The organism is Grimontia sp. SpTr1 (assembly GCF_947387585.1).
GTDB classification, from domain to species: domain Bacteria; phylum Pseudomonadota; class Gammaproteobacteria; order Enterobacterales; family Vibrionaceae; genus Enterovibrio; species Enterovibrio indicus.
In genome coordinates this window covers 1-223,647 of the sequence record NZ_CANDOD010000008.1, presented here as the reverse complement: position 1 = coordinate 223,647, position 223,647 = coordinate 1, and the positions used below count along the sequence as shown (strand labels likewise).

Below are 223,647 nucleotides of genomic sequence, written 5' to 3'. Positions count from 1 at the left end.
AATTGGTAGACGCGCTAGCTTCAGGTGTTAGTGTCCTTACGGACGTGAGAGTTCAAGTCTCTCCCTTCGCACCAAACCTTTGCTGAAAAGCATAAAACAATTGGGGTATCGCCAAGCGGTAAGGCAGCGGCTTTTGATGCCGCCATTCCCTGGTTCGAATCCAGGTACCCCAGCCATATTTAAAAGCTCGCTTCTAGCGGGCTTTTCTCGTTTTAGACCAAAGATCAACAGCCCCTCGGAAATTCCCCCCAAACCTTACGTGGTTGAAAGCCGCTGCAATCCCTGTACGCTTGAAGTATTCGGAACAAGGAATTAGCAGTCATGGCGTCGTTCGAAAATCCTATCAAGCATCAAGTCTATCTTTCATTACCGGAAGTCATGTATTCCCCCCTCGCGCCACGCCGCGTGGAGTCGCCTTCTCTTTTAGCCCTTAACAAAGCATTACTTGATGAATATGGCTTGTCGAGCAACTGGTTTGAGGATGCCAAAGGCATTCACTTTCTTGCCGGCAATGGCGACTATGACGGTGAAAGCCCTGTTGCGATGGCTTATGCGGGTCACCAATTTGGGCACTACTCGCCACTGCTTGGGGACGGCCGCGCACATATGCTGGGTCAACTTCAAAACGCGGATGGTGCATTCATTGATGTGCAACTGAAAGGCTCCGGCAGAACCCCTTATTCGCGAGGAGGCGATGGAAGAGCAACGGTTGGGGCGGTAGTACGCGAATACCTCATCAGCGAAGCCATGGCGGGGCTTGGTATACCAACCACCCGAACTCTTGCCATTCTGGGTACTGGCGAGTCCGTGATGCGCGATTACCAAATGGTGCCGGGCGGTATTCAGGTTCGCACAGGTGCCAGTCACATTCGCGTGGGCTCTTTTCAATATGCTTATGCCAAGATGGGTAAAGATGGCGTCCAAGCGCTTGCTGATCACCTTATAGAACATCACTTCGCGGAAGTGGCCAGTCATGAAGATAAATACCCAGCCTTACTTGAAGCCGTTGCCGTTCGGCAAGCACAGCTGATTTCAAAATGGATGCTGGTTGGTTTTATCCATGGCGTCATGAACACTGACAATATGTCACTGGTTGGCGAAACCATCGACTTTGGCCCTTGTGCCTTTATGGATGAATTCAAGGCCAAGAAAGTATTCAGCTCGATAGACCGCGATGGCCGATACGCTTGGGATCAGCAAGCCAATATTGGCTACTGGAACCTGTCACGCTTTGCAGAAACTTTGCTGCCGCTGTTTGCTGACGACTCGGATGAGGCGGTGAAGATTGCGGAAGACAAACTTCAGACCTACATCATCACCTTCCAGGAGCTGTTCCAAAAGGGGTTGATGACCAAGCTCGCGATCACCGCAGATTCAAAAGAGGCTGATGCCTTTGTTAATCAAGCACTGCCAACGCTGGAATCTGAACGCATAGACTTCACGCTGTTTTTTGATGCATTGACACGTGTTGCCAATGGAGAGGAAGAAACTGAACTGCTTTCCCTGTTCGATAATCAGGAAAAAGGTCAGGTTTGGATAAGTGAATGGAATTCACTTAAAGATGATAGTGAATCAGCACTAAAGGCAATGCGAGAAGCCAACCCTGCATTAATTGCCCGAAACCATCAGGTGGAAAAAGCGATTGAAGATGCAATGGAAAGGAACGACTTTGCGCTATTCCACCGACTGGCAGAAGCACTGAAAACGCCTTATACCATCAGCGAAGAAAACCGTGATTTACAAACGCCACCAGCACCGGAAGAACGAGTACTAAGAACATTCTGCGGTACATAACCTTAAGATTCAGCGACATTACTGACGCTGGATAAATGGCGATAGACAAGACAGTTTATCGCCATTCAAGTAATTCAAAGGCCCATAGCGTACTTGAGAACCTGTTGCTTAACCGGCCCACTGTTTTCCGCCAACTTTAAGCCGACATTGCGCAATAGTTTGAGCGGCGCTATTTCGTTGCTGAACCCACCATAGAACACATCCATACCGGTTTGCATGATGAGGTTATCCGGTTTACGTTTGCGCTCGTAAGATGCCAATACGTCTTCATTCAGCCACTCTACACCTGCATCGGCGACCACATCCAGCAAAGCATCCACGTCTTTAAAGCCGAGGTTTACACCCTGCCCTGCCAGCGGATTGATAGTGTGGGCAGCATCTCCCAATATCACTACATTCTTGTTGAAGTAACGCTGGGCATGCCGACGGGTTAATGGAAACGCGCCTTGTTGGATGACTTCAATATCACCCAGCTCTTGCGGGAAGTGCGCAAGGATCTCTTCTCTTAACACCTCTGGCGACATTGCACACAAAGCTTTTATGCGTGATGGACTGTCATACCACACCAATGAGCCTTGATGCCCGGGCAGTGGCAGGAAAGACCTTGGGCCATCGGGTGTAAACCACTGCCAGGTAATATCTTGCTGTGGCAGGTCAGTTTTAACATTCACCAACATACAATGCTGACGGTAATCCCACGCAGTCACACCAATTTTGGCGTAATCACGTACACGGGAATTCGCCCCATCCGCACCGACCAGCCAACGGCCATGAAGCAAAGTACCATCTTCCAATTCAACGACGTGCCCTTCGGAGTCGGCAAGCATTGCGACAATATTGCCCGGGCAAAGTACTTCCAGATTCTCTTGCGCCAAACAAGCATTCCAAAGTGCGAGTTGCAGGATGCGGTTTTCGACGATAAAACCGAGCTCTGCTAAATCCATACTCTCTGCACTGAAGCGGATACGACACTCAGGGTGCTCCCAGGTTTCCAGACGTCGATAGGGGCAAAGACGCATGTCCAGCACGTCATCCCAAACTTTCAGGGATTTGAGCAAAGAGACAGAGGCAGGAGAAATCGCAGACACACGGAGATCCATCGGCTGTTCAGGAGAAAAGGCTTTTGGCTCGCTTCGCTCAACCATGGCGACGCGTTTACCCTGCTTAGCAAGGCCCAATGCTGTGGCAGCACCGACCATACCACCGCCAACGACGATAATATCGAATTGTTTCATAACACAATCTCTAAAATTCCTGCGCCCATTCTAGCGCCACCTCACTTAAATGCGACTCCTGCAGGCGCTGCTCATCCCTAAATCCACTAAAAAATTTGGGGAGAACGTGATCTGGTCACAGATTGACTAAAGCAGTACAATACGCGGCTTATCAACGGTTGGGGCTATTTTTCGTTGCCTCAAGCCGAACAAAGAACCATGATTTTCGGTTGGGATTTCCGCGGCGAACAGCCAGCGATGATTAAGTGCCTCCCGGCCGGAACACGTAAAACATCAACATGAGCAATGAGTTACATGGCTAAGAAACTGCTGATCAAAACCTGGGGCTGCCAGATGAACGAATACGATTCATCAAAAATGGCGGATCTGCTCAATGCGGCCGGTGGCTACGAGCTGACCGAGGAGCCGGAAGAGGCAGATGTGCTGCTTCTGAATACCTGTTCTATCCGTGAAAAGGCTCAGGAAAAAGTGTTCCACCAGCTGGGTCGCTGGAAAAACCTGAAAGATCAGAAGCCAGGTCTGGTGATCGGCGTAGGTGGCTGTGTAGCTACTCAGGAAGGTGATCACATTCGTGAACGCGCACCTTATGTTGACGTTATTTTTGGCCCGCAAACCCTGCACCGTCTACCTGAGATGATCAAAAAATCTCAGCAGGACGAAGCACCGGTCATGGATATCTCTTTCCCTGAGATTGAGAAATTCGACCGTTTGCCAGAGCCACGTGCAGAAGGCCCAACGGCATTCGTTTCAATCATGGAAGGCTGTTCTAAGTACTGTACCTTCTGCGTAGTGCCTTACACCCGTGGTGAAGAAGTCAGCCGTCCACTGGACGATGTGCTTTACGAAATCGCACAGCTTGCTGAGCAAGGTGTTCGTGAAGTGAACCTGCTGGGTCAGAACGTTAACGCCTATCGTGGTGAAATGCACGACGGCGAAATCTGTTCATTTGCAGAACTGCTGCGTTATGTGGCGGCGATCGACGGTATCGACCGTATTCGCTACACCACCAGCCACCCAATTGAATTTACTGGCGATATCATCGAAGTGTACGAAGACACCCCAGAAGTGGTGAGCTTCCTGCACCTGCCAGTTCAGAGCGGTTCAGACCGTATTCTGACCATGATGAAGCGTCCGCATACAGCGATCGAGTACAAATCGAAGATCCGTAAACTGCGTGAAGCGCGTCCAGGCATCGCTATCAGCTCTGACTTCATCGTCGGTTTCCCAGGTGAAACTGATGTTGATTTCGAAGCGACCATGAAGCTTATCCGCGATGTTAACTTCGACATGAGCTTCAGCTTTGTTTACTCACCACGTCCAGGTACGCCTGCTGCAGACATGCCTGACGACACGCCAGAGCAAACCAAGAAAGAGCGTCTGTACGAACTGCAACAGCAGATCAACGCACAGGCGATGATCTACTCTCGCCAAATGCTGGATTCTGAGCAGCGTATTCTGGTCGAAGGCCCATCGAAGAAGAATCTGATGGAGCTGCGTGGCCGTACTGAAAACAACCGCGTGGTTAACTTCGAAGGTTCTGTCGATTTGATCGGTCAGTTCGTTGATGTAAAAATCACCGAAGTACTGCCAAACTCACTGCGCGGTGAGCTGGTTCGTACTGAAAAGGACATGAATCTGCGTGTGGCGGTTTCGCCTGCAGAGATGATGGCAAAAACACGCAAAGAAGATGATCTTGGCGTAGGCGTGTATACTCCGTAAATATACGGAGGCCAATAAAGCCATCCCAAGCCTCGCAGAAGCGAGGGTAATCACCTGTTATCGGCGTCCTATACAGACGCCGATAACCATTGCGAGGAAGCATTGAACAAAGTCATTACTTTAGAAGTATCACTGGAACCAGCTGATAATTCGCGCCTGGCCAGCCTCTGCGGCCCTTACGATGACAACATCAAACAGCTCGAACGCCGTTTAGGTGTGGAAATCAATCACCGAAGTCATCAATTCTCCGTGGTCGGCCAACCTCACACCGCCACTGCCGCTATCGATATTCTCAAACGACTTTACGTTGAAACTGCACCAGTCAAAGGCAATTTCGTTGACCTTGAGCCTGAGCAGGTGCATCTGGCGATCAAAGAAAGTGGTGTGCTGGAACAAAACATCGAGTCGTCGATCCCTTACGGCAAAGAGATCAACATCAAAACCAAGAAAGGCGTGATCAAGCCGCGTACACCTAATCAGGCGCAATATATTGCCAACATGGTGACGCATGACATCACCTTTGGTATTGGTCCTGCCGGTACAGGTAAAACCTACTTAGCGGTTGCCGCCGCAGTCGATGCACTGGAACGTCAGGAAATCCGCCGTATTTTGCTAACCCGTCCTGCGGTTGAAGCCGGTGAGAAACTGGGCTTCCTGCCAGGCGATCTGAGCCAGAAAGTCGATCCTTACCTGCGCCCGCTATACGACGCCTTGTTTGAAATGCTGGGTTTTGAGCGCGTAGAGAAGTTAATTGAACGCAACGTCATTGAAGTCGCGCCGTTGGCATACATGCGTGGCCGTACGCTCAATGACGCCTTCATCATTCTTGATGAGAGCCAGAACACCACCGTGGAGCAGATGAAGATGTTCCTGACACGTATCGGCTTTAACAGCCGCGCAGTGATCACCGGTGACGTGACGCAGATTGACCTGCCACGTAATGCAAAATCTGGCCTTCGTCATGCGATAGAAGTGTTAGCAGATGTGAACGAAATCAGCTTTAACTTCTTCCAAGCGGATGATGTGGTTCGTCACCCTGTCGTTGCACGTATCGTGCAGGCCTATGATGCATGGGAAGCGGAAGACGCCCGTGCCCGTAAACAAGCGGAAGAGCGACGTCGCCAGGAACGCGAAGCGGCATTAAATGCTGCGCCGCCTTCAGAAGAGAAGCAACCGTAAATGCAATATTTTGTCGACCTTCAAATTGCGACACAAAGCACTGACAACCTGCCCACGGAACAACAGTTTCAGCAGTGGTTTGAGCAAGCCGTCAAATCTTTCCAAGAGCAGGCGGAAGTCACTATCCGTCTTGTAGACGAGTTTGAGAGCCAGTCTCTTAACCGCGACTATCGCGGAAAAGACAAGCCGACCAATGTGCTGTCTTTCCCGTTTGAAGCGCCTCCGGGTGTGGAGTTGGATCTGCTGGGCGATCTGATTATCTGTCGTCAAGTCGTCGAAAAAGAAGCGGAAGAACAGAATAAAGACCTACTTGCCCACTGGGCGCACATGGTTGTACACGGCAGTCTCCATCTGCTAGGTTATGACCATATAGACGATGAAGAAGCCGAAGAGATGGAGTCTCTCGAGATTTCTATCATGAACGCACTGGGTTTCGAGAACCCTTATGCGGCGGACTTCATCTAATATCAACGTTGTAAAAATAGAGACAATGAACGAAGACAACTCACAAAGCTCTGAAGGTCCGAGTAGAAAGACCTTCTTCGAACGTTTAGGACAGATCTTTCAGGGTGAGCCTAAAGATCGTCAGGAACTGGTAGATGTATTCCGTGATTCGGAACAGAACGATCTGATCGATCACGATACACGGGATATGCTCGAAGGCGTTATGCAGATTTCTGAAATGCGCATCCGAGACATCATGATTCCGCGTTCGCAGATGGTGACCATCGAGCGCTCACAACCTCTCGAAGAAATCATCACCATCATCAACGACGCCCAGCATTCACGCTACCCGGTGATCAGCGATGATAAAGACCACGTTGAAGGCATCCTGCTGGCAAAAGACTTGCTGCGTTACCTGATGCCGGACAGCGAACCGTTCGACATCGACAAAGTGATCCGCCCAGCCGTGGTTGTGCCGGAAAGCAAACGTGTTGACCGACTGCTGAAAGAATTCCAGGAAGAACGCTACCACATGTCGATTGTTGTCGACGAATTTGGCGGCGTATCTGGCGTGGTAACTATCGAAGATATTCTTGAGGAAATCGTCGGCGACATCGAAGACGAATACGACGACGAAGAAGAGCAGGAAATCCGCCAGCTCAGCAAGCACACCTTCGCGGTGAAGGCGCTGACCACACTGGAAGATTTCAATGAGAAGTTCGGTTCTCAGTTTAGCGATGACGACATCGACACCATCGGTGGCCTTGTGATGACCAGCTTTGGTCACCTACCAGGACGTGGTGAAGAAGTGGACATTGAGAGCTTCCACTTCAAGGTGACGGCAGCTGACAGTCGACGCATCATCCAATTGCAGGTTACTATTCCAGATACTACTGCAGAGGAAACGGCATAAACGTCAAATGCTAAACATCGAAACATTTAAGCGGCCCCAAGTATTCATGCGGATCTTCGGGGCCGCTTTTTCAGGTGCACTCGCCACCCTCGCCTTCGCGCCATACTCCTTCTGGCCAGCCATGCTGGTCTCCTTGGTGGCACTTCTCCTTCTTATTCATGGGCAATCTCCGAAGCGTGCTGGCTACATCGGATTTTTCTGGGGGCTGGGGCAATTCGGAACCGGCGTCGGCTGGGTTTACGTCGTTATCGAGAAATTCGGGGGGCTGCCTACAGCAATTGGACTGGCCTTGATTGGTCTGTTAGTTGCTTATCTCGCACTGTTCCCTGCGCTTTTTTCCTATATCCTGCGCCGTGTTCAACTGCCGCTGGCACTTTCCTATCTGCTGTTGGCACCATCGCTCTGGCTGGTTGTTGATTGGTTCCGTGGCTGGTTCCTGACGGGTTTCCCATGGCTCTGGCCGGGTTACAGTCAGATTGAGGGGCCATTAGCCTCCTTTGCGCCCATGTTTGGTGTACAAGGTATTACGCTCGCACTGCTTATCATTTCAGGCTCAATCGCCATCACGCTGATAAACCGAAAAGCGTCTGCGCTTCTTCCGGCATTGGTTGTTGGCGCGGTTGCAACCGGTACCTCTTTTGTACCCTGGGTTCAGGAAACGGGAGACAGCGTTGATGTCGCCATGGTCCAGGGTAATGTGCCGCAGGAGCTAAAGTGGCTGCCAAGCCAGCGTTGGCCTACTCTGCTTGCATATCAGGACATGACACGCCAGAACTGGGATGCAGATATCGTCATTTGGCCGGAAGCGGCCATCCCAGCTTTGGAGCGTGATTTACCGGATTTTCTGGCAAGACTCGACGCTGCAGCCATCAATAACGACACGGCTGTCATCACTGGAGTACTCGACCAAAACCCGGATGGGCAGTTCTATAACAACGTCATCACCTTAGGTAACAATGGCGAAGGCGGTTATACCTATCCAGCAACGCAAAGTTACAGCAAACACCATTTGTTGGTCTTTGGTGAGTTTGTGCCTTTCAGCGACTTTCTTCGCCCGCTTGCACCTCTGTTTAATCTACCCATGTCTTCGTTCAGTCGAGGTGATTACACCCAGTCGAACATAGACGCCAAAGGCTATCAGCTAGCCCCAGCGATTTGCTATGAAATTGCCTTTAGTGATCAGGTTAGGCATAGCCTCACGGAAGAGTCGGATTTCATTCTCACCCTTTCCAATGACACCTGGTTTGGTACATCGATTGGCCCTCACCAGCATTTGGAAATTGCCCGCATGCGCGCGCTGGAAAACGGCAAGCCGGTTCTGCGTGCCACCAATACTGGTCTGACCGCTGCTATTGGTTACAAAGGGGACATCATCGACCAGATCCCGCAGTTCGAAACAGTAGTGCTGAGAACTGATGTGCCGACGACGGCAGGCCAAACACCTTACACCCGCTTCGGAGACTGGCCCCTCTATGCATGGATTGTTTTGTCAGGGTTAGCGCTGGTTCTGTTAACCCGCGGTCAAAAATCAACCGTTAGCACTCAGTCGCAACAATAAGAGCGAACAAGCAACGTAAAATCATGTCTTAATCAGCCAGAGGGATTTATTCCTCTGGCTTTTTTAATGATTGATTTAGTTTGATATGGAGAGTCTTATGCGCGCCTTGGCCAGAATTGCATCTTCCGTTGTTATCTTTTTAGCATCAGTCTTTGCTCCTCTTTCCCATGCAGAGCCAGATGCCGAGCTCTTTGCTGATACCCGTGCTGCATTGGCGAACTTCCATCGCTTCGAGCAGGTAAAACCTTTCTTTGAAAAAGCTTATGGATACGCAGTATTTCCATCGGTGGGTAAAGGTGGCTTCTGGATTGGCGGCGCATATGGCAATGGGTTGGTTTACCAAGGTAATCAAACTGTCGCCGAAGCCGAGTTGATTCAAGTGTCGGTTGGGTTGACCTTCGGTGGTCAGGCATTCAGCGAGATACTTTTCTTTGAAGACAAAGAAACCTTCGACAGTTTTATGTCGGGCAGCTTTGAGCTCGGAGCGCAGGCTTCTGCCACCGCTCTCACCGAAGGCGCTGCGGCACATGTTGGCACGACAGGCACCTCTGCCAGTGCAGGTAGTGCGCAATCCAAAGCCTATTACATCAATGGCACCGCCATTTTCACCCAAGCCAAAGGCGGCTTGATGATCGAAGCTGCCTTGGCCGGACAAAAATTCAATATCGAGCCGCTGGGGAATTAAGACAAACCGATCCTAGGTCCTAGGTCCTAGGTCCTAAAAATTTGAAGGGTAAACAAGCCAGTGTTCAAGCCTCTTTGCCCATCAGCTCTCAGCGTCAGAGCCGACTATGCAGGAAACGGCTTTCGGCTAAACTGTTTGCTGCCACATTTGATGCAAGGCGTCAGCACATCCACATGGGTGTGCTCGGTCTGGTTACCGCATTTCTCACAAATCAAGATACCAAGCCCCACCACTTCACCGGCGTTGTAGACGCCATGATGCTGGATATCCTGTAATACCTCACGCCACTCAAGCTGAGTTTTGTCGGTGATCTCCGCAAGTTGTTCCCAAAGTGTATTGGCAATCAGATCGCGAAACAGCGCACCATCGTCTTTGTTTTCTTCCGGCTCGTTGTAACGTGCACCAAACTCCTGCACATCGCGTTTAAAATAAGCTTCTATAAGTGCAAGCTCATCTTTGGTCATATCCGACGCCGCTTTCACGTACTTTTCAGACAAATCCAGCCAACGTTGTAACTCTTCCGGGCTGTGCTTTAGTGCTTCACTGATCCGTTCGACCAGCACCTTGTACTCCGCTTTTTGCTCTGACATAGGCCACCTCTGCATTCAACTGTTGTTGCGCCTTCTACCTTTAGTTATTCTATGTCGATTATTTTGGTTCATTTTATACCTATCTCACAAATTCCCGGATGTCATCGATGCAAGAACAATACCGTCCACAGGACATCGAGCCTAAAGTTCAGGCCGATTGGGACAAGAACAAAACCTTCGTAGTTCAAGAAGACCCAAGCAAAGAAAAGTTTTATTGCCTTTCCATGTTCCCGTACCCAAGCGGTCGACTACACATGGGTCACGTACGTAACTACACCATCGGTGACGTCATCTCGCGCTACCAGCGTCTGCAAGGCAAGAACGTAATGCAACCAATCGGTTGGGACGCGTTCGGTCTGCCGGCAGAAAACGCAGCGGTGAAGAACAAGACTGCGCCAGCACCTTGGACTTACGAGAACATTGAATACATGAAGAACCAGCTGAAACTGCTGGGCTTCGGCTACGACTGGGATCGCGAATTCGCAACCTGTACGCCTGAATACTACCGTTGGGAACAAGAGTTCTTCACCAAACTTTACGAGAAAGGTTTGGTTTACAAAAAGACCTCTTCGGTTAACTGGTGTCCGAACGACCAAACCGTTCTGGCGAACGAGCAGGTTGAAGACGGTTGCTGCTGGCGTTGTGACACGCCTGTAGAACAAAAAGAAATCCCACAGTGGTTCATCAAAATCACTGCGTACGCACAAGAGCTTCTCGATGATCTGGAAACTCTGGATGGTTGGCCTGAGCAGGTTAAAACCATGCAGCGTAATTGGATTGGCCGTTCGGAAGGTGTTGAACTGAAATTCCAAGTGGCTGGCGAAAGCGATCTGGAAGTTTACACCACCCGTCCTGATACCCTGATGGGCGTGACTTACGTGGGTATTGCAGCGGGTCACCCTCTGGCGACCAAAGCAGCAGAGAACAACCCTGAACTGGCTGCATTCATCGAAGAATGTAAAAACACCAAGGTAGCTGAAGCTGAGCTGGCGACCATGGAGAAAAAGGGTATGGATACTGGCCTTAAGGCTATCCACCCTCTGAACGGCCGTGAAGTGCCAATCTTCATCGCGAACTTCGTGCTGATGGATTACGGTACGGGCGCGGTGATGGCAGTACCAGGCCACGACCAACGTGACTTCGAATTCGCAACCAAATACGGCTTGAACATTGAGCCTGTGATTCTGGCAGAAGATGGCAACGCACCAGACATCTCTGAAGCTGCGCACACTGAGAAAGGTGTTCTGTTCAACTCAGGTGAGTTCGACGGCCTGAGCTTCGAGCAAGCGTTCGATGCGATTGCAGCGAAACTGGAATCAGAAGGTAAAGGTCACAAGACTGTGAACTTCCGTCTGCGCGACTGGGGTGTTTCACGTCAACGTTACTGGGGTGCGCCAATCCCAATGGTCACCACTGAAGACGGTGAAGTGCATCCAGTACCAGCTGACCAATTGCCAGTTATCCTGCCTGAAGATGTTGTGATGGACGGCGTAACCAGCCCAATCAAAGCAGACAAGACGTGGGCGGAAACCACCTACAACGGTCAACCTGCGCTGCGTGAAACAGATACCTTCGACACCTTCATGGAATCGAGCTGGTACTACGCGCGCTACTGTTCACCAAAAGCAGATGAGATGCTGGATTCAGAAGCAGCAAACTACTGGCTGCCAGTTGATCAGTACATCGGTGGTATTGAGCACGCAGTAATGCACCTACTGTACTCGCGCTTCTTCCACAAACTGCTACGCGATGCAGGCTACGTTAAGTCTGATGAGCCGTTCAAGCGTCTGCTTTGTCAAGGCATGGTGCTGGCTGATGCGTACTACTACAACAACGACAAAGGCGCGAAAGTTTGGGTTTCTCCAACTGAAGCGACTGTTGAGCGTGACGAGAAAGGCCGCATCACCACCGCAGTAGATACTGAAGGTAACAACCTTGTTCACTCAGGCATGACCAAAATGTCTAAGTCAAAGAACAACGGTATCGACCCACAAGAGATGGTTGATAAGTACGGTGCTGACACCGTGCGTCTGTTCATGATGTTCGCATCACCAGCAGACATGACCCTTGAGTGGCAAGAGTCTGGCGTTGAAGGTGCTAACCGCTTCCTGAAACGTGTTTGGAAACTGGTATTCGAGCACACTTCAAAAGGTGAAGTGGCTGCGCTGGATACATCAGCACTGAACGCTGATCAGAAAACACTGCGTCGTGAAGTTCACAAGACTATCGCAAAAGTGGGCGATGACATCGGCCGCCGTCAGACCTTCAACACCGCGATCGCTGCGATCATGGAACTGATGAACCGTCTGACCAAAGCACCTCAAGACACTGATGCTGACCGCGCTATTCTGGATGAAGCAGTGAAAGCGATTGTTGCGATGCTGTACCCAATCACTCCGCACATCAGCACTGAGCTGTGGGCTGCACTGGGTCAAACTGACATCGACAACACGGTATGGCCGGTTGCTGACCAAGACGCCATGGTGGAAGACGAGAAGCTGATCATCGTTCAGGTGAATGGCAAGCTTCGTGCGAAAATCACCGTTGCAGCAGATGCAGCTAAAGAATCAGTAGAATCGATGGCGCTAAACGACGAGCACGTTGTCAAGCACACCGAGGGTAAAACCGTACGCAAAGTGATTTACGTACCGGGCAAACTGGTTAACATCGTTGCTAACTAATACAGGGAGTATTCGGTGAAATCGATCTTTCGCTCTCTCCGAACCCTGCTGGTTGTGGTGGCCGCTCTGGCCACCGCTTCTTGCGGATTTCACCTTCGTGGCAGCTACAATCTGCCAGAAGAAATTCAGAAACTGTCAGTCACCAGTTTCGATAAATACGGCAAACTCACCCGTGAAATGAAGACCCAACTACGTCTTCATGACATTGATGTCATCCCGCCGGCCCAAACCATTTCCAACCTGCACCTGAAAGGCGAAAGCTATGGTGAAAGCACCTTATCGCTTTACCAGAACAGCCGCGTAGCGGAAAAGCAATTTGCTTATACCGTCAGCTACTCAGTGACAGTGCCGGAAAAAGGCAGCTACAACTTCTCCACATCTCTTAGCCGCACCTACCTTGATAACCCATTGACCGCCCTCGCGAAGTCGGTGGAAGAGGAAATGCTGGCGCAGGAAATGCGCGTTGAAGCAACCAAACAGATCATGCGACAGCTTGCCCGTCTGAATGCGCACATCGAAGCCTTTGAGCGCAAAGAGGCAGAAGAAAAAGCACTGCGTGAACTGTATCAGGGTGTGGATGAAGAGAAGTCCTCGATGACTATCGAAACCCGTTTCGATGGCAAAGATGACGAAACCCGCGGTAAGCCTCTGTCGAGCTTCACCACCAGCGGTGAAGAAAACACACAATGAGGATTTACCCAGAACAACTGACACAGCGTCTTAATCAGGGGCTGTGTCAGACCTATCTCATCTTCGGCAACGAGCCGCTGCTGAAAGAAGAATCCAAGCAAAGCATTATTGATGTCGCCCAAAAACAGGGCTTCGATGAGAAGCACCGCTTCGTCATCGATAATCAGCTTAACTGGCAGGACGTTTACGACGTTTGTCAGGCCCTGAGTCTGTTCGCCAGCCGACAAATCATCATTCTGGCATTACCTGAAAACCCGCTGACCACGGCCCAAGCTAATGCTCTGAAAGAGCTGCAGCCTATGCTGCATCAGGATTTGGTTTTGATCCTCGATGGTCCTCGCCTGAACAAAAAGCAGGAATCAGCCAAGTGGTTCACCAGTTTCCAGGCAAACGGTTTGTATGTGCCATGCAACACACCTGATGGCCGACAGCTGCCACGATTCATAGAGAACCGCTGTCACAGTCTGGGATTGCATCCTGATCACGAGTCTGTGATGCTGCTGGCGCAATGGCATGAAGGTAACCTTCTGGCGCTGTCGCAAAGCCTGATGAAGCTTCAACTGCTCTATCCAGACGGTGAACTGACGCTGCCAAGGCTTCAGGATGCCTTATCACGTCACAACCACTACACGCCATTCCAGCTCACCGACGCGCTGATTGAAGGCAAAGCCAAGCGCGCTGTTCGTATCGTTCGTCAGCTTGAAGCAGAAGGCGTGGAAATCACCATCTTGCTGCGGGTCATCCAGAAAGAACTGATCCAGCTTTGTAAAATGCAGGAGTACGGCGCGTCTGGTATGGGTCTCAGCAAAATTTTTGACCATTTCCGAGTCTGGCAAACACGCCGTCCTGCGATGACAGCAGCGCTTCACCGTTTGACGTTGCCAACGCTGATGCACCTTCTGCAAAGCCTTGCAGCCATTGAGGTGATGGTTAAAACCGATTTCGACAGCCAACCTTGGCCGGCACTTTCGGCGTTTTGTCTCGAGATGTGTGGTCATCCACTTCCGCTGTCACCTGTCAACTGACTGTCAAACCGCGACACCGCTGTATTTTATTCATCTCAGCCAGTGGTATAATTTTTATATTCTTAGGGGCTGTCCTGCACTTTTTGCAGAACAATGCACCAAACACCGATAAGGGGAAAACATTGCTTCCGGAACAACTTCAACACTTTGTTGTCGATAAAGCAGATGATATGAAAGCCGCAGACATCGTGACGCTCGATGTCCGTGAAAAGAGCAGCATTACCGATTTCATGGTGCTTTGCACCGGTAACTCAAAACGCCACGTCTCTTCCATCGCAGAACACGTTGCCGATGAAGCACGTGCAGCTAACGTTGATACCCTGGGTATGGAAGGTGAAAACGAAGGCGAGTGGGTCGTCCTGGATCTCGGTGATGTGATGCTTCATATCATGCAAGATGAACAACGTCAGTTGTACCAGCTAGAAAAGCTGTGGAATTGATGCAATGAAGTTACAACTGATTGCGGTCGGCACAAAGATGCCGAAATGGGTTGAGGAAGGCTACAAAGAATACAGTCGCCGCTTCCCAAAAGACATGCCACTGGAACTGGTAGAAATCCCAGCAGGTAAGCGCGGCAAAAATGCCGATATTGCGCGTATTCTGCAAAAAGAAGGGGAAGCCATGTTGGCCGCCGTTCCAAAAGGTAACCGCATCGTGACGTTGGATATTCCGGGCAAGCGCTGGGACACAGAGCAACTGGCACAACAGCTGGAGAGCTGGAAGCTGGATGCACGCGATGTGTCTATTCTGATTGGAGGCCCTGAAGGCCTGTCGCCGGCATGTAAAGCGGCCGCAGACCAAAGCTGGTCATTGTCTCCGTTGACACTTCCTCACCCGCTGGTACGTGTGGTGATGGCTGAAAGTCTCTACCGCGCCTGGAGCATCACAGCAAATCACCCTTATCACCGGGAATAATTCATGAAGCACAAGCGTAGTCCTATACGCGATCATCAGGCCGAGTCTTCCCTCTTTTTCCGCCGGGCCGTTGTGGCTTTCGGCGGTATTCTCGTTCTCGTCGGCGTCCTGCTTCTTAACCTGTATAACATTCAGGTGGAAGATCATGATGATTACATCACCCGCTCCAATGATAACCGCATCAAAGTCGTTCCTGTTGCGCCAAACCGTGGATTGGTTTACGACCGCAATGGCAAATTGCTCGCGGAAAACCGACCTGTTTATGCATTGGAAATCACCCCAGAGCAGGTGAAAGATATTCCCGGCACCATCGCCAGTTTGCAGGAATTGCTGCCGATTTCTGAAAACGAAATCCGGGCTTTCGAACGTGATAAGAAACGCACCCGCCGTTTCAATGCCGTCACCCTGAAAAACCAGATGACGGAAGAGGAAGTGGCTATTTTCTCAGCCAATCAGCACAAGTTCCCTGGCGTAGAGATTAAAGGTTACCTCAAACGTTACTACCCCTATGGTGACGCGTTAACCCACGTCCTGGGCTACGTGGCGAAAATCAACGATAAAGACATAAACCGTCTTGATCGTGAAGGTGTCCTCAACAACTACAAGGCAACCCGTGATATCGGCAAGCTCGGCATTGAAAGGTTCTACGAATCTGAATTGCACGGCACTGCTGGTTATCAGGAAGTCGAAGTCAACAGCCGTGGTCGTATTATCCGCACGCTGAAATACGTACCACCAGAGCCGGGTAAAGATCTGGTATTGAACCTCGATGTCGATCTGCAACTGTACATACGCTCTATCCTCGGCGATCGCCGTGGCGCGGTTGTGGTGCTCGATCCGAAAGACTCTTCAGTACTGGCGATGGTATCAACGCCAAGCTATGACCCGAACCTTTTCGTTCACGGCATTTCAGGCAAAGACTATCGCGCGTTGTTGAACGACAAAAACCGTCCGCTGGTGAACCGGGCAACCTTGGGGATCTATCCACCTGCATCAACGGTTAAGCCGTTCATTGCCGTTGCGGCATTGGAAGAAAAAGCCATCACGCTCAACACCACACGAAATGACCCGGGTTACTGGCGTTTGCCAAACTCAACCTCACGTCCTTTCCGCGACTGGCTCGCATGGGGTCATGGTCGGGTGAATATCGTTCAATCGATTGAAGAATCCGTGGATACTTTCTTCTATCAAATTGCCTATGATCTGGGCATCGATAAGCTCTCTACTTGGATGAGCCGTTTTGGATTCGGGGATTACACCGGTATCGACATCCATGAAGAAAGCAAAGCCAACATGCCAACCCGCGAATGGAAAATGGCACGTCACCGCCAGCCTTGGTACAAGGGTGACACCATTCCAGTCGGTATTGGTCAAGGCTATTGGACGGCCACCCCGATGCAAATCGCGAAAGCAACGTCTGTGTTGGTGAACCGTGGTGAAGTCAACCCGCCCCACCTTCTCCAACGCATAGAGAACGAAGGCGTCATGGAAATCGCACCATTTTCTCCTTATCCACCGATTGAAAATGTGGATGGGAAATACTGGGATGCAGCTCTTGAAGGGATGCGTCTGGTCAACCACGGTAAAAAAGGTACCGCGCGCCGCGCCTTCGCCAACAGTGAATATGTGACTGGCGGTAAATCAGGAACAGCGCAGGTCTTTGGCCTGGGTGAAGACGAAGAATACAACGCCGATGAAATTGCGGAGCACCTGCGTGACCATGCGCTTTATACCGGTTTTGCACCCTTTGATGAACCTGAAGTGATTGTCTCTATGGTATTGGAAAACGCCGGTGGCGGTTCTAGTAACGGTGCACCAATCGCCCGTCGTATCTTCGACCATATGTTGGTTGATGGCTACAAAGACAAAAAGAACGCAGATAAGAAGGAGGAGCAAGTCCAATGAGCTTGTTTGCATCAACTGGTCAGAAGAAGACTGTGTTTGAGCGGTTGCACATAGACTTGCCTCTTTTGCTCGGTATTCTGGCTCTGATGGGCTTTGGCCTGATGGTGATGTGGAGTGCCAGTGGCCAAAGCGTTGCCATGATGGAACGTCAGGTCTTCCGGATTTTTCTTTCGCTGGGCGTGATGTTTGTGCTCGCCCAAATTTCTCCCCGGCATTACGAGTTCTGGGCTCCCTATCTATATGTGACGGGAATTCTGATGCTGATCGCCGTGCTTTTGTTTGGTGAAACTGCCAAGGGCGCACAGCGCTGGCTGGATTTAGGCGTTGTCACTTTCCAGCCATCAGAATTGATTAAGCTTGCCGTACCATTGATGGTGGCCCGCTTTATCGGTAAAGAACCTCTACCCCCGCGTTTTCAAACCCTGATTATTGGTTTGGTGATGGTGTTTGTACCCACCATTCTCATCGCCAAACAGCCTGATTTAGGAACCTCAATCTTGATTGCGGCATCAGGTATTTTTGTTTTGTTTCTATCCGGTATCAGTTGGCGAATCATCTTAGGCGCCGGTACTTTGGTGGCTGCGTTCATCCCAGTACTTTGGTTCTTCCTGATGCGCGAATACCAACGTGTCCGCGTTCGCACCCTGTTTGATCCAGAATCCGACCCATTAGGCGCGGGTTACCACATCATCCAATCAAAAATTGCCATTGGTTCCGGGGGAATTGGCGGTAAAGGGTGGCTTCAAGGCACACAATCTCAATTGGAGTTCCTGCCAGAGCGCCATACCGACTTTATCTTCGCCGTTATTGCTGAAGAGTGGGGAATGATTGGTGTCGCATGCTTGCTGGCGCTTTACCTTTTCATCATCGGCCGTGGCCTGTTAATTGCGAGCCGCGCACAAACGGCGTTTGGTCGTATGATGGCGGGCAGTATCGTGCTCAGCTTCTTTGTATATGTTTTCGTTAACATCGGCATGGTTAGCGGGATCTTACCCGTTGTTGGTGTTCCCCTGCCCCTTGTCAGCTATGGCGGTACCTCCATGGTGACTTTGATGGCAGGTTTCGGCATCTTAATGTCTATCCACACACACAGAAAAATGCTTTCTAAGGCTCTGTAATGAAAAAAATATTAGTGATGACTGCTCTCATTCTTTCCGGCTGTGCCACACAAAGTGATGACCGCTACAGCCTGGAACATGACAAAGCACCGGAAGCCATTCCTACGCTGGATCATGTCGAAGATGCACAGCCACGATACGAGCCTTACAGCCGGGCAGGAAACAAAAACTATACCGTTCTTGGTGAGAGTTATGAGGTCATGCAGGACCCGGAAAGTTATGTCGGTGAAGGCATTGCATCCTGGTATGGCAAGAAATTTCACGGCCACAAAACCTCCAATGGCGAGATTTATGACATGTTCTCCATGTCAGCAGCCCACAAAACATTACCTCTGCCTAGCTACGTAGAAGTAGAAAATACCGCTAACGGCAAAAAAGCCATTGTCCGCGTCAATGACCGTGGTCCTTTCCATGAAGGCCGCATTATCGACCTGAGCTATGCCGCAGCGTCAAAGTTGGACATTCTGAAAACCGGAACTGCCCCGGTAAAAGTGACGCTACTCAAGGTTGATAAACCTGAGGATAATAATGAGTGGCAAGGTGCCCGCTTAAACCGCTATTTTGTACAACTGGTCGCGATATCCAGTCAGGACAAAGCGAAGCAGGCTGCTGACACTTTCCAAAAGCAGTTTGAACTGCCAACAGATATCAACCAGTCCGGCAGTGTTTATCGCGTGCGTTTAGGGCCGTTCTATGACTACGACCAAACTCAAAAAGCCGCATTGCTTGCCAGAGAACAGCAAATAAATGAGGCATTCGTCGTTGTTGAGCCAATTGCTGATGAACCGGGCAAGAATTCGGGTGTCAGTAATTAAGGCTGTTGGCCTGAAAGTTTCAATTTAGTAAGTTGTTGTAACCCTGTCTGACACTGCACAGGCTATCTGTTATAGTGTCGACAGTTTTTTGACTGAAGAAATACCAAGTAAGTACCTAAATCTATGAAAAAATCACCCTCATTGTTGCGCTCTTTAGTCTTATCGACTGCTGTCTTTTCTTCTGCTGCAGCCGTTGCAGCCCCAACCGTCGTCCCGGATGCGCCTCAAATCGCGGCAAAAGGGTACGTACTGATGGATTACAACTCGGGTAAGATCCTGGCGGAAAACAACGCCTACGAACGTCTTAACCCGGCCAGCCTGACCAAGATGATGACCAGCTATGTGATCGGTCAGGAAGTTGAACGTGGCAACATCAGCCTTGATGATGATGTCGTTATCAGCAAAAACGCCTGGGCGAAAAACTTCCCTGGCAGCTCGAAGATGTTCATCGAAGTCGGCACCACGGTAAAAGTGGAAGACCTGAATCGCGGCATCATCATCCAGTCTGGTAATGATGCTTGTGTGGCAATGGCTGAGCACATTGCAGGTTCTGAAGACTCGTTTGTCGACCTGATGAATGGCTGGGCGAAAACCCTGGGTATGAATGACACCAAGTTTTCGAACTCCCATGGCCTAGATGATGATGACCTCTACACCACGCCTTATGACATGGCGCTGTTGGGTCAGGCATTGATCCGAGACGTGCCGGACGAGTACCGCATTTACAACGAGAAGTCTTACACCTATAACGGCATTACCCAGTACAACCGTAACGGCCTGCTATGGGACAAGAGCATGAACGTGGACGGCATCAAAACCGGCCACACTGACAAAGCAGGCTACAGCCTGGTCAGTTCAGCAACCGAAGGTGACATGCGTCTGGTTGCGGTTGTCATGGGCACCAACAGTGCAAACGCACGTAAGGCTGAAAGTAAGAAACTGCTGAACTACGGCTTCCGTTTCTTCGAAACCGTCGCACCACACAAAGCGAACGAAACCTTCGTGACCGAGAAAGTGTGGATGGGCGACACCGACCAAGTTGCTCTGGGCGTTTCTGAAGACACCTACGTCACCCTGCCACGCGGTAAGGCAAAAGACTTGGAAGCAAGCTTTGTGCTTGAGAAAACACTGGAAGCACCAATCGCGAAAGGTGATGTGGTTGGTAAGCTTTACTACCAGGTTGACGGTGAAGACATCGCGGAATACCCATTGGTAGCATTGAACGATGTACAGGAAGGTGGCTTGTTCAGCCGTCTGATGGACTACATCATCATGTTCTTCAAGAACTTGTTCTAAGACTCAAGTCATGACTTTCAAGGGCAGCCAATGGCTGCCCTTTTTATTTCCCTTTCCAACCCCCATATAAGGCAGGAATCAAAGAAAAAGTCACCAACTTGTTTTCTCAACACAGGACGATTACTATTCGTTCCCAACAAATTGCGTGATCATCTGCACATATATTTTGGGTCAACAGAGAAAGATCTGTGACCAATTCTGGAGTTATAAATGCAAGAGCAACCAAAACTAAAAGACCTGCTGGAATTCCCGTGTAAGTTTACTTACAAGGTCATGGGATACGCGAAGCCAGAGCTTACAGATCTGGTTTTGGAAGTGATCCAGCGCCACGCACCGGGCGATTACAGCCCAAGCGTTAAGCCAAGCGGCAAAGGCACTTACAACGCAGTTTCAGTCACCATTACGGCCACTTCTATCGAACAAGTTGAAACGCTGTACAAAGAACTGGGTGATATCGAAATCGTGCGCATGGTTCTGTAATCCTTTATCAGACCAAAGAACCACAATACCCATACGATTAGGCGGCTGTTATTTCAGCCGTCTGTCATTATAATGTCGTGACTGAGACAGCTATCCCTATCATATTCAATTCCGGCAGGTGTACATTGCAGCAGAACCGCCTCATTATCAGACAACTCGGATTGCGTCCTTACGAACCAACGTGGAAAGACATGCATGCTTTCACTGACGAACGTAACGCCGACACAACTGACGAAATCTGGCTGGTTGAACACGAACCTGTGTTTACCCAAGGACAGGCGGGAAAAGCTGAACACTTGTTAGCAACGGGGGATATCCCGGTAGTTCAGAGTGATCGTGGCGGCCAGGTGACTTATCACGGTCCGGGCCAACAGGTGGCTTACTTCCTGATCGATCTGAAACGCAAAAAGCTGGGTGTGCGAGAGCTGGTCACTTCGATTGAGAACATTGTGATCGATACGCTCGCCCATTACGGTATTGAATCCCGTGCGCGTCCAGATGCGCCGGGCGTATATGTGGGTAACGACAAAATTTGCTCGCTGGGTCTTCGTATCCGCCGAGGCTGCTCTTTCCATGGGCTGGCGCTTAACGTCAATATGGACTTGTCACCTTTCCTTCGTATCAACCCTTGCGGTTATGAAGGCATGGCAATGACACAAACCGTCGATTTAGGGGGCCCGGCATCACTGCCCGAGCTATACCCTGTGTTAGTAGAAAAACTGACTTCGCATCTGGGCTATGATCAGGTCGAGTCCCTAACAGAAAGCAATCAACTATGAGCAAACCGATCCAGATGGAACGCGGTGTTAAGTACCGCGACGCAGACAAAATGGCGCTCATCCCGGTCAAGAACATGCCGACCGAACAAAAAGAGATGCTGCGCAAACCTGAGTGGATGAAGATCAAGCTGCCTGCGGACAGCAAGCGTATCCAAGACATTAAGTCTGCGCTTCGCAAGAACAATCTGCATTCGGTATGCGAAGAAGCATCCTGCCCTAACCTGGCGGAATGTTTCAACCACGGCACCGCGACCTTCATGATTCTGGGTGCGATTTGTACCCGTCGCTGTCCGTTCTGCGATGTGGCACACGGCCGGCCAAACCAGCCTGATGAAAATGAGCCAGCGAAACTGGCAAAAACCATCAGCGACATGAAGCTGAAATACGTGGTTGTCACTTCAGTAGACCGTGATGACCTGCGTGATGGTGGCGCAAAACACTTTGCTGACTGTACCCGCGAAATCCGTGCGCTTAACCCAGAAATCCGCATCGAAACACTGGTGCCTGACTTCCGTGGCCGCATGGATACCGCGCTGGAATTGCTGAAAGACAATCCACCAGATGTGTTTAACCACAATCTGGAAACCGCACCGCGCCTTTACCGTAAAGCGCGTCCGGGTGCGAACTACAAGTGGTCTCTGGAGTTGCTGAAGAAATTCGGTGAAATGCACCCTAACGTCCCGACCAAGTCTGGCGTGATGATGGGTCTGGGCGAAACCAAAGAAGAGATCATCGAAGTGCTGAAAGATCTGCGTGCACACGGCGTGACTATGCTGACACTGGGCCAATACTTGGCACCAAGCCGTCACCACCTGCCGGTTGAGCGCTACGTGCCGCCAGAAGAGTTTGATGAACTGAAAGAGATTGCGCTGGAGTTAGGCTTTACTCACGCTGCGTGTGGTCCGTTCGTTCGCTCTTCTTACCATGCTGACCTGCAAGCGCAAGGCGTGGAAATTAAGTAAGCGCTAACGCAACTCTAAATACGAAAACGCCGAGCATTGCTCGGCGTTTTTTGTTTTTAGCTTATATCTGTGGTGAATAAATAGGTTAAGTGTCATGCAACACAAAATGGGTTTTGGGCAATTCTGAGTTAGGAATTTCGTTTTTTATTGACCAGTTTGGATAACTTCAGGTATAGAAAATGAAGTAGAGTGTTTAGTTATTCGAGAGCATTGGCTGTGAATGCAACCAAATAAAACATGTTGCTTACTGATTCAAAAGGCCCATGTGTTTTGTGAGTCGCATCACATTTCACGCAAAGTATATTCAATTCTGGGACCACTAAGTGCTCTCTGCTCAATGAGAAAGTCGCCCCAAATTGGTAACGAAATTGTTCCTGTACCGCCATAACTCAAACGTAAACTACGTGGATCTTTTACAACTAACCTTATTTGGTCCAGACAATTTATAGAACGATAGATCTCATTCGTATATTCACCGGTATCGTAATAGATTTGCCATTGTTCACTTGAAATAGGATTTAAAAATCTAGGCATACCAAATGGTATATCTGAAACTTTATCTGGATTACTTACAACCGACGCTATAAAATCTTCGAAATCACATACCTCATGCGCCAAATGGTTTTCAGCAAGCACAGTATCAAATGAAAAGCTTGAATGTATGGAAACAATTTTACCAACGTTTCTGTCGAGAAAAGATCTGAATTCGTTTAGATCACCGTAAGATATTGCAATCCAGTCCTCCTCATATATTGGTTTAATTAGCCGAGTGGAGTCATATGGCTTCGACCCTCCAGAGTACTGCGTTACAGGATATTGTGTTGACCTGGTATCGTCACCACCCAAGATATCTACTACGGCTACATATCCACCTAACAGCGTTGATATAGCCAAAAGACCTCCAAACGCTTTTTTTATAGAACTATTCTTAATAATCGACATTAAATCTAATTTCATTACTACCTAATTTCTCGATTAGCTTATAACGTTTGAATAACGGGCCTTTACTCGCCCAAATTGTTTGAAGCGCCTAAATCACAGCATTTCGATGAAAAATTAGCTACGAGTGCGTCTGATGTTCCTCCCACTGATTCATTTGTTATGTGGCTAGTGTGTCACTAAGTTTTCGTGCTTTTGTATGATCGCTCGCCTAATATCACGTGATAGTTCATCTTTTACAACACCTAGTAGATTAATATGCTCTCTTGCTATATCTAAATTTTTTCGACGATTTTCAGATTCACAGTTACTTTTCATACATTGGAGTGTTTCTAGCACGGAGTAATGAGCAAGTCTGAACCTATGATGCAAACTTTTTGGATTATCAGATTGATTTTCAGTGTCATCTAATAGGGCTTTAGACATTGCCTCACCAAAAAGCAAAGCAGTGCGGTTACGGTTGGCATTTATGGCGTGGTTCCAAAGGTTCACTATTACATAGTACTCTTTCCAAGTAGCTCTAGCTGAATCCAGACGATATGCAGCCAATTCAAAATAAACTCTTTCAAGGAGAGTAAAACGCTGGCTTGCTAGAGTAAGTAACTCTTCTTCAAATACTTTTGACTCAGTTAGCTGTTCTTTAAAGATCTCAAACTGAGCTTTACTTCTCCATGATTTCTCGTGGTACTGGTTATTGATATAGGAACCAACACAAGTAGTAAAAATAAATCCCCAAACCAATAGACAAAGTGGTGAGTTCAAGAACTTTGCTATTTTTTGAGACATGCTTGAACAACCTCCTCGTTAGACAACAATTTTATTAGCTATCAAAATGGGCCATTTAATTGCCCTATTTTTCATGTTCTTGGGAGGGTATCACGAGATGTATCAAAAACGAGAATAAGAGGTTATGGCAAAATGAGGTATTTCTACGCACCTCACGATTGGTATTAGAAATTCTATAGAGAGCTCTCGGGGTGAGATGGATTCTGCTAGCTTTCGCCAACAAAGAACGGGTCATTTTTGAGTTACGGTAGGTACAAGCTCAGCGTATGGATTTCCATTTTGGAAAAATATACTTCTTGATTGTTCAATAGTGGAAAACCGGATTCACGCTTAGAATAAACCCAAATTAAAGTAGGGTCTTTTCCATGAGCAAGCATCTGACAGAACTTCAAGAACGTTTCTACCAAATCATCAACAACCCAACCCTGTCGCCAAAGCAGAAAAACCAATGGCTGGCGTTGGAAGCAGAAGCAAGCCTGCCTTACATGGATATCTCGGACGATATCGAGCAGGCGATGAAAGACGGCGTTATCTGTGACATGTTTGAAGGTCACGCACCGTTCAAGCCTCGCTACGTACTGCCAGACTACGCAAAGTTCCTGTCTCAGGGTTCTGAGTACCTAGAGCTGTCTCCAGCAGAGAACCTTGATGATGCGCTGAACATGCTGAACATCATCTACCACCACGTACCGTCTGTGACCAACATTCCTGTTTACGTGGGTCAGTTGGATGACGTGCTGATGCCTTACGTGGGCGATCTGTCAGACGAAGAGATCTACCAAAAAATTAAGCGTTTCTGGATCATGCTGGACCGCACCCTGCCAGACGCATTCATGCACGCCAACATCGGCCCAGCAGACAACATCATCTGTCGCACCATTCTGCGCGTGGATGCTGAGCTGAAGCAAATCGCACCGAACCTGACGTTCATGTACGACCCTGCAGTCACCTCTGACGACCTGCTGCGTCACGCAACCTCAAACATCGTTGAGTGCAGCAAGCCACACATCGCGAATTACCCAATGCACGCGGCCGCTTACGGTGACAAGCGTTTCGGAATCGTAAGCTGCTACAACTCGCTGCCATTGGCTGGCGGCTCTAACACCTTGGTGCGTATGAACCTGAAGCACGCGGCTGAGAAAGCGGAAAGTGCTGAAGACTTCCTCAGTGCTGTGCTGCCGACTTACAGCAAGCTGATGGTTGAACTGATGGACGTTCGCAGCAGCTTCCTGCACGAGTCTTCAAACTACTTCAAACACTTCCTGGCAACAGAAGGTCTGATTGAAGAAGGTCGTTTCGCGCCTATGTTCGGTATTTACGGCATGGCGGAAGCGGTAAACATTCTGATGGAGAAAGACGGTCAATCGGCGAAGTACGGTCACAACATTGCGGCAAACGAACTAGGCCACGCTATCTCTGCAAAACTGGCGGAGTTGGTTGAAGCAAGCCCTGTGAAGTACGGCCTGAACGGTAAAGCGGTGCTGCACTCACAAGGTGGTATCAGCATCGACAAAGACGTGACGCCGGGCGTTCGTATTCCTTACGGTACTGAACCAGACCCAGTGACTTACGTGCACGCAACCGCTGGTCACCACAAATACTACACCTCGGGTATCAGTGACATTCTGACCATCGACGAGACCGTAAAATCTAACCCAGAAGCCATGTTTAACCTGTGTAAGGGTGCAATCAACATGGGCTACCGCGAATTCACCGCGAACGTTGCATCAAACGATCTGGTACGCGTAACGGGTTACATGATCAAACTGTCTGACATCGCAAAATACGACGATGAAGGTTCTCGCAAGAACACCACGTGGCTGGGCGCAGAAGCGGCCTGCAACACGGGGATTCTTGACCGCGCACCACGAGTGGTGAGCTTTGAGACAACGCCTGTTTACAAGTAAGCGATAAACTGTAATACCACCGGAGAATGTCAGTGAAACCGAGTAAGACAAACGCATTGGTCAGCCGGATCCTGACATTCTCTTGCGTCGATGGACCGGGCAACCGCCTTGTCATCTTTTTGCAGGGCTGCAATTTCGACTGCATTACCTGCCACAACCCGCATACCATCAATCACTGCACCGATTGCGGCGATTGCGTGGCTCCCTGCCCGGCTGATGCGCTGTCATTCAGTGCTGAAGGCAAAGTGGTTTGGGATGCCGCGAAGTGTACCCACTGCGATCTTTGCATCGACGTGTGCCCTCACAAATCCAACCCCAAAATTGTCAGCTACAGCTTGGACGACATGCTGGCCTTAGTTCGCCAACACCACTTTTTCCTGAACGGCATTACCGTATCAGGGGGTGAAGCCACGCTGCAACTACCGTTCATCATCGAGCTGTTCAAAGCCGTAAAAGCCGATCCGGCGTTGTCACACCTGACATGCTTTATCGACAGCAATGGTTCTTTGTCACGCGCAGGTTGGGAGCGCGTTGCCCCTTACCTTGATGGCGCAATGATTGATTTAAAATCTTGGCAATCGGAGACGCACCGCTGGCTCATTGGCCGCGACAAACACCGCGTGATTGAGACTATCGACCTGTTGGCTGAGAAGGGAAAACTGCATGAAGTGCGTTTGCTTCATATTCCGGGGAAAAGTGACTTGGATACGGAAGTGGATGCCGTCGGCGCGTATCTCAATAAACTGCCAGAATCGGTTCAAATTCGCCTCAATGCGTTTCAACACCATGGCGTAATCGGTCAGGCACTGGAGTGGGAAAAATGCAGCGAAGCGGAAATGGATCGCTTCCACGATTTGCTGTTCGCCCGCATTCAACGCCCCATGCTGAAACCGACCATTTATACCTAACTCACCATCCAATTTGGGCTGGCGTTTAGCTTTTGGCAATAAGCTGGCTGTGCAGCCAACGACACGCTGGGTTATTCAAGCTCACCGTATTCCACACCAAGCTATACGCGACTTGCCCATAATCAAACGGCAGAGGTTTCGCCACCAACCCTTTTGCCTGCAAGGCGGTTTCCGCCCAACGTTTAGAGCAGGTAAACAAATAGTTTGAGTGGTGACAGGTGGATGCTGCCGAACCAAAGTCCGCCACGCGCATGACTATTTGGCGCGCACCATGGTGCTGGGTCAGGGTTTGTTCGAAATACGGTTCTGACAAGTCTTTATCTATCACGTTGATATGGCGACAACTCAGGTAGCCATCAATGTCTAATTCCACATTAGCTAACGGATGGTTTGGGTTCATCAAACATACCATCTCATCCTCCAAAATCGTCTGCCATACAAGGCTCTTGCTGAGCGTCGGTGGCTGACTGACATCGTGAGGAAGTACGAGAAAATCCAGCTTCCCACTGAGCAGCGCTTCGAAACTGAATTGCTCCTTGGTGGAAATACTGAGCTGCGCATTGGTGCCTAGCTTTTGGGAAATATCACATAACGTGGGCGCGAAAAGTTCAAAAGTACTTTCCCGCATGGCGAGTGACAGGCTGCCGCCAAACCTCTCCGGTGCGAATTCACCCTGCTCAAAGATACCGCTGATGTTGGAAAGCACGTTATGGATAGCAGGACCAATGCTGAGCGCGTATTGCGTCGGCATCAGTTGGTTGCCGCGACGGAAAAAGAGTTCGTCATTCAGATCGGATTTAAGCTGCCCCAATGCCTTACTGACACTTGATGGCGTCACGCAAAGGATCTCTGCCGTTTGTGTCACGCTGTGCGTCATTAAAAGCACATGCATTACAGTGAGATTTTTCAGGCTGATGCGGGAAAGCGTGGTGTAATCCATGGCGGTCTTTTTCAATCGTGAAGGTTGGCGAGAGATTACCTTCAAAGAGATTGGCAGAAAAGAAAAAGGCACGCCTGAGCGTGCCTTTCAATATTCATTCGGTGCGCAGGTTAAGCGCGTGGCAGGTAGTCTGCTTTACCGACCCACTTGTAGGTGGTGAGCTCTTCCAAGCCCATTGGGCCACGTGCGTGCAGTTTCTGAGTAGATACCGCAACCTCTGCACCCAAACCGAACTGTGCGCCGTCTGTGAAGCGAGTAGACGCATTCACGTATACCGCCGCAGAACCTGCGCCATTGATGAAAGCTTCTGCTGAAGCCAGATCGTTAGTCAGGATCGCATCTGAGTGGCTCGCATTGTGGTCACGCATATGTTTGAGCGCTGCATGCACATCGGCGACCACGGCCACGCCCAACGTGTAGCTCAGCCATTCGGTGTCAAAATCACCTTCTGCCACTTCCTGCAGATCTGCAACGCCGCCCAGTAATGGCAGCGATGCTTTATCGGCAACGATTTTCAGCTTGTTGTCATTGAACAGTGGCGTCAGTTTTTGCAGCACCTCAGCGGCAACCGCTTCGTGTACCAGCAAGGTATCCAGCGCATTACACGCAGAAGGACGTTGAACCTTGGAATTAATGATCACATCCAGCGAGCGCTCGAGATCCGCAGTTTTATCCACGAACAGGTGACTGATGCCAAAGCCGCCAATGATCACAGGAATCGTGCTGTTTTCCTTACACATTTTGTGAAGACCAGCGCCGCCACGAGGGATGATCATGTCAACATACTCGTCCAGGCGAAGCAGCTCACCCACAAGCTCGCGATCTGGCTTTTCAATGTACTGCACAGATGCGGCTGGCAAATCGGCTTTTTCCAGCGCGGTCTGAATCACTTTCACCAGCTCAACGTTTGAGTGGAAGGTTTCACGACCACCACGCAGAATGCTGGCATTGCCGGTTTTCAGACACAAAGAAGCGATATCAATGGTCACGTTCGGGCGCGCTTCATAAATCACGCCAATCACGCCAATGGGTTCACGGCGACGGCTCAATGTCATGCCGTTTTCCAGCACTTTGCAGTCAATCTCGCTGCCGACGGGATCAGACAGCGAAATCACGTTGCGAACGTCAGCAGCAATACCCGCCAGACGCGCTTCGTTCAGCAAAAGACGATCCAGCATCGCGTCGGGCAAACCCGCTTCGCGTCCCGCATCGATGTCTTTTGCATTGGCAGCAAGGATAGTTGCTGCGTTCGCTTCCAATTCGTCAGCAATGACTGCCAGCGCTTTGTTCTTTTGCGCTGTTGGTGCCGTTGCCAGTGCGTAAGCAGCGTCTTTCGCTGCACGTCCCATTTGTTGAAGACTCATTTCAGCCTCTATTGCTCTTCCTGAATAACCGCAGCTTCTGCCACAGTCTGATTAATCGATAACGACCAAGTCGTCGCAGTGCACTGCGACCGCGCCGTGAGCGTATCCCAGAATATCTTGAATGTCCTGGCTATGTCGACCCGCGATCGCGCTGAGATCTTTGCTTGAGTAGCGACAAATACCGCGCGCCAACTGTTTACCATTCTGGTTACAGATGCGTGCTACCGAGCCGCGGTCAAAATGACCTTCTACGCCAGTAATACCTTTTGATAACAGGCTGCTGTGACGCTCAACTACTGCTTTCGCAGCGCCGTCGTCAATAATGATGTTCCCCGCTGGAGGAGGCCCAGCCAGAATCCAGCGTTTGCGGCTTTCCAAAGGTGATTCCAATGGAAGGAAGCGCGTACCCGCTTCTTTGCCATCCACCAAATGTTGAATCACTTCCGGACGGCTGCCTGCTGCGATCGTCACTTCAATACCTGCACGGCGGGCAACATCTGCTGCCTGCAGTTTGGTTGCCATACCACCTGTACCTAACCCACTGACACTACCACCAGCCAGCTTGTGCAGGGTCTCGTCGATGGTATGCACTTCGCGAATAAGCTCTGCATCAGGATTGCTGCGTGGATCAGCAGTGAATAGACCCGGTTGGTCAGTCAGCAATAAAAGCTTGTCTGCTTCCGCCAAAATCGCGACCAGTGCTGACAGGTTATCATTGTCACCGACTTTGATTTCTGCCGTCGCAACCGCATCGTTTTCATTCACCACAGGCACAATGTTGTTTGCCAGCAGTGCTTGCAGCATGTCGCGTGCATTGAGGTAGCGCTCGCGGTCATCCAAATCAGCACGGGTCAGCAGCATTTGACCAATGTTAATGCCATAAATGGCAAACATGCTTTCCCATTCTTGGATAAGGCGGCTTTGACCTACCGCAGCCAGCATTTGCTTGTTAGCAATGGTCGGCGCAAGTTCGGGATAGTTGAGGTGTTCACGACCCGCAGCAATCGCACCTGAGGTGACAACAATGACTTTGTGTCCCTGACGGATAAGCATGGCGCATTGACGCACCAATTCAACAAGGTGTGCGCGGTCGATTTTCTTGGAGCCGCCGGTCAGTACGCTGGTACCGAGTTTGACGACAATGGTCTGGCGATCAGAAGTATCGCCAGCACCAGAATAGACAGATGAAACGTTTTCTTGGCCTGACATGACATTGACAACATAAAAGCGATTAAGCCCTTCTTTTATCAATCCCAGACCAAGATAACAAGTGATTAAAGCAACTCAATCACATAATTCATCAAAAGAAGAGGTTTAAGCGGCAGAGCCCAGCTTAGGCTGCTTCAGCGAAGGCTTGGCAGTGATTTCCAATCCCAGTTCACCTTCGACAAAATCAGTTATTTTTGAATAAAAAGCATCTAGCGAGGCTTTCACTTCGGTAGAGGATTTATTTGGCACATTCTCCTCTTTCCATTCGCCTACAGTGTCAAACTTGCCAAAAGTATAGGCATACTCAAAACCACCCTCTTTGGGTGAAATTTCCATCCACCAGCCCCAAAACTCCCGGCTTTCAGGAGATTTTTTGGCATTGACACAGGCGGAAAGACAATCGAAGAAGTAACCTTCTTCTGAGCATTTATTCTGGCGCAGATAGGGACCCAGTTGTGCGAAACGCGTCAGCAGGCGTCCATGTGAAAGTGTTTTGGTTTCATCGGTCATAGCAAGCTCCCATAAGACGAGAAAAAGTCCGTTTCAACACGACTGCATATAGGCAAAAAGAGAGGCTAATTAGCGCAAAGCCCCTGTTTTAATTATGTGTATTTTTACCAGCAGTTCATGTCTGTATAACACGCTACGATCAATATATCGTCCCATCGAGCAATGCTTTGAGCATTTAATGAACGCCCCACGCCGTTAAGAAGATCTAGATCACAAGGTATCCTGAAACCATTTCACAGCCTCAGTCATTATTCTGTGATATCCGTCATGCAGTGGCTTATTGGGGAGCGTCTTGGCTTTACCACCGTAGCTGTAAAGCGCGGCCAGTTGATTGTCTGTATCTGGGCAGACAGGATCTCCTTCAAGACTCATTGCCAGTACCGGCACCTTAGTTTTCCGCCCGGTCAGTAACCCCTGATTTTTCAGAGACAACGCCTGAAGTTGGGTGAGAAAAGAGGCTGAAGCCTGTGATTTCCCCATACGCGATGCAATGGTATCCAAATACATAGGAGGGATAGCGTTGAGACGCTGCATGTCACTCAACATTGAATGCAGAACACCACCAATGGAGACACACGACTTAATGCGGTTTTGCTCGACAAATGCCATACGAACCGCAGCGTTACCGCCAAAACGCACACCCATACAGCCAACACGATGATGATCAACCCAAGGTACTGAGGCGAGCTCACTCAGCATCGCCTGATGCAGTTTGCTGGTGTCTTCGCTTAAAGACCAATGGCTGCTACGACCCACTGACGGCATGTCCAATGTCAGCATGGCGATATTAGCGGGTGCAAAGTAGGTTTCAAACAGACGCCATAAGTCAGTCTGCAATGCATCCAAACCACCGCTGATGATCACGGTAGGCAAAGGTTCATTGGTATGGGGAAGGTATAAGAAACCTTCGAGGGGTTTACCATCAACCTTAGTGACAACGTTTTTGATTTTGTATGGGGACTTTTCGATGGCTGAATGAAATGCTTTGTTCGCTAGCACTTCTGCCTGCAAAGACAGATGATCGCCTTTTAGGTGCGGATAGGCAGCAATACTGAAATGGGTACAAGCACGTAACCAATGCTCAGCTGCTTCCACTTGTTTTCCCTGCTCTTCACAGTCCTGCGCCAGCTTTTGGTGCTTCATGCCCCCCTGTGTCCATTCATAAGACCAGTTGCCAGGACGATAGCCAACAACGGTATCCAGAAGGGTCTCATTGCTTCGATTGTTATCAGAACCCGCAATACGCGCCAGAGTGGCTTCCATATCAATCGGATCAACACCTTGCCAAATCCACTGCGGACGACGGAGTGTGCGGTACCAGCTGTTATCGCTGTCACCATCCAATGCATTGTGTACACCATTTGGCGACTGATTGACCGACCCAACAATGGTCGATGTTTCTCTGGCGTGCTTATGCTGTTTGAAGAGTTTTACTGAAAGGTTTTCGGATTCGGTTTCGCTCACGGAACCTCTCCTTGATTAAATAACTGAACTGACACCATTGTATACCTAAAAATGCTCAAAACCATGACCTCACCTGAATGATAGACGCCTAAATTTGGTCATAAAAAAAGCCCCATAGAGGGGCTTTTCAAGTTCTTTAGTAATTAGCGCTTTGAGATTGGCTCAACGAAAGTTACGCCCATGTCCCAAGGTTGCTCAATCCAGCAATCCTGAGGGATGTCTACGACATAGTCATCTACCAGGTGTTTACCCGCTGGCTTCGCACAAACAGTCACGAATTTCGCTTTCGGGTACATTTCACGAATGACTTCTGCAGTACCGCCAGTATCAACCAGATCGTCCACTACCAGGAAGCCTTCGCCGTCGCCGTCTGCTTTCTTAAGAACACGCATATCACGCTGGTGATCGTGGTCGTAGCTAGAAATGCAAACTGTATCCACATGGCGAATACCCAGCTCACGCGCCAAAATCGCTGAAGGAACCAGACCACCACGGCTTACCGCGATAATGCCTTTCCATTGATCTGCAGGTAGCAGTTTTTCAGCCAGTTGACGGGTGTACATTTGCATGTTGTCCCAGGTGATAACAAACTTGTTGCTCATTTAGAAAACCTCAGGCGTTAGACGCCAATTTAACTCAGTCAAACGATTGCGGCGTATTGTGTCTTACATAACGAATTTCAGCAAGAACAGGGCAGCAAGAACCCAAATACTGATAGGCACATCACGTCCTTTACCGCTGAATGCTTTGATAGCGCAGTAAGAGATAAAACCCAGACCGATACCGTGAGCAATTGAATAGGTCAACGGCATCAGCAAACACACAACCACAACAGGTGCCGCTTCAGTTAGGTCGCGCCAGTTAATGCTTACCAGACCCGACATCATAAGAATAGCAACGTAGAACAGCGCACCTGCTGTCGCATACGCAGGAACCATTCCAGCCAGTGGCGAGAAGAACAGTGCCAGCAGGAACATGATACCTACTGTCACGGCTGTTAGACCGGTACGGCCACCCGCAGCAACACCTGACACACTTTCAATGTAAGACGTGGTATTCGATGTACCCAGCACCGCACCCACAGTGGTTGCCGTACTGTCAGCCAACAGCGCACGGTTCAGACGCGGCAGTTTGCCGTCTTTATCCAGAAGCTCTGCTTTTTGTGCCACACCTACCAAGGTGCCCGCTGTGTCAAACAGGTCAACAAACAGGAACGCGAACACGATAGAAATCAGACCCACTTCCATCGCACCGGCAAAATCTAGCTGCATGAAGGTTGGCGCAATGCTTGGTGGCGCAGACATGATGCCGCCATATTGGATTTCACCAAACAATACACCCAGCGCAGTCACGATAAGAATCGCAATCATTACTGCACCTTTGATACCGCGGTTAACCAGGCCAATGGTTAGGAAGAAACCCAGAGCCGCCATCGCAGGACCAAAAGAAGAAAGGTCACCCATTGAAACCAAAGTGGCTGGATGATCGACAACAATGCCAGAGTTTTGCAGTGCAATCAGCGCGAGGAACATACCGATACCGGCAGAGATACCGGTACGCAGCGATAACGGAATAGAATGGATAATCCACTCACGCACCTTAAACAGACTCAGCGCGATAAAACACACGCCAGACAGGAATACCGCAGCCAGTGCGACCTGCCATGAGTAGCCCATTTGAAAAACAACGGTATAAGTGAAGAAGGCGTTCAGACCCATACCTGGTGCCTGAGCAACAGGATAGTTTGCTACCAAACCCATAATGAAACAGCCAATCGCCGCCGCCAAACAGGTTGCAACGAAGACTGCACCACGATCCATGCCTGTTTCAGACAGAATCGCAGGGTTTACAAAAATGATGTAAGCCATTGTCAGGAATGTTGTCAGTCCCGCAATAACCTCGGTTTTAATATCTGTACCTTGCTCTTTCAGTTTAAAAAGACGCTCAAGCATGGCTTTCGGTTCCTTGGAAAGTATGAATTTAGCAAAAGTTGACGCAAACGTTTTCCACAAACGTTTGCGTGAAAATTTGACGCGAATATTACCCGCCACATCACAAAATTTCCAGCGTGAATAACTGTTTAAAAATCTTGATTGCTGACGAATTAAACGACATTTCGCGACCCTAAGGTCTCAAGGGTCTATGCACATTATGTTAGAGGGAAATGCTGCTTAAGAAATGTACTGAGTTGAAATCTGAGAGATATATAAAGAAGTGACTCAACAGAATGAGAGGTGCTCAATATTTCACCAGCCCAAAGGTAAAAAAAACGCCACTTTAAAAGTGGCGCCAGATAAAAATGGCGTTTCCAAACTGCGGAAACAAAGTATCTGTTAGAGCGGGGTATTACAGTTGAGGACCTCAGCCCTCAGGGGGAACAAGTAAGCTTACTTGCGGTTGTATCCGAATGTCGCCGGATACCGAAAATTCGTGGTGTATACAGAACCGCGGTTCCAGTAGTGACACGCTGAACTACCTTTCATCAGCTTATTACCTCAAAAAAATTCGAAAAGAATGCAGCTTCGTTAAAAGCTCGGTTCCGTGGAGACGAATAAATTTCGGGCTTATCCATAAACAAATGAAAGCGCATGGCCATGTCCCGGGCAAACAGCCCAATCCAAGGGACGGTGAGATACTAGCCTATCTGTTATTTTATTACAACCATAAAAGCGATCAGGATCACATTTTATATCAATCACCTGCCATTTATGTAATTTAATTACACACAATTTCAGGTGTTATTGAGAAAAATGTTAAGACAACCAGCTATTTAGTCTTAATCGCTTGAATCGCCTCCAACTTGCTGAAAAAGTAGACATCATAACTATAAATGAGACACCAACAATAAGGACTCGCTCCCACAGGGCCGCAAACAGCGGTACAGGGAGGCGACAGGCTGAAACGGGCTCGCCCACTTCAGCCGCAACATAGGAATGTACTTTGATGCTTGTTGACGCTATTCGTAATATCAAAATCCGCCACCGCGTTTTCATTCTGGTCGCAATCACCCTCAGCGCCATGGTTGTTCCCATCTACCTGTTTGCCAGTCATAACTATCAAACGCTGATGGAATATAAAAAAGACGAAACCAAGGTTCTGGTTGATAGCGGACACTCGCTGATTGAACACCACTACAACCGATTTAAAAATGGGGATATTTCTGAGCAAGAAGCGAAACAATCCGCGTTAGATGCGATTGCTGCTTTACGCTATGACCAAAGTAACTACTTCTGGATCAACGACAGTAAACCTGCCATGGTCCTCCATCCCATCAAGCCCCAGCTGAACGGTCAGGATCTCTCCCAATTTGAAGATAAAGCTGGTAACCGCCTGTTTGTGGAAATGGCAGCAACAGCAAAACGCTCTGGTGCGGGTTTCGTCGATTATTTTTGGAGTAAACCAGGCTCAGAGATACCAGTACAAAAAACATCTTACGTGAAACTTTTCGAACCCTGGGGCTGGATTCTGGGAACGGGCATTTATGTCGACGATGTAAAGACCACTTTTATTGGAGAGCTTAAGTTCCTAGTCACCTGTGTGGCCGTTATTCTCGGAATCGTTCTGCTTATCAGCGCTGCTATCGGACAATCTATCGTCGCGCCAAGTGCCCAAACAGCCAAAGCGCTTAAGGACATATCCAGCGGTGAAGGCGATCTTTCACACAGATTATCTTCTTCTGGTCGCGATGAGCTCAGTCAGATAGCCCGATTCTTTAACCGCTTTATCGACCAAATTCGCGGCATAGTTGGAGAGATCAACCCAGTCTCTGACACACTGGCAAAATCCGCCGACGAAATGGCGCGCCTTTCAGAGAACTCTGAAAGATTGGCGAATCAGCAAAGTGCAGAGATCGACAGTATTTCGGCTGCTGTTAATGAGCTGCTAGCCAGCAATCAAGAGATTGCATCCTCTGCTTCACACGCAGCTGAGGAAGCACAGCTGGCGGCGGAAGAATGTCAACAAGGCCAGAAGGTTGTGAACAATATGCATCATCAGATGCAGGGAATGGTTGATAGCCTCCAAAGTGCTGCCAACGAAGCAAATATGTTGGCCGATGATTCCAAAAATGTCGGCCAGGTATTGGACGTGATTCGTGCCATCGCTGAACAAACCAATCTACTCGCATTGAATGCGGCGATTGAAGCAGCACGAGCTGGCGATCAGGGACGGGGATTTGCAGTGGTTGCCGATGAGGTAAGAACGCTGGCTATTCGCACTCAACAAAGTACGGATGAAATTGAAACCATCATTACATCACTCCAATCCCGAGCCTCTTCGCTCAATACAGAATTAGGTAAAACGCAGACGCTGTCCGAAGCCACGACCGAGCATAACCAGTTAACCTTGCATGCATTAACTGCGATAGACACTAAAGTTGGGGACATCACAGGGGTAACACAGTCGATAGCTTCTGCATGCAGCCAAACAGCTGCTGCTACAGAGGAGATCAACGTTAATTTACACAACCTCGTTAGCAAAGGACGGGAAACCGTTGAACAAAGTCGTGACCTGACCGAACAGAGTCTTGCTCTGTCAGCCGTCGGCGTTCAGCTGAAAAGTGCCATCGGTCAGTTCAAGATGTAAGCTATCACTCGCCATTCAGAGATATGCTTTTAACAAAGCATACTTTTACGTTACAAATTCTGTTAGTTTGACGGCATGCCCCAGTGGCGTGCCGTTTTTGTATATGGAAATGGTATGTTGTATGGGTATAGAAGCCATCTTGGCTTTGTGAAGCGCCTTTTTATTTCGAGTTTTCTGGAGAAAGCCTGTGTCAGAAATCAGCCAACTATCGCCACAACCTGTGTGGCAGTTTTTCGATAAGATCTGTTCTATCCCTCACCCATCCAAGCATGAAGAGCAACTGGCACAGTACATTGTTGACTGGGCGACCAGTGAAGGCCTTTCTGTAACCCGTGATGACATCGGCAACGTGATCATCAGAAAGCCAGCCACAGCGGGCATGGAAAACCGCAAAGGTGTGGTGCTGCAAGCACATATCGATATGGTGCCGCAGAAAAACGAAAACACGGACCATGATTTCACGACAGATCCTATCCGTCCTTACATTGACGGGGAATGGGTTACCGCCGATGGCACCACTCTGGGTGCAGACAACGGTATGGGTATGGCGACATGTCTTGCCGTCCTTGCGTCTAAAGACATTGAGCACGGCCCACTGGAAGTTCTGCTGACCATTGATGAAGAAGCGGGCATGACTGGCGCGTTTGGTCTGAAAGCAGGTTGGTTGGAAGGTGAGATCCTCCTGAATACCGACTCTGAGCAAGAAGGCGAAATCTACATGGGTTGTGCGGGTGGCGTGGATGCCTCTGTCGCTTTCTCTTTGGAGCGCGAGACCCTGGGCGGCGGTTATGTCGGTAAAACGCTTCAGATTAAAGGCCTAAAAGGTGGTCACTCCGGTGTTGATATTCACACCGGCCGTGCAAATGCCAACAAGCTGTTGGGCCGCTTTCTAGCTGGTCACGCGAATGAATTGGGTCTTCGCCTGCTTTCGGTCCGCGGCGGTACACTTCGCAATGCCATCCCACGCGAAGCTTTTGCAGATGTTGCTGTCCCTGCAGCCAACGAAGAAAAACTGGCGAACCTCTTCAGTCATTTTGAATCTCTGCTGAAGGAAGAACTGGGCGCTGTAGAGACCTCCATCGCACTATCGGTTCTGGATGCCGAGCTCTCCGAGCAAGCTCTGAAGCCTTCGGTACAAAGCCGTATTATCGCCACCATCAATGCCTGTCCAAACGGCGTGATTCGCATGAGCGACGACATTCCCGGTGTGGTTGAAACCTCGCTTAACCTTGGCGTGATTACGACTGAAGACGACAAGATGACCCTACTCTGCCTGATCCGTTCACTGGCAGACAGTGGTCGCAGCTATGTAGAAAGCATGTTGAAATCCACCGGTGAGCTGGCTGGAGCTAAAGTGACTTTCTCTGGCGCGTACCCGGGTTGGAAGCCGGACCCAGAATCAGAAATCATGCATGTTTTCAGAAAAACCTATGAAAACATCTATGGTCATGCTCCTGACATCATGGTGATCCACGCCGGTCTTGAATGTGGCTTATTCAAGGAGCCATATCCAAACATGGATATGATCTCCTTCGGCCCGACTATCAAGTTCCCTCATTCACCGGATGAAAAAGTGGAAATTGCTACCGTGGGGCTATTCTGGGAGCAAATGCTGGCAATGCTAAAGGCCATTCCCGAAAAAGCATAACTCAAAGAGAAAGAGCGCCAATTGGCGCTCTTTTGCTATCTTTTCCCTGCCATTACCACTCAAAGCTGAGTTGCGAAGGCTGGTTCTTATCGTCAGATTTCAAACCAACAGATAAGCCAATCAGCCGCACCCCCCTTCCTTGCTGACGCGCTAATGCTTCGCGTAATAACTCAGGGAACATCGCATTGTCATAACGCCACTGGCGATGCTCCACTGTGGTTTGCTGGAAGTCTGAAAATTTGAGTTTCACACCCTGACGAACAATTTCCATATTGGGCGAGACACGCTTAAGCCTTGTTTCCATCTCTTCGAACAGTGAGGCCATAACATCGAGGCATTCTGCTTCGGTTTGAATGTCCTCTGGCAAGGTTCGCTCAACGCCTACTGACTTTCTGACACGCTCTGTTTCCACACTACGTTCATCAATGCCATGGCAACGCTTCCATAAAGACAGACCAAACTTTCCAAACCGTTTAAGCAAAGCATTCTTATCAAATTGCTGCACGTCTTCGCCTTTGTATAGCCCCATCTCATGAAGCTTTGCCAAGGTAACCTTTCCGACACCGGGAATTTTCTCTAGTGCTAGCGTTTTTACGAAGTCATCGACCTCACCGGGTGTGACGACATACATACCATCGGGTTTATTAAGATCAGACGCCACCTTAGCCACGAATTTTACTGGTGCAATCCCCGCCGATGCAGTCAAGCCAAGTTCTTCTCGAATAGCACGACGGACATCCTCAGCAATCATGGTCGCAGAACCTCGAAAAAGTGAGCATTCACTAACATCCAGGTATGCTTCATCTAACGAGAGCGGTTCTATTTTGTCGGTATAGCGCTCGAAGATAGAACGGATTTGACGGGAAACGCTTTTGTATTTGTTCATGTCCCCACGAATCACAGTAAGATTCGGACAAAGTTTCAAGGCATGGCCCGTCGCCATGGCAGAACGAACACCATATTTACGGGCAATATAATTACAGGTCGAGATCACCCCTCGGCGCTTTTCAGAACCACCAATAGCAAGAGGGATGTCGCGCAGTGCCGGGTTATCCCGCATCTCTACTGCCGCGTAAAAACAATCCATGTCGACGTGGATTATCTTTCTCATAAACTCATTCGCTCAAATCAGACACTGTTTATATACACAGTATACAACCATTCTGTCAATCTACATTTCCTTGAGATAGTTAGGGGCTGTTGACCTTTGGTGGTTAAATTTTGTTCTCGCTATAAGCGTTTTAGGCGCGACGAGGTGTGTGCCGCCTAGTCATTCTAAGCAAATACACCTCAACAAAGCATAAAATCCCCACAAACGGCTGCAAAAATCATCACCAAAGGTCAGCAGCCCCTGGGCTATAGTTAAACGTATAATTAGAAACGACACTTTTGATACCAATTTGGGACAACATGAGATCCCAGAAAAAGGTGCGCAACATGATGATGAGTCGCAAGGTACTGGTTGTCGATGACAGTCCGACATTTCAAAGCTACGTTTCCTCTCTGTTAGAAGATGCGGGATTCGAGCCCGTCGTCTTTGGCAGCCTCGCGGAAACGAAAGCTTATCTGGAAACCAAGCCTAGTTTTGTTAGTGCGGTTCTCGATTTCTGCTTGCCTGATGCCCCTAAAGGCGAAGTGATTGACCTTGTGCTTGAAGCTGGGCATCGGGTCATAGTGTTAACAGGAAATGGGGACAAAGAGCTCAGAGAGGAGCTTCTTGGTAAAGGGATTGTCGATTACATATTGAAAGACAGCGCGGTCTCTCTCGCCTTTTTGGTTCCTTTGCTAAACCGTTTAGTCCAGAACATCGACAAGACAGCTCTGGTTGTTGATGATTCTCCTGCCATCACCCAGTTTCTGAAAGACCTTCTTGAGCGTCAATACATCACGGTTCACACCGCCTCAAATGGTATCGAGGCTCTCGAGGTGATGGATAACGTATGGAACGTAAACCTTGTTATCACCGATAATGACATGCCGTTGATGAATGGCGTTGAACTTACCCAGCACCTAAGAATGAATAACGATCGCGATGAACTGGCGATCATAGGCCTTTCAGCGTCGGATAATCCCGACCTCATTCCGCAGTTTCTCAAAGCAGGCGCCAATGACTTTCTCAATAAGCCATTTAACCAAGAAGAGCTTTATTGCCGCATTCATTCGCAACTGAATATGCAGGATGCCAGTGAACAACTCTACTTTTTAGCTAACCGTGACCATCTTACCGGTCTTTGGAACCGTCGATATTTCTTTAACTTTACCGACGAAAATCCCGCACCTCATAAAAGCATCGCAATGATTGATATCGATAACTTCAAGAACATCAATGATACCTACGGACATGATGGCGGCGACCATGTACTGAAATATCTGGGGCGGACACTGAACATGGCGTTTTCCTCAGCGCTTCCGGCAAGATTCGGTGGTGAAGAGTTCGTGGTTCTCTGCACGGAAAACAGCGATGTTTTTCAAGCTGAACTGGAAGCATTTCGGCAGGAAATTGAACGCACAGTTATCGAATATAATGACCAAATCATCAAGTACACTGTGAGCATCGGGCTTGCGAGTGGAAACCAGTCTCTCGGACTCTTACTGAAAGAAGCGGATGACAAGCTTTACGAAGCGAAAGCTCAGGGGAGAAACCTGTTGAGATCATAAAAAAACCGCCTTTCGGCGGTTTTTCCAATTTAGATGATTTGGTTCTTTTTCCACTCTTCAGTCTTCGCTGCTCGAGCTTCACGCTTCTTGCGCGCATCACACGGCTCAGGGCAATCACATTCTTTCTCGATACCCACTGCGCCCAAACCACCACAGCTTCCGCTGATCGTTTTGCGCTGAATAATGAAGCCAATAGACATACCAGTAATCACCAGAATGAATACCGCGAAGGTTATCAGATACACAGACATCTTATTACCTTTAACGTGTTAGATATGGTTTGAACGCATCCGATGCGACTTCGTTAAATCCATTATCCGTCTTTACGATGAAAAATGCAGGAATATTTTCCTGGTTCGCTAATGCAAGCGCCGCATCTGGGCCCATCACCATAAAGGCCGTAGAGAGGCCATCAGCCGTCATACAAGACTTATCCAGTACAGTTACCGACACAAGACGATGGTTGATTGGCTTGGCTGTTGCTGGGTTAATAGTGTGCGAGTAACGAACACCATTTTCTTCAAAATAGTTGCGGTAGTCACCTGACGTGGCGATTGCCATATCACCCGGTGCAATGATTTCCTGCACGGTTTGCTGTTCAGACGTTGGCTTTTCGATGGCAATACGCCATGGCTGCCCTTCTGCATTTTTACCTTTTAGCTGAAGCTCACCACCTATCTCAACCAAGTAATTATCGATACCCAGTGACGCCAGATAGTTTGCCACTACATCAACACCAAAGCCCTTAGCAATCGATGACAAATCGACGTATAGGCCCGGGTTGGTTTTGATCAGGTTGTTACCCTCTACAGACAAGAACTCAATCCCTGTCATTGCACGGCGCTCTTCAATCTGCTCGTCGGTTGGAACACGGTCAGGACGTCCTTCAGGACCAAAACCCCAAAGGTTAACCAATGGGCCAACGGTGACATCCAATGCGCCATCAGATAGCAGGTTCAGACGAATCGCTTCTGCGACCACTTTTGCCGTGTCTTTCGAAACAGTAAATGGTTCACTGCCTTTTTGCTGGTTAAACAGACTCAGTTCAGAATCCTTGCGGTACGTAGACATCTGATCGTTGACCAACTCCAGACGTGCATCAATTTCCGCCTGAATATCGCTGGAAGCAGGAAGCTCTATATCAGTAACATATTTCACCGAGTAATAAGTTCCCATGGTGGAACCTGTCAGGTGTGTTTGCTGAGGCGCTTGCTCGCAGCCGGACAAAACCAGTAACGCACTGATCATGAGACCGGCAGACAACAGGAATTTTTTCATTACATCATCCAGTTGATTATAAAAGGGATCAGAAAGAATCACTTTCGACTTTGGTGAGCTTGAAAAGCCATTCAGAAAACAATGATTCTGTCTGATTAGATGCAAAATGGCTGACCCTAAGGCCAGCCATTATCTCCTTCAGACAGCGGGGCGATTAGCCACCGAAGTCATCCAGTAGGATGTTCTCGTCTTCAACACCCAAGTCTTTCAGCATGCCGATCACAGCGGCGTTCATCATTGGAGGACCACACATGTAGTACTCACAATCTTCTGGCGCTTCGTGATCTTTGAGATAGTTCTCGAACAGCACGTTGTGGATGAAGCCAGTGTAGCCATCCCAGTTATCTTCAGGCATAGGATCAGACAGAGCACAGTGCCAAACGAAGTTTTCGTTTTCTGCTGCCAATCCATCGAAATCTTCTACATAGAACATTTCACGCTTAGAACGCGCACCGTACCAGAAAGACATCTTTCGGCTAGACTTCAGACGCTTCAGCTGGTCGAAGATGTGTGAACGCATTGGTGCCATACCTGCACCACCGCCCACAAATACCATTTCTGCATCTGTGTCTTTCGCGAAGAACTCACCAAACGGACCAGAGATCGTACACTTATCACCTTCCTTCAGTGACCAGATGTACGAAGACATGATGCCTGGTGGTACGTCTGGGTTGTTAGGTGGTGGCGTCGCAATACGCACGTTCAGCATGATGATGCCAAACTCTTCTGGGTAGTTCGCCATTGAGTATGCACGGATGGTTTCTTCGTTAACCTTGGACTCGTAACGGAACAGGTTAAACTTCTCCCAGTCTTCACGGTATTCTTCTGGAATATCGTAATCTGCGTACTTAACGTGGTGAGCAGGCGCTTCGATCTGGATGTAACCACCCGCACGGAACGGTACTGACTCGCCGTCTGGAATTTGAAGCTTCAGCTCTTTGATGAAGGTTGCTTTGTTATCGTTAGAGATAACAGAACATTCCCACTTCTTCACGCCGAAGATTTCTTCAGGGAGCTCGATGTCCATGTCAGTTTTCATTGCTACCTGACAGGCCAGACGCTCACCTTCACGTGCTTCACCCTTGCTGATGTGGTCAAGTTCAGTAGGTAGAATATCACCACCACCTGATTTCACTTTCACACGGCACTGGCCACATGAGCCACCACCACCACAAGCTGAAGATACGAATACACCTGCACCCGCCAGCGCGCTCAGAAGCTTACCGCCTGGTTGCGTGGTGATTGCAAGGCTTGGATCGCCGTTTACAGCGATCGTGATGTCACCTGATGGTACCAGCTTGGACTTGGCGAACAGAATCACCAGTACCAGCGCCAGTACGATTAGAGTAAACATCACTACACCAAGAATAATGTCCATTGACTATTCCTTAATTCGCGGTTTACCCGACTTACAGTTGAACACCGGAGAAAGACATAAAGCCTAACGCCATCAGACCTACAGTGATGAAGGTAATACCCAGACCACGAAGTGCAGGTGGTACGTCAGAGTACTTCATCTTTTCACGGATACCTGCCAGCGCAACAATCGCCAGCATCCAGCCCACACCAGAGCCGAAACCGTAAACCACAGACTCCATGAAGTTGTAGTCACGTTGAACCATGAAAGATACACCACCGAAGATTGCACAGTTCACTGTGATCAGCGGCAGGAAGATACCCAGTGCGTTGTATAGCGGCGGGAAGAAGCGGTCCAGAACCATTTCCAGGATCTGTACCAGTGCCGCGATAACGCCGATGAAAGTGATGAAGTTCAGGAAGCTAAGATCCACGCCTTCAACAATCGCACCGTTTTTCAGTACCAGGTTGTAAATCAGGTTGTTAACCGGAACGGCCACAGACAGTACTACGATTACCGCAACACCTAGACCGAAAGAGGTTTTTACTTTCTTGGATACTGCCAGGAAAGTACACATACCCAGGAAGAAAGACAGTGCCAGGTTTTCGATGAAAATCGAACGAACCAGCAGACTAATGTAATGTTCCATTACGTCCTTACTCCTTCGCTTCTACTTGTTCAGGTTTGAAGTAACGCACAACCCAGATCAGGAAGCCGATCAGGAAGAACGCTGATGGGGCCAGAAGCATCAGACCGTTTGGCTGGTACCAACCACCTTCTGAAGTCAGAGGCAGAATTGATACGCCGAACAGCTTGCCTGAGCCCAGCAGTTCGCGGAAGAAGCCAACAGAAATCAGTACGAAACCATAACCCAGACCGTTACCGATACCGTCGATGAATGATGGCAGTGGCGGCGATTTCATCGCGTACGCTTCTGCACGACCCATAACGATACAGTTGGTGATGATCAGGCCAACGAATACTGACAGCTGTTTAGAGATGTCGTAAACGTAAGCTTTAAGGATCTGGTCTACCACGATTACCAGCGATGCAATGATCGCCATCTGAACGATGATACGCACAGAGTTTGGAATGTGGTTACGAATAAGCGATACGAACAGGTTCGAGAATGCCGTTACGAAAACTACCGCAAGGGTCATTACGAACGCTGTTTCCAGCTTGGTGGTTACTGCCAGTGCAGAACAAACACCCAGTACCTGAAGGGCAATTGGGTTGTTATCCAGTACTGGAGACCAAAGATTCTTTTTCAGTTCTTTAGAATCAGCCATTGATCAGCTCTCCCTGTTGAACTTTCTTCAGGAATGGGCCAAAGCCGTTGTCACCAAACCAGAAGTCAAAGGTGTGCTGTACACCGTTTGAAGTCAGAGTCGCACCTGACAGACCGTCTACACCGTAAACATCTCCAGGTTGAGCACCGCCTTTAACAACTTTCAGCGCAGGCATGCCTTTGTCATCAAACAGCAGTTTGCCTTCGAACTGTGCACGCCAGCGAGGGTTTTCAACTTCGCCACCCAGACCCGGAGTTTCACCGTGCTGGTAGTAAGCGATGTCAGAAACGGTCTTGCCGTCTGTGTCCAGTGCAACGAAAGCATACATCATGCCCCACAGACCACTGCCATGTACTGGCAGGATCAGACGCTCAGTTTGACCCGCGTCGTCTTTCACCAAGTAAACCTTGGCGATGTCAGACAGGCGGCCAATCTTGGCGATATCTTTGTCTGCAGTCAGTTTTACTGACTGAGATGGGTCAGACGCTGCAATGCGTTGGTCAAAAGCCTTCGCTTCTTCAACAGTACCTACGAGGTCACCTGTTTTCAGGTCAACCAGACGTGGTTCGATGAACTTGTCAAAGGTTCCAGTGATGTTGCCGTTCGCATCGATACCAGCAACAGAAAGGATGTTGCGCTGTACGTCCAGCACGGCATTTTTCTCTTGCAGAGGACGCAGAGAAACGGCCGCGAACGATACCACGACTGAACACACGAGGCTCAGCGCGATAACTACGGTCAGCGTTTTTTTAATGCTATCGTTATTGCTTGACACGAGCCAGTCTCCGTTTGATGTTGCCCTGGATTACCAGGTTGTCGAACAGCGGCGCAAACAGGTTCGCGAACAGGATAGCCAGCATCATACCCTCTGGGTACGCTGGGTTAACCACACGAATCATCACTGCCATCGCACCGATCAGGATGCCGTACCACCATTTCGCTTTGTTGGTAAACGACGCGGAAACTGGGTCAGTTGCCATGAACATCATACCGAACGCGAAACCACCCAGAACCAGGTGCCAATGCCATGGCATGCTGAACATTGGGTTGGTGTCAGAGCCGATGATGTTGAACAGGGTCGCTGTAGCTACAAGACCAATCATGGTACCCAGAATGATGCGCCAAGATGCGATTCGCATCGCGACGATCATTGCACCACCAATGAAGATTGCCAGCGTTGACACTTCACCGATTGAGCCAGGGATGTTACCAATGAATGCATCCATCCAAGAGGTTGCTTGGCCTGTGATGTTGTTAACCAGCGCACCTTGACCACCTTGAGCCCATTGGCTCAGTGCTGTCGCACCTGAGTAACCATCAGCCGCAGTCCAAACCAGGTCACCTGAAATCTGTGCAGGGTATGCAAAGAACAGGAACGCACGGCCAGCAAGTGCAGGGTTCAGGAAGTTACGACCGGTACCACCGAAAATTTCTTTTGCTACAACAACACCAAAGGTAATACCCAGTGCTGCTTGCCACAGAGGAAGTGTTGGCGGAACAATCAATGCAAACAGGATAGAAGTAACGAAGAAACCTTCGTTGACTTCGTGCTTGCGCACCATACAGAACAGGACTTCCCAGAAGCCGCCCACGATAAATACCGTTGCGTAGATAGGCAGGAAGTAAGTGGCACCCAGTACCATTTTACTGCCCCAGCCAGCATCTGGTGTCAGCGTACCGCCCAACATTTCTGTCAGCCAGTAGTGCCAGTTACCGCCAACAACTGCTGCCAGTTGCTCTGCACCGTACATAGAGTTCAGTGCCATGATGGCTTGGTTACCAGCGTTGTACATGCCAAAGAACATGGCAGGGAATACAGCCAGCCACACCATGATCATGATGCGCTTCAAATCGATGCTGTCACGAACGTGCGCACCGCGTTTGGTCACTAGGCCTGGGGTGTAAAGAACAGTCGCTACTGCTTCGTACAGCGCAAACCACTTCTCGTGTTTACCACCCGGCTCGAAGTGATGCTCGATATCTTCAAGAAAATTCTTCAGGCTCATCGCTTACCCTTCCTTCTCAATTTGATCCAGGCACTCGCGGAGCATAGGGCCAAAATCGTACTTGCCAGGGCAAACAAAAGTACACAGAGCAAGATCTTCAGGATCCAGTTCCAGTGCGCCCAGCTGAGACATGCTGTCCAGGTCACCTGCACAGATATCACGCAGCAGCAGAGTCGGCTCGATGTCCAGAGGCATCACACGCTCGTAGTTACCGATTGGCACCATAGAGCGCTCACTACCGTTTGTGGTAGTGGTCATGTTGAACAGCTGGCCTTTAAAGAACTGGCTTAAATATGCGCGGGTAACGGAGAACTTGTTCTTACCTGGAGTAATCCAGCCAAACAGTTCTTTTTCACGACCTTCACGAAGCGCGCTCACCTGAAGGTGATAGCGACCGAGGTAACCGTGAACACCACCAGCGTTCGTACCACTTAGTACGGAGCCAGAAATGAGACGGATTTCACCAGGCATCAACTCATTGTCAGTGATGTCTGAGATAGAAGCACCGATTTGCGTGCGGATGAGACGAGGGTTGTTAACAACCGGACCTGCCAGAGAAACGACGCGATCTGTATAAACTTCACCAGTGAGGAAAAGCTTACCGAAAGCGATAACGTCTTGATAGTTCAGGTGCCAAACCTGCACGTCCATACCAACAGGGCGAAGGAAGTGAATGTGGGTACCAACCAGACCTGCTGGGTGAGGACCATTAAACACTTGCTCTTCCACATTGGCTTGGTTGCTACGCGGCAGGCTGGATTCGCCTTTACACACAAACACCTTACCGTCGGTCAGGCGTGAAAGCACGTCCAGACCTGCTACAAAAGCTTCTTGCTGTTCATTAATGATCAGCTCTGCGTTTGCAGCCAGAGGGTTTGAGTCCATCGCTGTAACAAAAACAGCTGCAGGACTTGCGTCAACCGCTGGTGTTTTGCTGAATGGGCGGGTACGGAGCGCCGTCCACACACCTGACTCAACAAGTTGGTCTACGACCACTTGACGATCCAGGCCTGCGATGTCGGAGGCTTCGTATTTGTTGAAAGTGACTTGCTCGTTGCCTTCTACTTCGATGACAACAGACTGAAGAACACGTTTTGCACCGCGGTTAACTTCAACCACAGTACCCGCTGCAGGAGCAGTAAATTTAACGCCTTGGTTCTTCTTGTCTTCAAAAAGAACCTGACCTTTTTTCACTACATCCCCAACACGAACATGCATCGTTGGACGCATGCCAACGTACTCTTCGCCAAGCAAGGCGACTTTTTTGATGGCAGGGCCATCATTTATCACCTGAGCTGGAGTCCCGGCAATTGGGATGTCCAGACCCTTTTTTATTGTAATCATACGCACTTGCACTACATTAACGGGAAAAAATTCTGTTATTGCGCAGTTTAATACACGACTTTCCACTGTCTAGCTGAGCGACTCATTCGCTCACCTTCGCAACTTCCTCATCACCAACCCGCAACAATTCAAGGCATGGGGTCAGTTTTCAAGCGGTGGATTCTATCATTAACCAAAGTCGTGATTCCACGGCAATCACCGTGATACACCCTGAATTTTCAGCAACTGAGCAAACTATGCTCAATTGTAAGCGATAAGTATGAGGCGGTGCACAGTTTAGGGTGCAAATGTGATGTGGATTAATTGTTACAAAATCAACATCTGACACTTGGACCTGTTGTTATCTTGTACAGCTAGATACACCCAATTTATTTAACATTTGCTCATACTTTGGGACAGTCACTGTCCCGTTGCTTGGCATCTGATATTCAAAAGCGATTTTCCTTTCTGCGCTAAAAGGGCTGTTTGAAACAGCCCTTACTTATTGGTCTATTCGGCGTCTAAAACCGAACCACCGTGACATGGCGGGGAGACGGGTGCTTGACCATTTAATTCGCGCCACTCTTCTTCAGTATAAGTATGAATTGCAAGTGCATGGATATCATTTTGCAATTCTTCACTCAGGGTCTGGTTTACCGCACGGTGCCTAGCGATAAGGCGTTGCCCTTCAAACTGTTCACTGACCACAGTCACTTTAAAGTGACTTTCTGAGCCTTCAGGGACGTTATGCATGTAACTTTCGTTTTTTACATCCAAATGCACCGGTGAAAATGCGGTGTTGAGCTTACGCTCAATTTTTTGCTGAACTTTCATTCTTCCCTCTGACTTTAGACGCAAATTTTAAAATAGGTCGTGTCTACGAACTTTTTGTCTTCAACAATTAAAAGTTGACGGGTATGTATACAAACAACCCGAAGTTGCTTGGATATATCCCTATTCTCTCTCCATCCCAAGCCGTTTCGTTATATTATCTGCGACAATATACTCGATTATCTCTAGCTGATACACGCCATGAAAACCACGTTAGACATTGCTGGACAGACGTTTGCACTCCACCGCTATCCTATTCAGAAGAACGAAACCCTGCAGGCATGGGATGCAGCAGATGAATACCTGATCGAGGAACTTGAGAACAGTGTGTTACCAGACAACGCACACATCTTGATTTTCAATGATGGTTTTGGGGCATTGAGCTGCTGGGCGATTCAGAAAGGATATCGTGTCACCATGGTGAGCGACTCCCATTTAGCCCAGTTAAGCACCGAGCAGAACCTCAAAGATAATAACCTTGAAGGCGTCGATATCATTTCATCTTTAACGCCCCTGCCAGTCGATGCCGATATCATCGTGATGAAGCTGCCAAAATATACCCGTTTTCTGATTTGGCAACTCCAGCAGATTTCACATTCTGCGCGGATGAATGTTCAAGTATTAGCGGGTGCAAAAGCCAAAGACATCCACACTTCAACACTTAAGCTGTTTGAAAAACACCTTGGTGCTACCCATACCTCGCTCGCTAAGAAAAAAGCACGATTGATTTTCTGTCAGAAAGAAAAGCAGCTTGAATCAGCGCCGGTTGAAACGACGTCTTTTGACGTTGCCGATTACAAAATGACATTGCAAAACCATGCCAACGTGTTTTCGTCGGAAAGTTTGGATATCGCCGCTTACCTCATGCTTGAACATATCCCTGAAGACCAAGGGATTAAGCACATCATCGATCTGGGTTGTGGGAACGGGGTACTTTCTGTGGAAGCTGCCCGTCGCAATCCACAGGCAATCATCACAGCTGTGGACGAAAGTCACATGGCAGTGGCGTCAGCATCTGCAAACTTGCTCAGTCATGGTATTAAACCAGAACGCATAAATTGCAGAGTGAACAACTGTCTGGAAGGTTTCGAACCAAACAGCGCTGACTTAGTGCTGTGTAACCCTCCATTCCATCAACTCAACACAGTGACAGACCACATTGCGTGGCAAATGTTTTGTGACGCCAGACGGGTTCTTGAACCCAAGGGACGCATTGTAGTGATTGGTAACCGTCACCTCGGCTATCATACTAAATTGAAACGTCTTTTTGGCAATGCACAAGTCATTGCTTCTAATCGTAAGTTTGTTATTGTCGAAGCATATAAACAGCCAGACTCTAAAGGGATGCGTTAACTCATGAAAAAACTTCTGCTTGTTTCCGGACTGGTATTGGGCCTGAGTGCTTGTTCGTCACCCCGCGAACCTCAGATGACGATTGCCCCACAACCTTCTATTTCTTCGGTACCCGTTGCGCAAAGTAAACCTGTTACCGTTGAAAGCCGAGATCTGCGCACAGCTCAGTTTGTGGCAGTGGTAGACAATGGCCGTAAAAATGTGCAGCCAATTCAGGCAACTTCAAACGTTCGCGTGGTATTGGAAGATGCCCTGATCCGTCAACTGAATTCTCAAGGCTACAAAGTGGTTGCCGACAGCAAAGGTAAACTACGCATGGATCTGCTGGATGCACTGGTGAAAGTGGAGCACAGCGTGTTCTCACACACCATGAACACCAATGTTCAAATCCAATTGGTTGCCGATAATGGTCAGAACAAGTTCGTGAAACGCTACACTGGCAAATCAACCACTGAAGGTTCCACCAGTGCGTCTGTCGAAGACATGGAAATGGCCTTGAATAGCCTGCTCGAAGCTGTACTGCAAGACATTGCTCGCGACCAACAGCTGATGACCTTCATGAATGAGAACTTCTAATGAAAACCGTTTTTAAAACAGCATTCGTCGCTGCCACACTATTTGCAGCTAACGCGATGGCAGCGAACCCTGTTGTCAACGTTGAAACTAGCGTGGGTAACTTCAAACTCGAGCTTTATCCAGAAAAAGCACCGAAAAGCGTCGAAAACTTCCTGAAATATGTGGAAGACGGTAGCTATGTGGGTACGCAATTCCACCGAGTGATTCCAGGGTTTGTCGCACAAGGCGGTGGCTACGACGCCAAATTCCAGCCTCGTCCAAGCACCTATGGCGAAGTGATTAACGAGTCCAAAAATGGATTGGGTAACGAACGTGGCACCATCGCTATGGCAAGGCGCCAGGCGCCAGATTCTGCCACTCGACAGTTTTACATTAACCTGCAAAACAACAGTAACTTAGATGGCAACAGCTACAACTATGGTTACACCGTGTTTGGCAAAGTCATCGAGGGGTTTAATACCGTTGAGAAAATGGCAAAGGTTAAAACCGTCACAATCCCTGAAACTCGTATGCGCGATGTTCCCCAGCAACCTATACTTATCGAGAAGATTCTCATTACCAATTAAGTAGCAGGTTGAGAGGGAATGCTAAAACTCGTTGCAGACAATCCCGAACAAAACAATGATGAGCTCGCCGGTGAACATGTTCGACAACATGCACCGGCTTTTGCTGCAGACGTCATTCGCTATGTCTTGCAGCAAGCTTCCTATGAAGATCTCAAACTTTCCTGCCGCAACCAGTTTCTTGAATGGTGGCAACTCTCTATTTCTGGAGGCTCTCCGGAAGATGATTACGAATCTGTATATTGGTATCTGTTGTACATGATCGAATCGCGCCGCGAAGATGAATTGCGCGGTAACAGATTTGTGAACCAACGTCTCAAAGAATGTGCTTGTTATCTGATCAATAAGGGAAAATTGCCACGTTTTGCGCGTGGCATTCGTCCTTGAAGCACGGTAGCATGGGGTTACCTATGCACATAACAAGGACGTACACTCATGTCCCCTTCTTCTCACCCTACCTGGCGGGAAACGCTAAACAGCTATCTTGACCGCAGGCTCCTTTGGGTTTTCATGTTGGGCTGCGCAAGTGGCTTTCCATGGCTTTTGATCGGTTCAAATATGTCTGGCTGGCTCAAGGATGCGGGCTTAACCAGAACGGCGATCGGCTTATTCGGTTCTATTTTTGCGGTTTACGCGATTAACTGGATGTGGGCACCACTCATCGACCGCGTGAAACTTCCCGTGCTTCACCGAACATTAGGGCAACGCCGCAGCTGGATTTTCCTGATGCAGGTGATCATGCTGGTCTGTACCCTTTTCATCGCTAATACTGATCCTTCATTCAATCTTTGGCTGACTTCAGTTCTGGCTTTCACCATAGCATTGGCTTCTGCCACCCAAGACATTGCCGTGGATGCTTTCCGTATCGACAGTTTTGGTGAGCAGGAAAAATCCAAAATGCCGCAAGCTGCCGCCATGGCGGTGATTGGTTGGTGGACAGGTTACAGCCTTCCAGGGTATTTCGCTTTTATCAATGCCGATTCAATCGGCTGGAATGGCGTTTACTACGGCATGGCAGGCTTTATCGGACTACTTATCCTATTCACTCTGTTTGTTGGTGAACCGGATTCACAACGCGACGAACTCCAGGCAGAAGCAGAGTCCCGTTATGCCAAGCGTTTAAATCAGGGCGAGAACAGCGTTCTGGTGTGGTTCTCCGTCACCATCGTTGAGCCTTTTGCTGAGTTCTTCCGACGCAACGGCGTGAAAGTCGCGCTCACTCTTCTTCTCTTTGTGTTCCTGTTTAAGATCGGTGAGGCCTTCTTGGGTCGTATGTCGATCGTGTTTTACAAAGAAATTGGCTTTAGCAATGAACAGATTGGCCATTACTCCAAACTTATTGGATGGGGCGCAACTGTCATCTTCACCTTGATTGGCAGCGCGATTAACGTTCGCTTCGGCGTCGTTAAAGGGCTTCTGATTGGTGGTATTGCCATGGCTGCCAGTAACCTGATGTTTGCGCTGATGGCGCAGGTTGGGCCAAATGAGAACCTGTTCCTGGCAACCATTATCGTGGATAACTTCACCAGTGCATTTGCAACCATTGCTTTTGTATCCTTCCTGACTTTCCTTACAGGCAGGGCGTTCTCCGCAACCCAATATGCTTTGCTGGCGTCTCTGGGCAACCTTGGCAGGACAACCCTCTCGTCCTTCAGTGGCTCATTGGTCGACTGGATTGAACAGTTTGAATGGATTCACAACATCAGCTGGCTTGATCCGTGGTCCTTCTTCTTCATCCTCACCACTATCATGGTCATTCCAAGCCTTGCCATGATTGTTGGGCTCAGAAAGCACTTTAAAAAGCTGCAAGACATGCAGAAAACGGCTTAATCTGTGTTTAATCCGCGACAACCGTCGCGGATTGCCCTCGTACTTTCTGTTTAAACCGTCACTCTGATCATCTTTTGAAACACATATCTCGAATGTAATCCATTTCAACGAGATCCAAATCACATTTAGCAAACGATTGCGATTTCATTGCATTTTCTTTTTTGAACTTTCCCATAAAATGGCGCTCGTTACGGCGGAGGTCCAACCAATTAAGGTCCAGTGCCGCTCCTTTCTCACGATGTTAAGAGAACAGAAAATGCGTAAATCACTTCTAGCTCTAGGCCTAATGGCTGCTACTTCTGCACCAGCAATTGCTGCTGATTACTCAGACGACGTTCGCAAGAATGATCACACATGGATGCAATTCAATGTGATGCACACCATCGACGAGAAGCCTGGTGATGCAAACCACACCTACCTAGAAATGGAGTTCGGTGGCCGCTCTGGTATTTTCGATCTGTATGGTTATGTTGACCTGTTTAACCCTAGCAATAGCTCAAGCAGTGAGAAAGACGGCGCTGATCGCCTGTTCATGAAATTTAACCCACGTATGTCTATCGATGCTGCTACTGGTGTTGATCTGTCTTTTGGCCCAGTTCAAGAGCTGTACATTGCAAGCGAAAACATCATTGATGGTGGCGATGCGGGTTACAAAACTAAGTGGGGTATCGGTTCTGACGTAATGGTACCTTGGTTTGGCAAAATGCAGTTCAACCTGTATGCGCGTCACGACCTACAAAACCACGAATGGAACGGTTACCAAATCTCAACTAACTGGTTTAAACCTTTCATTAACTTCGAAAATGGTTCATTCATTTCTTACCAAGGTTACCTAGACTACGAGTTCGGTATGGATGACAACAATGGTGCAAACTCAAGCCACGGTGGCGCGATGTTCAATGGCATCTACTGGCATGTTGACAACTTCGCTCTTGGTTATGGCCTGAAGCTGTACAAAGACGTGTACGGTATTGAAGATAGCGCTGGATTCCCATCTTCTGGTGCGGGTCACTACTTTGCAGCTACCTATAAGTTCTAACCAAAGAGCTTAAAGCGCCGGTATTTAAGAACACTCTTAAATCAGATTTATATGAGGCAGCCACTTTGGCTGCCTTTTTACTTTTCAGCGTTCGGCTCTTGTATCAACAGTGGTATGCTTTCAGCCAGTTAAACAATAAGGATGATGCATGCGTTTTACGCTTGTCGGTGCCGGTGCGGTCGGTGCGTTATGGGGTTTAAAACTACTTGAAGCTGGGCATCAGGTTCATTTTGTCACCCGCAAAGAAGAGTCTGACATCACGCTGGGATTCGAACATCAGAGTCCACTGATTTTTCCCTGCAACCAATCCGCTCGAATTGAAGAAAGCGACTGTGTTCTGGTTTGCGTCAAAGCCTTCCAGGTGCTGGATGCCATCCATCTTATACAGCCTTATCTTCATCCAGATACCCCAGTAGTCTTGATGCACAACGGCATGGGTACAGCTGATGCTGTTCTTCAAACACTGGACACAAACCCTCTCGTACTTGCCACGACCTCCCACGGCGCTTTAAAGCTCTCTCCATCGGTATTACGACATACTGGCCTTGGGGAAACACGCCTGGGTGGTGCGAATGTCAGTGGAAAACAGTGTGACTTTCTTGCTGACGTTTTCAGCCATGCTCTACCCAGTGCTCAATGGGAAAAAGAAATTCAGACAGCGCTTTGGCGGAAACTGGCCGTCAATTGTATGATCAATCCTATGACTGCACTGCGTCAGTGTCAGAATGGCGAGTTGCTTTCTGATAGCTTTCGAGCGCAGCTAAACACATTAAGTGAAGAGATCGCTTTGGTTATGCAAGCCGAAGGATTAAATGCCGCATCGGATGACGTCTTACAACACGCATTACAGGTCGCGAAAGCCACCGCAGAAAACCACTCTTCGATGAACCGGGACGTGCACTTCAAACGTCACTCGGAAATAGACTTTATTACCGGCTACCTGATCAGCCGAGCAGAATCACACGATATAGCGGTACCGGAAAACCGGGCGCTGTATCAAGCCATCAAGAATTTGGAGCAATCCTATGACCACGCCTAGCGTATTGGTGTGCCTAGCCCAAGGCACAGAAGAAATGGAAGCCGTAACGGTTATTGACGTTATGGTACGTGCTGGATTTAACGTCACCACTGCAAGTGCTGCAGAAAATGGTGAGCTCACTTTGACATGCTCACGTGGTGTAAAACTGACAGCAGACATTCCACTGGTCAAAGTTGCCGATGAAGAGTTTGACTGCATTGTTGTGCCGGGCGGTGTCGAAGGCGCGAAAGCCTTGGGAGAAAGTGCGTTGGTTGTTGAAATGATTAAACAGCAGCAATGCGATCAGAAATGGGTAGCGGCAATCTGCGCAGCGCCTGCTTTGGTGATTGAGAAGAATCAGCTGTACCCAGACGCTTATAAAACCTGCCACCCTGCTTTTATCGACCATATTCCGGAAGATAAGCAGAACAGCCGTCGGGTTTTCACTGACCACGACCACAAACTGATCACCAGCCAAGGTCCGGGCACCGCGTTGGAGTTTGCTATTGAGATTGTTTACTTGCTGGCAGGCAAAGACAAAGCCCGCGAGGTCGTAGAGCCAATGGTGATTATTCCCAACCTCCATTACGAAAAGAAATTCGCTTAATCCTGTACCTTCAGGTTGTTTGGATAAACCACAAAAAAACCGACCTCGAAAGGTCGGTTTTTTTGTTTCTAAGCCTTGTCGCTACGCTTTCTCAGATCAGCCTTACGGGCGGTATACCTTCACGTTCGCGTAGCCATTTTCTTGCAGGTAGAGGGCCTGCAGTCGGCTCATCACGCCACGATCACAGTAGAGCAGATAAGTTTTGCTCTGATCCAGATCGCCGAACTTGGTCGCCAGTCTGAAGAATGGAATGTGAACCACTTCCGCGCCATCAATCTCCAGTGGCTTCTCATCTTCTTCTTCAGGGCTGCGGATATCCAACACCACGGCACCATTAGCAATTTCGTCCACCAGTTCAACGTCTGGCGCTTTTTCTTTACTCTGCTTGCCGATATCACGAATATCAATGATGCGCGCGTCGTAAACCACTTTATCCAGAATACTGAAATCAAAGTTCGCTTCTTCCGCTTCTAACTTCGCTTTTTCGGCCTTGATGGTCGGTTTACGTGAAATCACGCCACAGTATTCCGGCATGGTTTTCGCAAAATCTTCGGTACCGATATCGCGCGCGAGATTGATGATGTCTTCTTTATCCCAGTTGATCAAAGGACGCAGGATCAAGGTGTCAGATACGTTATCGATCATGCGCAGGTTGGTCAGCGTCTGGCTTGATACCTGACCCAGTGCTTCACCGGTGACCAATGCCTGAATACCGTACTTCTCTGCGACCATTGATGCAGCGCGCATAAACATACGCTTCAATACCACGCCCATTTGGCCGTCATCCACTTTCTCCAGGATTTCAGCAACAACAGGTTCGAAGTCGATAGAGACAAACTTCACCTTGGCAGAAGAACCAAATTTCTCCCAAAGATAGTGCGCAGTCTGCTGAACACCAATCTCATGCGCCGCACCACCAAGATTGAAGAAACAGTAATGCACCTTACTACCGCGTTTGATGTGCAGGTAACTGGAAACACCAGAATCGAAACCGCCTGAAATCAGACTCAGTACATCTTCCTGTGTGCCCAGAGGGAAACCACCCAGACCTTTGAAACGCTCACGAACCACATTAACGTTTTCTTTGTCTACTTCCAGGTGTACGACGATGTCAGGCTTTTTCAGCTGAACACGGGCGGATTCAACATCTTGGTTCAAACCACCACCGACGTAACGTTCAACATCAATGGAAGTGAAGTCATGATTGCCACGACGTTTGGCACGCACACAGAAAGACTTGCCTTCTAACTGATGTGCTACCGTCGCTGAAACGATTTCATAGATGTTGTGCAGGTCAGTAAACGGCGTTTGCTCAACTTCCAGCACATGGTGAATACCTGGCGTGTTGGTCAATACACTCAGTGCAATATCACGCTTAGCCGCGTCTTTTAGCGAAACCTCAATATGATCACGACGGTTGAACACCGACATAGCGTCTGACTTTCGCTTAAGAATATTTCGGATGTTAGTTTCCAGAATTTTCGTGAAGCGTTTCCGTACAGATTCACTTTTGACCATCACCTCAGGGTGAATTTTGACGATAAATTTCATAACAGGTTTCGCTACGGCTTTAACAAAGGCGCGGATTATACCTCAAGCATAACGTATTCGAAATAACCACACAGAAGTGAGAACAAAAAAGGCAGCGCCATTGCACTGCCTTTGATTCTAGGGGCTGTTGACCTTTGGGTTTACAGCTTAGTTTTCCTGAATAGGTTGAACTGGAGCACTGGTAGAAATCTCATCAGATTCCTTAGGTTTACCCTGCATAATCGCAATTTCAACGCGGCGGTTCTGAGCACGTCCTTCCGGCGTATCATTCGGTACGCGCGGTGAGGAGCCTGCCAAGCCTTCAACCCGCATTCTCATTGGGTCGAAGCCATCGACTTTTTCCATCTCCTGAGCGACGGATACCGCTCGCTGTGCAGACAAATCCCAGTTTGAACGATACAGTTCGGAATCGAGAGGGGAATTGTCGGTGTGGCCGGAAACACGAACCACCCCTGGTACGTCCTTCACCAAATCAGCAATCTGACGTACCAGAGGCCGGAATTTAGGCTGAAGAAAAGCAGAGCCTGCTGGGAATGCACCGTTTTCGCGAATACGTATAATCAGTTGCTGACCAAGGTTTTCCACCTCTACAGCGCCCTCTTCCACTTCACGTTCGAGTGCCTGCACGACCATTTGGGCTGTGCTCGACATTTGTTCGGTGTCCTGTTCTTGCTCCTGCATTGAAGCTTCGCTTGCCGTCGAGCCCCCATCCAATTTTGCTGAATCTCGCTGGGAGCCACCTGCACGATCGGATTCGCCCTCTTGGAAATCGAGGGTACGCTGCGTCATATCGATAGTTTGCTGCATGATGACTTCAATCGGCGTCGGCTCAGGACGACCCGGACGGAACTCCTGCGCAATCACACTGGTCCCTTTCGGAATGTCTTTGACTTCCAGAAGGTTCTGTACACCAAAAGCGAATTTCATCGAGCCTGCGATCTGCTTGAACTTCAGTACATCCATTTCCGAGAAGGAAAGCAGAAGTACGAAGAAACACATCAGCAGCGACATCAAGTCAGCGAAGGTCCCCATCCAAGCGGGTAGCCCGGGGGGGGGACATTTGCATTCATCATCCATACCCGACTCCTTATCCGTCTACGTCAACAGTACGTTTCTTCTCGTTGAGGTAGTTTTTCAGGTAGCCGTCAATAACACGCGGGTTCTGACCATCCTGTATTGCCAACAAACCGTCCATGATAAGACGACGGTTCATTTTCTCCTGGTCTTTACGCAGGCGAAGCTTTGCCGCAATAGGAATCGCGATCATGTTTGCGAGCATGGCGCCGTAGAGTGTTGTCAAAAGTGCTACCGCCATCGCAGGACCGATCGCCTTTGGGTCATCCATGTTTGAAAGCATGGCTACCAGACCGATCAGCGTACCGATCATCCCCATCGCCGGGGCAACGTCCGCAAGTGCGCTGTAGAACTGCGCACCACTGTCGTGTCGTTCATCGGTCATGACAATGTCTTTTTGGAGCGTCATTTTCACGACTTCAGCATCATGGCCGTCCACCAGCATATCGACGCCTTTTTTCATGAAGGAGTTGGTCACTTCCATCTCTTCAAGTGCCAGGAAGCCACCTTTACGCGCCGCATCCGCCATCTCTACGATTTTGGCAATGAGGTCTTCCGGATCATCGGCTTTGAACATGAAAGCCTTGCCTGCGATTTTAAATGCGCCGAAGAACTGACCCATGGTGTAGTTCATCAATACAACAAACAAGCTGCCGCCGAAAACGATCAGAGTAGATGGAACGTCTACGAACATACTGATGGTGCCACCAAGCAACATCGCCATGACGATGAAGGCAAAGGCGCCCAAAATACCTAGAAGTGTCGCCAGATCCACGGAACGATCCCCTTAATTTTTTTACTAGCCAGAAAGAGTAGTGACCTATCCCCAAGCAACCTGAATCAGCAGGTTATTAAACCGCTTGAGTATGACTGAATTCGCTGTCTGCCCTTCCGTTAACGGCAGATGTAGCGATAGATTTAGCGCGTACTTTAAATTTTATACCCTTCTCATCTCAAGATGCAGATTTTCCTCTCAAGATTAAGCTCAATGTCCGATTTCGTGAATCAGAATTGAGCCCACTATTGGCTGACAGAATATTGCCGCCGCCCAATAGATAGGCAAAAATCAGGCCTAAATCGTCGCAAACCCCAGAAAATCTCCGCGGCAGCGCAGATTTTTACTCAAGCGTTTGACCCCTAACAGGCACTGGGTTAACTTCTCCGCCATTCTGATAGTTCTGGATTTATCATGGCTGCTAAGAAACCTGAGAACATGACCTTTGAAGAAACCCTCAAAGAGTTAGACACGATTGTTAATGGCCTTGAAAGTGGTGACTTGCCGCTGGATGCGGCGCTAAAACAATTTGAACGCGGGATCTCTCTGGCTCGTCAGGGACAAAAAACGCTCTCTGATGCCGAGCAACGCGTCGAGATCCTGCTCGCGCAAGATGACAACGCCCCTTTGGAAAATTTTGAAGACACGCGCGATGAGTGATACCGCTTTAACATCCACCCTCATTCATTACCAAAACCGCAGCAATGCGGAGCTCTCCCACTGGCTCGACAGTTTGGGGAATGACGACCAGCCTCTGATTCAAGCAATGAAACATGGCGCTTTGCTGGGTGGTAAACGCGTTCGTCCTTACCTGACTTATGTCACTGGTATGCTATTCGGTGCGCCTGAGGAAGCATTGGACACTCCTGCGGCTGCCGTTGAATGTATTCACGCATATTCCCTCATTCATGACGATTTGCCTGCCATGGATGATGACGCACTGCGCCGCGGTAAGCCGACCTGTCATGTTGCTTTCGATGAAGCCAGCGCGATACTGGCTGGCGATGCCTTGCAGACGCTGGCGTTTACTATTCTGGCAGAAGGTGATCTCTCCAAGGAAGGTGACGCGTACAGGATTCAGATGGTCAAAGAATTAGCATCGGCATCCGGTGCAGCAGGCATGTGCCTAGGACAAGCGCTGGACCTGGCGGCGGAAGGGAAAAAAGTGGATCTCTCTGCGCTGGAAACTATCCACCGTAACAAGACCGGCGCTCTAATCCGTTGTGCGGTTCGCTTGGGCGCTTTGGCTGCTGGCGAGAAAGGCGTAACATATCTTTCACAACTGGATACATTTTCCAACGCTATCGGCCTTGCGTTTCAGGTGCAGGATGACATTCTAGACATCATCAGCGACACCGAAACCCTTGGAAAACCACAAGGTTCCGATCTCGAAGCGGAAAAAAGCACCTACCCGGCTTTGCTGGGATTGGAGGGCGCACAGCAGAAAGCTGAGCTTCTTTACCAAGAAGCACTACAAGCCCTGCAAGCGATCCCCTACAATACAGAGCAATTGGAACTGTTCGCCCGGTATATCATCGAGCGCAAGAATTAAAACAAATAGCGCCATAAAACGAATATATGACTCTCGATATTTCTAAATACCCAACGCTCGCATTGGCAGACACGCCTGACGAACTCAGAACGCTACCACGCGACGTTCTGCCAAAACTGTGCGACGAGCTAAGAACATATCTGCTCAACTCCGTGAGCCATTCAAGCGGCCACTTTGCATCTGGCCTTGGTGCCATTGAGCTGACCGTGGCGCTTCACTATGTTTACAACACCCCATTCGATCATCTGATCTGGGATGTTGGCCATCAGGCTTACCCTCACAAAATCCTGACCGGTCGCCGTGAACGCCTGACGACTATCCGCCAAAAAGACGGGCTTCACCCTTTCCCCTGGCGTGAAGAAAGCGAATATGACGTGCTTTCTGTCGGCCATAGCTCTACCTCAATCAGCGCAGCGTTAGGACTTGCGATTGCCGCCGCCAAAGAAGGTCGCGACCGCAAAGTCGTCAGCGTGATTGGAGATGGCGCAATCACCGCAGGCATGGCTTTTGAAGCCATGAACCATGCAGGTGATGTTCATGCCGATATGCTGGTGATTCTGAATGACAACGAAATGTCGATTTCAGAAAACGTTGGTGCGCTCAATAACCATCTGGCTCAACTGCTTTCAGGCAATTTCTACACTTCTATCCGTGAAGGCGGCAAGAAAGTGCTGTCCGGCGCACCACCGATTAAAGAGCTGGTTCGTCGCGCGGAAGAGCACCTGAAAGGCATGGTTGTCCCAGGCACTCTGTTTGAAGAGCTGGGTTTTAACTATATTGGTCCTGTTGATGGCCATGATGTTGAAGAGCTGGTTAAAACCATCAAGAACATGCGAAACCTCAAAGGGCCGCAGTTCTTGCATGTCATGACCAAAAAAGGCAAAGGTTACGAGCCTGCGGAGAAAGATCCGATTGGCTATCACGCCGTGCCTAAGTTCAACCCGGCTGAAAATACTCTGCCAAAAGCCAAATCATCCGGCCCAACTTTCTCCAAAATCTTTGGTGACTGGTTGTGTGACATGGCGGCAGAGGACGAAAAGCTACTGGCGATCACCCCTGCCATGCGCGAAGGCTCAGGCATGGTGCGATTCTCTAAAGAATTCCCAGACCGCTACTTCGACGTAGCGATTGCTGAGCAGCATGCGGTTACCCTTGGTACCGGTATGGCGATTGGTGGCTACAACCCAGTGGTTGCCATTTACTCCACCTTCCTGCAACGCGGTTATGACCAACTGATCCACGATGTCGCTATCATGGACTTGCCTGTGATGTTCGCGATTGACCGTGGTGGCCTGGTTGGTGCAGACGGTCAGACTCACCAAGGTGCATTCGATCTCAGCTTCATGCGCTGTATCCCTAACATGGTGATCATGGCGCCGAGTGACGAAAACGAGTGTCGCCAAATGCTGTATACCGGTCATCTTCATCAGGGCCCAAGTGCTGTTCGTTATCCTCGTGGCACAGGTTGCGGCGCGACAGTTGAAAAAGCCATGACCGCATTGCCGATCGGTAAAGGTGTAGTTCGCCGTCAAGGCGAGAAAATTGCCATTCTGAACTTTGGCACCATGATGCCTTATGCACTGCAAGCAGCAGAAAACATGAATGCTACCGTTGCAGATATGCGTTTCGTGAAGCCATTGGATGAAGCCCTTATCGATGAACTGGTCGCATCTCATGATGTACTGGTCACGGTCGAAGAGAATGCGATTTCCGGCGGTGCAGGTTCTGGTGTGATTGAATACTTGATGAAGTCCCGCCAAATCAAGCCAGTACTGCAAATCGGCCTACCGGATAAGTTTATTCATCAAGGTACTCAACAAGAACTTCATGAAGAGTTGGAGATCGACGGTAAAGGCATTGAGGCCCAAATCCGACGTTATCTTGGCGAATAACTGCAAGACCAACAGACCCTCGTTATTCTCATCAAAACGGCGCTTTCAGCGCCGTTTTCTTTTCTAAGTTTCACACCGCTCACATTCACCAACGAAAACACGCAATCTCTCACATTTGAGACTACGCTTATTGGGTTGCTTAAAACTGTTATATCAATTGGTTACTGTCATGGCGGTAAGGAAATGAAAAGAACCTATTTACTCATTCTCGGCTTTTGTCTGGGCTTTTTTATCTTTCCTGGTTCAGCGAGTGAAAACACACCCCGCGTTGCCTATCTGGTGTCAGATGCGCGGATCCCTTTTTGGGACATTTTAAAACGTGGCATCGAGCATCGTGGGGAAGAGTTGGGGTTTGAGGTTGATGTTTACTCGGCGAAAAACAGCAAACAACAAGAACTGCAAAACACGATGAAGGCGTTGAAATCAGGGATTAGTGGGCTCATCATCTCCCCGACCAATTCCTCAAGTGCGGTGACCATTCTAAAACTCGCCAAAAAAGCGGGTATTCCCGTGGTGATTGCTGATATTGGGGCCGATGATGGCGATTACATCAGTTACATCGCCTCGGATAACTTCACTGGCGCTTATGATTTGGGATTGATCCTGTCTGAAGCATTCACCTCGCGAGGATGGAAAGACGCCACCGTTGGCATCATATCGATTCCACAGAAACGTGAGAATGGCCGGGCAAGAACCCAAGGATTCCTTCGCGCCATCGACGAAAAAGGTTACCAGTCGGCAGGTCTCAAACAGCAAGTCGATTTCTCATATCAAGAAACCTACGATCATGCGATTGCCCTTATCGAAGCCAATCCCGACCTTAAAGGGCTGTGGCTACAAGGTTCAGATCGCTATCAGGCAGCACTTGATGCCATCAGGGATGCAGGTAAGAAAGGCGAAATCCTATTGCTCTGCTTTGATGCTGAGCCAGAATTCCCCGCCATGCTCGAAAACGGAAAGCTGGTCGGTGCTGGTATGCAACAGCCTTTTCTAATGGGCGAGATGGCCATCTCTACCCTTCAAAAACACCTTCAGGGAAAACCGGTTAAGAAGACCATTTCTCTGCCCGTGTTAGCTGTATCAGAAACCAATGTTGATTCTCTGATGCCGCAAATTAGGCGAAACGTTCTGGGAATGGAAGACAGTCGATGACGGATAAACCTTCTCGTAAAGGTTCACTGTTTACTCACCTGGCGATCGCTATCTGTGTCGCCGTGATCGCCGTTTTCTCTTTATCCTCGGTGCTGGTTTATCTCGATCAGCGACGTGAAACCGTCGCCTACATGGAAGAAAAGGTACAAGAAAGTACAGAGCGTCTCACCGAAACCATAGCCCCTTTTGTGGAATCCTACGCCCCGAATGAATACAGCAACCTCATTCGTGCTGAAGCCCGTCTTCATGACCTCTTTGCGGTATTGGTTCATGACAGAGCAATGGCGAACGTTCTCGGCCAAACCGAATACGTTTATGGCTATATTCGCAATGAGAAAGGAGAACTCGTTACCTACAACGACGATATTCCTCTGCACAGTAAGCTTTTAGAAAACACCATGTTTTCACGCTCTGCCCCCATTCTCACTAAAGAAGGAGAAATGCTTGGCAATATCGTGATCCACATGTCTGATGAGCAACTGAGAAAGAACCTGACGCAACAACTGCGGCAAACAGTTGCCTCCTCCATCGTTGCAGGTACGGTTCTCATCAGTCTTCTGCTGTACTTCTCTAACCGCTTTTTCGTCAAACCACTCGAAGACATCGCGGAAGCCATCAGCACCCGTGATATGAGTGGTATTCCCGTCGCGCATATTCCTGACTTCGCGAACAAAGAGCTCTCCTCCCTTAGCACCACCATGAACAATATGATAAGCCTCATCCGCCACTCCCATAACTCGCTGAGTCTGGAACATTCACGACTCCAAAACGTGATTGAAGGTACCCGAACGGGCACTTGGGAATGGGATGTAGTCAGCGGATATATTACCTATAACGGCGCATGGTCAGATATTTTGGGCTGGGATTTAGAGGCACTCAATGGCCCTCCGAATCAGGACTGGAAACACTTCATCCACCCTGAAGACAAAATACTTTCTGAGCAACAACTCGCCAAGCTTTTTGCTCGGGAGCAAGACTATTACGACTGCGATATCCGCCTCAGGCATTTTTCAGGGCAATGGGTCCACGTATTGGCCAGAGGGAAAATTGTGGAATGGGATGACCAAGGCCGCCCCCTCAAAGTGCTCGGAACCCATCAGGATATTACTGCCCATAAGAAAGCCGAAGAAAACCTGAAACTGGCCGCCAAAGTCTTCACCCATGCCCGAGAGGGGATCATCATAGCCGACAGCCAAACCCGGATTATTGAAGTGAACGAAGCGTTTTGCCGCATCACAGGATATTCACTGGGCGAAGTGAAAGGTAAAAACCCGAGCGTTTTGCAATCGGGCAAGCAGGATGGAAAGTTCTACAAGGAGATGTGGCGCTCACTCGAGAAAAAGGGGCACTGGAGTGGTGAAATTTGGAACCGACGCAAAGATGGCGAAATGTATCCAGAACTTCTTACCATCAGCGCGGTGACAGATGAACTGGGGAACCCAATCAACTATGTCGCTGTCTTTTCTGACATCACAGCCTACAAGGAGCACGAACACAAACTGGAGAAGATTGCGCATTTCGACCAGCTAACCGAACTGCCTAACCGTCTGCTTTTAGGTGACCGACTGAAACATGCCATGAAGCAGGCCAAGCGCCACAAGCAATTCATCGCTGTGATTTTCCTCGACCTTGATGGCTTCAAACCCGTCAATGATACCTATGGTCATGAAGTGGGAGACCTTTTACTTCAGCAACTCGCCATTCGGATGAAAAATGTCCTCAGGGACAGCGACACCATCGCCCGGATTGGTGGCGATGAGTTTGTCGCCGTCTTAGCCGATCTACAGTCGCCAGAGTGCTGTCAGCCCCTGCTCCCCCGCCTCTTGGCCGCCACTTCAGAGCCGATGGAGGTCAATGGCAACTTGGTTCAGGTATCGGCGAGCTTTGGTATCACCACCTATCCGCAGTCCGAAGATGTGAACTCAGACAAACTGTTGAGACAAGCTGACTACGCGATGTATCAGGCCAAGCTCAAAGGCAAACGGCGTTACCACTTCTTTGATGCTGATTTAGAGAAAAGCCTGAAAAGTCAGAACGAAAAACTCAGCCAGATCACCAATGCCATTGATAACGGCGAACTCTTTCTCCGATATCAACCCAAGGTAAACCTCCGAACCGGTGAGTTGATTGGCTTTGAAGCATTGATCCGTTGGCAGCACCCAAGCAAAGGCGAACTCACCCCAACTGAATTCATTCCTCAAATCGAGAACCTTGCCTTGATTATCGATGTCGGCAACTGGGTGATTGATACCGCTCTGGCTGAGTTGGTTTACTGGCAGGAAAACGGACTGAGTACAACGGTGAGCGTCAACCTCGCCCCCCACCATCTGCTCCAAAAAAACTTCATTCATCACCTCCGTTTACGACTTGCCCGCTATCCTCAAATCAAGGCCGAACAGTTAGAGTTGGAGATCTTAGAGACCAGCGCATTTGAAGATTTTGAAGCCGTTTCCGAAGTCATTTGCCAGTGCCGGAAGCTCGGCGTCGCATTTGCAATAGATGACTTTGGTACAGGCTACGCCTCCCTTACCTATCTGAAACAGCTGCCCGCACAGACACTCAAAATAGACAGAAGTTTTATCCGGGATATGCTGATAGACCCTGATGATTTAGCCATTTTGGAAGGTGTGATATCACTGGCGAACACCTTCAACCGCGAAGTGCTGGCAGAAGGGGTGGAAACGAAAGAGCAGGCTCAGATGCTAGTCTGGCTGGGCTGCGATCTTGGGCAAGGGTTCGGCATTGCCAAACCTATGATCAGGGAAGAGGTTATTGGCTGGGTAGATAACTGGCACCCCGACCCAAGTTGGTGTGAAGTGCCAACATTGAACGACGCGCTCCGCCCTGCAGTTGAGACAATGGCTCAAAACCGCTCGCGAATCGAGCGGCTTCGTCAGTACCTCAACCATAGTGAAGCAATTGACACCACTAGAGAAAAGCTATAAATCCTGTCAGTTAAACAAGAAGGTATAACCTACCCAGAGCGTTACCATCGACATCAGGCCTGCCACCACATCATCCAGCATAATGCCAAAGCCGCCATGAACTTGCTTATCCAGCCAGCTGATAGGCCAGGGTTTGACCATGTCAAAGAAACGGAAAATGATAAATCCAGCCAGCACAACCTGCCAATCAGTCACAGGGACAAGGAACATGGTGATCCAAAAGCCGACAAACTCATCCCAGACAATACTGCCATGGTCGTGTACGCCCATATCGCTGGAGGTACGTTCGCAAAGGTAAATCCCGACCAACGAACCCAACACAATAGCGATTGCCAATGCGATGGGAGACAAGCTCACAAGTAAATAATAAAACGGCACTGCAGCCAAGGTGCCCATGGTGCCGGGGATAATAGGAGAAAGGCCGGAGCCAAAGCCTGTTGCCAAAAGATGAACAGGATTGGAAAGACGAATTTTACTAATTGGATTATCCATACATCACTCGGAGAAATGATCCCAACCATTCAGGGACCAATCGACAGGTTTTCCCTGCCATTGCACGGTTATACCTTCACCATGGCGAACCTGACCGATACAGGTCACTGCGGTGTTGGTGTGTGCAAAAGCCGCATCCACCGCGCCACGATGGCTTTCAGGTACAGTAAAACAAAGCTCGTATTCTTCGCCACTGGTCAATGCGATTTTCCTTGCCGCTTCTTCACCGCCTGCAAATGCCACTAACTCTTCAGATACAGGAAGGGTTTCTGCATTAATAACAGCAGACACGCCGCTGGCTTTCAGGATGTGCTTAAGGTCCGCCACCAGACCATCAGAGATATCAAGCGCGGACGAAGCAATTTCACGAAGAGCCTGTCCAGCCAGTACTCTTGGCTCAGAATAATAGTGGCGATTCAGCAGAGTGTTTTCGGTGTCATTCTTAGGCGCGTTGCCATTCAAGATAACATCCAAACCTGCTGCGCTGTCGCCAAGGTTCCCCGTCACATACAACCAGTCCCCCGCTTTCGCACTATCACGACGAATGGCTTTACCCGCAGGAACAAAACCTTGAAGCGTCATCGTAATACTCAGGGGACCTTTGGTCGTGTCACCACCCACCAATTGGACTTGATAATACTCAGCAAGCTTGTAAAAACCGTCACAGAAGGCTGCAAGCCAAGTTTCATTCGGTTCTGGAAGTGTTAAAGCAAGAGAACACCATGCTGGCATAGCGCCCATGGCAGCGAGATCGCTTAAGTTGGAAGCCAACGCTTTGTGCGCGACTTTTACGGGATCAGCATCCGGGAGAAAATGGGTTCCTGCCACCAGTGTATCGGTCGTGACGACCAGTTGGCAGTTTTCCGGCACCGTGATGATAGCTGCATCATCCCCTATGCCTAAGTCCACATCGCGGCGCGTGACAGGCTGCGATTTAAAGTAACGGTTTATCAGGTCGAATTCGTTACCGGCCATCAGTCCTTTCCTAAGAAAAAGGCCAGCGTGGCTGGCCTTTGAAGTCTTAACTCGATATTACTTTTTACGCAGCGTCGGTACCGCTTTATCCAGCACACCGTTCACGAATTTGTGGCTGTCTTCCGCGCCAAAACGCTTCGCCAGCTCAATCGCTTCGTTAATAACTACTTTGTAAGGAACGTCTTCGCGTTTGCACAGTTCATACATAGCCAGACGAAGAAGTGCGTGTTCCATTTCGTCCAGATCCTGAATTGGACGAGACAGGTAAGGACGCATTTTGCTGTCCATTTCCTGATAATTCAGAACAACACCTGCCAGTAGATCACGGAAGTAATCTACGTCAGTTTCTGGTTGGCGAAGACGTGGTTCTTCCGCCTGATGCTCTTCTTCTTCATAGTTGTCTGCCGCAAGGAATTGAGCTTCGATATCAGCTACGTTGCCTTGCGTTAGTTGCCATGAGTAGATTGCTTGTAGTGCAAAATGGCGCGCGTTGCGCCGTGCGGCTGGTTTCACAGTAACCCCCGATTAGGATTCGATTTGGGACAGTACGTTTACCATTTCAAGCGCGCTTAGTGCAGCCTCTGCCCCTTTATTACCAGCCTTGGTACCCGCGCGTTCGATGGCTTGTTCAATGGTGTCTACAGTCAGCACGCCGAATGCAACAGGAGTATCAAACTCAAGCGCAACCTGTGCCAGACCTTTGTTACATTCTCCGGCCACATAGTCAAAGTGTGGCGTACCGCCTCGGATCACTGATCCCAGCGCGATAATAGCGTCGTAACGGCCGCTTTTTGCAACACGTTGCGCCACCAACGGCAACTCGTAAGCGCCTGGGCAACGTACTACAGTAATATTGTCTTCACTTACTTGGCCCTGACGCTTCAGCGCATCAATAGCACCATCCAGCAGGCTTTCGTTAATAAAGCTGTTGAAACGGGAGATAACGATAGCAACTTGAGCATTTGGTGCTGCGAATGCACCTTCGATTACCTTCATGGGCCTTCCTATGACTTATTTATCCGGATTGAGAAACCGCGGGATTCTATCACACTTTTCAGCAAAGCCGCCAGCGCTTATGCCGCTTGGGAATTTGCGTCCAATCCAGCCTGTTTCGGAATAAAAAAACGCAGCTTAAGCTGCGTTTTCTTTGTCAGCGTCGTTTCAGTTTAGTCAACGACATACTCGACCACTTTCAGACCAAAGCCTGAAAGTGCATGGTAACGTTTATTGGTTGAAGACAACAAACGCATGTCCGTCACACCCAAGTCCGCCAGAATTTGCGAGCCTACACCAACACGACGACTGGTACCCTGCCATTTGGCTGCTGCCGGTTTCTCGCCTTTGTCCTGAGCTTCAAAAGTCCGCACTTTGTTAATGATGGACTGAGAAGACTCTTCTTTGCCGAGAATCACAAGCACACCGCCATCAGCATTGATACGTTTCATTGCATCGCTGAGTGACCAGCTACGCTCTGCAGAACGGTCAGAATGCAGTAAATCGGTAAAGGTATCTTGGAGGTGCACGCGTACCAGCGTTGGCTGGTTGCTCACTTCTCCTTTACGCAGGGCATAATGCACCTGGCTGTCGATGGTGTCACGGTAAGTGATCAGGTCAAACTCACCATATTCCGTTGGCAGCTTACACTCAGCTACGCGCTCTATGGTGGTTTCGTTGTTGTTACGGTATTCAATCAGATCAGCGATGGTACCCAGTTTGATACCGTGCTTCTCACCGAATTTTTCCAGATCCGGACGGCGTGCCATGGTGCCGTCTTCATTGAGGATCTCAACAATCACACCTGCAGGAGAAAAACCCGCAAGACGCGCCAAATCACAACCTGCTTCAGTGTGACCCGCTCGGGTCAGTACACCTCCGTCTTGAGCCATCAACGGAAAGATATGTCCCGGCTGAACCAAATCTGCAGCAACTGCATTCGGTGCAACCGCCGCTTCGACCGTACGTGCACGATCAGCGGCAGAAATACCCGTTGTCACGCCCTCTGCTGCCTCAATAGAAACGGTAAAGGCAGTCGAAAACTGAGCGTTGTTGTCGCTGACCATCAGAGGCAAACCAAGGCGTTGGCAACGATCTTTAGTCATGGTAAGACAAATCAGACCGCGGCCATATGTCGCCATAAAGTTGATGGCTTCCGGCGTAATTTTTTCTGCTGCAATGATGAGGTCGCCTTCATTCTCGCGATCTTCATCGTCCATCAGGATAACCATTCTGCCCTGACGGATGTCTTCAATAATCTCTGCTGCGCTGCTGATTGGCATGGTTCTGTCCCTGTTCTTACCGGCAATCCGGTTCTGTTATCTCAAAAAGCCCGACTCAGCGAGCTTTGCCATGGTCAAACCGCCTGCACCACTTTGCTGTGCAGCACGGTCGCCCATCATTAATCGTTCAAGGTAGCGGGCAATCACGTCTACTTCGATGTTGACTTGGTATCCGACAGTGAAATCTTCGATCGTCGTTTCCAGAGCGGTATGCGGAACGATGGTAAGTTTGAATCGATTGCCATCCACTGTATTGATCGTCAAGCTGATACCATCAATCGTCACCGAGCCTTTCTCGGCCAGGTATTTGGCAAGCTCTGCTGGTGCTTCGAGCCAAAACTCAATCGCACGCCCTGTTTGAGTGCGTGAAACAACCGTCGCCACGCTGTCGACATGGCCGGAAACCATATGACCACCAAAACGCGTTGTAGGCAGCATGGCTTTTTCCAGGTTCACTTTCTGGCCCGCTTTATAGGTTGCAAAAGCAGTACGGTTAAGTGTCTCACCCGATAGGTCCGCCACATAACCCTTTCCGGTCAATTCGACCACGGTCAGACACACACCATTGGTGGCGATGCTGTCGCCCAGCTTCACGTCAGCCAGATCCAGCTTGCCACATTCCACGGTCAGCGAAATGTCACCACCTTTAGGGGTGATTTTCTGGATATGACCAACCGCTTCGATAATTCCTGTAAACATATAGATTCGCTTTGATTGTTACTTTGGCTGTGTTTTTTGCATGCGAAGACGCACATCATCGCCGATACAGGTCACGTCTGTCAGTTCGAAGGCTGGCACCTGACTCATACAGGTCATGCCCTGCAAGTTCACCAAAGCACGACTGTCGCTTCCCATTAGTTTAGGGGCCTGATAGATAATCAGCTCATCCACCAAGCCAGCCTTCAGAAGACTACCCGCCAGAGTCGCGCCCGCTTCCACCCAGATATGATTGATGCCATGAGATGCCAAGGCACGCAGAGCGCTATTAAGATCAAGCTGTCCCGCTTCTTTGGCGACGGTAAGCAGTTTTACCGTGTCATTACCTGAATCAGCTTGAGATGCAGTCACAATAATAACGTCACCTTCCAACGAGAAAAGATGGGCGTTATCACTCACCTTCCTTTGAGTATCCAGTATCACGCGTACCGGTTGTCGCAAGTCGTCTTGGGCATACTCCGCTTTAACGGCATCAGGCAGTTGTTCCCAACGCACGTTAAGAGACGGATTGTCGTCCAGTACCGTCTGACTGGTTGAGAGAATGGCACCTGCTTGAGCACGAAACACCTGCACATCGGCGCGGGCTTCATCCCCGGTGATCCATTTACTCTGACCATTTGCCAGCGCCGTGCGACCGTCAAGACTGGAGGCAAGCTTTAACTGTACAAACGGCAAACCAGTTTTCATTACTTTGATAAAACCGGGATTCAGTGCTTCAGCTTGTGCCTGCATTAAACCTACATCAACCTGAATACCCTCATCACGCATACGCTGTATACCGCGCCCTGCCACTTTTGGGTTTGGATCGACCATGGCACAAACGACACGGCTGACACCCGCAGCAATCAATGCATCAGCACAAGGAGGAGTGCGCCCGTAATGGGAGCATGGCTCAAGGGTGACATAGGCTGTGGCGCCTTTGGCGTTTTCACCTGCAGCACGAAGGGCGTGCACTTCTGCGTGCGGTTCACCGGCACGGAAGTGAAAACCTTCGCCGACAATGTCATCACCCTGAGTGACGACACAACCAACGCTAGGGTTAGGCGCGGTGGTATAGATGCCGCGTTTTGCCAGCTCGATGGCTCGCAGCATCATTTGAGAATCAAAAATTGAAAACATGTATCCGCTTATTTTTCCAGGCGGGCGATTTCTTCACCGAAGTCTCGGATATCTTCAAAGCTGTGGTACACAGACGCAAAGCGAATGTAAGCGACTTTATCGAGTTCTTTCAGCGCATCCATCACCAAATTGCCTACCAGCGTCGAAGACACTTCACGTTCGCCCGTTGCGCGAATCGTTGATTTGATGGTGTTAATAGACTTTTCGATATCGTCCGTGCTCACCGGGCGCTTTTCAAGAGCTCGCTGAATACCGCCACGCAATTTATCTTCGTTAAATGGCTCTCGGTTGCCATTGGTCTTGATGATACGCGGCATCACCAGCTCTGCAGTTTCAAACGTAGTATAACGTTCGTTACACGCCAAACACTGGCGACGACGACGCACCTGATGGCCGTCTGCGACCAGTCGTGAATCAATGACCTTGGTGTCATTCGCACCACAAAATGGACAGTGCATCTCGCCTCCTTAAACAATTGGTGAACAGTGTAACCGATTTGCAGACCTGAGAAAGCGCGAAAGTGGTGAAAACAGGCACAAAAAAAGCACCCGAAGGTGCTTTTTTCAATCAGATAACGTCTTATGCGTAAACTGGCAGACGTTTACAGATTTCCAGTACTTTCGCTTTCGTCGCTTCAATCACTTCCTGGCTTTCGATGTTGTCCAGAACATCACACATCCAGTTAGCCAATTCTTTCGCGTCATCTTGCGTGAAACCACGACGGGTGATCGCTGGAGAACCAACGCGGATACCAGAAGTCACGAATGGGCTACGTGGGTCGTTAGGAACACTGTTCTTGTTCACAGTGATGTTCGCGGCACCCAGTGCTGCGTCCGCTTCTTTACCCGTGATGTTCTTGTCGATCAGGTCAACCAGGAACAGGTGGTTTTCAGTACCGTTAGATACCACTTTGTAGCCACGCTCTTGGAACTGTGCAACCATCGCTTTAGCGTTGTCTACTACGCGCTGCTGGTACGCTTTGAACTCTGGTTCCATCGCTTCTTTGAACGCAACCGCTTTTGCAGCGATAACGTGCATCAGAGGACCACCCTGACCGCCAGGGAATACCGCTGAGTTCAGCTTCTTGTACATGTCTTCGCCTGCGTTAGACAGGATCAGACCGCCACGAGGACCCGCCAGCGTTTTGTGCGTAGTTGTGGTCACAATGTGTGCGTGTGGGATTGGCGTTGGGTATACACCCGCTGCAATCAGACCCGCTACGTGCGCCATGTCAACGAACAGGTAAGCACCTGCTTTGTCAGCGATTTCGCGCATGCGCGCCCAGTCAACGATTTGCGAGTACGCAGAGAAACCACCGATGATCATCTTAGGCTTGTGCTCAAGCGCCAGCGCTTCCATTTCGTCGTAGTTGATTTGGCCAGCTTCGTCGATACCGTAAGGAATCACGTTGTAGTGCTTACCAGAGAAGTTAACTGGTGAACCGTGAGTCAGGTGACCACCATGAGCCAGGCTCATGCCCAGAACGGTGTCGCCTGGGTTCAGCAGCGCCATGTAAACCGCGCTGTTTGCTTGAGAACCTGAGTGTGGCTGAACGTTCGCATACTCTGCACCGAACAACTCACACGCGCGGTCGATTGCCAGCGCTTCTGCTTTGTCTACGTACTCACAACCGCCGTAGTAGCGCTTGCCTGGGTAGCCTTCCGCATATTTGTTAGTCAGTTGGGAACCTTGCGCTTCCATAACGCGAGGGCTGGTGTAGTTCTCTGACGCGATGAGCTCGATGTGCTCTTCCTGACGTGCAGTTTCTTCCTGGATCGCGGCAAACAGCTCCGCATCGTAATCAGCGATGTTCATGTCACGCTTTAGCATCTGTATCTCCTGACTCAGATAGTTCCCTGGGTACCAAGTTGACCGGATAACTCGCCTAGGCAAATCATCGGGTCAACCTGGTTTGGGTTGATTTACACCAAATTAAAAACGCCAGTATCCATGCGGACGCAAACGTTTTCGTCATTGCATTCCTATTGGCTGCGATTCTACAAAATTTGTTGCGCAACAGGTAGTAGGAATCACATTTTTTTTGCCTGACTGAACATGGTCTTTTCTCATTCCAATCATGAATTGAATTCACATTGACCAATGTCACAGACTGTAAACCACAAATCTTTACACCTCGTAAGCTGCTGCTGACACAAGCGCTTACGCGAGTTTACCCCGACTCTTTCCTCCCTTATGCAATCTCATTAAGATGCCCTGCTTTTCATCTATTTACTGTGAAAGCGACACCGCGGAATGATTCCAGAGAGAATCAAACATCCCGGATTTTTGTGAGTACATTCTTGCGTCGTGAATCCCTTTAAAAACGACACATTTTTAGGAGTTATTGCGTTGAGTTATCAGCCCAAACATTCACAGTTTGAAGACATGATTGCCGTCCTGTCCGGTGCGTTCATTGTGGCGCAGGGTGTTTATTTCCTGCAGCAGGCAGGTTTGCTTACTGGCGGTACGACAGGTCTGGCACTTTTGATCACCCAGTTTACCGACCTCTCATTCGGTACCATTTACTTTCTGATGAACGTGCCTTTCTACATTATGGGATGGCAGCGTTTTGGTACCCAGTTTGCCCTTCGTAGTGTCTTTGCAGGTGGCATGGTGTCGTTAATCGTCGACCACATTTCACATGTATTTACTATTGGCTGGCTACAACCCCTGTATTGCGGTTTGATTGGCGGATTGCTAATGGGTGTGGGCATGTTGATGATCTTCCGCCATAACGCAAGTCTCGGGGGCTTCAATGTGCTGGCGCTTTACTGTCAGGACAAGTTCGGCGTTCGTGCGGGCAATGTACAGATGGCAATTGATATTGCCATCCTGCTTGCTTCATTTTTCTTTGTTTCGCCATGGCTGCTAGCGTGCTCTGTTGTTGGCGCTTTTGTTCTGAACCTGGTGCTGACTATGAACCACAGACCCGACCGTTACGTGGTCTGCTATTAAGTCAGGTAATCCAAACGAAAAAGCCTCCCGATTGGGAGGCTTTTAAACTTGGATGAGAGACGATTAAATCGCTTCTTCGTCTTCTTCACCAGTACGGATACGCACGACGCGCTCTACGTCAGTGACGAAGATCTTACCATCACCGATCTTGCCAGTTTGTGCTGTTTGCACAATGGTCTCAACGCACTGGTCTGCGGCATCAGCAGCCACGACGATTTCCAATTTTACTTTTGGCAGGAAGTCCACCATGTACTCCGCACCACGGTACAACTCGGTGTGACCTTTTTGGCGCCCGAAACCTTTAACTTCCGAAACTGTCATACCCGTAATACCGACTTCCGCCAGTGCTTCGCGCACGTCGTCAAGCTTGAACGGCTTGATAATCGCTTCAATTTTTTTCATGTCTCATTCCCTTAAATTCTGCATTGCGCAACATCACTAATTGTAACCCTACACTGTTCCGTTGGCGCGGTTTTCCTTAACAATTTCCCGTATTAAACCAGAGACTTCTTCCATGTCGTGGTTTTGGTCTCGCCACACGCAAAGGGTGGCTCATAGCCGGAGTTGGTCAACAGTGCCTGCATAGGTTTACGTCCGATCACCGCACCGCAGTCCACTTTTAACTCACATGCCACCGTTGCTGCATAAGCTTCCAATGCATTTAGCAAGTTTTTACCAATGCCTTGAAGGCGGCTCGCCTGATCGACTTCAAGCAGGGTCAAGGTCGCATCTTCCACCATGATGCCGTTATGGCGCTTTTCATGTTGAAGCACAGCCACAGCAACAGGTTCACCCTCTTTTTCGGCAACCAACATAGGGAGCTCTTTCGTCGATTCAGGATCGTTCAGTTTTGCCAGCGAGGGAAAACGGCACTGCAGGGATTCCGGCACCTGTCCGGATGGAATAAGCGTAAAGCTGATTGCACTGTCCATTGCATTTCTCTCCATAAAATTGCCGGAACACTTTACCCTTTCGCCGATACCGGATGCAATCGGATAAAAAAACCGCCACCAGAAGGTAGCGGCTTGTGTCACAAGTTTGGCGTTTAAAACGTCCTGAGTTAACCCAGCTTGACGCGCGCGTTGCGGAACATACGCATCCAAGGGCTATCTTCCCCCCAGTTATCTGGGTGCCATGAGTTCGCCACAGTCCGGAATACACGCTCAGGGTGCGGCATCATGATAGTCACACGACCGTCACGGGTGGTGAGGCCAGTGATACCGTTTGGAGAACCGTTCGGGTTGGCAGGGTAATCCTGCGTGACCTTGCCGAAGTTATCCAGATAACGCAGTGCGACCGTGCCTGATTGCTCAATCGCAGCCAGATGCTCTGCATCACGCACTTCCACACGGCCTTCGCCATGAGAAACCGCGATAGGCATGTGAGAGCCCGCCATACCGCTCAGGAACAGCGATGGGTTTTCCTGAACCTGAACCAAGCTGAAACGTGCTTCAAAACGCTCAGATTCGTTGCGGACGAAACGCGGCCACAAATCAGCACCTGGGATCAAATCGTGCAGGTTAGACAGCATCTGACAGCCGTTACACACGCCCAGAGCGAACGAGTCGCCACGGTGGAAGAAACGTTCGAATTGGTCGCGTGCCTGGTCGTTGAACAGGATAGATTTCGCCCAGCCTTCACCTGCACCCAGTACGTCACCGTAAGAGAAGCCACCACATGCCACCAGACCGTTGAACTCGTCCAGCGAGATATTGCCTGCCAACACGTCACTCATGTGAACGTCTTTAGCATCAAAGCCAGCACGGTCAAACGCCGCTGCCATTTCAACATGGGAGTTCACGCCCTGCTCACGCAAAATTGCCATTTGAGGACGTGCACCCGTTGCGATAAATGGTGCCGCGACATCTTCCTGAACATCGAAGGTCAGGTTAGCTGACAAGCCTGGGTCAGTAACGTCTTTCTTCGCATCAAATTCTTGCTGAGCACCGCGTGGGTTATCACGCATTGCCTGCATTTGGTAAGTGGTTTCCGCCCAAATGGTACGAAGCTCAGTGCGGTTCTGATCCAGCACCAATGCATCACTATTCCAGATACGAACAGCATCGTCTTCTGTCAGGGTACCAATCACATGGCTACAGGTTTCCAGACCGTATGCAGAAAGCGTCGACAGCACAGAATCCAGATCTTCGGTGCGAACCTGAACCACAGCGCCCAGTTCTTCGTTGAACAGCGCTGCCAGCTCATCGCTGCACTCGCCTTCAGCAGACAGGGTGTTGATATCCACTTCCACGCCAACGTGACCAGCAAACGCCATTTCCGCCAGCGTCACATAAAGGCCACCGTCACCACGGTCATGGTAAGCCAGCAATTTTTCGTCGCGAACCAGCGTTTGCATTGCATTGAAGAAGCCTTTCAGCAGCTCTGGGCTGTCAACATCAGCAGGCTTATCACCCAACTGTTTGTAAACCTGCGCAAGCGCGGTGGCACCCATGCGGTTCTGGCCTTGGCCAAGGTCGACAAGAACCAGTGCGCTGTCGCCTTTGTCAGTGCGAAGCTGAGGCGTGACTGTCTTGCGTACATCTTCGACACGACCGAACGCGGTAATGATAAGAGACAGTGGCGAAGTGTTTTCTTTCTGCTCACCGTTTTCGTCCCAGCGGGTCTTCATCGACATCGAGTCTTTACCCACAGGAATAGTCAGATCCAGAGCTGGACACAGCTCTTCACCCACCGCTTTCACTGCTTCATACAGACCAGCATCTTCTCCCGGGTGGCCCGCTGCTGCCATCCAGTTTGCAGACAGCTTGATGCGCTTCAGATCGCCGATGTCAGAACAGGCAATGTTAGTCAGGGACTCAGCGACTGCCAGACGCGCAGACGCAGCAAAGTCCAGCAGTGCAACCGGCGTGCGCTCACCCATCGACATGGCTTCACCGTGGTAAGTGTCGTAGCTTGCTGCCGTTACCGCACAGTTCGCCACAGGCACCTGCCAAGGACCGACCATTTGGTCACGCGCAACCAAACCGGTTACGGTGCGGTCACCGATGGTGATAAGGAAGGTTTTCTCTGCAACCGAAGGCAAACGCAACACACGCTGAGTAGCTTCTTCAATATTGATGCCGTCACGGGCAATTGTCTGACCTTCCACTTTCAGAGAGGCCACATCACGATGCATTTTCGGTGGCTTGCCAAGCAGAATGTCCATTGGCATGTCGATTGGTGTGTTGTCGAAGTGGCTGTCTTCCAGCGTCAGATGACGCTCTTCTGTCGCTTCACCTACCACTGCATATGGCGCGCGTTCGCGCTTACAGATGGCATCGAACACATCCATGTTTTCTGGCGCAACCGCCATCACATAACGTTCTTGAGATTCGTTACACCAGATTGCCAGTGGGCTCATACCCGGCTCGTCATTCGGTACGTCACGCAGTTGGAATTTACCGCCGCGCTCGCCGTCATCCACCAGCTCAGGCAAGGCATTCGAAATACCACCCGCGCCCACATCGTGGATAAAGGCAATTGGGTTTTGCTCGCCAAGCTGCCAACAGCGGTCAATCACTTCCTGACAGCGGCGTTCCATCTCAGGGTTTTCACGCTGAACAGAAGCAAAATCCAGATCTTCGGTCGACTGACCAGACGCCATTGAAGACGCGGCACCACCGCCCAAACCGATATTCATCGCAGGGCCGCCAAGAACAATAAGCTTCGCGCCAACTGGGATTTCTTTTTTCTGTACGTGCTGGTCACGGATGTTACCCATGCCGCCCGCAATCATGATTGGCTTGTGGTAACCACGTACTTCTTCACCGTTGTGCGAGGTCACCTTTTCCTCGTAAGTACGGAAGTAACCCAGCAGGTTCGGACGACCAAATTCGTTGTTAAATGCGGCGCCACCCAGAGGGCCTTCCAACATAATATCCAGCGCATTAACGATGCGGTTTGGCTTGCCGAAATCAGTTTCCCAAGGCTGCTCAAAGCCAGGGATACGCAGGTTTGATACCGTGAAGCCCACCAGACCCGCTTTTGGCTTACCACCGATACCGGTTGCGCCTTCATCACGGATTTCACCGCCAGAGCCGGTTGAAGCGCCAGGCCATGGAGAAATCGCCGTTGGGTGGTTGTGGGTTTCCACTTTCATCAGGATATGTGCGTCTTCCTGATGGTAATCATATTGGCGTGACTCTGGATTCGGGAAGAATCGACCCACATTAGAACCTGTCATCACAGCTGCGTTGTCTTTGTAAGCTGACAACACGTATTCACTGTTATGTTCAAACGTATTCTTGATCATCTTGAACAGGCTCTTTGGCTGTTCAACACCATCGATGGTCCAGTCCGCATTGAAAATCTTGTGACGACAATGCTCAGAGTTTGCCTGTGCAAACATCATGAGTTCGATGTCGTTCGGGTTACGACCCAGCTTGGTGAAGCTTGCCACCAAGTAATCAATTTCGTCTTCCGCCAACGCCAGACCCAACTCAACGTTGGCTTTTTCCAGTGCTTCGCGTCCGCCACCCAAGACATCTATTGCCGTCATTGGTGCAGGCGTTGCCGCTTGGAACAATGCAGAAGCTTCGTCGAACTGACCAAATACCACTTCCATCATACGATCGTGAAGCAGGCCAACCAGCGTTTTTTGCTGAGCTTCTGACAGTTCACCAGACAACTCAACATAGTAAGCTGTGCCACGCTCAAGACGTTTGATTTGGGCTAAGCCACAGTTGCGGGCAATGTCGGTAGCTTTAGAAGACCATGGGGAAATGGTGCCGGGGCGCGGTGTAACAAGGAAGAGGGTTCCTGTAGGCGCATGCTCTGCGATCGTTGGACCATAAGTAAGCAAGCGATCCAGTTTTTGCTTCTCGTCCTCACTCAAAGGCGCGCTGAGATCAGCAAAGTGGGTATACTCAGCATAGAGGCTGGTCACAGGCAAATCATTGGCTTTGCAGCTTTCCAGCAGTTTTTGGACTCGAAATTCGGACAGAGCGGGGGAACCACGCAAAATTTCCATGTGCGTACGTCTCTCGGTTAGCGGTGAATTAAAGTAATATTGACCTAACCCCATGATTTACATTGCGCAAATGAGATGGGAAAGCCATGTCGATACCACTTCTAAAGGCTTCGGGGCGGTATTATAGGGGAAAAAAGTGAGCGACGTAACACTTGACGCAACCGTTTGCGTAACTTTTTTTGACTGGCGTTTATTGTCACTATTCTGAGGATTCCCCAAGTAACGGTTGCAGCTTAACTTTCCGCATACGGCGAGCTTTGATATAACAGTCTTCAAACTTTAGAGGTAGGCATAACTTTTTGAACTCGAACGCTGTAAAACGAACCTATCAACTACTTACCGGTTTTTTCCTGATGCTTTTCCTCGCAGGCTGCGAGTGGAAGTATGATGACAGAACCGCGCTGGAAAAAATCCGCGACCGCGGCGTATTGCGCGTGGGCACGCTAAATAACCAGCTTTCTTACTACATTGGTCCCGATGGCCCAACCGGCCTCGACTATGAACTGGCCTCACAGTTTGCACAAAGCCTGGGCGTCAAACTTGAGATGCAACCAGCCTATACCCTGTCAGGTCTGTTCCCTGCCGTAGAGCGTGGTGATGTTGATATCATCGCAGCTGGCTTAACCATCACCAAAGACCGTCTGGAACATTTCCGCCCTGGGCCTGCTTATTACTATGTTAGTCAGCAGTTGGTATACAAAAACGGTCACTGGCGTCCGCGTAATCTGACCGAACTCAATAAAGACGGCGCGCGCGTTGCTGTGGTGGAAGGTTCAAGCCATGCTCTGACTCTTCAAGCCATTCAGCGTGAATACCCAGAACTTGTTTGGGAAAGCGTCAAAGACACTGACGACGATGAGCTGCTCAAACAAGTCGCTGACGGTAAGCTGGATTTTACCATTGCCGATTCCGTGGACATTGCACTCGTGCAACGTACCCACCCTTCCATCACTATCGCCTTGAGCCTGACAGAAGATGAACCTGTCGCCTGGTTTATGAAGAAGTCTCAGGATGACAGTGTTTACGCTTTGATGATTGAGTTTTTCGGTAAGAAGACCCAAAGCGGTGAATTGGCGGCACTCGAAGAAAAGTACTTCGGCCACGTCGACAGCTTTGACTTTGTTGATACCCGCGCCTTCTTGCGAGCCATTGACTCCAAACTGCCTGAATGGGAGCCGCTGTTTAAGAAATACGCTGATGAGTTTGACTGGCGTCTGCTGGCTGCACTTTCCTATCAGGAATCTCACTGGAATCCCCGCGCTGTATCACCAACAGGGGTGCGTGGCATGATGATGCTGACACTGCCGACAGCAAAATCAGTGGGTGTGAAGAACCGACTCGACCCAGAGCAAAGCATTCGCGGTGGTGCCGAGTACCTGCGTAAAATGCTACATCGCGTACCTGACAGCGTTAACGAGCACGAAAAAATTTGGTTTGCGCTCGCTTCCTACAACATTGGTTTCGGCCACATGATGGATGCGCGACGCCTGACCAAGGCGCAAGGTGGGAACCCAGATTCGTGGGCCGATGTTAAACAACGTCTACCTCTGTTGGCGAAGCGCCAGTATTACAAACAAACCCGCTATGGCTTTGCGCGTGGTTATGAGGCGCTAAGCTATGTGGAAAATATTCGTCGTTACTACCAGAGTATGGTTGGCTATGAGCAAGATAAAGCAGAAGCCATCACTAGTGATGCAGCCGACGATCTGGAAGGCTTGCAAACCATCAAAGTGGAAGACGTACCTGGCGAAGGTGTCAGTGAAGTGATTGATACGCTTGAATCGACACCCGTGGCAGATGAAGCAGAGAGTGCGGGAAAAACACCAGAAACTCAGGAAAAAGCCGACACGAAGAACTAGGTTTATCAGAGAATCATGCTGTCATCGTGCTTTAATAAAGGACGACTATAAATATCAATAAGCGCAGCGGGGCTGCGCTTATTTTTTCAAAAGGAACGTACGATGTTTGCCAAGAAAAGAAAGGCACAAGCTAACTTTTCCCGTAACTCCAGCGCGGCGTCGAACCGTCGTAAACGCCAACGCAATGTAGCACTGAAGAAGGTGCTATGGCGTCAACGCACGTTCGCGATACGCGAATTCGCCATGATGGACGAGAGTTTTTAATGTTCGTCAGAAGGGCTTTGCGCAGCTTTACGCGCTTCTTTTTCCGCTTTCTTTTCTGAGCGACGACGGCGGAAAAATGCCTGCAGTTGCTCGCGACATTCCTCTTCCAACACCCCACCCTGATACTGAACATGATGGTTAACGCCGTCATAACTCAGCAAGTTCATGACACTTCCCGCCGCACCAGTCTTGTAATCGGGCGCGCCAAACACCACTTTGCCAATCCGGCTATGCACCATGGCGGACGCACACATTGGGCAAGGCTCCAAGGTGACATAAAGCACCGCATCCAACAGGCGGTAGTTTTGCAATACTTTACCTGCCTGACGTAGCGCCATCATCTCCGCATGAGCGGTGGCATCATGTTGGCCAATCAAGCGATTCCAGCCTTCTCCAATGACCACACCTTCATGCACGACAACTGCACCGACGGGAACCTCACCTTCGGACTCTGCTTTGCCCGCCAGCTCCATCGCCCGGCGCATAAATTGCTGATCTATTTCGCTCTGTGTCACTGTGTACTTTAACCTTACTCTTGCTATGCGGCGGAGTATATCACCCTATAGGCGCTATTCCTTAGGCTGATTTGCCAGTTTGGCCGCCAGAAAGTCCACCAATAGCTTGACACGAAGGGGCTGCAGACGGCGGTGTGGGAAAAGTGCCCAAATCCCCTCCTCCAAATCCTCATAGGCATTCAGTATTTTGACGACCTCACCGGAGCCCAAAGCCTCCTGCAAGTAGTAATCCGGAAGCTGGATTAGCCCATTACCGCGAGTTGCAGCATCGAGCAACGCAATACCACTGTTACAACGAAGGTTTCCGCGCACCCTTACTGTACGTTCTTTTCCTTCCTCTCTAAAACGCCAATAGTCGTGTTGCCCACGCAGGCAATTGTGTTGTGCCAGTTCAGAAAGGGTGTGGGGGGTACCAAATTTGGAAAGGTAATCCGGAGAACCACAGACAATAAGACGACGAGTGGCAAGACGCTTGCACACCATGGAAGAATCGACCAATCGCCCCAGTCTCAATGCGACATCACAAGATGAATCGACAAGGTCTAGCGTCGCATTGGTCAAATCTACCTCTATCTGAATTTCAGGATAGGCATCCATAAAATCCAGTATCAATGGCATGACTACTTTTTCCCCATAAGTTACCGGAGCAGTCAATTTGATATGGCCGTTTGGTGTTTCGTGTAACTGGGTGACTGCACTCTCTGCTTCTTTTAACCCGTCAGCCAGCAACCGACAATGCTGATAATAGATATCGCCTTCTTCTGTGGTCGATACCTTTCGCGTTGTACGAAACAAAAGCCGGGTATTAAGGCGCTCCTCGAGCAAAGCCACCTGCCTGCTCACATGTGCCGTTGAAGCTCCGAGACGGCTGGCCGCTTTGGTAAAGCTTGCCGTTTCGACCACGGCCAAAAACTCTGAAACCCCTTGCCAATCTGACATTATTTCTCACCAGTAAAAGTTAATTGCAACTTAAGTGGATTATCACACGAATAGAAATAAATAGACTATCACTCAAATTCAGCGTGTCACAAAAGTGAACTCGCTCCACCAAGATATATCGCCTAGGGTTAGACGTTAAGGGACTAGCCCTTTACTAATGAGGATGCTTTCAATGGCAGAACAATTTATCAAATCACGCGCAGCAATTGCCTGGGAAGCCGGCAAACCACTTAGCATTGAAGAAGTGGATGTCATGCTGCCAAAAGCGGGCGAAGTACTGGTGCGTATTATCGCAACTGGCGTTTGCCACACCGATGCATTTACCCTGTCAGGTGATGACCCAGAAGGTATTTTCCCTGCAATTCTGGGCCATGAAGGTGGCGGTATTGTTGAACAAGTGGGTGAAGGTGTCACCAGCGTTCAAGTGGGTGATCATGTTATTCCCCTTTACACCCCAGAATGTGGCGAATGTAAGTTCTGTAAATCAGGTAAAACCAACCTGTGTCAGAAAATCCGTGAGACTCAAGGCAAAGGCCTGATGCCAGACGGCACCACCCGCTTTTACAAAGATGGTCAGCCAATCTACCACTACATGGGCTGCTCAACTTTCTCCGAGTACACAGTGTTGCCTGAGATTTCTCTGGCCAAAGTGAACAAAGATGCGCCGCTAGAGGAAGTATGTCTTCTCGGCTGTGGTGTGACCACCGGTATGGGCGCAGTGCTCAACACCGCTAAGGTCCAAAAAGGCGACACTGTGGCTGTGTTTGGTCTGGGTGGCATCGGTCTTTCAGCCATCATTGGCGCAGCAATGGCAGGTGCAAGCCGCATCATTGGTGTCGACATCAATGAGAGCAAGTTCGAGCTGGCTCAAAAGCTGGGAGCGACTGAGTGCATCAACCCAAGCAAGTACGACAAACCCATTCAGGACGTCATTGTTGAACTGACCGATGGCGGTGTGGATTATTCATTCGAATGTATCGGTAACGTTAATGTCATGCGTTCAGCACTCGAGTGCTGCCATAAAGGCTGGGGCGAGTCTGTCATCATCGGTGTTGCCGGTGCTGGTCAGGAAATCTCTACCCGTCCATTCCAACTGGTTACCGGTCGCGTATGGCGTGGTTCTGCATTCGGTGGTGTGAAAGGCCGTTCAGAGCTACCAGAGATCGTAGAGCGTTACATGGCGGGTGAATTCGCTTTGGATGACTTCATCACTCATACCATGGGTCTTGAAGGCATCAACGAAGCATTTGATCTGATGCACGAAGGTAAAAGCATCCGTACTGTTATTCACTACGACAAGTAAGCGCCGTTAAGTTAAAACCCCACGCAGGCGGCAGCTAACCGCCTGCTTTGGAGTCCTAAATGAGTCTTGAAAATATCAGCAGCAACCGCAGTTTTGGCGGCTGGCATAAGCAGTACACTCACACCTCGCGAACTGTTCATAGCAATATGCGTTTCGCCATTTTCTTGCCACCTCAAGCGTCAGAATCAAATCGTGTGCCGGTACTCTACTGGTTGTCAGGACTGACCTGCAGTGACGAAAACTTTATGCAGAAAGCCGGCGCACATCGTGTCGCTGCTGAGCTGGGTATTGCTATCGTTGCCCCTGACACCAGCCCACGTGGCGACAACATTCCTGATGACCCTGAAGGCGCGTACGATTTTGGTATCGGTGCTGGCTTCTACCTGAATGCTACCGAAGCACCATGGAACCGTTTCTACCATATGTACGATTACGTGGTGAAAGAACTTCCAGCCATTATTGAAGCACACTTCCCAGTCAGCGATGTGAAGGCTATTTCCGGCCATAGCATGGGTGGCCACGGTGCACTGACCATTGCGTTGAAAAACAGTGATGACTACCGTTCAGTCTCTGCCTTCAGCCCAATTGTGAATCCAGCTGCTGTCCCTTGGGGAGAAAAAGCCTTTACCAATTATTTAGGTGAAGATCGCCAAACTTGGCTGGAATACGACAGTTGCGCCTTAATCAAAAAAGCCGAGAAACACTTACCGATGCTGATTGATCAAGGTGATGGTGATCAGTTCCTGCATGAACAGCTGAAACCAGGCAACCTACTGCAAGCTGCAGAAGAAGCTGGTTATCCGCTGGAGCTTCGAATGCAGGAAGGCTACGACCACAGCTACTACTTCATTTCGAGCTTTATCGAAGATCATCTCCGGTTCCATGGAGAGCATTTGAAGTAATGCTTCAAACAACAAAAAACCCGGCCAAAGCCGGGTTTTTCTTTTCTTGCTGCGCCTGATCAGAAGCCCAGAGGAATGTTGAAGCTGAAGAACACAATCAGCAAGGTTGTCCATACGGTCAGGAATGCTGCTGAGTATGGCACCATCATCGCAATCACATCACCAAACGTCAGATCAGATTTGTACTTACGCATGAAGGCCAGAATCACACCTGCATAGGTCATCATTGGCGTGATGATGTTAGTCGACGAATCTGCTACGCGGTATGCGGCCGCCACCAGATCAGGCGTCATATTCGGGTTAACCTGATACAGCATAGGAACGAAAATTGGCCCCAGCAGCATCCACTTCGAAGTCAAGCCACCAACAAACAGGTTGATAATTGCAGTGGTAAGAATGAAGCCAATGATGAGCAGGATTGGGAAGTTTTCCAGACCCAGTGAAGACAAGGTGGTCGCACCTAGGTAAGTGATGTAAACACCCAAGCCTGAGTAACTCAGTACCGCCAGGAAGTTATGGCTGAAGAAAGTCAAAACCAGAACATAACCAAAGGTGTTCATCTGCTTCACCATGGCATTCACTACGTCTTGTAAAGACTTGAACTTGCCCGTGCTGTAACCAAAGCAAATACCCGTTACCGCAAACACCATCGCAATCAGCAGGATCACGTTGTTCATGTAAGGAGTGACTGTGCGGCCTGCCTCATTGGTGTATGGCGCAAGTGGACCCATTGCCAGCGCGACAATCGCAGCCAGAGAAGCAATCAGGCCGAGACCTGCAGCGCGCAGACCCTTTTGCTCGCTCTCGCTGACAGAGAAATCGCTCTGATCCAAGTCTTCAGGTAGCGTGTACTCCATCTTTTCCAAGCGAGGTGCGACAAAGCGTTTGGTGACCCAAGCACCCAGAATCGCCAGCATGAAGGTGGAAACAAAGATGAAGAAATAGTGCATGGTCGCAGGGTTTAGCACTTCACCTGCTGCGGTCTCAAAAGGCACGCCTTGAGATTCTGCAAACACACGTGCATTCAGACCAATAATGACGTCAACCGGGGTTGCAGGAATCAGGTTTGCACTAAAGCCCGCCGAAACACCTGCGAACGCAGCTGCCATACCGATCAGTGGGTTTTTACCCACACCTGCATACAACATACCCGCCAGAGGGATCAGTACCAGGTAGCCCGCATCCGTCGCGATGGAGCTCATGATACCCAGGAATACCAGCAGCATCGGCAGCCACTTCTCATTCAGGCGAAGGCCAACACGCTTAATCACTGCACCCAGAAGGCCAGAATTCTCAGCAATACCTACACCCAGCATCACCACAAGAATGACACCGAGTACGCCATGACCGAACGAAAGCCAGTTTTCAAGGATTGCATTGTCAAACATCCAGCGAACGTTTTCTGTTGCCAGCATGCTCTTCACAGTGTGACTGACAGGGTTACCATCTGCCCCTGTGGTTTGGAATTCCATTCCGCCGATCAAACCTGTAATGGCCAATGCAGCCACAAAAAGGAACATAAAAATGATCACCGGATCGGGGATTTTTTTACCTACGCGTTCAATAAACGCAATCGCGCCATTCTGTTGCGGCGCTCCTTGTGAAGCTTGACTCATGCCATACCACCTTTTCGATGAGTTCTAACCTTGATTGACCATTCGCCGAAACGAGCATGCGATGAAATCAGGTATATCCGTTACTTTTGCCGCAAGAACTTAGCAGATGCCACTTTTGGAGTAAAACTCCAATAAATGAGATTAAAAAGGGGATAATGCCAAATCAACATTAAGAGTCAGGGCTTATCACAGATTGAAGACAGCACTGCAGATAATAGTGTGAGATAACGCAAACATCCCAGAAGATATATCTTTTATACAAAATCTCAAAAACACATTAATGTATAGATGTATGTTTTGACAATGTTGCGATAATGTAGCACGTATTATTGGAGAAGAATTCAAACGCAAGAAAAAGCCCTGCACGGTGGCAGGGCTTGGATAACAACAGTTTGCTATTACATCTGGTAGGTGTAAGGCGCTTGGATGCCCAGAGGGATGCCCAGAGCCCAGTAAGCCAGAAGGAAGATTGACCAACCGATCAGCATCGCAATGGAGTAAGGCATCATCATTGAAGCCAATGTGCCGATACCTGTGCTCTTCACATAACGTTGGCAGTAAACCACCACCAGTGGGAAGAACACCATCAGTGGAGAAATGATGTTAGATACGGAGTCACCTACGCGGTAAGCCGCCTGAGACAGCTCAGGAGAAATACCCAGCGCCATCAGCATTGGTACAAGGATTGGACCAATCAGCGCCCATTTTGCCGAAGCAGAACCGATCAGCAGGTTCACACACGCGGTCAACAGAATCATACCGATGATGGTCAGCTGACCCGGCATGTTCAGCGCTTTCAGGAATGCCGCGCCTTCCAATGCCAGTAAGGTGCCGATGTTCGACTGGCTGAATGCTGCCAGGAACTGCGCACAGAAGAATGACATCACCAAATATGCGCCCATGGTCGCCATGGTATCGCTCATTGCTTTAATGATATCGCCTTGCGTTTTGAAGGTACCTGCCACGCGACCATAAACCACACCTGGAATCACAAACAGGATAAAGATCAGCGGTACGATAGATTTCATCAGCGGCGCAGAGAACGCAGTCAGTTCGCCTTCAGGGGAACGCAGTGCTGAGGTTTCAGGGATAAGTGCAATCACCAGCAGAACGATACCTGCCAGCATTGCAAAACCTGCACGGTTGAACGCTTTACTTTCAATAGCGGTGAAGCTGCCCAGATCCGGTGCTTTTTCTGCATCTTCATCAATTGGCAATTTGTTCAGGCGTGGCTCGATGATTTTTTCAGTAACATACCAGCCGATAGCCACAATCAGGAAAGAAGAAAGGCCAGTGAAATACAGGTTCGCCAGTGGGTTCACCACGTAGTCTTTATCCAGAACCTGCGCTGCAGATTGGGTAAAGCCCGCCAACAGAGGGTCAATACCCGCTGGAATGAAGTTGGCTGAGAAACCGCCCGACACACCGGCAAACGCCGCAGCAATACCCACCAGCGGGTGACGACCCGCGGCGTGGAAGATGATGCCGCCCAAAGGAATAACCAGAACGTAACCCGCATCTGCTGCCGTGTGCGACACAATCGCCACCAGAATCAGCGCTGGCGTCAGCAGCTTCTTAGGTGTCACGTTCAGCATTTTTTTCAGGCCAGTGGTGATAAAGCCAGATGCATCCGCGACGCCCACACCCAGCATGGCTACAAGCACAATACCCATAGGTGCAAAGCTGGTGAACGTGGTCACCATGTTCGCGAGGAAGCTTGCAAGCGCTTCGCCTGTCAGAAGGTTATTAATCTCTACAGCCTGGCCGGTAACAGGGTGGATCAGGCCGAAATCAACCTGAGAAAGAACGGCGGACAGGCCCCATACGATTAAAAGTCCATAGAAGAACAGAAGTGCAGGATCAGGGATTTTGTTACCCGCCCTTTCAATCCAGTTCAGGAACTTTTCCATACCGCCACTTGGCGCGTCTGGAGTATTGCTCATGGCATGGTTACTCATTTAAAGCTCCGAGTTTTTACAGTGTGTGTTTGCATCGTAAGGAGCGGATTCTTTGATGAATTCGCAACGACGTCATAATTATTCAACAGCACAAAATACACGTAACCAACCAAATTGATAGTGACTAATCTCAATTAAAATTACGGTTTTAGCACATAAATTCAATTACCACACAAGCAATAAACACAAAGCAAACAAAGACAATCCAAATTCACAACAACCACACTAAAGTGGCTACTTTTGGCGTGAAATGGTGAGTATCAGCCACCCTGAGAGCGGAAGACGTATCGCAGGTGAGAGAGAAAGAAAAAGGCACGCTATGCGTGCCTTTTGAATGACTGGATTTGAAGGGGAATTATTCCCACTCGATGGTTGCAGGTGGCTTACCAGATACGTCGTAAACCACGCGGCTGATACCGTCAACTTCGTTGATGATGCGGTTTGAAACGCGGCCCAGGAAGTCGTATGGCAGGTGCGCCCAGTGTGCGGTCATGAAGTCGATGGTTTCTACTGCACGCAGTGAGACAACCCAATCGTATTTACGGCCGTCACCCATTACGCCTACTGAGCGTACTGGCAAGAACACGGTAAATGCCTGAGAAACCTTGTTGTAAAGATCGGCTTTGTGCAGTTCTTCGATGAAGATAGCATCCGCACGGCGCAGCAGGTCACAGTACTCTTTCTTCACTTCACCCAGCACGCGTACACCCAGACCTGGACCTGGGAACGGGTGACGGTAAAGCATGTTGTACGGCAGACCCAGCTCCAGACCAATCTTACGCACTTCGTCTTTGAACAGCTCTTTCAGCGGCTCAACCAGACCCATTTCCATGTCATCCGGCAAACCACCTACGTTGTGGTGAGATTTGATAACGTGCGCTTTACCGGTCTTAGAAGCAGCAGACTCGATCACATCTGGGTAGATAGTGCCTTGCGCCAGCCATTTCGCGTTCTTCAGCTTCTTCGATTCTTCATCGAATACGTCTACGAACACGTGACCAATCTTCTTACGTTTTGCTTCTGGATCCGCAATACCTTCCAGCGCTGACAGGAAGCGGTCTTCCGCATCAACGTGAACAATGTTCAGGCCGAAGTGGTCACCGAACATTTCCATAACCTGCTCTGCTTCGTTCAAGCGCAGCAGACCGTTGTCTACGAATACACAGGTCAGCTTGTCACCGATCGCGCGGTGGATAAGCATAGCAACAACAGAAGAGTCCACGCCGCCTGACAGGCCAAGGATCACTTCGTCATCACCCACTTGTTCTTTGATGCGCGCAATCGCATCTTCGATGATAGATGCTGGCGTCCATAGCTTTTCACAGCCACAGATATCCATCACGAAGCGCTCAAGCATGCGGTGACCCTGACGGGTGTGCGTCACTTCAGGGTGGAACTGAACGCCGTAGAAACGCTTCTCTTCGTTTGCCATTGCTGCAAACGGACAAGTATCAGTCGACGCAACTTTCTCAAAGTCAGATGGAATTTCTACCACTTTGTCGCCGTGGCTCATCCATACATCCAGAACGCCTTTGCCCGCTTCATTGATGGCATCTTCGATACCTTCAAACAGGCTACCTGGGTTGTCCAGCGTCACTTTCGCGTAACCGAACTCACGCTCGTTTGAGCCTGAAACTTTACCGCCAAGTTGCTCAGACATGGTTTGCATGCCGTAGCACACGCCCAGTACTGGAACGCCCGCGTTAAACACATATTCTGGCGCACGTGGTGAACCGTCTTCGGTCACGCTCTCCGGGCCACCGGAAAGAATGATGCCGTTCGGGTTGAAGTCACGGATATCCTGCTCTTCAACATCCCAACCCCACAGCTCACAGTAAACACCGATTTCACGGATGCGACGCGCAATCAACTGGGTGTACTGAGAACCAAAGTCGAGGATCAGAATACGTTGGTCATGAATATTTTGGGTCATTTCAGCTTGTCTCAAAAAGTCATCGATACAGGGGACTTCCGTCCCCATGTTATAAATTTCGGCTTTAACTTACGGGCGTGAATTACTGGCCAGTACGGTAGTTTGGTGCTTCTTTAGTGATGGTCACATCGTGTGCGTGCGATTCCGTCATACCAGCGCCAGTGATGCGAACGAACTCTGCTTTAGTGCGCAGGTCTTCAACCGTCGCGGAGCCAGTCAGACCCATGCACGAGCGCAGGCCACCCATTTGCTGGTGAATGATTTCTTTCAGACGGCCTTTGTATGCCACGCGACCTTCGATACCTTCTGGTACCAGCTTGTCCGCTGCGTTATCGCTCTGGAAATAACGGTCAGAAGAACCTTTAGACATCGCACCCAGCGAGCCCATACCACGGTAAGATTTGTAAGCACGGCCTTGGTATAGTTCAACTTCACCTGGAGATTCTTCCGTACCTGCCAGCATGGAGCCAACCATCACACAAGATGCGCCTGCAACCAGTGCTTTACACAGGTCACCAGAGAAGCGGATACCGCCATCAGCGATACATGGCACGCCATATTGCTCTGCCACTTCTACTGCGTCTGAAATCGCAGTGATTTGCGGAACACCCACACCGGTAACAATACGGGTTGTACAGATTGAGCCTGGGCCGATACCCACTTTCACTGCATCTACACCCGCTTCAATCAGGGCTTTTGCACCTGCGCCAGTTGCGACGTTACCGCCAATGATTTGCAATTCAGGGAATTTTTCACGGGTTTCACGAATGCGTTGAAGCACGCCTTCAGAGTGACCATGAGAAGAGTCGATAAGCAGCACGTCAACGCCTGCTTCAACCAGTGCAGCAACACGTTCTTCGTTACCTGCACCTGCGCCAACCGCAGCACCAACACGCAGACGGCCTTGCTCGTCTTTACATGCGTTTGGTTTGCGCTCAGCTTTTTGGAAATCTTTTGCAGTGATCATGCCCGCGATGTGGTGATCGTCATTAACCACCAGGATTTTTTCTACGCGGTGTTTTTGCATCAGCTTTTGAACTTCTTCTGGGCTTGCACCCTCTTTCACTGTCGCCAGACGCTCTTTCGGTGTCATGGCTTCTGACACTTTCAGGCTCAGGTCAGTCACGAAACGAACGTCACGGCCAGTGATGATACCCACCAGCTCATTGGCTTCGGTTACTACCGGGAAACCGGCAAAGCCATGAGTTTCAGTCAATGATTTTACATCAGCAATGGTTTGATCAGGCGTCACTGTGACTGGATTTGAAACCACACCGGCTTCGAAGATCTTCACCAAGCGAACTTGTTCCGCTTGTTGCTCAATAGACATGTTTTTATGGATAAAACCGATGCCACCTTCCTGAGCAAGCGCAATTGCGAGGCGCGCTTCGGTCACTGTGTCCATCGCCGCTGAGATCAGTGGGATGTTCAGAGAGATTTTTTTCGTCAGTTGAGTGCGCAAGTCGGCAGTGTTCGGAAGAACTGTGGAGTGTGCTGGAACCAGCAGTACATCGTCAAAAGTAAGGGCTTCTTTAGCTATTCGTAACATTGCAATATCTCACGCCAATATAATATGAGGGAGTTCAAAATATTGCCGCCGCATTATACTGACGGCGCAAACGTTTGGCTACAGATTTTTACGAAAACGTTTGGCTTTCAGATTTCGCCTCTTTAACATGGCTTCATCTTGCTGAAAACAAAGACGCATTCCGCTATGAATCTCACCAACAACAATATCTATACCGTCTCCAGATTAAACGCTGAAGTACGTTTATTGCTCGAAAACGAAATGGGCATTGTTTGGCTGGTTGGCGAGATTTCAAACCTCACCATGGCAACATCTGGTCACTGGTATTTCACCCTGAAAGACCGTCAGGCTCAGGTCAAATGCGCCATGTTCAAAGGCAATAACCGACGGGTGACATTTAAACCTGCCAACGGAAATCAGGTGTTGGTGCGTGCAAGGCTTTCTTTGTATGAGCCCCGCGGTGACTACCAAATCATTGTCGAAAGCATGCAGCCCGAAGGTGACGGCCTGCTTCAACAACAATTTGAAAAACTGAAAATGCAGCTTTCCGCAGAAGGTCTGTTTGCTGCCAGTCTGAAAAAAACACTCCCAGAACAACCCAAGCGGGTTGGCGTGATCACTTCCAGCACCGGCGCGGCGCTGCATGATATTTTGCATGTATTGAAACGCCGCGATCCTAGCTTGCCTGTGGTGATTTATCCCACCCAAGTGCAGGGCAAAGATGCTGCGATTCAAATAGCGCAGGCTATTGGACGTGCCAACAGCCGCAATGAATGTGATGTGCTGATCGTTGGCCGTGGTGGTGGTTCGCTGGAAGACTTGTGGTGTTTCAACGAGGAAATTGTTGCCCGTACCATTGCCGCCAGCTCCATCCCGATCGTCAGTGCAGTTGGCCATGAAGTTGATGTTACCATCGCGGATTTCGTCGCCGATGTCCGTGCCCCTACCCCGTCAGCAGCAGCAGAGCTTGTCAGCCGAGATACCTCGGTACGTGATCAGCAACTCTTGCAGCGTACTGATCGCCTCGCACACGCTTTCAGCCGTCATTTAAGCCGCTCTCAGGAATGGCTGACACGCTTGCAACACCGATTGGCGATGCAGCACCCCAAAGCGCAGCTTCAACAACAGTCTCAGCAGTTTGATGAGCTTGAAAGGCGTCTTCACCAATCCATGCGCTATACACTTCAAACGGAAGCACAGCGCCTGGATAGAGCAGCGCAAAAGCTTGAGCGATACTCACCCGCGAACCAGATTCCTGGCCAGAAAGCGCAACTGGGCTATGTGGAGCAGCGTCTTATTGAGGCCATGCGCCGCCAACTCCGACAACAACAACATGCACTGGCACTGCAGATGGAAACACTGGATGCGGTGAGCCCACTGGCAACACTCGCACGCGGTTATTCGATCACCCGAAACGATAAAGGCGAAGTGATTCGTTCAGCATCGTCGCTTAAATCTGGCGATCAGATCAGGTCAACGTTTGGAGATGGAGAGATCCAATCTACAGTGAACTAGAAAGGATCTTTAACCAGAAAGGTGAAATGGTGTCTCAGGACACCGTTTTTTGTTCTTCAAAAACGATTCTCGCGCTCGACTTCGATTTCAGCTCGTTGCAGCTATTGCAAAAATAGCTGGTCGTCCCACAAGCCTGAAGCTTTTCCAATAGCGCATCGCAACTGGCACAAAAAGCCTGTTTTACAAAACTTTTCTCGCAGGTTTCACAACAGTAAGTGCCGTTGTCCCACACCAAGTCACTCTCGCATTCAGGACAATGATTTCCCATTCAGGTTTCCTTAGCTTTTCACTTCGCAGTTTTTTGGTCAAAGGATGCACAAAGATCCTTTTGCCGTTATTCTAACCCTTAGATGCTGGCAAAACGAGCAGCCTAGTGCTGGATCCTATAAAGATCGTCAGATCGCAGCGATTATGGGATCCGATCAGCGATCACCCCCTAAAAAAATATTTATCAATACAACCCCCGAAAGCATAAGTTACATGTTCTGTATATGGATTTTTAAAAGGATAAAATATCGAGCTGAAAATTAAAAACCATCAGTTTCGATATTTTATAAATTATAGCTGCCATAGTAGCCGTGTAATAATTCGCCTTTCCTTCCTAGAACGATATTTCACGCCTAATTGCTTATTTTTTGTGACGAAGATCATCTAAATTTCCTCATTCGACGGTCAGATCAGACTGAATTAGCGTTCAATCAGCCCAATCTGATAGCCCTTATCGAGGCTAACAGCTCAAATTACGGGCGGGAAACACGGAAAGATGACACTTTTGTCTAAATTACATGGGCTGTCATTCAACCTTCATCTATCCAGATGCAATCCGTTTTTTACGGGCGTAAAAAAGCCGACCTTTAGGTCGGCTCTTGGTATTTAGTGGCAGAGAGTTACTTTTTGCCGCGGGTTTTCACCATGTCCATCAGACGCTTACGTTGACGCGCCTGAGAAATGGTTAGCTTCTCTTTCTTACCTTCAAACGGGTTCTCGCTGTTCTGGAACTGAATACGGATAGGTGTACCCATGATTTCCAGAGACTTACGGTAGTAGTTCATCAGGTAACGCTTGTACGAATCAGGCAGTTCTTTCACCAGGTTTCCGTGAATAACGAAAATCGGTGGGTTGTAACCACCCGCATGTGCATACTTCAGCTTCACGCGACGGCCACGGATCATAGGTGGCTGGTGATCATCCTGAGCCATGCTCATGATGCGGGTCAGCATCGCGGTGCTGATTCGCTTGGTCGCAGACTCATATGCTTCCTGAATCGACTCAAACAGGTGACCCACACCTGTACCATGCAATGCAGAGATAAAGTGAATACGGGCGAAATCAACAAAGCCAAGACGACGGTCAAGCTCTGACTTCACGCGCTCTTTCACATCGCTGTCCAGACCATCCCACTTGTTTACAGCGATGACGATCGAACGACCTGCGTTCAATGCAAAGCCCAACAAGCTCAAATCCTGATCCGAAATGTTCTCGCGCGCGTCAATAACCAGCAGCACAACGTTCGAGTCTTCGATCGCCTTCAGTGTCTGGATAACAGAGAACTTCTCAACTTTCTCGTTAACACGCTTACGTCGGCGAACACCTGCGGTATCAATGATCACGTACTCACGGCCGTCACGCTCCATTGGAATGTAGATGGAATCGCGCGTTGTGCCCGGCATGTCGTAAACTACGACGCGGTCTTCGCCAAGGATACGGTTAGTCAGGGTCGATTTACCCACGTTTGGACGACCGATGATACCGAATTTGATTGGCAGGTTACGCAGACGCTCCAATGCAGATTCTGCATCTTCTTCGGTCAGATCTTTATCTTCGTCTTCGGCATCTTGTTCGCCCGTCAGGTCGACCAAACCTTCTTCACCTTCTTCGCTCGCGAGCTCTTCTGCGAACGGCTTCAGTGCGCGATCGATCAAAGCGAGTACACCACGACCATGTGCGGCTGCAATCTGGTACATGTCTGGCATGCCCAACTGCCAAAACTCCGCACTTGCTGCGTCTGCATCAATGCCATCAACTTTGTTGACGACAAGGAAGGTTTTCTTTTCACGGCTACGCAGGTGGTGCGCAATTGCTTCATCGGCAACGGTCAGACCCGCACGGCCATCAACCATAAACAGCACAACATCGGCTTCTTCAATCGCTGCCAGTGACTGCTCAGCCATCTTGGTTTCTACACCCTCTTCGGTACCGTCGATACCACCGGTGTCCACCACGATGAACTCATGCTCACCCAGCATAGCTTTTCCGTACTTACGATCCCTGGTCAAACCCGGAAAATCGGCAACGAGCGCATCGCGCGTCCTTGTTAGCCGGTTAAAGAGTGTCGACTTCCCCACATTAGGACGCCCTACCAGGGCTACTACAGGAATCATACTGACCTCTTAAAATCTCAAATTCATTAATAACAGCGGCTCCTGACCGGTCAGGATCAGGAGCCGAATAATTGATAAGCAACTGTATTTACTGTACTTGCTTCTTACTTATTGTGCCATCACGGGTTGTGACGATATAACCGCCATCTACGTTTAATGGGCTCACCGCAAAACCGCTGTCATCCAGTTGCTGCTGCGCCACAAACTCACCAGAGTTCGGGTCCATCCAATGCAGATAGCCTTCTGCATCACCCACTACAACGTAACCGGAAATAGCCACTGGTGCCGTCAACTGACGGTACTCCAAATCGCGGTTCTGCCAAAGCTCAGTGCCACTGCGCGCATCTACTGCCACCACATGATCTTTGTCAGTGATAAGAAACAGATAGCTTCCCGCCACCAAAAAGTCAGTCGATGAACTGTAAGTGCGTTTCCACGCAGGGCGACCTGAACGCAGGTCAATCGCAACCAATTGGCCATTGTAACCCACCGCGTAAAGCAGTGCGCCGTCAATCACAGGTGTCGCATCAACATCAACCAAGCGGTCGATTTCAGTGGCACCTTTCGGGCTCGCAATCGGCTGTTGCCAGATGATGTTGCCATTCTCAACGAATGCAGCACCCAGACGCCCGTTTGCCATGCCCCAGAACACACCACCTGACGTTGATACCGGAGAGCTGTCTCCACGCAATGTCAGGTTTGGCACGTCACTGGAAATACGCCAACGTTCTTCACCGGATTCTGCATCAAATGCAGCCAGTTCACCACGGCTGGTGTTAACAATCACCAGACTTTCATCTGCCAAAGGCTTAGAAAGGATTTCGCCGCCTGCGTTGCTACGCCAAACGGTTTCTCCGGTTTCTTCATCCAATGCAATCAACGCACCAGTTTCGGTCCCCAAGTAGATCTTACTGTAAGAGGCCGTCAGACCTCCGGAGATCAGTGCGGCAGAATCTTCACCCAGATCGACACTCCAAAGGGTCGAACCGGTTTCAGTGTCCATGGCTTTAACCACACCTTGGCGATCAGCCGCAAACACTTTGCCATAAGCCTGTACAGGAGACAGGTTGCTGAAATAATTTCCAACACCGTTACCTACACTGGACTTCCAAACCTGACTCGGGGTGAATTCGCTCTCAACCACTGGCACGGGTGCCATCTGGATGGAATCTTCCTCACCCGCACAGCCAATCAGCAGTGTTCCCAGCAAGGCAACTGCACCAACACGTTTCCATCCCTTACGCATCATACTCAGACCTTATTGAGACAGGTTGTCCAGTTTCATCTGAACAACTGGGTTGGTCGCTGCTGCAATGGAAGCTGCATAAGCAGAACGCGCTGCGGCTGTATCGCCTTTACGCAGCTCGATATCGCCGCGAAGTTCTTCAACCTGTGCTTTCCAGCTTTCCGCCGTTACACTGTTCAGTTGTGTCAGTGCAGCGTCGTAGTTACCCTGCTCTGCTTCAACACGTGCTAAACGAACTGTCGCCAGTGTTTTCAGTGTTTCGTCTTTTGAGGACTGCACTTTACGCAGTTGCTCGGCCGCTTTGGTCAGATCGCCTGCATCAACAAACGACTTCGCCAATTGCAGCTCAAGCAGGGTCGCGTAAGAGCCTTCATTATCACCGATGAAAGCTGTCGCTTTCTCTTCCGCCTGCGCATCGCCTGCAACCAGTGCGCTTACTACTTGTGTATACGCTTCTGATGCCTGCTCACGGCTGGTTTCCATTTCCGATTGGTAATAACGCCATCCATAAAGGCCGCCCAAACCGATTACTGCGCCGAGGACAACGGCTTTGCCGTTATCCCGCCACCACTTTTTAATCGCTTCAACTTGTTGTTCTTCTGTGGTGTAGACGTCCACGTTTTGTCCTCTCTTAAACTCGTTGAGCCAGTTTATCGGCTACTTCATCCTGAGAAATGGTCAGCTGTTCGCCGCCTTTAAGATCTTTGAAGGTTACTTGGTTGTTAGCGACTTCATCTTCGCCAAGTACCAGAGCCACCGACGCACCAACTTTGTCAGCGCGTTTGAATTGCTTCTTAAAGTTACCGCCGCCAAAGTGGGTCATCACGCGCAGACCAGGAACCTGCTCACGCAGTTTCTCAGCCAGTTGCATGCCCGCTACCAGCGTGCCTTCGCCTGCAGTGACCATGTATACGTCAACCGCAGCTCGGGTATCATCAAGTTCCAGCGTTTCCATCAGAAGCACCAGACGCTCAACGCCCATTGCAAAACCGACTGCCGGGGTAGCTTTACCGCCCAGTTGCTCAACCAGACCGTCGTAGCGGCCACCGCCACAAACTGTACCTTGAGAGCCCAGGCTTTCAGTGATCCACTCGAAAACGGTACGGTTGTAATAGTCCAGACCGCGAACCAGTTTCTCGTTTACCGTGTATTGGATACCTGCTGCGTCCAACAGTTCACAAAGACCTGCAAAATGTTGTTTTGATTCTTCATCCAGATACTCCGAAAGCTTCGGTGCATCGGTCAATACCGCTTGGATATCCGCATTCTTGGTATCCAGCACTCGCAGTGGATTGGTATGCATGCGGCGTTTGCAATCTTCATCCAAGATCGCTTCATGCTGCATCAAGAATTCCACTAGCGCTTCACGATAATTCGCACGTGCTTCCAACGAACCGATAGAGTTCAGTTCCAGACGCACATGTTCATGGATGCCCAGCTTACGCCAAAGGCGTGCAGTCATCATGATAAGTTCAGCGTCAACATCAGGGCCGTTCAGGCCAAACACTTCCACGCCAAACTGGTGGAACTGACGGTAACGGCCTTTCTGTGGACGCTCATGACGGAACATTGGACCAACGTACCACAGACGTTGCTCCTGGTTGTAAAGCAAACCGTTCTCGATACCGGCGCGCACACAGCCCGCTGTGCCTTCAGGACGCAAAGTCAGGCTGTCGCCGTTGCGGTCCTCGAAGGTGTACATTTCTTTCTCAACCACGTCGGTCACTTCACCAATGGCGCGGCTGAATAGATGAGTCATTTCCACGATCGGCATGCGCACTTCGCTGTAACCGTATGCGCTGATAACGTCTTTAACAGTGCCTTCGACTTTTTGCCAAAGTGGAGACTGTGTTGGGAGGCAGTCGTTCATGCCTCGGATTGCTTGAATAGTTTTTGCCACGTTAACTCTCGTAACCGATCTGTTTGTTCTAGCTGTAAGTGAGCGCGCTGCGCTTACTCTTGTGTGTTCACGTCGATGCGGTTGTTTTCATCCAACATTGACGCTTTCGCCCGGATCTTCGCTTCCAGCTGATCGATCAGGTTGTCATTTTCAAAACGTTCTTTCTGGCGTTTGCCATCATCGTAATACGCGCTGCGTTTGTTACCACCAGCCACACCGATGTGTGATACTTCAGCTTCACCCGGCCCGTTAACCACACAGCCAATCACTGAAACGTCCATAGGCACAACAACATCTTCCAGACGCTGTTCCAGTGCGTTTACGGTACCAATCACATCAAACTCCTGACGGGAGCATGTTGGGCAGGCAATAAAATTCACACCGCGTGAACGGATACGCAGTGATTTTAAAATATCGAAACCGACTTTGATTTCTTCTACTGGATCAGCCGCCAATGAGATACGCAGGGTATCACCAATGCCTTCACTTAGCAGCATGCCAAGGCCAACTGCAGATTTCACTGAACCTGCACGCGCACCACCTGCCTCGGTAATACCAAGGTGCAGAGGTTGATCAATGCGTTTTGCCAGTTGACGGTAAGATTCAACGGCCAGGAATACATCAGACGCCTTCACACTCACTTTAAACTGGTCAAAGTTGAGGCGATCCAGAATATCAACATGGCGCATCGCCGATTCCACCAGTGCTTCTGGTGTCGGCTCGCCATATTTTTCTTGAATATCACGCTCCAGCGAACCACCGTTCACGCCAATACGGATCGGAATGTTCTTGTCACGCGCTGCGTCAACCACAGAGCGGATACGTTGTTCGTTACCAATATTGCCAGGGTTAATACGAAGACAATCAACGCCATATTCTGCCACCTTGAGGGCAATACGGTAGTCAAAGTGAATATCAGCAACCAATGGGATGGAGCACTGCTGTTTGATCAGTTTGAACGCTTCGGCGGCGTCCATGGTCGGCACAGAAACGCGCACGATGTCTGCACCCACTTTTTCCAGTGCTTTGATCTGAGCAACCGTCGCTTCCACGTCGGTTGTGCGGGTGTTCGTCATTGATTGAACTGCGATCGGAGCGCCATCGCCAATTGGCACATCGCCCACATAAATACGCGTAGACGGACGACGTTTAATAGGAGATTCGGTATGCATTAGGTGTACTCTGGATTACTTTGGAAGGCTCAAACGCGCTACCCGTCCTGATGGGTAGCCACTCAGATCAACGTTCTCGCCATTGTAGGCAAGACTCACAGCAGCTGGTGCACCCAGCACCAACTTAAACGGTGTATCACCGGATAGTTCAACGGTTTCGCCTGCAGATTTTATCCCTGTCAGCAGACGTTTGCCACTGGCATCGCGGATATCCACCCAACAATCGCCATTAAAGGATAAAGATAAAGTCGGCTCCGTCACCACCGGGGTCGAAACAGTTTCTTCAACCTGTTCTGGCGCTTCAACCACTGTTGAAGTTTCAGCGACTTCTTGCGGTGCAGATTCTTGCCCAACTGGGGACTCGGTCTCGACTTCAGGCACAACCTCGGTGACTGTCTCTTCTGCCACGGTATTGTTGTCTTCTGCTTCTATTAGAGCAGGAGCGATACTTTCGGTCACATCCTGAACCTGCTGATTTTCCAAACCTTCGCTTAGGTCAGCGGCTGCAGGTGTTTCTTCTGTGATAGAGGCGAGAAGGTTGGTCCCTTCCGGTAGTGAGAGTAGAGGATCGTTTTGTTGGTTCTGCCACCACCAAAACGCTGTCAAACCCACAGCCACAGCCAAAATAACCCAGGTCAGACTCATGACGCGGCTATCGTCTTTGTCACGACGGGTCTTTCGCGAGAAGCTTTGCATCTTCTGCACGTTATCTTCTGCTTCGGGTGCAGGCTTAAATGTGTGCAGGAGTTGGTCAGCGTTTACGCCGACCAGCTTGGCATATGAACGAATATAACCACGTGTAAACGTGGTTATCTGTTTTTCATCGCAGCAGTTTTCTTCCAGGTCTTGAATAACGGAAACACGAAGTCTCAGGCGGTCAGCCACATCCTGAGCGGATAGCCCCATCGCCTCTCGGGCTTGTCGCAAAACCGTTCCCGGATGTGTCGACTCAACCTCAAACTGCTGTTCTTCGTTTTGTTCAGTATTCATTCGTCAGGTACTGTCTAAATTCTTTTGATTCGGGAAATTTGTCAGCCAGCAGGCTCGCGTAACGTTCCGCTTCCTTTGGCCGTCCGGCTTTGTTCTCCAGGTCATTCATTATTAACAGCGTCGCAGGCTGATAGCCATAGCGTTTGTGAAAATGGAAAAGACGTATTCTCGCTTCATTCAGCTCATCGTCTTCCACTTCCATACGGGCGAGTTTTACGGAAGATAAAGGCCTGTTCGGCTCATGGTCAATAGCTTTGGCGAACCATACTTTCGCGTTACCCCTGTTCCCCTCTTTCATTGCGCAAAGAGCAGCGTTTTCGTAACTACCGGATAACTTGTAATAGTATGGTTGGTCAATCGCCCTCGCAAACGCCCGCTGCGCTTCGTCGTATCGTTCCTGTCGACATAAAAAGACGCCGTAATTGTTCTGAACGTCACCATTTTGTGGTGAATGACGTAACGCTGTTTTGTACTGTTGTTCAGCTTGGTCGTACTCGCCAACTTCCTGAAGATAGTAGGCGAAGGAAATGAGTGAGCGATAATAAGTGGGTGCAAACTGCACCGCCGTTTCAAGATTTTGCCTCGCTCGCTCCCATTGTCCTGCCTTCAAATAGGCAAGACCAAGCGAAATTCTGGACTCAGCTGCGTCAATGCTATCAAACTTCGCGGTATTTTGCTTCTCTGTTACTGTGACACAACCAGCTAATAATCCCATCAATAACAGAGCGCTAAGCGTCCTTGCCATTATCCCATCCTAATCAGTCTGACAAATCAGACTGATTTCACTGGGATTTGCTCCTCAACATTCAGTCTGCTTTGCGTGCGTTTGGTTCGGTCTATCACATCGCCGACGAGCTGACCGCACGCCGCATCAATGTCATCACCACGGGTTTTACGAACGATAACCGTGTAGTCGTATTGCATCAGTGTTTTCTGGAAACGATCGATGCGTGAGTTACTCGGTTTCTTATATGGTGACCCAGGATAAGGGTTAAAAGGAATCAGGTTTATCTTCGCAGGCGTATCTTTTAACAGCTCTGCGAGTTGGCGCGCATGCTCCATATCATCATTGACGTGATCGAGGAGAATATACTCTACGGTGACACGGCCACGGTTCGCATTTGACGACGCAATATAACGACGTACAGACGCTAAAAACGTTTCAATATCATAGCGATCGTTGATTGGCATGATTTGGCTGCGTAGCTCATCAGTCGGCGCGTGAAGAGAAATCGCCAGAGCGACATCAATCTTACCTGCCATCTGATCCAGACCGGAAACCACACCGGAAGTTGATACAGTGACACGGCGTTTTGACAAACCGTAGGCCAGATCATCCAGCATCAGATTCAGCGCTGGGATCAGGTTCTTCATATTCAGAAGAGGCTCACCCATACCCATCATGACCACGTTGGTAATTGGACGACGGCCAGTTTCTTTTTCCACGCCGATTTCTTTAGCTGCACGCCAAACCTGTCCGATGATTTCAGACACTTTGAGGTTACGGTTAAAGCCTTGTTGGGCAGTAGAACAGAATTTACAGTCGAGCGCACAGCCTACCTGGGAAGACACGCACAAGGTTGCACGGTCATCTTCAGGGATATAAACGGTTTCAACGTCCTGATTACCAACACGCATTGCCCATTTGATGGTGCCATCAGAAGAATATTGAGCAGTGCTAACTTCTGGCGCACGGATTTCGCAACGCGCATTCAGTTTTTCACGAAGCTTTTTGTTGATGTTGTTCATCTGATCAAAATCATCAACACCGAAATGGTACATCCACTTCATGATCTGATCGGCACGGAACGCCTTTTCGCCTAACTCTTCGGCGAAAAACGCACGTAGCGCCTGTCGATCGAAATCCAGCAGATTGATTTTTTCTGTTGTCATCAGATTGCCTCGTGAACAATAAATCAGTAACCACATCAGCCACTCAACATTGGCTGATAAATGGCGGTTCGCCTTAAATCAAGGCGCGAAATTGTACAGCCTTTGTGATCGGGATTCCACCTGTTACTTATAGGCTTATTCTAGTGTGTAAATCTGCCAGAAACGAAAAAGGAGAGCCAAAGCTCTCCTTTTGTCTTATCCATGAAGCGATTACAGAATACGAGGACAAATCTCATCAGCGGCGAAAAAGTAAGCAATTTCTCGCTCTGCCGAAGTCGGGCTGTCAGAGCCGTGTACTGAGTTAAAACGCATGCTCTCAGCAAAGTCTGCACGCAGTGTGCCGCAGGCCGCTTCTTCTGGGTTGGTCTTACCCATCAGTTCACGGTAACGCGCAATCGCGTCTTCGCCTTCGAGAACCTGCACGGTCACCGGACCAGAAGTCATGAACTCAACCAAACCGTCGTAAAATGGCTTACCTTCATGCTCGGCATAAAAACCTTGTGCCTGTTCTTTTGTCAGGTGAAGCATTTTTGCTGCGACAATTTGCAGACCAGCCGCTTCAATACGCTGATAAATAGCGCCAATCAGATTACGTTTTACTGCGTCGGGCTTAACGATTGAAAAAGTGCGCTCAATAGTCATTCTATCTTCCTTTTATTTTTCTACAGATACGCGAGCATTGCTCTGTTATCTGTTTGTATTCACAAAGGTAGCCTACCAGAGCGCAATGCCAGACCCTACCCTGACATTGCGGAAGCGTTAACTGTGTTGATAAAACACCTAACTTTTGTAGCGATTACTGGCTTGACTCATTCATCAGAATACGAGCCAGCGTTTTAACGCCCATACCCGTTGCACCTACAGACCACTTATCGCTTGGTGTTTTGCGGTAAGTCCCGGAGCAATCCAGGTGAACCCAGCCTTCTTTGTAGTTGTCGACAAAGTAGGAAAGGAAAGCTGCCGCCGTGCTCGCACCCGGTGAGTATTGACCTGCGCCAACGTTTGCAAGATCGGCAAAGTTAGATGGCAGCATCTGACGGTGGAACTCAGCCAGTGGCAACTGCCACATGCCTTCGTTTTCCGCTTCTGCCGCTGACAGACAGCGTTGAGAGAGCGCCTTATCAAAGCTAAACAGTGCATGGTAGTCATTGCCTAGCGCTGCCTTTGCAGCACCGGTCAAAGTAGCACAATCGATGGTCAGAGCTGGGGTAAATTTGTTCGCGTAAAGCAGGCCATCCGCCATCACCAAGCGCCCTTCGGCATCTGAATTCAGTACTTCAACGGTCACGCCGTTTTTGTACGTGATGATGTCACCCAGCTTGTAGGCGTTGCTGGAAATCATGTTCTCTGCACAGCAAAGAATCAATTTCACACGCTTGTTGAGGCCTTGAGCGACTGCCAGTCCCAGACCACCGGTCGCCATCGCTGCGCCGCCCATGTCTGCTTTCATTGAGTCCATGAACGCCGACTGTTTAATGCTGTAGCCGCCTGAGTCGAAAGTAATACCTTTACCGATAATACAGGCGAACACTTCAGCGTCTTTGTCGCCGGTTGGGTTGTAATCAAGCTGAAGCATCGCCGGCTTACGCGCTGAACCACGACCTACGGTGTGGGTACCCACCCAGCCTTGCTCGAGCAGATCAGCACCGGAAACAATTTTGTAGCTGACATGTTCAGGATTTGGCGCCTGAGATTTGATGAATTCACCGGCGCGGACAGCCAGTTGTTGCGGACCGACTTCTTCTGCAGTTTCATTGATAATTTGACGTACCCAATCGGTCGCGACAATGCGATCATTCAGCACTTTCTGAGCAGCGTCTTCCAACTCTGCATCGAAATCGAAACCAGGCTTAGGACCACGCAGCCCCTGATAGAATGCCCACGCGGTTTCCAAATCCCAGCTATCACCAACCAGAGAAACTTTGCGAATACCCTGCATATCCAGCTTACGAGCAGCTTGCTGAACCGACGTGAGTTTATCGTCACCTGAGGCGTGAACCACTGCGCCTTGCTGATTAAAAGAAACCAGTGCATTCGCACCCCAAGTCTCACCCGCAGCTTCGTGTGATAGCGTGATACGCATTTTGTCAGTCATGCTGAACTCCTTTTTCCTGTTACCCCGCACATCGTTGCGGAGCATTAAATTTGGGCTGATTTTTCTTTTTAGAGTACGCCATCTTTATGACGTTTTATCAGAAGTGCCCCAAATCGTCTGTTCATAAAGGTTCCAGCTCAATTTGGGGATAAAACAAAGCGGGCATCATGCCCGCTTGGATAGTCTCAATCTGCCTGCTTTACTGGCGTAAAACAAGGTCTTTAATCCATTTCTTCCATCCAGCACAGGATGATCGCCTCTAGGATCTTCTCATTCGAGCGATTTGGGTCGTCTGAGAAGTCTTCAAGCTCCGTCACCCAACGGTGCAGGTCAGTAAAACGCACCGTTTTCGGATCAGTATCAGGGAATTGTTCTACCAGCTCAATCGCGATATCACGCGAATCGGTCCATGTCAGGCTCATAGTTTTTGCTCCCTTATCAGATTAGTGATTTTCTGCAGCGTGGTTTAGGGTATAACGCGGAATTTCTACCACCAGATCTTCATCAGCCACTTTTGCCTGACAGCCCAAGCGTGACTCAGGCTCCAGACCCCATGCTTTATCCAGCATGTCGTCTTCCAGCTCATCGCTTTCATCCAGAGAATCAAATCCTTCGCGGATGACTACGTGGCAGGTCGTACAAGCGCACGACTTTTCACAGGCATGTTCAATCGCAATACCGTTACGCAGTGCAACGTCCAGCACAGTGTCACCGGTCTTTGCTTCCAACACCGCGCCTTCTGGGCAGAGATCCTGGTGTGGCAGAACAACAATCTTTGGCATGTTTAAACCTCGTCAATGGAATGGCCAGCCAGTGCTTCACGGATGGATTTGTCCATACGACGTGAGGCAAACTCCTGACTCGCTTTATCTGTATCTTTGATACCTTGTTCAATAGCTGCGGCATCGTCACCGTTGCGGAGCGCAATCAGCGCTTCAATCGCTTTCACCAGCGCTTGCTGCTCTTCGTCTGACAGCAGCGCTTCGCCGTCTGCTTGCATCGCAACCAGCAGACCTTCAATCACACGATCGGCTTCAACGCGTTGCTCCGCCAGGTAACGGGCGTCTTTGTCGTCCTGCGCATGAGTGAACGATGACTTGATCATATCGGCAATTTCGGTATCGCTCAGGCCGTAAGACGGTTTCACCTGAATCGATGCCTGCACTTCGGTGCTCTTTTCCATCGCTGTAACAGATAGAAGACCATCAGCGTCAACCTGGTAAGTCACGCGAATGTGCGCTGCGCCTGCAGCCATTGGTGGGATGCCTTTGAGGGTGAAATCCGCCAATGAACGACAGTCATCCACCATTTCGCGCTCGCCCTGAACCACGTGCACTTTCATGCCCGTCTGGCCATCTTTGAAGGTGGTGAACTCTTGCGCACGAGCAACAGGGATAGTGGTATTGCGTGGAATGATTTTCTCGACCAGACCGCCCATGGTTTCAATACCCAAAGACAGCGGAATCACGTCCAGCAACAGCATTTCACCATCCGGCTTATTACCTACCAAAATGTCGGCCTGTGTCGCTGCACCGATGGCAACAACTTTATCCGGATCAATGCTGGTCAGCGGTGTGCGGCCGAAGAACTCGCCAACTTTTTCGCGAACCAGTGGTACGCGGGTAGAACCCCCCACCATCACCACTTCCAGCACTTCTTCAGCGGAAACGCCAGCATCTTTCAGTGCGCGACGACAAGACAACAGGGTTTTCTTTATCAGCGCGCCAATCAGATCGTCGAACTGTTCGCGGCTCAGTGTGCCTTTCCAGCCAAGCACATCGATATCTGCGGCATCGCTTGCGCTCAAAGCAACTTTTGCGCTGTTAGCGGCATTCATCAAGCGCGCACGGTCATCGCCGGAAAGCGCACCAAATCCTGCCTGCTCGGAGATCCAGTCTGCGACAAGGTGATCAAAGTCATCACCGCCCAGCGCTGAATCACCGCCTGTAGCCAGCACTTCAAACACACCTTTTGAAAGGCGGAGAATAGAGATATCAAACGTACCGCCGCCTAGATCGTAGACAGCAATAACACCTTCCTGACCGGAATCCAGACCGTAAGCGATCGCAGCTGCGGTTGGTTCGTTCAGGAGACGAAGTACCTTTAGGCCAGCAAATTTAGCGGCATCTTTGGTCCCCGCGCGCTGCGCATCGTCAAAGTAAGCTGGAACCGTGATGACCACACCTTCCAACTCGCCGCCCAGTGCTGCTTCTGCACGTGCATTGACGGCACGTAGGATATCCGCAGAAACTTCAATTGGGTTTTTCTTGCCTGCACGGGTGTTGATCAGTGGTAAACCATTGTCAGATGCAGACAGTTCATAAGGAAGGTTGGGATAACGCGATTGAACGTCCGCCAATGAGCGGCCCATCATGCGTTTGACGGAAGAAACCGTGTTTGCGCTGTCGGTTTCTGACATCGCTTTTGCTGCATATCCCACCGTTACGTCATCACCGTAGTGAACCACAGAAGGGATCAGCGCTCGACCACCAAGGTCATTAAGGGTGCTCGCAGTGCCGCTTCGGACTGAAGCAACGAGAGTATTGGTAGTCCCTAGGTCAATACCCACCGCAAGCTTGTGCTCGTGCGGTGCAGCACTCTGACCAGGTTCTGCAATTTGTAACAGTGCCATAGTGGTTCCTGTAGCCTGATCAGCGTGCTGGATTAACCCAGCAGCCGATCTTCGATTCGTTCGATTTCTTGCTTGAGTTTGACTAAGAACTTCAGCTTGCGAACGCTTATCGCCGCATCCTGCCACTGCTCGCCATTTAGTTGTTCTTTCAATTCGGCAAGCATGGCTTTGTGGAGTTTCTCCACGCCTTGTTCAAAGTCGAACAACAATACATCCGGCTCATCGCTGTCTGCAATCTCTTCCAGCTCTTCTCTCAACTCCATTTGCTGCATCAAGAATTCTGGATCTTGCATCGTCTGCTGCTCATCGCGCAATTCTACGCCATTGAGAGAGAGAAGGTATTCGGCACGACGCACCGGATCACTCAGCGTTTGATAAGCATCATTAATTTGCGCGGCTTTCTGCACAGCAAGCAGGCGTTCCTGCTCAGATGCAGTGGCAAATTTGTCCGGATGGAAACGTCGTTGAAGTTCGCGAAACTGCGAAGAAAGAGAGCTACCATCCAGCTCGAACTGCGATGATAGCCCAAATAGTTCGAAATGATTCATATCATCTCACGAGTTAAACGTTAAAGCTTTCGCCGCAACCACACTCGCTGCTTACGTTGGGGTTGTTGAATTGGAAGCCTTCATTAAGGCCTTCTTTGGTGAAATCAAGTTCAGTACCATCTAAGTACAAGAGACTTTTACTATCGACGATCACTTTGACGCCGTATTGTTCAAAGTCGAACACCTGATCTTCTTCTTGAAGTTCATCAACAAATTCCAGTACATAAGCCATTCCCGAACAGCCTGACGTGCGAACACCCAAGCGAAGGCCGATGCCTTTTCCGCGGTTTTCCAAGAAGGTGCGGACGCGTAATGCCGCCGCGTCAGTCATAGTAATGGCCATATGTACAACAACCCTTTAAATCGTATTAAGCTTCGTGTTTTTTCTTATAGTCGCTTACTGCTGCTTTGATAGCATCTTCCGCGAGGATTGAGCAGTGAACCTTCACAGGAGGAAGTTCCAGCTCTTCTGCAATTTCAGCATTCTTGATAGCTGCTGCTTCGTCCAAAGACTTGCCTTTCACCCACTCAGTGACCAGTGAGCTTGACGCAATCGCTGAACCACAGCCGTAGGTTTTGAACTTCGCATCTTCAATGATGCCTTGCTCATTTACCTTGATTTGCAGTTTCATCACGTCACCACACGCTGGTGCGCCAACCATGCCGCTACCTACGTTTGGATCGTTTTTGTCAAAAGCACCCACGTTACGTGGATTTTCATAATGATCGATTACTTTTTCGCTGTAAGCCATGATCTTATCCTCAAAACCCTGAGACCGCTTAGTGGTGTGCCCACTCAACAGTGCTTAAATCAATACCTTCTTTGTACATGTCCCACAGTGGCGACATTTCGCGCAGCTTGGTGACCGCTTTGCGTACTTGCTCAACCGCGTAGTCTACTTCTTCTTCAGTAGTAAAACGGCCAAACGAGAAGCGGATAGAGCTGTGTGCCAGTTCGTCATCCAGACCCAGCGCACGAAGTACATACGAAGGTTCCAGGCTTGCAGATGTACATGCAGAGCCGGAAGAAACCGCTAAATCTTTCAATGCCATCAACAGTGATTCACCTTCAACGAAAGCAAAGCTCACGTTCAGGTTTGACGCGACGCGCTGCTCAAGGTCGCCGTTTACATAAACCGCTTCCAGATCTTTTACGCCATCGTAGAAGCGATTACGTAGTGCCAGCGAGTGCGCCATGTCTTGCTCAAGTTCTTCTTTCGCAATACGGAACGCTTCACCCATACCCACGATTTGGTGAGTTGGCAATGTACCAGAGCGGAAACCGCGCTCATGACCACCGCCGTGCATTTGAGCTTCGAGGCGGATACGTGGCTTACGACGAACGTACAGAGCACCGATACCTTTCGGGCCGTATGCCTTGTGCGCACTCATTGAAATCAGATCAACTTTGATTTCCTGAGTGTCCAGCGGCAGTTTACCGATAGATTGCGCCGCATCAACGTGGAAGACCACCTTACGTTCACGACATAGTTCGCCGATCGCTGCAATGTCTTGAACCACGCCGATTTCGTTATTTACATGCATGATAGAAACAAGAATGGTGTCTTCGCGGATGGCGTCAGCCAGCTTGTTTAGATCGACGATACCGTTTGATTCGGGCTCGAGGTAAGTCACTTCAAAACCTTCACGCTCCAGCTGACGGCATGGGTCCAGTACAGCTTTGTGCTCAGTTTTGCAGGTGATGATGTGCTTGCCTTTCTTACCGTAGAAATGCGCTACACCTTTAATTGCCAGGTTGTCAGATTCTGTTGCACCAGAAGTGAACACGATCTCACGTGGGTCCGCGTTTAGGTAGTTGGCGATGTTTTCACGGGCAGTATCCACTGCCTCTTCCGCCTGCCAGCCGAAACGGTGCGAACGGGATGCAGGGTTACCAAAACAACCGTCAAGGGTCAGGTACTGCATCATCTTTTCAGCAACACGCGGATCCACTGGGCATGTCGCTGAATAGTCAAAATAGATTGGCAATTTCATTTGTGTCTCCAAGTACTCCGGCACTACTAATTACGAGCGAAAATTCACACCCAAAGTGGTGGCTGGCTTTTCACTGCCACTGGAGTTTAAACCATGTCTAACAATTGTTGAGGACTCAAGTGAGGAGTCCTGACGATCCGCGACATGCTTGACTTCGTTGTCTTGCATGAGTTCGCCGAGCGTAATGTCATTCAAAAAGCTGCTGATACGGGAGCTAAGGTCACGCCATAGCGTGTGCGTCAGGCATCGTGTTCCGCCTTGGCAATCGCCTTTGCCCTGACACTTGGTCGCATCGACCGATTCATCAACAGCGGCAATCACCATGCCGACTGCAATTTCATTTGCATTCACGCCGAGTCGATAACCGCCACCTGGACCACGTACACTGGACACCAGGCCTGCTTTACGAAGGCGAGAGAAAAGTTGCTCCAGATATGACAGAGAGATCCCTTGACGCTCTGAAATATCAGCTAGAGGCACAGGCCCCATCTCGGAGTGCAGCGCGACATCGAGCATCGCAGTAACGGCATATCTGCCTTTCGAAGTCAGTCTCATAACATCCTACCTGTGAGCGAGTAATGCACTGAGTCTGACATACCCGACTAAAAGGGTCAAGTATTTAACCTACTAATTTAGTCAGGCTTTTAGCCGCAATTTTAAAGCGGTTATTTTTGCTTCTCTTTGTGGTGTTTTTCAACCGAAGAGAGCACACCACGAAGAATATTCAGTTCCTGACTTTCTGGTCTTGCGCGGTTAAACAAACGACGCAGTTTAGTCATCACCATGCCCGGGTGGGATTTATTGATGAAGCCAGTGGTATCCAGAACCTGTTCAAGGTGAGCGTAAAAACGCTCCAAGTCTTCAGCCAGCGGGTAAGGCTGCTCTTTCACTTCCCCTTTGTATGCCTGACTGTCCAGCCAAGCCATTCGTGCTTCGTAGCAAAGGGTTTGCACCGCCATGGCAAGGTTCAGCGAGCTATATTCCGGGTTAGCAGGAATAGCCACGTGAAAATGACATGCCTGAAGTTCTTCATTTGTCAGACCCGTACGCTCACGACCAAACACGAATGCCACAGGATATTGGACCGCTTCTTCAATGGCTTTCACGCCGCATTCGCGGGAATCCAGCATTGGCCATTCCAGTGAACGGTTACGGGCACTGGTTCCAATCACAAGACCACAATCAGCAACCGCTTCTTCCACGGTATCAACGATACGCGCGTTGTTAGCAATATCACTGGCTCCGGCAGCAAGCGCTATCGCCTGCCCATCGACCTGACAATCAGGCGCGACCAACACCATATGTTTCAGCCCCATCACTTTCATTGCCCGAGCAGCAGATCCGATGTTGCCTGAATGTGTGGTGCCTACCAGCACGATTCGAATATTTTCTAACATTTCGCTATCACTGATTTACTTTGAGGAAGAAAAGCCGCCGGATTCTAACACAGCAGCTTTTGTTTTACCCTTTTTACAGCCCGTCATATAAGACGAGCGAACAAAAAATAACCGCTTCCCTTTTGGTTCAGCTCTGATATACTCGCCGCCGCTTTCCGTTCTTTAACATCCGTTGGGAAATTCGTATGCATCCTATGCTAAATATTGCCATTCGCGCAGCGCGAAAGGCAGGCGACTTTATCGCTAAATCTGCTGAGAACTCTGATAACGTTGAAACGACTCAGAAAGGTTCTAATGACTTTGTCACTAACATCGACAAAGCAGCTGAGCAAATCATTATCGACGTAATCAAGAAGTCTTACCCTGAACACAACATCGTGACTGAAGAAGCCGGTGTGGTTGCAGGTAAAGACACTGATTACCAATGGATCATCGACCCACTGGATGGCACCACAAACTTCGTTAAAAACTTCCCACACTTCTCTGTGTCTATTGCCCTGCGCATTAAAGGCCGTACTGAAGTGGCGTGTGTTTACGATCCAATCCGTAACGAGCTTTTCTCTGCTCAGCGTGGCGCAGGTGCGCAGCTGAACAGCAAGCGTATCCGTGTAGGCGTTGCGAAAGATCTGAACGGAACCGTTCTGGCAACTGGCTTCCCGTTCAAAGCAAAGCAACACTCAGAAGGCTTCATCAAAGTTGTTAGCGCACTGTTTGTAGACTGTGCCGACTTCCGTCGCACTGGTTCTGCTGCTCTTGACCTGTGTTATGTCGCTGCTGGCCGAGTAGATGGTTTCTTCGAACTGGGCCTGAAACCTTGGGATATCGCTGCAGGTGAACTGATTGCCCGTGAAGCTGGTGCAATTTGTACTGACTTCGCTGGCGGTACTGACTACGTTCAGTCAGGCAACATCGTGACTGCAAACCCTAAAGTACTGAAAGGTATTTTGGCGAAAATTCGCGACAACGCGAATGAAGCGATGAAAAAATAAGGTTCTTTGGAATCAATAAAACGGCGTCCCTCGGGACGCCGTTTTTGTTTGTTGGCTGCGTAGCTTAAGCCGTTAGAACCATATATCTAGTGCTACTGCTCTTCCTAGGACCTGCTTTTCCCAGGCCCTAGGACCTCAAATAAAAAACGGAGCCAATCGGCTCCGTTTTTTATTAAGGCATACTGTCGAATTCTTCGCCTTCTTTTTCCACCGGTGGCGGTGGAAGCAGATGCTCGCGGGTAATACCCAGTTTGAGCGCCAGCGCAGAAGCCACGTAGATAGACGAGTAGGTACCGATAGTAATACCAATCAGCAATGCAGTCGCAAAGCCGTGGATCATGGCACCACCTTGAAGGAACAGCGCGATAACTACGAACAAGGTTGTACCAGACGTAATCAAGGTACGGCTAAGTGTCTGCGACACAGACGCATTCACGATTTCATCGGCATCGCCCTTACGCATCTTGCGGAAGTTTTCACGGATACGGTCATAAACAACGATAGTATCGTTGAGTGAGTAACCGACAACGGTCAACAATGCCGCAACAATCGTCAGGTCAACTTCAATCTGCAGGAACGAAAAGATACCCAGCGTGATAATCACGTCGTGTGCGAGAGAAACAACCGCACCCGCGGCCAGACGCCACTCGAATCGCAAAGAGACATACAGCAGAATACAGATCAGCGATACCAGTATCGCCAGACCACCCGCTTCTGTCAGTTCGTCACCCACGTTCGGGCCAACGAACTCGATACGGCGCATTTCTACTGCCTGACCCGTACCTTCTTTAATGGCATCCAGGATCTGGTTACCGAGTAATTCACCCTGCGCATCTTCACGTGGACGAAGGCGAACCATCACGTCACGTGCAGTACCGAAGTTCTGAACGATCGCATCACCAAAGCCTTTTGCTTCCAAAGACTCACGAATCAGTGGCAGGTTTGCTGGTTGCTCAAAACCCACTTCAATCAGCGTACCGCCGGTGAAGTCCAAGCCCCAGTTCAGCCATTTGGTAGACAGGCTGAAAATCGAAGCGGCAATCATGACAACCGACAGGAAAAATGCCGGCTTCGACCAACGCATGAAGTCGATACTAAAGTCAGGCCTTAATAGTTGAAACATCTTAATGCCTCCTTAAATCGACAGCTTGTTAATGCGCTTACCGCCGTACACCAGGTTAACCAGGCAACGGGTACCGATAATTGCAGTAAACATAGACGTCAGAATACCGATCGACAGTGTCACAGCGAAGCCTTTCACCGCGCCTGTACCCACAGCAAACAGAATGATTGCCGTGATCAGAGTGGTGATGTTCGCATCGGCAATGGTGCTGAATGCGTTCGCATAACCTTGGTGGATCGCTTGTTGAGGGTTACGTCCCTCATTGAGCTCCTCCCGGATTCGCTCAAAGATAAGGACGTTGGCGTCAACCGCCATACCCACTGTCAGAACGATACCTGCGATACCCGGCAAGGTCATGGTTGCGCCCGGAATCATCGACATCACACCGATAATCAGGATGATGTTTGCCGCCAGCGCACAGTTCGCAAACAGACCGAATCGACGGTAGTAAACCAGCGTAAACAACATCACCGCCAGCAGACCCCAGATACAGGCTTTAATACCCATATCGATGTTCTGTTGACCCATTGATGGACCAATGGTGCGCTCTTCAACAATGGAGATTGGCGCGATCAAAGCACCTGCGCGCAGCAGCAGTGCCAAGTTGTGTGCTTCTGCCTGAGAGTCGATACCCGTGATACGGAAGTTACGGCCCAGTGCGGTCTGAATCGTTGCCTGGTTGATCACTTCCTCATGCTTAGAAAGAATCACCTTGCCATTTTCATCGCGCTTACCACTGTCTTTGTATTCTGCAAACACGGTGGCCATCAGCTTGCCGACATTGTTCTTACTGAACGCTGCCATTTTGCTGCCGCCGTCGCTATCCAGCGAGATGTTTACCTGCGGACGGCTGTATTCGTCGAAGCTTGAACTCGCATCTGTGATGCTTGAACCGCCCAGAATCACACGTTTTTTCAGCACAACCGGACGACCGTCACGGGTGTATTTGATTTCGCTGCCCGGTGGTACACGGCCTGCGGCCGCAGCAGCCGGATCGGCGCTATCATCCACTTCGCGGAATTCCAGGGTTGCAGTTGCACCCAAGATTTCTTTCGCACGTGCCGTGTCCTGAACACCCGGTAACTCAACCACGATGCGGCTTGCACCTTGGCGTTGCACCAGTGGCTCAGCAACCCCCAGCTCGTTAACACGGTTACGCAGGATAGTAATATTCTGCTCAACGGCGTAGTTACGGATTTCCTGAAGACGTTCTTCAGTGAACTTCGCAGAAACGGCAAAACGGGCACTATCGGTGGTGAACACCATATCTGGGTGCAGTCTAGCGAGTTCACTTTCTGCTGCATCCATGTCCGCTTCGTTACGCAGCATCACTTCAATGTTGTCCTCACCACCCACGCGGATACCGCGGTAACGGATTTTGGCTTCACGAAGTTCAGTACGGAAGGTGTCTTCCTGCTGGGTAAGCAGTTTTTCCATTGCCGCGTCCATGTCCACTTCCATCAGGAAATGCACACCACCACGGAGATCCAGACCCAGTTTCATTGGGTTAGCACCAATGGCTTCCAGCCAATCAGGCGTTGCAGGAGCAAGGTTAAGCGCAACAATCAGACCGTCTTCTTTCAGTTCGCTGTTTAGAGCGTCACGAGCTTCAATCTGATTATCAGTGTCGGAGAAACGAACCAGTACAGTGCCGTTTTCTAGCGCAATGGATTTATAAGAGATTTTATCTTTTTCGAGGGAAGATTTGACGGTGTCCAGTGTGGAGAGATCAACCGAGGCGCCACGCGCCCCGGTGATTTGAACCGCTGGATCTTCACCGTAAATATTGGGAAGTGCATAAAGGGCGCCGACAAAAATGACCAACACCACCATAATGTACTTCCACAAAGGATAACGGTTTAGCACTGCTAGGATCCTTTATGGCTATGGGGTTACAGCGACTGAATGGTGCCTTTTGGCAGAACTGCAGTCACAAAATCCTTTTTGATGGTCACTTCGTTGTTGTCGCTCAGTGCGATAACGATGAAGTCGTTGTCATCAGAAATCTTAGTAATTTTACCCACCAGGCCGCCACCGGTCAGAACTTCATCGCCCTTGCCCATTGATGCCATCAGGTTCTTGTGCTCTTTCACACGTTTCGCCTGTGGACGGTAAATCATGAAGTAGAAAATAACGGCAAACAGGCCAAGCATGATAAATAGCTGCATACCGCCGCCTTGTGGTGCGCCTTCTGCTGCTGCATGAGCTTGAGAAATAAACATTCAGTAACGTCCTCGTATCAATATGAACATTTTCTAGATTTTCGCCCCACCGAAAGCACTCTTTTGGCGAGGCGAGAATTCTTAGTCTTCTTTCAGCGGTGGCACTTCACGGCCACGGCGTTCGTAGAATTCCTTAACAAAGGTCTCTAATCTACCTTCGTCAATAGCGTTACGCAAACTCTCCATCAGACGCTGGTAGTAACGCAGGTTGTGGATGGTGTTAAGGCGAGCGCCAAGAATTTCGTTACAGCGATCAAGATGATGCAGATACGCCTTGCTGTAGTTGCGGCAAGTGTAACAGTCGCACTCTGGATCCAGTGCAGTTGTGTCACTTTTATGCTTCGCATTACGGATCTTGATCACACCGCCGGTCACAAACAGGTGGCCGTTACGCGCGTTACGCGTTGGCATGACACAGTCGAACATGTCGATACCACGGCGAACACCTTCCACCAAATCTTCCGGTTTACCTACACCCATCAGGTAACGTGGCTTATCTTCCGGCAGTTTTGGACAGGTATGTTCCAGAACGCGATGCATGTCTTCTTTTGGCTCACCCACCGCCAGACCACCGACCGCATAACCATCAAAACCAATGTTGGTCAGACCTTCTACTGACACATCACGCAGGTCTTCATAGACAGACCCTTGAACGATGCCAAATAGTGCATTTTTGTTGCCCATTTTGTCGAAATGATTACGGCTACGTTGTGCCCAACGCAGGCTCATTTCCATCGATTTCTTCGCTTCTTCGTGTGTCGCCGGGTAAGGCGTACACTCGTCGAAGATCATTACGATGTCAGAACCCAGATCGTATTGGATTTCCATCGACTTCTCTGCGTCCATGAAAATCTTGTCACCGTTTACAGGGTTGCGGAAATGCACACCCTCTTCGGTGATTTTGCGCATTGCCCCCAGGCTGAATACCTGGAAACCGCCTGAATCGGTCAGGATAGGACCCTGCCAGTTCATGAAATCGTGCAGGTCACCATGGGCACGCATCACTTCCTGACCTGGACGCAGCCACAGGTGGAAGGTGTTACCCAGAAGAATTTGTGCGCCAGTATCAGCCACTTCTTCCGGTGTCATCCCTTTTACGGTGCCGTAAGTTCCCACTGGCATAAATGCCGGGGTTTCTACAGTGCCGCGTTCAAAAACCAGACGACCACGACGCGCGCGGCCTTCTTTCTTAATCAGTTCGTATTTCACGATACCTCCGAAATGCCAGAGAAACAGTCTGGCGCTAATGTGCCTTTCGCACAGAGACAAAACTGGCTGTCGCAAACATGCTGACAGCCAGTTGAATTTGGAGTCACCCCATCACAAATAGCGATGCGGTGTAAAAGCCAGCGTCTGATTATACCTCAGTCTGGCGGGTGACAAACATCGCATCTCCGTAACTGAAGAAACGATATTCATTGTTCACGGCTTCTTGATAGGCATTCATCACGTGGTCATAACCTGCAAAAGAAGACACCAGCATGATCAGCGTCGATTCCGGCAGGTGGAAGTTCGTCACCAATGCATCCACCAGCTGCCATTCGTAACCCGGATAGATGAAAATCTGGGTATCGTTGAAGAAAGGCTTCAATTCAGTGCCTTCATTCTTTGAATGCTGAGCTGCACTTTCCAGTGAACGGACTGACGTTGTGCCTACTGCAATCACGCGGTTACCGCGCGCTTTGGTTGCCAGAACTGCATCTACCACTTCTTGTGGCACTTCAGCATATTCAGAGTGCATCACGTGATCATTGATGTCATCGACACGCACTGGTTGGAAAGTGCCCGCGCCAACGTGAAGAGTCACAAATGCTGTTTCTACGCCTTTCTCTTTGAGTGCAGCAAGGATGTTTTCATCAAAGTGCAGACCTGCTGTCGGCGCTGCGACTGCGCCCGGCTTTTCGTTGTAAACCGTTTGGTATCGCTCTTTGTCCGACTCTTCATCAGGACGATCGATATAAGGCGGCAACGGCATGTGACCAACCTGATTTAAGATATCAAGTACAGCTTGCTCGCCGCTGAAGTGAATTTCAAAAAGCGCATCATGGCGGGCAACCATTTCTGCTTCAAACTCGTCATTTTCCCCCAGAAACAACTGAGTGCCCGGCTTAGGTGGCTTAGAAGCTCGGACATGTGCAAGGATCGACTTTTCATCCAACATACGCTCCACCAGCACTTCAATCTTGCCACCGGACGCTTTGCGGCCATAAACGCGCGCAGGGATCACTCGGGTGTTGTTGAACACCATCAAGTCACCAGGCTCGACAAGATCAAGAATGTCAGTGAATTGCTTATGACTCAGCTCGCCGGAATTGCCGTTCAGTTGCAGCAAACGGCTCGCGGTACGATCGGGTTGTGGATAGCGTGCGATCAGCGAGTCAGGAAGGTCAAAATGAAAATCGGATACTTGCATTGAAAAAGCCCCATTCTACAGCAGCCCGCTAGTATAGGCTGCTGTGCTGCAATATCAAGCAGGATGGGGCTTGCCCGCTACAAATACAGCGGGCAAATTGTGAGGAGTTATGACAAATTAAAAGAGTGCCTAGTCCTCATTGAATGCTCTCAGTACATGGTTTGTTAAAGGCTTAGTTAAATATCCGATTATCGTTCTTTTGGTTGTTTGAATATATGCTTCTACTGGCATGCCAGGAAGGAGTTCTAAACCGCCTAACTTTTTCAACTCTTGCTCTGGAACTTCAACCCTCACAGAGTAGTAAGTCTGGCCGGATGACTCATCCAAGGAAGTATCTGCAGAAATATAATCAACGCGCCCCTCGAGCTCAGGAACAACATTCTGATTGAAAGATGAAAACCTAACTTTAACTAGCTGATCCTTATATATCTGATCGATGGAAACGGGTTCAACCCTAACTATAACTTCCTTTTTCGCATTTATCGGAACCACTTGAAGTATGGTTTCGCCAGGGCGAACAACACCACCTATCGTCGTTATAGCTAGCTCATGAACAATACCTTCTATAGGAGACTTGATCTCGACACGATTGAGTTTGTTGATCGTTGAGACAATTTGCTGAGTCAACTCATGAATAGTGCTGTTCGACTCTCTCAACTGATTAACAACCTCTTCAATACGTCCCCTCTCTTCCTGCAATAACTCTATTTCAGCATCATTAATTGAGTTTCTAATTCGCGATAGTTCAGCTCTTCGCTCTGCCAGATCCCCTTGAACTACAGCCAAGCTTCTTTTAACACTCAATAACTGATTCTCGGGAATCAGTCCCTTCTCTTCGAGGATACTGAGAGAAGACACCTCTTGTTTAATAAGCTTTTCCTGTAATAGAAGAGAGGTTATTTGCCCTGAAATACCATTGACCTGGTTTTTGAATTGATTGATTTTCTCCTGGATTCGTTGCTTTTTACCTACATTCAATTCTCTTCTGGCATTAAAAATTTCCAACTGTCCTTTCTTATCTAGTGTGCTATCAAAGCCGACAAGTAATTTATGGTCATTCTGAAAATCAATGCTATCTTCACCTACTTGCTCCGCGATCAATCGACTCTTTGTTGCAAGTGCCGAAGAAAGTCGAGATCTGTAAATTTCCAAATTGGCTTCCAGTAGTGAGGAATCTAATACTGCCAGTGTACTATCTGAATTTACATATTGTCCGTCCTGAACAAAAATCTTATCAACGAGCCCACCATCAATATGCTGAACAACTTTTGGCTTCCCATTTATACCAATATTACCAATTGCAACAACAGCCCCATTAATCGCAATAAACCACGAAAGAGAAACTAAAGAAAAAAATAAAAAAACAACAAACAGAACCCCTAATTTCATCGTTTGATTTAACTCTGTCTTCACAATATTCTCAAACATATTATTGGCTCACCGTCTTAAGTGTTTTTTTCAATACCAACTCTTTTTCACCAAACTCAACCACTTTACCATTACTCAGAATCAATATCTTATCAACGGCAGCTATGGCACTTGGTCTATGTGTCAAAACCAATATTGTGTGCCCCAACGACTTTAAACTTGAAATGGCATTTTTAAGAGCTTCATCTCCTTCAGAGTCAAGGTTTGAATTCGGTTCGTCTAAAACTAAATATTTAGGAAGTTTATATACTGCCCGAGCAAGCGCTATTCGCTGAATTTGTCCACCGGAAAAATTTACTGAGTCAGAGTCAATTCTTGAATTATATCCGTCACTGAAGCCCACGATCATATCATGCACACCAGCAATCACGGCTGCAGAGATAACATCTTCATCAGTTCCTGCTTGATCAAAACCAGAGATGTTATCTCTTATTGTTCCCGGAAAAAGTTCAACTTTTTGAGGAAGATACCCAACTAACCTTCTCTCTGGATCAAATTGTAAGCTGTTGGTGTTGTCAAACTTAACCTCTCCAAGTTCAGGAGCAAGCGCATTACATACAATACTTGCAAGTGTGGACTTTCCGGATGCAGAGGGACCTATAACGCCTACAGCTTCTCCCGGATTCACCTTAAAACTTACCTTGTCTAATATTGGCGGTTTATCTCTTGAGTCACGAAACTTAGTCACCCCCAAAACATCCAAGACACCTTCAGGGTTAGGAAGGTCCATGTAGTCTTCTTGTATCATTGATTGGGAAGAGTAAATGCTTGTTAATCTTTTATGAGCTTCTTTCGATTTAACAATCACTTTCCATTGAGAGATAACTTGATCTATCGGTGTCAGAGCACGGCCAGCAATAATTGAAGCAGCAACAATCATTCCGGGAGAGATTTCTTGTAACAAAGCCAAGTAAGCACCAAGTGCAAGTATCGAAGACTGAAGAAGAAGCCGGAGAGATTTTGATATTGAGGTGAATACCTCATTCCTTTCGATACCACTCTGTAGAACAAATAGCCCCTCATTACGTATTTCCTTCCACTTACTACGAATATTACCGACTAAGCCAAGCGAGGAAATCGTCTGCTTATTCTTAAAGCACTGATCTAAGAGATTGCTTTCAACACTGTCTGCTTGAATAGATTTCAAGTTGCTCTTTTTTGTTATCCATTGGTTAGCAAATGCTAGTAAAGAGATTAATAAAGAACCAATTATAGCTAATCCCCCTAAATAGGGGTGAATGAGAAACACGACGAGTAAGTAGAATGGGACCCAGGGTAGATCATAAAGGTTTGCCATTGTGGGACTCGAGATAAAACTCCTAATTGTAGATATATCATTAATAGGTTTGTATGAGTGAAACATCTTTGAAGTGTTATTCATCCACAAAGAGAAAGATGCTTCGCTAAGTTCTAAATCAAATTTAAATGATATTCTTGAAAGCATACGACTTCGAATAAAATCGAATGCAGCCATAAATGAATAAAGAACGACAACAATTAAGAACAGACCCAACAAGGTGGAAAAAGATCCACTCGTCAATACCCTATCATAAACTTGAAGCATAAAAATTGGGCCAGTTAACATCAAAATATTAACTAAAGCACCAAACAGCGCAACATAAACTAAAGAACGTTTAGTTTCCGCCGTAACCTTTTCATATTTATTTCTGCTTTCCATAGCAACACCGAATACAACATTCCAAATAAAACAGAGCGCCTATCCAGGCGCTCTGTCTCAGCAAGGTTAACTAAAAGTGAAAGTATCATTATCTAGAGAGGCAAGTTGTGTCTCTGATAAGAAATCTTCCTCAGTTAGTCCCAACAATGCCCCATCTTGGCTTTCTTCAGTGTATTGCGGGTCTGTTGAAATTGCTTCCACATTACTTTCAGTTGAACTTTCTACCGATTGATAAGCGGTTGAGTCTGCATCTTCAGTAGTCGTTGGGTTCAATACTTCATCTGAGTACTCAAAGCTCTCAAGCATCGAATAGTCAGTCTGCGTTGGCTCATCAAGATATTTATCAGATGGTGAATCATCGGACAAATTGCTATCGGTGCTACTCTCTGGTGACACTGATGAGCTCAGTCCTCCGACAGAAGACAGTGGCTCTATTTCACTTCCAACGAAAGAGATTCTTTCGGCATCAGTCCAAACTGTAATGTATGTATCTGAATTCAAATGCCTAAAGCTATAAGCCCCAAGTAACTCTACCTGTTCGAGGGTGATACCCAATGTCTCAGCCATATCTGCGGTAAATTCGGCCGCTGGCATTGCATCCGCAACGTAGTTCCAACCAGCACCTTCAAGATTGAATGTATCTTCACCGCCACCAAGAATTGCAACAAAACCCTGCCAATCTCCGCCAATGGTATCGTCAGACTGAGCATTTATCGCAAAAGCGTTGATCGTGACATTCTGGTCATACTCATCACCTACGACCGCTTCAATGCCAGAAACAACATTTCCAGAAATACCGGCTTCCGATTGATAATTGGCTCCAGTGAAGTCCACATGCCAACTACCTTTGATAGAGAGAACATCAAAGCCCGAGCCGGCATTGTATACATTTTCGTTGATAACCTTACCGCTACTTAGAGTAGTGGTGCTTCCAGAGAAATCTTCTCTATCAAACGCTATTATATCAGTGCCTCCACTGCCTATAATGCGGTCTTCACCAGCTTGCCCATCAAGATAGTTATCATGACTGCTAAAACCAGCTTCAAGAGAGTCGTCACCTTCCCCACCGAGCAGGACATTGCTTCCTAAATTACCGTAAAGTTGATCGTTACCAGCTCCGCCATCAAGATAATCATTTCCTTTACGCCCATATAAGCTGTCATTACCGTCTAGGCCATAAATGATATCATCGTCTGTAGTGCCAGATATTGAGTCATCTTCCAACGTACCCCATATCGCATTTTGAGGGACAAAGTTAATAGTGAATTGGTCAGAGACTATATCGATACCATCTGTTGCAAATAACTCCAAAGCAATCGACTCAGGAACATTTGCTGGCGAATAGCCACTCAGTGTTTGACCATCAAACTCCATCCAACTAGGTAAAGGTGCTCCTGAAGCCAATTGGAGCGAATATGACAATACATCGCCATCAATATCTGAGAATTTGTCTATTTCCACATTGAAAGAGAAAGCCTCTCCTGCAGACATTACAGTACCGTCTGCGTTTTCAAATACATCGCTTAGTGGTGCGGTCAATGTTGGGGCATCATTGACAGAAACAACTGAGAAAACAAAATCATCGGCCACTGTCGTCACGCCATCTGACGCATGCAATCGGAGAAGAAATTCGCCCGCAAAGTCCGTTGGAGGTGTTCCCGATAAACTTAAATCTTGTTCATTGAACAACAACCAATCAGGCAACGACTCTCCATCAACACGACTGAGATCAAATGTAAGCATTGCACCTTGAGTACTAACAAACAAATCTCGCTGAAGTTGAACATTGAACGCTTTTTCTTCTACCGCATAGCGATCAGATAGAGGAGCCTTTAGCGTTATGGTCGTCTCAGAAGGGAGAACATCAACTGACACATAACCCGTTGTTACCTCCTGTCCATCCGTGACTTGATATGTGAATCCAGCATTGCCAAAGTAATGTGCATTAGGTGTGAAAGTAATGATCCCATTGTCGACAGAAACATTACCATTGTCTCCGTCGAATGCATTGACCAGAGTAATGGTATCCCCTTCGACGTCGAAGTCGTTATCAATGAGATCGGCAGTCGTAATTTGCAGCGTCGTATCTCGAGAAATAACGAAATAATCATCCTCGACATGGGGAGCGTCATTCTTCGCGACAAACTCTACGTCAATATAACCAAAGTCTGTGCGCCTGCCGTCACTGAGGGTGTAGCGAAACTCAACAGTACCAGTAACATCCTGATTTGGTACCAGTTGAATTTTTCCTTGCTCGGACAATATGAAGCCTTGGCCATTCTTATCATCTTGATAAACAGCCACCACATCCAATGTGTCTTCTGGATTCGGGTCTACATCATTAGCAAGCAAAGTAGCAATATCAATGACGAGTGGCTCATCTTCAACGCCAACAAAGCTATCTCTATTTGCTTCTGGGGCTAAATTGACTTCTTCAAGATCGATATAGACCATCGCTGTCGCTTCACCATGGAGGTTGTCTGCAATGGTGTATGTGAAACTATCATCACCATGATGATTAGTATTCGGAGTGTAAGTTAGTGTTCCATCGGTCAAACTAACTACACCATGTTCGGGTTGAGTGAATTCAGTTAAAACGAACAGATCATCATCGTAATCTTCATCATTGGCCAAAAGCTCGGAAACACTGATAAGAATCGGCTGATCTTCTTGGCCCTTAAACTCATCGCTATATGCAATCGGCGCCACTTGCTGTGGGAGCACATCAATAACAGCCACACCAGTAGCATCGCCATCCACAGCATCTGTTAATGTATAATTGATGTTGAAGTAACCCGTTGCATCTACAGGAGGGGTATACGTAATAACAGCTTTTTCATTACCATTGATAGTCACAACTTCGGTATGACTCTCGATTGTTTCTCCATTATCAATGAACCAAACAATTGAGTCTTTTAGGTAATATTCCAACGGAACTAGACCAGAAACCTCCCCAGTTGCTGCATCCACAGAAAGCCATTCAGGTAATGCTTCGCCACTCTCAAACGAAGCCGTAACAGAACTTCCAGGAACTATTGAAGTACTTGGTAAAAGTGACAAAGCACCAAGTACAACGCCTACATCGCCATTCACTTCGCTCCCTGAAGTAAGCGTCTCACCGCTAATTTCGACGTTTGCTCTGTACTCCGATACTTCCGTGCCGTCGGCAATTTTCCAGATAATGGAGTAGACGCTAGTTTCCAATTTAAATGGAGGGTAAGCCGTGATTTCACCTGTAATTTCATTCAGTGTCATCCAGTCTGGCAGCTCATTGTCATCATCCAGTTTGGCCGAAAACGAGCGCTCAACTATCACGCCGCTGTCATTTATTACCAATGGGGGTACTGTAGGTACAATGGAAATTCTATCAACCTCTGGGAGATTTATATCGGTAATGTGGATTGAATCTCCATCCAAATCCCTATCATTTTCCAACAACGACATCACCGATATCTCCAACGGCATGTTTTCTTTTGCCCGCAAGAAATCAGTTTCTGCGATTGGAAGATCACGCTCCGGTTGGATATTCAATACAATCAACGCGTCCTGGGTAGAAACTGCTCCTTTCTCGTCTTCAGCCGTATAAGCCAAAACGATATCGCCGAAGTAGTGTTCTGGAACATCTACAGTTAATGATTCTGTATCCCATTTAATTGAAACACTGGGTAATTCCTCGATATCAATACTATCAACCACGACTTGCCCCAACACGCTATATGCCGGTTGAGTGCTGGAAGATGGAATCTGCAAGCGAACTGGAACAGTACCAATAAGATGGCTAGGAGGAACGCCCGTAAAAGTTAAAGTGGCAGGATCAAACGACAGCCATTCCGGCAAACTTTCACCATTTGGTAATGAAGCCGTGATGCCGTCTAAAGGCGTAATGAAAGATGAGAGAAATACTCCATCACTAGACGAAGGCATATTGGAAACCAAATCTTCCAAAAAGCCCAAATGCTCCGTCACTAAGCTATTTATCTGAGCTTCATCGCTCAGTGGAGAGATATCCAGTTCGATGGTGTAAGTGTTGTCTCTTGCCTCAAACACCGACTCAATACCACTGGTTTTCAATTCAATGTTTAAATGAATAGTTTTAGGCTCGTTGTCATTGGCAAGGTCAGAATGGATAGAAAAAGTCCCCGTACTCTCATCATAACCAACCCATTCAGGTAACACCGCACCAGATGCAAGCTTCGCATCAACAGAGTAACCAATTGCATCATCTAAACGTTGTAGATTGAAATTGCCAGAAGAGCCATCTCTTACTAAACCAACTGCTTCACCAAGCAAAACGACGTCATTTAAGAAAATAACATCCCCTTGACGGTCCGAGTCGTTGCCAAAAATTTCGCCGAAGAGAATAGTGATCGGTGACTGCTCGTCTTCTTGCCTTACAACAAGATCATTGACTATGACAGGCGCATCATTTTGTGGCTTCACAAGCACATTTACGTATGCTTGGCTAACGCCACCCCGGCCATCCGAAACCATGTAAGAAAAACCAGCTTGTCCATTAAAGTTCGAGGTAGGAGTAAATTGGATAATCCCCGTATCGAGAATAGTGACCTTGCCATTGTCCGCAAATTCGGTCACGCCAGTGATAAGCAAACTGTCGTCATCAGCATCAAGATCATTTTCAAGAAGTGTTGGAGCTTCTATCAGCAAAACTTCATCTTCAACAATTTCGAAATTATCAATATTGGCAATCGGATTACTATTGAGAGGCTTAACGTCAACACTAACCGTGATGGTGTTGGTTGCCCCATGCTCGTCCGTAACGAGATATTGGAACGTTGCATCACCTAAGGAATTAGCGACAAAGGTAACAATAGGCTCTTCATAGACGACACCATCAATTTCAACTGGCAGACCTGTATCAATAAGCTCAACAATGCCGTTTTCTGCTGTACCTGTTAATCCGTCAAAATAGTAATCATCGCCTTCTGGGTCATGAACGCTGTGGAGAAAGTCACTGGCAATGTAAACATTTGTCTTATCAAGTCTAGCTTTTCGATAAGCAACATTGCTTTCTAGGCTCTTGGGCGCATCATTCACAGATTCATAAAACAGTTCTACTTTTGCTGTGTTTGCACCGCCCAAACTGTCGCTTACCTCATAGGTAAATTCCGCATAGCCATAGTGGTCGATTGAAGGCTTAATGTGAACTTCACCATCTCTGATGAACACCCCGCCTCCCAGCATTGACTGCGATATCCCGGAGAAGTAAGCATCACTGATGGTCAATTGGTCCCCATCAATATCCGTGTCGTTACCCAACAAATCTGCAAAAGGTATCACTAACACGTTATCTTCAACGCCAACAAACACGCCATCATCGTTAGCAATAGGCGCATCGTTTACAGGAGCAAGATTCACTTCAACCTGTGCACTGGACTCGCGACCAAACTGATCTTGAATGGTATAGCGGAAATAGGCATCTCCATGGTAGTTCTGGGTTCCAGTAAACTCGATAGCACCGTCAATCATGTTGACATCGCCACCGCTGACGGCAACAGCATTGACCAAGGTAATGACCTCACCTTCAGCGAACTCGTCATTATTCGTCAACCAATCCAGAGTAAATGTTGTAGCCTCATCTTCGTTAGCAAGGAGGTAGGTATCATCATTTGCAGAGAAAGAGCCGTCCCGCAGCATGCTTTGGATATCGTCTCTATCCCACGACATCCCTGACGCAAAACTGATGACTTCAATACCTGTCGATGCAGAAAGGAAAAAATCAGCAACAGTAATGGCGTGGAGCACCACATCCGTGGATTTTTCCACCTCAATGATCAAGTCGCTTCCCTGCTGAATCAGAGAAATATCTTTTGGAAGTAAAGAGGCATCAAACCTCACTTCATCGATAGCACCGATATCTTCGCCTTCTTCGATACGATCAAGGCCAATGAACTGAGTAAAATGATAGACGTCACTGCCCAAGCCGCCGCTTAGAACATCATCTCCAAAGCCACCTTCCAGAGTGTCCTCGCCTTCACCTCCCTCAAGAACATCATTGAATGCTGAACCAACAATAGATTCTATGCCTGTTAACATGTCACCCTGAGCATCGCCATGTAAGCCTAGCCCAGATAGTAGATTGACATGGACCCCTTCATTTGATTCGGAGTAGTCAGCTGTATCAAAGCCTATACCACCATGCAATTCATCAGCACCTTGACCACCACGGAATATGTTGTCGGCGTCGTCACCCGTAATAATGTCATCATGATAAGACCCCTGAATGACTTCGATCCCTACAAGACTATCGCCTTCAGCATCCCCGCCAGTCTGAGTATCATTATTCAAATCAATAACGATGCGTTCAAAGGAAGTGGAGTAGTCCGCCGTATCAATGCCAAGCCCACCAACAAGTGCATCAGCACCGCGACCACCACTCAAAGTGTCGTCACCTTCTCCGCCATTTAGAAGATCATTACCACGACCTCCCGAAAGGTGATTACTTTCAGTATTGCCACGAATCACATCATTAAAGTCTGTGCCTATGACACCTTCAATATTAGAAAGTCGGTCACCTTCAGCAGCGCCGCTATCGATGTAGGAGTCTGAGGACAGATCCAGGTTTAGGGCAAGCTCTGCATTGCTGTAGTCCGCAGTATCCATCCCATCGCCGCCATCCAAGTAATCGGCGCCAGAACCACCGCGCAAAGTATCATCGCCTTTGTCGCCATAGAGCCAGTCATCTCCTTGCTCTCCAGCCAACAGGTCATGTCCAGCATTTCCGCGTAATGTATTATCGGCAATATCACCGTAAAGTTGGTCGCTATAGTCAGACCCTTCCACTGATTCAATATTGTAGTAGCGGTCTCCTTGCGCCCATCCACCCTGACCAAGTCCAAGATTTAAATCAACGCGAACACCAACGTTAGACCCAACAAGCGTAACCGTATCAAAACCACTGCCACCGTCGATATAATCGGAACCATCACCACCATTAATCGTGTCATCACCGGCTTCACCATAAATATCGTCGCGTCCTGCAAGCCCATCAATAACATCGCTTTGCTCTGAGCCAATCAGTAGATCGCGCTCAATTGTTCCATTCAACCGACCATCATATTCACCAGATACCAGAGAAAATTCAGAGTAACCCTCATCCTGCAGCCCTGACGGATCGGCCACATGATACTTAAACTGCACAGCACTATTGGTTGAGGTACTCGGATAGAAAATCAGGAAATCTTCGTCGTAGCGCTCGAAATACCCAATATCAGGATCTTCGGCACTGACGAAAGTAAGTATGTCGCCATCGACATCTTCATCATTGGAAAGTAAGTCACTGATTCGGAAAACAACTGGCGCTTCGAGGTGGTATTCACCCAAATCATCCCCAACTACAACTGGCTCATCATTAACAGGGATTATATTGAGATCGATATAAGCGTTGCTTGTGTTACCAGTGCCGTCCGACACGACATAATAAAAGCCAAATGTTTCAGTCACGTTGGCATCTGGGGTGAACAGAAAACCTTCAGCCAACATGCTAACAACGCCTTCGGGTGCAACATTGGAATGAAGTACAAACCAGTCGATAATTTGCAGTTGATCGCCATCTACATCGTAGTCGTTTGCTAGCAGGTCATTGAAAGCTATAAAGGTTGGCGTGTCCTCATAAACATCAACTGAGTCTTTTAGTGCAAATGGAGCAACATCGTCAGTATTCACAAACATCATCAATACCTGGGCATCATCCACCGCCCCTGTATTGTCTTTTACATTGTAATAAAACGAAGCTTCGCCGAAGTAATCTGGATCGGGAGTAAAACGGATTGTTTCAGCATCTACCCACTCAACAACACCATTTTCTGCAGCAAAAATATCAACAAACTCGAAAGAATCTCCGTCGACATCAAAGTCGTTTGCTAGCAATGTAGATACTGAAACTTCAATGAATTGATTTTCACTACTCGTCAACACGGAATAATCAGCGTAAGTGTCATCTTGAGCCTCAGGGTTGTCATCCGTTGCTTCGACAGCAACATTGACATACCCAAACGCTGTTCCACCGTGTCCATCATCTGCCTTGTACTGGAACTGTGCAGTACCTGAGAAATTCTCATCTGGCGTGAATAGAACTGTACCATTATCTCTTAGAGAAACCGTTCCATTCTCGGCACCGAATACGGAAGAAATAGAAAGTGAATCTCCATCAGCGTCGCTATCGTTGATAAGTAAAGCATCAACCAGTACCAGTATTGGTGAATCTTCTAGCGTGGAGATATCATCCGCCTGAGTAACAGGAGCATCATTGACTGGTTTAACACCAAATTTCACAGTCGCTGATGCTGTAAGTCCACTGCCATCTCCAATTGAATATTGGAAATCTCCATAACCAAAGAAATCTGGTGAGAGGCGAACTTCAATGGTATTGGTATCAATGATTGAAACATCGGCATTGTCACTGCTAGTGACACCGACTAGAGTCACTTCGTCTCCATCAATGTCACGGTCGTTACTAATAAGGTCTGCTACATCAACCAGGAAAACGTCCCCCTCATTAACAGATGCGAGGAAATCATTGAACGCGATTGGCGCATCATTTACTGGTAGTACATCTATTGTGACGGTTGCTTCCGCACGACCTCCTTCCGGCGTGTTTGCCGCATAATCGAAATAAGCTTTCCCAACAAAATCAGCGTCGGGTGTAAACAATACCTGTCCTGCACTAGAAAGAGTGACAGAGCCATTCACTGCATTAAATACTTCACCGATGATCATACGGTCACCATCAGCATCGTTAGCCAATAATTGCAGTGCATCAATGACTACCTCAGAATCCTCTTCAACAGATATTCCAGTATCATCGTTCGCATAGGCAAACGGTCTCACCCGAACATTGACAGAGGCAGTTGAGAATCCATTTTGTCCATCAGAAATCGTATATTGGAATTGGGTTGCTCCAGTGAAAGTTCCAATAGAGTAGAAAACAACATCTCCGTCAGCATTTATCTCTGCTACCCCGTTACCTTCACTCTGTACACTAACAATAGATAGTTTTTCACCATCTGGGTCGTAATCATTCTTAAGTAACTCTTCAGCTTTTATAAACAGAGGGGTTTCAGTCGTCACTGTGAAATAACCATCATCATCAGCAACGGGAGTATTATTATTTAGTAGCGACTTGAGTTTTTCTTTTGACCAGATAACACCGTCATTGAACTCATAATATTCGACACCCTCTCCAGAAGCCGAGATAGCATTAGTAACAGTTGTTGTCTCATTACTACCAATATAAGAGAAAACAACCGTTTCACTTCCCTTAAACAGGCGAGATACTGATACCTCACTAGAGATAATATCTATAAATTTAAGTTTATCGATATCACCAGCATTAGTGCCACTGTCATTGATACTATCACTACCATCGTAGCGGGAAACAATATAAGAGTCTCCGCCGTCTCGACCATCTAACAGATCATCGCCGGTACCACCCTGTAGAATATCTGCGCCAAAGTATCCATAAATTGAGTCGTTATCATCTGTGGCGCTGTATTGTATAACTTTCTCCGTAAGCTTAGAGCGATCCCACTCTACTCCATCAGAAAAAATAAGTTTTTCTATTCCAAGGTTTTGAACTGACCAAGAAGAGTCATCTCGGTTAAATGCATTGTGGAGTGTTACGCGATCGCTGCCTTCTGAAAAACGTATAATCGCGTCTCTTCCTTCCTCTCCAGACGCAGCGATGTAAGCAATATCTGAAGACAAATAATCCACAAACTGGATAGTATCAGCAGTATCATTTCTTCCTGAGTCTATGATGGTGTCGTCACCGTCACCTTTGTGATAAAGGTATATATCATCCCCTTCGCCACCGATTAAGCGATCGCTACCCAAACCACCAGTTAAAGTATTGCCAAACCTATTCCCTCTTATTTCATCATTAAATTCACTTACGGATGTTAAAATAACCTCACCGAAAATATCTGATATACGAACAGATTCACCTGTGTCAATAAAGTTTATAAACTCGATCCGATCGATGTACCAAGAATTAAAGTTTGAATTTACTCCATTAATAATCTTGATGCTATCATTGTTATCAGAAAAAGAAAGTAATAGGTCGTTTGTACCGCGACTCACTTTAGTAAGCTTAAGGTCGGATAAGCTATACCCAGACACCTCAATGGTGTCATTTGAGCCATCACTATCACGAATAATGTCATGGCCATCACCCTTAGTGAATACATAGGTATCATTACCATCGTTACCAATCAGGGTATCTCTTCCTAGACCACCTTCTAATATATCATCACCTGAAGAGCCTTCAATATAGTCATCACCATCAGTTGAAGTACCTGTAACATCGGAAGATGTTCGTTCAGTATTGACTAGTGCAGAGATATCCTCATAACTTAGAGAGTCACCACCTGTAAACTCAATTCTTTCTACCAAATATTTATCACCTAAAAAATAGTCTTGAATTCTGACTTTCTCGTTCGTACTTGTAGAAATTAATAAGTTCTCGCCTTCTTTTATAAATGTCACCTGACTCAAGCCTAAGTCAGTAAAAACTAACTGGTCGTTACGTGACCCCAAGGAATTGGAGTAATCAAAAATATCAAGATTTCCCTGGCCGACAGAGAAGGTGTAAATATCATTTTCATGCGTACCTTCAACATAACCAGCATCAGATGCATCACTAATATAACGTTCAATTATATCCGTATATGTCCACAGCGCGCTGTCTGAAAACTCGACTAATTCGATGGCATAACGACCAGAGTAAAAAAAATCATCTATGATAATTTTGCCACCATTCGCCTTCATGAAAGCTAAATCATTTTCTATTCTTATTAAAGTAAAATCGTCTTCAAGATTATCAGAAAAAACCACCTTATCCATATATTCTTTATAATCATATCTACTATTATAATCTTTGATTACCACATCGTGTCTAAGATCTGATATTATATAGTCTTCTGAATTCGAAGTTCCTCTAATCAAACCCGTTTCAAGGGAATCAGTAACATATTTTTTCCATATCTCACTTTCATCAATAACTAATCCATCAGAAAATTCTATACCTTCAACTCGATAGCTATTTGAATAGAAATACCGATGAATCGTAACCTCACTCGTAGGAGATGTAAGTATTAAATCATCCTCTACTCTTGAGAACTTAAAGTCAGAGAGAAGTGAGTCAGAGAATATTAGATGGTCGTTTTCACTCTGATCATAATCATAATCCTTAATCTCTAGTGAGGTAAAATCACCATCTATGATATACGTTTCACCCACATGACTACCATTGACATAACCCAGCTCTTGCGCTGTATTAACATAGGTATTGAAAATATCTTCTCTGGTCCAAACGTCATTATTATCAAACTTTATAGATTCTATTTTATATCTATCACTTGAGAAGTAGTCAGAAATGACAACATGCTCTTCATCAGAAAGAAATATAACTAGCGAACCACTTGAACGTAGTAACATTACATCTAAAGGATTAACACCATGTAGGTAGAGTACATCTTGATGGTTAGCAGATACATCATAGTCTTCTATAACAATAGAACCAGTTCCATAAGTATGATGATATTCATCTACATCTGAACTACCAATATAGACTGATTCATCATCAATGATATAATTAGATATCACATGGTCATCACTAATAACTACCCCATCACTGAAGTGAAACTCTTCAATTCGATGGTCTCCATGTGTAAAGAAGTCGAGTATAGTGACAAAATCATCATCAGCTGAGCTGATGATTAAATCATTTTCTCGCCTAATATAATATATATCATTAGATGAAACATCAGAAAATATAACTCTGTCAGTATAAGCAGAATATGGGTTAGATTTATCTATTATTAGAATTTCATCTAGATCAGTTGAATAGTTATAAGTATTGCCAATGTAATATCCTAAGCCAACATAAATTTCACTATTGGAAATTTTATTGGAAGCAAATCTATTTATATCTTGTAAACTCCAGGAAACACCGTCACTAAAGTTTATCTCTTCAATTCTAAAGTCAGTTCCCTTATAATGATTATCGACTTCAACTAAAGAGCCATTCCCAGCATCAATAAATAGAGAAAAGCCTTTACGATATAAATTCACTTCAGCAGAAGAAATATCAAAGAATTTAATTGAATCATTATATAATGAATTTGAATTAAAAGACTTATCAATAATTTTTACATGACCATCCTTCCTAAGAATATCTATTGAGTCACTATACTTAGTTCCGACTACAACCCCATTATTTTCCTTTGAATCAGAATAGTATTTCTGTAATATCTCTTTACCTGAAAGTGTTTCACCATCAGAGAATTCCAAATATTCAAATCCATAGTCATCTGAATTAAATGCATTATATATTTTTAGCTCATGCCCATTATCAGTTTTATAGATAAAGTGATCACCGACACTAGAAATGGTTATTTGAGACTTAACAAGATCTTTGAAAATCAATCTATCATCGTATGTTGATGATATCCCTGAGTACAGTGAGTAATCTAAGACAGTGTAGCTACCATCACTAGAAGAGTGCTCATGGGTATTTCCCAATGGAGAAGAAAGGACGAGACTACTACTTTTGCTTAAGTTTTGCATTTCAACAAGAAATGCTTGGAAATCCCACACTTGACCATCAGAAAAAACTAAATTTTCAATATGATATTGGTCATTAATTATAAATGCATTAACTATCCTAATTTCTTCATCATTTGGAGCAATAAGAACAGCGTCATCACCATACCGTCGTATTTCAATGTCACCAGATAATAAATCTTCAAAGATCAGAGTATCATTGCTACTCGAGTAGTAGCTATGATCGTAAATAGAATAACCTTTATCTCCTAAAGAGTATGAGTAAGTATCGTCCCATGAGGATCCTGTAACAACCCCACTCTCTAATTGATGCGTTCTTAAATTAGAAAGTAAATCCTCTCTATCCCACTCAACACCATTAGAAAATTCAAATTTCTCTATGTGATACCGGTCATATGTTTTTAGTTGGTTCTTGACGGTAAGACTTCCACCAAATGAAAAATCAAAGTAAATGTGATTCCCATCAGTACTCAGCGCTATATTTTCTGGTGAGGCATCCACAAATCGAATAACATCACTCTCAGAGTAAGGTTGGTTTTCATATATAGTGTCATGACCATCTCCATATCTAATTATATAAAGATCATTTCCTTGCTTACCGTCTAAATAGTCATCACCTTCAAAACCAATAATAACATCATCATTTGAGCTACCTAAAAGTTCATCATTATATTTCGTTCCTTTCCCGATGACACTTTTAAGTAAAAAGTCTTTATCCCAAACCGTTCCATCACTGAATACAACTTTATCAATACCGTCTTCATCACTATCGTACTGAAGAGTTAGGCTTCCCTCTTGTGATATAAAGCTCAGCTTAATATCAGTTCTATCCAAAGTTGGTTGGGATACTTCAACCTCATCAGGTAAAAAGCCAAATAGCTCTAATGTATTGATGCCACCTGTATCTCTGATGATGTCATGGCCGTCACCCCGACTATAACGATACACATCATTGCCGCGACCACCACTTATATCATCATCACCCTTACCACCTTGAATAAGGTCATCAAACCTACTGCCAGTGATATAGTCATCGCTGTCACTCGCTTGATTCACCATTAGCTGCGCAAGCGCTTCTTGTCTTGTCCATTCAACGCCATCAGCAAATTTTAAGACTGTGCCGCTGCCGATATTTTCGATCGTTAATCTGTCTCCAGTACGTGGGAACTCAAAAACTAGGTTGGAAGACGAGAACTGCTCATCGTTTAAATAGGCATAGCGGACGACGACCTCTGTAGAGTTAAGGTCACTAAATGTTACGACATTAGATTTATTGCTGTATCTAATAAAAGCGACGGTATCAATGCCATCGCCGGCTTGAAAAGCGTATTCGGTAGCTGCCGAAAAATAAGACCAATCGTTACCTCGCCCTGGAGAAATTTCATAAGGAAGCGTTTGTCCATCAAAGTCAACTCGATTGGAAGTAGCCCAGTTTTCCTCTCTAAAAATCCTAAACAGCACTTCATCCAAGCTAAGGGTATCTTCATCTTCAAATAAGAATGATTCAACGCCATGTTGACCACCATATTCTGCTCCAGACAATACAACCAATGTTTCACTGGTTTCTTTAAGGGTTATCAGTAGATTCCCTTCAACGGCACTAAAGCTCACATCTTGGCGTCTAATGCCCGGTGAGAATACGACTTGGTCAACACCACCCGAGTCAAAAATAGAGTCATGACCCGCACCATAGCCATAGTGATAGCTATCATTCCCCTTACCGCCTTCTAATGCATCGGAACCAGCTCCACCGCTTAATACATCATCTCGATCATCAAAGCCGATAATATTGTCATGGCCATCGCTTCCTGAGAGCATACTGATACGTATGTCTTCCAGTGTCGCAGATGTTCCATCTGCAAATTCAAACAGCTCTACCTGTCGGGTACTTAACCCCTCTTTAATGGTGAGTACACTCTCACCATCGCCCAGATCGATTAAAAGATCGTTTTCGTTGCGACGGACAATCAAGGAATCAAATGTAATCCCCTTGCCAAATACAATGCGGTCAACACTACCATCGAAAGGTGATTCAGATTCAATAACCTCGTCCAAATCATAACCAATACCAAAGGCATAGATATCAGAATCGGAGCCACCGATTAGCGTATCATCACCCTGTCGACCATCCAGTACGTTTGGACCGTCGAGAGTCCCTGTAATGGTATTGTCACCACGGTTTCCTCCTACTATTTGTAGATGTTCTTCCACATTAGCAATAGACATTGATGTGCCATCAGCAAAAAGGAATTGCTCGATTCCATCAACGGTATCGCGGAATTGATTGCGGATTCTCAGGGAGTCATCAAAGCCAGAGAGTGTAATGACAAGGTCATCACCGTCTTTGCTAAAAGAAACGATATCCCGGGTAATTGTTGGACCAAACAAGACCTTGTCATCTTGCTCTAGCTCTTTGCCTTCACGTCCACGCCACCAAGAACGTACTTGCGTATCGACGATAACATCGTTGCCGTAGTGAACATCAAACACATAGGTATCGCCCCCACTCGCCCCTATTAACGTATCGTCACCTGCTTTACCATCGATACGCTCTCCAAAATCACTACCTTCAAGTATTTCAGACCCAGACGTTCCAATTCGGTCGATAGCATTAGGGTTAAGTTCACTAAAGTCTATAGAAACATCTTTGAATTCAAATATTTCAACAGCAAAAGCTTGCTTGTCACTTCTTACATATTGATTTTTGAAGGTGATTGATTGACCTGTTTCTTCAACACTGAAGATAAGATCAAGGGCTGTACGCGACACAACAATGTCATCATTGAAAGAAAGCTCACTAAATATGGCTTTATCAGCACTTCCGGAAACATCAAAGACAACATCCTGCCCATCGCCTTTCTCGAATATGTAGGTATCGTTGCCCTCTAATCCCTCTAGTCTGTCGTTCCCTTCACCGCCTCTAAGTGTTTGTGAAAAATCAAAGCCGACAATGTGGTCATCGCTGGATGTTTGTTGAAGTTCAACATAGTGCTGAAGAAGCTTGAGATAGTCCCATTCCGTGCCATCAGAGAACCGAATTGATTCAATAAGATTAATATGGCCTTGGAAAGCCTGATATTTAGTAAACTCGGAGAGTACAACGCCTTGTGTACTGTCGGAGCCGGCTATCGACAGCGTTAGCGTGTCAGAGTAGCCCTCACGCAAAAAGTCTATATCAGCCCAAGTGTGGTCACTAAAACGAAGCTGATCGCCTTTACCTCCCCCAAAAAGCTTGATGCTTAAATCGCCATCCTTAACTTCTTCAAGATCATCGCCTTCATTATAAATATAGGTATCTGCACCAGCCCGCCCAATGAGCAGATCATTACCTTTTCCACCGGTTAAACGGTCATCAATATCAAACCCATAGATAGCATCTTCACCATCCGATACTGCATTAGCCACCACTTCTCGAGCTAACTTTGCGAAATCTATTGAAGAGCCATTTTCAAACAGAATCCGCTCTATCGATGTGGAGCTGACAAAATCAAAATCGAAACTCGCAAACTCATCGATGCCCGCCACAGAACCATAAGACTTAGCAAATTCATCCAGATTTAATCTTGCGCCATCAAATTGGCCTTTGATAACAATGGAATCAGAAGTCAGGTTACCTTCACTGTCCTTTAAAGTGATATGTAAGTCAGTACTTTCACCAAATCGCTCGAGATGCAAATCTCTCTCAGAGATATCACCTTTGAACTGAATAAAATCTAAGCCCGCCTTGAATGGGTTCATTCCTTTTGAATTATCTTCAGCGATGACATCTTGGCCATGGCCGCGTTCAAAAAGGTATATATCGCCCCCCGTACCACCTCGCAATACGTCATTGCCTTTTCCACCGATGAGGACGTCAAGCGCGCCAGAACCAACAATGACATCATCAGTATCTTGTGGATCCGCAGTACGGTAGGCAATGGAAAATGAATCCCATACCACACCATTTGCAAATACAATGGCGGTCATTTCAGTATCTTGTGTTCTTCGGCCAAAGGACGGATTCAGTTCACCAAGAAAATGGTTTCGGACGGTAAGACGACTATCTGAGACAAGAGATTCTATGATCAGATCTTGCCCATCACGGGATACGGATACTTGACTGGATGTTAGCTCGGTAAAGCGAAGTTCATCAGCCTCACCAAAATCGATATCTTCGATAACGATGTCGTTAAAGGTTTCTCCAACAAAATACACATCCCTGCCGGCACCACCTTTGAAGCTGGTTCCATCACCAGAAAGAATGATGAAATCAGAACCACTAGTCCCAATAAGTTCGTTTTCACTTTCAGAGAGCGTTGCAATCTGTGTTTCATCAACCTGTAGAGCATTTAAAACAGTTGATAATTCAACGCCTAATGGAACTGCCTCATATACTGGTAACACCATTTGTGTGACCGTACGCTGGTCGATTTCAACACTCCCGTCAGTATGTTCGAAATCCGAATACACCTGCCAAAGAATCTCGTTCCACCCTTGGAGGTATTCGTAAACTTCTTCTTTGTGTTCTGGAGAGCCAAACTCGTAATGTTGAGGCGCTTTTTCAAAAATAGCTTCAAACATAGGCGTCAACAGATAATCTGAAGTAGGCTTAAACACATCTTCTTCAGCTATAAATTCAACACCTTCAAAGTATTCTTTTAGCCCTCCTTGAGCCGCTAGACGAACGGCCAATGCACTACCCACCTTCATATAGGTATCCATCAACTGAGCAAGCGTGTCTAACATCGGTGAAATAGCACTTTGATACTCAGTTTTAGACAAACTCCCACTACCATCGTCAACATCATTAATGGAATAGTTTAAAATGCCGGAAGAACTAATATGGGCGTTCAACATTTCGGTTTGAAAATCAACACCCAACAAAGATGTCGCAAATTGGAATTGGCCAGGAGACAGAAGCTCAACGCGATAAGAACTATCTAAAGATGAATTGACCTCATCAATCGAGTCAAAATCAATCTCATAATTTCGGAGGTTAAACCCATTGCTGTCTCTGTGATAAAACTGAAGCTCTAACGCCCTATCAAGGTGACGAGACCATACGAAGAAAGAGCCGTCTTCATCATTGACTTGAACCGTGTAATCAACAGCAATACCATCGATAACATAAACACCGATATTTTCTACAGACACACCTGCAAGTGGGTTCACGCCAATCGATTCAAGGTTCCAAGACTGTCCTTCTTCTTTGGGAAGAGCCAAAATATCATCAGTGCTCGGTGATACAATCACTTGACCGTTGTCATCAATGATTGGACGACCGCTTGCTAATACCCAGTGGCCATGCTCGTTTTTATAAGCAAAATCATCCACAACCAAGTGATCATTTACAATCGATGTCAGATAAGGCGCTTCATCCCGATAAGAAAGAACATTGCTACGTGAAACTGGTGACCAAGATAACTCAACACTCCACGACTTATCAGATCCAGTATGTTGTGACAGAACATCTTGAAGTGAGGCTCTTTCAATCGCTTGACCTGATTCATTTAGAACTGACCCACCGCTTTCAAGATACCAATACCCCCCCAATTCATCCTCTGTATAAACAGCTCGGTCGAGAAGCTGCGTGCCACTTTTGTCAACCAGCACCGCAACCAGCTCTTTAGAGGTATTCAGCGTTTGTCCCCAATGACTCAATATATCTGCAGATTCATCAAGCAAACCTGATAATGAAGGAGAAGTAATATTAGCGCTTTGAGAAGCAATTAATTGCGAAAGTTCGAAATCATTTTGTGCTGCAATAGCAAGATTCGTGACATTTCCAAAGCCCTTAACATCAATAGACTGAGTTGCCCAAAGCGGTGCTTGTGTGGTGACTGAATACTCAGTGTCAGAATCGTTTACAGCTAAAGAAACCTCAAAGGCGTTTGACGACAACCCATCAACAAAAATAACTTCAGTTACAGAAACAATGTCATTACCTTGAGGCGTTGACTTATTTATATAAGAAGGATTGAGGTTAATAGATACAACACCTAAGGATTCAAGAGTATAGAGTTCTGTAGTATTAGATTTTCCATCTTGATTGATATCTCTCCATATGCGAAGTTCTGCGTAAACACTATCTCTTATATCTATCAGTCCATTTTGATCGTCATCATGATTAGAAAGCTGTTCGAATCCAGATCTTGCCGCTGAGCCAATTATTTCATCTGCATCTTGAATCAATCCATCATTATTTACATCAGTAACAATGATTCCATCATCTGGATCAATCCACGCAACCCTTTCAGAAAAAAGATCTGAATCTATGTCAAAATAAATATCAACATCATTAATTTTACTTGTCTCTAGTCCATCACCATCCAAATCTAAAACAATTGGATTAATGAAATCATCTAAATAGTAAACTTCATTCTCTTCATTTTCAGAGTTATTTCCCTCACTGGATCCCCCACTCTCTCCAGAGTCATCTTGAGACCACTTAGTGCTTTCAAGTAGCTGAAGTGAAGCAGCGAGGACTCCAAGAAGCTTGTCTTCAACTGATTTTATAGAAGCTAATCCGCCCAAAATTCCTGGTGCAATCATGCTAACAAGAGAGAAATATGGGTTGGCATTTTTAAAGATCATTCCCATATCGCCAATAGCTTCATCACGAATACCGCCAGACTCATCAAAAAATGCGCTAGAAAATACAGCAGCTCCTGGTGATTGGTAGTCTTGTATGACAAGGCTACCCTCATTAGAGTGGCCATTATGAGTATTGGGAATATCTTCATCAATGGCGTCACTGAATAACTGAAGGAGGTTTGTTACATATAGATTTTCACCATCATATGTATAGGTGATAAAAGGGAGAAAATTATCAAAATATATAGGGCTAGTATATGTAGCTAATGCTGTTGCTCCTCCCAACAAGCTATTTGCGACAGAGAAACCACCATAGAGCGCAGGAATATCATTTGTCCCCCCAACTAACGGAAGACCAAAAAACTTTAAATGGTCATATTTATCTGCATCCATAATATGGGTATTAGGCCAGTACCAAAAAACATCTGAATGCGCTTCTCCGGATATCTCATTACCATTACTGTCAAGACCATCTATAGTATCGCCATATATTTTCGCACCAGTAGTAGTACTGAAAATCCAGTCTTTACCTTCTCCACCAATAATTTGGACACTATCTTCTTCGCCAAAAAAGGAAAATATAATATCGTTTCCTTTACCACCATCTAGCTTTTGTATAAGATCTTGCTGCGCTACTGCACGGGTATCCTCTTCTAGGTAGCCTCTGATTGGATCGCCACCAATATATTCACCTTGTAACCGTTTTTCAGGCATCCAGCCTAAAATAATATCATCACCACCTGCGCCTTTTATTTCGCCATATCCGCTATGAAGAAGTAAGTTGTTTTGCTCATTACCTGTAATCTTTGCCGCATCATATCCCCAGCCCCAGATGGTACCCATCTCTTCAGTTGCAACAATTTCAGCAGCTTGCCCGCCTGTCAATACGGCACCAGGTGCTTCAATCCCAAATAATTTCGTTGGAATGCTTTGGGTAAATCCAACCACCTCTGAGGCAATACTCTCTAGCGGCACATAAACTTCTATCGCATCCAAAAAGCTCAAAATACTTTGATGCGCTGCTAATCCCCAACTATCTGTTTCATCTCTATGGACTTCAATATAAGTCCTGAGATAATCTTTCAATCCCACATATATTTCAGAAGTACCTAATACTGCAAATGATGCCCAACCTACTGGTCCAGATATAGCACCGATACCAGCCAGTGCTATACCTGTTACCGCTGAAGTCAACATCATATAACCGAAATCGGCACTCAACTTGGCACTATTTTCTTCAACGAAATCTTCGAACTCTACTCCATCTTCCTTGAGTAATTGGTACTGGAAATAAATAAGATAAGCATCAAAAGCCATAGAGCCCAGCGTGCCACCTTTGGATAAATCAAGGTGGTTAGTAAATCCAAATGATTTGTTTACATCCGCAGTATGTTTTAGAGTTGCTTCATCACCGTAATTTAATACAATTTTTGATGTTTCAGAAATGACAATATTAGTATTATTTTTACTATTCTCCAAACCATCCTTTACTACACCATCTGTTCTTAGCCTATTAGTAAGATCAGCAATGTTATTGGGTAAAGGCTTTCCACTTGGTATATCAAGTTTTTTTAATGACTCTAGATAACTATCAGAAAGCTTCAAAAAATCACCATTTTTTTTAGCTTCTTGTATTCTTAGGTGTAATTCATCAGGATCAGATATAATTGACCGGAAAGTGTTCAATGCCATAATATCAGCTTGATACTTAATCCGGTAATCTTCATCTGGTGATGAAATAAAGTCACTATCCTCTGGCCTGGCTTTATATCCATAAGAACTACCATCAGAGTCAATAGCGTCATTAAAAAACAGCTTATCATTGGGAAGCTCTTTTTTATTAACGCCAGCTTGAAAAGAAAGTAGCGCATTATCAAAATTCAAATCGTAGCTTCCATTATCTCCTATAGTAAAGTCTGCATTACCGTCAATAGTCTCTATATCCCATTGAGATTTAATACTTTCATAGTAACTTGAAATTGATTCCCCCTCTAATCGAGGATCATCCTTCCTTAAGAGCAACAATGACTTGGTACTATCACCTTCAATAACTCCTCCATCTTGGAGCGCCATATATGCAAATTTATTAATACCTAATTGTGCTTTCGCCCAATATTCTATTTTTAATTTTTCGCCATTTCTCTCAATTTCTTCCGCTTGTTCAAAAGTAATAATTCCATTATTTTCATCGCGAATTTCTCTCTCCATAAAGTCAATATATTCGCTCTCAAAACGTATACCTTTATCCTTTATTTCACTGACCAAATCATCCATATATTGATTATATTGATCATGCTGTCCTGAGTGTGCTGCCGCTTGAACAAGAAGAGAGTCTTTATATTGTGACGCTAATGCTGCGCCGTTTATACGAAAGTCGGCATGATCATATCGATAGGCCGAATCGACATCCTCCGACACGATGTATTCATAGAAACTATCATAATGCTTCTTAAATACTTCATTTGGTAATAGGTGATGCAGTTGAACGACGAAATCCCTTCCAGTAGTTTTTTCACCAGAAAGAGTGAAATATTCCTCAGCACTAATCTCTTTTTGCCCAGTCATGATCATGCTGTGCTTGGGAAGCTTTGAACTATGAATAGTACTCTTGTTAAATTCAAGGAGTTTTTTTATCTCTTCATCAGTCATTTTTTAATTCCTGAAAACATCAATTTTGAACGTAGGAGTTCTCACCTATTTAAAGATGTAACTCCAATGAAATGTATTAAAAGCTTGGTGAGAGAGCTATACTTCTTTTAAAGTAAACCTTGTCGAAAAATCATCAATTTGTCTGCTGGAAAGTATTTCAAGAAATGCATCTGAAATGAATATATTTGAACGAAACCTTGCATCAGCCCATGCCAGATGGCCCTTAATCACATCTTTTTTGACGGCATTTCCATCGCCTGGTCTCAACCGACAGGGAGAATTCGCAATATCGTCTTTTTTTGTGAAAACGATCCGTGTCGAGTTTAAGTCAATCGCATCCAATATCACCATAGGCCACCAAAAGTAAGCCTGGCCCACCACATCTCCTTTTTCGTCTACAACAACCAAAGGAGAAAGTTGATGTTTTTCAGGCTCCAGTTCCATCAAACACGCCGCAAATCGCTCACTGATAATCGCTGAGGGGAAATCAGCGAAATTATGTGGGGTGAAATCATAGGGGGGAGCCCCCTCTCTGGAAATGACCTTCTGAGGTAATTTACTCTCAGGAATCTCTTTTGCAAAAGCATTGATATGTGCGTCAATACGTGTCAGCTTGGAATTCGTTTTTTCTCCCCCTAACTGTTGCGCGGTATGATAAATTGCGCGGGCTTCTCTCGATGCTTCTTTGCCAAACGCCTTCAACTTCGCCTCGTCGTGTTCTAGGAACCTAGGAAAAAATGAAGGTGTTGTATTATTAAGCGAGTGAGCGGGCATATTAAGGGTGACAGCCATTAATGTAATTCCTTCTCTTTTCTCTTGGTTGGCATTGCGCCCATACCTTCAAGTACAGACGGTTCAACCAATTTTGCCACTAATGGATGAATTTTCAGATCCCCTTCTTTCACAACTTGCTTAAAATTGCGGATCACCTTCGCTGTAGCATCCTTGTTAGGCGCGATAACATCGAATAGCCAGTTAATCTCTCCGCTGTTCCAGTCTTCAGGTTTTAAGCGAATGGGGTAAGTACCACCCTTAATTTGGTCACGGATTTTGGCATCGACCTCTTCAGACACACTGGCCCAAACTGCCATGCCGACCAAGTCCTGCAGTTCGTCTTCTTTTTTCTCACCGGGGTAAGCAAGTGCGATACGGTTTTGAACGAGAGGGTCTAATACTAGGTGCTGGAGATCTGCAATGGTTTGGTGACGGTAGCGAGGCAACATCATCATGGTCATTGCAATCTTGCCAAATGATTCGCGGATTTTCGTTCGCATTTCCTCAACAGCAGCGAGGACTTCGGGGGAAGGCTTTTCTTGACTTTCGGCATTCAGGGAGGCTTCGTTTTTATTCTCAATATCGCTCATAACTACATCCTTATACATCGAGCATGGCATAATGAATCCAATTGAATACTTATGCCTTTATTTCTAACCAACATGTATAAGTTCGTTCATTTTCCTGTATAAAACAAACACTAGTTAGTTTCACCTGCTCTCTCTGTGATCTTAACATTAGTTTATTATTGATAAGACAAGACCTTAAAAAACAAGTTGAATATAATGCTTTATTTCAATAACAAGAATTGTCTTATTAAATAAACAAAAAAACCAACCTGAATAGGTTGGCTTTTTCAAATAATAATTACACTATCTTTTTTTTAAAATACGAAATAGAAACACTAAGCAAAGTAGAAGAGGATTTACTCCACCCCCTCCCCCTCCAGAATTGTTTTCAGCAGTGGCGAGCGCAAAGATATCTTCAGCGAAGCTAACACTTGGTGCGCTGTAGCCTCCGTCCATATTGGCATCAATCCAAGAAAAATAGGTACTCACCTGGGTAAAACCATCTTCTGCATTTGGGCTTGCACAGCCATCATCTCTGCTTGAGAAACTAACAAGCCCTGCGAGTCGATATCCACGGTCCGCATCTGCTGCATTATTAGGGTTTTGCCAAACAAGCGGACCGCCAGAATCTCCAGAGCAAATACCTTCTGTGGTTGTATTGTTTGCGCAGACATACGCAGCCGATAACTCTTGCGACACAGTCCCGTTACTAAACCTTGTCCACGAACAACTGCTATCTGGGACACCTGTTAATGCCACCATTTTAAGGAATTGGTTTGCGCCGCCATTTGTCCTCGTTGCTCCCCACCCCGAAGAGACAAGGTTATCAACCTTTGGCACTTGGAACTCGGTATCCATCTCACTTTGGGTCTCAGGTACCAAAAGAGGGATAGGTTTTGCGTTAGAGGGAAGCGAGCCCGCAAGTTTCAGAATGGCAATATCAGCAGTAAAGATGACATTATTGTAGTCTGGGTGTAATTGAACACTCGCGACCGGAATGGCGCTTCCAGGGGAGCTTAAATCAGTGAAGCCCGCAAATACAGAAAGAGCAGAAGCCGAAACACCTTGCACACAATGCGCAGCGGTCAATACATATTCATTGGAGATAATAACTCCCCCGCATCCACTTGAGGGAATATCAATATAGACCTGCCAAGGTAGCGCACTAATATTGGCATTGGTACCACCTACTATGAGCGGCTGCCTTACGTTTTCATCAGATGCGTAAACAAAATTAGACAACGCCGCCAAGGCAAAAACTGCGAATCCCTGCTTTAATTTCATCCTATTCACTTAAAGATAAATATAAACACAGGTTATACAATAACGTATTGGTTTGAAGATTTCGGCTAACAGTTAATACATTGGCATTAGTATTCTCAAAGAAGAGTCAAAATGGTCCTATATTGACTTTGCTCGCCTAGAGAAACAAAGAGCCATACTTATTATAAAAAGCATTGGAACACTCCCTCCCCCACCAGAGCTCTGAGTAGCTGTCGAAGACCGGCTCGCACAACTCCCACTCTGGCAGTTGGAAATCCAACTGGTGTAAGTAGCAACCTGGGTAAAAACGTCTGGAACCGTCGGGGACGCACACTGTGAAGCTACACCGAAACTCACCAAACCTATCAGGGTTGCGCCGCCATCTGCATCGCCAGCGCGGGATGGATCGAACCAAATCAGTGGGCCGCCTGAGTCTCCATTACAAGCACCAACGCCGCTTGCTTGAGCACAGAAGTACTTAGATTGGTAATCAGACACATCAGTCAGCGTTGTTCCCCACGCAGAAGCACAACTGGCATCTGTCAGTGCGGAGAGTGTCGCTTTTTGCAGTGTTGTGGTTGTTTGGCTTCGTCCGGTGTCCGTATAGCCCCAGCCAGTTAGCTGCATATCATTGTTGTTGAGGTTTCCCGTTGCATCGACAGCCGCTTGTACCGTGTCATTCGGTAACACCACCGTTGAAGAGTTAGGGTGGACATCGGTAGATAACTTAATCAACGCTATATCATTTTGTAGTGTGTCTTTGTCGTAGCTGCTGTTGGCATAGATAGACTCAACGGAAGATTGAAAAGACGAAAAGTTTGCCCCGTTGATTTCCGCTGTTCCCGTGTAGACGGAAACTGAATTTGCGGACGCCAATGAAAAAGGATCATCGTCGTCAGCAGTATCAAGGCAGTGTGCCGCGGTTAGAATCCAGCGCGAAGAGATCACCACCCCGCCACAAAAGGCGTTACCGATTCTGAGGAAAGCCTGCCAAGGTGCGTCACTGATGGAAGCATCTGTCCCGCCAACAACATTGGGAGACGGCTCTGCGGCCTGCCCCAAAAATGACGAAAAAAGTAAGGAAAGTATTGCGAGTTTCATGCGCATTATCATCGCCCCTAAAAACAAAAAGGTGTTGTTCAGCGCCACTGCGCCTCGGTGCGTTGCTACTGCTTGAAACAACCTTGGTGTCATTCAAATCTTCCGAATGGAAGTTTGAATGTCGTCACCTAAAGTCTCTGCCTTTTTAGCTACATTCGAGATATAGCCTTACTAATTATAGGTATTTCTGGAGGCAGAATGTTTACCGTTAATGACATGATGAGTTCCGACCCCATCACACTCTCTTCTAAGGATAAGATATCTGACGCAAAGTGCCTGATGGATTCCCGCCGTATTCGCCACGTTCCTATCGTCAGTGCTTCCGGAAAATTGGAAGGACTGGTCACACAGCGTGATGTCCTCGCTGCCCAAACCTCCAGTTTGGAAAAAGCTGTTGGTGATAACGACCCCATGCAAGCGCCTTTGTCGCGATTCCTCAAGCGTTCTTTATATACGGTGTCACCGTGTGCCGGGCTCAAAGAGGCTGCACTATATATGCAGAAACGTAAGATTGGCTGCTTGCCTGTCGTTGAGGACGACAAACTGGTCGGTATTATCACCGACAGCGACTTCGTCGCCATCGCCATCAATCTTCTGGAAATCCAGGAAGAAACAGAGCCGATGGAAGAAGAGGAAGAACTGGTCTGATAGCGACAAACACGTGCCACTTGAGATAGGCTAAGTTTTCCGTTTCAAGGAAAGGTCCAAAGGGCGCGTGAATTATCTGGCACATTTACATATAGCCAAGCACTGCAACAGCCAGTTGATGGGAAACCTGATGGCAGATTTTGTTCGCGGAAAACCCGACGGTAAATTTCTGCCAGAAACCACGAACGCCATCTATCTTCACCGGTTTGTGGACCGCTACATCGACAGCCATGAGGCCATCAAGCCCTGCCGCGCGCTCTTTCCCAAACACCTTTACCGATTCAGTGCGATTGCTCTCGATATGTTCTGGGATCATGCGCTCGTCCATCATTGGGATGCCTTCAATGACGTCCGTTTCGATGAGTTTGTCGCCCGCGCCGAGACAGACTGCCGCACCGCGACTCAGCAAGAACCCAATCCGCTACCGGAAAGGTATCTTTTTCTCTCAGATAAAATGTGGCGCGAAGGCTGGATCCCTTCTTACCAAGATATCAACACCCTGCCCTTTGCTTTAAAACGAATGTCAGCCCGAACCCCTCGGATGGGCCCGCTGGCTGAGACGGCAGAGACCTTAGTCGCTCATCGACAAATATTGCTGGATGCTTTTCCTTCTATATATAGAGATGTGCTTAGCGCTGCTCGCGATTTTAACCACCAGCCTTAACTCTCAGTAGCCTCAAATCACAGGCACAAAAAAAGCGACCCGAAGGTCGCTCAAAGCGTGGATATTGGAGCTCTGATGGCTCCTGAACAGCTAGGTTCATTGCATGTTATAAAAAACAATCGGGCCGATAGGTATGGCTGGATTATCAGCCCGATTGGGATAGCGCTTTAGAACTGGTCTTCTTCCGTAGAGCCCGTCAGAGCTGTTACCGAAGAGTTACCGCCTTGGATAGTGTTCGTCATCTTATCGAAGTAACCCGTCCCCACTTCCTGTTGGTGAGCAACGAAGGTGTAACCACGCTCAGCTGCTTCAAACTCAGGACGCTGTACTTTCTCCACGTAGTGACGCATGCCTTCACCTTGCGCATAAGCGTGCGCCAGATCGAACATGTTGTACCACATGTTGTGGATACCCGCGAGAGTGATGAACTGGTACTTGTAGCCCATGTCTGACAGAGCTTGCTGGAACTTCGCGATGGTTGGCGCGTCCAGATTTTTCTCCCAGTTGAACGATGGCGAACAGTTGTAAGCCAGCAGTTGATCTGGGTACTGAGCGTGAATAGCTTCAGCAAACTGGCGCGCTTCTTCCAGATCCGGCGTTGCAGTTTCACACCAGATAAGGTCAGCATAAGGTGCGTAAGCCAGACCACGAGAAATCGCCTGATCGATACCCGCACGAACCTTGTAGAAACCTTCAGAAGTACGCTCGCCTTCGATGAAGTCTTTATCGTAAGGGTCACAGTCAGATGTCAGCAGGTCTGCTGCGTTCGCATCAGTACGCGCAATCACAAGGGTGGTGGTGCCTGCAACGTCGGCAGCAAGACGTGCTGCAACCAGTTTTTGAACGGCTTCTTGGGTAGGAACCAACACCTTACCACCCATGTGACCACATTTCTTCACCGATGCCAGCTGGTCTTCAAAGTGAACACCCGCGGCACCCGCTTCAATCATCGAACGCATCAGCTCGTAAGCGTTCAGAACACCACCGAAGCCTGCTTCTGCATCAGCCACGATTGGCAGGAAGTAATCGGTACCTTCTTCCGGCGTGCCACCTTTAGACCACTGGATTTGGTCAGCACGACGGAAAGAGTTGTTAATGCGCTTAACCACTGCAGGTACAGAATCTACCGGGTAAAGTGACTGGTCAGGGTACATAGAAGATGCGGTATTGTTATCCGCGGCTACCTGCCAACCTGACAAATAAATCGCCTCGATACCTGCTTTTGCTTGCTGGACAGCCTGACCACCGGTCAGTGCGCCAAGACAGTTCACATAGCCTTTCTTCGCGCTACCGTTAACCAAATCCCAAAGCTTGTCTGCACCACGCTGAGCAATGGTCTGCGCTGGAACGAATGAACCACGTAACTCAACCACTTCTTCTGCCGTGTAAGTACGCTTCACGTTTTTCCAGCGTGGATTTTCTGCCCAGTCTTTTTTCAGTGCGTCAATTTGCTGCTGTCTTGTCAGAGTCATTGTGCTTCCCTCTCTCAATGTTTGATAAATCGGTAATTAGTCCAGCAATTCGTATCCAGATAACGTCAGGAAATCTGCCAGCTCATCACTGGTGGTCAGTTGCTCCATCAAACTGGCCGCCTGCTGGTATTTCCCACCGTTGAATACGGTTTCCCCTAGTTCCTGCTTCAGCACATCCATCTCTTCGGCCAGACAGGCTCGGAAGAAATCTGCGGTGACGGTCTTGCCGTTGCTGAGCGATTTTTCATGTTTAATCCATTGCCAGATTGAAGCGCGGGAGATTTCCGCCGTCGCCGCATCTTCCATCAGGCCATAGATAGGCACACATCCATTCCCCGAAATCCAAGCTTCGATGTATTGCACCGCCACGCGAATGTTGTGTCGCATGCCTTCCTCAGTGCGGTCACCTTCACACGGCTCTGTGAGCTCTTTGGCTGTGATAGGTGCGTCTTGCTCTCGCATGACATCGAGTTGGTTTTTACGCTCACCGAGCGCTGCATCGAAAACCGCTTTCGCCGTGTCTGCCAGACCAGGGTGAGCCACCCAGGTACCGTCGTGACCGTTATTGGCTTCCAGCGATTTGTCTGCATTGATTTTGTCCAGAACCCAGGCGTTCTTCTCCGGGTCTTTTGACGGGATAAACGCCGCCATGCCGCCCATTGCCATCGCACCACGACGGTGACAGGTTTTCACCAGAAGACGCGAATACGCGTTCAGGAAAGGTTTTTCCATTGTCACCACCTGACGATCCGGCAAAACGCGGTCCGAGTGGTTACGGAATGTTTTGATATAGCTGAAGATGTAATCCCAACGGCCGCAGTTCAGCGCCACGATGTGGTCTTTCAGCGCGTGCAGGATTTCATCCATCTCGAACACAGCTGGCAGCGTTTCGATAAGCACGGTTGCCTTGATGGTTCCGCGAGGCAGATTGAACTCATCTTCCGCAAAGCAGAACACATCGTTCCACCATGCAGCTTCTTGATGCGCCTGCAGTTTTGGCAGGTAGAAATACGGACCAGAGCCGTTTTCCAACAAGGTTTTATGGTTGCGGAAGAAATACAAACCAAAGTCCAACAGCGCACCTGGAATTGGCGTGCCGTTGAGTAGCACGTGCTTTTCTTTCAGGTGCAGACCACGAACACGGCAAATCAGCACCGATGGGTCATCGCCGAGGGCGTAATGTTTGCCTGTCGCCGGGTTGTTGTAAGAAATGGTGCGGTTAATCGCGTCGGTCAGGTTACGCTGGCCTTGCAGCACAGGGCCCCATACCGGCGAGAACGAATCTTCGAAGTCCGCCATGAACACTTTTACATTGGCATTCAGGGCATTTATCACCATTTTCCGTTCTGGCGGGCCGGTGATTTCCAGGCGGCGGTCCTGCAGGTCCTCAGGAATACCGCGAATACGCCAATCACCGTTTCGGATTTCCGCCGTGTCAGGCAGAAAGTCAGGCGTGGCACCCGCATCAAATTGCGCCTGACGTGCTTCTCGGGCTTCCAGCAGTTCTGGTACACGGTGCGCAAAGCGGGTGGCAAGTTTCAGGATGAAGGAGAGCGCTTCATCAGTCAGTACATCAGATTCCATCTCAGTGATCGGCGGAACAAACGACAATTCCTTTAAAGCTTGTTGTGCTTGTGAATCCATAAAGTGCCCTCCATCTCCATTTGTAACTAAATCACAACAATACCAATTATTCCCTTACTGCTTCGATTGCTTTCTTATCGCCGAAACACCTTTCTAAACTGGCGTATTTATTTTCACCCGTCAACACTACTAAAGGCGTTAGACTTAAGTCTTAAATCATTTAATCCATTAAATATCAATAACTTACAAAATATAGAGTTTTAACTCAAAACACTGAATTAAAACGAATCTCAGATTGTTCTTCCGTTTGTGACTTTCTCATCCCTTAGTGCGATTTTTGTAAGCACTTACGAAATTAAATTACTTTTTGAGTCAACTTGTTGAATATCGAATTCGCATGTTTTAAACGTAGCAGTGAATATCAATTTCTGCAGAAAATCTTTTTATAACAAAAGCTTAACAATGCAAGCGTTTGGCGGCCGCTAACAAACATGCAACTTAAGTGCTTAATAATTGGCGAAAAATATGTAGGGATACCGACAGAATTTAATTTCAGAAGCGCAGGGGAGTTACCAAAGTGTAAAAAGGATTTAATTCGAATAGGGGTTAAATATTTAGAATAAATCACCAAAGTTATTCTAAAACCTAATGAGAGCTAAAGAATCTTGAAAAACCAGAGGAAATTTCATCGTTTTAGGTGTCGTGATGCGTATGTTGACGATGAAAGTTCCCCGGATTTGAGTACCACAATGGTACTTAAAGGAGAGTTTCAACCAGATCCGCGAGTGCTTCAAAGGTCGGTTTGCGGCTCGAAGTAGGACGCCAAACCAAACCGATCTCGCGGTAAGCCTCACGTCCAGGTGGTTCCATCACCACCAAATCGAGATTTTCGATGAGCCCATGATTGATGGCCATTTGAGGAATGAAAGTCGTCCCCAACCCATTCGCGACCATTTGCACCAAGGTATGAAGGCTGGTTGCGGTAAACGGGTTAATTTTCTCTGTGCTTGTGAGCTGACAGGCCGACACGGCGTGGTCTGTCAGGCAATGTTCACGCTCCAGCAGAAATACCGATTCATCCGGCAGATCAGAATAGTGGATAGGAACAGGGATCCCTTGTGCCTGAGCACTGTTTAGCACCATCTTAAACGAGTCTTTCCCCACGATTCGGCTTTGCATGCCGCCGATTTCGACAGGTAGCGCCAGAATCAGCACATCCATTTCACCGCTTTTCAGCGCCATAAGCAGATTTGCGGTGGTGTCTTCTCGCAGCAGTAAATCAAGCTCGGGAAAGCGCTGGTTCACTGCCTGCACCAAATCACAGAGAAGAAAAGGAGCGATAGTGGGAATGCAGCCTACACGCAGCTTGCCCTGCATCGGGCTTTCACTGACTTGAGTCAGCTCCATTAAATCTTGACTACGTGCCAAGATTTCCCGACTTCGAGACACCACATCTTCACCGATAGCCGAAAATACCAGTGTTTTGTTATCGCGCTCAATAAGCTGAGAACCAATCAGATCTTCAAGGTTTTGAATGCCGGAACTTAGTGTAGACTGGCTGACGAAACACTGTTTGGCCGCCTCACCGAAATGACGCGTCTCGTACAGTGTGACCAAGTAATGGAGTTGTTTGAGAGAAGGGAATTTATTCATCGATTTTTCCGATTAGGTTAATCTATTTAATTCACTTTTTTCAATCTAGCAGTTCCATTATAGTTTGTCCCGTTCATAGATGAATCAAGGCATTCATGCCTGAAAATTAGACATTTTAGGAGCTGAGAAATGGTACTAGTAGGCCGTCAAGCCCCAGACTTCACTGCAGCAGCAGTACTGGGCAATGGTGAAATCGTAGAAAACTTCAACCTGAAAGAATTCACCAAAGGTAAGAAAACGGTTCTGTTCTTCTACCCACTGGACTTCACTTTCGTATGTCCTTCTGAGCTGATCGCTTTTGACAAGCGTTTCGCTGACTTCCAAGAGAAAGGCGTTGAAGTCATCGGCGTTTCTATCGACTCTCAGTTCTCTCACAACGCATGGCGTAACACTGCTGTTGAAGACGGCGGTATCGGCCAGGTTAAATACCCACTGGTTGCAGACGTTAAGCACGAGATCTGTAAAGCATACGACGTAGAGCACCCAGAAGCAGGCGTTGCTTTCCGTGGTTCTTTCCTGATCGACGAAGACGGTCTGGTACGTCACCAAGTTGTTAACGACCTGCCACTGGGCCGTAACATCGACGAAATGCTGCGCATGGTTGACGCACTGAACTTCCACCAGAAGAACGGTGAAGTTTGCCCAGCACAGTGGGAAGAAGGCAAAGCAGGTATGGACGCATCTCCTAAAGGTGTTGCAGCGTTCCTGTCTGAGCACTCTGACGACCTGTAATATTTGGCTAACTGCTCACGCAGTTTCCCCCTAACGCGTAAGCGTAAAGCCAAAGTCAGCTATAAAAATAGAATGAGGCCCGGACCACCGGGCCCTTTTTGTATTTGAGCCCCGGCAAATCTCGGATTTATTCGCCTCTTGGTTAAGCCCGCACTTCAGCATTCCAAAGGGACTTTATAGGTCCTAGATCCTAGGGGACGAGGTCCTAGGAAAAGCGAACTTAATAGGTCCTAGATCCTAGATCCTAGGGAACAAGGTCCCAGGAAATGCGAACTTAATAGGTCCTGGATCCTAGGGAACGAGGTCCTAGGAAAGCAAACTCTCGGTCATTAAATTGATTTCCAGACACGCCCAACTTCAACACATTTTCTCGCATTGCTCTAATCTATATCTTCGCTTTCCTGCTTTTTCTTATCTCAAATCTCGTTCCTGCTTTTTCTGCCCTTCCTGTTCTTTCTCTTATCTCAAATCTCATCTCTGCTCTTTCTCGCTATTGCTCTGGCTCTTCCTAGGACCTAGGATCCTAGGCCCTGCTCTTCCTGCTCTTCCTGCTCTTAACCAACTTTTACCAAACTTTTACACGCCCCCATCTTCTATTCCGAATGCAACTCCTTGATGATGAGAGCTCAAATTCCAAGGAGTGTTGTATGTCTGTTTTGGTTGAAGTGTGCATTGATAGTATTGAATCCCTTCCTATTGCTGAGCGTGCGGGCGCAAAGCGTATTGAGCTTTGCAGTTCGCTGGCGACAGGTGGCCTGACCGCCAGTGCGGGTTACATGAAAGCCGCGGCGCGTGTGGCGGGTATTCCGGTTTACGGCATTATTCGTCCCCGTGAAGGAGACTTCCTTTATTCAGGTGATGATGTGGAAATCATGCTCGAAGACATTCACACCGCGAAACAGGCAGGCCTTAACGGCGTGGTGATCGGTGCACTGCAGGCTGACGGAAAAATCGATGAGACGATTGTTGGCGACATGATCAAAGCCGCTTCGGGTATGGGCATTACTTTCCACCGTGCAATTGACCACTGCTCTGCCCCGTTTGATGCACTGGAATTTCTGATGGCGCACAAGGTGGAGCGCATCCTCACCTCCGGCCTTGCCAAACGTGCAGAAGACGGCATTGAAATGCTGAAAGAGATGGCAGACTTTACCCAAGGTCGCCTATCAATCATGCCGGGTGCAGGCGTTTCGCCAGATAACGCCAAGCGCATTGTCGATGCCACAGGCGTTACCGAAATTCATCTTTCCGGCAAAACCACCCGCCAGTCCCATATGGTTTTCAAAAACGAAAACGCCACCATGGGCAACGGTGACGATTTTGCCATCACAGTCACCAATCCTGAGACAATCAAAGCCACACTCGCAGCGCTAACTCGCTAAGCTCGCACTTTTCTGACAGGGGAATTGAAATCATCCTCCTTTCTTTTTTAGGGTGGCAGGACAACCCGAGGAAAAGGACGTGGCACATGGCGAGCGAAGAACAAGACAAGCCAACGAAAAAGAAGAAAGGGAAACTCAGCAGCGAAGCCTACGAGAACAAACTCGCTGAGCTACAAACGGAACTCGTCAAACTTCAGGAATGGGTCAAACTCAAAGGCCTGAAAGTGGTCGTTGTCTTCGAAGGGCGCGATGCCGCGGGTAAAGGCGGTGTAATAAAGCGCATTACCGAAAAACTTAACCCGCGCGTCTGCCGTATTGTCGCGCTGGATAAACCCACCGAGCGCGAACGCACCCAATGGTATTTCCAACGCTACGTTTCGCACCTTCCTGCTGCGGGCGAAATCGTCCTGTTTGACCGAAGCTGGTATAACCGCGCAGGCGTTGAGCGCGTGATGGGCTTTTGCACCGACGGGCAATATGACGAGTTCATGCGTACCTGCCCCGAGTTCGAGCGCATGCTGCAGCGCTCCGGCATTATCCTGTTGAAATACTGGTTCTCGGTTTCCGATGAAGTGCAGGAAAAGCGCTTCAGTGAGCGCATCAACACCCCGATGAAGCGCTGGAAGTTCAGCCCGATGGATTTGGAATCCCGAAGCCGCTGGAAAGAATACAGTGAAGCGAAAGACAAAATGTTCGCCTACACCGACACCAAAGAATCTCCATGGTGGGTGGTGGAAGCCGACAACAAAAAACGGGCGCGCCTGAACTGCATATCCCACCTGCTTTCCAGCATTCCGTATGAAGCGATCAGCTACGACGCCATCGATCTGCCGGAGATCAACAAAGAAGGCTACGTACGTGTGCCGCTCGAAAGCCAAAGCTTCGTACCGGATGTAACCAAAGAGCTATAAGCCAACCACCACCAACCCCAAAAGCGCAGCTGATAAAAGGTGCGCTTTTTTGTCTTGAAAATACACCTCAAAGACGACCTTTCCAGACAGCGTCAAAACTTCGTAAGCCACTGTAATTACGTCATAAAAATGTCACCGCTGTGCATTTACTGCCAGTTCATGATTCTGAATTGAGGGACTGCTTCAAATATCAGATTTTCTCGCTCACTCACCCGGTATTTCCCTCTATATATTCCGCCCCAAATAACAACCATCAAAAAGAATAAAGACGATGAACAAGAAACAGTTAGCCTGCCTGATCCCGGTATTGCTTGCTGGGGCAAGCTGCTCAACAGCCTTCGCCAGCACACCTAGCTCTCAAGCCGTTTACTTCAACCAGAAATCCTTGCCTTCAGATACCCAAGGCTCACTGGCTGCCAGCGTCAGCATGGCGCAGAGCGTGATCATGCCAACCATCCATGGCATTGAAGGTGATCGCCAACCGCATCTGGTCGCACTGCGTAAAGCACTGGTGATCGTAGAGCCTCACACCACTGACGCACTTCAAAACAGCGAGATCGCCATGGTAGTGAAAAACAGCCAGGGCGAAGAAGTGCACCGCACAACCCTGCTGCCACCTTCCGCGCAGCCAAAGCCTGCGGGCCAGATTGATATCGACCTCGATATTGTCGTACCGGAAACCTACGCGCACCGCATCTCGTCACAACAGGCTATTGATGTCATCGCCTATGAATCCGGCAAGGACGCTTTCAAAGCGCTGCTGACCGAGCATGACACCCTCGAAATCGCCACCAGCAACGGCAACTTTGCCTACGACTTCATGCTGCCGGAAGGGGCAGAGCTCGACGGCAAGATCGTCACCTTCTCCTCACAGGCCGGATACAATTCACGCATTCACTACACCCACGGCTCAGACACGCTCTCTAACGGCAACCGCTTTACCTACAACAACGTTGGCGGAAAATGGTTTGCCCAGTCTGATGCCGATTACGGCAAGCTCGTTTACAGCGACAAGGCCTACACAGCGGTCTTGCCCGCAGAAGTGATTGAGCCGGGTTTCAGCCTGACATTCAGCAATGGCGATCAGGAAGGTGTGGTCGAAGGCATTAAAGTCGGCGCTAACACCACACTGATTCTTAACACTGTCGATGTGGGTCTGCTGACGCCACCGCGCGGTGAATTCCGTTTTATGACCGATGAGAAACTGCACCGCGACTACTTCCAGTCTGTGCAGATCAGCAAACTTATCGTGAACCCCTATGCGCCCATCCATCTGGAAGAGATCATGCTGCCGGATGGCCGCCTTCTGGTCGACGTTGACCCAAGCAAAGCCGACGCTTACGGCAGTGATTCCCACTACCGTATTGCCCGTGAACTGATTTCCGCTGGCATCAACAGCGCCAACTATGGCGTGAACAGCCATGACGTGATGAACGGTTCGCAATGGAACATTAGCGCGCCTTACCACGCGGCTCAAGTAACGGTGAACAACTCGCGGGGCAACTACAGTGATGGCATTATCAATCACGGTTTGCTCGGCTCTTATGCCGGTGTGGCATCAGTGGTCAGCTCAACAGGCAATGAATTCAGCCACGAAGTCGGCCATGAGTTCGGCGCAGGCACCCATGCAGAAGCTCACTATCTGGGCGGATTCAAAGGCTCGGTGCATAACAGCTCTACCAAGATCAACTCCACCTGGGGCTGGGATCTGTTTGAAAACCGCTTCCTGCCGAACCTCAGCAAAGCGCGAACCAATGGCTCGTCCTGCTACGAAGGCGAATGCGCAGAACCATTCAACGGACACAGTTTCGGCTGGGGCACCATGGCAGGTGGCTGGCCGCTGCACCCGGCAGGCAATGAATACACACTGCACACCCCTTACGAGCTGAACGTGTTCCAACACTTCATGGAAGGGAAAGCGAGCTTTGACCCCGCCTCCCCAACCGGATTCAGCAAATGGGATGCAGAAAGCCAGACCATGCAGCCATGGGACAACAGCGTGAAGGACGATCTCGCCTTTAATATTGTCACCATCAGCGACAACAACACCTTGAACGAGTTTGGCGCGGAAAGCCGCAAGTTCCACGAACTGTTCGAGAACGCAGACGCTGTTCGCATCAACACAGGAAACGGCTACTGGGCGCGTGATTTTTACCTGCCGACAGACCAAAGCTTCGAAGGCAAAGTGGTGGTGTTCAACTCTTCTGCGGGCTACAACTCACACATCCACTACAACGGTCATTCGCAACTACTGATCAACGGCACCAAATACGCTTACCGCTTTGAAGCGGGTCAGTGGATGGAAGTCGAAAAAGACATCATCGACAAAACCGTGCCGCGCATTCCTGAAAAACAGGGCGTAGCCGTGACCACACTGGTGGGTTACTACGATCCAAGCAACACGCTGCCAAGCTACATCTACCCTGCCCTGCATGGTGCGCATGGCGCTGTGTATGCCGATAACTTCACCGCATCATCGTGCCAGTTGGACGTGCTCACCCAGCAAGGCGGTACCCAGCGCTTCAACCTGCACAACCGACGCTTTAAAGAAGGCTTGATGAACCGCTTCCACGTGAATGTGGAAACCGCGCTTAACCCTTACCGCGCAGAGCTTTACTGCAACGATAAATTGCTTGCCGATATCGCGATTACCGCGCCGACAGTAGAACTTAAAGCAGGCATCGTCACCACAGAGCTTGGCGAAGCGCCGACCCTGACAGGTGTGACAGACGTGACCCTGCAACAGGGCGATAGCTTTGATGCACTGCAAGGCGTAAGCGCGTTTGATAAAGAAGATGGCGACATCACCGCTAACATCCGTATTTCCGGAGATGTTAATACCCAAACACCGGGCGATTACCTGCTGAGCTACAAGGTCACCGACAGCGAAGGCCAGACAGCGTCAGCGACCCGCACCATCACGGTCGAAGCCAGCGCCACATGTATTGCCAGCTGGGAGAAAAACCGCGTGTATGTGGGCGGCGATAAAGTCTCGCACCACGGCGTTGTATGGCTGGCCGCTTGGTGGACGAAAGGAGAAGAGCCGGGCAACACAGGTGAATGGGGCGTTTGGAAACAAACCGACGACGAGAGCTGCGGCAGCACCAACCCAAATCCCAATCCAGATCCGGACCCAGAAGTCACACCGCCACCACCGGGAGAATACCCAAGCTACACACCAGGCGCGGCCTATCAGGAAGGTGACATTGTAAAAGGTCAGGACGGCAAGCTATACCAATGCAAGCCATGGCCAAACTCAGGCTGGTGCTCTAACCCAAGTTATGCGCCGGGTAAAACACCGTTCTGGCAAGATGCCTGGAACCTGCTGAAGTCATACAAATCGTAGTCAATACACAAAAAAGCGGTGGCCAATGACCACCGCTTTTCTCTTTGTTCTTATCTATATTCTTATCCGCATTCTTCTTCACTTTCTTACACGAAAGCGAAGCGCAGATTTACTCGCCTTTACGTAGCGGGTTCACCTTCCCACCTGTCACCGGGTCAGATTTCCCTTCCGCCTTCATACGCTCTGCTCGGCGGCGGCGGATTTCTTTCGGGTCTGCCACCAACGGGCGGTAGATTTCAATGCGGTCGCCGTCATGCACCGTCGCATCCAGTTTCACCAGACGACTGAACACACCAACTTTATTCTTCTTCAGGTCGATTTCAGGGTAGGCATCCAAAATACCCGAGTGGCTGATGATTTCTTCCACCGGCGTATCTGGCGTCACAATCGCCTTAAACACACGTTGCTCATCCGGCAACGCATACATCACTTCAATATGCAGCAACTTACCGTCACTCATAAATGTCTCTCGCCCTGTCGGTGAAAGCCTTCACCATGTTCATCGCCAACTCGTTAAAGACTTTTCCGAACGCCATTTCCACCAAACCGTTGGTGAACTCAAAATCCAGATTCAGCTCGATTTTGCACGCATCCGCATCCAAAGACGTAAAATGCCAGCCACCCACCAGTTTTCGGAAAGGGCCATCAACCAGTTCCATTTTGATTTGCTGACCGTTTACCAGCAGATTGCGCGTGGTAAAGGTTTTGCGGATACCGGCTTTCGACACATCTACCGACGCGGTCATCGCACTGTCATTGGCTTCCAGCACGCGTGAACCGGCACACCCCGGCAAAAACGAAGGGTAAGCTTCAACATCATTAACAAGTTCAAACATCTGCTCTGCACTATACGGCACCAACGCAGAACGGGTAATACGCGGCATAGCGTCTCCTCTCAGGTCGATTCCGGCATCATATCACCAGACCGTATTTTTCCCCAAATTCCTTCAACGTGCCTCCAAACCGCACAAACGGCAACGAACAGGGACACCCGGAAACACCGCCATCGACGGTTTATGGGGCCGGGTGCCTGAAAATCCGATAAAAACTTGTTTCGCCCACCATAACCACTACGTATAATGCCGCCATTATGGTAAAGAAAAACGCAAAGAATAAGGCGGGCAGCAACACGATTGCTCAGAACCGCCAGGCTCGCCACGAATACTTCATCGAAGACGATATTGAGGTAGGGCTAGAGCTACAAGGCTGGGAAGTGAAATCACTCCGTGCAGGCAAAGCCAACATCAGCGAGAGCTACGTGTTCTTCCGCAATGGTGAAGCTTTCATGTCTGGCGCGACCATCACTCCGCTGAATGTTGCTTCTACACACGTAGTGGCAGACCCAACACGCGTGCGAAAACTGCTACTCAAGCGTCGTGAACTCGACAACTTGATTGGCAAAGTGAACCGCGAAGGTTACACAGTTATCGCGCTTTCCATGTACTGGAAACAGTCGTGGGCTAAACTTAAGATTGGTCTGGCGAAAGGTAAAAAACTTCATGACAAACGTGATGCTTCCAAAGATCGCGATTGGCAGCGCGACAAAGCGCGAATCATGAAGCACTCAACCAGATAATCGTTGACGCAGCAGCATGTTATGCTAGTATCTGCGTCCACATTCCGGGGCTGATTCAGGATTCGACAGGATCAAGAAGGCTCGTGGAGCATGCCGAGGGGCGGTTGGCCTCGTAAAAAGCCGCAAAAAAATAGTCGCAAACGACGAAAACTACGCACTAGCAGCTTAATAACCTGCTCAGAGCCTGCCCTCCCTAGCCTCCGCCTGTAGGACGGGGAATCAGGGCAGTCAAACCCAATCAGGATAGCGAGGGAAGCTTTGACCGAAGAGCTGAACCGCGAAATAGAATTTCGGTATGTCTTTTTGTAGCGTGTCTATTCGCAGCACACTGACGAGATTAAAGATAGACTAAGCATGTAGCGCCATTAGTTAGACTGATTTTGGACGCGGGTTCAACTCCCGCCAGCTCCACCAAACGTTTGGGAAAGCGCCAACTCGAAAGAGTTGGCGCTTTTTTGTTTATATAAACAAGCACGGTCTCTAACCTCCATACAAGGCCTGAGCGCCGACCAACTATTCCAAAGCTCAAAGTCATCTGCACGGGAAAAAAGAGGAAGCAATGGACCGACAACCAAGGGACACTTGCCCTGGAAAGTAAATGTCGTTGATATAGTTGTAAATGCTTGAGCGAGAAAGACCCGTTACTGCCATCACCTCTTTCAACCAAATCAACTTAATATGTTGCTTTTACATAAAATCACCTCGACGTTAGTTGCTTCGGAGAGGTGATATATGCTTAAAGAATCATGACTTACAAGCAGTTAGTTAGTGACGTATTTAGAAACGAACTCCAAATAAACCACCGGTTTCTGTATCGGTAATTTTTAGATCAACCAGATGTTCCTCTAAATTAAATCCCTCATGAGAAGACATATCAGGGAGATCATCGGAATTCATAGTTATAATATACTGAAAATCAAACTCTTTCGCCCATTTAGAACCAATATATAAAGCTTTAGCAACCTGGCGTTCATCTACACCATCAAAAAGATAGCTATCATGAATGAGTACACGAGGTCTTCTATCCTCATTGGTCCAAAGTTTCATCATCATCATATCAAAACAGAAGATCTGCATTTTTGACTTTCCGGTACTTTTTTTGCCTTCTATCTCAAAATCAAATTTCGGGCCGTCATCTGTTGGCTCAATAGTAAATCGGCCTGGCTGATCATAAAGGGCTTCGGATATATCACCAAATGTGATAACGGCTTCTTTTATAGCCTCACTTCTTTCTGAATGATCGATCAATGTTTTCTTTTTCAAGGTCCCTTTATCAATCTTTATGTCCGTTTTCTGAACATCTAAGTTTTCTGTAGCTTTCAGCTTTTCCTTTAATAACTCGACTTTAGACTCAGCTTTAGAAAAAATGCCTTGTAGTTTATAAAACTGATCTAAAGCACCGTGAGATTTGAGCAAAGATAGTATTTCTGAACGCTCATCATCTAGGGCCAATTTTTTCTTTTCTCTTTCAAGCATTCGGTGTTTTATAACCTGAATCTCTTCAGACAAATGTGCTTTCCTATTCGCAACAATAGAAGAATGAAATGACATAAATTCATCAAACTTTCTATCTATAACATCTGAAAATTCAATAGCAGCTTGTTCGAAAAGACGAAGAACCTTTGAATTGTCAGGTTCATTTTCTGTCGCAACAGTACGCTCTAAATTCGCCAGCCAATCTCTATCCGTGAGATCCTCAAGACATAGAGCTGACAGTTCTTGAGTTATAATATCAGCTCTTGTTTCTTTCTCTCGATATTCAGGCAAGACCTTAAAATTCTCTAGCGCATTTTTTAACGAGTTTAGCTGGGCACTTTTAAGATGTATCTCTGTAGAAAGTTCTGAAGCACTACCCATAATACCTTTCAATGCACCTTCATTTGATGCTTTGATCAGCGCTTTTACTAATTTTTCTTTTTGGCGAATAGTTTCAAAGTCTCTTACAAGCATCCAATTCAGTTTCAACAAATATGTCAGTGCAACTTGCGACTGCCAACGAGCTTGTTGAGGAAATGTCTTGTCAGGAACATCGAACCCTTTTGACGATCTAGCAAAATAAGAAAATAATAACCTAAATGTAACACTGTGCTTTAATTTCTTTGATGAATTATCAAGGTTAAACACTTGCTCTCCAAGAAAATTAAGCCATGTTTCATTGGTAATGACCAGATTGTTATCTTCTATTGACTTAAATGGAATAACGCCAGACTCATCCTTATTGACTACGATTTTGCTTGGTGAATCTGCTGAACGACTAATCTCAATATTGTTGCCATTAATCGTCATGTCTAACGTAAATGTTCTATCACTAAAGATAGGATTCTTTACTAGGCTATCCTTACGAATATCACTACCCAGTAAAGTATTTATAAGTTCAACGAGACTACTTTTACCTGCCCCGTTCCTTGTTTGTCTATCTGTGGAGCTATCGGTCTTTTCTGCAAGTACGATATTGAGTCCATCATGGAACGAAACTGGTTTGAAAGTGTCAAAATCACTTGTTATTTTATTTAACATTACACTTCCTTTTTATAAAACCATCTTTAAGCTCTATTAGCTTAAGAAGATATAAAAGATCGATTGACAAAATAAACCAATCATAAGAAACATCAGCAACCCTGAGAGATCTTGATAGTATATTTGAATACTCTTCCCAAATTGAACTAATCGTGGATTTATCGCCAATGAGTTCATACACTTCTGCTGATATTGAAATAAGGGACCTTTTGGGAGGCAAGTGTTTTGTTGGAAATATCATTTTGACCATCCTTCTGGCGGATTGTCGAAAATATCACACCGCTCAAAAAAGTAACTCAATACCGCAAGAGATGAAACCTGAGCACCAATAGAGTCTGGGTCATATCCAGCAAACTTTTGAAGATTACTAAAAATGAGGTCAGCTTCTAATCCACTATTCTTTAACTCTAAATAGCGGCTATTAAATGAAGATGCCAGATCATCGCCATAGCTTGGGTCTGGCCACATGGATAACAAATCCTGAACCAACACTTCCTTTGCTCGCCCTGACTTCAGCAAAATCTCCACATCGTCAGAAAGAGCGTTAAATTCAAGCTTATCGACTGAAACTGGTCCCAGAGTGCTGGTCTTACATTTTGTTGTCTGAATGGCTTTTAAAAGCGTCTTGATTGGCTCGTGAGTTAGCCCTGCTAACTGCTTCTCATTCGGCATAAGACCGAACAAATCTATTAAGTGAGACGGGCTAAGAGAAAGAGCGAAATCTTGCAGTATATCTGGCCCCATAACACTTATCTGGATGTTTGGGTTTTCTTCTCTTAACCTCGAAATAACATCCACCGCATAAGGAGGGAGCCCTTCAAACTCGTTGTGAACAAACGTCCATCTGAGAATTTTCCCTTTCCATTTTTCCTTCGCTCCCTCAAAGTCTCCCTGAATCTTGGCAATCAGCTTATCTTTCTTAAAGCCAGAGCTTGGCGCATAGACCTGATAAACATGCTTTTCTGGGTACAAATAACCGTCAGCCTTCCTATCACCCTCTCGGCCAGCAGCCTTGATAGGTAAAAAGTTGTCTGAATACTTCTTTTGCATCAGAGAACAGAAGAAATTTTCATATTCCTGCTCTTTCTTTTCCAAAAGTGCAATTCGAATATCTTTGCCATAAAACGCACGTTGTAACTTATCCATGCTCATCATCAATTCAAAAACTCTCGCCCGTATGAGCCTTTTTCAGCTTATTGCCTTTAATCATCTCGTAGCCGATACCAGAAGAAACGGCCCCTTTTGATGATGAATAGCAACTTGTTGATTTTTTGTTTGGGGAAGACATGCGATCTCGACATGTCTAGGTATTCAGTTATGCAGTCAATTTTATCAGGAAAATATTAGACAGAATAACAATAAAGACAAAACTCAGTTCTTCCTCTAATTTTCATGCGCGACTAAGTTACTAACACCAAAAAACCAGCTTCAGATATATGTCATCGCTGTGAACACTTTTGTTTCACTGCTTAAGGAGCTGTTTATACTGGCTTCTGACTATGATGGTCTTGCATTACATCAATCACTTTGCACTTTGCTAGAGAAGATCCTTTTTCGGTACGAGATTCCCGGCGAAACTTGCCAGGCTGCGTTGAATTGCCGCGATACCAAGCTCTACAAAACAATAAAAGGATTGCCCCCTGATGCTGATCTTTGTCGCGAATTTCTCTTATCGCGACGAAAGCGAAGAGTCGCTCGATGTCGAGCTTTACTTCCATTCACCAATCGTTGGTGATTTCAACTTGACGTTAACGTTGCTGGAGAAGCAAAAGCAGGACGCTCGCCTTTGCGATGGCCGGTACTTGGTCTTCAACTTTCGTGAAAGCAGTTATAGCGCTGAAACTGGTGGCTTTCCCCCCGTTGAAATCGGCATTTGCAAAACTGACAGCGGGACCTGGAACATCGAATACATCACCGACTTTGCTTACGTGGGCAACTATTACCCGGAGCTTGAACGTTGCATCGATTTCGACTTTCGCGTGCAGTCGTTCTTTGCTCAGTACTGTGGCTGGCAATCCATCAAAGGCAATGCTTCTGCTGTTGAACTCTATCAGCTTTGGGAGGCAAATTTCCTGAGCTATGCGGAGATGGAAGTGTACGACGAGGTAACAGTGAGTGCGGAATGCTGAATAAAGCAGAAGGCCAAGTCGGCCTTCTGCTTATTTGTATCTTAACTCGTGCATCGACAGCATCGTGTAGCCAAAATCTGCTGCTTCATCAAACAAAAAGCCTTCATCTAGCTTCCCTCTAACCCAACGCATGCGAATACCTAAGTAACAAGCCCAGGCCACAGCTCGCTTGTAATCAGTCTGTTTCTGATTTTTAGCACAAATTTCAGCAAACTCATTAACCAGCAAGTATTGCTCCTTACCCGCAACATATCTCGCAGCCTCAAATGCTCGCTTGTAGTATTTGTAAGCGGTCGCATCCCTACCTTCTCGATAGTAAAGTCGTGCGAAACACCAATGGGTAAGCCAGGCTAGCTTCTCGTTCAAAGCGTTGGCTTTTAGAATCGCGCCAAACTCATCAATCTCTTTCTTACTTTTCGCATGAGCTTTCAGGTCTAAACCCTGGAAAAATAACTCTCCAAAATGTTTGGGCAAATCAGGCGTACTCATTGAAGTGTAAGCGCTCGCGAAGGCCGCAAAACTGCCCATCTGCCGTCGGGCTACCCTCAACCAATATCGGTCACTACTAAGCTGAGATTTATGAGTTTTACATTTTTCTCTCAGCAATTTTTCAGCAATCTCGATTCGCTCACCCCGACTATTCCAAAAGAGATCGATATACCACCGCATTTCTCTATCGGTGATGCGCTCATCAAGCTCCCCTAGACGATACTTTGTTATGTGGGCGTTTAGACCTGCACATTCTTTATCTATCCTTCGGCACTGACTGCGCACTTGCTTAATCCATGCGAGCATTTGAACAGGCCCATAAACCTTTTCAGCCTCATGAAAAACTTGCGTTGTAAAGCGAGCAACAATCAAAGCAAACTTGCAGCTTTTTTTAAGCTCATCGGAAAAAAGCTCTCTGCCAATTTTTTTGTGTAAATCCACCGATTGTTCGAAATTTTCAAGTAGTTTGGCAACGGAGGGAATCGCCCTCCCTTTGCTCCACTTGATGGCGTTTTCTAGATGTTGTTGCCTTCTGAGGAAGTTCTTATGTTGGTTTTCTGGTGCATCAAAATCATCCTGGACCGTCGGGTTGTGAAATTTGTTTTTCGTTAAACCAGCTTGTTCATATATCCAAGTCCATACATTACCGATAGGTGTTTGGCGCTTAATACTCAATGGCGCTGGCACCCACCATACCCCTGGTGGCAGCGTAAATGAGTTGGTCAAACTGTATATTTGGCTATTCCACGTGATGGAATAAATCGCACCATTGATAAACTCTGCGCTCACATACCAAGAGATTGATTGTTCTTTGTCTAGATAGGTGCCACTTGAGTTGAGTGACTGCCGATAGTCCTCAAGCAGCTCTCGAACGGCGTTCATCATATTAAAACTCAGTCTGTCATCACCAAGGTGCTCTGAAAGCAGCCCTTCTAGCAACAACAATAAATCACCCAAGTTTTTGTTGAGATCACCCTCTTCTCTCGCGAGTCGACGTAACTGTGTTTGTACTGTTTTCTTTTGTGTTTCGTCTTTTATGAAGCCGGAACTGTGGCCTTTTTGTGCAAGGAGCCCTGACCAGTCGATCACCGACTTCAATACGTCACCCAATGTCGGAAAACCAGGAGTCATTTGTTATTTCGCCTTTTTCAAAAAAGGGCCTTATTCGGCCCTGGTTAACTTACTTCTTGGGAGGGAGGACCCCACGTCCACCACCTGATTTCTTGCCCGTTTTAGATGGGAGGTTTCCACCTGGACCAGGGTGGCTGGATGGTCTTCGATTGCCTGAATTCTTTGCCATTGTTAAGCTCCTCAAATTGGATTAACGACAACTCCCTTGAGCCGTCGTTTAGAAGATTAACGAATGTGGCGAAGTAAAGATTTAGGCTTATTGGCGACGAGCTTTAATTTGATAATTTCAATTAGTTACCCACCAAATCATTCATACCGCACACTTTCAAAAACTGATACGTCTCCTCATCCTCGCATTTGATGATCAGACCATTTCTGCCGCGGCTCAGCAGTACGCGATAACTGCCGTAGGTGTAATGATCCTGGTCGCGTCGATACTTGCGCTCTTGAGCGAGTTGTAACACCCCACCTCGAAACACCAAGTCATTACCCCAGTTTAAAAGTGCCAAAGAAAGCTCTAACCCCTGGCTCGCAAATTCCGTGCATGCCGTATTTAACTGACAACAGGAAAGGGTTGATTCGGGTGGTTCCACATACCAAGGACCAACCAGATTGGCGTTCTTAGCTTTCACTTCAGGGATAAACGGACCGCCCTGGCTCGACATCAGCCACCCCATACGAAATGCGTCGGCTTTGATGTTGTCTTGGTGCAACGTCTGCATATGCTCTTGCGCAAAGTTATCCGCTGCGGATTTACTTTTGGTCAGCATCAACGGGTAGTCCAGGCTCAGTGAAGCAGCAACGGCGTTAGCTTGTTGTGCATTACCTTTCAGCACAGCTTCAATCCAACGATCCAGCTCTTCGGTATACGCCTGGCGGATAGGCGTTTTCAAATTAAACACTTCCCTTTGACACACCTGCACTTTTTTCAAGTGGTGCGCATGAAGTTCCGGCATGATGGTCGTGATCCGATCGCCATGTCGATACAGCGCATCTTCCAGCGCCAACAACATGCTTTCTAGTGACATCTCGTTTCGGTAGATAGCTTGGCCATCGCCCACCAGCAACACCAATACACCAAACTCTTTTTGCGCCAACCAATCACAGAAAAGGTGAAGTTCTGATTGCGAGTTCGCATCTCGGTTATTGAGCTTTTCCCATGCTCGCTGCGCTTCATCAAAGACCACGAAGTTTTCTTCGATTTCGTTCCATCGCTCGTGCTGTTTTAAGGTCCGCTTGAAGTTAATCAAGTCTTCGATGAGCACCCGACCATCGAGCGGTAACCCTTTTTTCGAGCGTTTTCCGTGATAGTCCAACGTATGCTGAAGCACTTGCACTAAAGGCCCGTTCCCCGACAAGAAAACCGGCTTACAGTGTTCCGCGCCATAGGTGTTCACAAGATCAGCGACCGCACTAATGCCCAAGAGGGTTTTACCTGCTCCTGGCCTGCCGTGCACCACCACAACGTAACGCTTGCGGTTGGTCTTTGCGTGTTCGTATAGCTTCAGCAAATTGGCTCGCGCATCTTCGATGTTTTCGCCCGCACTGGTTTTCAGTGTCGGTATGGTTTCTTCAAAGAAGACTTGGACCGTCCCATGCAAAATGCTGGGCTGGCGGTAGAAGTTGCCGTGTTGCCAATTAAGTACATCATAGGCTTGCTGAGGTTTGGTCAGCGTATGGATGAGAGCATTTGAAAGGGCTAGCAACACACCATTGTCTGGCATATCGCACGTCACGCGATCATGCTTAAACCCCGTGGCGCCCGGCTTAGTGAGCGCGAGAAAGCAATGCCCCTCAAGGCCGATAGACTCGCTGTGAAAACGGAGCATGGTTTTTAAATCAAACCGGGCACGCCACACCTCATGCTCACTGGCGGCCAGTTTGTGTTTGAACTCAACAACGTACAGATCACCGGTAGGCAGAACTAGGTTTACGTCCGCGGCTCTTTTTCCTCCTTCGCCCACCAGCTCTTGTTCAAAAGCAATCCAGGCTTTAGCCGGGGAAAAACCACTCACATCACAGACGTGCTTGAGGGTGCGTTTCATCACCTCATGCTCAATGACCCACGCTTCTTTCTGTGTGGGGGCGAGCTCTTCCGCCCAAGGTAAGCTGGCGTGAAATTCCACGAGCTGCTCGATAAAGCTCTCTTCATCAACGTGAAAAAACGTTTCCCACGTTCCCGACCAACCCGCTAATGGTTCCATGCTCGCTCCCTGTTTTACTGACGCATGAGTTTTCGGACCGCGGGAATGTCGGCCTCGGCCCAATCCACGTCCATGAGATGTTCTTTCTCCAACCAACGCTGTGCGACATGCTCACTAAGCACAATCTCTGGGCTTTCAACGGCCACCACAAAGCAATGCATGGTGATATCAAAATCTGGGTAGCTGTGCTCAACCGTGGTAAGCAATTGCGGGCCGGTTATCGTGATGGCGAGCTCTTCTTGCAACTCACGAGATATCGCCTCTTCAAGCGACTCGTCCTTTTCGACCTTACCCCCAGGGAACTCCCACTTGTGGCTGATGTAATCGAGCTTCGCCGGGCCACGTTGAACAGCCAGGTAACGATCCTCGAACGTTAAAATGGCGGCAACAACCTCTATGTGCTTTTTCATGCGCCCTCCCCCAACTGCTTGGCTCGCAGCTGAAGTGTCTCGACGTCTTTTTTGTCATCCACAATGTGCATCTTCTTGTGGCAGTTAGGGCAAAGCGCAACGGTATTGGCAATAGTGTCCTCCCCGCCTTTTGCCAGCCAAACGATATGGTGCGTTTCCAGATAAGGGACCCCTTTGGCATTTTCAAACGGGGCCGGTTTTAGGCAAAGCTGACAAATCCCTTTCGCTAAACGTTTTGCATACTCTGCCACCCAAACACTTCGCTCATACTGCGTCGTTGATTGCTGATAAGTGCTCGGCATTTTGCGGCCCTTCTCTGCACGTTCTTTTAAGCTCTCATCAGATAGCTTCTTCGCCTTTTTCACACGTTGACTATCGAGCGCTTGCTGATCCTCACGAGTCACCGCGCGCGAACCCGTCAGTACCTTAAGCGGAAAGACATAGGCTAATCGGCTGTTTCCGCCCTCATCACGCTGAGGCTCTTGATACGGCGCCCCACTGAGCTCAACCTGGCCAACGTAGGTGTACTCTTTGTCGATAAAGACTTCGAAAAGATGCACACCGACACCATTGCTCTCAGATTCCGCCAAGGTTTTGTTTTGAGCGAAGGACAAACTCTGATCACCATTGGTCCCCATACCGGTGTAATGCAGCGTGTCACCTTCCCAACGGTCGTCATAAATCGATTTAACGTGGTTTGAGATGATGACTAGGGTGTTTGTTTGGTGCGCGCGACGCATGCCACCTTGAGGGCTACAGCCAAAGATGTCACAAAGTTGTGCGTTATCGAGTTTGGTACCCTGCTTGAGAGAGGAAATGGAGGTCATAGTTAGCCATGTCGATGATTTTAGATATCTTGGCTAAATAGTAAGGATTTTTAGCGGCACCTGTCATTGAGTTTGGCTGTCACGCTCCACAATTTTCTCCAAAATCTATTCTGTTACCTCACTTTCTACCCAAGCGACAACCCTACCGCCCAAAGACACGCTTTTTGGGGGCTTCCCTTACTTCATCAGGCTGGTATCCGAAAGTTATCAATTACCACTGCTAATCTAATCGGTAGGGCTTCACCACTCCCCCACCAACAAACGGCTCTTAACCCCTGCCACCTGCAATTGCATGGCTTCAAACACCGCCTCGAACTCTCTTTCTTTGGTATGGATATTGGGCAGTGAAAGTGACGCTTCAGTGAAAAATCGCGTTTTGTCCTGCTCGCTGTCCCACGCCAGTCGCCAGAAGTCTAGAATGAGTGGTTTGGCCATTTTCAGTCTTTGTTTGGAAGGGACTTTGTCCCGCTTGGTATTGTTCTCCTGTGAGGAGGCAGGAAACAGGTTCCACCTGTCGTTATTCGGCCAATAGGCAAAGGGCAAGCAGTGGTCTACCTGATAGCTGTCCTGAAGGGGTTTATTACTCCACACACTCACAAGTTTGTGCTTATTTGCGCGCAGGCTATCTATGCGCTTTCTCACATCGCGGGTGTCGCGTTTGGCATCTATCCAAGCCAGACAGTCATGATAAGTCTGTAGGGCAATGTCGCGCCGCTCATTGTGCTTGTAGCGCTTCATTTCTGCTATCCATTGATTCACAATCAGGGGCTCAATCCAACTGGCATAGAGCCGCAGGCAATCCCACAGACTTTCTCCCAGGGTAAACACGCCAAAGCTTTGCAGGAATTCGCTGTCGAGCACAAAGCTTGAAGCGTTTTTTCGCCTGCCGCTTTTTTGCATATCAAACAGACGGTTATTTTTGTCGCCTCGGTAAGTAAAGGTAACTGGTCCTTCATCAATGGTTTTAATGGCATCTTTCAGCGCTTTTTGTAGCGCGGTTGCCTCTTCCCCGATAAATAGTGCACCAATGGCAAAGTCGTCCGGCGCGAGGTGTTTAAGTTCGCCCCAGCCACCGGCTTTCACAAAACCCAGTCCTTTATTGGTGTTGCTGTTTTGCTGAATGCCTAGCCCTTCTCCGGCGTCTGTGTCTATCAGGCGTTTGTATTGACGAATCCAGTAAAGCGCCACCAGCCCGAGCGGGATGGCAACGCGCCCGTCGTATCTGTCTGTGACGGCGCCAGGGTGGGCATCTGCAATGCGGAGTAATGTTCTGAGCAGCGCCAGTTTGTATGTCGCGGATTTGTTGTCATTCACAATAACATGGCGGACAGTGATTAAATCGCCGGATCCGTCATCCGGCAAGGTGAGCACCACTGTCTGCCATTTGACGTTGTCACGCCCAAGGGAGTCATCGGTCACATCAGTTTTCAGCCTGATTTGTAACGCATGATCTTTGGCGAGTTGTTCAATTTCTTCCACTGAGACAGGGTGCGCCGTTCTGGCATCGCCAAACATGCCGTGGCGCAAGGTGATCACCAATCTGCCATTGGGTGCCAGTAGGTTGGCAAGTTTGCGAAATGCCCGAGGGCGGTCCGTAGGGGCTATGTGCATCCAAACCGCTGAAAGCAAGATGCAATCAAAGCGCACACTCAGCTGATTGACCACTTTCAGTTCCGGCAAGGTATCAGAAAGCCAGGTCACAGTAAGTGCCTCGGTTCTTGCCTCTCCGAGTGCGCGAAAAGCATCAGCAGGCTCTACCGCATAGACTGTGCAGCCTTGCTCGGCAAACCTTGCAGCGTCTTGTCCATTACCCGCACCGACATCCAGCACGTTGCAATTTTGGTCATGCCCTGTGGGCCAATGCGCTCTCCAGCTTTCATGAACCTGTTCAAAGGTAACCTGCTGGTACTGGGTATTAAGCTGCTCGGCGTTTTGATCGTAAAACTGGATGTTCCGGTTCATGGAAATGGCAGTTATGAGTGGTTTGTCAATTGTACTGTGTATAGCCTTTTATGCACGGCAAATTAAATGAAAACGCGATGGGGGTTTAAGCGTGCTCACAGACTGATGAAATTATAAAGCGATCAGACTGACCACTCCCCCCACCAGCTAGGAAATCTTAGCTCCGCCCCCAAACAAAAATGTTTTGGACGATGGGATCTGGACATCTCTCCTTCCAACTGGAAACCTTACCCACTGATTGTCATTATTAATCTTGAGTCGTCGTGATTGCGACGACGTTTCTGACTGGGCCATGGAGAGCCAAATGCGAATTCTTATCTGGGGGCTGATGCTGTCACTGCTGTCTTTACCTGCTCTGGCAAAATGGAATGACCCTGAGTATGTCAAAAGGGCATTTAAAATCATTGCCCTCAGCAATGAGTATGACAATCAGCAGCACCCTGTCCGCAAGTGGCAAAAACCGATACGTATCTATATTGACCATCGCGTTGGTGACAAAGAGCTCCACAGCATGCTGGCCAACACCCAAATTGAAGATTTGGTACGGGCAACAGGGCATGACATTAAGGTGGTGAACTCGCCGGAAAACGCTAACCTACGCTTGGTGTTTACCCGTCAGAGCCGCTGGCAGAACGAGACCCGCGAACTGTGGCCGACACAGGAAGATTTTCCGTTCCGCGGTGCTATCTGCATGGCGCATTTTTCTTCTTCATCTCAGGCAGAAATCAAAGAAGCACTGATTGTGATCCCTGTCGATCTCGCCCGCGAACGCGGCAAGCTGTTCGCCTGCGTGGTCGAGGAACTGACGCAGGCGATGGGCCTACCCAATGATTCTGACAAGGTCTTCCCTTCCATCTTTAACGATGGCTCTAAGAACAATGTGATGACAACGCTGGATATCACCTTGCTTCGCTTGCTCTATTCATCAGGTGTCAATGCTGGCATGACAGAGCAGCAGGTGATGCCACTTCTCGATAGCTGGTTTAAGCAAAATCCGAACTGGCTGAAGCAATCGACGGATATGTATCTTAAGAGCAAATTCGTGTCTGAGTTTGGGTTGAATTAGTCTCTCTCCGAGCCGCTTCTCACCAAGAAATTGAGCAAGAAATTGCCCCTGCATGATCTGCCTTTCGGTTTTGCTTCCACTCCGTTGTGCTGCTCGCGTTTGTTCGGTATTTAACCAAAAAACAAAAGCACATCAGGAAAGAGTCAGTGGCGTACAGGGTTGTAAAAATGACCGAACTCGCATCGTACGAGTTCGGCAAAGTCGAAGGTGGATTTTCGACACTGGGTGAACGGGCATTGGAAGCCGTGTTGCCTCAAGGTGTCACCATACAAAAGTTCCAATCCCAGCTCGCATCGGGCGAGTACGTGTTACTGAGTGATGCACCTGTCACGCCAGCTCTGAAATCAACAACCAACTCCATGGGTGATAAGGTTTGGCAGGTCAACCCTGATGCCGAATCCAGCTTTTCCCCTGAAGCTAAATCTGCGCTGGCTTCCCGAACCAAAGCTAAAGGTTTTACCTCCCGCTCGGGCTCAGAATCTCAAGCCCCTGCAGAAGCGCCTTATACCCCTGAGCCTAAAGTAGAAGAAAAACAGGAAAAGCCTGCGCAGGATTACGAGTATCTGTTTGAGGTAGCCTGTTCGGAAGAGGTACTTGCCAGCGAAGTGGGGTGTCAATTTGCACTCGGTAAAACACCGAAGGAAGCAAGCATTGTCAGCTGGGAAACCAAACTCTCGGATACGGGCACCGTATTCTCTGCCAAAGCCACAGATGACACGCCGCGCAAACTTATCGCTAAAGTCGCCAGCGCAGAAAAAGGCGTGAGTAACCAGCCTCCTGTAAAGCTCAAACCCAAAGGCACTGACGCCGTTCGGGAAGCGTTTATTCCGGTGATTCCTGCCCTTCAACTTGGCGACCGTTTAGGCTTTCCGACTGAAGGTTACTTCTATCATTTCCACAAAAAGAAGCTGGTTCAGGAATACAAAATTCTCGGTGAAGGACGCTGGGCATTTCAGGCCACACGTTCAACGCCATTTAGCCTGAACAATGAGCAAGGGCTGAATAAATACCAGGGCGCGATTCTGCTTTACTGGAAAATCGACAGCAAAGTCGTCACCGACCAGCATCTTGTTTACCTCGACGCGCCTATTACTCAAGAGCAACTTGGTAACGTCAGTGATGAATGGCTGAATAAGAATGGCGTTGAGATAGACATCCCAACCCTGCTTGATGCCAAGATAGCCACAACGGCCGCCAAGAAGCCTTACAAACCGAAAACCTACAATGCGCCTGCTGACGTCGTCTACGACCACAAAGAACGCCTGCTAAACGGTTCAACACTCAAAGCCATCAACAACGAACGATTGGTAGAGAGTGGGTTGCCGGTGGTTAACATTAGAAAGCTACCTGAAAAAACCTTCAGGTTCGGAATATTCTTTGATGGTACTGGCAACAACCTTGAGAACGATAAGTACAAAGAAAACAGAGGCAATGCCTCCCGTACTAACGTTGCCAGGTTGTTTGAGGCTTATCAGGAAAAAGAGGGGGAAATAGCCAAGATCTATGTTTCGGGCATCGGTACAGTTGATTATGACAATGTGCCCAGAGCAGAGATGGAAAGAGCCATTGATGAAGGAGATGATTTAACCACCTGGGCTATGGCAACTGGTGCTCAAGACTTTTTATCTTTCAGTGAAACCGCGGCTTATTTTAAGTGGCAGAGATTACTTAACCAGCTTCATTTCATATGTACCAAACTTAAAAACGATGGCCTCTACTCTGATATCACTCACATTGAGTTTGATGTTTTTGGATTTAGCCGGGGAGCTGCTCTGGCACGACATTTTGTCAATGCTGCCAATGAGGGTATGCCAAATTACGAACTACCTAGAAGCGGTTCAGATGGTTTGAGCATTACCCCAAATCTGCTTGGTGGAATTAACCGCAACTCTTACGACTCAAAAGAAGGCTACAAGATAGATTTATCAAAAAGAGTAAGCGTCCGGTTTGTTGGCCTGTTCGATACTGTTGGCTCTTTTTACCTTGCAGGCAACAATGATGAAGGAGAGTTTAAACTGTCACTGGCCCCAGATAGCGCAGAGACTGTTTATCATATCGCCGCCTTCCATGAATATAGGAATAACTTCCCACTAACTTCTTTAAAAATCAATCAAACCCTCCCTGACAACTTCTTCGAGGATATTTTCCCCGGCGCGCATGCAGATGTGGGCGGCGGTTACCCTTCTATTGGGATATACGATAAGCAAGGACTTCCAGCTCGCTACGGAATGCCAATCTCAGAAAGCTACAACCGAGAGCTTGTTAAAACAGAGCCCGTCGATGAAGGCCAGTACTTTGAAAATGAAATACTTCTTCAAAAAGGACTTAGCAATGCTGGAGGAGATGCCTGGGCGCTTGGAGTCGCTAAACAAAAAGAAAAACAATGGAACGTGGAGTGCCAAAAAACCTTTCGTTTTGAAGTAAACAAAGGGCAACATGGTCATGTCAGGTACTACAACAAGAGGTACTATTTTTATCGACTTCAACCTCTACCAAATGCGCTTCAAGGTCTCGCTCTACTGAGGATGTTCAAACAATCCCAAGAATTTGGAGTATTGTGGGAAGCTGGAAATTTGGTCATTCCTGAAGACTTTATGAATAACGATAAACTAGTTTCTTTAGAGCGTAGTGTTAGCAGAATAGCGTCTGGTTCTGTGTCTCCTTCGGATTGGTTATCGGTAGTTGACCCCAAAGTTACTGAATGGATACATCGACCTTATGACATTTCAATCAGTAAAGGTTACGAAGGCATCACGGCCAAGCTTGCGAATTCTCCTCGCAGAAATGCTAACGGTGAATTGGAAAGGGAGATTTTCAGCAATGAGTAAAACTACGTTAATCATTCTTTTTATTTCGCTGATATCCCTTTTTGCCTGTTCCGAAGAAACAAACCAAAATCGTGTCGTTGCAAGTATTTCAACTGCAGGTAGTTTAGATGGCCCCTATAGCCTACCAACCATTCGGGTCACTGATGTGTCAGGCGGAGGCTCTGGTTTCGGGTTTGGTGCGGTAAGCAGCTTCCCTGGCGCAACCGCCGATCTGGGAGGAATAGGTATCCCTTCACATATTGAAGGCTACTGGGCGAAAAAGGGAGCTCCTGAAGCAAAGGTTCACACCCGTTTTTTTCATATCTCATCTCCTATCGACAGTGAGCTAGCCAGACAAAAAATTGAAACGCTGGATACCTATTACGAAAACTTCAAAAGCCCTTATTCACTCATGCAGTTTGTGGTCGACGGCGAAAGAGCCATGCTACTGTATTCTCTGGGATGCTATACCAAACTAGCTGACTGCACTCCCAAAATTAATGCTGACCCCAATGGTTGGGTTGTAAAAGATCCTAAAGGAGGGGCAGATGTTGTCGTTCTTTTCGATAGCTTAGGTGAAGCTTCGGCAACAGCCTTTCCAAAGTCCCCTTTTGATACACGCAGATTGGGTTGGGAAATGGTTCAGCATGGAGAAGTCAGCAGTTATGAGGTTGTTGACCTTGATGGTTCAACAGCAGGTGACAATGTCGAACTACCCGCGCAAATAACTGCTAATTGGCAGGAAACTATTAACCCAGAAGACGATTGGAAAGACTGGAAATACAATTACTACGCATTCCAGCATAAGATAGAAAACCTAGCTCAATTGGAGTCAAACATTCAAGCCTTTCGGAGAGAAGCTTATGATGGGTATCCAAAAGGCAGCAGAGTCAGAGTAATTTTGAACGGACCGAACATTGGTATCTTTTACACTGAATTTTGCTGGCTACCAGATGGTGTGTGCACGATTTCAGAAGACCCAGAAAAACGCTGGGAGTATATCCCCGAAATAGAAGATTACGGCGTCGTTTTATACCGAGGAAAAGCGCAACAGTCTGATACGCCTTTTGATGGAAACAAATAGGGCTTTAATCAGCCCTACCCAATCATCCCCTTCAACCACTTCACAAAGCTCTCTGTGCTCTCATCCTGCACATTGCTGATCAGGTAATACCCAGCGTTGGCTTTGATGGGCGAAAACGGTGACACCAACCTTCCGGTTTCCAGCTCATTGTCGATAAGCGCCATCCGCGCCATGGCGATGCCTACACCTGCTTCGGCGGCGGACATAGCCATATCAGTCCGGTTGAAAAAGTGGCCGCGGTCAGTGGGTACCGAAAGCTGCATTGCCTTGGCCCAGTTTCTCCACTCCAAATCTTTCTCTGCTTTTTCCCATGGCATGGCATCGTGCAGCAAAGTGACACCTTGCCAATGTTCTGATTTACCAGCATCGTTTTGCAGCCACTGGTGACGCTCCAGATATCTTGGGTTCATCACCGGCAGCAGGTATTCGTCCAGCAGAAGTTCGGCATTCGGATGTTTGAAGGCGTGTGGGCGATAGTCGATGGCAAGGTCAAAGTCCCGCGTATCCGCGTTCACCAGTGCGCCTTCCGCGAAGATCTGTACCTGAATGTCCGGGTAAACGTCGTGGAAGCTTTCGAGCTTTGGCACCAGCCATTTAAACGCAAAAGAGGGTGTGAGCTTGAGGCGGATTTCCTGTTTCTTTCCGGTATTGCGCTGCAAGCTGGCGATTTCCGCATCAATTTCTGCTAAATGGAAACTCACATTTTGGTGAAGCTGTTTACCCTTTTCGGTCAGACGAATACCACGGGAGTGACGTTCAAGAAGAGTGAAACCCAATTGCTGCTCCAGCTGCAGTAACTGTTGGCTCACCGCCCCAGTAGTAAGGTGCATGGCTTTAGCGGCACTGGTTAATGTGTTGTGCCTCCCAACTTCCGAAAAAGTATAAAGAGCACCGAGATGTTGGCTTTTGAGTGTCCGCATCTTTGCTTTTAGAAATTCTATACACAGTGATTAATTTAAATCGATTGTTAGGGTTATGTAAACAACGCAAACTCGCTCTGTCTGATAGGGGAGAATAATCATGAAAGCACTGGTCTTGGGAAGTGGCGTTGTCGGCTTGATGAGCGCCTGGTATTTGCAGCAGGCAGGCTACAAAGTCACTGTTGTTGATCGCCAATCTAAAGCGGGCGAAGAAACCAGTTTCGCCAATGCAGGGCAGATTTCCTATGGTTACTCCTCCCCTTGGGCGGCACCCGGCATTCCGCAAAAGGCCATTCGCTGGCTGATGGAAGAACACGCACCGCTGAAAGTGAAGCCGACGCTGGATCCACAGCTGATCAAATGGGCGACACAAATGCTGTCGAACTGTCAGCTTGATCGCTATCAGGTGAACAAATCCCGCATGTTGGGCATTGCTAACCACAGCCGTGAGTGTCTGCTCGCGCTTCGTGACAAGCACAACATCGAATATCAGGGCCGTCAGAAAGGCACACTGCAAATCTTCCGTAATCAGAAGCAGCTTGATGCAGTGGAAAAAGATATCGCCCTTCTGGAGCAAAGCGGCACCCGTTATCAACGCATGACGATAGAAGATTGCATCAAGCAAGAGCCGGGGTTGGCGTCTGTGAGCCACAAGCTGACTGGCGGTCTCTACCTGCCGGATGACGAAACGGGTGATTGCTACCTGTTCTGCCAACAAATGACTGAGCTTGCCAAAGCACACGGCGTGGAGTTTATGTTCGACACCGAAGTGAAGAATGTGAAACGCGAAGGCACCCGCATTGTCAGCGTGGTGACGGACAAAGGCGAGCTGGAAGCAGACGCTTATGTGGTCGCGATGGGCAGCTACTCAACCAAGTTTATGGCAGGTCTGGGTCTGAGCATTCCTGTGTACCCGGTGAAAGGTTATTCGCTCACCGTGCCAATCACTGACGAAACGCAGGCACCGACATCAACTGTGATGGACGAAACCTACAAAGTCGCTCTGACCCGCTTTGACGATCGTATCCGTGTCGCAGGCACCGCTGAGTTGGCAGGCTTCGATCCTTCTATTCCGGAAAAACGCAAAGCGACGATTTCAATGGTTGTGAAAGATCTGTTCCCACACAGTGGCGATTTCGACAAGGCCGAGTTCTGGACAGGTTTCCGCCCAATGACGCCAGACGGCACGCCGCTGATTGGTAAAACGCCGTTCGACAACCTGTTCACCAACACAGGTCACGGTACGCTGGGCTGGACCATGGCGTGCGGCTCTGGTCATCTGCTGGCACAAATCATCTCCAAAGAGATCACCAGTAATGTCGAGGGTCTGGATTACTTCCGCTACGCGGGATAACACACCTGACTAGCAGAGGGAGCCACAAGGCTCCTTCTTTGCGTTCTTCCCCAAAAAACTCTCCTTCTAATTTCCCATCCCACTTTGTATCAAGAATAACGCGCGCGCTTCTGGCTGTGGCATCTAGTCTCAATGCATCTTCTTGCAATGAGGGCTTGTTATGTCAGTCATCCAACAGTTCAGCCTTGATGGTCAGGTTGCCATTGTGACCGGCGCTGCCGCGGGTATTGGTCGCCGAATAGCCGAAGTGTTTGCTGATGCAGGCGCAGAGGTGGTGGTCAGCGATCTGGATTTGAATGCCGCTAACGAAGTCGCCTGCAATATCAATGCGACGGGCAGACATGCTATCGCCGCAGCCTGCAACGTCACCAAAGAAGAAGACAGAGCCGCACTGGTTGAACGTGCTGTCACCACATTTGGCAAGGTGACAATCCTTGCCAACAATGCAGGCGGTGGCGGCCCCAAACCTTTCGACATGCCCATGGCAGACTTTGAGTGGGCGTATCAACTCAATGTGTTTGCCCCTTTCAGGCTGATGCAGCTTTGTACGCCGGAAATGGAAAAAGCCGGCGGAGGCGCGGTGCTTAATATCAGTTCGATGGCTGGTGAAAATAAAAACTGGATGATGGCGTCTTATGGCTCGTCGAAAGCCGCCATCAATCACCTCACCCGCAATACCGCTTTTGATTTGGGTACCAAGGGCATTCGCGTGAATGCCATTGCACCGGGAGCAATCCGCACTGCCGCGCTGGAGAAAGTGCTCACCCCTGATATTGAAAAAGCCATGCTGAAACACACCCCTCTCGGAAGGCTTGGGAAAACCGATGATATTGCGCTCGCCGCACTGTTTCTGTGCTCGCCAGCTGCGTCTTGGGTGAGTGGTCAAGTGCTGACTGTCAGCGGCGGTGGTTCGCAGGAATTGAGTTGAAGATCATCTTTAACGAAAGTTAACCCCTCCTCGCCTCTCCCCTGAAAAGGGTGAGCCAAGACCGGTTGTGTCCTTCCCTTTAAACGGGAGAACCAAGGATGGGGTTAAATGGGAGTAAATCTTACTTTTCCATCTCTGCTTTCAGGTTGTCTAACCCCGCTTTATAGAGGCCGGTGATGGCTGAAATGGCTGTTGCGTCGTTGAGGTTTTCAGGCGGATCGTTGTTCGGATAGCCACGGTAGAATCCGGCCTTCCACGTCACGATACTTTTATCACCTTCTGCTTTCACCTTGATGGTGGACTGGTAATTGGTGACGGGCAACAAGGCGGTGTTTTCTTTGGTGATCTTGTACTTGAGCATCATGGCGTCAGGGTTGTAGCGTTTGATCTCTTCCGTCACGCTTTGATCGCCCACATACACCACACGCACCGCCCCTTTCTCTGTCGGGTTTCCAGATTCCATCACCACTTTGGTGACAGGTGGCAACCAGGAAAGGCTGTCGAATGCCCCCACCGTTTTCCACACTTTTTCAGCCGGCGCATTGATGGTGACAGACTCAGAGACTTTTAGTCTTGATGGGCCATGGGCATTGGCCGTGGAAACGCCAACAATCCCTGCCAGCATCACAATGACGGGAAGTAGTTTTCGTAACATCCGCTGTTCCTTCTCAAACCGTTTTGTTTCTTTTATAGCGACGATCAGGAAGGAACAGAATCACGCCAGTGGCAAAAGTGTTTTCTCCACTGGCGCGTAAGAATGGGCTATGCCGCCTTCACCATCTTCGGATTGTACTTCTTAATAAACCCTTTGATCTTCGGCGCAATCGCCTCGCGGTAACGGCGGCCGTTGAATATCCCGTAATGGCCCACGCCTTTTTGCTCGTAATGCATTTTCTTGGATTTAGGGATGTTAGGGCAGATGTCGAGCGCAGCAGCTGTTTGACCTCTGCCGGTAATGTCATCCAACTCCCCTTCAATGGTCAGGAGTGCTGTCTTTTTGATGGCAGCAAGATTGATGGGTTTGCCACGATAAGTCATGGTGCCGTTTGGCAGGTCATGTTCCAAAAACACCTTTCGGATGGTGTCGAGGTAGTAATGAGCAGGCAAGTCCATCACGGCCAGATATTCGTTGTAGAACTTGCGGTGCGCTTCCGCGTTATCACCATCACCTTTGACCAGATCGCCGAAAAACTTAAAGTGCTTTTGCACATGGGTATCAAGGTTCATCGACATAAAACCCGAAAGCTGAACAAACCCTGGGTACACCACTTGTCCTGCACCTTCGTATTGCTCGGGTACAGTACAAATCACGTTGGACTCAAACCACTCTAAATCCTTGCCGCTGGCGTAGTCGTTTACTTCGGTGGGATTGATGCGGGTATCAATAGGGCCGCCCATCAAGGTCACGGTTGCAGGCGCGGCAGGATTCTTCTCGGCAGACATCAGCGCTGTCGCCACCATCAAGGGCACACTTGGCTGGCATACCGCAATGGCATGGGTATCTGGCCCCAGTAGCTCTAAGAATTCGACCAGATAATCCACGTAATCATCAAAATGGAATTCCCCTTCCGTGAGCGGCACATCGCGGGCATTACGCCAGTCGGTGACATACACATCGTGATCCGGCAGGAAGGCATCAATAGTGCCGCGCAATAGCGTGGCAAAATGGCCGGAAAGCGGTGCAACAAACAATACTTTAGGCTGATTGGGTTGCGCTTTGCTGCGGCGGAAATGCAGCAGATTACAGAAAGGCTTATTGGCAATCACATTGTATTGAATCGCGAGCTTTTCGCCTTTGATAACGGTGGTATCAAGCCCCCAAGCAGGTTCGTCGTAGCAGTCTGTCAGCCGCTCCACCAGCTCCATGGAGGCATCAAGCGTTCGGGTTACCGGAGAGGTTTTCATTGGGTTCCAGGGCGCGGCATTCACATCCCTGATAAATTTGACCCAACTGTTCAAAGGCTTGATGGCATCCATATAGGTTGCGTTGAATTGGTAAAGCATAAACCGCCCCTTAATTCTGGCTGACTACAAAGGTGGTTTCATTTTTATTAGCGATAGGTTGCCGCTTATTGATTAACCACACAATTAACATACTAGCCCAGATCGCAGCGTTAACGCTTTGGCAAACTTCTACACAGACATCGATGCAAAAATAACCCTGAATTCACATAAGCACTCATGCACATATCATCAAGTCATTCCCAATACTCGTCAGAAGATCTCACTTTAATCCGAATGTGATACGAAATAAGTCGCCATTGTGACCATGAAAACACTGTGGAGATATTGCGAAAATATCCGGTAACAGGTTAGACCTCCATCACGAAAAAGTGGTTTTCAAACCGCTACATTGTCACCTGTATAGACAACTTGTTAGCTGTATAAGCATGGTGGTATGTATGCTTTCAACCTTACTCTCCGAGCACCGCATTGCGGTGGTAGATTCCGTGTCTGACTGGAAAGACGCCATTCATCAGGTGTGTGCGCCTTTAGTGAAATCCGGCGATATCGAGCCTGATTACCAGTCTGCCATTATCGACACCACTGAGTCGCTTGGCCCTTATTACGTGCTGGCACCAATGATTGCCATGCCACATGCCCGCCCGGAACAGGGCGTGAACAATAACGCGCTTTCCCTGCTCGTCGTCCGCAATGGCGTCGAGTTCCACAGTGAAGAAAACGACCCGGTGAAACTGCTGCTTCTGTTGGCTGCAAAAGACAGCGATCAGCACATCGAGCTCATCACCAAAATCTCTGAGTTCTTCTGCTCCGACGAAGACGTTTTAGCCGTCACCGAAGCGAAGAACACACAAGACATCATTGAAATTATTAAAAAATATTGAGGGTAACACTATGCGTATCATGGCCGTTTGTAGCACAGGTCTGGGTTCTTCTTTCATGATCGAGATGAAAGTGAAGGAAGTTATGCGTGAGTTGGGCGTTGAGGCAGAAGTGAACCACACCGATTTGGGTTCCGTGACGCCAGACATGGCAGATGTGTTCATCTGCACCCGCGATTTGGCAGACAGCATTCATGCCGGTGACGTGATTTCTATCCCTAACATCACCGACAAGAACGCAATGAAAGAACAGCTCGTCGCTTACATGAACCGTTAATTGAGGGTTTCGCTATGCTCGACTTCATCACTGACATTCTAAGTACACCTGCGATCCTTATCGGTATCGTGGCCCTGATTGGTCTTGCTATCCAGAAAAAATCGAGCTCTGACGTGATCAAAGGCTCGATAAAAACTGTCCTTGGTTTCATCGTGATCGGCGGCGGTGCCGGCATTCTGGTGAGTGCCGTTACCCCAATGGGTGTGCTGATGGAAGAAGGCTTCAACCTTCGCGGCGTCATCCCGAACAACGAAGCGATTTACGCCACTGCAATGGCGGAATTCGGTGCAGCAACGTCCATGATCATGGCGTTCGGTATGGTGGCGAACATCTTCTTTGCCCGCTTCAGTAAGTTCAAATACATCTTCCTGACGGGTCACCACACCCTATACATGGCATGTATGATTGCGATCATCCTGAGCGTGGCAGGCTTTAGCGGCGCGTCTTTGGTGTTCCTGGGCTCTGTGTCTCTGGGCCTTATCATGGTGCTGTTCCCGGCCATGGCACAGCCATTCATGCGTAAGATCACCGGCAGTGATGATGTGGCATTCGGTCACTTCTCTACCGTGGGTTACGTGGCATCTGGCCTTGTCGGTAAGCTGGTCGGTAAAGGCTCTAAGAGCACTGAAGAGATGAACCTGCCAAAGAACCTGGTGTTCCTGCGCGACTCCTCCATCTCTATCTCGCTGACCATGGGTATCATCTACCTGATACTCGTGATGGCAGCAGGCAGTGAGTTCGTCACCGAAAACCTGAGTAACGGTCAGAACCCGATTGTTTACGCGATTCTGACGGCTATCGGCTTCGCAGCGGGTGTGTTCGTTATCCTTCAGGGTGTGCGTCTGGTACTCGCAGAGATCGTACCGGCATTTACCGGTATCTCCCAGAAACTGGTGCCAAACGCGAAACCAGCGCTGGATTGTCCAATCGTATTCCCTTACGCACAAAACGCGGTACTGATTGGCTTCCTGTGTAGCTTCCTTGGCGGTCTGGTGAGCATGGGTGTACTGGGTGTGATGGAGCTGACGCTTATCCTTCCGGGCGTGGTCCCTCACTTCTTCACTGGCGCAACAGCGGGTGTGTTCGGTAACGCAACCGGTGGCCGTCGAGGCGCGGCAGTGGGCGCATTCATCAACGGTGTGGTCATTACCTTCCTGACCCTGTGGCTGCTGCCTGTACTGGGCGACCTGGGCTTTGCCAATACCACTTTCTCTGACTCTGACTTCGCTATCACAGGTATCTTCCTGGGCTATCTGGCGATGCTGGGCAAAGAGGCGGTCATTCTGGGTGTGGCAGCCGTTGCCGCACTGGTTCTGAGCACCAACTTCATCGGCAAGAAAACCGCCGAGACAGCAGAAAATATCTAATTTCAGCGCGGGCTGACCACCAGCCCGCCCTTCTCTTTCTCCCGAGGTAACTATGCAATCTTTACTCGATCTGCGTCAGATTGAGGCCTTCAATCTGTCCATCAAAAAAGAAATGGCAAAGGCTCTACTGAACATGGGTTACGGACACTTTGGCGGTTGCCTGTCTGTCACTGAAACACTGGCTTGTCTGTACGGCCGCTACCTAAAGCACGACCCAGCCAACCCGAAAATGCAAGACCGTGATTTGTTTGTGCTGTCTAAAGGCCATGCGGGTCCAGCGCTTTACGCTACTCTTGCTCTTCGCGGCTTCTTCGATATCGAATGGCTGAAAACCATCAACGGTAACGGTACTAACCTCCCAAGCCATGCGGACATGAACAAAACGCCGGGCGTGGACATAACAACTGGTTCTCTGGGTCAGGGCATCTCATGTGCGGCAGGTATGGCGGCGGGCTCCGAATCAACGGTTTACACCATTGTCGGTGACGGCGAGCTTCAGGAAGGTCAGTGCTGGGAAGCGGCGCAATTTGCCGCGCACCACAAGCTGTCGAATCTGGTGGTGTTTGTCGACAACAACAAGCGCCAGCTTGATGGCTACATCGACGAGATTCAGGCGTCTTTTGATCTTCGCGAGAAGTTCGCTTCCTTCGGTTTCAACGCCATTGATGTCGACGGTAAGAGTGTCGAAGCCATCTGCGCCGCGATTGAAACCGCACAGGCTGAAACTGAGCGCCCAACCGCCATCATTCTCGATACCGAAAAAGGCCAGGGCATGCCAACCGTGGAAGCGATTGAAGCCAACCACCATTTGCGTTTAGACGACAACCTGCGCGCAGCCATTGAAGCTGACATTGCGATGCTGGAACAAAAAATCGAGGAGCTGAAATGAGCAAAGAACTTCGCGTTATCCATGCAGAAATGCTGATGGAACTGGCTGATCAACACGACAATGTGATGGTGCTGGAAGCCGACCTTGCAGGCAGTGTGAGCACCAAGAAATTCGCGGACGCTTTCCCGAATCACTTCCTGAACTGTGGTATTGCTGAAGCCAATATGATTGGCGTGGCGTCCGGACTTTCAGCGGTTGGCAAAGTGCCCTTCGTTCACTCGTTTGGCTGCTTCGCCACCCGTCGTTGTTACGATCAGATTTTCCTTGCAGGTGGCTACGCAGGCCAACATATCAATATTTTCGGCAGTGATGCGGGCGTTACCGCTGTCACCAACGGCGGTACCCATATGCCGTTTGAAGACACAGGCCTGATGCGCTTGGTGCCGAATGCGACTGTGATTGATGTGTCAGATGAATCGGTGCTTCGCGCAGCAATGCGTTATGCCTATGAGCACAAAGGGGTGAACTACATACGTTCTACCCGCAAAGATTTGCCGGCGATTTATGGCTCAGAAGATGAGATTGAGATCGGTAAGGGCAATCTTTTGAAAGATGGTGCGGATCTCACCCTCATCGCGGCGGGTATCTGTGTGCATGACGCGCTGGAAGCGGCAGAGCAGATCGAAGCTAACACAGGCAAAACTGTTGCGGTTATCGACATGCACACCATCAAACCGCTGGATACCGAGCTTTTGATTACAGAAGCGCGTAAGACGGGTCGTGTTGTGACGATTGAAAACCACAATGTGATTGGTGGTCTGGGTGATGCGGTGGCTTCTGAACTGCTCTCGGGCGGTGTTGCGCTGCAAAGCTTCCATAAGCTTGGCGTGCAGGAGCAATACGGTCAGGTAGGCTCACTCGACTTCCTGAAAGATGCATACGGCATCAGCGCCGAACGCATTGCGGATTTCTGCACCACCTTGTTAAGCGCTTAGTCCTCAACTGTCGCACTAAGCAAGCGACAGTTTGTATTCACCTAGCGATAACATAAACTAAGCGGCGGATCAGGGATCCGCCGTTTTTGTGTCTGCAAAATAAATAACACTCAATAACATTGCAGTCAGTCGGCTAATAAATAACGAAAAAAGAGACGCTATGACGTTTAAAGTGACAGGGAAGCAACAGGAAGTCATCGACTTCATTGAGCGCAAAATCTCGAGCGCTAACCTTTCCCCCGGCGACAAGCTGGATACGGAAGCGGGTATCGCCAAACACCTGGGTATTACTCGCGTGACCGTGCGCGAAGCTACCCGCTATCTGGTCGAGCAAGGCATGGTCTATCGCGTAAAAGGCTCCGGTCTTTACGTCGGTTCAGGACAAGCTGCGCCGAACGGCAACTTCCATGTGCTTTCCCCCTTTGATGAACAAGCCCAGAAAGCAGGCCAAAGCGCTGTCAGGCGCGTGATTTCCAGCGCGATTATCGAAGTGCCTAATGTGCAAATCGCCCATGCTCTTCGTATCAAACCCAATGAAAAGGTTTACTACATCGAGCGTTTGATGAGCTTTGGCAACATGCCGGTGTCTTTTGAGCAAACCCATATCCCGGTCGCCGTTTGCGATGGCTTTGAGTTCAATCAAATTGAACACTCAAAATACGGCTACATGGAGCAGATGACTGGTAAGAAAGTACAGACTCGCGAACAAGATATTTCCGCCTTTAATCTGCGGGATTTAGAGCTGGCAGAACTTCTCAATGTCGATGAAGGACAGGCTATGATCGAGCTTCGCGAAGTGGTCTCTTTTGATGATGGCACCCCCTTCGAGTACACCATCGCCACAATTAACAGCGATTTGTTTAATATTCATCAAGTTACCCAACGGTAGGGCCTGTTGACCTTTGGTGGTGATTTTTGCAGCCGTTTGTGGGGATTTTATGCAAGGCAGAGGCTTCGATGTGTAGCTCGCCTACATGAGAAGCCGATAACGCAGCAGAAATTCCCCCACAAACGCAGCCCGAAGGGTTCGACTGCGCGTCCCGTACTCTAAGCGTTTTATGCTTTGTTGAGGTGTATTTGCTTAGAATGCTAGGCGGCACACACCTCGCCGCGCCTAAAACGCTTATAGCTAGAACAAAGTTTAACCACCAAAGGTCAACAGGCCCTGGCACTTACTTTCCCACCAGCCCTTCCTGGGGGCTGGTTTACCGCATTACGTTCATCACCCTCCCACTGGAAAAACACGTGTCTCATTCCTAATCTTTTATAAGGCATTGAAAGTCTTTTCGGGCGGGGAAAACAATGAGATACATCTTCATACTCACTGCGTTGTTGATGTTGTTGAATGGTTGCGACAGTCAGAATTCACCCAAAACAGATCACATGGAGGAAGCACCCACTCAGTCCCTAAAACTTGTTCTTTCAAGCCATGAGGGTAGTGCAAGCTCAGAAGCTGCGCAGTACTTTGCATCTTTGGTGAAAGAAAAATCCAAAGGTGAACTGACTGTCTCTACGTCGTTTAAGACGGACAACACCAGCGAACGGGAGTTGATTGCTTCCGTCCAAAATGGCGATGTGGACTTTGCCGTTATTTCCAGCTCCAAGATATCTTACCTTTCCCCTGCACTTGAGCTGTTTGATTTACCCTTTTTCTTTACCAACCAACAGCAGGTCAAGCAAGTTTACAGCAGTCCCACAGGCAGACAGTTACTCAGTAAACTCAACGAGGATGACATTCATGGAGTGGCATTCTGGGACGGAGGCTTCAAGCACCTTGTCACCACATTCCCTTTGGAAAGTGCCTCTCAATTTGATGGGCGTCGTTTCCGTGTCCCAGAAAGTACAACCATCCGCCAGCAATTCGCCTCGTGGAGCAGTCTAGCCATTCCCGTGTCCGATGAAATGCTCACTCAGGCCTTTACTAATGGCGACTTGGACGGTGAAGAGATCACACTCAGCCAGTTATCAGCACGAAGGATGACCGGACAAGATATTTACCTCACCCATCACGGTCACCAAACCCTGATACTGATTATGTCGCCGAAAACCAAAGCAAAACTCACCCAGTTACAAAAAGAGACCATCAAAAGCGCCGCCAATATCGCCACATCTTTCCAGTACGAAATCGCACGTCGAAAAGACAACATTGCGCTAGCAAACCTAAAAGAAGAAGGAATCACCCACAAACCAGCGACACCGTTATTGGATTGGATGAAGCAAGCTTCTTCGGGTGTTATGGAACAAAAAAGGATGTATATCGGCACTGCAATCATCGAACAGGTACTTCAAGGAAAAGAGAACTGGAGCCACCTTCACCCCGACAAACTCATCGTTGCACTAGATGCCGATATGATCGGTGGTTCGGCGATTTCAGGTTTATCTATTCGCCGTGGCATTGAGCTTGCTCTGGATGAAATAAACCAAAATGGTGGAGTGTTAGGTAAAGAGGTGAAGCTGGTTGTCAGAAACAACTCCATGGTTCCCTCGCGGGGTCTGGATAACATCAAAGTCTTCGCAACGTTGCCAAACCTTCTCGCGGTGTTTAGTGGTATCAGCAGCCCTGTCGTGCTGGCAGAGCTGGAATTACTCCATGAACACAAAATTCTCATGCTGGCTCCCTGGGCGGCAGCCACACCGATTGTCAGTAATGGTCAATCACCCAACTTCGTTTTCCGAGTCTCAGTCAGGGATGAATATGCTGCCCAGTTTTTGCTCGATGGTGCTCTGGGTGTTTCTGAAAAAGTCGGCTTCCTGCTGGTCAATAATGGCTGGGGAAGAAGCAATTTTGAAGGACTGACAAAGGAAATGGAAAAACGTTCGCTTGCTCCCGTTCACATGGAGTGGTTTGACTGGGGCGAGAAAAACATGGAAAACAAAGTTAAAAATCTCGTCCAAAAAGGCGTTGAATCCATCATTTTTGTCGGTAATTCTGTGGAAGGTGAAAAATTTGTCAGTCACTTAGCCAAGCATCCAAACCCACCGATTGTATTTTCACATTGGGGGATCACTGGTTCAGAGTTCGCCCACCGCTCTAAGCAAGCGCTCAAAGCCGTCGATCTTCGGGTCCTGCAAACCTTCACTTTCGTAGAAAACGACACTCCCGCTGCCAAAGTGTTGACGCAGAAATATCATCAACGTTATGGCACCAGAGATGAGTCTGATATCTATGCCCCATCTGGCACCGCACATGCCTATGACCTGATGCACATGCTCGCTATTGCTGCAGAGAAAGCTGGTTCAGCCGACATGTCCGCTATCCAGAAAGAGCTGACTAAACTGGAACGATACGATGGGTTGATGAAGCAATATCTCTCTCCTTTCGGCCGGGGCATGCAAGACGCGCTGACCGCTGAGGATTATCTGTTTGCTTTCTATAAGGACGGGAGCCTTTACCCCCTTAAGAGTGATCGCTAATGGCATCAAAAACCAGTATTGCCACACGCTTTTCCAGACATCTGCTTTTACTGCTGGTTTCTTTCCTACTTGTCATCGTGGGCGCCACTACGATCATGGAAATGTTTCGTGTCGAGCGACAACTACAAAGCAAGCTCCATTCAGAAGCTTTCAATACGCTAAACCTACTTGATCTAGAACTGAAGACCCAGCAGCGGGCGGTTTCTCGTACAGCGCAAAGCCAGCTTTCCATTAATAGCCTAATTAATATTGGCAGCGGACAATATTACTTCCACCACGCGTTGGAAGATCTCACGCTATATACCGCCATCGAAGACGCGTTGCTTTTTGACTATGTCGGGAATGCACTCGATGAGAGAGAAGAAGATGTTAGATGGTATAGCCCTAAGCTAGTGACAGAAACGCTGACCTCAGGTCGTGGACACGTCAAATTCATCAACGGAAGCTTCTATATTATCGAGCCCATTAGTTATTACTACGCCGTTCAGGGCGGCATCATTGCAAAAATTAATCTGGACAAACTCACTGAGGGCGCGCTGGCAAACCTTAGCCATAACTATGCTCTCAAGATCCATCAAAAGTGGGGATATACAGAAGGTAACCTCGATTCTCTGGGTATCCGAGTATCAATGCAGCCTACTCAAAACATGTTAATCAGCAAGTTCGACATATCCGTCACGATGAACGAGCCTTATATTTCCATGCTTGGAGAGGTTACCCCCTGGCTGACGAATTTCAGTATCCTGGCGCTCATCGCCATGATACCTCTAGTGATCATTACCCGTCGTCTCGGAAAAAAAATGGCCACCCCCATTGTTGCACTTTCTAACGAAGTTAAAGCAGGAAAATACCCGATTACTACCTCTGCCTCTGATGAGGAATTGAGTACCCTCGCTGAAGCTTTTAACCATACCACTCGGGAAATTAACCGGATCAACGAGCTTAACATCCAAGAAGAGCGTCAATCTGGGCAAAGCCAAATCATTGCCATCGTAGACACAGTTATCGATGCCATCATAACGATCAACACCAAAGGCTATATCGCCACGTTCAACCCCGCAGCAGAAAGGCTTTTTGGCTACAGCGTTGCGGAAGTGGTGGGTGAAAAAATCAATATATTAATGCCACAGCACTTTGCTAGAGAGCATGATGCTTATCTTCATAATTATCTCTCCGGTAAGGAAGCCCGAATGATCGGCGTGGGAAGAGAGGTCGTCGGCCGCCGTAAAGACGGCACAACCTTCCCGGCTGAACTCTCAGTAAGCCCCATGCGTGTGTCAGGACAACAAATGTTTACTGGCATCATCCGTGACATCACTTCACGGAAACAAGATGAGGCGATGAAGAACGAGTTTGTGGCTACTGTGAGCCACGAGCTTCGTACACCTTTAACATCAATACGTGGTGCTCTCGGATTGATCCTCGGAAAATTTGCCGATGAATTGCCTCCAAAAACGCAGAAAATGCTCTCCCTCGCACTCAGAAACTGTGAACGCCTGACTCTGCTTATTAACGATATTCTGGATATCGAAAAGCTAGAGTCCGATCAAATGGTGTACAGCTTCCACCGAAATAATCTCTACAGCATCATCACCCGTTCGTTAGAAGACAACGAAGGATATGCACGCCAACACAAGGTCTCGTTATCGTTTCATGCCGACATTGAAAATGCCTATATCAATGCCGATTCGACAAGGCTTCAGCAGGTGATGGCGAACCTGCTTTCCAATGCAATTAAATACTCCAGCGCCGGAAGTACCGTGACCGTTTCTCTCTATCTTCAAGGCAAAGCCTATCGGGTAGAAGTGACAGATACCGGTGCAGGTATTCCCGCTGAGTTTCATCAGCAACTCTTCGAACGTTTTTCCCAGGCAGATAGCTCTGATACCCGCCAAGTCGGAGGGACTGGCCTCGGGCTTGCGATTACCAAGTCCATCATTGAAGCCCATAAAGGTAACATCGACTTTTTCTCCACACTTGGTGAGGGTTCGACCTTCTTCTTCAGCCTTCCTAGCGACAGTGCACAACCAAACAATCAACGACTCCAAAGCGGCAGACTCTCTGCCTTTCAAATGCTGTTTGTGGGATCTGATGATCAGCTAGTTGGCGAACTCAGGAATCAGTTCTACCCCGAGTGCGAAATATCAACGGCAGAATCGGTATCGCGAGCCAATCTGGCGTTAGGCCAGCAACCCTTTGAGCTGGCGTTGGTGGAGTACCCCTTCCCAGAGGCTCTGGATAAGCTGATGGATCAACTCAGTCGTCGCCATATCCCCGTTGTTCTGCTCACCCACGGGGAACAGGATGTGCCCGATCTCGGTATCGTGATCGCCGCCCATAGTATTGATACTCTGAACATCAACGGTCTTAAATCTGAACTGCGTCTTATACTTAAGAAAGAGTTTCCTAGAGAGGCGATGTGATGGATAAGCCAATTACCGTACTTTACGTTGAAGATGATGAAGATATACGTGATGTGGCAGAGCTCGCACTGGAAGGTGACGACTTTATCCTCTTGTCATGTGAGTGTGGCGATGTGGCGCTCGAAAAAGCCGCGTTATCAAGCCCTGATCTATTGCTGTTGGATGTGATGATGCCAGACATGGATGGTCCCACCACGCTCAAACGGTTAAGAACCATGCCACACCTTGAAAGTACACCCGCTATCTTTATGACCGCCAAGGTTCAGCCTGCAGAAGTGAAAGCGTATCACGAGTATGGCGCCATCGGGGTCATCAGCAAACCTTTCGACCCCATGTTACTGGCAGATGAAATCATGAAATTAATGGAAGGGCGCCGTGTATGAGACCCTCGCAAGTCAAAAAGTTTCAGGAGCAACAGGCAAAATTCGCCAAGAGCGTCATCAATCGTACAGAGCGGATAAAAACGCTTTGGAGCAAGATCCAAGCCCAGAAAGCGTCAGATTGTTGTGAGCTGGAAGAACTGGTAATGGAAGCCCATAAACTCGCCGGCACAGCGACAACGCTGGGCTTTGTCGATCTTGGAGAATGCGGCCGTGACATTGAAGTATTACTGAAACCGCACATTGAGAACAAAACGCTGCCCATCGGTGATGAAGATATAGAACGCCTGATTTCAGGCATTGACGATATCGCCAAAATCGAACCCAAACGCCCTGATGATTTAACATACGGTGAAGTAACCTTACTTCACGAGCAAGACCGTACCAAGCAACTGGTTTACGTGGTTGCAGAAAATCCTGAAAATGCCACCGAAATGGTCGAACAACTTCAGTATATCGATTACGAAGTGGCAATGTTCGCAACAGCTCCCGAACTTAAAGTCGCTCTCGATCAAGAGGCACCTTCGGTACTGATTGTTGACCTTGATGACTTTAAACTCCTTGATGAAATCACCAAAGTCTGGCGTAAAAACAGCGGAATCCCTTTGGTCGTGCTGAGTGCAACAGAATGCTGGGAAAGTCGCCTGCGTGCCGCCAAAGCTGGTGCGTTTACCTTCTTCCACAAACCCGTTGAGTATGACGATATCCTCGGTTTACTCGACTCCCTCTGGGAAACCAACAACGCTCAATACCGGGTATTGATCGTCGAAGATGACCGAACCCTTGCTGAGCACTACTCAATTGTGCTGCAAGGCGCAGGTATGAAAACCTGCATAGTAGACAGTCCAGATCACCTGCTCGATGAGTTGGGCGAATTTCACCCTGATCTGGTGTTAATGGACCTCTACATGCCAAATTGTTCAGGTGTTGAAGCGGCCAGTGTGATACGCCAACATGCGGCGCACACCAATGTGCCTATCGTGTACCTTTCCGGCGAAACCGATCTTAAGCTTCAAATGAAAGCGCTTCAGGTCGGCGCGGATGATTTTCTGACTAAGCCGATTAACGACTTACACCTGACACAGGCTGTCTCCATTCGTGCCCGCCGTTTTCGAGCGCTAAGCGCCATGATGGACAGAGACAGTCTGACCGGATTGCTCAATCACTCCAACCTGAAAATGGCGCTGGAGCGAGAGCTTTCCCGCGCCAGACGTCATAAGTCTCCCGTCAGTTTTGTGATGATTGATATCGACCACTTCAAATCCATCAATGACAAGTACGGTCACCCTGTCGGTGACAAGGTCATCAAGGGTGTCGCGCGCTTACTCAATTACCGCTTCCGCAAAACTGATACCAGCGCCCGCTATGGCGGTGAAGAATTCGCGCTGATCCTGCCCGACACGCCCGCTGATATCGCGCTCAGGTTGATTGACGAATTCCGCAGTACGTTCGCCAAAACGCCGTTTTCAAACGGCCCCGAAACATTCACTGCCACCTTGAGTGCGGGCATCGCGACATTTCCCGAGTTTGATTCTATTGAGGGTCTTATCGAAGTGGCCGACTCTTCACTCTATCTGGCAAAAGAGCGGGGAAGAAACCGTGTGGTAACCCACGTTGAGCTTGGGAACAGTGACGACCCTCAGGAGAAAAACACCGCGTAACACTCTGATAGTATTTCATTAGGCCTTTGTGAGAGTTTTGAGAGAAATCCGCGAAGGCTTCGCCATTTTTTCGCGCCATGCTTTGAAGAATTCAACGCACAGGGAGCGAAAAATGAAAACCTTACTTCTCAGCATGGCAATGGGCGCAGCATTCACCGCGCAGGCCGCCAACGTCGATGTTAAAATCACCAATGCCACCGATGGCATTTATTTCACCCCACTGATCGTTGCTGCTCACAGCCCGGACGCGTATCTGTTCCGCACCGGCGAAGCAGCATCTGCTGATGTTGAAGCTATGGCAGAAGGTGGCGATATTTCTGGTCTGGTTGCGCTGGCTGAAGGTGTGGGCGCTGATGTACAAGCCAACCCGGCAGAAGGCATTCTGGATCCAGGCGCATCTACTTCCACCACGCTTTACGCAAATCATGGCGATGTGCTTTCTATCGCTGCGATGTTGCTACCTTCTAACGATGCATTTATCGGTGTAGACAGCTGGAAAATCCCAAAGAAAAAAGGCACCTATGTCATCAAAGCCAACGGCTATGACGCAGGCACAGAAGCCAATGATGAGCTGGCAGGCAGTGTTCCTACGCCCCCTTTCATCACTTTTGGTGAAGGCGGCACGGGCGTAGATACCGAAGTAGCAAACAGCACCGTTCACATTCACCCGGGTAACCTCGGTGACACCGATGCGACAGGTGGCCTGAGCGACTTCGACAGCACCAAACACCGTTGGCTCAACCCAGTTGCCATCATCACCGTCACCGTTTACTAAGGAGGGCGTAGTATGTATCGCTTTGCTCTCATCGTCGCAGCTGCGCTGGCACTGGCTGGGTGTCCTTTGCAAAAGGAATACACGGTCACCGTAGAAAACCTGACGGATGCGCAACCTATGTCTCCGGTCGCGCTGCTAACTCACAGCAAAACCAACACCTTGTTTGAAGTTGGCCAACCGGTTTCTGTCGCACTGGAAAAACTGGCGGAAGGTGGTGATAACAGCGAAGTTCTTGCTTATGAAGAACTTCGCCACGTGGAAGATGCTCTCTCGGGTGCATCGCCGCTTCCTCCGGGCGCATCAGAAAGCTTCACTGTGCAGCTGAATCGCAAGAAGACACGTTACCTTTCTGTGGCATCAATGCTGGTCAATACCAACGATGCGATCGTCGCCGAGTCTGATATCGACCTACGTAAACTGCGTCCAGGTCAAAGCATCACCATCACATTGCCAGTGTGGGATGCCGGCACAGAAGCTAACTCGGAAACCCAAGGCACCATTCCTGGGCCCGCTGCAGGTGGAGAAGGCTTCAATGCTGCGCGCGATGATGTAGACCGTCTGCGCATTCACCCTGGCGTGCTGTCGGCTGATGAGGGGTTAGAAGGTTCAGCATTGAATTACCGTCACCGGTTCCTGAACCCAGGCGCGAAAGTCACCATCAAACGGGTTTGGTGATTCGTCCCCACCAAAGTACAAACGGGCACTCTTAGAAGTGCCCGTTTTTCTTTCCTGTCACGTATCTATACCCAAACCGAAGGTGTTTAGGGATGTGTTAAGCTGTTCGAAAGGATTATTCATGCGGGAGTGTCAGTGCTGAGTTTTATCGAATCACAGGAAAGTATTTTCCGTCTGCTGACTTTTTTTTCCATTTTCGGCGTCATGGCAGCAGCGGAATGGCTGTTCCCAAAGCGAATTCTGACGGTCAGCAAAGCGAAACGATGGCTGAATAACGTTGCCCTCATGATGCTTAACACAGTGCTGCTGCGCGCTATTTTCCCTCTCGCCGCGGCGGGTTTCGCCGCTTGGTGTGCCCATGAAGGAATCGGTTTGTTCAATGTGTTTGATTCACCACTTTGGCTGTCGGTGGTCCTCAGCATTGTCCTTCTTGACGGTATCATCTGGTTTCAGCACAAACTCTTTCACACTGTTCCTTTGCTTTGGCGTTTGCACGCGGTTCATCATGCTGATCGGGATTTAGATGTCACCTCCGGCGCCCGCTTCCATCCGATTGAAATTCTGCTTTCCATGCTGATCAAATTTGCTGCCATTACGCTGTTAGGCGTGCCGGTAGTTGCCGTGATTTTGTTTGAAGTGATACTCAGCGGTATGGCGCTGTTTAATCACAGTAACGTGGCCATTCCCTTGTCGATAGACCGTTGGTTACGCAAAGTGGTGGTGACGCCGGACATGCACCGCGTGCATCACTCTATTCACCGCTACGAAAGTGATTCGAACTTCGGCTTTAATCTTGCTATCTGGGACCGGCTGTTCAACACTTACCGCGCGCAACCCGAGGAAGGCCATTACGGCATGACCATTGGCATTAAAAGCCAACGGGAAGAAAAGCATGTGGTGTGGCTAACAGGTCTACTGGCCTTGCCATTTCGCTTATTTAAACGCGCACCAGAGAACAAACAGCATAATAATTCCCTCTGATTCAGGACTGGATGCCCATGACTAAAGTGATCGTCACTTCGCTTAACCCTGCCAAAATTGCCGCTGTTGAAGCTGCCTTCAAAGAAGTATTTCCTAACAATGATATGACATTTGAAGGTGTGTCTGTTGCCAGCGGTGTACCGGATCAACCCATGACCAGCGAGGAAACGCTGGCAGGCGCCAGAAACCGCGTCCATAACGCTAAAAAGGTGGTTGATGGTAATTTCTATGTGGGCGTGGAAGCTGGGCTTGACGCTCCTTACACCTTTGCCTGGATGGTAGTAGAGTCTGCCAATCGTATCGGTGAATCACGCTCTGCATCCGTGCCTTTGCCACCCGCCGCACTAAACATGCTGGAAGAAGGCAAAGAGCTGGGCGATGTGATGGATGAAATGTTCAATGAGCAAAACGTGAAGCAGAAAGGCGGGGCGATTGGCATGCTGACCGGGCATCTGCTGACAAGAAGCTCGGTCTATCATCAGGCTCTGATCCTCGCCTTAATTCCGTTTATAAATCCGGAGTTGTTTCCGACGGAAGAGCACTGAAAATATCTAGGGTCCTAGGTCCTAGGACCGCATACGACATTAAATAAAAAAGCGGCACTGCTAATAGACAGTTGCCGCACTTTTTCTTTTCCTGATCGTTACTTATCTAAGAGTTCAAGCAACCACTGCTTTTGCGCATCATCCAGTTGCTTCAATTCGTTAGAGCCACGGGTGATGGTAGCAATGCCTACGCCAAGCATCTGACTGAGTTGTCGCTGGCTCACCTCACCTTTTAACAACTCGTTGAGAATATTGACCCGGGCAATCAGCGCGCTGCGCTCGTCGGGCGTCAGCAACATCTTCAAGAGATTAGCTTCGTCCCCGTTGTCACTTGCTCTGTGGATCAAATCCAGCACATCTTGCCAGTCAGAATATTCCGGCGTCGCTTTCATGGTCACCTCGTAGAAATCGGTACTAATAACGCCGTCATTATACTCCAAGTCTCTCTGTTTCTTAGACAATCATGACTCAATAGCGACGATTAGACTCACTTTCTGTCAGGAACTGTAGTGGTTGACCCAGTAACTTACGGTAGTAGATGTCGTACATCAGCACGTTCTGCACGTAACCTCGCGTCTCCCGGAAAGGAATGGCTTCGATAAACGCAATGGCATCCAGATTCCCATCAGACTTCTCCAACCAGCGAGTGGCACGGTGAGGACCTGCGTTGTAACCGGCGAACGCCAGGATGCGGTTTTCATCAAACTGATCCAGCAACATACGAAGGTACCCACTGCCTAAACGGATATTGATACCCGGATCGTTCAGTGTGCTCTTACCCAGATAACGGAAACCCAGCTTCTTCGACGTTTCCTTCGCCGTCGCCGGCATGAGCTGCATTAAACCACGTGCGCCAACAGGCGATACCGCGCGGGTGTAGAAGGCACTCTCCTGACGCGACAAAGCCAGCAAAGTCGTCAGTGGAAGTTCACGCTCTTTACTGAAAAACTCAAACCACCAGCGATGCGCCACTGGGAAGCGGTATTCCAGGTGCCCCCAGAGCTTCCCGGCGATCGTTGCCTGCACAGACAGGTGATACCACTTTTGGTCTGACGCATACGCCGCAAGGTTAGCTTTCTGATCCCTGTCTGCATTGCGGAGGATGTATTGCCATTCGCGTTTCGCGGCGGTGATTTTATCCAGCGCCAGCAGCTCATCGACGCGCTTCAAGGCTTTGTTGAAAGGCGCTAATGCTCCCGGATTAAGCGGTGTGGTTTGATAAGGGATATCAATCGGTTTACCCAATTCGTCTGCGGCCGCAACACTGTAGAAGTTACGCTCCCCAATCATGGATTCAAAAATCGCGTTGGCTTCAGCTGTCTTACCCGCCTCTTTCAGCACACGGGCTCGCCAGTATTTCCACTTCAGCGAGTCACGCTCCTTTTCAGACATCACATCAATCCAGCGGCCGACGTCTTTCCAATCCGCTTCCACTATGCTCATGCGCACACGGCGCTCCAGAAGCGACTGATTCACTGACTGCTTAAGCTGCTTATCACGCCAAGCGGCAAGGGATGCATCTTCCGTCGACATCAAACGACCAGCAAGATAGTCCGCCATCTCCTGACGTTCATGCTTGTCGTAATGCTGACCTTCAACCGTGCGTTTGAACTGTTTCACGGCTTCTTCAGAATTACTGCGCGCAAGGCGCTCAAAGGCTATGCGGGCCAGGTGTCGGTTAAACGTGGTGACTTTGCTTTTTTTGGAGAAATCTGCCACGCCTTGAGGCTTGTTATAAAGCGCCAGGACTTCTTTGGCCTGACGTTTGGCGTGAGTAGTCGTTAGTTGCTTCTGAAGATAGGTCATCAAGGATTTGTTGCGGTTATCAAATGCCAGCAACATGCGCTCAAGCACCAGGTTATCCTTCAGCTTGCCATTAGCTTCAAGGTAATCAAACAGCTTGTCGCACGCCCTATCGACAGAGGATCCGGACAGGTACAAGGATTTGGCACCAGACAAAGCCAGTGCTTTGTCGCCTGCCTTGCTGTGTGCATAGTAGTAGTTACATTGGTAACTCTCGCCGCGCGGCACAGTCTGCTGAAAAGCCACCAGCTGCGACCACTTACCTTGTGAGGCCAATGCACTGAGGTGGCGCGCCCGAACAGTGCCAGTGAAAGGCAGATCTTCATATTTTTTAAGAAATGCATTCACTTCGTTGGTGCTGGCGCCATTGATATCACGCATAAAGTCGCGATAGTCGAGATAAGGATAAAGCGGATAATCCTTCACGTTTGATTTGAGGCGCGAAAACGTCGCCATGTCGTTGCGTTCAATCGCAGCAATGGCTTTTTCGTAACGGGTACGTTGCTCGTCGATCGTGAGTGCATTAGCAGGTAAAACACTGCCAAGCAGGAGCGCCATGCCAAGAGGCGCTACGAGATTAAATCTATCCACTGACTTATTATACGCTTTTGTAATTATTGATTTTTTACTTAGTAGCATTCAGATGCTTCTCCCTGGCGCACTTAGCTTTAAGCTTATACCCAATCCATCGAATGAGATGGAAAATCAGGCCTGTTGCACCTTCTTCTATATATCAAACTCCCTGACCTCCCGCTGCAAAGAAACTGTTACTGAAAACAACAAACGGGAGCTCGGGCACGTGAGACGGAAGCATGCCTCTCTTTCTTTTGTTTTTCCCAACAACAAATGGTTCCCAAAACTATACTCTGACCAGCTCAAAGTCTGACCTTGAAGCGGTTTGAGACCTAAGGTCTGTTGATCTTTGATGATGACTTTTGCAGCAAAATTTAATCAACAAAGGTCAACAGACCCTTGGGTTGTTACAATGCATCAACGAAGCAGGTAGAATATCCGGCTAATCATTTCCATTTAGTGACAAGAGAACGCGAGCAGAATGGCTGAGTACGTTTATACCATGTCGCGCGTTGGCAAAATCGTGCCACCGAAGCGTCAGATCCTGAAAGACATCTCTCTGTGCTTTTTCCCGGGTGCCAAAATCGGCGTATTGGGTCTAAACGGCGCAGGTAAATCCACCCTTCTACGCATCATGGCGGGTATCGATACCGATATCGAAGGTGAAGCGCGTGCACAACCTGGCATCAAAGTGGGTTACCTGCCTCAGGAACCAAAACTGGATGAAGACAAGACGGTTCGTGAAACTGTGGAAGAAGCGGTTTCTGACGTGGTTGATGCCCTGTCTCGTCTTGATGCTGTTTACGCCGCTTATGCAGAACCAGATGCAGACTTCGACGCGCTGGCAAAAGAGCAAGGCGAACTGGAAGCGCTGATCCAGGCAAAAGACGGTCACAATCTTGATAACGCCCTTGAGCGTGCTGCGGATGCACTGCGTCTACCAGAGTGGGATGCGAAAATTAAGCACCTGTCTGGTGGTGAGCGCCGCCGTGTCGCTATCTGCCGTCTGCTGCTTGAGCGCCCAGACATGCTGCTGCTCGACGAACCAACGAACCACCTGGACGCAGAATCTGTGGGCTGGCTGGAACGCTTCCTGGTTGATTACAACGGCACTGTTGTGGCTATCACGCACGACCGTTACTTCCTAGATAACGCAGCGGGTTGGATTCTTGAACTTGACCGAGGTGAAGGTATTCCATGGGAAGGTAACTACACCTCTTGGCTGGAGCAAAAAGACGCGCGTCTGCAACAAGAAGCGTCATCTGAAAAAGCCCGTCAGAAGACCATCGAGAAAGAACTTGAGTGGGTTCGCCAGAATCCTAAAGGTCGTCAGGCAAAATCTAAAGCACGTATGGCGCGCTTTGAAGAGCTGAACACCACTGACTACCAACGCCGTAATGAGACCAACGAGCTGTTCATCCCACCGGGTCCACGCCTGGGTGACAAGGTTATCGAAGTGAATAACCTGACCAAGTCATTCGGTGACCGTGTTCTGATCGACGACCTGTCGTTCAGCGTGCCTAAAGGTGCGATTGTGGGCATCATCGGTGCCAACGGCGCAGGTAAATCTACTCTGTTCAAGATGCTGAGCGGCACCGAGCAGCCGGACAGCGGTTCTGTTGAAATGGGTGAAACCGTACAACTGGCGTCTGTCGATCAGTTCCGTGACAGCATGGACGACAACAACACGGTTTATCAGGAAATCTCTGAAGGTGCAGAAATCATCCGCATCAACAACTTCGAGATCCCTGCACGTGCTTACTGTTCGCGCTTTAACTTCAAAGGCAGCGATCAGCAAAAACGTATCGGTGACTTGTCAGGTGGTGAGCGTAACCGTGTTCACCTTGCGAAACTGCTGAAGGCAGGCGGTAACGTGCTGCTTCTCGACGAACCAACCAACGACCTGGACGTAGAAACTCTGCGTGCTCTGGAAGAAGCGCTGCTTGAGTTCCCTGGCTGTGCCATGGTTATCTCGCACGACCGTTGGTTCCTTGACCGTATCGCAACGCACATCCTGGATTACCGTGATGAAGGTCAGGTGAACTTCTTCGAAGGTAACTACGCAGAATACAGCGAGTGGCTAAAGCAAACGCTGGGCGCAGCGGCAGCACAACCACACCGCATCAAATACAAGCGCGTGACCAAGTAATCACCGCTTGATTGAAAAAGGGTCACGTCATGTGGCCCTTTTTTATGCGCGAAATCTAATCGTTATTTATTGATTCATTTATAAGACGCGCAGAACATCACGGAGACGAAACGTCGAAGTAGAGATATAACGCCGACTCTCCTACACTTGGTGTAAAAGGAATTGAGGACTTTTTGATGGCAGAACGTCGTAAATTTTCCCGCGTGGTGTACCGTACCCCGGCCACCATCACGCAAAATGGAAAAAGCTGGGAATCCAAAGTGCTGGATCTGTCACTGAAAGGGGCATTGCTGGCAACGCCAGAAGATTGGGAAGCCGGTAATGAAGCAGACTATGATGTGCGCTTCTGCCTCCAGGATACAGACATCGAGTTGGATATGGATCTGAAACTGATCCAGGAAAGTGGCGAGTACCTGCGCTTTCAAATCGACCATATTGATATCGACAGCGCGAGCCACCTGAAACGTCTGGTGGAATTGAACGTCGGTAACGATGATTTGCTTCATCGTGAATTAGCACAACTGACAGATCTGAAAGATACCGTATAATCACGGTGATGAATTTAAGCGCATATACATGAAGTAGTAGTAACATGCCCCACAACATTCGAATCGCCGTCTCCCATGCGAATGGATCACGTCACTATGTGCTCTCCCCTTCGCTCAAGAAAGTCCTGCTCACGCTGTTAGCCACACTCATCGTTGGCATCTTCGCCAGCATCGCGACCATTTATTATCTGAACCACCGTTCAACCACAGCGGAAGTGACGCTCAAGAGCATGACAGAACAAAGCTCTGAGCTTGTCGGTCAGCTTGAAGATCTCAAACAAAAACGCCAACAGCTAGAGCAACTGATCAACAACAAAGAAGAAGAATACGCCCAGATCATCGAAGACAAAGACAGCCAACTCAGCTATTTAACCCAGCGCGTTTCCACCGTTGAGGAAGTATTGGGGCTGGAAAAAGAAGGCGATGAATCTTTACCATTGGCTGAGCGATTGGATGTTGCAGCGATAAACTCTGCCGTGCGTGCCACCATGCTGCAACTCATTCCAAGCGGCAAACCGATTGAAAGCTACCGTCGCTCGTCAGGCTATGGCTCGCGTACCCACCCAGTGACTGGCAACAAGAAGTTCCACCTTGGTTTAGATTTAACTGCAGACATCGGCACACCGGTTTATGCTCCTGCCGATGGTGTCGTGGAATACAAACGCCCTAGCCGCAAGAAAGGCTACGGCAACATGCTGAAAATTGACCACGCCTTTGGCTTTATGACGCTGTACGCCCATCTCGATAAGTTCAATGTCAATACTGGCCAGTTCGTCAAAAAAGGTGACCTGATTGGTTGGTCAGGTAACACGGGCTTGTCTACTGGCCCACACCTTCATTATGAAGTGCGATTCTTAGGCCGCGCGTTGAACCCGAAACGCTTTATTGCCTGGACACCGGATAACTTTGAGTTCCTGTTCAAAGAGGAAGACAAAGTGAACTGGGCGAATCTGGTCGAGATCGTTGAGAGCATGGTATCAACCCAAGTGCAGCTGGCGGCGGATGCCGTAGCGCAGTCCGGTGCTGTCACAGCGAAAATCGAGGATGACACTCCAGTGACCATCGCAGCCGCGGATTAATCTTCGCCAGTCATGTAGAGACGTAAAAAAGGCGCCACGTCAATCGGGCGCCTTTTTCAGTTGAAGTGTCAAAAGTAGAGCTGTTAATCCATCTCATCCAACACAGTCAGCACTTCGGAAAGCTTATTCACCCCATACACCTTCATGCCCGGAATATCCTTTTTAGGTGCATTGGCCATTGGCACGACAGCGCGTTTAAAGCCATGCTTGAACGCTTCTGACAAACGCTCCTGACCGCTAGGAACAGGACGGATTTCACCGGCAAGACCGACTTCACCGAACACCACTAAATCGCGCGGCAATGGGCGATCACGGAAGCTGGAAATCAACGCCAGAAGCAGCGCCAAATCTGCACTGGTTTCTGTCACTTTCACGCCACCCACCACGTTGACGAACACATCCTGATCCGACATTTGCAGGCCGCCATGTTTGTGCAAAACAGCCAGCAGCAGCGCCAAGCGGTTTTGCTCAAGACCAACGGCAACGCGGCGTGGATTAGCCAGCTGGCTATAATCCACCAGCGCTTGAAGCTCAACGAGCAGCGGACGTGTCCCTTCCCATAGCACCATCACTGAACTGCCGGAAGTTGCTTCTTCACCACGTGATAGGAAAATCGCGGATGGGTTGCTGACTTCACGCAGCCCCTGTCCTGTCATGGCAAACACGCCGAGTTCATTGACCGCACCAAAGCGGTTTTTATGGCTGCGAAGGGTACGGAAACGGCTATCACTGGAGCCATCAAGCAATACCGAGCAGTCGATACAGTGCTCCAGCACCTTCGGGCCCGCGAGCGTGCCGTCTTTGGTCACGTGACCGACCATGAAGATAGCTACATTGTGCTGTTTAGCATAGCGGGTCAGGGCGGCAGCGGACTCACGCACCTGCGCGACACTGCCTGGGGCAGACGCAATATCTGCACAGTGCATAACCTGAATCGAGTCGATAACCATGATTTTTGGCTGCTCAGTGCGGGCAATCGAGCAAATGGTTTCAACGTTAGTTTCAGACAGCATTTTGAGGTTGTCTTTCGGCAGACCCAAGCGCTCGGCGCGCATTGCCACTTGCTGGAGCGACTCCTCTCCGGTGACATACAGCGTCGGCATCTGGCTTGCCAACCAGCACATGGTTTGCAGCAACAGCGTACTTTTACCCGCACCAGGGTTACCGCCAATCAGGATTGCCGCCCCCGGCACAATACCGCCACCCAGTACGCGGTCGAGTTCTTTAAAACCGCTGGTAAAGCGTGGCACTTCCTGAAGATCGATAGCAGAGAGCGTCTGAACTTTGGCTTCGGTTGCGCCCGCATAGCCCGCATATTTCTCAGTGCGCGCCACCGTCGGAGAGGCAGCCAAACGTACTTCAGTGATGGTGTTCCACGACCCACAGGCAGTGCATTGTCCCTGCCAGCGCGGATAGTCTGCGCCACAGTCGTTACACACATAAGCACGTTTTGTTTTCGCCATGATTGCTCCTGTTACCAATGCTTACATGTCTTGCATGCAAGTCTGCGCATAAGTTCACGCCAAGATCGGGAAAAAAGGTAAACTATCGACACTTATGGCCGATACAGATGTTGTCATCTAATTTCAGGATTCTACCAGACTTTATCGAGATGAAGGACCACGACAAGGCGCTGTTTGATCAGCTACTCCCCCTGTATGAGCAAGATGCATTTGATGCAGTACTGGCGGAGCTTACCCCCAATGAGAACGCTTCCGAACGGTTAATTACCAAGATGGAAGTGCGACGCCTCATGTCTCCTTGCAGCAAACCCGTGGACCTACGCGGAAAAGTGGTTGGCGAGTGTCGCCGTTATTTTCTGCACGAAGTGAATCACTGGATGGACGATGTTGCCATCAACCTGTATCACCGCCGCGTCGACATCTATCAAGGCCGGATGACAGTCGGGCTTTGGGAAGAGTTACACAATACGCCAAACAGTTACCGTGTTTTGCAGCGACAAGGCGATGTGCGGGCAACAGAGTCTCTGGACACAGTTGATGCAGTGCCGCTGCGTTTTGGCCACTACCTGTCGAGAAGTGAAAACCGCATTCAGCTTTCTAGTCGCATTCAGGCTTTTCTGCCCGATGGCACGGAAGTGAATGGCTCGACCATTGATATTTCCAATTCAGGCATGCAGATCAAATTACCTTCATCGTTCCATTATGAAACGGGATCGACATTGGTGATTTATTTCCCTCAATTGGGGGATGAGTGCCAGCTGGCAGAGCTTTTCAGCGGCTTGAACTATCGAGTGGTCGGAAAGGAACTTAACCTCAACGGCGACAACTTCCAGCGCCTGCGCCTTCGTTTGATGAGCAGTACCGATGTCATCAAAGACGCCATTGAGATTAAGTCCCAAACTGACGATCTGGACTCCCGCCGGGAAAATGAGGACAAATTCCTGACCACCCGCTCCCGCGCCTATGAACAGGTATTCCTTGAGCAGACACCGTCACTGCCACTGTTTTTCTGTGGCAACAGGCTGAGATACAGCCTTTTGACCGAACAAAACCGCGAGCTTTGGGATTACTGGCATGACGAACGCAATCAGCCCGTGATCGACAAGTTGTTCTCGGAAAAGCGTTTACAGTATCTGGCACTTGAAGGACTGACCAACAGCGAAACCCTGGTGTATTGCTTTAACCATCAGCACGGTGCAAAAACCTACTTCTTCTCTGCCTGTCCGACAGAATTGGACGCCGAGCTTCGCCACCTGTTCTGGCATATCGGCAGTTCACGCCCTTCCTGGCGTGTGCTCCGCGTCACCATGGCTAAAATCAGTGAAGAAGACGCCCGAAGGTTGCAGGAAGTGTCACCCGCCTATATCCAACAGATTGATGAGCTGACCCATATTGCGACAATTCAGGATTTGACCTTGTCCCAGGTCAGCAGTGATTTCCGGATTCCAATCAAGCCCAAGCACCCGGTGAAACAGCTCAATCGTTTCGCACATTCGCGTGACCCTATTCTGCCGGTTGAAGCAGTCCCTTCTGTGCTGGCACCACAACGCAAAGAGCCACGCTACCAGCACAGAACCAAAACCACTCTGGTCCACCATTTAACCGGTGAGCTGCAGGGCCAGACCATCGACTTTTCAACCCAAGGTCTGAACGTGCTGCTGAGCAAACCCTTTACCGGTAGCAAACAGCAGGAAGTATCAATCACTTTTACTGATCTGAAACGGGTCGATCCGAAAGCACCTCTCGGTAACGTGCCTTACAAAGTGGTGCAGATCAGCGAAGACAGAACCAACATCAAGCTGGCACTGTTAAAAGACAGGCACAGCAAGCACCGAAGTCATTACCTGCAGCGACTGATTGAGCACAACCAGCATAAGCTTCTGCTCGACAGCGAAAAACTGCCGGACGCCCCGCTGCTGCATGCCATGCATCAAATGCTGCTGACGCGGTTATCTGCCACGCCTTACTTTATTGTGCGCCGCGGGGAAACGCTTCAGGTGTCTGCCATTGGCGCGAACTTCCCAGGCAACGAACTCAGTCGTCTGCTTCAGAAAAATGCAGGCTCTGGCATGATGTCGCTCCGCTCAGTCATTGGTGAACACCTCTCGAAATACGTAAGCCCAGTGACACGCCTGCGCAACCGGGAAGAGCAGGTTCGTCATGAGTTCTATATTTCAGCGACCTTCACCGACGGTGCGATTATCGATGTCACATCGCGCCCACTCGAAAGCTTTAGCTCTCCCGAAGAGCGCAAAATGTTCATTACACAGGCACGTAAGCGTGGGAAGTTTTTTGCGGTCAGAAACTGGCTGCAACCATTGGATGATGGCAATCAGTGGCTGCCAACGGAAACGCTGGCACCTTTGGTCACTTTGTCGACACAACGGGCAAGACAGCTTGAAATGGAATTCACTGACCTCTGTGCTTATGGAGAAATGAGTGACATTACCGACGAAGTGCTAAGACGTTTGGAAATCGGCGGCTAAACAGTTCTTACCATCAAAGAAAAAGGGATGTCCGTCGACATCCCTTTCTTATTTCAGCCTCAACACATCTTACCAACTCAGTCTTTGCGGTAGCAAAGAGGCGGAAAGCACACAAAGCACGCCCCCTAAATCCGCGTGACGAACAGCCACCTGCGCCGCTTGCTGTACTTTCGGTTTGGCGTGATAAGCAATGCCTAGGCCAGCGGCAGACATCATGACCAAATCGTTGGCGCCGTCACCCACCGCCAGTGTGTTCGCAGGCATCAGTTCATAGCGGTCTGCCAGATCGCGAAGAATGTCAGCTTTGCGCTGCGCATCCACCACTGAACCTGCGACTTCGCCGGTCAGCTTGCCGTTTTCAATCACCAGTTGGTTTGATTCAGCATAGGCCAATGACAAGTCTTCTTTCAGCTTGTCCGAGAACCAGGTAAAGCCGCCTGACGCAATCGCGACTTTCCAGCCACGCGCCTGCAAAGAGGCTGTCAGTTGCTTCATGCCCGGCATGTAAGGAATGTTATCGCGTACTTGCTCAAGCACAGACACATCCGTGCCTTTCAGCGTCGCAACACGTTGGCGAAGGCTAGCTTCAAAGTCGAGTTCGCCACGCATGGCACGTTCGGTGACTTCCGCTACCTGCTCGCCAACACCCGCCAGCTTGGCAATTTCATCAATACACTCAATCTGAATCGCCGTTGAGTCCATATCGAACAGTGCCAATCCCGGCTCATAAAGATTTGGAATGTTTTCAAGTGACGCGCAGTCCAGCGCCAGTGCATCGCACAGTTGTACGACCTCTGGCGTGAGTTCTCCACGCATCAGCAACACTTCGTAAGGACCAACAGTCCAACCTGTCATTGGGAATACTGGCTCACCGAGCAGAAAGGAAAGGTCATCCAAAGAACCCGGGCTGATATGAAGCCCATAAAGAATCCACCCTGCCTGACGGCAATCTGACGGACGAAAATCTCGGATAGAAGGGAAACGGTTGAGCAGCTTTACGTGTTTTTTGATCGGATAGGCTGAAAATGCATCCATTGCATAAATTCCTTTTAGTCAGTTGCCTTTACTATATCAAAGAGTGCTTGAGATCACAGCACGGCGGTTGCTTGCTTTTTTCCAGCCAGGACAGCAAACTGAGATAGCGCTGATATGTTGCGACTTCGTCTTGGAAGGCGCCTTAGCTTGGACAGCTTATGCTTCAAATAAATAAAAAACGCCTTAAAAGGCTCTGGCAGTTTATTGTGGTTGTCGCCTGCTTCTCCACAATAATGATGCTGTTTATGTACAGCAATCAATTAAATAACCGCAATTACAAAATGCTTTTTGACCAGACAGAATCCCTGTCCCGCGTCATACTCCGCCAAGCGGCGGCCAGTGCTCACACCGCACTGGCAAGCGATGATATGGATGCAGTTCAGCAGTTGGTGAACAACTTACAAAATGAAGACCTGATTCTGGATGCCGCGGTCTACGACGTGAAAGGCAATCTGGTGGCAAGTTCACTTGGGGCGATGCCACTGGAGCAGCTAACAGGGCTCAATACCCCGCTTTCCGTTGCCAGTATTGGTCGCCAGCAGCTGGTTGAACCCATTGCCGACGATGGCAATATTTCCGGCTTTGTACGGATAACGCTGGAGCATGGTGAGGTGATAAAAGCCGCTTCCAACCGGCTAGAACAAAGCATCAACCTAGTACGCGCCATGATCCTGGTCGCGATTGCCACAGGTGCCTTGCTGATCTTTACTTTCGCCAACCGCCGGGATTTATGGCGTTCAACGTTTCTGTTAAAGAGTAACGACTAGCAGAGGGAAGAGCGAACCTGGGTTCTTAATAGAGCTTTCCCCAGAACGCAAAAAGGATGGCCGAAGCCATCCTTTTTCATCTTGGTCTGTCAGCAGAACTTACGCTTCTTCAGCGTCGCCCAGCAGTACAGATTCCAGTGCGATTTCAATCATTTCGTTGAACGTGGTTTGACGCTCGTCAGAAGTGGTTTGCTCGCCAGTCTTGATGTGGTCAGACACAGTACAGATAGTCAGTGCTTTCGCGCCGAATTCTGCTGCTACACCGTAGATACCCGCTGCTTCCATTTCCACACCCAGAATGCCGTACTTCGCCATGGTGTCGAAGAAATCTGGTTCTGGAGAGTAGAACAGGTCAGCAGAGAAGATGTTACCGACACGTACGTTGATGCCTTTTGCTTTCGCTGCATCAACCGCGTTACGGGTCATCTCGAAGTCAGCAATCGCTGCGAAATCGTGGCCGTTGAAACGGGTACGGTTGATTTTCGCATCAGTAGACGCGCCAACACCGATGATAACTTCACGCAGTTTTACGTCTTCACGCACTGCACCACAGCTACCTACACGGATGATTTTCTTCACGCCGAAGTCTTTGATCAGCTCAGTCGCGTAGATTGAGCATGATGGGATACCCATACCGTGGCCCATAACAGAGATCTTGCGGCCTTTGTAAGTACCGGTGAAACCGAACATGTTGCGAACATCACAAACTTGCTTAACGTCTTCCAGGAAGGTTTCTGCAATGTATTTAGCACGCAGCGGGTCGCCCGGCATCAGAACTACATCTGCAAAATCACCCATTTCGGCATTGATATGTGGAGTTGCCATTTTCTATTTCCTTTTGATCAAATTTCGGAATCAACCGATGCTAATCGGGTCGCAGCACTCGCTGATAGTCTGGGCTGCGACCGGAATTTAGTGTGGAATTACAGGAAAGACTTTCCGTATTCCATGTCTGAAGTACCAAAGTACTTCGCCAGAGTCTGGCCGATGTCTGCGAAGGTCTCACGACGACCGAGCGAGCCTGCTGGTACATGTTTCCCGTAAACCAGAACAGGAATGTGCTCGCGGGTGTGATCCGTGCCTTCCCAGGTCGGGTCACAGCCGTGGTCAGCGGTCAGGATCAGGACATCATCTTCTTTCAGCATTTCGAGGATTTCAGGCAAACGCTTGTCGAAATACTCCAGTGCTGCAGCATAGCCTGCCACGTTACGACGGTGACCGTAGTGAGAGTCAAAGTCGACGAAGTTGGTGAAGATGATGCTGTTGTCACCTTCTTGGTTCATCGCATCTTTGGTCGCGTTGAACAGGGCTTCCAAACCGGTCGCTTTCACTTTTTTGGTGATACCAACGTGCGCGTAGATGTCTGCAATCTTACCGATAGACACCACCTCACCTTGCTTCTCATCAACCAGCTTTTGCAGCACGGTCGCTGAAGGCGGCTCTACAGACAGGTCACGGCGGTTACCGGTACGCTCAAACTGGCCTTTACCCGGCCCGATGAACGGACGCGCGATAACGCGGCCAATGTTGTAGTCTTCCAGCTCTTCGCGGGCGATCTGGCAAAGTTCCAGCAGACGGTCCAGACCGAAGGTTTCTTCATGACACGCGATTTGGAATACCGAGTCCGCAGAGGTGTAGAAAATTGGCAAGCCAGTTTTCATGTGCTCTTCGCCCAGATCGTCAAGGATCTGCGTACCTGATGCATGGCAGTTACCCAGATAATCCGGCAAACCTGCGCGCTCAAGAATGCGGTCAGTCAGTGCTTTCGGGAAGCTGTTTTCTTTGTCAGTGAAGTAGCCCCAGTCAAACAGTACAGGTACACCGGCAATTTCCCAGTGACCCGAAGGGGTGTCTTTACCGGAAGACAACTCAGCCGCATGGCCGTAAGCACCGATGATTTCCGCGCTTGGATCCAGACCTTCAGGGAAGTAGCCTGATGATTCTTCACACGCTTTGCCCAAACCCAGTGCATTCAGGTTTGGCAGCGTCAGAGGACCTTGGCGGTCATCATTGTTCGCGTTACCTGCTGCACATGCTTTCGCGATAGAGCCCAGGGTATTCGCGCCCACATCACCAAACTTGTGAGCATCTTCGGTTGCACCGATCCCGAAGGAATCCAGTACCAAAATAATCGCGCGTTTCATGATCGCCTCCTTAGACGTCTTGTGGGCCAATCTGGCGGTAAACTTCAGGGGTCGCTTCTGGCGCTTCGTCTTCGATGCGCATGGCAGCCTGAAGTGCTGCAGCTGCTTGTTGCCATGCAGCTTCATCCTTGGCATGTACTACCGCCAATGGCGTGGTGCTGTCAGCTTGCATACCCAGACGGATAACATCGCTAAAGCCTACTGAATAATCGATCGTATCACTTGCAACACGGCGTCCACCGCCAAGGCCAACGACAGCCATACCAACCGCACGGGTGTCCATCGCTGATACAAAACCAGCGCGGCTTACAAACACAGGTTTCACCACGTTTGCGGTTGCCAGATACTTACTATAGTTCTCAACGAAATCGAGCGGACCACCCAAACCTGCCACCATTTTGCCGAAGCATTCTGCTGCCTTGCCGTTGTCCAGCACGGTTTGCAGTTTATTCACGGCTTCATCTTTGTCTTTTGCCAGACCACTGATGGTCAGCATTTCTGCACAAAGCGCCATGGTGACGGCATACAGGCGAGGGTTACGGTATTCACCGGTCAGGAACTGAACCGCTTCTTTCACTTCCAGTGCATTACCTGCACTTGAAGCCAATACCTGATTCATGTCGGTGAGCAGTGAGCTGGTGCGGGTACCCGCGCCATTGGCAACTGCCACAATCGATTTCGCCAGTTCTTCTGATTTCTCGTAGGTCGGCATAAACGCGCCAGAGCCTACTTTTACATCCATCACCAGCGACTCTAAACCTGCCGCCAGTTTTTTCGACAGGATAGACGCGGTGATCAGAGAAATATTGTCGACGGTCGCTGTCACATCGCGGGTTGCGTATACACGCTTATCCGCCGGTGCCAAATCACCGGTTTGGCCGATAATCGCCACACCTGCTTCTTTGGTCACTTTACCGAACACATCGTTGCTCGGTGTGATGTTATAACCCGGAATCGCTTCCAGTTTGTCCAGCGTACCACCTGTATGACCCAGACCACGGCCTGAAATCATAGGTACGTAACCACCACATGCCGCCACCATAGGGCCAAGCATCAGGGAGGTCACATCGCCCACACCGCCGGTACTGTGTTTATCGACGATAGGGCCATCAAAATTCATGTGTGACCAGTCAATCACCATGCCTGAGTCACGCATGGCGCACGTCAGTGCGACACGTTCGTCCATGGTCATGTCATTGAAGTACACTGCCATGGCAAATGCCGCGATCTGTCCTTCAGAAACAGTATCTTTTGCAATGCCCTGGATAAAGAAATTAATTTCTTCAGAAGTCAGCGCAATGTTGTCACGCTTCTTCCGAATGATTTCTTGGGGAAGGTACATAGTCGACCTCACGTACTGGGTGTCAAAAACAGGGGGAGCCAAAATTGCCGGCTCCCCAACAGAAGTGCTTAGTAGCCGCCTTCTGCCGCTTTTTCGCCTTCACCCAGCGTGTGAAGCAGGTTAGCCAGCAGGCTTGATGCACCGAAACGGTAGTGTGCGTTGTCAGCCCACTCGCCGCCCAGGATAAGGTCAGCCATCGCCAGGTATTCTGCTGCATCTTCAGCAGTACGTACGCCGCCAGCAGGCTTGAAACCCACCTTTTCTGCAACGCCCATCTCTTTGATCACAGTCAGCATGATTTCTGCTGATTCTGGCGTCGCGTTTACTGGCACTTTACCCGTAGACGTCTTGATGAAATCTGCGCCCGCTTCGATAGAGATTTCAGATGCACGCTTGATGAGTGCTGCTTCTTTCAGCTCACCGGTTTCGATGATCACTTTCAGCGTCACGTCACCACAGGCAGCTTTACATTGTTTAACCAGCTCAAAACCGGTTTTCTCGTCACCCGCGATAAGCGTGCGGTATGGGAACACAACATCAACTTCATCCGCACCGTAAGCCACCGCCGCTTTGGTTTCAGCCACTGCGATTTCGATGTCGTCGTTACCGTGTGGGAAGTTAGTCACGGTTGCGATTTTGATTTCAGGTGTGCCTTGCTCGCGAAGTTGTTTCTTCGCCACAGGGATAAAACGTGGGTAGATGCAGATAGCAGCAGTGTTACCTACTGGGGTTTTCGCGCTCTTACACAGTTCGATAACTTTCGCATCTGTGTCGTCGTCGTTCAGGGTGGTTAAATCCATCAGTTTCAGGGCACGAAGAGCTGCTGCTTTTAGATCGCTCATGACTTTCTCCAGTCGTAAATATTCAAAACCAAGTAACAAACTACGCGAGGCAATGCTCGGCATAATCTGATGAGCGGACTTGGCTCCTTGAAGTTTGGCGCGCTGCATGGTCAGCGCCAATCAACATTCCGTGTTGGCCGCACACCCTATGGCATTCTGCCGGGTGTCCACCTGTCTCATCGTGCTGCAAGTTTTTACACGTTGGGGCAGGTTTGATGTCTCACCTTTCCGCTGTCTGTGAAACAGTAGTGAAATTAATGAAAGACTACTTCTGAAACTTTGACAGCGTTCACCAATTTTACCAATCTTCCTTTGGTTACACTAGGTGTTACCTGTTTCTGTTGAAAAACACTTTGTTGCTGATAGTGCAAACCTGAGCGGACATTTTAGGTGTTACTGGCATCACTATAAGTGGCGAATACGCATCACTTTGTCTTATTCCTGACGAATGGGCTCCCGAAGCTACAGGCATAAAAAAACCGCCTCACAAGGAGGCGGTTTTTGTAATCTCTATACTTGCTGATTACAGCGCAGCCAGAGTCAGGAAGAAACCAGCGATAGTTGCACTCATCAGGTTAGACAGCGTACCCGCACATACTGCTTTCACACCGAAACGCGCGATGTCGTGACGACGGGTTGGCGCGATGCTGCCCAGACCGCCCAGCAGGATTGCGATAGACGACAGGTTAGCGAAGCCACACAGTGCAAACGAGATGATTGCTGCAGTCTTCTCAGACAGGTCACCGATGATTGGGGTGAAGTTCAGGTACGCAACGAATTCGTTAACAACAATCTTCTGACCGATGAAAGAACCCGCGATGTCAGCTTCTGCCCATGGAACACCAATCAGGAATGCCAGTGGTGCGAACACTTTACCCAGAATCCACTCAAGCGTCAGGCCTTCAATACCGAACCAACCGCCGATGCCAGACAGCATGCCGTTGATCAGTGCAATCAGACCGATGAATGCCAGCAGCATTGCACCGATGTTCAGAGCCAGTTGCATACCAGAAGATGCGCCACCTGCTGCTGCGTCGATAACGTTTGCAGGCTTGTCTTCTTCTTCGTCACCGTCTTGACCCAATTGCTCGATTGGCTCGTCAGTTTCTGGCTTGATGATTTTCGCGAACAGCAGACCACCTGGAGCTGCCATGAACGATGCTGCAATCAGGTATTCCAGAGGTACACCCATTGCTGCGTAACCTGCCAGCACACCACCTGCTACAGATGCCAGACCACCACACATGACTGCGAACAGTTCAGACTGGGTCATTTTTGGCACGTAAGGACGTACAACCAGAGGCGCTTCAGTTTGACCAACGAAGATGTTCGCGGTTGCAGACATTGATTCCGCGTGAGAAGTACCCAGTACTTTACGCAATGCACCACCCAGAATACGGATAACAAACTGCATGATACCCAGGTAGTACAGCACGCTGATCAGCGCTGAGAAGAATACAACAGTAGGCAGAACCTGGAACGCAAAGATAAAGCCGATACCATCTACAGAGAAGTTAACCAGGCTACCGAACAGGAAGCCGATACCGTCTTTACCGTAGTTGATCACGTTCTGTACAGCATTAGACATGCCGTTCAGGATTGCTTGGCCCGCTGGGACAAACAGGATGAAACCACCCAGAATAAACTGGATCGCAAATGCACCACCTACAGTACGCAGGTTGATGGCTTTGCGGTTGTCAGATAGCAGTACTGCAATACCCAGCAGTACAACCATCCCTACAATGCTCATAATCAGGCTCATAAAAGGGTTCCTAAAAAAGTCTTGGCGTCTCGACAAATTGGGAGTGTTATTCCGGCGGCGATTATACGCATTGGTTGGGGACCAAAGGAATGCATAAGTCACACTTGAAGTGAAAAATTCGGTGCAATTCACTCAAAAAGGTGATGAAGGTCTATTTTTGTGAGCTATGCACGACGCAAACGTTTGGGCAAACGATGCCTTTTAGACGTTCAACGCAAAGCATGCTGTCGAGTTTTGTGTGGTAGTGTGAATAATTTCCCCGACATCGACCTCTTTTAGCGTGGCTAAAGCGTGGGCAATCAGTGGTAATCTCTCCGGCAAATTAGGCTCTCCCTGAAAGCCAAAAACAGGCATATCGGGCGCATCTGTCTCCAAAACCAAAGAGGAAAGTGGCAACTTTTTCACCGCATTTCGGGTCTTGTTAGCACGCTCGTAAGTGATGGTGCCGCCAATCCCGAGAAGAAAACCTCGCTTTATGTACTCACGCCCAATCTGCTCGCTGCCACTAAAAGCATGCAAGACCCCTTTCACTGCCGGAAAACCATTCAGAATTTGCAGTAATTCGTTGTGCGCTTTACGACTATGAAGAATGACGGGAAGCTGATATTTCTGTGCTAACTGGAGTTGTTCTTTCAACAGCCATTTTTGTCGCTCTGGGTCGGCATTTTCTATCGCAAAATCCAGCCCACATTCGCCAACGGCAACCAATCCTTTCGGCGCGTCAGCCAAAAACGCATCCAGCTTCTGAATGTCTTCGTCTTGATGCGATGCCATCCAAACAGGATGCAATCCCACCGCATACGAGATCTCGGGAAATGCTTCAGCCAATGCTGCCACCCGATCCCAGTTTTCTGTCGCTACGGCGGGAACCAAAAGACTATTTACTCCAGCGGCTACTGAGCGCCTCACCCAATCTTCAGGGTGGTCAGCAAACGGTGGGAAATCAAAATGACAGTGGGTATCAATCATTGCGGCAAAAACTCAGTGGGCTACTTCTATCTATATAGAGGATACAAAAAAGCCGCCTTGTGGGGCGGCTTTCTTTTACGCCTTGTGATTAGTGCTCACGTGTTGCACGGAAGCTCACATCAGGATGACGTTCTTGCGTCAGGCTCAGGTTCACCATGGTTGGCGCAATGTAAGTGAGGTTATCGCCGCCATCCAATGCCAGGTTGGTTTGGTTCTTGCGCTGGAAATCATCCAGTTTCTTCGCATCACTACATTCTACCCAGCGCGCTGTCGCAACGTTAACAGGCTCGTAAATCGCTTCAACGTTATATTCAGACTTCAAGCGTGCAACAACCACATCGAACTGAAGTACACCCACCGCACCAACAATCAGGTCATTGGATGTCATCGGACGGAACACCTGTACCGCACCTTCTTCAGACAGCTGTACCAATCCTTTCAGCAATTGCTTTTGCTTCAATGGATCACGCAAACGGATACGACGGAACAGTTCAGGCGCGAAGTTTGGAATACCTGAGAACTTCAGATCTTCGCCTTGAGTGAAGGTATCACCAATTTGGATAGTACCGTGGTTATGCAGACCAATGATGTCACCGGCAAACGCTTCTGCCGCGCGGGCACGGTCACCCGCCATAAAGGTTACCGCATCAGAGATCGACACCATTTTACCGGTACGCACATGCTTCATCTTCATGCCCTGACTGTACTTGCCAGACACGATACGCATGAATGCGATGCGGTCACGGTGTTTAGGATCCATATTCGCCTGAATTTTGAACACGAAACCAGAGAACTTCTCTTCACCCGCTTCAACCGCACGCTCATGGGTTTGACGCGGCAATGGTGCAGGCGCCCACTCAGTTAAACCATCCAACATGTGGTCAACACCGAAGTTACCCAGTGCAGTACCGAAGAACACAGGTGTCAGCTCGCCGCTCAGAAACAGCTCTTGATCAAACTCGTGCGATGCGCCCAGTACCAGTTCAAGTTCTTCACGCAGTTGCTCTGCTAGGCTTTCACCCACTGCTTCATCCAACTCTGGATTATCCAGACCTTTGATGATGCGTGAGTCCTGAATGGTATGACCCTGACCTGTTTGGTACAGAATCGTTTCATCACGGTGGATGTGATAAACACCTTTGAACTCTTTACCACAGCCAATCGGCCAGGATACTGGTGCACACGCGATGTTCAGCTCACTTTCTACTTCATCCATCAACTCCATTGGGTCACGGATGTCGCGGTCAAGTTTGTTCATGAAAGTCACGATTGGCGTGTCGCGCAGGCGGGTCACTTCCATCAGCTTACGGGTACGATCCTCAACACCTTTCGCCGCATCAATAACCATCAGGCATGAGTCAACAGCTGTCAGGGTGCGGTAAGTATCTTCTGAGAAGTCTTCGTGTCCTGGGGTATCAAGCAGGTTAACCAGACAATCGTTGAACGGGAACTGCATGACAGAAGTGGTGACCGAAATGCCACGTTCTTTTTCCATCTCCATCCAGTCAGACTTCGCGTGCTGATTAGAGCCACGACCTTTTACCGTACCGGCAGTCTGGATCGCGCGTCCGAATAACAGCACCTTTTCAGTGATGGTAGTTTTACCGGCATCCGGGTGCGAGATAATCGCAAACGTACGACGCTTGCCGACTTCTTGCTGAAGTGGAGAGTTTGACATGCTTAAGCTTTTCCGCGTTAAACAGCACGCAGGCAGAAACTGAGCTGCGCGCAGTGTAGATGAATTCAAATCGGCGGGTATTTTGTACGATATCGGGATGAGACTCAACGCTCGCCAACAAAATCCTTACTCTACAGGCCTCACAAGAAAATTCACCTCGCAAAACAAGCCTCTAACGAGAGTCAATATATTGTCCAATAAATGACACACCACTCAATACGCCCGGTCACTTTTTGACCCATCTCGCATCAAAAAGCAATAACACCTTGATCTTCATTCAGATACTTAGCGCTGATAAATATAAAAATTTTACAATTTGCGTCACTTTTTTGGCGATTTTGTTTAACGTCAAGCCTTATAACGAATCTATTTGCATAGTATTATGGATGAAATTTATGTGTCACACGTGACACATCCATATTTATTTACCTTTCGCAGGAAGAGATTCATGGATTCGATTATCACCAAGCAGGCTGCAAAAGTAATTTCAGTGAACGGCAACGCATTCATTAAAGTGAACGGGAAAGATGTTCCCATCGCTGAAGTTTTAGACCTAAACGCCGGTACTGAAATCTTTATCCCTGAGGGTGCCAACGCCCTTCTATCTCTTGAAGACGGCACCGTATTGCCTGTTGGTGAACAAGACTCACCTGCGCAAGATATCTTAGGCTCACCGCTTGATGATGAAATTGCTGCTATCCAGGCATTAATTGAAGAGGGTGTCGACCCAACAGAAGTACTGGAAGCAACCGCTGCAGGTGGTACCACAACATCTGGAGCTGGCTCATGGAGCTTCCAATCCATTGGCCGTGTTGGCGAACAAACCATTGCTCAAGCAGGTTTTGATACAAATGGCATAGCTCAAGCGTTTAACAGTACAAGAATTGAACGAGAAGACAGTGGCGATTCATTTAACTCATTTGCCACATCACCAGAACCAACCCCTATTACCCCGAGTAGCCCTGTTAATGCAACTCTTAAGCTATCTTCATCAACTGACGAGGTATCCGAAGACAAAGGAACCATTAGTTATAAAGTCGAAATTGTCGATGATGAAGGTGCTCCGCTTACCGTCACTGACGGGGAAACAGTGACCGTCACCATCACACTCCCAGATGGGACTGAGCAAGATATAACAATCGGCTCAGGCTCCAGCGAAGCCACTTTCGAATACACCGTAGACGCTGATGACGTTTATAAAGAAAGTGAAGAAGCAAGTGTTTCAATCAATAGCGTATCCGGCGGAGAAAGCTTCGACTCCTTAACCACAGACTCAACCCCTGTTACCACTATTGTCACTGATGATTCTGATACGGTAACCGTTAGTTTGCATGCTGACACTTCCGAGGTTAGCGAAGACGCCGGAGGCATCATCTACAAGGTTGAACTGCGCGATGCTGAAGGTAGCTTAGTTACCGTCGCAGAAGGTGACAGTGTTGAAGTAACAGTGCTCCTTCCAAATGGCTCATCTCAAAAAGTAACCATCGAAGGTGGTACTTCTTCATCTAGTTTCGAGTTTGAGGTCAATCGGGATGACGTTTATTCAGGAAGTAGCACTGCATCAGCCACAATTAATGAAGTTCAAGGTGGCGATGCCTTTGAGAACCTTGAAGCGAGCTCCGACACCGTCACAGTAGATATCGTAGACGACAATGATGCACCAACGCTTACTTTGTCAGGAGATGAGTTTGTCGCTGAAGGGGAAAATGCAACATACACATTGACGCTATCAGAGCCCGCGGCTGAAGATATGACCATTACTGTGGTCGTCGGCCACAAAACAACAGAGAATGGTGACGTCGTTCCTGTTGAAAAAAACGTAACAATAGAAGCAGATACAACGAGTATCTCTTTCAAAGTAGAGGCGTTAGACGACGACCTATACGAAGCAGGAGATGATGACAAATTTACCGTTAGCGTAACGAGCGTAGCTGGCGGTGGTTTTGAAGCACTCCCAACACTGCCTAGTGCAGTAGAGACTATTATAAATACCGATGATAGCGACCGCCCGGACGTCGCGAGCATCACCAGCCCAACCGTGACCGAAGGGGACACGGCGACCTTCGCCGTGACCCTGACCAACGAAAGCACTTCCGACACCACGGTCACCATGACACTGGCCAGCGGCAGTGCCGACAAAAACGTCGATTTCACGGGCACCACGGTCACCGTCAACGGCGAAGCGGTATCGGTGAATGCTGACGGCACCTTTGAGGTCACTGTGAAGCCGGGTGACACCGAATTCACCGTAGACGTCATCACCACAGATAACCTGGATGTTAACGGCAAGCCTGTGTTCGAAAGCACGGAAGACTTTACCCTGTCCGGCAAAACCGACAGCCAGAGCGATGCCGTTACGGGTACAGGTACCATCCTCGATAACGATGCACCGACCCTCAAGATCTCGAATGCAGGCAAAGTCGCCGAAGGTAGCAATGCTGTCTTTAACGTGGCACTGAGCAATCCGGTTGACAACGAGGTCACCTACACTTTCACCGCCAACACTGGTGATGACAGCGACAGTGACACCCTGACTGCGGAAACAGGTGACATCAGCACTCAACTGACGGTGACTTACACTAAAGCAGACGGCACCAAGGTCACTGAAACCATCGACAATGGGGCTGAGCTGAAGATCCCTGGTGATGCCACGGGTATCACTGTGGCCGTCACAACCTTGGATGACCAAGGCAACGTCATTTTCGAAGGCAACGAGAGCTTCCAGCTCGACGTCACGACTAACACTGGCATTAACAATGTCATTATCAATGACAGCGGCAAAGCCACCATCGCTGACGATGGCACGGGCACTAACCCACCGCCAAGTGGCGGCGATGACCGCCCGACCGTGGCGAGCATCACCAGCCCAACCGTGACCGAAGGGGAC

Annotated in this window: 179 protein-coding genes, 1 tRNA gene and 1 other RNA gene; 80 read left to right on the top strand and 101 right to left on the bottom strand. The window is 48.6% G+C overall.

Annotated elements, in window-relative coordinates; translation table 11 throughout:
• The first annotated feature begins 101 nt into the window (after nt 1–101).
• A tRNA-Gln gene (locus QL223_RS13570) sits at nt 102–176 on the top strand.
• Between the two features lie 145 nt (nt 177–321).
• The gene (locus QL223_RS13565; protein ID WP_002542297.1) at nt 322–1,794 is read left to right on the top strand and encodes a protein adenylyltransferase SelO family protein; all 1,473 of its coding nucleotides are present in this window, start codon (nt 322–324) and stop codon (nt 1,792–1,794) included.
• Between the two features lie 74 nt (nt 1,795–1,868).
• On the opposite strand, the gene QL223_RS13560 is transcribed toward QL223_RS13565, so the two are convergent.
• The gene (locus tag QL223_RS13560; protein ID WP_002542298.1) at nt 1,869–3,029 is read right to left on the bottom strand and encodes a 2-octaprenyl-3-methyl-6-methoxy-1,4-benzoquinol hydroxylase; all 1,161 of its coding nucleotides are present in this window, start codon (nt 3,027–3,029) and stop codon (nt 1,869–1,871) included.
• A 294-nt stretch (nt 3,030–3,323) separates the two neighbouring features.
• On the opposite strand from QL223_RS13560, the gene miaB reads away from it, so the two are divergent.
• The 6 genes from miaB to QL223_RS13530 all read left to right on the top strand — a co-directional run bounded on the left by miaB (nt 3,324) and on the right by QL223_RS13530 (nt 9,527).
• Nucleotides 3,324–4,748 (top strand): tRNA (N6-isopentenyl adenosine(37)-C2)-methylthiotransferase MiaB, encoded by a 1,425-nt coding sequence (gene miaB, locus QL223_RS13555; protein WP_281545041.1) that lies wholly within the window; start codon nt 3,324–3,326, stop codon nt 4,746–4,748.
• A 102-nt stretch (nt 4,749–4,850) separates the two neighbouring features.
• Nucleotides 4,851–5,927 carry a PhoH family protein gene (locus tag QL223_RS13550; protein WP_002542300.1) on the top strand — a complete coding sequence of 359 codons (1,077 nt, stop codon included), beginning with the start codon at nt 4,851–4,853 and terminating at the stop codon, nt 5,925–5,927.
• Complete coding sequence (gene ybeY, locus QL223_RS13545) at nt 5,928–6,392, top strand: rRNA maturation RNase YbeY (RefSeq protein ID WP_002542301.1); 465 nt, start codon at nt 5,928–5,930, stop codon at nt 6,390–6,392.
• Between the two features lie 25 nt (nt 6,393–6,417).
• Nucleotides 6,418–7,284, top strand: coding sequence for a CNNM family magnesium/cobalt transport protein CorC (corC, locus tag QL223_RS13540; protein WP_002542302.1), 867 nt, complete (start codon nt 6,418–6,420; stop codon nt 7,282–7,284).
• Between the two features lie 46 nt (nt 7,285–7,330).
• Nucleotides 7,331–8,842, top strand: a complete 1,512-nt coding sequence (lnt, locus tag QL223_RS13535) for an apolipoprotein N-acyltransferase (protein WP_002542303.1) — start codon at nt 7,331–7,333, stop codon at nt 8,840–8,842.
• A gap of 97 nt (nt 8,843–8,939) precedes the next feature.
• Nucleotides 8,940–9,527: a lipid-binding SYLF domain-containing protein gene (locus QL223_RS13530; protein WP_002542304.1), complete on the top strand. Its 588-nt coding sequence runs from the start codon at nt 8,940–8,942 to the stop codon at nt 9,525–9,527.
• 104 nt (nt 9,528–9,631) lie between these two features.
• Here the strand turns inward: QL223_RS13530 and QL223_RS13525 are convergent, their stop codons facing one another.
• Entirely contained in the window at nt 9,632–10,117 is a 486-nt protein-coding gene (locus tag QL223_RS13525; RefSeq protein WP_002542305.1) for a zinc ribbon-containing protein, read from the bottom strand.
• A gap of 107 nt (nt 10,118–10,224) precedes the next feature.
• Here QL223_RS13525 and leuS point away from each other — a divergent pair, with 107 nt between their 5' ends.
• The 12 genes from leuS to lipA all read left to right on the top strand — a co-directional run bounded on the left by leuS (nt 10,225) and on the right by lipA (nt 22,783).
• Nucleotides 10,225–12,798, top strand: coding sequence for a leucine--tRNA ligase (gene leuS / locus QL223_RS13520; RefSeq protein WP_002542306.1), 2,574 nt, complete (start codon nt 10,225–10,227; stop codon nt 12,796–12,798).
• Between the two features lie 15 nt (nt 12,799–12,813).
• Nucleotides 12,814–13,488, top strand: a complete 675-nt coding sequence (gene lptE / locus QL223_RS13515; protein ID WP_002542307.1) for an LPS assembly lipoprotein LptE — start codon at nt 12,814–12,816, stop codon at nt 13,486–13,488.
• A complete protein-coding gene (holA, locus tag QL223_RS13510; protein WP_002542308.1) occupies nt 13,485–14,513 on the top strand; it encodes a DNA polymerase III subunit delta in 1,029 nt (342 codons plus the stop codon). Before lptE ends, holA begins: the two co-directional genes overlap by 4 nt.
• A gap of 122 nt (nt 14,514–14,635) precedes the next feature.
• On the top strand, nt 14,636–14,953 hold the full coding sequence (gene rsfS, locus QL223_RS13505) for a ribosome silencing factor (RefSeq protein WP_002542309.1): 318 nt from the start codon (nt 14,636–14,638) through the stop codon (nt 14,951–14,953).
• A gap of 4 nt (nt 14,954–14,957) precedes the next feature.
• On the top strand, nt 14,958–15,428 hold the full coding sequence (gene rlmH / locus QL223_RS13500; RefSeq protein WP_002542310.1) for a 23S rRNA (pseudouridine(1915)-N(3))-methyltransferase RlmH: 471 nt from the start codon (nt 14,958–14,960) through the stop codon (nt 15,426–15,428).
• Nucleotides 15,429–15,431: 3 nt separating this feature from the next.
• Complete coding sequence (gene mrdA / locus QL223_RS13495) at nt 15,432–17,333, top strand: penicillin-binding protein 2 (RefSeq protein ID WP_002542311.1); 1,902 nt, start codon at nt 15,432–15,434, stop codon at nt 17,331–17,333.
• Complete coding sequence (mrdB, locus tag QL223_RS13490) at nt 17,330–18,451, top strand: peptidoglycan glycosyltransferase MrdB (RefSeq protein WP_002542312.1); 1,122 nt, start codon at nt 17,330–17,332, stop codon at nt 18,449–18,451. The genes mrdA and mrdB overlap by 4 nt, the downstream gene beginning before the upstream one ends.
• On the top strand, nt 18,451–19,266 hold the full coding sequence (locus QL223_RS13485; protein WP_002542313.1) for a septal ring lytic transglycosylase RlpA family protein: 816 nt from the start codon (nt 18,451–18,453) through the stop codon (nt 19,264–19,266). Before mrdB ends, QL223_RS13485 begins: the two co-directional genes overlap by 1 nt.
• A 123-nt stretch (nt 19,267–19,389) precedes the next feature.
• On the top strand, nt 19,390–20,562 hold the full coding sequence (locus QL223_RS13480; protein WP_002542314.1) for a serine hydrolase: 1,173 nt from the start codon (nt 19,390–19,392) through the stop codon (nt 20,560–20,562).
• 210 nt (nt 20,563–20,772) lie between these two features.
• On the top strand, nt 20,773–21,042 hold the full coding sequence (ybeD, locus tag QL223_RS13475) for a DUF493 family protein YbeD (RefSeq protein WP_002542316.1): 270 nt from the start codon (nt 20,773–20,775) through the stop codon (nt 21,040–21,042).
• Between the two features lie 125 nt (nt 21,043–21,167).
• A complete protein-coding gene (lipB, locus tag QL223_RS13470; protein ID WP_046307634.1) occupies nt 21,168–21,821 on the top strand; it encodes a lipoyl(octanoyl) transferase LipB in 654 nt (217 codons plus the stop codon).
• Nucleotides 21,818–22,783, top strand: coding sequence for a lipoyl synthase (gene lipA / locus QL223_RS13465; protein WP_281545040.1), 966 nt, complete (start codon nt 21,818–21,820; stop codon nt 22,781–22,783). The genes lipB and lipA overlap by 4 nt, the downstream gene beginning before the upstream one ends.
• Nucleotides 22,784–23,065: 282 nt before the next feature.
• Here lipA and QL223_RS13460 read toward each other — a convergent pair whose 3' ends face one another.
• Nucleotides 23,066–23,740, bottom strand: a complete 675-nt coding sequence (locus tag QL223_RS13460) for a hypothetical protein (RefSeq protein WP_281545039.1) — start codon at nt 23,738–23,740, stop codon at nt 23,066–23,068.
• Between the two features lie 150 nt (nt 23,741–23,890).
• The gene (locus tag QL223_RS13455; protein ID WP_281545038.1) at nt 23,891–24,508 is read right to left on the bottom strand and encodes a hypothetical protein; all 618 of its coding nucleotides are present in this window, start codon (nt 24,506–24,508) and stop codon (nt 23,891–23,893) included.
• Between the two features lie 365 nt (nt 24,509–24,873).
• On the opposite strand from QL223_RS13455, the gene QL223_RS13450 reads away from it, so the two are divergent.
• A complete protein-coding gene (locus QL223_RS13450; RefSeq protein ID WP_281545037.1) occupies nt 24,874–26,415 on the top strand; it encodes a YjjI family glycine radical enzyme in 1,542 nt (513 codons plus the stop codon).
• Nucleotides 26,416–26,441: 26 nt separating this feature from the next.
• The gene (locus QL223_RS13445) at nt 26,442–27,323 is read left to right on the top strand and encodes a YjjW family glycine radical enzyme activase (protein WP_281545036.1); all 882 of its coding nucleotides are present in this window, start codon (nt 26,442–26,444) and stop codon (nt 27,321–27,323) included.
• A 25-nt stretch (nt 27,324–27,348) separates the two neighbouring features.
• Here the strand turns inward: QL223_RS13445 and QL223_RS13440 are convergent, their stop codons facing one another.
• The 7 genes from QL223_RS13440 to QL223_RS13410 all read right to left on the bottom strand — a co-directional run bounded on the left by QL223_RS13440 (nt 27,349) and on the right by QL223_RS13410 (nt 34,762).
• The gene (locus QL223_RS13440) at nt 27,349–28,263 is read right to left on the bottom strand and encodes a LysR family transcriptional regulator (protein WP_281545035.1); all 915 of its coding nucleotides are present in this window, start codon (nt 28,261–28,263) and stop codon (nt 27,349–27,351) included.
• Between the two features lie 110 nt (nt 28,264–28,373).
• Nucleotides 28,374–29,627, bottom strand: coding sequence for a glutamate-5-semialdehyde dehydrogenase (locus tag QL223_RS13435; protein WP_281545034.1), 1,254 nt, complete (start codon nt 29,625–29,627; stop codon nt 28,374–28,376).
• Between the two features lie 51 nt (nt 29,628–29,678).
• A complete protein-coding gene (gene proB, locus QL223_RS13430) occupies nt 29,679–30,836 on the bottom strand; it encodes a glutamate 5-kinase (RefSeq protein WP_046307622.1) in 1,158 nt (385 codons plus the stop codon).
• A 105-nt stretch (nt 30,837–30,941) separates the two neighbouring features.
• Nucleotides 30,942–31,346, bottom strand: a complete 405-nt coding sequence (crl, locus tag QL223_RS13425) for a sigma factor-binding protein Crl (protein ID WP_002542328.1) — start codon at nt 31,344–31,346, stop codon at nt 30,942–30,944.
• Nucleotides 31,347–31,556: 210 nt separating this feature from the next.
• Entirely contained in the window at nt 31,557–32,810 is a 1,254-nt protein-coding gene (gene frsA / locus QL223_RS13420; protein WP_281545033.1) for an esterase FrsA, read from the bottom strand.
• Nucleotides 32,811–32,953: 143 nt separating this feature from the next.
• On the bottom strand, nt 32,954–33,412 hold the full coding sequence (gene gpt / locus QL223_RS13415; protein WP_002542331.1) for a xanthine phosphoribosyltransferase: 459 nt from the start codon (nt 33,410–33,412) through the stop codon (nt 32,954–32,956).
• Between the two features lie 63 nt (nt 33,413–33,475).
• Nucleotides 33,476–34,762 carry an NCS2 family permease gene (locus QL223_RS13410; RefSeq protein WP_002542332.1) on the bottom strand — a complete coding sequence of 429 codons (1,287 nt, stop codon included), beginning with the start codon at nt 34,760–34,762 and terminating at the stop codon, nt 33,476–33,478.
• A 991-nt stretch (nt 34,763–35,753) separates the two neighbouring features.
• Between QL223_RS13410 and QL223_RS13405 the strand changes: the two genes are divergently transcribed.
• Nucleotides 35,754–37,394, top strand: a complete 1,641-nt coding sequence (locus QL223_RS13405) for a methyl-accepting chemotaxis protein (protein WP_002542333.1) — start codon at nt 35,754–35,756, stop codon at nt 37,392–37,394.
• 187 nt (nt 37,395–37,581) lie between these two features.
• Nucleotides 37,582–39,042: an aminoacyl-histidine dipeptidase gene (locus QL223_RS13400; protein WP_281545032.1), complete on the top strand. Its 1,461-nt coding sequence runs from the start codon at nt 37,582–37,584 to the stop codon at nt 39,040–39,042.
• 52 nt (nt 39,043–39,094) lie between these two features.
• On the opposite strand, the gene dinB is transcribed toward QL223_RS13400, so the two are convergent.
• Nucleotides 39,095–40,153: a DNA polymerase IV gene (dinB, locus tag QL223_RS13395; protein WP_002542336.1), complete on the bottom strand. Its 1,059-nt coding sequence runs from the start codon at nt 40,151–40,153 to the stop codon at nt 39,095–39,097.
• Nucleotides 40,154–40,479: 326 nt separating this feature from the next.
• On the opposite strand from dinB, the gene QL223_RS13390 reads away from it, so the two are divergent.
• The gene (locus tag QL223_RS13390; protein ID WP_002537053.1) at nt 40,480–41,700 is read left to right on the top strand and encodes a response regulator; all 1,221 of its coding nucleotides are present in this window, start codon (nt 40,480–40,482) and stop codon (nt 41,698–41,700) included.
• A 29-nt stretch (nt 41,701–41,729) separates the two neighbouring features.
• Here the strand turns inward: QL223_RS13390 and nqrM are convergent, their stop codons facing one another.
• The 9 genes from nqrM to bolA form a co-directional block, all read right to left on the bottom strand.
• On the bottom strand, nt 41,730–41,951 hold the full coding sequence (gene nqrM, locus QL223_RS13385) for a (Na+)-NQR maturation NqrM (protein ID WP_002537052.1): 222 nt from the start codon (nt 41,949–41,951) through the stop codon (nt 41,730–41,732).
• A 10-nt stretch (nt 41,952–41,961) separates the two neighbouring features.
• The gene (locus QL223_RS13380; RefSeq protein WP_281545031.1) at nt 41,962–42,978 is read right to left on the bottom strand and encodes an FAD:protein FMN transferase; all 1,017 of its coding nucleotides are present in this window, start codon (nt 42,976–42,978) and stop codon (nt 41,962–41,964) included.
• Nucleotides 42,979–43,132: 154 nt separating this feature from the next.
• Nucleotides 43,133–44,356 (bottom strand): NADH:ubiquinone reductase (Na(+)-transporting) subunit F, encoded by a 1,224-nt coding sequence (nqrF, locus tag QL223_RS13375; protein ID WP_002537048.1) that lies wholly within the window; start codon nt 44,354–44,356, stop codon nt 43,133–43,135.
• Between the two features lie 31 nt (nt 44,357–44,387).
• Nucleotides 44,388–44,984, bottom strand: coding sequence for an NADH:ubiquinone reductase (Na(+)-transporting) subunit E (nqrE, locus tag QL223_RS13370; RefSeq protein ID WP_002537045.1), 597 nt, complete (start codon nt 44,982–44,984; stop codon nt 44,388–44,390).
• A gap of 7 nt (nt 44,985–44,991) precedes the next feature.
• Complete coding sequence (locus QL223_RS13365) at nt 44,992–45,624, bottom strand: NADH:ubiquinone reductase (Na(+)-transporting) subunit D (RefSeq protein WP_002537043.1); 633 nt, start codon at nt 45,622–45,624, stop codon at nt 44,992–44,994.
• The gene (locus tag QL223_RS13360; protein WP_002537041.1) at nt 45,617–46,399 is read right to left on the bottom strand and encodes a Na(+)-translocating NADH-quinone reductase subunit C; all 783 of its coding nucleotides are present in this window, start codon (nt 46,397–46,399) and stop codon (nt 45,617–45,619) included. The genes QL223_RS13365 and QL223_RS13360 overlap by 8 nt, the downstream gene beginning before the upstream one ends.
• Nucleotides 46,386–47,630, bottom strand: a complete 1,245-nt coding sequence (locus QL223_RS13355) for an NADH:ubiquinone reductase (Na(+)-transporting) subunit B (protein WP_002537040.1) — start codon at nt 47,628–47,630, stop codon at nt 46,386–46,388. Before QL223_RS13355 ends, QL223_RS13360 begins: the two co-directional genes overlap by 14 nt.
• A 3-nt stretch (nt 47,631–47,633) precedes the next feature.
• Nucleotides 47,634–48,974, bottom strand: coding sequence for a Na(+)-translocating NADH-quinone reductase subunit A (locus QL223_RS13350; protein ID WP_002537037.1), 1,341 nt, complete (start codon nt 48,972–48,974; stop codon nt 47,634–47,636).
• 489 nt (nt 48,975–49,463) lie between these two features.
• Nucleotides 49,464–49,787, bottom strand: coding sequence for a transcriptional regulator BolA (bolA, locus tag QL223_RS13345; protein WP_002537036.1), 324 nt, complete (start codon nt 49,785–49,787; stop codon nt 49,464–49,466).
• Between the two features lie 198 nt (nt 49,788–49,985).
• Here bolA and QL223_RS13340 point away from each other — a divergent pair, with 198 nt between their 5' ends.
• The 8 genes from QL223_RS13340 to QL223_RS13305 all read left to right on the top strand — a co-directional run bounded on the left by QL223_RS13340 (nt 49,986) and on the right by QL223_RS13305 (nt 56,770).
• Entirely contained in the window at nt 49,986–51,137 is a 1,152-nt protein-coding gene (locus QL223_RS13340; RefSeq protein WP_281545030.1) for a methyltransferase, read from the top strand.
• A 3-nt stretch (nt 51,138–51,140) separates the two neighbouring features.
• Entirely contained in the window at nt 51,141–51,713 is a 573-nt protein-coding gene (locus QL223_RS13335) for a YajG family lipoprotein (RefSeq protein ID WP_002537032.1), read from the top strand.
• Nucleotides 51,713–52,279 carry a peptidylprolyl isomerase gene (locus QL223_RS13330; protein ID WP_281545029.1) on the top strand — a complete coding sequence of 189 codons (567 nt, stop codon included), beginning with the start codon at nt 51,713–51,715 and terminating at the stop codon, nt 52,277–52,279. Before QL223_RS13335 ends, QL223_RS13330 begins: the two co-directional genes overlap by 1 nt.
• An 18-nt stretch (nt 52,280–52,297) precedes the next feature.
• The gene (locus tag QL223_RS13325; protein WP_002537029.1) at nt 52,298–52,663 is read left to right on the top strand and encodes a hypothetical protein; all 366 of its coding nucleotides are present in this window, start codon (nt 52,298–52,300) and stop codon (nt 52,661–52,663) included.
• A 48-nt stretch (nt 52,664–52,711) separates the two neighbouring features.
• Nucleotides 52,712–54,106, top strand: coding sequence for an MFS transporter (locus QL223_RS13320; RefSeq protein WP_281545028.1), 1,395 nt, complete (start codon nt 52,712–52,714; stop codon nt 54,104–54,106).
• Nucleotides 54,107–54,362: 256 nt separating this feature from the next.
• Entirely contained in the window at nt 54,363–55,145 is a 783-nt protein-coding gene (locus QL223_RS13315) for an outer membrane protein OmpK (protein WP_039849697.1), read from the top strand.
• Nucleotides 55,146–55,293: 148 nt separating this feature from the next.
• Nucleotides 55,294–56,184, top strand: coding sequence for a 2-dehydropantoate 2-reductase (locus QL223_RS13310; RefSeq protein ID WP_039849696.1), 891 nt, complete (start codon nt 55,294–55,296; stop codon nt 56,182–56,184).
• The gene (locus QL223_RS13305) at nt 56,171–56,770 is read left to right on the top strand and encodes a DJ-1 family glyoxalase III (protein ID WP_281545027.1); all 600 of its coding nucleotides are present in this window, start codon (nt 56,171–56,173) and stop codon (nt 56,768–56,770) included. Before QL223_RS13310 ends, QL223_RS13305 begins: the two co-directional genes overlap by 14 nt.
• A gap of 102 nt (nt 56,771–56,872) precedes the next feature.
• Here QL223_RS13305 and thiI read toward each other — a convergent pair whose 3' ends face one another.
• From thiI to pomA, 3 genes are all read right to left on the bottom strand, one after another.
• Nucleotides 56,873–58,321, bottom strand: a complete 1,449-nt coding sequence (thiI, locus tag QL223_RS13300; RefSeq protein WP_281545026.1) for a tRNA uracil 4-sulfurtransferase ThiI — start codon at nt 58,319–58,321, stop codon at nt 56,873–56,875.
• 147 nt (nt 58,322–58,468) lie between these two features.
• On the bottom strand, nt 58,469–59,398 hold the full coding sequence (locus QL223_RS13295) for a flagellar motor protein MotB (RefSeq protein ID WP_281545025.1): 930 nt from the start codon (nt 59,396–59,398) through the stop codon (nt 58,469–58,471).
• 10 nt (nt 59,399–59,408) lie between these two features.
• Complete coding sequence (gene pomA, locus QL223_RS13290) at nt 59,409–60,170, bottom strand: flagellar motor protein PomA (RefSeq protein WP_002537012.1); 762 nt, start codon at nt 60,168–60,170, stop codon at nt 59,409–59,411.
• A gap of 414 nt (nt 60,171–60,584) precedes the next feature.
• Between pomA and xseB the strand changes: the two genes are divergently transcribed.
• The 5 genes from xseB (at nt 60,585) to QL223_RS13265 (ending at nt 67,711) form a co-directional block, all read left to right on the top strand.
• Complete coding sequence (gene xseB / locus QL223_RS13285) at nt 60,585–60,830, top strand: exodeoxyribonuclease VII small subunit (RefSeq protein ID WP_002537010.1); 246 nt, start codon at nt 60,585–60,587, stop codon at nt 60,828–60,830.
• Nucleotides 60,823–61,722 carry a (2E,6E)-farnesyl diphosphate synthase gene (gene ispA, locus QL223_RS13280; protein WP_002537008.1) on the top strand — a complete coding sequence of 300 codons (900 nt, stop codon included), beginning with the start codon at nt 60,823–60,825 and terminating at the stop codon, nt 61,720–61,722. Before xseB ends, ispA begins: the two co-directional genes overlap by 8 nt.
• Nucleotides 61,723–61,748: 26 nt before the next feature.
• Nucleotides 61,749–63,614, top strand: a complete 1,866-nt coding sequence (gene dxs / locus QL223_RS13275; RefSeq protein WP_002537007.1) for a 1-deoxy-D-xylulose-5-phosphate synthase — start codon at nt 61,749–61,751, stop codon at nt 63,612–63,614.
• Between the two features lie 183 nt (nt 63,615–63,797).
• Nucleotides 63,798–64,766 (top strand): substrate-binding domain-containing protein, encoded by a 969-nt coding sequence (locus QL223_RS13270; protein ID WP_281545024.1) that lies wholly within the window; start codon nt 63,798–63,800, stop codon nt 64,764–64,766.
• Nucleotides 64,763–67,711, top strand: a complete 2,949-nt coding sequence (locus QL223_RS13265) for an EAL domain-containing protein (protein ID WP_281545023.1) — start codon at nt 64,763–64,765, stop codon at nt 67,709–67,711. Before QL223_RS13270 ends, QL223_RS13265 begins: the two co-directional genes overlap by 4 nt.
• Nucleotides 67,712–67,717: 6 nt before the next feature.
• Here QL223_RS13265 and pgpA read toward each other — a convergent pair whose 3' ends face one another.
• The 9 genes from pgpA to glyA all read right to left on the bottom strand — a co-directional run bounded on the left by pgpA (nt 67,718) and on the right by glyA (nt 75,120).
• Nucleotides 67,718–68,203, bottom strand: coding sequence for a phosphatidylglycerophosphatase A (gene pgpA / locus QL223_RS13260; RefSeq protein ID WP_281545022.1), 486 nt, complete (start codon nt 68,201–68,203; stop codon nt 67,718–67,720).
• 3 nt (nt 68,204–68,206) lie between these two features.
• Nucleotides 68,207–69,178, bottom strand: a complete 972-nt coding sequence (gene thiL, locus QL223_RS13255; RefSeq protein ID WP_046302723.1) for a thiamine-phosphate kinase — start codon at nt 69,176–69,178, stop codon at nt 68,207–68,209.
• A 57-nt stretch (nt 69,179–69,235) separates the two neighbouring features.
• Nucleotides 69,236–69,691: a transcription antitermination factor NusB gene (gene nusB / locus QL223_RS13250; RefSeq protein ID WP_002537000.1), complete on the bottom strand. Its 456-nt coding sequence runs from the start codon at nt 69,689–69,691 to the stop codon at nt 69,236–69,238.
• 12 nt (nt 69,692–69,703) lie between these two features.
• Complete coding sequence (gene ribE / locus QL223_RS13245) at nt 69,704–70,174, bottom strand: 6,7-dimethyl-8-ribityllumazine synthase (protein ID WP_002536998.1); 471 nt, start codon at nt 70,172–70,174, stop codon at nt 69,704–69,706.
• 170 nt (nt 70,175–70,344) lie between these two features.
• Entirely contained in the window at nt 70,345–71,454 is a 1,110-nt protein-coding gene (gene ribBA / locus QL223_RS13240) for a bifunctional 3,4-dihydroxy-2-butanone-4-phosphate synthase/GTP cyclohydrolase II (RefSeq protein ID WP_002536997.1), read from the bottom strand.
• A gap of 36 nt (nt 71,455–71,490) precedes the next feature.
• A complete protein-coding gene (locus QL223_RS13235) occupies nt 71,491–72,153 on the bottom strand; it encodes a riboflavin synthase (RefSeq protein ID WP_281545021.1) in 663 nt (220 codons plus the stop codon).
• Between the two features lie 18 nt (nt 72,154–72,171).
• Nucleotides 72,172–73,290 (bottom strand): bifunctional diaminohydroxyphosphoribosylaminopyrimidine deaminase/5-amino-6-(5-phosphoribosylamino)uracil reductase RibD, encoded by a 1,119-nt coding sequence (gene ribD / locus QL223_RS13230; protein ID WP_281545020.1) that lies wholly within the window; start codon nt 73,288–73,290, stop codon nt 72,172–72,174.
• An 8-nt stretch (nt 73,291–73,298) separates the two neighbouring features.
• Entirely contained in the window at nt 73,299–73,748 is a 450-nt protein-coding gene (gene nrdR, locus QL223_RS13225; protein ID WP_002536993.1) for a transcriptional regulator NrdR, read from the bottom strand.
• A gap of 121 nt (nt 73,749–73,869) precedes the next feature.
• A complete protein-coding gene (glyA, locus tag QL223_RS13220; RefSeq protein WP_002536991.1) occupies nt 73,870–75,120 on the bottom strand; it encodes a serine hydroxymethyltransferase in 1,251 nt (416 codons plus the stop codon).
• A 519-nt stretch (nt 75,121–75,639) separates the two neighbouring features.
• On the opposite strand from glyA, the gene QL223_RS13215 reads away from it, so the two are divergent.
• Nucleotides 75,640–76,245: a YitT family protein gene (locus QL223_RS13215; RefSeq protein ID WP_002536989.1), complete on the top strand. Its 606-nt coding sequence runs from the start codon at nt 75,640–75,642 to the stop codon at nt 76,243–76,245.
• Nucleotides 76,246–76,308: 63 nt separating this feature from the next.
• Here the strand turns inward: QL223_RS13215 and glnB are convergent, their stop codons facing one another.
• The 3 genes from glnB to purL all read right to left on the bottom strand — a co-directional run bounded on the left by glnB (nt 76,309) and on the right by purL (nt 81,214).
• A complete protein-coding gene (gene glnB, locus QL223_RS13210) occupies nt 76,309–76,647 on the bottom strand; it encodes a nitrogen regulatory protein P-II (protein WP_002536987.1) in 339 nt (112 codons plus the stop codon).
• A gap of 92 nt (nt 76,648–76,739) precedes the next feature.
• Entirely contained in the window at nt 76,740–77,177 is a 438-nt protein-coding gene (locus tag QL223_RS13205) for a GNAT family N-acetyltransferase (RefSeq protein WP_002536985.1), read from the bottom strand.
• A gap of 128 nt (nt 77,178–77,305) precedes the next feature.
• Nucleotides 77,306–81,214, bottom strand: coding sequence for a phosphoribosylformylglycinamidine synthase (gene purL / locus QL223_RS13200; RefSeq protein ID WP_281545019.1), 3,909 nt, complete (start codon nt 81,212–81,214; stop codon nt 77,306–77,308).
• 299 nt (nt 81,215–81,513) lie between these two features.
• Between purL and mltF the strand changes: the two genes are divergently transcribed.
• Both mltF and QL223_RS13190 read left to right on the top strand, forming a co-directional pair.
• A complete protein-coding gene (mltF, locus tag QL223_RS13195) occupies nt 81,514–83,073 on the top strand; it encodes a membrane-bound lytic murein transglycosylase MltF (protein WP_281545018.1) in 1,560 nt (519 codons plus the stop codon).
• 102 nt (nt 83,074–83,175) lie between these two features.
• Nucleotides 83,176–83,337 carry a hypothetical protein gene (locus QL223_RS13190; RefSeq protein WP_002536980.1) on the top strand — a complete coding sequence of 54 codons (162 nt, stop codon included), beginning with the start codon at nt 83,176–83,178 and terminating at the stop codon, nt 83,335–83,337.
• Here the strand turns inward: QL223_RS13190 and tadA are convergent.
• Together tadA and QL223_RS13180 are read right to left on the bottom strand one after the other, a co-directional pair.
• Nucleotides 83,334–83,852 (bottom strand): tRNA adenosine(34) deaminase TadA, encoded by a 519-nt coding sequence (gene tadA, locus QL223_RS13185; RefSeq protein ID WP_281545017.1) that lies wholly within the window; start codon nt 83,850–83,852, stop codon nt 83,334–83,336. The two genes, QL223_RS13190 and tadA, sit on opposite strands and share 4 nt — an antisense overlap.
• Before the next feature lie 54 nt (nt 83,853–83,906).
• Nucleotides 83,907–84,791 carry a LysR family transcriptional regulator gene (locus QL223_RS13180; RefSeq protein WP_002536977.1) on the bottom strand — a complete coding sequence of 295 codons (885 nt, stop codon included), beginning with the start codon at nt 84,789–84,791 and terminating at the stop codon, nt 83,907–83,909.
• Nucleotides 84,792–84,963: 172 nt separating this feature from the next.
• Between QL223_RS13180 and QL223_RS13175 the strand changes: the two genes are divergently transcribed.
• Entirely contained in the window at nt 84,964–86,094 is a 1,131-nt protein-coding gene (locus QL223_RS13175) for an S-(hydroxymethyl)glutathione dehydrogenase/class III alcohol dehydrogenase (RefSeq protein WP_002536976.1), read from the top strand.
• A 59-nt stretch (nt 86,095–86,153) separates the two neighbouring features.
• Nucleotides 86,154–86,996, top strand: a complete 843-nt coding sequence (gene fghA, locus QL223_RS13170) for an S-formylglutathione hydrolase (RefSeq protein ID WP_281545016.1) — start codon at nt 86,154–86,156, stop codon at nt 86,994–86,996.
• Nucleotides 86,997–87,055: 59 nt separating this feature from the next.
• On the opposite strand, the gene QL223_RS13165 is transcribed toward fghA, so the two are convergent.
• From QL223_RS13165 to guaB, 4 genes are all read right to left on the bottom strand, one after another.
• The gene (locus QL223_RS13165; RefSeq protein ID WP_046302733.1) at nt 87,056–88,612 is read right to left on the bottom strand and encodes an AbgT family transporter; all 1,557 of its coding nucleotides are present in this window, start codon (nt 88,610–88,612) and stop codon (nt 87,056–87,058) included.
• A gap of 398 nt (nt 88,613–89,010) precedes the next feature.
• Nucleotides 89,011–90,570: an AbgT family transporter gene (locus QL223_RS13160; RefSeq protein WP_046302734.1), complete on the bottom strand. Its 1,560-nt coding sequence runs from the start codon at nt 90,568–90,570 to the stop codon at nt 89,011–89,013.
• Between the two features lie 355 nt (nt 90,571–90,925).
• Nucleotides 90,926–92,503 carry a glutamine-hydrolyzing GMP synthase gene (gene guaA / locus QL223_RS13155; RefSeq protein ID WP_039849689.1) on the bottom strand — a complete coding sequence of 526 codons (1,578 nt, stop codon included), beginning with the start codon at nt 92,501–92,503 and terminating at the stop codon, nt 90,926–90,928.
• 82 nt (nt 92,504–92,585) lie between these two features.
• Nucleotides 92,586–94,052 (bottom strand): IMP dehydrogenase, encoded by a 1,467-nt coding sequence (gene guaB, locus QL223_RS13150; protein WP_281545015.1) that lies wholly within the window; start codon nt 94,050–94,052, stop codon nt 92,586–92,588.
• A gap of 165 nt (nt 94,053–94,217) precedes the next feature.
• On the opposite strand from guaB, the gene xseA reads away from it, so the two are divergent.
• The gene (xseA, locus tag QL223_RS13145) at nt 94,218–95,546 is read left to right on the top strand and encodes an exodeoxyribonuclease VII large subunit (protein WP_281545014.1); all 1,329 of its coding nucleotides are present in this window, start codon (nt 94,218–94,220) and stop codon (nt 95,544–95,546) included.
• Between the two features lie 34 nt (nt 95,547–95,580).
• Here xseA and QL223_RS13140 read toward each other — a convergent pair whose 3' ends face one another.
• From QL223_RS13140 to trmJ, 20 genes are all read right to left on the bottom strand, one after another.
• On the bottom strand, nt 95,581–95,814 hold the full coding sequence (locus QL223_RS13140) for a zinc ribbon domain-containing protein (protein ID WP_281545013.1): 234 nt from the start codon (nt 95,812–95,814) through the stop codon (nt 95,581–95,583).
• A 619-nt stretch (nt 95,815–96,433) separates the two neighbouring features.
• Nucleotides 96,434–97,927: a ribosome biogenesis GTPase Der gene (gene der / locus QL223_RS13135; protein WP_039849687.1), complete on the bottom strand. Its 1,494-nt coding sequence runs from the start codon at nt 97,925–97,927 to the stop codon at nt 96,434–96,436.
• 88 nt (nt 97,928–98,015) lie between these two features.
• On the bottom strand, nt 98,016–99,173 hold the full coding sequence (bamB, locus tag QL223_RS13130; protein ID WP_281545044.1) for an outer membrane protein assembly factor BamB: 1,158 nt from the start codon (nt 99,171–99,173) through the stop codon (nt 98,016–98,018).
• Nucleotides 99,174–99,185: 12 nt separating this feature from the next.
• The gene (locus QL223_RS13125) at nt 99,186–99,791 is read right to left on the bottom strand and encodes a tetratricopeptide repeat protein (protein WP_002536956.1); all 606 of its coding nucleotides are present in this window, start codon (nt 99,789–99,791) and stop codon (nt 99,186–99,188) included.
• Between the two features lie 13 nt (nt 99,792–99,804).
• Nucleotides 99,805–101,073 (bottom strand): histidine--tRNA ligase, encoded by a 1,269-nt coding sequence (hisS, locus tag QL223_RS13120; protein WP_039849686.1) that lies wholly within the window; start codon nt 101,071–101,073, stop codon nt 99,805–99,807.
• Between the two features lie 53 nt (nt 101,074–101,126).
• Nucleotides 101,127–102,245: a flavodoxin-dependent (E)-4-hydroxy-3-methylbut-2-enyl-diphosphate synthase gene (gene ispG, locus QL223_RS13115; protein ID WP_002536953.1), complete on the bottom strand. Its 1,119-nt coding sequence runs from the start codon at nt 102,243–102,245 to the stop codon at nt 101,127–101,129.
• 15 nt (nt 102,246–102,260) lie between these two features.
• The gene (gene rodZ / locus QL223_RS13110; protein WP_002536951.1) at nt 102,261–103,235 is read right to left on the bottom strand and encodes a cytoskeleton protein RodZ; all 975 of its coding nucleotides are present in this window, start codon (nt 103,233–103,235) and stop codon (nt 102,261–102,263) included.
• Entirely contained in the window at nt 103,225–103,980 is a 756-nt protein-coding gene (gene pilW, locus QL223_RS13105; RefSeq protein WP_002536950.1) for a type IV pilus biogenesis/stability protein PilW, read from the bottom strand. Before pilW ends, rodZ begins: the two co-directional genes overlap by 11 nt.
• A 26-nt stretch (nt 103,981–104,006) precedes the next feature.
• On the bottom strand, nt 104,007–105,128 hold the full coding sequence (locus QL223_RS13100) for a bifunctional tRNA (adenosine(37)-C2)-methyltransferase TrmG/ribosomal RNA large subunit methyltransferase RlmN (protein WP_002536949.1): 1,122 nt from the start codon (nt 105,126–105,128) through the stop codon (nt 104,007–104,009).
• A gap of 210 nt (nt 105,129–105,338) precedes the next feature.
• Nucleotides 105,339–105,770, bottom strand: coding sequence for a nucleoside-diphosphate kinase (gene ndk / locus QL223_RS13095; RefSeq protein ID WP_002536947.1), 432 nt, complete (start codon nt 105,768–105,770; stop codon nt 105,339–105,341).
• A gap of 154 nt (nt 105,771–105,924) precedes the next feature.
• A complete protein-coding gene (gene pepB / locus QL223_RS13090; protein ID WP_002536946.1) occupies nt 105,925–107,223 on the bottom strand; it encodes an aminopeptidase PepB in 1,299 nt (432 codons plus the stop codon).
• A gap of 221 nt (nt 107,224–107,444) precedes the next feature.
• Entirely contained in the window at nt 107,445–107,639 is a 195-nt protein-coding gene (gene iscX / locus QL223_RS13085; protein WP_192815495.1) for a Fe-S cluster assembly protein IscX, read from the bottom strand.
• A gap of 27 nt (nt 107,640–107,666) precedes the next feature.
• On the bottom strand, nt 107,667–108,005 hold the full coding sequence (gene fdx / locus QL223_RS13080) for an ISC system 2Fe-2S type ferredoxin (RefSeq protein ID WP_002536943.1): 339 nt from the start codon (nt 108,003–108,005) through the stop codon (nt 107,667–107,669).
• Between the two features lie 2 nt (nt 108,006–108,007).
• Nucleotides 108,008–109,855, bottom strand: a complete 1,848-nt coding sequence (gene hscA, locus QL223_RS13075; RefSeq protein ID WP_281545012.1) for a Fe-S protein assembly chaperone HscA — start codon at nt 109,853–109,855, stop codon at nt 108,008–108,010.
• A 32-nt stretch (nt 109,856–109,887) separates the two neighbouring features.
• On the bottom strand, nt 109,888–110,403 hold the full coding sequence (hscB, locus tag QL223_RS13070; protein WP_002536940.1) for a co-chaperone HscB: 516 nt from the start codon (nt 110,401–110,403) through the stop codon (nt 109,888–109,890).
• A 13-nt stretch (nt 110,404–110,416) separates the two neighbouring features.
• Nucleotides 110,417–110,746 carry an iron-sulfur cluster assembly protein IscA gene (iscA, locus tag QL223_RS13065; RefSeq protein ID WP_002536938.1) on the bottom strand — a complete coding sequence of 110 codons (330 nt, stop codon included), beginning with the start codon at nt 110,744–110,746 and terminating at the stop codon, nt 110,417–110,419.
• 25 nt (nt 110,747–110,771) lie between these two features.
• A complete protein-coding gene (iscU, locus tag QL223_RS13060) occupies nt 110,772–111,155 on the bottom strand; it encodes a Fe-S cluster assembly scaffold IscU (RefSeq protein ID WP_002536937.1) in 384 nt (127 codons plus the stop codon).
• 28 nt (nt 111,156–111,183) lie between these two features.
• A complete protein-coding gene (locus QL223_RS13055) occupies nt 111,184–112,398 on the bottom strand; it encodes an IscS subfamily cysteine desulfurase (protein ID WP_002536935.1) in 1,215 nt (404 codons plus the stop codon).
• 30 nt (nt 112,399–112,428) lie between these two features.
• Nucleotides 112,429–112,953 (bottom strand): Fe-S cluster assembly transcriptional regulator IscR, encoded by a 525-nt coding sequence (gene iscR, locus QL223_RS13050; RefSeq protein WP_002536934.1) that lies wholly within the window; start codon nt 112,951–112,953, stop codon nt 112,429–112,431.
• A 110-nt stretch (nt 112,954–113,063) separates the two neighbouring features.
• A complete protein-coding gene (gene trmJ, locus QL223_RS13045; protein ID WP_281545011.1) occupies nt 113,064–113,795 on the bottom strand; it encodes a tRNA (cytosine(32)/uridine(32)-2'-O)-methyltransferase TrmJ in 732 nt (243 codons plus the stop codon).
• Nucleotides 113,796–113,980: 185 nt separating this feature from the next.
• Here trmJ and suhB point away from each other — a divergent pair, with 185 nt between their 5' ends.
• Nucleotides 113,981–114,784, top strand: a complete 804-nt coding sequence (suhB, locus tag QL223_RS13040) for an inositol-1-monophosphatase (RefSeq protein ID WP_002536929.1) — start codon at nt 113,981–113,983, stop codon at nt 114,782–114,784.
• A gap of 172 nt (nt 114,785–114,956) precedes the next feature.
• Here suhB and secF read toward each other — a convergent pair whose 3' ends face one another.
• The 12 genes from secF to QL223_RS12980 all read right to left on the bottom strand — a co-directional run bounded on the left by secF (nt 114,957) and on the right by QL223_RS12980 (nt 149,159).
• Entirely contained in the window at nt 114,957–115,907 is a 951-nt protein-coding gene (secF, locus tag QL223_RS13035; protein ID WP_002536928.1) for a protein translocase subunit SecF, read from the bottom strand.
• A gap of 12 nt (nt 115,908–115,919) precedes the next feature.
• The gene (gene secD / locus QL223_RS13030) at nt 115,920–117,773 is read right to left on the bottom strand and encodes a protein translocase subunit SecD (RefSeq protein ID WP_281545010.1); all 1,854 of its coding nucleotides are present in this window, start codon (nt 117,771–117,773) and stop codon (nt 115,920–115,922) included.
• Nucleotides 117,774–117,799: 26 nt separating this feature from the next.
• Nucleotides 117,800–118,129, bottom strand: a complete 330-nt coding sequence (gene yajC, locus QL223_RS13025) for a preprotein translocase subunit YajC (protein WP_002536925.1) — start codon at nt 118,127–118,129, stop codon at nt 117,800–117,802.
• A gap of 81 nt (nt 118,130–118,210) precedes the next feature.
• Nucleotides 118,211–119,338, bottom strand: a complete 1,128-nt coding sequence (gene tgt, locus QL223_RS13020; RefSeq protein ID WP_002536923.1) for a tRNA guanosine(34) transglycosylase Tgt — start codon at nt 119,336–119,338, stop codon at nt 118,211–118,213.
• A 148-nt stretch (nt 119,339–119,486) separates the two neighbouring features.
• Complete coding sequence (gene queA / locus QL223_RS13015) at nt 119,487–120,542, bottom strand: tRNA preQ1(34) S-adenosylmethionine ribosyltransferase-isomerase QueA (RefSeq protein WP_281545009.1); 1,056 nt, start codon at nt 120,540–120,542, stop codon at nt 119,487–119,489.
• 129 nt (nt 120,543–120,671) lie between these two features.
• Nucleotides 120,672–121,970 (bottom strand): HlyD family type I secretion periplasmic adaptor subunit, encoded by a 1,299-nt coding sequence (locus tag QL223_RS13010; RefSeq protein WP_281545008.1) that lies wholly within the window; start codon nt 121,968–121,970, stop codon nt 120,672–120,674.
• Between the two features lies 1 nt (nt 121,971).
• Nucleotides 121,972–123,648: a type I secretion system permease/ATPase gene (locus QL223_RS13005; protein ID WP_281545007.1), complete on the bottom strand. Its 1,677-nt coding sequence runs from the start codon at nt 123,646–123,648 to the stop codon at nt 121,972–121,974.
• 66 nt (nt 123,649–123,714) lie between these two features.
• A complete protein-coding gene (locus QL223_RS13000) occupies nt 123,715–145,452 on the bottom strand; it encodes a tandem-95 repeat protein (protein ID WP_281545006.1) in 21,738 nt (7,245 codons plus the stop codon).
• A gap of 96 nt (nt 145,453–145,548) precedes the next feature.
• Nucleotides 145,549–146,244: a DUF1629 domain-containing protein gene (locus QL223_RS12995; protein WP_281545005.1), complete on the bottom strand. Its 696-nt coding sequence runs from the start codon at nt 146,242–146,244 to the stop codon at nt 145,549–145,551.
• Entirely contained in the window at nt 146,244–146,816 is a 573-nt protein-coding gene (locus QL223_RS12990; protein WP_281545004.1) for a toxin-activating lysine-acyltransferase, read from the bottom strand. Before QL223_RS12990 ends, QL223_RS12995 begins: the two co-directional genes overlap by 1 nt.
• Nucleotides 146,817–147,098: 282 nt before the next feature.
• Nucleotides 147,099–148,079, bottom strand: a complete 981-nt coding sequence (locus QL223_RS12985; protein ID WP_281545003.1) for a serine protease — start codon at nt 148,077–148,079, stop codon at nt 147,099–147,101.
• Between the two features lie 117 nt (nt 148,080–148,196).
• Entirely contained in the window at nt 148,197–149,159 is a 963-nt protein-coding gene (locus tag QL223_RS12980) for a serine protease (RefSeq protein WP_281545002.1), read from the bottom strand.
• 198 nt (nt 149,160–149,357) lie between these two features.
• Between QL223_RS12980 and QL223_RS12975 the strand changes: the two genes are divergently transcribed.
• Both QL223_RS12975 and QL223_RS12970 read left to right on the top strand, forming a co-directional pair.
• Complete coding sequence (locus tag QL223_RS12975) at nt 149,358–149,807, top strand: CBS domain-containing protein (RefSeq protein WP_281545001.1); 450 nt, start codon at nt 149,358–149,360, stop codon at nt 149,805–149,807.
• A 130-nt stretch (nt 149,808–149,937) separates the two neighbouring features.
• Nucleotides 149,938–150,471, top strand: coding sequence for an ACP phosphodiesterase (locus QL223_RS12970; RefSeq protein WP_281545000.1), 534 nt, complete (start codon nt 149,938–149,940; stop codon nt 150,469–150,471).
• A 167-nt stretch (nt 150,472–150,638) separates the two neighbouring features.
• Here the strand turns inward: QL223_RS12970 and aceA are convergent, their stop codons facing one another.
• The 3 genes from aceA to QL223_RS12955 form a co-directional block, all read right to left on the bottom strand.
• A complete protein-coding gene (gene aceA, locus QL223_RS12965; protein ID WP_002536914.1) occupies nt 150,639–151,943 on the bottom strand; it encodes an isocitrate lyase in 1,305 nt (434 codons plus the stop codon).
• Nucleotides 151,944–151,979: 36 nt separating this feature from the next.
• Nucleotides 151,980–153,587: a malate synthase A gene (gene aceB / locus QL223_RS12960; protein WP_281544999.1), complete on the bottom strand. Its 1,608-nt coding sequence runs from the start codon at nt 153,585–153,587 to the stop codon at nt 151,980–151,982.
• 696 nt (nt 153,588–154,283) lie between these two features.
• A complete protein-coding gene (locus QL223_RS12955; protein WP_002536911.1) occupies nt 154,284–155,180 on the bottom strand; it encodes a hydrogen peroxide-inducible genes activator in 897 nt (298 codons plus the stop codon).
• Nucleotides 155,181–155,309: 129 nt separating this feature from the next.
• On the opposite strand from QL223_RS12955, the gene QL223_RS12950 reads away from it, so the two are divergent.
• The 4 genes from QL223_RS12950 (at nt 155,310) to QL223_RS12935 (ending at nt 161,551) form a co-directional block, all read left to right on the top strand.
• On the top strand, nt 155,310–155,912 hold the full coding sequence (locus tag QL223_RS12950) for a peroxiredoxin C (RefSeq protein WP_002536910.1): 603 nt from the start codon (nt 155,310–155,312) through the stop codon (nt 155,910–155,912).
• A gap of 647 nt (nt 155,913–156,559) precedes the next feature.
• The gene (locus QL223_RS12945) at nt 156,560–157,294 is read left to right on the top strand and encodes a copper homeostasis protein CutC (protein WP_281544998.1); all 735 of its coding nucleotides are present in this window, start codon (nt 156,560–156,562) and stop codon (nt 157,292–157,294) included.
• Between the two features lie 86 nt (nt 157,295–157,380).
• Nucleotides 157,381–158,205 (top strand): polyphosphate kinase 2, encoded by an 825-nt coding sequence (gene ppk2, locus QL223_RS12940; protein WP_281544997.1) that lies wholly within the window; start codon nt 157,381–157,383, stop codon nt 158,203–158,205.
• Between the two features lie 271 nt (nt 158,206–158,476).
• The gene (locus tag QL223_RS12935; protein ID WP_281544996.1) at nt 158,477–161,551 is read left to right on the top strand and encodes a M66 family metalloprotease; all 3,075 of its coding nucleotides are present in this window, start codon (nt 158,477–158,479) and stop codon (nt 161,549–161,551) included.
• A gap of 109 nt (nt 161,552–161,660) precedes the next feature.
• Here QL223_RS12935 and QL223_RS12930 read toward each other — a convergent pair whose 3' ends face one another.
• On the bottom strand, nt 161,661–162,011 hold the full coding sequence (locus QL223_RS12930) for an RnfH family protein (RefSeq protein WP_002536904.1): 351 nt from the start codon (nt 162,009–162,011) through the stop codon (nt 161,661–161,663).
• Nucleotides 162,004–162,435: an SRPBCC family protein gene (locus tag QL223_RS12925; RefSeq protein ID WP_002536903.1), complete on the bottom strand. Its 432-nt coding sequence runs from the start codon at nt 162,433–162,435 to the stop codon at nt 162,004–162,006. The genes QL223_RS12930 and QL223_RS12925 overlap by 8 nt, the downstream gene beginning before the upstream one ends.
• A 206-nt stretch (nt 162,436–162,641) precedes the next feature.
• Here QL223_RS12925 and smpB point away from each other — a divergent pair, with 206 nt between their 5' ends.
• Complete coding sequence (gene smpB, locus QL223_RS12920; RefSeq protein WP_002536901.1) at nt 162,642–163,127, top strand: SsrA-binding protein SmpB; 486 nt, start codon at nt 162,642–162,644, stop codon at nt 163,125–163,127.
• A gap of 46 nt (nt 163,128–163,173) precedes the next feature.
• Nucleotides 163,174–163,541, top strand: a transfer-messenger RNA (tmRNA) gene (ssrA, locus tag QL223_RS12915).
• A gap of 117 nt (nt 163,542–163,658) precedes the next feature.
• On the opposite strand, the gene QL223_RS12910 is transcribed toward ssrA, so the two are convergent.
• From QL223_RS12910 to QL223_RS12900, 3 genes are all read right to left on the bottom strand, one after another.
• Nucleotides 163,659–163,790: an AlpA family phage regulatory protein gene (locus QL223_RS12910; protein ID WP_281545043.1), complete on the bottom strand. Its 132-nt coding sequence runs from the start codon at nt 163,788–163,790 to the stop codon at nt 163,659–163,661.
• 114 nt (nt 163,791–163,904) lie between these two features.
• Nucleotides 163,905–165,644 (bottom strand): DUF2326 domain-containing protein, encoded by a 1,740-nt coding sequence (locus QL223_RS12905; protein ID WP_281544995.1) that lies wholly within the window; start codon nt 165,642–165,644, stop codon nt 163,905–163,907.
• A 237-nt stretch (nt 165,645–165,881) separates the two neighbouring features.
• Nucleotides 165,882–166,790 carry an ABC-three component system protein gene (locus tag QL223_RS12900; RefSeq protein WP_281544994.1) on the bottom strand — a complete coding sequence of 303 codons (909 nt, stop codon included), beginning with the start codon at nt 166,788–166,790 and terminating at the stop codon, nt 165,882–165,884.
• A 497-nt stretch (nt 166,791–167,287) separates the two neighbouring features.
• Between QL223_RS12900 and QL223_RS12895 the strand changes: the two genes are divergently transcribed.
• The gene (locus QL223_RS12895; protein WP_281544993.1) at nt 167,288–167,773 is read left to right on the top strand and encodes a DUF2787 domain-containing protein; all 486 of its coding nucleotides are present in this window, start codon (nt 167,288–167,290) and stop codon (nt 167,771–167,773) included.
• Nucleotides 167,774–167,803: 30 nt separating this feature from the next.
• Here the strand turns inward: QL223_RS12895 and QL223_RS12890 are convergent, their stop codons facing one another.
• The 5 genes from QL223_RS12890 to QL223_RS12870 all read right to left on the bottom strand — a co-directional run bounded on the left by QL223_RS12890 (nt 167,804) and on the right by QL223_RS12870 (nt 174,796).
• On the bottom strand, nt 167,804–169,393 hold the full coding sequence (locus QL223_RS12890; protein WP_281544992.1) for a hypothetical protein: 1,590 nt from the start codon (nt 169,391–169,393) through the stop codon (nt 167,804–167,806).
• Nucleotides 169,394–169,683: 290 nt separating this feature from the next.
• Entirely contained in the window at nt 169,684–171,597 is a 1,914-nt protein-coding gene (locus QL223_RS12885; RefSeq protein WP_281544991.1) for a DNA/RNA helicase domain-containing protein, read from the bottom strand.
• Between the two features lie 14 nt (nt 171,598–171,611).
• Nucleotides 171,612–172,007 (bottom strand): (deoxy)nucleoside triphosphate pyrophosphohydrolase, encoded by a 396-nt coding sequence (locus QL223_RS12880; RefSeq protein ID WP_281544990.1) that lies wholly within the window; start codon nt 172,005–172,007, stop codon nt 171,612–171,614.
• The gene (locus QL223_RS12875) at nt 172,004–172,834 is read right to left on the bottom strand and encodes an HNH endonuclease (RefSeq protein WP_281544989.1); all 831 of its coding nucleotides are present in this window, start codon (nt 172,832–172,834) and stop codon (nt 172,004–172,006) included. Before QL223_RS12875 ends, QL223_RS12880 begins: the two co-directional genes overlap by 4 nt.
• Before the next feature lie 240 nt (nt 172,835–173,074).
• On the bottom strand, nt 173,075–174,796 hold the full coding sequence (locus tag QL223_RS12870; protein WP_281544988.1) for a methyltransferase domain-containing protein: 1,722 nt from the start codon (nt 174,794–174,796) through the stop codon (nt 173,075–173,077).
• Nucleotides 174,797–175,100: 304 nt separating this feature from the next.
• Between QL223_RS12870 and QL223_RS12865 the strand changes: the two genes are divergently transcribed.
• The 3 genes from QL223_RS12865 to QL223_RS12855 all read left to right on the top strand — a co-directional run bounded on the left by QL223_RS12865 (nt 175,101) and on the right by QL223_RS12855 (nt 179,753).
• Nucleotides 175,101–175,862 (top strand): DUF2927 domain-containing protein, encoded by a 762-nt coding sequence (locus tag QL223_RS12865; protein ID WP_281544987.1) that lies wholly within the window; start codon nt 175,101–175,103, stop codon nt 175,860–175,862.
• 167 nt (nt 175,863–176,029) lie between these two features.
• Nucleotides 176,030–178,690, top strand: a complete 2,661-nt coding sequence (locus QL223_RS12860; RefSeq protein WP_281544986.1) for a DUF2235 domain-containing protein — start codon at nt 176,030–176,032, stop codon at nt 178,688–178,690.
• Entirely contained in the window at nt 178,683–179,753 is a 1,071-nt protein-coding gene (locus QL223_RS12855) for a hypothetical protein (protein WP_281544985.1), read from the top strand. Before QL223_RS12860 ends, QL223_RS12855 begins: the two co-directional genes overlap by 8 nt.
• Before the next feature lie 14 nt (nt 179,754–179,767).
• On the opposite strand, the gene QL223_RS12850 is transcribed toward QL223_RS12855, so the two are convergent.
• Nucleotides 179,768–180,673, bottom strand: coding sequence for a LysR substrate-binding domain-containing protein (locus QL223_RS12850; RefSeq protein WP_281544984.1), 906 nt, complete (start codon nt 180,671–180,673; stop codon nt 179,768–179,770).
• 100 nt (nt 180,674–180,773) lie between these two features.
• Between QL223_RS12850 and QL223_RS12845 the strand changes: the two genes are divergently transcribed.
• Both QL223_RS12845 and hdhA read left to right on the top strand, forming a co-directional pair.
• On the top strand, nt 180,774–182,027 hold the full coding sequence (locus QL223_RS12845; protein ID WP_002536888.1) for a D-amino acid dehydrogenase: 1,254 nt from the start codon (nt 180,774–180,776) through the stop codon (nt 182,025–182,027).
• A 160-nt stretch (nt 182,028–182,187) separates the two neighbouring features.
• Complete coding sequence (gene hdhA / locus QL223_RS12840) at nt 182,188–182,955, top strand: 7-alpha-hydroxysteroid dehydrogenase (RefSeq protein WP_281544983.1); 768 nt, start codon at nt 182,188–182,190, stop codon at nt 182,953–182,955.
• A gap of 121 nt (nt 182,956–183,076) precedes the next feature.
• Here hdhA and QL223_RS12835 read toward each other — a convergent pair whose 3' ends face one another.
• Both QL223_RS12835 and phaZ read right to left on the bottom strand, forming a co-directional pair.
• On the bottom strand, nt 183,077–183,610 hold the full coding sequence (locus QL223_RS12835) for an SRPBCC family protein (RefSeq protein WP_281544982.1): 534 nt from the start codon (nt 183,608–183,610) through the stop codon (nt 183,077–183,079).
• A 107-nt stretch (nt 183,611–183,717) separates the two neighbouring features.
• Nucleotides 183,718–184,959, bottom strand: coding sequence for a polyhydroxyalkanoate depolymerase (gene phaZ / locus QL223_RS12830; RefSeq protein ID WP_002536885.1), 1,242 nt, complete (start codon nt 184,957–184,959; stop codon nt 183,718–183,720).
• 398 nt (nt 184,960–185,357) lie between these two features.
• On the opposite strand from phaZ, the gene QL223_RS12825 reads away from it, so the two are divergent.
• The 14 genes from QL223_RS12825 (at nt 185,358) to yjjX (ending at nt 200,120) form a co-directional block, all read left to right on the top strand.
• Nucleotides 185,358–185,801 carry a PTS sugar transporter subunit IIA gene (locus QL223_RS12825; RefSeq protein WP_002536883.1) on the top strand — a complete coding sequence of 148 codons (444 nt, stop codon included), beginning with the start codon at nt 185,358–185,360 and terminating at the stop codon, nt 185,799–185,801.
• A gap of 10 nt (nt 185,802–185,811) precedes the next feature.
• Nucleotides 185,812–186,075 (top strand): PTS sugar transporter subunit IIB, encoded by a 264-nt coding sequence (locus QL223_RS12820; protein ID WP_002536881.1) that lies wholly within the window; start codon nt 185,812–185,814, stop codon nt 186,073–186,075.
• A gap of 14 nt (nt 186,076–186,089) precedes the next feature.
• Nucleotides 186,090–187,442, top strand: a complete 1,353-nt coding sequence (locus QL223_RS12815) for a PTS ascorbate transporter subunit IIC (RefSeq protein ID WP_002536880.1) — start codon at nt 186,090–186,092, stop codon at nt 187,440–187,442.
• A gap of 52 nt (nt 187,443–187,494) precedes the next feature.
• On the top strand, nt 187,495–188,331 hold the full coding sequence (locus QL223_RS12810; protein ID WP_281544981.1) for a transketolase: 837 nt from the start codon (nt 187,495–187,497) through the stop codon (nt 188,329–188,331).
• Nucleotides 188,328–189,266 carry a transketolase C-terminal domain-containing protein gene (locus QL223_RS12805; RefSeq protein ID WP_281544980.1) on the top strand — a complete coding sequence of 313 codons (939 nt, stop codon included), beginning with the start codon at nt 188,328–188,330 and terminating at the stop codon, nt 189,264–189,266. Before QL223_RS12810 ends, QL223_RS12805 begins: the two co-directional genes overlap by 4 nt.
• 160 nt (nt 189,267–189,426) lie before the next feature.
• Nucleotides 189,427–190,155, top strand: a complete 729-nt coding sequence (locus QL223_RS12800) for a GntR family transcriptional regulator (protein ID WP_281544979.1) — start codon at nt 189,427–189,429, stop codon at nt 190,153–190,155.
• Between the two features lie 413 nt (nt 190,156–190,568).
• Nucleotides 190,569–192,680, top strand: a complete 2,112-nt coding sequence (gene dctP / locus QL223_RS12795; RefSeq protein WP_281544978.1) for a TRAP transporter substrate-binding protein DctP — start codon at nt 190,569–190,571, stop codon at nt 192,678–192,680.
• A complete protein-coding gene (locus tag QL223_RS12790) occupies nt 192,680–195,103 on the top strand; it encodes an ATP-binding protein (RefSeq protein WP_281544977.1) in 2,424 nt (807 codons plus the stop codon). Before dctP ends, QL223_RS12790 begins: the two co-directional genes overlap by 1 nt.
• On the top strand, nt 195,103–195,486 hold the full coding sequence (locus tag QL223_RS12785) for a response regulator (protein WP_002538913.1): 384 nt from the start codon (nt 195,103–195,105) through the stop codon (nt 195,484–195,486). The genes QL223_RS12790 and QL223_RS12785 overlap by 1 nt, the downstream gene beginning before the upstream one ends.
• Nucleotides 195,483–197,144 carry a diguanylate cyclase gene (locus QL223_RS12780; protein ID WP_281544976.1) on the top strand — a complete coding sequence of 554 codons (1,662 nt, stop codon included), beginning with the start codon at nt 195,483–195,485 and terminating at the stop codon, nt 197,142–197,144. Before QL223_RS12785 ends, QL223_RS12780 begins: the two co-directional genes overlap by 4 nt.
• Nucleotides 197,145–197,256: 112 nt before the next feature.
• Nucleotides 197,257–197,919, top strand: coding sequence for a spondin domain-containing protein (locus QL223_RS12775; RefSeq protein ID WP_281544975.1), 663 nt, complete (start codon nt 197,257–197,259; stop codon nt 197,917–197,919).
• 12 nt (nt 197,920–197,931) lie between these two features.
• Nucleotides 197,932–198,594, top strand: coding sequence for a spondin domain-containing protein (locus tag QL223_RS12770; RefSeq protein WP_281544974.1), 663 nt, complete (start codon nt 197,932–197,934; stop codon nt 198,592–198,594).
• A 135-nt stretch (nt 198,595–198,729) separates the two neighbouring features.
• Entirely contained in the window at nt 198,730–199,575 is an 846-nt protein-coding gene (locus QL223_RS12765) for a sterol desaturase family protein (RefSeq protein ID WP_281544973.1), read from the top strand.
• A 17-nt stretch (nt 199,576–199,592) separates the two neighbouring features.
• Nucleotides 199,593–200,120, top strand: coding sequence for an inosine/xanthosine triphosphatase (yjjX, locus tag QL223_RS12760; RefSeq protein WP_281544972.1), 528 nt, complete (start codon nt 199,593–199,595; stop codon nt 200,118–200,120).
• A gap of 98 nt (nt 200,121–200,218) precedes the next feature.
• Here the strand turns inward: yjjX and trpR are convergent, their stop codons facing one another.
• Both trpR and sltY read right to left on the bottom strand, forming a co-directional pair.
• Complete coding sequence (trpR, locus tag QL223_RS12755; RefSeq protein WP_281545042.1) at nt 200,219–200,512, bottom strand: trp operon repressor; 294 nt, start codon at nt 200,510–200,512, stop codon at nt 200,219–200,221.
• A 76-nt stretch (nt 200,513–200,588) separates the two neighbouring features.
• On the bottom strand, nt 200,589–202,514 hold the full coding sequence (sltY, locus tag QL223_RS12750) for a murein transglycosylase (protein ID WP_281544971.1): 1,926 nt from the start codon (nt 202,512–202,514) through the stop codon (nt 200,589–200,591).
• A gap of 463 nt (nt 202,515–202,977) precedes the next feature.
• Between sltY and ettA the strand changes: the two genes are divergently transcribed.
• The 3 genes from ettA to QL223_RS12735 all read left to right on the top strand — a co-directional run bounded on the left by ettA (nt 202,978) and on the right by QL223_RS12735 (nt 206,272).
• Nucleotides 202,978–204,645, top strand: coding sequence for an energy-dependent translational throttle protein EttA (ettA, locus tag QL223_RS12745; RefSeq protein WP_002538926.1), 1,668 nt, complete (start codon nt 202,978–202,980; stop codon nt 204,643–204,645).
• Between the two features lie 176 nt (nt 204,646–204,821).
• Nucleotides 204,822–205,193, top strand: a complete 372-nt coding sequence (locus QL223_RS12740) for a PilZ domain-containing protein (RefSeq protein WP_039850044.1) — start codon at nt 204,822–204,824, stop codon at nt 205,191–205,193.
• A gap of 44 nt (nt 205,194–205,237) precedes the next feature.
• A complete protein-coding gene (locus QL223_RS12735) occupies nt 205,238–206,272 on the top strand; it encodes a peptidoglycan DD-metalloendopeptidase family protein (protein ID WP_281544970.1) in 1,035 nt (344 codons plus the stop codon).
• 83 nt (nt 206,273–206,355) lie between these two features.
• On the opposite strand, the gene radA is transcribed toward QL223_RS12735, so the two are convergent.
• Nucleotides 206,356–207,735 carry a DNA repair protein RadA gene (radA, locus tag QL223_RS12730; RefSeq protein WP_281544969.1) on the bottom strand — a complete coding sequence of 460 codons (1,380 nt, stop codon included), beginning with the start codon at nt 207,733–207,735 and terminating at the stop codon, nt 206,356–206,358.
• Nucleotides 207,736–207,842: 107 nt separating this feature from the next.
• Here radA and QL223_RS12725 point away from each other — a divergent pair, with 107 nt between their 5' ends.
• Nucleotides 207,843–210,221 carry a PilZ domain-containing protein gene (locus QL223_RS12725; protein WP_281544968.1) on the top strand — a complete coding sequence of 793 codons (2,379 nt, stop codon included), beginning with the start codon at nt 207,843–207,845 and terminating at the stop codon, nt 210,219–210,221.
• Nucleotides 210,222–210,290: 69 nt separating this feature from the next.
• Here the strand turns inward: QL223_RS12725 and serB are convergent, their stop codons facing one another.
• A complete protein-coding gene (gene serB, locus QL223_RS12720) occupies nt 210,291–211,256 on the bottom strand; it encodes a phosphoserine phosphatase (RefSeq protein ID WP_002538931.1) in 966 nt (321 codons plus the stop codon).
• Nucleotides 211,257–211,414: 158 nt separating this feature from the next.
• On the opposite strand from serB, the gene QL223_RS12715 reads away from it, so the two are divergent.
• Nucleotides 211,415–212,023: an AhpA/YtjB family protein gene (locus QL223_RS12715; protein ID WP_002538933.1), complete on the top strand. Its 609-nt coding sequence runs from the start codon at nt 211,415–211,417 to the stop codon at nt 212,021–212,023.
• Nucleotides 212,024–212,122: 99 nt separating this feature from the next.
• Here the strand turns inward: QL223_RS12715 and deoD are convergent, their stop codons facing one another.
• The 4 genes from deoD to deoC all read right to left on the bottom strand — a co-directional run bounded on the left by deoD (nt 212,123) and on the right by deoC (nt 216,351).
• Nucleotides 212,123–212,848 carry a purine-nucleoside phosphorylase gene (deoD, locus tag QL223_RS12710; protein ID WP_002538934.1) on the bottom strand — a complete coding sequence of 242 codons (726 nt, stop codon included), beginning with the start codon at nt 212,846–212,848 and terminating at the stop codon, nt 212,123–212,125.
• Between the two features lie 98 nt (nt 212,849–212,946).
• Nucleotides 212,947–214,167, bottom strand: coding sequence for a phosphopentomutase (locus QL223_RS12705; RefSeq protein ID WP_281544967.1), 1,221 nt, complete (start codon nt 214,165–214,167; stop codon nt 212,947–212,949).
• A 10-nt stretch (nt 214,168–214,177) separates the two neighbouring features.
• Complete coding sequence (gene deoA / locus QL223_RS12700; RefSeq protein WP_281544966.1) at nt 214,178–215,509, bottom strand: thymidine phosphorylase; 1,332 nt, start codon at nt 215,507–215,509, stop codon at nt 214,178–214,180.
• 68 nt (nt 215,510–215,577) lie between these two features.
• On the bottom strand, nt 215,578–216,351 hold the full coding sequence (gene deoC, locus QL223_RS12695; RefSeq protein WP_281544965.1) for a deoxyribose-phosphate aldolase: 774 nt from the start codon (nt 216,349–216,351) through the stop codon (nt 215,578–215,580).
• Nucleotides 216,352–216,420: 69 nt separating this feature from the next.
• Between deoC and QL223_RS12690 the strand changes: the two genes are divergently transcribed.
• A complete protein-coding gene (locus QL223_RS12690; RefSeq protein WP_165012775.1) occupies nt 216,421–216,567 on the top strand; it encodes a hypothetical protein in 147 nt (48 codons plus the stop codon).
• A gap of 307 nt (nt 216,568–216,874) precedes the next feature.
• Here QL223_RS12690 and QL223_RS12685 read toward each other — a convergent pair whose 3' ends face one another.
• From QL223_RS12685 to prfC, 3 genes are all read right to left on the bottom strand, one after another.
• On the bottom strand, nt 216,875–218,113 hold the full coding sequence (locus QL223_RS12685; protein WP_002538940.1) for a NupC/NupG family nucleoside CNT transporter: 1,239 nt from the start codon (nt 218,111–218,113) through the stop codon (nt 216,875–216,877).
• A 201-nt stretch (nt 218,114–218,314) separates the two neighbouring features.
• Nucleotides 218,315–219,082 (bottom strand): TatD family hydrolase, encoded by a 768-nt coding sequence (locus QL223_RS12680; protein WP_281544964.1) that lies wholly within the window; start codon nt 219,080–219,082, stop codon nt 218,315–218,317.
• Between the two features lie 88 nt (nt 219,083–219,170).
• The gene (gene prfC / locus QL223_RS12675) at nt 219,171–220,760 is read right to left on the bottom strand and encodes a peptide chain release factor 3 (protein ID WP_002538944.1); all 1,590 of its coding nucleotides are present in this window, start codon (nt 220,758–220,760) and stop codon (nt 219,171–219,173) included.
• 448 nt (nt 220,761–221,208) lie between these two features.
• Here prfC and QL223_RS12670 point away from each other — a divergent pair.
• On the top strand, nt 221,209–223,647 hold a 2,439-nt coding region (locus QL223_RS12670), incomplete at its 3' end, for a retention module-containing protein (RefSeq protein ID WP_281544963.1).

Coding starts and splice junctions, on each gene's coding strand:
- ndk (WP_002536947.1), bottom strand. CDS start 105,770: ATGACTATTGAGCGCACTTTTTCAATCGTTAAGCCCGACGCAGTAAAA.
- QL223_RS13455 (WP_281545038.1), bottom strand. CDS start 24,508: ATGTCTCAAAAAATAGCAAAGTTCTTGAACTCACCACTTTGTCTATTG.
- miaB (WP_281545041.1), top strand. CDS start 3,324: ATGGCTAAGAAACTGCTGATCAAAACCTGGGGCTGCCAGATGAACGAA.
- trpR (WP_281545042.1), bottom strand. CDS start 200,512: ATGAAAGCGACGCCGGAATATTCTGACTGGCAAGATGTGCTGGATTTG.
- QL223_RS12975 (WP_281545001.1), top strand. CDS start 149,358: ATGTTTACCGTTAATGACATGATGAGTTCCGACCCCATCACACTCTCT.
- QL223_RS13355 (WP_002537040.1), bottom strand. CDS start 47,630: ATGAGCCTGAAGAATTTTCTTGAAGATATCGAGCATCACTTCGAGCCG.
- dinB (WP_002542336.1), bottom strand. CDS start 40,153: ATGAGAAAGATAATCCACGTCGACATGGATTGTTTTTACGCGGCAGTA.
- QL223_RS13410 (WP_002542332.1), bottom strand. CDS start 34,762: ATGCTTGAGCGTCTTTTTAAACTGAAAGAGCAAGGTACAGATATTAAA.
- der (WP_039849687.1), bottom strand. CDS start 97,927: ATGATTCCTGTAGTAGCCCTGGTAGGGCGTCCTAATGTGGGGAAGTCG.
- QL223_RS13235 (WP_281545021.1), bottom strand. CDS start 72,153: ATGTTTACAGGAATTATCGAAGCGGTTGGTCATATCCAGAAAATCACC.
- QL223_RS13380 (WP_281545031.1), bottom strand. CDS start 42,978: ATGAAAAAATTCCTGTTGTCTGCCGGTCTCATGATCAGTGCGTTACTG.
- pepB (WP_002536946.1), bottom strand. CDS start 107,223: ATGACTGACAAAATGCGTATCACGCTATCACACGAAGCTGCGGGTGAG.
- QL223_RS12690 (WP_165012775.1), top strand. CDS start 216,421: ATGAGCGGACTTGGCTCCTTGAAGTTTGGCGCGCTGCATGGTCAGCGC.
- mrdA (WP_002542311.1), top strand. CDS start 15,432: ATGAAGCACAAGCGTAGTCCTATACGCGATCATCAGGCCGAGTCTTCC.
- radA (WP_281544969.1), bottom strand. CDS start 207,735: ATGGCGAAAACAAAACGTGCTTATGTGTGTAACGACTGTGGCGCAGAC.
- QL223_RS12875 (WP_281544989.1), bottom strand. CDS start 172,834: ATGACCTCCATTTCCTCTCTCAAGCAGGGTACCAAACTCGATAACGCA.
- QL223_RS12890 (WP_281544992.1), bottom strand. CDS start 169,393: ATGACTCCTGGTTTTCCGACATTGGGTGACGTATTGAAGTCGGTGATC.
- rodZ (WP_002536951.1), bottom strand. CDS start 103,235: ATGAATACTGAACAAAACGAAGAACAGCAGTTTGAGGTTGAGTCGACA.
- QL223_RS13335 (WP_002537032.1), top strand. CDS start 51,141: ATGAAAAAACTTCTGCTTGTTTCCGGACTGGTATTGGGCCTGAGTGCT.
- QL223_RS13350 (WP_002537037.1), bottom strand. CDS start 48,974: ATGATTACAATAAAAAAGGGTCTGGACATCCCAATTGCCGGGACTCCA.
- QL223_RS12950 (WP_002536910.1), top strand. CDS start 155,310: ATGGTACTAGTAGGCCGTCAAGCCCCAGACTTCACTGCAGCAGCAGTA.
- QL223_RS13325 (WP_002537029.1), top strand. CDS start 52,298: ATGCTAAAACTCGTTGCAGACAATCCCGAACAAAACAATGATGAGCTC.
- QL223_RS13530 (WP_002542304.1), top strand. CDS start 8,940: ATGCGCGCCTTGGCCAGAATTGCATCTTCCGTTGTTATCTTTTTAGCA.
- QL223_RS12980 (WP_281545002.1), bottom strand. CDS start 149,159: ATGAAACTCGCAATACTTTCCTTACTTTTTTCGTCATTTTTGGGGCAG.
- aceB (WP_281544999.1), bottom strand. CDS start 153,587: ATGGATTCACAAGCACAACAAGCTTTAAAGGAATTGTCGTTTGTTCCG.
- xseA (WP_281545014.1), top strand. CDS start 94,218: ATGAATCTCACCAACAACAATATCTATACCGTCTCCAGATTAAACGCT.
- QL223_RS13405 (WP_002542333.1), top strand. CDS start 35,754: ATGCTTGTTGACGCTATTCGTAATATCAAAATCCGCCACCGCGTTTTC.
- QL223_RS13315 (WP_039849697.1), top strand. CDS start 54,363: ATGCGTAAATCACTTCTAGCTCTAGGCCTAATGGCTGCTACTTCTGCA.
- QL223_RS12945 (WP_281544998.1), top strand. CDS start 156,560: ATGTCTGTTTTGGTTGAAGTGTGCATTGATAGTATTGAATCCCTTCCT.
- QL223_RS13205 (WP_002536985.1), bottom strand. CDS start 77,177: ATGGACAGTGCAATCAGCTTTACGCTTATTCCATCCGGACAGGTGCCG.
- QL223_RS13310 (WP_039849696.1), top strand. CDS start 55,294: ATGCGTTTTACGCTTGTCGGTGCCGGTGCGGTCGGTGCGTTATGGGGT.
- dxs (WP_002537007.1), top strand. CDS start 61,749: ATGACTCTCGATATTTCTAAATACCCAACGCTCGCATTGGCAGACACG.
- smpB (WP_002536901.1), top strand. CDS start 162,642: ATGGTAAAGAAAAACGCAAAGAATAAGGCGGGCAGCAACACGATTGCT.
- QL223_RS12905 (WP_281544995.1), bottom strand. CDS start 165,644: ATGTTAAATAAAATAACAAGTGATTTTGACACTTTCAAACCAGTTTCG.
- QL223_RS12885 (WP_281544991.1), bottom strand. CDS start 171,597: ATGGAACCATTAGCGGGTTGGTCGGGAACGTGGGAAACGTTTTTTCAC.
- QL223_RS12845 (WP_002536888.1), top strand. CDS start 180,774: ATGAAAGCACTGGTCTTGGGAAGTGGCGTTGTCGGCTTGATGAGCGCC.
- hscB (WP_002536940.1), bottom strand. CDS start 110,403: ATGAATCATTTCGAACTATTTGGGCTATCATCGCAGTTCGAGCTGGAT.
- QL223_RS12860 (WP_281544986.1), top strand. CDS start 176,030: ATGACCGAACTCGCATCGTACGAGTTCGGCAAAGTCGAAGGTGGATTT.
- QL223_RS12865 (WP_281544987.1), top strand. CDS start 175,101: ATGCGAATTCTTATCTGGGGGCTGATGCTGTCACTGCTGTCTTTACCT.
- QL223_RS13055 (WP_002536935.1), bottom strand. CDS start 112,398: ATGAAATTGCCAATCTATTTTGACTATTCAGCGACATGCCCAGTGGAT.
- QL223_RS12925 (WP_002536903.1), bottom strand. CDS start 162,435: ATGCCGCGTATTACCCGTTCTGCGTTGGTGCCGTATAGTGCAGAGCAG.
- QL223_RS12770 (WP_281544974.1), top strand. CDS start 197,932: ATGTATCGCTTTGCTCTCATCGTCGCAGCTGCGCTGGCACTGGCTGGG.
- QL223_RS13485 (WP_002542313.1), top strand. CDS start 18,451: ATGAAAAAAATATTAGTGATGACTGCTCTCATTCTTTCCGGCTGTGCC.
- purL (WP_281545019.1), bottom strand. CDS start 81,214: ATGGAAATTTTGCGTGGTTCCCCCGCTCTGTCCGAATTTCGAGTCCAA.
- iscR (WP_002536934.1), bottom strand. CDS start 112,953: ATGAGACTGACTTCGAAAGGCAGATATGCCGTTACTGCGATGCTCGAT.
- QL223_RS13560 (WP_002542298.1), bottom strand. CDS start 3,029: ATGAAACAATTCGATATTATCGTCGTTGGCGGTGGTATGGTCGGTGCT.
- fdx (WP_002536943.1), bottom strand. CDS start 108,005: ATGCCAAAGATTGTTGTTCTGCCACACCAGGATCTCTGCCCAGAAGGC.
- glyA (WP_002536991.1), bottom strand. CDS start 75,120: ATGCTAAAGCGTGACATGAACATCGCTGATTACGATGCGGAGCTGTTT.
- aceA (WP_002536914.1), bottom strand. CDS start 151,943: ATGACTCTGACAAGACAGCAGCAAATTGACGCACTGAAAAAAGACTGG.
- QL223_RS12870 (WP_281544988.1), bottom strand. CDS start 174,796: ATGAACCGGAACATCCAGTTTTACGATCAAAACGCCGAGCAGCTTAAT.
- glnB (WP_002536987.1), bottom strand. CDS start 76,647: ATGAAAAAAATTGAAGCGATTATCAAGCCGTTCAAGCTTGACGACGTG.
- QL223_RS12780 (WP_281544976.1), top strand. CDS start 195,483: ATGAGACCCTCGCAAGTCAAAAAGTTTCAGGAGCAACAGGCAAAATTC.
- QL223_RS12935 (WP_281544996.1), top strand. CDS start 158,477: ATGAACAAGAAACAGTTAGCCTGCCTGATCCCGGTATTGCTTGCTGGG.
- QL223_RS12775 (WP_281544975.1), top strand. CDS start 197,257: ATGAAAACCTTACTTCTCAGCATGGCAATGGGCGCAGCATTCACCGCG.
- QL223_RS12685 (WP_002538940.1), bottom strand. CDS start 218,113: ATGAGCCTGATTATGAGCATTGTAGGGATGGTTGTACTGCTGGGTATT.
- iscU (WP_002536937.1), bottom strand. CDS start 111,155: ATGGCTTACAGCGAAAAAGTAATCGATCATTATGAAAATCCACGTAAC.
- QL223_RS12805 (WP_281544980.1), top strand. CDS start 188,328: ATGAGCAAAGAACTTCGCGTTATCCATGCAGAAATGCTGATGGAACTG.
- QL223_RS13450 (WP_281545037.1), top strand. CDS start 24,874: ATGAGCAAGCATCTGACAGAACTTCAAGAACGTTTCTACCAAATCATC.
- QL223_RS12705 (WP_281544967.1), bottom strand. CDS start 214,167: ATGAAACGCGCGATTATTTTGGTACTGGATTCCTTCGGGATCGGTGCA.
- QL223_RS12970 (WP_281545000.1), top strand. CDS start 149,938: ATGGCAGATTTTGTTCGCGGAAAACCCGACGGTAAATTTCTGCCAGAA.
- suhB (WP_002536929.1), top strand. CDS start 113,981: ATGCATCCTATGCTAAATATTGCCATTCGCGCAGCGCGAAAGGCAGGC.
- QL223_RS12900 (WP_281544994.1), bottom strand. CDS start 166,790: ATGGATAAGTTACAACGTGCGTTTTATGGCAAAGATATTCGAATTGCA.
- QL223_RS12820 (WP_002536881.1), top strand. CDS start 185,812: ATGCGTATCATGGCCGTTTGTAGCACAGGTCTGGGTTCTTCTTTCATG.
- QL223_RS12995 (WP_281545005.1), bottom strand. CDS start 146,244: ATGGCTGTCACCCTTAATATGCCCGCTCACTCGCTTAATAATACAACA.
- QL223_RS13160 (WP_046302734.1), bottom strand. CDS start 90,570: ATGAGTAACCATGCCATGAGCAATACTCCAGACGCGCCAAGTGGCGGT.
- nqrM (WP_002537052.1), bottom strand. CDS start 41,951: ATGTCTGTGTATCTGATAACCTTCGCGGTATTCATTCTGGTGATTACT.
- QL223_RS12835 (WP_281544982.1), bottom strand. CDS start 183,610: ATGTTACGAAAACTACTTCCCGTCATTGTGATGCTGGCAGGGATTGTT.
- rlmH (WP_002542310.1), top strand. CDS start 14,958: ATGAAGTTACAACTGATTGCGGTCGGCACAAAGATGCCGAAATGGGTT.
- xseB (WP_002537010.1), top strand. CDS start 60,585: ATGGCTGCTAAGAAACCTGAGAACATGACCTTTGAAGAAACCCTCAAA.
- QL223_RS13320 (WP_281545028.1), top strand. CDS start 52,712: ATGTCCCCTTCTTCTCACCCTACCTGGCGGGAAACGCTAAACAGCTAT.
- QL223_RS12680 (WP_281544964.1), bottom strand. CDS start 219,082: ATGATTGATACCCACTGTCATTTTGATTTCCCACCGTTTGCTGACCAC.
- ettA (WP_002538926.1), top strand. CDS start 202,978: ATGGCTGAGTACGTTTATACCATGTCGCGCGTTGGCAAAATCGTGCCA.
- QL223_RS12930 (WP_002536904.1), bottom strand. CDS start 162,011: ATGAGTGACGGTAAGTTGCTGCATATTGAAGTGATGTATGCGTTGCCG.
- QL223_RS12880 (WP_281544990.1), bottom strand. CDS start 172,007: ATGAAAAAGCACATAGAGGTTGTTGCCGCCATTTTAACGTTCGAGGAT.
- queA (WP_281545009.1), bottom strand. CDS start 120,542: ATGCAAGTATCCGATTTTCATTTTGACCTTCCTGACTCGCTGATCGCA.
- QL223_RS13000 (WP_281545006.1), bottom strand. CDS start 145,452: ATGACTGATGAAGAGATAAAAAAACTCCTTGAATTTAACAAGAGTACT.
- QL223_RS12740 (WP_039850044.1), top strand. CDS start 204,822: ATGGCAGAACGTCGTAAATTTTCCCGCGTGGTGTACCGTACCCCGGCC.
- QL223_RS12955 (WP_002536911.1), bottom strand. CDS start 155,180: ATGAATAAATTCCCTTCTCTCAAACAACTCCATTACTTGGTCACACTG.
- QL223_RS13005 (WP_281545007.1), bottom strand. CDS start 123,648: ATGGAAAGCAGAAATAAATATGAAAAGGTTACGGCGGAAACTAAACGT.
- QL223_RS13460 (WP_281545039.1), bottom strand. CDS start 23,740: ATGAAATTAGATTTAATGTCGATTATTAAGAATAGTTCTATAAAAAAA.
- deoA (WP_281544966.1), bottom strand. CDS start 215,509: ATGTACCTTCCCCAAGAAATCATTCGGAAGAAGCGTGACAACATTGCG.
- ribD (WP_281545020.1), bottom strand. CDS start 73,290: ATGTTTTCAATTTTTGATTCTCAAATGATGCTGCGAGCCATCGAGCTG.
- QL223_RS13435 (WP_281545034.1), bottom strand. CDS start 29,627: ATGAGTCTTCAACAAATGGGACGTGCAGCGAAAGACGCTGCTTACGCA.
- nrdR (WP_002536993.1), bottom strand. CDS start 73,748: ATGCACTGTCCATTTTGTGGTGCGAATGACACCAAGGTCATTGATTCA.
- QL223_RS12790 (WP_281544977.1), top strand. CDS start 192,680: ATGGCATCAAAAACCAGTATTGCCACACGCTTTTCCAGACATCTGCTT.
- QL223_RS12990 (WP_281545004.1), bottom strand. CDS start 146,816: ATGAGCGATATTGAGAATAAAAACGAAGCCTCCCTGAATGCCGAAAGT.
- QL223_RS13565 (WP_002542297.1), top strand. CDS start 322: ATGGCGTCGTTCGAAAATCCTATCAAGCATCAAGTCTATCTTTCATTA.
- QL223_RS13180 (WP_002536977.1), bottom strand. CDS start 84,791: ATGTCAGATTGGCAAGGGGTTTCAGAGTTTTTGGCCGTGGTCGAAACG.
- QL223_RS13480 (WP_002542314.1), top strand. CDS start 19,390: ATGAAAAAATCACCCTCATTGTTGCGCTCTTTAGTCTTATCGACTGCT.
- QL223_RS13330 (WP_281545029.1), top strand. CDS start 51,713: ATGAAAACCGTTTTTAAAACAGCATTCGTCGCTGCCACACTATTTGCA.
- bamB (WP_281545044.1), bottom strand. CDS start 99,173: ATGCGTAAGGGATGGAAACGTGTTGGTGCAGTTGCCTTGCTGGGAACA.
- crl (WP_002542328.1), bottom strand. CDS start 31,346: ATGACCGATGAAACCAAAACACTTTCACATGGACGCCTGCTGACGCGT.
- mrdB (WP_002542312.1), top strand. CDS start 17,330: ATGAGCTTGTTTGCATCAACTGGTCAGAAGAAGACTGTGTTTGAGCGG.
- bolA (WP_002537036.1), bottom strand. CDS start 49,787: ATGAAAGTTCAGCAAAAAATTGAGCGTAAGCTCAACACCGCATTTTCA.
- QL223_RS12800 (WP_281544979.1), top strand. CDS start 189,427: ATGACGTTTAAAGTGACAGGGAAGCAACAGGAAGTCATCGACTTCATT.
- QL223_RS12895 (WP_281544993.1), top strand. CDS start 167,288: ATGCTGATCTTTGTCGCGAATTTCTCTTATCGCGACGAAAGCGAAGAG.
- guaB (WP_281545015.1), bottom strand. CDS start 94,052: ATGTTACGAATAGCTAAAGAAGCCCTTACTTTTGACGATGTACTGCTG.
- holA (WP_002542308.1), top strand. CDS start 13,485: ATGAGGATTTACCCAGAACAACTGACACAGCGTCTTAATCAGGGGCTG.
- hdhA (WP_281544983.1), top strand. CDS start 182,188: ATGTCAGTCATCCAACAGTTCAGCCTTGATGGTCAGGTTGCCATTGTG.
- yajC (WP_002536925.1), bottom strand. CDS start 118,129: ATGTTTATTTCTCAAGCTCATGCAGCAGCAGAAGGCGCACCACAAGGC.
- ybeY (WP_002542301.1), top strand. CDS start 5,928: ATGCAATATTTTGTCGACCTTCAAATTGCGACACAAAGCACTGACAAC.
- QL223_RS12815 (WP_002536880.1), top strand. CDS start 186,090: ATGCTCGACTTCATCACTGACATTCTAAGTACACCTGCGATCCTTATC.
- QL223_RS13140 (WP_281545013.1), bottom strand. CDS start 95,814: ATGGGAAATCATTGTCCTGAATGCGAGAGTGACTTGGTGTGGGACAAC.
- QL223_RS12735 (WP_281544970.1), top strand. CDS start 205,238: ATGCCCCACAACATTCGAATCGCCGTCTCCCATGCGAATGGATCACGT.
- secF (WP_002536928.1), bottom strand. CDS start 115,907: ATGTTTCAACTATTAAGGCCTGACTTTAGTATCGACTTCATGCGTTGG.
- QL223_RS13390 (WP_002537053.1), top strand. CDS start 40,480: ATGATGATGAGTCGCAAGGTACTGGTTGTCGATGACAGTCCGACATTT.
- hscA (WP_281545012.1), bottom strand. CDS start 109,855: ATGGCACTGTTACAAATTGCAGAACCTGGTCAGAGTGCTGCACCGCAC.
- trmJ (WP_281545011.1), bottom strand. CDS start 113,795: ATGTTAGAAAATATTCGAATCGTGCTGGTAGGCACCACACATTCAGGC.
- nqrF (WP_002537048.1), bottom strand. CDS start 44,356: ATGGACATTATTCTTGGTGTAGTGATGTTTACTCTAATCGTACTGGCG.
- ispA (WP_002537008.1), top strand. CDS start 60,823: ATGAGTGATACCGCTTTAACATCCACCCTCATTCATTACCAAAACCGC.
- QL223_RS13445 (WP_281545036.1), top strand. CDS start 26,442: ATGTCAGTGAAACCGAGTAAGACAAACGCATTGGTCAGCCGGATCCTG.
- deoD (WP_002538934.1), bottom strand. CDS start 212,848: ATGGCAACTCCACATATCAATGCCGAAATGGGTGATTTTGCAGATGTA.
- QL223_RS13340 (WP_281545030.1), top strand. CDS start 49,986: ATGAAAACCACGTTAGACATTGCTGGACAGACGTTTGCACTCCACCGC.
- dctP (WP_281544978.1), top strand. CDS start 190,569: ATGAGATACATCTTCATACTCACTGCGTTGTTGATGTTGTTGAATGGT.
- ispG (WP_002536953.1), bottom strand. CDS start 102,245: ATGCATACCGAATCTCCTATTAAACGTCGTCCGTCTACGCGTATTTAT.
- QL223_RS12715 (WP_002538933.1), top strand. CDS start 211,415: ATGCTTCAAATAAATAAAAAACGCCTTAAAAGGCTCTGGCAGTTTATT.
- lipA (WP_281545040.1), top strand. CDS start 21,818: ATGAGCAAACCGATCCAGATGGAACGCGGTGTTAAGTACCGCGACGCA.
- QL223_RS13525 (WP_002542305.1), bottom strand. CDS start 10,117: ATGTCAGAGCAAAAAGCGGAGTACAAGGTGCTGGTCGAACGGATCAGT.
- ppk2 (WP_281544997.1), top strand. CDS start 157,381: ATGGCGAGCGAAGAACAAGACAAGCCAACGAAAAAGAAGAAAGGGAAA.
- QL223_RS13440 (WP_281545035.1), bottom strand. CDS start 28,263: ATGGATTACACCACGCTTTCCCGCATCAGCCTGAAAAATCTCACTGTA.
- QL223_RS13270 (WP_281545024.1), top strand. CDS start 63,798: ATGAAAAGAACCTATTTACTCATTCTCGGCTTTTGTCTGGGCTTTTTT.
- QL223_RS13365 (WP_002537043.1), bottom strand. CDS start 45,624: ATGGCTGATTCTAAAGAACTGAAAAAGAATCTTTGGTCTCCAGTACTG.
- prfC (WP_002538944.1), bottom strand. CDS start 220,760: ATGTCAAACTCTCCACTTCAGCAAGAAGTCGGCAAGCGTCGTACGTTT.
- QL223_RS13175 (WP_002536976.1), top strand. CDS start 84,964: ATGGCAGAACAATTTATCAAATCACGCGCAGCAATTGCCTGGGAAGCC.
- nqrE (WP_002537045.1), bottom strand. CDS start 44,984: ATGGAACATTACATTAGTCTGCTGGTTCGTTCGATTTTCATCGAAAAC.
- QL223_RS12810 (WP_281544981.1), top strand. CDS start 187,495: ATGCAATCTTTACTCGATCTGCGTCAGATTGAGGCCTTCAATCTGTCC.
- yjjX (WP_281544972.1), top strand. CDS start 199,593: ATGACTAAAGTGATCGTCACTTCGCTTAACCCTGCCAAAATTGCCGCT.
- iscA (WP_002536938.1), bottom strand. CDS start 110,746: ATGGCCATTACTATGACTGACGCGGCGGCATTACGCGTCCGCACCTTC.
- phaZ (WP_002536885.1), bottom strand. CDS start 184,959: ATGCTTTACCAATTCAACGCAACCTATATGGATGCCATCAAGCCTTTG.
- ribBA (WP_002536997.1), bottom strand. CDS start 71,454: ATGCCAATCAGCAGCGCAGCAGAGATTATTGAAGACATCCGTCAGGGC.
- serB (WP_002538931.1), bottom strand. CDS start 211,256: ATGGATGCATTTTCAGCCTATCCGATCAAAAAACACGTAAAGCTGCTC.
- lnt (WP_002542303.1), top strand. CDS start 7,331: ATGCGGATCTTCGGGGCCGCTTTTTCAGGTGCACTCGCCACCCTCGCC.
- QL223_RS13190 (WP_002536980.1), top strand. CDS start 83,176: ATGTTTGCCAAGAAAAGAAAGGCACAAGCTAACTTTTCCCGTAACTCC.
- deoC (WP_281544965.1), bottom strand. CDS start 216,351: ATGAGCGATCTAAAAGCAGCAGCTCTTCGTGCCCTGAAACTGATGGAT.
- QL223_RS12825 (WP_002536883.1), top strand. CDS start 185,358: ATGCTTTCAACCTTACTCTCCGAGCACCGCATTGCGGTGGTAGATTCC.
- leuS (WP_002542306.1), top strand. CDS start 10,225: ATGCAAGAACAATACCGTCCACAGGACATCGAGCCTAAAGTTCAGGCC.
- proB (WP_046307622.1), bottom strand. CDS start 30,836: ATGTCAGGCCAAGAAAACGTTTCATCTGTCTATTCTGGTGCTGGCGAT.
- QL223_RS13295 (WP_281545025.1), bottom strand. CDS start 59,398: ATGGATGATGAATGCAAATGTCCCCCCCCCGGGCTACCCGCTTGGATG.
- pgpA (WP_281545022.1), bottom strand. CDS start 68,203: ATGGATAATCCAATTAGTAAAATTCGTCTTTCCAATCCTGTTCATCTT.
- thiL (WP_046302723.1), bottom strand. CDS start 69,178: ATGGCCGGTAACGAATTCGACCTGATAAACCGTTACTTTAAATCGCAG.
- ribE (WP_002536998.1), bottom strand. CDS start 70,174: ATGAAGGTAATCGAAGGTGCATTCGCAGCACCAAATGCTCAAGTTGCT.
- QL223_RS12850 (WP_281544984.1), bottom strand. CDS start 180,673: ATGCGGACACTCAAAAGCCAACATCTCGGTGCTCTTTATACTTTTTCG.
- QL223_RS12725 (WP_281544968.1), top strand. CDS start 207,843: ATGTTGTCATCTAATTTCAGGATTCTACCAGACTTTATCGAGATGAAG.
- QL223_RS12785 (WP_002538913.1), top strand. CDS start 195,103: ATGGATAAGCCAATTACCGTACTTTACGTTGAAGATGATGAAGATATA.
- QL223_RS13165 (WP_046302733.1), bottom strand. CDS start 88,612: ATGAGTCAAGCTTCACAAGGAGCGCCGCAACAGAATGGCGCGATTGCG.
- QL223_RS13305 (WP_281545027.1), top strand. CDS start 56,171: ATGACCACGCCTAGCGTATTGGTGTGCCTAGCCCAAGGCACAGAAGAA.
- QL223_RS12855 (WP_281544985.1), top strand. CDS start 178,683: ATGAGTAAAACTACGTTAATCATTCTTTTTATTTCGCTGATATCCCTT.
- fghA (WP_281545016.1), top strand. CDS start 86,154: ATGAGTCTTGAAAATATCAGCAGCAACCGCAGTTTTGGCGGCTGGCAT.
- QL223_RS12985 (WP_281545003.1), bottom strand. CDS start 148,079: ATGAAATTAAAGCAGGGATTCGCAGTTTTTGCCTTGGCGGCGTTGTCT.
- gpt (WP_002542331.1), bottom strand. CDS start 33,412: ATGAGCAACAAGTTTGTTATCACCTGGGACAACATGCAAATGTACACC.
- thiI (WP_281545026.1), bottom strand. CDS start 58,321: ATGAAATTTATCGTCAAAATTCACCCTGAGGTGATGGTCAAAAGTGAA.
- guaA (WP_039849689.1), bottom strand. CDS start 92,503: ATGACCCAAAATATTCATGACCAACGTATTCTGATCCTCGACTTTGGT.
- ybeD (WP_002542316.1), top strand. CDS start 20,773: ATGCAAGAGCAACCAAAACTAAAAGACCTGCTGGAATTCCCGTGTAAG.
- QL223_RS13100 (WP_002536949.1), bottom strand. CDS start 105,128: ATGACAACAGAAAAAATCAATCTGCTGGATTTCGATCGACAGGCGCTA.
- pilW (WP_002536950.1), bottom strand. CDS start 103,980: ATGGCAAGGACGCTTAGCGCTCTGTTATTGATGGGATTATTAGCTGGT.
- QL223_RS13010 (WP_281545008.1), bottom strand. CDS start 121,970: ATGTTTGAGAATATTGTGAAGACAGAGTTAAATCAAACGATGAAATTA.
- corC (WP_002542302.1), top strand. CDS start 6,418: ATGAACGAAGACAACTCACAAAGCTCTGAAGGTCCGAGTAGAAAGACC.
- QL223_RS13265 (WP_281545023.1), top strand. CDS start 64,763: ATGACGGATAAACCTTCTCGTAAAGGTTCACTGTTTACTCACCTGGCG.